This is a genomic window from Pinirhizobacter sp. (genome assembly GCF_036499745.1).
In the GTDB taxonomy this organism is placed as follows: Bacteria; Pseudomonadota; Gammaproteobacteria; order Xanthomonadales; family Rhodanobacteraceae; genus Pinirhizobacter.
The window spans coordinates 55093-271780 of the sequence record NZ_DASYDG010000010.1 but is presented as its reverse complement, the minus strand read 5'-3'; the positions used below and the strand labels follow the sequence as shown (position 1 = coordinate 271780).

The 216688-nt window shown below is 64.1% G+C and carries 209 protein-coding genes and 1 tRNA gene; 117 read left to right on the top strand and 93 right to left on the bottom strand.

The window, feature by feature from the left end:
• The 12 genes from VGM61_RS04215 to VGM61_RS04160 all read left to right on the top strand — a co-directional run.
• The coding region (locus VGM61_RS04215; RefSeq protein ID WP_331521476.1) for an ABC transporter permease at positions 1–508 on the top strand (508 nt) is incomplete at its 5' end.
• A 2-nt stretch (positions 509–510) separates the two neighbouring features.
• A complete protein-coding gene (locus VGM61_RS04210; RefSeq protein WP_331521475.1) occupies positions 511–1755 on the top strand; it encodes an ABC transporter permease in 1245 nt (414 codons plus the stop codon).
• 1 nt (position 1756) lies between these two features.
• Complete coding sequence (locus tag VGM61_RS04205; RefSeq protein ID WP_331521474.1) at positions 1757–3082, top strand: ABC transporter permease; 1326 nt, start codon at positions 1757–1759, stop codon at positions 3080–3082.
• The gene (locus VGM61_RS04200; protein WP_331521473.1) at positions 3082–4287 is read left to right on the top strand and encodes an ABC transporter permease; all 1206 of its coding nucleotides are present in this window, start codon (positions 3082–3084) and stop codon (positions 4285–4287) included. Before VGM61_RS04205 ends, VGM61_RS04200 begins: the two co-directional genes overlap by 1 nt.
• Positions 4288–4306: 19 nt before the next feature.
• Positions 4307–5614: an ABC transporter permease gene (locus VGM61_RS04195; RefSeq protein WP_331521472.1), complete on the top strand. Its 1308-nt coding sequence runs from the start codon at positions 4307–4309 to the stop codon at positions 5612–5614.
• 12 nt (positions 5615–5626) lie between these two features.
• The gene (locus tag VGM61_RS04190) at positions 5627–6853 is read left to right on the top strand and encodes an ABC transporter permease (protein WP_331521471.1); all 1227 of its coding nucleotides are present in this window, start codon (positions 5627–5629) and stop codon (positions 6851–6853) included.
• Positions 6854–6939: 86 nt separating this feature from the next.
• Positions 6940–8280 (top strand): sigma-54 dependent transcriptional regulator, encoded by a 1341-nt coding sequence (locus tag VGM61_RS04185; protein WP_331521470.1) that lies wholly within the window; start codon positions 6940–6942, stop codon positions 8278–8280.
• Positions 8281–8356: 76 nt separating this feature from the next.
• Complete coding sequence (locus VGM61_RS04180) at positions 8357–8689, top strand: hypothetical protein (RefSeq protein ID WP_331521469.1); 333 nt, start codon at positions 8357–8359, stop codon at positions 8687–8689.
• Positions 8690–8693: 4 nt separating this feature from the next.
• Positions 8694–10061 carry a sensor histidine kinase gene (locus VGM61_RS04175; RefSeq protein ID WP_331521468.1) on the top strand — a complete coding sequence of 456 codons (1368 nt, stop codon included), beginning with the start codon at positions 8694–8696 and terminating at the stop codon, positions 10059–10061.
• 49 nt (positions 10062–10110) lie between these two features.
• Positions 10111–11058, top strand: a complete 948-nt coding sequence (locus VGM61_RS04170) for an SPFH domain-containing protein (RefSeq protein ID WP_331521467.1) — start codon at positions 10111–10113, stop codon at positions 11056–11058.
• 5 nt (positions 11059–11063) lie between these two features.
• Positions 11064–11510 carry an NfeD family protein gene (locus tag VGM61_RS04165; protein WP_331521481.1) on the top strand — a complete coding sequence of 149 codons (447 nt, stop codon included), beginning with the start codon at positions 11064–11066 and terminating at the stop codon, positions 11508–11510.
• Entirely contained in the window at positions 11507–12781 is a 1275-nt protein-coding gene (locus VGM61_RS04160; RefSeq protein WP_331521466.1) for a threonine/serine ThrE exporter family protein, read from the top strand. Before VGM61_RS04165 ends, VGM61_RS04160 begins: the two co-directional genes overlap by 4 nt.
• Before the next feature lie 17 nt (positions 12782–12798).
• Here the strand turns inward: VGM61_RS04160 and VGM61_RS04155 are convergent, their stop codons facing one another.
• From VGM61_RS04155 to VGM61_RS04145, 3 genes are all read right to left on the bottom strand, one after another.
• Positions 12799–13122: an H-NS histone family protein gene (locus tag VGM61_RS04155; RefSeq protein WP_331521465.1), complete on the bottom strand. Its 324-nt coding sequence runs from the start codon at positions 13120–13122 to the stop codon at positions 12799–12801.
• A gap of 181 nt (positions 13123–13303) precedes the next feature.
• Complete coding sequence (locus VGM61_RS04150; RefSeq protein WP_331521464.1) at positions 13304–15001, bottom strand: proline--tRNA ligase; 1698 nt, start codon at positions 14999–15001, stop codon at positions 13304–13306.
• Between the two features lie 57 nt (positions 15002–15058).
• Positions 15059–15469, bottom strand: coding sequence for a DUF4124 domain-containing protein (locus VGM61_RS04145; protein ID WP_331521463.1), 411 nt, complete (start codon positions 15467–15469; stop codon positions 15059–15061).
• A gap of 147 nt (positions 15470–15616) precedes the next feature.
• On the opposite strand from VGM61_RS04145, the gene pssA reads away from it, so the two are divergent.
• From pssA to rimI, 3 genes are read left to right on the top strand one after another with little or no spacing between them, the layout of a single operon-like run.
• Complete coding sequence (gene pssA / locus VGM61_RS04140; protein WP_331521462.1) at positions 15617–16393, top strand: CDP-diacylglycerol--serine O-phosphatidyltransferase; 777 nt, start codon at positions 15617–15619, stop codon at positions 16391–16393.
• Positions 16390–16860: a hypothetical protein gene (locus tag VGM61_RS04135; RefSeq protein ID WP_331521461.1), complete on the top strand. Its 471-nt coding sequence runs from the start codon at positions 16390–16392 to the stop codon at positions 16858–16860. Before pssA ends, VGM61_RS04135 begins: the two co-directional genes overlap by 4 nt.
• Before the next feature lie 3 nt (positions 16861–16863).
• Complete coding sequence (gene rimI, locus VGM61_RS04130) at positions 16864–17349, top strand: ribosomal protein S18-alanine N-acetyltransferase (protein WP_331521460.1); 486 nt, start codon at positions 16864–16866, stop codon at positions 17347–17349.
• Between the two features lie 48 nt (positions 17350–17397).
• On the opposite strand, the gene VGM61_RS04125 is transcribed toward rimI, so the two are convergent.
• From VGM61_RS04125 to VGM61_RS04105, 5 genes are read right to left on the bottom strand one after another with little or no spacing between them, the layout of a single operon-like run.
• A complete protein-coding gene (locus VGM61_RS04125; protein ID WP_331521459.1) occupies positions 17398–20247 on the bottom strand; it encodes a valine--tRNA ligase in 2850 nt (949 codons plus the stop codon).
• A gap of 49 nt (positions 20248–20296) precedes the next feature.
• A complete protein-coding gene (gene hemE / locus VGM61_RS04120) occupies positions 20297–21367 on the bottom strand; it encodes a uroporphyrinogen decarboxylase (RefSeq protein ID WP_331521458.1) in 1071 nt (356 codons plus the stop codon).
• Positions 21357–21617: a WGR domain-containing protein gene (locus tag VGM61_RS04115; protein WP_331521457.1), complete on the bottom strand. Its 261-nt coding sequence runs from the start codon at positions 21615–21617 to the stop codon at positions 21357–21359. Before VGM61_RS04115 ends, hemE begins: the two co-directional genes overlap by 11 nt.
• A gap of 57 nt (positions 21618–21674) precedes the next feature.
• Entirely contained in the window at positions 21675–22745 is a 1071-nt protein-coding gene (gene aroB / locus VGM61_RS04110) for a 3-dehydroquinate synthase (RefSeq protein WP_331521456.1), read from the bottom strand.
• Entirely contained in the window at positions 22742–23284 is a 543-nt protein-coding gene (locus tag VGM61_RS04105; RefSeq protein WP_331521455.1) for a shikimate kinase, read from the bottom strand. The genes aroB and VGM61_RS04105 overlap by 4 nt, the downstream gene beginning before the upstream one ends.
• Here VGM61_RS04105 and VGM61_RS04100 point away from each other — a divergent pair.
• On the top strand, positions 23283–24104 hold the full coding sequence (locus VGM61_RS04100) for an NAD-dependent epimerase/dehydratase family protein (RefSeq protein ID WP_331521454.1): 822 nt from the start codon (positions 23283–23285) through the stop codon (positions 24102–24104). The genes VGM61_RS04105 and VGM61_RS04100 overlap by 2 nt on opposite strands.
• Positions 24105–24123: 19 nt before the next feature.
• On the top strand, positions 24124–24459 hold the full coding sequence (locus tag VGM61_RS04095; protein WP_331521453.1) for a YbjQ family protein: 336 nt from the start codon (positions 24124–24126) through the stop codon (positions 24457–24459).
• Here VGM61_RS04095 and VGM61_RS04090 read toward each other — a convergent pair.
• A complete protein-coding gene (locus tag VGM61_RS04090) occupies positions 24446–25225 on the bottom strand; it encodes a kinase (protein ID WP_331521452.1) in 780 nt (259 codons plus the stop codon). The two genes, VGM61_RS04095 and VGM61_RS04090, sit on opposite strands and share 14 nt — an antisense overlap.
• Positions 25226–25292: 67 nt before the next feature.
• Here VGM61_RS04090 and pdxH point away from each other — a divergent pair, with 67 nt between their 5' ends.
• From pdxH to VGM61_RS04075, 3 genes are read left to right on the top strand one after another with little or no spacing between them, the layout of a single operon-like run.
• On the top strand, positions 25293–25880 hold the full coding sequence (gene pdxH / locus VGM61_RS04085; RefSeq protein ID WP_331521451.1) for a pyridoxamine 5'-phosphate oxidase: 588 nt from the start codon (positions 25293–25295) through the stop codon (positions 25878–25880).
• The gene (locus VGM61_RS04080) at positions 25877–26317 is read left to right on the top strand and encodes a secondary thiamine-phosphate synthase enzyme YjbQ (RefSeq protein WP_331521450.1); all 441 of its coding nucleotides are present in this window, start codon (positions 25877–25879) and stop codon (positions 26315–26317) included. The genes pdxH and VGM61_RS04080 overlap by 4 nt, the downstream gene beginning before the upstream one ends.
• 2 nt (positions 26318–26319) lie before the next feature.
• Positions 26320–27126 carry an ABC transporter substrate-binding protein gene (locus VGM61_RS04075; protein ID WP_331521449.1) on the top strand — a complete coding sequence of 269 codons (807 nt, stop codon included), beginning with the start codon at positions 26320–26322 and terminating at the stop codon, positions 27124–27126.
• Positions 27127–27201: 75 nt separating this feature from the next.
• On the opposite strand, the gene VGM61_RS04070 is transcribed toward VGM61_RS04075, so the two are convergent.
• Genes VGM61_RS04070 through proC form a run of 3 tightly spaced genes read right to left on the bottom strand, consistent with a single transcriptional unit; the run spans position 27202 to position 29028 of the window.
• A complete protein-coding gene (locus VGM61_RS04070; RefSeq protein ID WP_331521448.1) occupies positions 27202–27618 on the bottom strand; it encodes a DUF4426 domain-containing protein in 417 nt (138 codons plus the stop codon).
• Between the two features lie 13 nt (positions 27619–27631).
• Positions 27632–28207, bottom strand: a complete 576-nt coding sequence (locus VGM61_RS04065) for a YggT family protein (protein ID WP_331521447.1) — start codon at positions 28205–28207, stop codon at positions 27632–27634.
• Entirely contained in the window at positions 28204–29028 is an 825-nt protein-coding gene (gene proC / locus VGM61_RS04060; RefSeq protein ID WP_331521446.1) for a pyrroline-5-carboxylate reductase, read from the bottom strand. Before proC ends, VGM61_RS04065 begins: the two co-directional genes overlap by 4 nt.
• A 213-nt stretch (positions 29029–29241) precedes the next feature.
• Here proC and VGM61_RS04055 point away from each other — a divergent pair, with 213 nt between their 5' ends.
• Both VGM61_RS04055 and VGM61_RS04050 read left to right on the top strand, forming a co-directional pair.
• Positions 29242–30279, top strand: coding sequence for a type IV pilus twitching motility protein PilT (locus VGM61_RS04055; RefSeq protein WP_250627338.1), 1038 nt, complete (start codon positions 29242–29244; stop codon positions 30277–30279).
• Positions 30280–30473: 194 nt separating this feature from the next.
• Positions 30474–31637 (top strand): PilT/PilU family type 4a pilus ATPase, encoded by a 1164-nt coding sequence (locus tag VGM61_RS04050; protein ID WP_331521445.1) that lies wholly within the window; start codon positions 30474–30476, stop codon positions 31635–31637.
• A gap of 69 nt (positions 31638–31706) precedes the next feature.
• On the opposite strand, the gene VGM61_RS04045 is transcribed toward VGM61_RS04050, so the two are convergent.
• From VGM61_RS04045 to gshB, 7 genes are all read right to left on the bottom strand, one after another.
• Positions 31707–32063, bottom strand: coding sequence for a BON domain-containing protein (locus tag VGM61_RS04045; protein ID WP_331521444.1), 357 nt, complete (start codon positions 32061–32063; stop codon positions 31707–31709).
• A gap of 852 nt (positions 32064–32915) precedes the next feature.
• Complete coding sequence (locus VGM61_RS04040; RefSeq protein ID WP_331521443.1) at positions 32916–34700, bottom strand: hypothetical protein; 1785 nt, start codon at positions 34698–34700, stop codon at positions 32916–32918.
• 120 nt (positions 34701–34820) lie between these two features.
• Positions 34821–35747, bottom strand: a complete 927-nt coding sequence (locus tag VGM61_RS04035) for an aspartate carbamoyltransferase catalytic subunit (RefSeq protein ID WP_331521442.1) — start codon at positions 35745–35747, stop codon at positions 34821–34823.
• Positions 35748–35784: 37 nt separating this feature from the next.
• Entirely contained in the window at positions 35785–36204 is a 420-nt protein-coding gene (gene ruvX / locus VGM61_RS04030) for a Holliday junction resolvase RuvX (protein WP_331521441.1), read from the bottom strand.
• Positions 36205–36208: 4 nt separating this feature from the next.
• Entirely contained in the window at positions 36209–36772 is a 564-nt protein-coding gene (locus VGM61_RS04025) for a YqgE/AlgH family protein (protein ID WP_331521440.1), read from the bottom strand.
• A 36-nt stretch (positions 36773–36808) separates the two neighbouring features.
• Positions 36809–37663 carry an energy transducer TonB gene (locus VGM61_RS04020; RefSeq protein WP_331521439.1) on the bottom strand — a complete coding sequence of 285 codons (855 nt, stop codon included), beginning with the start codon at positions 37661–37663 and terminating at the stop codon, positions 36809–36811.
• On the bottom strand, positions 37660–38601 hold the full coding sequence (gene gshB, locus VGM61_RS04015; protein WP_331521438.1) for a glutathione synthase: 942 nt from the start codon (positions 38599–38601) through the stop codon (positions 37660–37662). The genes VGM61_RS04020 and gshB overlap by 4 nt, the downstream gene beginning before the upstream one ends.
• Before the next feature lie 339 nt (positions 38602–38940).
• Between gshB and pilG the strand changes: the two genes are divergently transcribed.
• The 7 genes from pilG to VGM61_RS03980 all read left to right on the top strand — a co-directional run bounded on the left by pilG (position 38941) and on the right by VGM61_RS03980 (position 51214).
• Positions 38941–39297, top strand: coding sequence for a twitching motility response regulator PilG (gene pilG / locus VGM61_RS04010; protein ID WP_250625889.1), 357 nt, complete (start codon positions 38941–38943; stop codon positions 39295–39297).
• Positions 39298–39391: 94 nt separating this feature from the next.
• Complete coding sequence (locus VGM61_RS04005; protein WP_331521436.1) at positions 39392–39763, top strand: response regulator; 372 nt, start codon at positions 39392–39394, stop codon at positions 39761–39763.
• A 10-nt stretch (positions 39764–39773) separates the two neighbouring features.
• Positions 39774–40319 (top strand): chemotaxis protein CheW, encoded by a 546-nt coding sequence (locus VGM61_RS04000; RefSeq protein ID WP_331521435.1) that lies wholly within the window; start codon positions 39774–39776, stop codon positions 40317–40319.
• A gap of 184 nt (positions 40320–40503) precedes the next feature.
• Entirely contained in the window at positions 40504–42534 is a 2031-nt protein-coding gene (locus VGM61_RS03995; protein WP_331521434.1) for a methyl-accepting chemotaxis protein, read from the top strand.
• Positions 42535–42763: 229 nt separating this feature from the next.
• The gene (locus tag VGM61_RS03990; protein ID WP_331521433.1) at positions 42764–48835 is read left to right on the top strand and encodes an Hpt domain-containing protein; all 6072 of its coding nucleotides are present in this window, start codon (positions 42764–42766) and stop codon (positions 48833–48835) included.
• Positions 48828–50747 (top strand): chemotaxis protein CheB, encoded by a 1920-nt coding sequence (locus VGM61_RS03985; protein WP_331521432.1) that lies wholly within the window; start codon positions 48828–48830, stop codon positions 50745–50747. Before VGM61_RS03990 ends, VGM61_RS03985 begins: the two co-directional genes overlap by 8 nt.
• Positions 50744–51214: a chemotaxis protein CheW gene (locus VGM61_RS03980; protein WP_331521431.1), complete on the top strand. Its 471-nt coding sequence runs from the start codon at positions 50744–50746 to the stop codon at positions 51212–51214. The genes VGM61_RS03985 and VGM61_RS03980 overlap by 4 nt, the downstream gene beginning before the upstream one ends.
• Positions 51215–51219: 5 nt before the next feature.
• On the opposite strand, the gene VGM61_RS03975 is transcribed toward VGM61_RS03980, so the two are convergent.
• Complete coding sequence (locus tag VGM61_RS03975; protein ID WP_331521430.1) at positions 51220–51954, bottom strand: 16S rRNA (uracil(1498)-N(3))-methyltransferase; 735 nt, start codon at positions 51952–51954, stop codon at positions 51220–51222.
• 20 nt (positions 51955–51974) lie between these two features.
• Positions 51975–53342 (bottom strand): adenosylmethionine--8-amino-7-oxononanoate transaminase, encoded by a 1368-nt coding sequence (locus tag VGM61_RS03970; protein ID WP_331521429.1) that lies wholly within the window; start codon positions 53340–53342, stop codon positions 51975–51977.
• Between the two features lie 47 nt (positions 53343–53389).
• Between VGM61_RS03970 and VGM61_RS03965 the strand changes: the two genes are divergently transcribed.
• The 6 genes from VGM61_RS03965 to VGM61_RS03940 all read left to right on the top strand — a co-directional run bounded on the left by VGM61_RS03965 (position 53390) and on the right by VGM61_RS03940 (position 57954).
• Positions 53390–54154: a type II secretion system protein N gene (locus VGM61_RS03965; RefSeq protein WP_331521428.1), complete on the top strand. Its 765-nt coding sequence runs from the start codon at positions 53390–53392 to the stop codon at positions 54152–54154.
• Positions 54151–54948 (top strand): inositol monophosphatase family protein, encoded by a 798-nt coding sequence (locus tag VGM61_RS03960; protein ID WP_331521427.1) that lies wholly within the window; start codon positions 54151–54153, stop codon positions 54946–54948. Before VGM61_RS03965 ends, VGM61_RS03960 begins: the two co-directional genes overlap by 4 nt.
• Positions 54945–55502 (top strand): ADP compounds hydrolase NudE, encoded by a 558-nt coding sequence (nudE, locus tag VGM61_RS03955; protein ID WP_331521426.1) that lies wholly within the window; start codon positions 54945–54947, stop codon positions 55500–55502. The genes VGM61_RS03960 and nudE overlap by 4 nt, the downstream gene beginning before the upstream one ends.
• Positions 55499–56302, top strand: coding sequence for a 3'(2'),5'-bisphosphate nucleotidase CysQ (cysQ, locus tag VGM61_RS03950; RefSeq protein WP_331521425.1), 804 nt, complete (start codon positions 55499–55501; stop codon positions 56300–56302). The genes nudE and cysQ overlap by 4 nt, the downstream gene beginning before the upstream one ends.
• A gap of 11 nt (positions 56303–56313) precedes the next feature.
• Entirely contained in the window at positions 56314–57111 is a 798-nt protein-coding gene (mazG, locus tag VGM61_RS03945; protein ID WP_331521424.1) for a nucleoside triphosphate pyrophosphohydrolase, read from the top strand.
• A 66-nt stretch (positions 57112–57177) separates the two neighbouring features.
• A complete protein-coding gene (locus tag VGM61_RS03940; RefSeq protein ID WP_331521423.1) occupies positions 57178–57954 on the top strand; it encodes a DUF4097 family beta strand repeat-containing protein in 777 nt (258 codons plus the stop codon).
• Between the two features lie 2 nt (positions 57955–57956).
• Here the strand turns inward: VGM61_RS03940 and VGM61_RS03935 are convergent, their stop codons facing one another.
• Positions 57957–60440 (bottom strand): ABC transporter permease, encoded by a 2484-nt coding sequence (locus VGM61_RS03935; RefSeq protein WP_331521422.1) that lies wholly within the window; start codon positions 60438–60440, stop codon positions 57957–57959.
• Entirely contained in the window at positions 60437–61120 is a 684-nt protein-coding gene (locus VGM61_RS03930) for an ABC transporter ATP-binding protein (RefSeq protein ID WP_331521421.1), read from the bottom strand. The genes VGM61_RS03935 and VGM61_RS03930 overlap by 4 nt, the downstream gene beginning before the upstream one ends.
• On the opposite strand from VGM61_RS03930, the gene VGM61_RS03925 reads away from it, so the two are divergent.
• The 3 genes from VGM61_RS03925 (at position 61119) to VGM61_RS03915 (ending at position 63581) form a co-directional block, all read left to right on the top strand.
• A complete protein-coding gene (locus tag VGM61_RS03925) occupies positions 61119–61736 on the top strand; it encodes an arylesterase (RefSeq protein WP_331521420.1) in 618 nt (205 codons plus the stop codon). The two genes, VGM61_RS03930 and VGM61_RS03925, sit on opposite strands and share 2 nt — an antisense overlap.
• A gap of 116 nt (positions 61737–61852) precedes the next feature.
• Positions 61853–62587: a response regulator transcription factor gene (locus tag VGM61_RS03920; protein WP_250625179.1), complete on the top strand. Its 735-nt coding sequence runs from the start codon at positions 61853–61855 to the stop codon at positions 62585–62587.
• A 73-nt stretch (positions 62588–62660) separates the two neighbouring features.
• Positions 62661–63581 carry a HAMP domain-containing sensor histidine kinase gene (locus VGM61_RS03915; protein ID WP_331521418.1) on the top strand — a complete coding sequence of 307 codons (921 nt, stop codon included), beginning with the start codon at positions 62661–62663 and terminating at the stop codon, positions 63579–63581.
• Between the two features lie 9 nt (positions 63582–63590).
• On the opposite strand, the gene VGM61_RS03910 is transcribed toward VGM61_RS03915, so the two are convergent.
• From VGM61_RS03910 to VGM61_RS03900, 3 genes are read right to left on the bottom strand one after another with little or no spacing between them, the layout of a single operon-like run.
• The gene (locus VGM61_RS03910) at positions 63591–64166 is read right to left on the bottom strand and encodes a response regulator transcription factor (protein ID WP_331521417.1); all 576 of its coding nucleotides are present in this window, start codon (positions 64164–64166) and stop codon (positions 63591–63593) included.
• Positions 64163–65449 (bottom strand): ATP-binding protein, encoded by a 1287-nt coding sequence (locus VGM61_RS03905; RefSeq protein WP_331521416.1) that lies wholly within the window; start codon positions 65447–65449, stop codon positions 64163–64165. Before VGM61_RS03905 ends, VGM61_RS03910 begins: the two co-directional genes overlap by 4 nt.
• Positions 65450–65474: 25 nt before the next feature.
• On the bottom strand, positions 65475–67010 hold the full coding sequence (locus tag VGM61_RS03900) for an oligopeptide:H+ symporter (protein WP_331521415.1): 1536 nt from the start codon (positions 67008–67010) through the stop codon (positions 65475–65477).
• Positions 67011–67252: 242 nt separating this feature from the next.
• On the opposite strand from VGM61_RS03900, the gene VGM61_RS03895 reads away from it, so the two are divergent.
• Positions 67253–67624, top strand: a complete 372-nt coding sequence (locus VGM61_RS03895; protein WP_331521414.1) for a diacylglycerol kinase — start codon at positions 67253–67255, stop codon at positions 67622–67624.
• A gap of 337 nt (positions 67625–67961) precedes the next feature.
• Here VGM61_RS03895 and VGM61_RS19505 read toward each other — a convergent pair whose 3' ends face one another.
• The 3 genes from VGM61_RS19505 to VGM61_RS03885 all read right to left on the bottom strand — a co-directional run bounded on the left by VGM61_RS19505 (position 67962) and on the right by VGM61_RS03885 (position 73699).
• Positions 67962–68288 (bottom strand): type II toxin-antitoxin system PemK/MazF family toxin, encoded by a 327-nt coding sequence (locus VGM61_RS19505; RefSeq protein ID WP_414694795.1) that lies wholly within the window; start codon positions 68286–68288, stop codon positions 67962–67964.
• A 117-nt stretch (positions 68289–68405) separates the two neighbouring features.
• Positions 68406–71429 carry a TonB-dependent receptor gene (locus VGM61_RS03890; protein ID WP_331521413.1) on the bottom strand — a complete coding sequence of 1008 codons (3024 nt, stop codon included), beginning with the start codon at positions 71427–71429 and terminating at the stop codon, positions 68406–68408.
• 311 nt (positions 71430–71740) lie between these two features.
• Positions 71741–73699 carry a S9 family peptidase gene (locus VGM61_RS03885; protein WP_331521412.1) on the bottom strand — a complete coding sequence of 653 codons (1959 nt, stop codon included), beginning with the start codon at positions 73697–73699 and terminating at the stop codon, positions 71741–71743.
• A gap of 142 nt (positions 73700–73841) precedes the next feature.
• Here VGM61_RS03885 and lgt point away from each other — a divergent pair, with 142 nt between their 5' ends.
• From lgt to creD, 6 genes are all read left to right on the top strand, one after another.
• Positions 73842–74660 carry a prolipoprotein diacylglyceryl transferase gene (gene lgt, locus VGM61_RS03880; RefSeq protein WP_331521411.1) on the top strand — a complete coding sequence of 273 codons (819 nt, stop codon included), beginning with the start codon at positions 73842–73844 and terminating at the stop codon, positions 74658–74660.
• Between the two features lie 11 nt (positions 74661–74671).
• Positions 74672–75466 carry a thymidylate synthase gene (locus tag VGM61_RS03875; RefSeq protein ID WP_331521410.1) on the top strand — a complete coding sequence of 265 codons (795 nt, stop codon included), beginning with the start codon at positions 74672–74674 and terminating at the stop codon, positions 75464–75466.
• A 117-nt stretch (positions 75467–75583) separates the two neighbouring features.
• Entirely contained in the window at positions 75584–76069 is a 486-nt protein-coding gene (locus tag VGM61_RS03870) for a dihydrofolate reductase (protein ID WP_331521409.1), read from the top strand.
• The gene (locus VGM61_RS03865; protein WP_331521408.1) at positions 76066–76464 is read left to right on the top strand and encodes a (deoxy)nucleoside triphosphate pyrophosphohydrolase; all 399 of its coding nucleotides are present in this window, start codon (positions 76066–76068) and stop codon (positions 76462–76464) included. The genes VGM61_RS03870 and VGM61_RS03865 overlap by 4 nt, the downstream gene beginning before the upstream one ends.
• Before the next feature lie 17 nt (positions 76465–76481).
• On the top strand, positions 76482–78437 hold the full coding sequence (locus tag VGM61_RS03860; RefSeq protein ID WP_331521406.1) for an ATP-dependent DNA helicase: 1956 nt from the start codon (positions 76482–76484) through the stop codon (positions 78435–78437).
• Positions 78438–78507: 70 nt separating this feature from the next.
• The gene (creD, locus tag VGM61_RS03855; RefSeq protein ID WP_331521405.1) at positions 78508–79830 is read left to right on the top strand and encodes a cell envelope integrity protein CreD; all 1323 of its coding nucleotides are present in this window, start codon (positions 78508–78510) and stop codon (positions 79828–79830) included.
• An 88-nt stretch (positions 79831–79918) separates the two neighbouring features.
• On the opposite strand, the gene VGM61_RS03850 is transcribed toward creD, so the two are convergent.
• Both VGM61_RS03850 and VGM61_RS03845 read right to left on the bottom strand, forming a co-directional pair.
• On the bottom strand, positions 79919–81115 hold the full coding sequence (locus VGM61_RS03850; RefSeq protein WP_331521404.1) for an MFS transporter: 1197 nt from the start codon (positions 81113–81115) through the stop codon (positions 79919–79921).
• A complete protein-coding gene (locus tag VGM61_RS03845) occupies positions 81112–82203 on the bottom strand; it encodes a hypothetical protein (protein WP_331521403.1) in 1092 nt (363 codons plus the stop codon). Before VGM61_RS03845 ends, VGM61_RS03850 begins: the two co-directional genes overlap by 4 nt.
• A gap of 350 nt (positions 82204–82553) precedes the next feature.
• Between VGM61_RS03845 and tsaB the strand changes: the two genes are divergently transcribed.
• Both tsaB and VGM61_RS03835 read left to right on the top strand, forming a co-directional pair.
• A complete protein-coding gene (gene tsaB, locus VGM61_RS03840) occupies positions 82554–83240 on the top strand; it encodes a tRNA (adenosine(37)-N6)-threonylcarbamoyltransferase complex dimerization subunit type 1 TsaB (protein ID WP_331521402.1) in 687 nt (228 codons plus the stop codon).
• 89 nt (positions 83241–83329) lie between these two features.
• Complete coding sequence (locus VGM61_RS03835) at positions 83330–84214, top strand: tyrosine-type recombinase/integrase (protein ID WP_331521401.1); 885 nt, start codon at positions 83330–83332, stop codon at positions 84212–84214.
• A 10-nt stretch (positions 84215–84224) separates the two neighbouring features.
• On the opposite strand, the gene VGM61_RS03830 is transcribed toward VGM61_RS03835, so the two are convergent.
• The gene (locus VGM61_RS03830; RefSeq protein ID WP_331521399.1) at positions 84225–85220 is read right to left on the bottom strand and encodes a YeiH family protein; all 996 of its coding nucleotides are present in this window, start codon (positions 85218–85220) and stop codon (positions 84225–84227) included.
• A gap of 71 nt (positions 85221–85291) precedes the next feature.
• Between VGM61_RS03830 and VGM61_RS03825 the strand changes: the two genes are divergently transcribed.
• The gene (locus VGM61_RS03825; RefSeq protein ID WP_414694789.1) at positions 85292–86167 is read left to right on the top strand and encodes a LysR family transcriptional regulator; all 876 of its coding nucleotides are present in this window, start codon (positions 85292–85294) and stop codon (positions 86165–86167) included.
• Positions 86168–86223: 56 nt separating this feature from the next.
• On the opposite strand, the gene ptsP is transcribed toward VGM61_RS03825, so the two are convergent.
• The 12 genes from ptsP to VGM61_RS03765 form a co-directional block, all read right to left on the bottom strand.
• Positions 86224–87960, bottom strand: a complete 1737-nt coding sequence (gene ptsP, locus VGM61_RS03820; RefSeq protein WP_331521397.1) for a phosphoenolpyruvate--protein phosphotransferase — start codon at positions 87958–87960, stop codon at positions 86224–86226.
• A 2-nt stretch (positions 87961–87962) separates the two neighbouring features.
• A complete protein-coding gene (locus VGM61_RS03815) occupies positions 87963–88232 on the bottom strand; it encodes an HPr family phosphocarrier protein (protein WP_331521396.1) in 270 nt (89 codons plus the stop codon).
• Positions 88225–88626: a PTS fructose IIA subunit family protein gene (locus tag VGM61_RS03810; protein ID WP_331521395.1), complete on the bottom strand. Its 402-nt coding sequence runs from the start codon at positions 88624–88626 to the stop codon at positions 88225–88227. The genes VGM61_RS03815 and VGM61_RS03810 overlap by 8 nt, the downstream gene beginning before the upstream one ends.
• A complete protein-coding gene (gene rapZ, locus VGM61_RS03805) occupies positions 88623–89507 on the bottom strand; it encodes an RNase adapter RapZ (protein WP_331521394.1) in 885 nt (294 codons plus the stop codon). Before rapZ ends, VGM61_RS03810 begins: the two co-directional genes overlap by 4 nt.
• A 4-nt stretch (positions 89508–89511) precedes the next feature.
• The gene (gene hprK / locus VGM61_RS03800) at positions 89512–90462 is read right to left on the bottom strand and encodes an HPr(Ser) kinase/phosphatase (RefSeq protein ID WP_331521393.1); all 951 of its coding nucleotides are present in this window, start codon (positions 90460–90462) and stop codon (positions 89512–89514) included.
• Between the two features lie 59 nt (positions 90463–90521).
• A complete protein-coding gene (hpf, locus tag VGM61_RS03795; RefSeq protein WP_331521392.1) occupies positions 90522–90842 on the bottom strand; it encodes a ribosome hibernation-promoting factor, HPF/YfiA family in 321 nt (106 codons plus the stop codon).
• Positions 90843–90972: 130 nt separating this feature from the next.
• Positions 90973–92451, bottom strand: coding sequence for an RNA polymerase factor sigma-54 (locus VGM61_RS03790; RefSeq protein WP_331521391.1), 1479 nt, complete (start codon positions 92449–92451; stop codon positions 90973–90975).
• A 96-nt stretch (positions 92452–92547) separates the two neighbouring features.
• Positions 92548–93267: an LPS export ABC transporter ATP-binding protein gene (lptB, locus tag VGM61_RS03785; RefSeq protein ID WP_331521390.1), complete on the bottom strand. Its 720-nt coding sequence runs from the start codon at positions 93265–93267 to the stop codon at positions 92548–92550.
• A gap of 3 nt (positions 93268–93270) precedes the next feature.
• Positions 93271–93894, bottom strand: a complete 624-nt coding sequence (lptA, locus tag VGM61_RS03780; RefSeq protein ID WP_331521389.1) for a lipopolysaccharide transport periplasmic protein LptA — start codon at positions 93892–93894, stop codon at positions 93271–93273.
• Between the two features lie 28 nt (positions 93895–93922).
• Positions 93923–94525 carry an LPS export ABC transporter periplasmic protein LptC gene (lptC, locus tag VGM61_RS03775; RefSeq protein WP_331521388.1) on the bottom strand — a complete coding sequence of 201 codons (603 nt, stop codon included), beginning with the start codon at positions 94523–94525 and terminating at the stop codon, positions 93923–93925.
• Positions 94522–95070, bottom strand: a complete 549-nt coding sequence (locus VGM61_RS03770) for a KdsC family phosphatase (protein ID WP_331521387.1) — start codon at positions 95068–95070, stop codon at positions 94522–94524. Before VGM61_RS03770 ends, lptC begins: the two co-directional genes overlap by 4 nt.
• Before the next feature lie 29 nt (positions 95071–95099).
• Positions 95100–96110, bottom strand: a complete 1011-nt coding sequence (locus tag VGM61_RS03765; RefSeq protein ID WP_331521386.1) for a KpsF/GutQ family sugar-phosphate isomerase — start codon at positions 96108–96110, stop codon at positions 95100–95102.
• A 174-nt stretch (positions 96111–96284) separates the two neighbouring features.
• Here VGM61_RS03765 and VGM61_RS03760 point away from each other — a divergent pair, with 174 nt between their 5' ends.
• On the top strand, positions 96285–96527 hold the full coding sequence (locus tag VGM61_RS03760) for a BolA family protein (protein ID WP_331521385.1): 243 nt from the start codon (positions 96285–96287) through the stop codon (positions 96525–96527).
• A gap of 48 nt (positions 96528–96575) precedes the next feature.
• Entirely contained in the window at positions 96576–97835 is a 1260-nt protein-coding gene (murA, locus tag VGM61_RS03755) for a UDP-N-acetylglucosamine 1-carboxyvinyltransferase (protein WP_331521384.1), read from the top strand.
• Between the two features lie 19 nt (positions 97836–97854).
• Here the strand turns inward: murA and VGM61_RS03750 are convergent, their stop codons facing one another.
• Genes VGM61_RS03750 through purM form a run of 3 tightly spaced genes read right to left on the bottom strand, consistent with a single transcriptional unit; the run spans position 97855 to position 100295 of the window.
• A complete protein-coding gene (locus tag VGM61_RS03750) occupies positions 97855–98553 on the bottom strand; it encodes a DUF3108 domain-containing protein (protein WP_331521383.1) in 699 nt (232 codons plus the stop codon).
• A gap of 31 nt (positions 98554–98584) precedes the next feature.
• Positions 98585–99253, bottom strand: a complete 669-nt coding sequence (purN, locus tag VGM61_RS03745; RefSeq protein ID WP_331521382.1) for a phosphoribosylglycinamide formyltransferase — start codon at positions 99251–99253, stop codon at positions 98585–98587.
• Between the two features lie 4 nt (positions 99254–99257).
• Positions 99258–100295, bottom strand: coding sequence for a phosphoribosylformylglycinamidine cyclo-ligase (gene purM / locus VGM61_RS03740; protein ID WP_331521381.1), 1038 nt, complete (start codon positions 100293–100295; stop codon positions 99258–99260).
• A gap of 120 nt (positions 100296–100415) precedes the next feature.
• Here purM and VGM61_RS03735 point away from each other — a divergent pair, with 120 nt between their 5' ends.
• The 3 genes from VGM61_RS03735 (at position 100416) to hda (ending at position 103295) form a co-directional block, all read left to right on the top strand.
• On the top strand, positions 100416–101390 hold the full coding sequence (locus VGM61_RS03735) for a DUF2066 domain-containing protein (protein ID WP_331521380.1): 975 nt from the start codon (positions 100416–100418) through the stop codon (positions 101388–101390).
• A 70-nt stretch (positions 101391–101460) separates the two neighbouring features.
• A complete protein-coding gene (locus VGM61_RS03730; RefSeq protein ID WP_331521379.1) occupies positions 101461–102600 on the top strand; it encodes an AI-2E family transporter in 1140 nt (379 codons plus the stop codon).
• Positions 102597–103295, top strand: a complete 699-nt coding sequence (hda, locus tag VGM61_RS03725) for a DnaA regulatory inactivator Hda (protein WP_331521378.1) — start codon at positions 102597–102599, stop codon at positions 103293–103295. The genes VGM61_RS03730 and hda overlap by 4 nt, the downstream gene beginning before the upstream one ends.
• Before the next feature lie 4 nt (positions 103296–103299).
• On the opposite strand, the gene VGM61_RS03720 is transcribed toward hda, so the two are convergent.
• Complete coding sequence (locus tag VGM61_RS03720) at positions 103300–104103, bottom strand: inositol monophosphatase family protein (protein WP_331521377.1); 804 nt, start codon at positions 104101–104103, stop codon at positions 103300–103302.
• 120 nt (positions 104104–104223) lie between these two features.
• Between VGM61_RS03720 and VGM61_RS03715 the strand changes: the two genes are divergently transcribed.
• A complete protein-coding gene (locus tag VGM61_RS03715; RefSeq protein ID WP_331521376.1) occupies positions 104224–104991 on the top strand; it encodes an RNA methyltransferase in 768 nt (255 codons plus the stop codon).
• Here VGM61_RS03715 and VGM61_RS03710 read toward each other — a convergent pair.
• The gene (locus VGM61_RS03710) at positions 104988–106313 is read right to left on the bottom strand and encodes a hemolysin family protein (protein WP_331521480.1); all 1326 of its coding nucleotides are present in this window, start codon (positions 106311–106313) and stop codon (positions 104988–104990) included. The two genes, VGM61_RS03715 and VGM61_RS03710, sit on opposite strands and share 4 nt — an antisense overlap.
• Before the next feature lie 147 nt (positions 106314–106460).
• Between VGM61_RS03710 and VGM61_RS03705 the strand changes: the two genes are divergently transcribed.
• Both VGM61_RS03705 and VGM61_RS03700 read left to right on the top strand, forming a co-directional pair.
• Positions 106461–107090, top strand: coding sequence for a pit accessory protein (locus tag VGM61_RS03705; protein ID WP_331521375.1), 630 nt, complete (start codon positions 106461–106463; stop codon positions 107088–107090).
• Between the two features lie 49 nt (positions 107091–107139).
• The gene (locus VGM61_RS03700) at positions 107140–108264 is read left to right on the top strand and encodes an inorganic phosphate transporter (protein ID WP_331521374.1); all 1125 of its coding nucleotides are present in this window, start codon (positions 107140–107142) and stop codon (positions 108262–108264) included.
• 11 nt (positions 108265–108275) lie between these two features.
• Here the strand turns inward: VGM61_RS03700 and VGM61_RS03695 are convergent, their stop codons facing one another.
• Entirely contained in the window at positions 108276–108680 is a 405-nt protein-coding gene (locus tag VGM61_RS03695) for a hypothetical protein (RefSeq protein ID WP_331521479.1), read from the bottom strand.
• A 67-nt stretch (positions 108681–108747) separates the two neighbouring features.
• Here VGM61_RS03695 and VGM61_RS03690 point away from each other — a divergent pair, with 67 nt between their 5' ends.
• From VGM61_RS03690 to zwf, 5 genes are all read left to right on the top strand, one after another.
• On the top strand, positions 108748–109107 hold the full coding sequence (locus tag VGM61_RS03690; RefSeq protein ID WP_331521373.1) for an MGMT family protein: 360 nt from the start codon (positions 108748–108750) through the stop codon (positions 109105–109107).
• A gap of 46 nt (positions 109108–109153) precedes the next feature.
• Positions 109154–110956, top strand: coding sequence for a DNA helicase RecQ (gene recQ, locus VGM61_RS03685; protein WP_331521372.1), 1803 nt, complete (start codon positions 109154–109156; stop codon positions 110954–110956).
• A gap of 49 nt (positions 110957–111005) precedes the next feature.
• Positions 111006–112643: a YbaL family putative K(+) efflux transporter gene (gene ybaL, locus VGM61_RS03680; protein WP_331521370.1), complete on the top strand. Its 1638-nt coding sequence runs from the start codon at positions 111006–111008 to the stop codon at positions 112641–112643.
• A gap of 87 nt (positions 112644–112730) precedes the next feature.
• A complete protein-coding gene (locus VGM61_RS03675) occupies positions 112731–114566 on the top strand; it encodes a glycoside hydrolase family 15 protein (protein WP_331521369.1) in 1836 nt (611 codons plus the stop codon).
• A gap of 117 nt (positions 114567–114683) precedes the next feature.
• Entirely contained in the window at positions 114684–116417 is a 1734-nt protein-coding gene (gene zwf, locus VGM61_RS03670) for a glucose-6-phosphate dehydrogenase (RefSeq protein WP_331521478.1), read from the top strand.
• Between the two features lie 65 nt (positions 116418–116482).
• On the opposite strand, the gene VGM61_RS03665 is transcribed toward zwf, so the two are convergent.
• The 7 genes from VGM61_RS03665 to VGM61_RS03635 form a co-directional block, all read right to left on the bottom strand.
• Positions 116483–117181, bottom strand: a complete 699-nt coding sequence (locus tag VGM61_RS03665) for a TetR/AcrR family transcriptional regulator (RefSeq protein WP_331521368.1) — start codon at positions 117179–117181, stop codon at positions 116483–116485.
• Positions 117182–117709: 528 nt separating this feature from the next.
• Entirely contained in the window at positions 117710–119086 is a 1377-nt protein-coding gene (locus VGM61_RS03660; protein WP_331521367.1) for an acetate kinase, read from the bottom strand.
• A 40-nt stretch (positions 119087–119126) separates the two neighbouring features.
• Positions 119127–119831 carry a hypothetical protein gene (locus VGM61_RS03655; RefSeq protein WP_331521366.1) on the bottom strand — a complete coding sequence of 235 codons (705 nt, stop codon included), beginning with the start codon at positions 119829–119831 and terminating at the stop codon, positions 119127–119129.
• Between the two features lie 10 nt (positions 119832–119841).
• On the bottom strand, positions 119842–120519 hold the full coding sequence (locus VGM61_RS03650) for a C39 family peptidase (RefSeq protein ID WP_331521365.1): 678 nt from the start codon (positions 120517–120519) through the stop codon (positions 119842–119844).
• Positions 120516–120848, bottom strand: a complete 333-nt coding sequence (locus tag VGM61_RS03645) for a hypothetical protein (protein WP_331521364.1) — start codon at positions 120846–120848, stop codon at positions 120516–120518. Before VGM61_RS03645 ends, VGM61_RS03650 begins: the two co-directional genes overlap by 4 nt.
• 68 nt (positions 120849–120916) lie before the next feature.
• Positions 120917–121924 (bottom strand): hypothetical protein, encoded by a 1008-nt coding sequence (locus VGM61_RS03640; RefSeq protein WP_331521363.1) that lies wholly within the window; start codon positions 121922–121924, stop codon positions 120917–120919.
• A 343-nt stretch (positions 121925–122267) separates the two neighbouring features.
• On the bottom strand, positions 122268–122882 hold the full coding sequence (locus VGM61_RS03635; protein ID WP_331521362.1) for a hypothetical protein: 615 nt from the start codon (positions 122880–122882) through the stop codon (positions 122268–122270).
• A gap of 112 nt (positions 122883–122994) precedes the next feature.
• Here VGM61_RS03635 and VGM61_RS03630 point away from each other — a divergent pair, with 112 nt between their 5' ends.
• The 4 genes from VGM61_RS03630 to VGM61_RS03615 all read left to right on the top strand — a co-directional run bounded on the left by VGM61_RS03630 (position 122995) and on the right by VGM61_RS03615 (position 126816).
• Entirely contained in the window at positions 122995–123471 is a 477-nt protein-coding gene (locus tag VGM61_RS03630; protein ID WP_331521361.1) for a hypothetical protein, read from the top strand.
• 46 nt (positions 123472–123517) lie between these two features.
• Positions 123518–123895 carry a tautomerase family protein gene (locus tag VGM61_RS03625; RefSeq protein ID WP_331521360.1) on the top strand — a complete coding sequence of 126 codons (378 nt, stop codon included), beginning with the start codon at positions 123518–123520 and terminating at the stop codon, positions 123893–123895.
• Positions 123896–123992: 97 nt separating this feature from the next.
• Positions 123993–125624 carry a sigma-70 family RNA polymerase sigma factor gene (locus VGM61_RS03620; protein WP_331521359.1) on the top strand — a complete coding sequence of 544 codons (1632 nt, stop codon included), beginning with the start codon at positions 123993–123995 and terminating at the stop codon, positions 125622–125624.
• 1 nt (position 125625) lies between these two features.
• Positions 125626–126816 carry an acyltransferase gene (locus VGM61_RS03615; protein WP_331521358.1) on the top strand — a complete coding sequence of 397 codons (1191 nt, stop codon included), beginning with the start codon at positions 125626–125628 and terminating at the stop codon, positions 126814–126816.
• 21 nt (positions 126817–126837) lie between these two features.
• Here VGM61_RS03615 and VGM61_RS03610 read toward each other — a convergent pair whose 3' ends face one another.
• Positions 126838–127695: an alpha/beta hydrolase gene (locus tag VGM61_RS03610; protein WP_331521357.1), complete on the bottom strand. Its 858-nt coding sequence runs from the start codon at positions 127693–127695 to the stop codon at positions 126838–126840.
• A gap of 182 nt (positions 127696–127877) precedes the next feature.
• On the opposite strand from VGM61_RS03610, the gene VGM61_RS03605 reads away from it, so the two are divergent.
• Positions 127878–128912, top strand: a complete 1035-nt coding sequence (locus VGM61_RS03605) for a GlxA family transcriptional regulator (RefSeq protein WP_331521356.1) — start codon at positions 127878–127880, stop codon at positions 128910–128912.
• Positions 128913–128919: 7 nt separating this feature from the next.
• Here the strand turns inward: VGM61_RS03605 and VGM61_RS03600 are convergent, their stop codons facing one another.
• Positions 128920–130005, bottom strand: coding sequence for a PA0069 family radical SAM protein (locus VGM61_RS03600; RefSeq protein ID WP_331521355.1), 1086 nt, complete (start codon positions 130003–130005; stop codon positions 128920–128922).
• 156 nt (positions 130006–130161) lie between these two features.
• Here VGM61_RS03600 and VGM61_RS03595 point away from each other — a divergent pair, with 156 nt between their 5' ends.
• Positions 130162–130884: a FadR/GntR family transcriptional regulator gene (locus VGM61_RS03595; RefSeq protein ID WP_331521354.1), complete on the top strand. Its 723-nt coding sequence runs from the start codon at positions 130162–130164 to the stop codon at positions 130882–130884.
• Between the two features lie 34 nt (positions 130885–130918).
• Here VGM61_RS03595 and VGM61_RS03590 read toward each other — a convergent pair whose 3' ends face one another.
• Positions 130919–133156, bottom strand: coding sequence for an alpha-galactosidase (locus VGM61_RS03590; protein ID WP_331521353.1), 2238 nt, complete (start codon positions 133154–133156; stop codon positions 130919–130921).
• Between the two features lie 102 nt (positions 133157–133258).
• Here VGM61_RS03590 and VGM61_RS03585 point away from each other — a divergent pair, with 102 nt between their 5' ends.
• Entirely contained in the window at positions 133259–134680 is a 1422-nt protein-coding gene (locus VGM61_RS03585; RefSeq protein WP_331521352.1) for a sugar porter family MFS transporter, read from the top strand.
• 24 nt (positions 134681–134704) lie between these two features.
• On the opposite strand, the gene VGM61_RS03580 is transcribed toward VGM61_RS03585, so the two are convergent.
• Together VGM61_RS03580 and VGM61_RS03575 are read right to left on the bottom strand one after the other, a co-directional pair.
• Positions 134705–135484 carry an SDR family oxidoreductase gene (locus VGM61_RS03580; protein WP_331521351.1) on the bottom strand — a complete coding sequence of 260 codons (780 nt, stop codon included), beginning with the start codon at positions 135482–135484 and terminating at the stop codon, positions 134705–134707.
• The gene (locus tag VGM61_RS03575; protein WP_331521350.1) at positions 135481–136416 is read right to left on the bottom strand and encodes an aldose 1-epimerase; all 936 of its coding nucleotides are present in this window, start codon (positions 136414–136416) and stop codon (positions 135481–135483) included. The genes VGM61_RS03580 and VGM61_RS03575 overlap by 4 nt, the downstream gene beginning before the upstream one ends.
• A gap of 286 nt (positions 136417–136702) precedes the next feature.
• Here VGM61_RS03575 and VGM61_RS03570 point away from each other — a divergent pair, with 286 nt between their 5' ends.
• Positions 136703–136930 (top strand): hypothetical protein, encoded by a 228-nt coding sequence (locus tag VGM61_RS03570; RefSeq protein ID WP_331521349.1) that lies wholly within the window; start codon positions 136703–136705, stop codon positions 136928–136930.
• Between the two features lie 1086 nt (positions 136931–138016).
• Complete coding sequence (locus VGM61_RS03565) at positions 138017–138316, top strand: hypothetical protein (protein WP_331521348.1); 300 nt, start codon at positions 138017–138019, stop codon at positions 138314–138316.
• A gap of 426 nt (positions 138317–138742) precedes the next feature.
• Here VGM61_RS03565 and VGM61_RS03560 read toward each other — a convergent pair whose 3' ends face one another.
• The 6 genes from VGM61_RS03560 to VGM61_RS03535 all read right to left on the bottom strand — a co-directional run bounded on the left by VGM61_RS03560 (position 138743) and on the right by VGM61_RS03535 (position 146347).
• Positions 138743–139906: an alpha/beta hydrolase gene (locus VGM61_RS03560; RefSeq protein ID WP_331521347.1), complete on the bottom strand. Its 1164-nt coding sequence runs from the start codon at positions 139904–139906 to the stop codon at positions 138743–138745.
• A 375-nt stretch (positions 139907–140281) separates the two neighbouring features.
• Positions 140282–141664, bottom strand: a complete 1383-nt coding sequence (locus VGM61_RS03555) for an OprO/OprP family phosphate-selective porin (protein WP_331521346.1) — start codon at positions 141662–141664, stop codon at positions 140282–140284.
• Between the two features lie 189 nt (positions 141665–141853).
• Entirely contained in the window at positions 141854–143203 is a 1350-nt protein-coding gene (locus tag VGM61_RS03550) for an MmgE/PrpD family protein (protein WP_331521344.1), read from the bottom strand.
• A 17-nt stretch (positions 143204–143220) separates the two neighbouring features.
• Positions 143221–144237 carry a tripartite tricarboxylate transporter substrate binding protein gene (locus tag VGM61_RS03545; RefSeq protein ID WP_331521343.1) on the bottom strand — a complete coding sequence of 339 codons (1017 nt, stop codon included), beginning with the start codon at positions 144235–144237 and terminating at the stop codon, positions 143221–143223.
• Between the two features lie 13 nt (positions 144238–144250).
• Positions 144251–145795, bottom strand: a complete 1545-nt coding sequence (locus VGM61_RS03540) for a tripartite tricarboxylate transporter permease (RefSeq protein ID WP_331521342.1) — start codon at positions 145793–145795, stop codon at positions 144251–144253.
• Positions 145796–145822: 27 nt separating this feature from the next.
• Positions 145823–146347: a tripartite tricarboxylate transporter TctB family protein gene (locus tag VGM61_RS03535; protein WP_331521341.1), complete on the bottom strand. Its 525-nt coding sequence runs from the start codon at positions 146345–146347 to the stop codon at positions 145823–145825.
• 458 nt (positions 146348–146805) lie between these two features.
• On the opposite strand from VGM61_RS03535, the gene VGM61_RS03530 reads away from it, so the two are divergent.
• The 7 genes from VGM61_RS03530 to VGM61_RS03500 all read left to right on the top strand — a co-directional run bounded on the left by VGM61_RS03530 (position 146806) and on the right by VGM61_RS03500 (position 151441).
• On the top strand, positions 146806–147201 hold the full coding sequence (locus VGM61_RS03530; RefSeq protein ID WP_331521340.1) for a VOC family protein: 396 nt from the start codon (positions 146806–146808) through the stop codon (positions 147199–147201).
• Between the two features lie 42 nt (positions 147202–147243).
• Complete coding sequence (locus VGM61_RS03525; protein WP_331521339.1) at positions 147244–147855, top strand: chromate transporter; 612 nt, start codon at positions 147244–147246, stop codon at positions 147853–147855.
• Positions 147845–148348, top strand: coding sequence for a chromate transporter (locus VGM61_RS03520; protein ID WP_331521338.1), 504 nt, complete (start codon positions 147845–147847; stop codon positions 148346–148348). Before VGM61_RS03525 ends, VGM61_RS03520 begins: the two co-directional genes overlap by 11 nt.
• A gap of 57 nt (positions 148349–148405) precedes the next feature.
• Positions 148406–149206: an IclR family transcriptional regulator gene (locus VGM61_RS03515; protein ID WP_331521337.1), complete on the top strand. Its 801-nt coding sequence runs from the start codon at positions 148406–148408 to the stop codon at positions 149204–149206.
• A 5-nt stretch (positions 149207–149211) separates the two neighbouring features.
• Positions 149212–150597, top strand: a complete 1386-nt coding sequence (locus VGM61_RS03510; protein WP_331521336.1) for an Hsp70 family protein — start codon at positions 149212–149214, stop codon at positions 150595–150597.
• A gap of 94 nt (positions 150598–150691) precedes the next feature.
• Positions 150692–151156 (top strand): hypothetical protein, encoded by a 465-nt coding sequence (locus VGM61_RS03505; RefSeq protein ID WP_331521335.1) that lies wholly within the window; start codon positions 150692–150694, stop codon positions 151154–151156.
• Positions 151157–151159: 3 nt separating this feature from the next.
• The gene (locus VGM61_RS03500; RefSeq protein WP_331521334.1) at positions 151160–151441 is read left to right on the top strand and encodes a type II toxin-antitoxin system RelE/ParE family toxin; all 282 of its coding nucleotides are present in this window, start codon (positions 151160–151162) and stop codon (positions 151439–151441) included.
• An 18-nt stretch (positions 151442–151459) separates the two neighbouring features.
• Here the strand turns inward: VGM61_RS03500 and VGM61_RS03495 are convergent, their stop codons facing one another.
• Positions 151460–152056: a hypothetical protein gene (locus VGM61_RS03495; protein ID WP_331521333.1), complete on the bottom strand. Its 597-nt coding sequence runs from the start codon at positions 152054–152056 to the stop codon at positions 151460–151462.
• Positions 152057–152175: 119 nt separating this feature from the next.
• Between VGM61_RS03495 and VGM61_RS03490 the strand changes: the two genes are divergently transcribed.
• Positions 152176–152655: an aldehyde-activating protein gene (locus tag VGM61_RS03490; RefSeq protein ID WP_331521332.1), complete on the top strand. Its 480-nt coding sequence runs from the start codon at positions 152176–152178 to the stop codon at positions 152653–152655.
• A 113-nt stretch (positions 152656–152768) separates the two neighbouring features.
• On the opposite strand, the gene VGM61_RS03485 is transcribed toward VGM61_RS03490, so the two are convergent.
• The 5 genes from VGM61_RS03485 to ftsY all read right to left on the bottom strand — a co-directional run bounded on the left by VGM61_RS03485 (position 152769) and on the right by ftsY (position 156354).
• Positions 152769–152844: transfer RNA gene (locus VGM61_RS03485), tRNA-Phe, on the bottom strand.
• Between the two features lie 69 nt (positions 152845–152913).
• A complete protein-coding gene (locus VGM61_RS03480) occupies positions 152914–153186 on the bottom strand; it encodes an oxidative damage protection protein (protein ID WP_331521331.1) in 273 nt (90 codons plus the stop codon).
• Positions 153183–154229 carry an A/G-specific adenine glycosylase gene (mutY, locus tag VGM61_RS03475; protein WP_331521330.1) on the bottom strand — a complete coding sequence of 349 codons (1047 nt, stop codon included), beginning with the start codon at positions 154227–154229 and terminating at the stop codon, positions 153183–153185. The genes VGM61_RS03480 and mutY overlap by 4 nt, the downstream gene beginning before the upstream one ends.
• Positions 154226–155266 (bottom strand): membrane assembly protein AsmA, encoded by a 1041-nt coding sequence (locus VGM61_RS03470; protein WP_331521329.1) that lies wholly within the window; start codon positions 155264–155266, stop codon positions 154226–154228. The genes mutY and VGM61_RS03470 overlap by 4 nt, the downstream gene beginning before the upstream one ends.
• Entirely contained in the window at positions 155263–156354 is a 1092-nt protein-coding gene (gene ftsY / locus VGM61_RS03465; RefSeq protein WP_331521328.1) for a signal recognition particle-docking protein FtsY, read from the bottom strand. The genes VGM61_RS03470 and ftsY overlap by 4 nt, the downstream gene beginning before the upstream one ends.
• Positions 156355–156430: 76 nt before the next feature.
• On the opposite strand from ftsY, the gene rsmD reads away from it, so the two are divergent.
• From rsmD to VGM61_RS03430, 7 genes are all read left to right on the top strand, one after another.
• A complete protein-coding gene (gene rsmD / locus VGM61_RS03460; protein ID WP_331521327.1) occupies positions 156431–157009 on the top strand; it encodes a 16S rRNA (guanine(966)-N(2))-methyltransferase RsmD in 579 nt (192 codons plus the stop codon).
• Between the two features lie 24 nt (positions 157010–157033).
• Positions 157034–157546 carry a pantetheine-phosphate adenylyltransferase gene (coaD, locus tag VGM61_RS03455; RefSeq protein WP_331521326.1) on the top strand — a complete coding sequence of 171 codons (513 nt, stop codon included), beginning with the start codon at positions 157034–157036 and terminating at the stop codon, positions 157544–157546.
• Positions 157547–157572: 26 nt separating this feature from the next.
• Positions 157573–158079 (top strand): hypothetical protein, encoded by a 507-nt coding sequence (locus tag VGM61_RS03450; RefSeq protein ID WP_331521325.1) that lies wholly within the window; start codon positions 157573–157575, stop codon positions 158077–158079.
• Between the two features lie 38 nt (positions 158080–158117).
• Positions 158118–158372 (top strand): YfhL family 4Fe-4S dicluster ferredoxin, encoded by a 255-nt coding sequence (locus VGM61_RS03445; RefSeq protein WP_331521324.1) that lies wholly within the window; start codon positions 158118–158120, stop codon positions 158370–158372.
• A 55-nt stretch (positions 158373–158427) separates the two neighbouring features.
• A complete protein-coding gene (ggt, locus tag VGM61_RS03440; protein ID WP_331521323.1) occupies positions 158428–160119 on the top strand; it encodes a gamma-glutamyltransferase in 1692 nt (563 codons plus the stop codon).
• A 129-nt stretch (positions 160120–160248) separates the two neighbouring features.
• Positions 160249–161298: a TMEM43 family protein gene (locus VGM61_RS03435; RefSeq protein ID WP_331521322.1), complete on the top strand. Its 1050-nt coding sequence runs from the start codon at positions 160249–160251 to the stop codon at positions 161296–161298.
• Between the two features lie 15 nt (positions 161299–161313).
• Complete coding sequence (locus tag VGM61_RS03430) at positions 161314–161715, top strand: MAPEG family protein (RefSeq protein WP_331521321.1); 402 nt, start codon at positions 161314–161316, stop codon at positions 161713–161715.
• Between the two features lie 13 nt (positions 161716–161728).
• On the opposite strand, the gene VGM61_RS03425 is transcribed toward VGM61_RS03430, so the two are convergent.
• The 5 genes from VGM61_RS03425 to VGM61_RS03405 all read right to left on the bottom strand — a co-directional run bounded on the left by VGM61_RS03425 (position 161729) and on the right by VGM61_RS03405 (position 165506).
• Positions 161729–162967 carry an EAL and HDOD domain-containing protein gene (locus tag VGM61_RS03425; RefSeq protein ID WP_331521319.1) on the bottom strand — a complete coding sequence of 413 codons (1239 nt, stop codon included), beginning with the start codon at positions 162965–162967 and terminating at the stop codon, positions 161729–161731.
• A gap of 91 nt (positions 162968–163058) precedes the next feature.
• Positions 163059–163502, bottom strand: coding sequence for a flagellar protein FlgN (locus VGM61_RS03420; protein WP_331521318.1), 444 nt, complete (start codon positions 163500–163502; stop codon positions 163059–163061).
• Entirely contained in the window at positions 163499–163807 is a 309-nt protein-coding gene (flgM, locus tag VGM61_RS03415; RefSeq protein ID WP_331521317.1) for a flagellar biosynthesis anti-sigma factor FlgM, read from the bottom strand. The genes VGM61_RS03420 and flgM overlap by 4 nt, the downstream gene beginning before the upstream one ends.
• A gap of 122 nt (positions 163808–163929) precedes the next feature.
• On the bottom strand, positions 163930–164622 hold the full coding sequence (gene flgA / locus VGM61_RS03410; protein ID WP_331521316.1) for a flagellar basal body P-ring formation chaperone FlgA: 693 nt from the start codon (positions 164620–164622) through the stop codon (positions 163930–163932).
• The gene (locus VGM61_RS03405) at positions 164619–165506 is read right to left on the bottom strand and encodes a methyl-accepting chemotaxis protein (protein ID WP_414694794.1); all 888 of its coding nucleotides are present in this window, start codon (positions 165504–165506) and stop codon (positions 164619–164621) included. The genes flgA and VGM61_RS03405 overlap by 4 nt, the downstream gene beginning before the upstream one ends.
• 569 nt (positions 165507–166075) lie before the next feature.
• On the opposite strand from VGM61_RS03405, the gene VGM61_RS03400 reads away from it, so the two are divergent.
• The 13 genes from VGM61_RS03400 (at position 166076) to VGM61_RS03340 (ending at position 178472) form a co-directional block, all read left to right on the top strand.
• Positions 166076–167020, top strand: coding sequence for a chemotaxis protein (locus VGM61_RS03400; RefSeq protein ID WP_331521314.1), 945 nt, complete (start codon positions 166076–166078; stop codon positions 167018–167020).
• Positions 167021–167172: 152 nt separating this feature from the next.
• Positions 167173–167583 carry a flagellar basal body rod protein FlgB gene (flgB, locus tag VGM61_RS03395; RefSeq protein ID WP_331521313.1) on the top strand — a complete coding sequence of 137 codons (411 nt, stop codon included), beginning with the start codon at positions 167173–167175 and terminating at the stop codon, positions 167581–167583.
• Positions 167583–168020 carry a flagellar basal body rod protein FlgC gene (flgC, locus tag VGM61_RS03390; RefSeq protein WP_331521312.1) on the top strand — a complete coding sequence of 146 codons (438 nt, stop codon included), beginning with the start codon at positions 167583–167585 and terminating at the stop codon, positions 168018–168020. Before flgB ends, flgC begins: the two co-directional genes overlap by 1 nt.
• A gap of 8 nt (positions 168021–168028) precedes the next feature.
• Positions 168029–168706: a flagellar hook assembly protein FlgD gene (locus tag VGM61_RS03385; RefSeq protein ID WP_331521311.1), complete on the top strand. Its 678-nt coding sequence runs from the start codon at positions 168029–168031 to the stop codon at positions 168704–168706.
• Between the two features lie 33 nt (positions 168707–168739).
• Positions 168740–169960 carry a flagellar hook protein FlgE gene (gene flgE / locus VGM61_RS03380; RefSeq protein WP_331521310.1) on the top strand — a complete coding sequence of 407 codons (1221 nt, stop codon included), beginning with the start codon at positions 168740–168742 and terminating at the stop codon, positions 169958–169960.
• A 27-nt stretch (positions 169961–169987) separates the two neighbouring features.
• Positions 169988–170725 (top strand): flagellar basal-body rod protein FlgF, encoded by a 738-nt coding sequence (gene flgF / locus VGM61_RS03375; RefSeq protein ID WP_331521309.1) that lies wholly within the window; start codon positions 169988–169990, stop codon positions 170723–170725.
• Between the two features lie 31 nt (positions 170726–170756).
• Positions 170757–171542 carry a flagellar basal-body rod protein FlgG gene (gene flgG, locus VGM61_RS03370; RefSeq protein WP_331521308.1) on the top strand — a complete coding sequence of 262 codons (786 nt, stop codon included), beginning with the start codon at positions 170757–170759 and terminating at the stop codon, positions 171540–171542.
• Between the two features lie 9 nt (positions 171543–171551).
• A complete protein-coding gene (flgH, locus tag VGM61_RS03365) occupies positions 171552–172241 on the top strand; it encodes a flagellar basal body L-ring protein FlgH (protein ID WP_331521307.1) in 690 nt (229 codons plus the stop codon).
• On the top strand, positions 172242–173354 hold the full coding sequence (locus VGM61_RS03360; protein WP_331521306.1) for a flagellar basal body P-ring protein FlgI: 1113 nt from the start codon (positions 172242–172244) through the stop codon (positions 173352–173354).
• 4 nt (positions 173355–173358) lie between these two features.
• Entirely contained in the window at positions 173359–174300 is a 942-nt protein-coding gene (flgJ, locus tag VGM61_RS03355; RefSeq protein WP_331521305.1) for a flagellar assembly peptidoglycan hydrolase FlgJ, read from the top strand.
• A gap of 23 nt (positions 174301–174323) precedes the next feature.
• Positions 174324–176198 carry a flagellar hook-associated protein FlgK gene (gene flgK / locus VGM61_RS03350; RefSeq protein WP_331521304.1) on the top strand — a complete coding sequence of 625 codons (1875 nt, stop codon included), beginning with the start codon at positions 174324–174326 and terminating at the stop codon, positions 176196–176198.
• 5 nt (positions 176199–176203) lie between these two features.
• Positions 176204–177433: a flagellar hook-associated protein FlgL gene (gene flgL / locus VGM61_RS03345; protein ID WP_331521303.1), complete on the top strand. Its 1230-nt coding sequence runs from the start codon at positions 176204–176206 to the stop codon at positions 177431–177433.
• 109 nt (positions 177434–177542) lie between these two features.
• On the top strand, positions 177543–178472 hold the full coding sequence (locus VGM61_RS03340; protein WP_331521302.1) for a lysine exporter LysO family protein: 930 nt from the start codon (positions 177543–177545) through the stop codon (positions 178470–178472).
• 15 nt (positions 178473–178487) lie between these two features.
• Here VGM61_RS03340 and VGM61_RS03335 read toward each other — a convergent pair whose 3' ends face one another.
• Positions 178488–179720, bottom strand: coding sequence for an ABC transporter permease (locus tag VGM61_RS03335; RefSeq protein ID WP_331521301.1), 1233 nt, complete (start codon positions 179718–179720; stop codon positions 178488–178490).
• A 3-nt stretch (positions 179721–179723) separates the two neighbouring features.
• A complete protein-coding gene (locus VGM61_RS03330) occupies positions 179724–181037 on the bottom strand; it encodes an ABC transporter permease (RefSeq protein WP_331521300.1) in 1314 nt (437 codons plus the stop codon).
• Between the two features lie 362 nt (positions 181038–181399).
• Between VGM61_RS03330 and VGM61_RS03325 the strand changes: the two genes are divergently transcribed.
• Positions 181400–181747 (top strand): hypothetical protein, encoded by a 348-nt coding sequence (locus VGM61_RS03325; protein ID WP_331521299.1) that lies wholly within the window; start codon positions 181400–181402, stop codon positions 181745–181747.
• A 196-nt stretch (positions 181748–181943) separates the two neighbouring features.
• Complete coding sequence (locus VGM61_RS03320) at positions 181944–183350, top strand: FAD-dependent oxidoreductase (protein WP_331521298.1); 1407 nt, start codon at positions 181944–181946, stop codon at positions 183348–183350.
• A gap of 111 nt (positions 183351–183461) precedes the next feature.
• Here VGM61_RS03320 and VGM61_RS03315 read toward each other — a convergent pair whose 3' ends face one another.
• The 10 genes from VGM61_RS03315 to cysD form a co-directional block, all read right to left on the bottom strand.
• Positions 183462–184187 carry a hypothetical protein gene (locus VGM61_RS03315; protein ID WP_331521297.1) on the bottom strand — a complete coding sequence of 242 codons (726 nt, stop codon included), beginning with the start codon at positions 184185–184187 and terminating at the stop codon, positions 183462–183464.
• Between the two features lie 131 nt (positions 184188–184318).
• Positions 184319–185164, bottom strand: a complete 846-nt coding sequence (locus tag VGM61_RS03310) for a sulfotransferase (protein WP_331521296.1) — start codon at positions 185162–185164, stop codon at positions 184319–184321.
• 13 nt (positions 185165–185177) lie between these two features.
• Positions 185178–186218 carry a LacI family DNA-binding transcriptional regulator gene (locus VGM61_RS03305; protein WP_331521294.1) on the bottom strand — a complete coding sequence of 347 codons (1041 nt, stop codon included), beginning with the start codon at positions 186216–186218 and terminating at the stop codon, positions 185178–185180.
• A 16-nt stretch (positions 186219–186234) separates the two neighbouring features.
• On the bottom strand, positions 186235–188916 hold the full coding sequence (locus tag VGM61_RS03300) for a glycoside hydrolase family 2 protein (RefSeq protein ID WP_331521293.1): 2682 nt from the start codon (positions 188914–188916) through the stop codon (positions 186235–186237).
• Between the two features lie 4 nt (positions 188917–188920).
• Entirely contained in the window at positions 188921–190303 is a 1383-nt protein-coding gene (locus tag VGM61_RS03295; RefSeq protein ID WP_331521292.1) for an APC family permease, read from the bottom strand.
• Complete coding sequence (locus tag VGM61_RS03290; RefSeq protein WP_331521291.1) at positions 190300–193491, bottom strand: TonB-dependent receptor; 3192 nt, start codon at positions 193489–193491, stop codon at positions 190300–190302. The genes VGM61_RS03295 and VGM61_RS03290 overlap by 4 nt, the downstream gene beginning before the upstream one ends.
• 100 nt (positions 193492–193591) lie before the next feature.
• A complete protein-coding gene (locus VGM61_RS03285) occupies positions 193592–195925 on the bottom strand; it encodes a beta-N-acetylhexosaminidase (RefSeq protein WP_331521290.1) in 2334 nt (777 codons plus the stop codon).
• On the bottom strand, positions 195922–196980 hold the full coding sequence (locus VGM61_RS03280) for a glucokinase (protein WP_331521289.1): 1059 nt from the start codon (positions 196978–196980) through the stop codon (positions 195922–195924). The genes VGM61_RS03285 and VGM61_RS03280 overlap by 4 nt, the downstream gene beginning before the upstream one ends.
• Positions 196981–197093: 113 nt before the next feature.
• Positions 197094–198947, bottom strand: coding sequence for an adenylyl-sulfate kinase (cysC, locus tag VGM61_RS03275; RefSeq protein WP_331521288.1), 1854 nt, complete (start codon positions 198945–198947; stop codon positions 197094–197096).
• Positions 198947–199846, bottom strand: coding sequence for a sulfate adenylyltransferase subunit CysD (cysD, locus tag VGM61_RS03270; RefSeq protein ID WP_331521287.1), 900 nt, complete (start codon positions 199844–199846; stop codon positions 198947–198949). The genes cysC and cysD overlap by 1 nt, the downstream gene beginning before the upstream one ends.
• 246 nt (positions 199847–200092) lie before the next feature.
• Here cysD and VGM61_RS03265 point away from each other — a divergent pair, with 246 nt between their 5' ends.
• From VGM61_RS03265 to VGM61_RS03245, 5 genes are all read left to right on the top strand, one after another.
• On the top strand, positions 200093–200491 hold the full coding sequence (locus VGM61_RS03265; RefSeq protein ID WP_331521286.1) for a hypothetical protein: 399 nt from the start codon (positions 200093–200095) through the stop codon (positions 200489–200491).
• Between the two features lie 28 nt (positions 200492–200519).
• Positions 200520–200894 carry a hypothetical protein gene (locus VGM61_RS03260; RefSeq protein ID WP_331521285.1) on the top strand — a complete coding sequence of 125 codons (375 nt, stop codon included), beginning with the start codon at positions 200520–200522 and terminating at the stop codon, positions 200892–200894.
• Positions 200895–201014: 120 nt separating this feature from the next.
• Positions 201015–201320: an autorepressor SdpR family transcription factor gene (locus tag VGM61_RS03255; RefSeq protein ID WP_331521284.1), complete on the top strand. Its 306-nt coding sequence runs from the start codon at positions 201015–201017 to the stop codon at positions 201318–201320.
• Complete coding sequence (locus VGM61_RS03250) at positions 201317–201748, top strand: hypothetical protein (protein ID WP_331521283.1); 432 nt, start codon at positions 201317–201319, stop codon at positions 201746–201748. The genes VGM61_RS03255 and VGM61_RS03250 overlap by 4 nt, the downstream gene beginning before the upstream one ends.
• 121 nt (positions 201749–201869) lie before the next feature.
• The gene (locus VGM61_RS03245) at positions 201870–202472 is read left to right on the top strand and encodes a hypothetical protein (protein WP_331521282.1); all 603 of its coding nucleotides are present in this window, start codon (positions 201870–201872) and stop codon (positions 202470–202472) included.
• Between the two features lie 120 nt (positions 202473–202592).
• Here the strand turns inward: VGM61_RS03245 and VGM61_RS03240 are convergent, their stop codons facing one another.
• Both VGM61_RS03240 and VGM61_RS03235 read right to left on the bottom strand, forming a co-directional pair.
• Complete coding sequence (locus VGM61_RS03240) at positions 202593–203261, bottom strand: class I SAM-dependent methyltransferase (protein WP_331521280.1); 669 nt, start codon at positions 203259–203261, stop codon at positions 202593–202595.
• A 26-nt stretch (positions 203262–203287) separates the two neighbouring features.
• Positions 203288–206026, bottom strand: a complete 2739-nt coding sequence (locus VGM61_RS03235; RefSeq protein WP_331521279.1) for a glycosyltransferase — start codon at positions 206024–206026, stop codon at positions 203288–203290.
• Positions 206027–206351: 325 nt separating this feature from the next.
• On the opposite strand from VGM61_RS03235, the gene VGM61_RS03230 reads away from it, so the two are divergent.
• The 12 genes from VGM61_RS03230 to VGM61_RS03175 all read left to right on the top strand — a co-directional run bounded on the left by VGM61_RS03230 (position 206352) and on the right by VGM61_RS03175 (position 216639).
• On the top strand, positions 206352–207497 hold the full coding sequence (locus tag VGM61_RS03230) for a flagellin (protein WP_331521278.1): 1146 nt from the start codon (positions 206352–206354) through the stop codon (positions 207495–207497).
• A 134-nt stretch (positions 207498–207631) separates the two neighbouring features.
• Complete coding sequence (fliD, locus tag VGM61_RS03225) at positions 207632–209128, top strand: flagellar filament capping protein FliD (RefSeq protein WP_331521277.1); 1497 nt, start codon at positions 207632–207634, stop codon at positions 209126–209128.
• A gap of 11 nt (positions 209129–209139) precedes the next feature.
• A complete protein-coding gene (fliS, locus tag VGM61_RS03220; protein WP_331521276.1) occupies positions 209140–209562 on the top strand; it encodes a flagellar export chaperone FliS in 423 nt (140 codons plus the stop codon).
• The gene (locus VGM61_RS03215) at positions 209562–209864 is read left to right on the top strand and encodes a flagellar protein FliT (protein ID WP_331521275.1); all 303 of its coding nucleotides are present in this window, start codon (positions 209562–209564) and stop codon (positions 209862–209864) included. The genes fliS and VGM61_RS03215 overlap by 1 nt, the downstream gene beginning before the upstream one ends.
• A gap of 6 nt (positions 209865–209870) precedes the next feature.
• Positions 209871–210011 carry a hypothetical protein gene (locus VGM61_RS03210; protein WP_331521274.1) on the top strand — a complete coding sequence of 47 codons (141 nt, stop codon included), beginning with the start codon at positions 209871–209873 and terminating at the stop codon, positions 210009–210011.
• Positions 210008–210232, top strand: coding sequence for a hypothetical protein (locus tag VGM61_RS03205; protein ID WP_331521273.1), 225 nt, complete (start codon positions 210008–210010; stop codon positions 210230–210232). Before VGM61_RS03210 ends, VGM61_RS03205 begins: the two co-directional genes overlap by 4 nt.
• 60 nt (positions 210233–210292) lie before the next feature.
• The gene (locus VGM61_RS03200; RefSeq protein WP_331521272.1) at positions 210293–210847 is read left to right on the top strand and encodes a PilZ domain-containing protein; all 555 of its coding nucleotides are present in this window, start codon (positions 210293–210295) and stop codon (positions 210845–210847) included.
• Positions 210848–211210: 363 nt separating this feature from the next.
• Entirely contained in the window at positions 211211–212617 is a 1407-nt protein-coding gene (locus VGM61_RS03195; protein WP_331521271.1) for a sigma-54 dependent transcriptional regulator, read from the top strand.
• A gap of 333 nt (positions 212618–212950) precedes the next feature.
• Positions 212951–213280 (top strand): flagellar hook-basal body complex protein FliE, encoded by a 330-nt coding sequence (gene fliE, locus VGM61_RS03190; RefSeq protein WP_331521270.1) that lies wholly within the window; start codon positions 212951–212953, stop codon positions 213278–213280.
• 41 nt (positions 213281–213321) lie between these two features.
• Entirely contained in the window at positions 213322–215013 is a 1692-nt protein-coding gene (fliF, locus tag VGM61_RS03185) for a flagellar basal-body MS-ring/collar protein FliF (RefSeq protein ID WP_331521269.1), read from the top strand.
• On the top strand, positions 215006–216007 hold the full coding sequence (fliG, locus tag VGM61_RS03180; protein WP_331521268.1) for a flagellar motor switch protein FliG: 1002 nt from the start codon (positions 215006–215008) through the stop codon (positions 216005–216007). The genes fliF and fliG overlap by 8 nt, the downstream gene beginning before the upstream one ends.
• The gene (locus VGM61_RS03175; RefSeq protein WP_331521267.1) at positions 216007–216639 is read left to right on the top strand and encodes a FliH/SctL family protein; all 633 of its coding nucleotides are present in this window, start codon (positions 216007–216009) and stop codon (positions 216637–216639) included. Before fliG ends, VGM61_RS03175 begins: the two co-directional genes overlap by 1 nt.
• Positions 216640–216688 lie beyond the last annotated feature (49 nt).

Sequence of the window (216688 nt, the reverse complement as noted above, 5' to 3'; positions counted from 1 at the left end):
GCTCGACGGCTATACCGACAGCCAGCACCAGTCTGGCCGGTTTGCCTGGGCATCGAACAATCGCCTGCGAAACCTGCCCGCATGGCTGGATTTCAAGCAGGTCGCACCGCCCGATACCAAGGTGTCGTTGCTGGTGGCGCTCGGGCTGCTGGTGGTGTGCATGGTCAACACCATCGGTTTGATGCTGGCGAAGTTCCTGCGTCGTTCGGGCGAGATCGGTGTCCGCCGCGCGCTTGGCGCATCGCGGGTGCAGATCGGCGTGCAATTCACCGTCGAGGCGGCCGTGCTTGGATTTGCAGGCGGCCTGCTGGGCCTGGCCATGACCTGGATCGGCATGCTTGCCATGCGCGCGGTGTTGCCCGAAGACATCGCAGCCCTGGCGCGGATGGATGGAAGCCTGCTGTCACTGACCCTGTGCATGGCCGTGCTCGCCACGATCGTCGCGGGCCTTTATCCCACCTTGCGGGCGACCTGGGTCCGACCCGCGCTCCAGTTGAAGTCGAACTGACCATGGCCATCACGCCCATCATCGTCGCATTGCGCCGCCACAAGGCCGGCGCCCTGCTGATCGGCATGCAGATCGCCCTGACGCTTGCGATCGTCTGCAATGCGCTGTTCATCATTACCTCGCGGATCGAACGGGTCGGCAGGCCGACGGGAATCGATGAGGCGAACCTGTTCAAGGTGAGCGTGCAGCGCACTGGGTTGCCCAGCGACGGTGCCGGTGCCAGGGCCCGGCTCGATGCCGATGTACGCACCGACCTGGCGGCGATCCGCGCGCTTCCTGATGTTGCCGACGCCTATGTCACCAACACCTTGCCCCTTGCCAACAGCAACTGGACCGGCTGGCTGGGGCAGTCGCCCGAGGGCGACAAGGTCGGACCTTCCACGGCGTTCTTCCTGGGCGATGAGCACACGCTGGCAACCCTGGGACTGCATTTGGTCGAGGGGCGGAACTTCAGGCCCGAAGAAGTGCTTGCGCACAGCCTGCGCGACCGCGTTGCGCCGGCCCAGCTGATCATTTCCAAAGCTTTGGCGCAGAAGCTCTACCCGGATGGCGATGCCGTGGGCAAGACGGTGTACGTGGGGCCCGCGGCACCACCGACGCGCATCATCGGCGTGGTCGACCGCCTGCAGAGTTCCTCGGTGCAGGCGTGGGCGGAAAGCTTTGCCTGGCAGACATCGATCGTGCCGGCACGTTTTGCCTTCACCTATCGCACCTACGCGATCCGCGCACGCCCCGGAAGGCTGGATGCGGCCATGAAAGCCGTGCCCGACGCACTGTATGCGGTGGACCCCCAGCGGGTGATCCCGAAAGACGATGGTGTGTTGAGCTTCGCTGGCATTCGCTCGCGCGCTTACCGCGCTGACCGCGGCATGGCGATCCTGATGGGCGCGGTATGCGTGATCCTGCTGACCGTGACCGCCGCGGGTGTCGTGGGGCTGTCGAGCTTCTGGGTCGGCCAGCGCCGCCGTCAGATCGGTATCCGCCGCGCACTCGGTGCCACGCGCCGGAACATCCTTAATTATTTCCTTGCCGAAAATGCCCTGATCACCGCCGGTGGCGTGCTCGTCGGTGCATTGATGGCGTTCGCCATCAATGCCTGGCTGATGGTCCAGTTCGAATTGCCGAGGTTGTCGGCCAACTACGTGCTGGTGGGCATCGCGGCACTCGTTGTGCTGGGCCAGGCAGCGGCGTTTGCGCCGGCGTTGCGCGCTTCGCATATCCCCCCCGTCGAAGCGACCAGGAGCTGACGTGCTGGGCTATTACTTCTTCCTTGCCCTTCGCAGCCTGCGCCGCACGCGCATGCTCACCGCGCTGATGGTGCTGGCGATCGCCGTGGGTATCGGTGCCAGCATGACCACGTTCTCGGTGATGTTCCTGCTGTCGGGCGACCCCTTGCCCGGAAAGAGCGACAAGCTTTTCTACCCGCAGCTGGAACCTTCGACCGGCGCGACACTCAGGCACTGGCCCATGGATCTCATGGACTACGCCAGCGCCCACGACCTGTGGTCGGCCCATCGGGCGACCCGCGAGGCGATGGTTGCCGAAGCGTCCACGCATGTCATTCCCACCGCATCGGGCCAGTCACCGTTTGCCGCCACCACGCTTGCCACCACGTCGGATTTCTTCCCGATGTTCGACGTGCCGTTCAAGTATGGCGGCCCATGGACGGCGCAGGACGAAGCACGCGCCGCGCGCCAGGTGGTGCTTTCGGCCGCCTTGAACCAGCGCCTCTTCGGCGGCGCCAACAGCGTGGGCCAGGACGTGGTGATCAACGGTGCGCAGCTGCGCGTGGTCGGCGTACTCGACCAGTGGCGTCCACGCCCCCGTTTCTACATGGTGGTCGGCTCACGCAACAGCGGCGGCGATACGGGTGATTTCTACGGCCCTACCGAGGCCATCTTCCTGCCGATGCCCACGGGCATCGACATCGCGCAGGCCGACATGCAGCCGTTCACGTGCTGGTCGGACGGGAACATCGATTTCAAGCATATGACCACTCAGCCTTGCGCATGGGTGGGCCTGTGGGTGGAGCTGCCCACGGCTGCCGCGCGCGACGGCTTTCGCCGCTTCCTTGACGATTACGATGCGCAGCAGCGCAGCATCGGCCGCTTCCCCCATCCGAAGTTGACACGCATGTTGAGCCTGCACGAGTGGCTCGCCTTCCAGCAGGTCATTCCCGCCGATGTGAAGCTGCAGACCTGGCTGGCATTCGCCTTCCTGGTGATCTGCCTGTTCAACACGGTGGGGTTGCTGCTGGCGAAGTTCATTGGCCGCAGCAACGAGATTGGCGTACGCCGCGCGCTGGGTGCCTCGCGCAAGGCGATCTTCGGGCAGTGCCTGGTGGAAGCTGGCCTGATCGGCAGCATCGGCGGGTTGTTCGGACTCCTCTTTACCGTGCTTGGCGTGGTGGCCATGCGCCACCAGCCCGTGGCTTACGCGGATCTTGTATCGGTGAACGTCCCATTGTTCATGCTTGCCCTGGCGCTCGCGCTGGGCGCCAGCCTCGTTGCCGGGATATTCCCGGCGTTTCGCGCCAGCCGGGTTGCCCCGGCCCTGCAGTTGAAGGTGCAGTGATGCAGATCGCGCCCATCCTCGCGGCCCTGAAGAAACACCGCATGGCGACGTTCCTGATCGCCATGGAGATCGCGCTTGCCTGCGCGGTGTTGTGCAACGCGCTGTACCTGGTGACCGAGCGCGTGCGGCTGTCGCACGTGCAAAGCGGCGTGGACGAAGACCGACTGGTTGCCATTTCGCTCGATGGTGTTACCGATGACCAGGCCATCGACCTTGCGCCACGGCTGCGCCAGCGCCTGGCGGAGCTGCCAGGGGTGGAGTTGGTATCGGTATCCAGCGCCACGCCGTTCGGTCCGCAGACGACCGAGATGGGTTTTCGCATCGACCCGAACGACCCGGTATTCCACCTGCAGGGCCATTTCTACCTGGGCGACGCCAACTTCGCCAGGACACTCGGCCTGCACCTGGTCTCCGGACGGTGGTTCACGCCCGATGACTACGCCCACGTCGACGGTTTCCTGCCCAAGACATCGGTCGTCATGGTGGACGCGGACTATGCCGCCACCTTGTGGCCGGGGCAGGATCCGCTGGGCAAGGTGGTGATATCGGGTAACCAGACCATGCGCGTGGTGGGCGTGCTCGCCCGCCTGGTCCGGCCCAATCCCAGCCCGTTCGCCACCACCAATTCGTTCCTGATGCCGACCTTGCCGGGTACGGGCCTGGCCAGCGTCTACCTGTTGCGAACGGCTCCCGGCCAGGCGGCTGAGGTTTTCCGCCGTGCCACGGCCGTGATCTCGCACGATGAGCGCAGCGTGATCATCAACGCCCAGGCATCAGGTCCCCTGGCGTCGTTGCGCGATGCCTATTTTGCCAATGCCCGCTCGATGGCCATGATGATGGTCGGGGTGATCGCGGCGCTGTTGCTGGTATCGGCGCTTGGCATCGTTGGCCTTGCCAGCTTCTGGGTGCAGCAGCGGCGCCAGCAGATCGGCATCCGCCGCGCCATCGGCGCCACGCGCGGCGACATCCTGCGCTATTTCCAGCTGGAGAATTTCCTCATCGTCGGTGGCGGCATCGTGGTTGGCATGATGCTGGCCTACGTGTTGAGCGCCGTGCTGATGAAGCAGTACGAGTTGCCGTTGCTTCCTGCGTATTACCTGCCTTACGGCGCGCTGATCCTCTGGCTTCTGGGACAGCTGGCCGTGCTTGGCCCCGCGCGGCGTGCCGCCGCGGTGCCCCCCGTCGTCGCCACCCGCAACATCTGAACCATCGAGGGAGCCATCCATGTTCGGCTACTACTTCCAGCTTGGCCTGCGCAGTTTAAGACGCAATCCCATCCTCACCGCCTTGATGGTGATGGCGATCGGTTTCGGCGTGGCGGCGTCGATGACCACCTACTCGGTGTTCCGTGCCACGTCGCGAAATCCCATCCCGCAGAAATCCGCCCAGCTGTTCCACCCGGCGATCGACAACTGGGGGCCGGAGGACACCGAGAAAGGTGAGCCACCCGACTCCATGACCTACAAGGACGTGATCGCGCTGATGCGCGCGCACAAGGCGCCACGCCAGACGGCGCTGTATCCGATCGCCTCGGCGCTGATCCCGGACGACCCGTCCTCGCTGCCGCAGCGACAGGGCGCCTATGCGGTGTACACAGACTTCTTCCCGATGTTCGACGTGCCCTTCATCTATGGCAAGCCCTGGACCGCCGAAGACGACGAAGGCCATGCCGCCGTGGTGGTGATCACCAAGAAGCTCAACGACAAGGTGTTCGCCGGCGCCAACAGCGTGGGCAAGCAGATCAACCTCGACGGCCGGCTATACGTGGTGTCGGGCGTGATCGAAGACTGGGACGCCTCGCCACGCTTCTTCGACCTGGTGAACACCGGCGGTTTCGACAAGGGTGCGCAGCTGTACATGCCCTTTACCCGCGCCGTGGAGCTTCAGAAATCCAGCAACGGCAACAACAACTGCAATAGCGACCCGGGTGATGGCTGGGACAACTACCTGCGCTCGGAGTGCGTCTGGCTTGCGATGTGGGTGGAGTTGCCCGATGCCGCGGCCGCTGCGAACTACAAGCAGTTCCTTACCAACTACGCCGACGAACAACGCAAGGCCGGGCGTTTCCGCTGGCCGAACAACGTGCGCCTGCGCGATGTGATGGATTTCCTCGATGCCGAACACGTGGTGCCGGCCGAGACGCAGATCTCCCTGTTCGTCTCGCTCGGATTCCTGGTGATCTGCCTGGTCAACACCGTGGGGCTGCTGCTGGCGAAGTTCATGCGCCGCGCGCCGGAGATCGGCGTGCGCCGCGCGTTGGGGGCATCGCGCAAGGAAATCTACTTCCAGTTCATGCTCGAGGCGGCTGCGGTGGGCGTGGCTGGCGGTGTGCTGGGCCTGTTGCTCACGGGCCTTGGCGTGATGGGTGTGGGGCTGGTATTCGAACCGGCCATTGCACGCCTGGCTACCCTGGATATCTCGCTGGTGCTGATCACCCTGCTGGTCGCCATCGTCGCCACCTTGCTGGCGGCTTTCTATCCCACCTGGCGCGCGGCCCAAGTGCAGCCCGCCTGGCAGCTGAAATCCAACTAAAGGCCATCGAAGATGATGATCAAACCGATCGTATCCGCGCTGCGCCGTCACAAGGCCGGCACCGTCCTCATCGCCCTGCAGATCGCACTGACGCTTGCCATCGTCTGCAATGCGCTTTTCATCATCCATCAGCGCGTAAGCCACCTCTCGCGCGGCACCGGCATCGACGAGTCGAACCTGGTGATCGTGACCAACCGGCTGGTGGGCAACACGGAGAATTTCGTTCCGCTGGTGAAATCCGATCTCCAGGTGTTGCGCCAGATGCCGGGGGTTGAGTCCGCGTATGCCACCAATTCCTATCCGCTGCGCAACGGCGGTTGGTCGATGGGCGCACGGACCAACCCTGACCAGAAGAAATCCGCCGGGCAGACGGCGATCTATTTCGTCGACCAGCACGCGCTTGCCACCCTGGGCGTCAAGCTGATTGCCGGGCGCAATTTTAACGCCGGTGATGTGGTCGACCAGGACCCGAAGAAGTCCATCGCAGGTCCCGTGGTGATGGTAACCAAGGCGCTGGCCGACAAGCTCTTCCCGGATGGATCGGCGCTTGGCAAGAATATTTACCTGACCGAGGAAAAGAAGCCCAGCACCATCGTTGGCATCGTGGAGAAGACCCAGGTGCCGTGGGTGAGTTCCTTCGCCCAGACGTGGGATCAGTACGTGACGTTCCTGCCTGCGGTGCTCAATACCGACTACAACGCCTACCTGGTGCGCGCCAAACCCGGGCAGGAGGATGCCGTGCGCGCCCATGTGCTCGACGTACTGGTGAAGAACAATCGCTTGCGCACCTTGCCCGACGAGAACGGTGTGCAGACTTTCTACGATGTGCGCCGCAAGGCTTACGAGCGCGACCGCGGCATGGCGATCATGATGGGTATCGTCTGCGCCGTGCTTCTGGCGATCACCGCTGCCGGCATCGTGGGCCTGACCAGCTTCTGGGTGGGTCAGCGCCGCAAGCAGATCGGCGTGCGCCGTGCGCTGGGCGCGACCAGGCGTGACATCCTCACCTACTTCCTGACCGAGAATTTCCTCATCGGGGGGGCTGGCGTGGTGGTGGGCAGCGCCATGGCCATCGGCATGTCGATGTGGTTGCAGCAGCACTTCGAGACCGAACGGATGTCCGTGGTGTATGTACTGGTGGGCGTGGTGCTGCTGTTGCTGCTGGGGCAGGGCGCAGTACTGGCGCCGGCCATGCGGGCCTCGAAGGTGTCACCGGTGGAGGCCACCCGCAATGCCTGAACGGCGTCGGGCCTGCTAGAATTTTTACGGACCCTTTCAACCTTTCGGCGTGGAGATGCATCCATGCCTCCATGCGACGAGCAAAGATGCGTACTGTCCTGATCATCGACGACAACCCGGCCGTGGGCGATGCGCTGTCGCTGGCCCTGTCGTTACGCGAGATCCGTCCGCTGGTGGCCCTTACGCCGGAGGAAGGGCTGGCCGTCCTTGAACGTGAACGCGTGGACGTGCTGGTGCAGGACATGAATTTCACCGCCGATACCACCTCGGGCGAGGAAGGCGTGGCCCTGTTTCGCGCGGTACGCCAGCGCCACCCCGACCTTCCCGTGATCCTGCTCACGGCCTGGACGCACCTTGAAACCGCCGTGGAGCTGGTCAAGGCCGGCGCCGCGGATTACCTGGGCAAACCCTGGGATGACGCCAAGCTGCTGGCTACGGTTGAGAACCTGCTGGAACTGGCCGAGTCCACCAAGGAAGTCACACGGGCCCGCGTCGAACGCCGCAAGCGCCGCGAAGCGCTGCAGACCAAGTACGAACTCGATGGCCTGGTGTTCGCCTCCGAGGCCATGGGCCGTACGCTGGAGCTGGCCTGCCAGGTGGCGCGTTCGGATGTCCCGGTGCTCGTTACCGGGCCCAATGGCGCAGGCAAGGAGCGCATTGCGGCCATCGTGCATGCCAATTCGCCGGTGAGCCGCGGCGCATTCATCGCCGTCAACTGCGGCGCGCTACCGGGCGAATTGATCGAAGCTGAGCTCTTCGGTGCCGAAGCCGGGGCCTACACCGGCGCGAACCGGGCTCGCGAGGGCCGTTTCGAAATGGCTGACGGCGGCACATTGTTCCTGGACGAAATCGGCAATTTGCCGTTGCCCGGCCAGATGAAACTCCTGCGCGTGCTCGAAACCGGACAGTTCGAACGGTTGGGTTCGGGCCGTACGCACAAGGTGAAAGTGCGCGTGATCAGCGCCACCAATGCGGACCTGAAAGCCATGATCCGCGCCGGTACGTTCCGCGAAGACCTCTTCTATCGCCTGAACGTGATCGAGGTGAACCTGCCTCCGCTGTCCGAGCGCGTGGACGACATCCTTCCCCTGGCCGAGCATTTCCTCGAAGGCCGGGTCAGGCTATCGGAGGAAGCCCGCGATGCGTTGCTCGCCCACGACTGGCCGGGCAACGTGCGCGAGTTGAAGAACGCCATCGAGCGTGCGCGCCTGCTGGCCAGCGACGGCGTGGTCGCCGTGCGCGACCTGAACCTCCCGGCCGCCTCACCCTCGGCCATGCGCAACCTCGATGAGCCCTCGCGCGAAGCGGTGGAAACGGCACTGGCCGGCGCCGGTGGCGTGGTCAGCCGCGCTGCGCAGACGCTGGGACTTTCGCGCCAGGCGCTGTACCGCCGGATCGAGCGCTATGGCCTGGCTGTGGCCAGCTGAGCCCTTCCGGGCCTGTTGCATGCCACACAAGGTGAGGTACAACGTGGCTCATCTTCCCGATCGAGGATGCAGCGCCATGTACCGACCCATTGCCCTTGCCTTGTGCATCGCCACATTCACCGGGGCGAGCTTCGCCCAGTCTGCTTCGCACCAGGCGGCCGCCGATCAGTTCGGTCCGGCCCGCAGCAGCACGGCTGCCGCGGCGGCTGACGCCTACAACAGCTCCCGCGCACCCCGTGCCGGAGAAGCCGACAGCCACTTCAAATTCCGCGACAACCGGCCCGCGCCCCTGAAGGATCCTTACCCCGATCGCCGGCCTTTCGAGAAAGCCGGCCAGCCGCCCACCGCCCAGGACGGGCGCCCGCCGGTGCAGTGCGCACAGACCCCGATGGACCCTGCATGCCGATGAGCCGATGCGGCTACTGAGCCTCGAAGGGCGGCTGACCCTGCTGCTGGCCGCGGCCGCGCTGTCGGGCGCGTTGCTGTACGTCGGCGTTACCGTGTGGCCGCTGCCGCAGGCCGTCGACCTGGTCAACACATGGTTCAAGCTCAAGCTTGCCGCGCCCGGGGGCGTGGGCTCGCTCGGCGCCATGCTGGCCACGGTGGTCGTACTGCTGCCGCTGGCGAGCCTGGTGGCCCATCGGGTGACGCGGCCCTTGCAGCGGTTGCTACGCGCCCTGGAGGGTGCGGTGGCCAGCTATCGCGATGGCGATTTCAGTTTCTCCATTGCTTCGCACCGGCGCGATGAGCTCGGAGCACTGATCCGCTCGCACAATGCCCTGGGCAATACGCTGCGCGAGCAGCGGCAGAACCTGGCACAGCGCGAACTGCTGCTCGATACCGTGGTGCAGAACACGCCCGTGGCTCTGGTACTTACCGACGCTTCGGGCAAGGTAACCTATGCCAATATCGCCGCGCGCCACTTGTTCAATGAAGGTCGCAGCCTGCATGGGCTGGGATTCGATGACATCGTCTCTGGCACGTCCGAATCCCTGCGCAAGGCGATCGCCTCCGGTGAAGACGCCCTGCTTACCGTGGAGATGGAAGGCAGCGAGGAAACGTTCCATATCTCGCAGCGCAATTTCCGCCTGCAGGGCAGGCCGCACCGCCTGCAGTTGTTCCGCCGCATGACGCGCGAACTTTCGCGGCAGGAAGTAGCCACCTGGAAACGGGTGATCCGCGTTATCAGCCATGAGCTCAACAATTCCCTGGCGCCGATCTCGTCGCTGGCGCATTCGGGCGCGGAACTTGCCCGACGCGGCGACACCGATCGCCTGCCCGGCGTCTTCGGCACCATCGCCGAACGTACCCGGCACTTGCACGGTTTCATCGCCGGTTATGCCAGCTTCGCGAAGTTGCCCGCGCCGCAGCCGGTGCCGATCGACTGGCCGTCGTATATCGAATCGCTGGCATTGCATTGCCAGTTCCGGCTCGACGGCCACCTGCCGGATGAGCCCGGCCGCTTCGACGCGGCCCAGATCGAACAGGTGCTGATCAACCTGATCAAGAACGCCCACGAGGCCGGTGGTGCGCACGACGAAGTGGCGCTGTCGATAGCGGTGGTGGCGCGGATGGTGCGGCTGGAGGTGTCCGACCGCGGGCCAGGCATGAGCGAGACGGTACTGGCGCAGGCGCTGCTGCCGTTCTATTCCACCAAGCGCGCAGGCACGGGCCTGGGCCTTGCGCTGGCGCGCGAAATCGCCGAGGCGCATGGCGGCCGCGTGGCCCTGGCCAACCGCGAGGGCGGTGGTTTGCGGGTGAGCCTGTTCCTTCCGCTTTGATTCCTTGCCCGTGGGTATACTGCGGTTTCACCCGCATGGAGCTCAGGTTATGGGAAGCATGGTTGCACTGGTTATCGTCGTCCTGGTGGTGGTCACCATCACCCGCCTGGTACGCATCGTGCCGCAAGGCTGGGAATGGACGGTCGAAACATTCGGCAAGTACACCACCACGCTCAGCCCCGGGCTGCATTTCCTGATCCCGATCTACCATGCGGTGGGTCGCAAGATGAACATGATGGAGCAGGTGCTCGATGTCCCGTCGCAGGACGTCATCACCAAGGACAACGCAGTGGTGCGTGTCGACGGCGTGGTGTTCTACCAGGTGCTCGATGCCGCCAAGGCCGCTTATGAGGTTGCCAACCTCGAGGGCGCCGCGCTGGCGCTGATCATGACCAACATACGTACCGTGCTCGGTTCCATGGACCTGGACGAATCCCTTAGCCAGCGCGATGCAATCAACGCCAAACTGCTTAACGTGGTCGATGAGGCCACCCATCCCTGGGGCGTAAAGGTCAACCGCATCGAGATCAAGGACATTTCCCCGCCACGGGACCTCGTCGATGCCATGGCCCGGCAGATGAAGGCCGAGCGCGAGAAGCGCGCCAATATCCTCGACGCCGAGGGCTTCCGCCAGGCGGCGATCCTGAAGGCCGAAGGCGAGAAGCAGTCGGCGATTCTTTCCGCCGAGGGCAAGAAGGAAGCAGCCTTCCGTGAAGCTGAGGCCCGCGAGCGCCTGGCGGAGGCCGAGGCCAAGGCCACCTCGATGGTGTCGCAGGCGATCGCCAACGGTAACGTCAACGCGCTGAATTACTTCGTGGCCAACAACTACGTCGAGGCGCTGAAGGAAATGGCCAAGTCGCCCAACCAGAAGACCCTGCTGTTGCCGATGGAGACCACCGGCATCCTCGGTTCGCTGGCGGGCATCGCCGAGCTTGCACGTGACGCGGTTTCCCAGCAGGCGGCAGGGCGCGCGCAACCGCCGCGTCCGGTGGGTTGATGGCCATGCCCGGGTTGGCGATGCATTACCTGTGGTGGATCCTCGCACTGGTGCTGATCGCCGGTGAGATGCTGGCGCCGGGCTATTTCCTCTTGTGGATAGGCATCGCTTCGGGCGCCATGGGCGTGGTCCTGTTCGCCATGCCCGGCATGGGCGTGCTGGCCCAGGCCATCCTGTTCGGCGTGTTCACCTTTGCCTCGTGTTTCGCCTACTGGAAATGGCTGCGCCCTCGGCTTGAGCGTGGCGAGCCCTCAGCTTCCTTGCTCAATCGCCGCGGCGAACAGTTGGTGGGCCAGCGGCTGGTGCTGGTGGAACCGATCGTCAACGGCCGCGGCAAGGCCCGCGTGGGCGATGGTGCCTGGCTGGTATCGGGGCCAGACCTGCCCTCGGGCACGGAAGTAGAAGTGGTGTCGGTGAGCGGCAGCCTGCTGCAGGTACGACCCGCGGCATGAACGCCGCGGACAGGCCGGCGCAGCCCGCCATCGGCTTCGCCACGGCGGCGCTCAACACGCGCATTGCCTTCCTGGTGGAGCTGGCGCGGCGTCTGCATCAATACGGCACTACCGCGCCCCGGCTGGAAGGCGCGATGTCCAGCGCCGCCCAGCGCCTGGGGCTTACCGCCGAGGTCTGGTCCAGCCCCACCGCCATCATCGTCTCGTTCGCCGACCTCGCCCAGGGCGAGGAAGGCGTGGCCCAGGTCACCCAGGTGATGCGGCTGCCGCCTGGCGACGTCAACCTGGCCCGCCTGGTAGAGGCCGACCGTATCGCCGACGGCGTGATCGAGGGCAAGATCGATCTGCGCGAGGGCTTCCGCCTGCTGCGAGCGCTGGCCGCGCCGGACTCGGCCCGGGCGCATGCAGCTGTCATCGCCAGCTACGGCCTGGCTGCGGCGACGGTGGTGGGCCTGCTGTTACATTCATCGTGGGTGGACTTGCTTACCGCCGGATTCATCGGTGTGGTGATCGGTGCCATCACCGTGTTGTCAGTAAGTCGGCCTCGGCTGTCAGTGGCAAGCGAAGCCATCAGTGCCCTGGTCGCTACCCTCATTGCCACCCTGGTCAGCGCCTACATCGTGCCGCTGGCGCTGAAATCCGTCATCCTGGGCAGCCTGATCGTATTGCTGCCGGGCATGGCTCTCACCACCGCCGTCCGTGAGATATCCAGCCAGCACCTGGTTTCCGGCGTGGCACGCATGGGCGGCGCAGTGGCAACACTGCTCAAGCTCACCTTTGGCACGGTTGCGGCCACCCAGGTTTGCGCGGTGCTGGGCGTCGTGCCCCGCGACTACGCCCTGCCGGCGCTGCCTGGCTGGGCCGACTGGCCCACCTTGATCGTAGGCGCCTTCGCTTTTGCCATCCTGTTTCGCGCCGCGCGCCGCGACTGGCCAGTGGTCATGGGCGCGGTGGTGCTTGGGTATCTCACCACGCGTTGGGGCGGGGCGATTTCCGGCGCACCCTTCGGGGTATTCGTCGGCGGGATCCTGCTCGGGGCGCTTAGTAACCTCTACGCCCGGTTCGCGCACCAGCCCGGCGCGGTGGTGCGCGAACCGGGCATTATCCTGCTGGTTCCCGGCAGTGTGGGTTTTCGCAGTGTTTCGTATCTGCTTGACCGCGACGCGGTGCTGGGAATGGATACCGGATTATTGCTTATTACCCTTTTGGGTGCACTGGTGGCCGGCCTGCTATTCGGCGATTTGTTGATCTCCCCGCGTCGTTCCCTGTAGGGAATAAATCAGGCTGATTATCCGATCAGCAGGTCTTTTTCTTTCTTGCCCGCTTTCAGCGCATCGTTGAACCAGTGCGGGCGCTTGCCGCGGCCTGTCCATGTTTGTTCCGGATTGGCCGGGTTGCGGAACTTCGGCTTGACCTTGCCGATGATCCGGCGCGGCTTGGCACGGCCGCCGAAGACATCGTCGAACGAGTAGCCTTCGGCCTTGATCAGGGCGTGGATTTTGTCCCGCAGCTTGACCACGCGCTCCTTGCGGAGCTCTCCCTGGCGCGCCTGGGCGCGGGCGATCAGCTCGTTGAGCTGGTTGTGGTTCAGGTTTTTCAGGTCGACAGCCATGATTAACTCCGCAGGTAATGGGCTGGATTCTCGCCGATGCGTACGGGCAATGCAAAAATCCTTTTTGCAAACGCATGAAGCCGGTTATTTAAGACGATTAATGAGAAGATTTGATGAAAACCATGAAGGCAACAAAAAAGAGGCCGCCCGCAGGCGGCCTCGTCATTCGACCCGGCTTGTCTTAGCCCAGCAGGGCGATGAGATCCTCGCGGGGCAGGTTGCGGCTTTCGCTTTCGCTGCGGGCGCGGTATTCAAAGCTGCCGGCGGCCAGGCCGCGTTCGCTTACCACCACGCGGTGCGGGATTCCCAGGAGCTCGATGTCGGCGAACATCTGCCCCGGGCGCAGGCCGCGGTCGTCGAGTACGGCGTCGATGCCCTGCTGGCGGAGCGATTGGTAAAGCTCTTCAGCCGCCTGGGCCACCTGGGCGTCGTTCTTGGGATTGATAACGCACACGGCCACGCGCCACGGTGCCATGGGCTCGGGCCAACGGATGCCGGCCTCGTCATAACACTGCTCGATGGCCGCGGCGACGATGCGGCTGACGCCGATGCCGTAGCAGCCCATGGACATCACGCGGATCTTGCCGGTGTCGTCGAGCACCGTGGCATCCATCGCCTGGGCGTATTTCTCGCCAAGCTGGAACACGTGCCCCACCTCGATGCCGCGGGCCAGGTGCAACGTGCCATGGCCATCGGGCGAGGGATCGCCTTCGACCACCTTGCGCAGGTCCGCCACGCGGTTGATGCGTGCGTCGCGTTGCCAGTTGGCACCGGTGTAGTGGGTGCCATCGGCATTGCCGCCGCAGACGAAATCGGCCAGATGCGCGGCAGCGTGGTCGACGATCACCGGGACGTCGGTGGGCAGGCCCACCGGACCGATGAACCCCGGCCTGGCGCCGGTGACAGCGAGGATCTCGGCCTCGGTGGCCAGCTCCGAGGTGTCCGGAAGCTCCGGCAGGTGGGCCGCCTTGACCTCATTGACCTCGTGATCGCCACGCACGCACAACGCCACCAGGCCGCTGCGGCCCTTGACCAGGATGGTCTTCACGCACTGGGCTGGAGCAACCCCGAGGAAGGCGGCGACGTCGTCGATGGTCTTCTGGGTGGGGGTGTCCACGCGCGTGAGTGCGGCCGACGGCGCAGGACGCTCGCCGGAAGGCGGCATGGCCTCGGCTTTCTCGATGTTTGCGGCGTAGTCGGAGCCATCGGAGAAGGCGATGGCGTCTTCGCCAGCGTCGGCCAGCACCTGGAACTCATGGCTGGCATTGCCGCCGATCGCGCCGGTGTCGGCTTGCACGGCGCGGAACTTCAGCCCAAGGCGGGTGAAGATGCGCGTGTAGGCGTCGTACATCGCTTTGTAGGTGTCAGCCAGGGACTCTTGTGTGAGGTGGAAGGAGTACGCATCCTTCATCAGGAACTCGCGCGCGCGCATCACGCCGAAGCGCGGGCGGATCTCGTCGCGGAACTTGGTCTGTATCTGGAAGAAGTTGAGCGGCAGCTGTTTGTAGCTGCGTAGCTCGTTGCGCGCGAAGTCGGTGATGACTTCCTCATGCGTGGGTCCGTAGCAGTATTCCTGTTCTTTACGGTCGCGCATCTTCAGTAGCTGCGGGCCGAATTTCTCCCAGCGGCCGGATTCTTCCCAAAGTTCGCGCGGCTGTACCGAGGGCATCAGCATTTCGATGGCGCCGGCGCGGAGCATTTCCTCACGGACCACCGCCTCGACCTTGCGCAATACCAGCAGGCCCAGTGGCGACCAGGTGTAGAGGCCCGCAGCCAGGCGGCGGATCATGCCGGTGCGCAGCATCAGTCGGTGGCTGGCAATCTCGGCCTCGGCCGGGACTTCCTTGACGGTATTGAGATGGAACTGGCTAAGACGCATGGCGGGTCCGGTGGGGCGTGGAACCGTCAATTATAGGGCCCGCGGGCCTGAGCGGTCCTATTTGCTGCAGTACTGCTTGTACTGGTCCTGCGCCGTGGACAGCTCCTGCCGGCGGCGGGTGTCGTCCATGCTCACGCGCTGGCCGTTCTTGTCGTCCACGGACAGCGGGCCTGTGCCTGAGAGCAGGTCCATGTTATGGGTCAGGCTGTCGCAGACGGACTTGCGGTTGGCCGGCGTGTCAGCAACCGGCATGCCCGGTTTACCGGCCGACGCGGACGAGGCCGGGGCGACCGGCGAGGGGCCCAGCGGCGCCACGGTCCCTGATGTCTTGACGTTCTTGTAGTCCGTGCCGGTAGGCGGGGGGGTATCGGAATAATGCACCGTGCCGCTGGCGTCCTTCCATTTGTAGGCCTGGGCCGAGGCCGTGGCGGCAACGACGATCAGCATGAGGGGCAGCAGGCGGCGCATGGGAAATCCCGGCAAAGGTCGTGCGCACTAGTTAGCATCCCGGGCACCCTGGCACAAGCTCCCATGCCCCTGGCCGTGATCGCAGACAGGTAAATGCGCCTTCCTGCCCATGGTTTACACTGTTGGCGTCATCTTACGGACGAGCCCATGAGCGACGCGCCGCCGCCCCGCCGGCCACCCCATCGCGGCATCTACCTGCTGCCGAACCTCTTCACCACGGGTGCGATGTTCGCCGGCTTCTACGCGATCGTGGCCTCCATCGGTGGCCATTACCGGGACGCGGTGATTGCCGTGTTCGTCGCGGCGATCCTGGACGGCCTGGATGGGCGGGTGGCCCGCATGACCAACACCCAAAGCGAATTCGGCGTGCAATACGATTCGCTTTCCGACCTCGTCAGCTTCGGCCTGGCGCCGTCGCTGGTGCTCTACAACTGGTCGCTGAAGTACCTGGCCCTGCACGGCGAGGCCTGGGGCAAGGCGGGCTGGGCGGCGGCATTCCTGTACGCCGCGTGCGCGGCCTTGCGGCTGGCCCGGTTCAACACCCAGGTGGGCGTGGCCGACAAACGTTACTTCCAGGGACTGGCCAGCCCCGCTGCAGCGGGGCTGTGCATGTCATTTGTATGGGCCATGGAAGAGTTCGACATTCCAGGCAGCGACGTCGACATCCTCTCGCTGGTCGTGGCCGCGGTGGCGGGCCTGCTGATGGTCAGCCGCTTCCGTTATTTCAGCTTCAAGTCGTGGCCCGACCGGGTGCCTTATACCTGGCTGGTACTGATGCTGCTGGCGCTGGTAGCGTTGGCGGTGGCCACGGGAAGCGTGATGTTCTCCATCGCGCTGGTCTACGTGGCATCGGGCCCGGTGATTACCCTGTGGGGACGCGCCACCCATCGGCGCCGCCCTCGCCGTGTGTCGGAAAAGACATGAATGCAAGCCTTCGCCAGCACGAGGTCAACCGCCTGCTTGGGCTCTCGCCCATGCGCCTTCGCTCGCGAGGGCCGACGGTGGCCGACAGCACCATGGCGCCGGCTGCTACGTCCGCGGCCGACATGCCTGGCGCTGCGTGCGTGCTGATCCTCCCGGCTGGTTGCGGCGCGGCCGCGCTGGACATGCTTGGCCGGGCCGTGCAGGCCTACGGGCCGGTGCTGGCGCGCGCGGCGCGCATCGAGGTCCGTGACGGAAGGCTAGCCGACGTCCCGGCCGCGCGTGCCTACCTTGCCTTCGGCAGCGAACAGGCCCAGGCGCTCGGACGCGAGCTTCCCGCTGCGGTGCTCGCCGCCGCCGAAGTGGTGCTGGTGGATCCGCCGACGGCCCTGCAGGGCGATGGCGCAGCCAAGCGCCGGCTGTGGACCGCCATGCGCGCCGTACGCCGGGCCCTGCGGTCCAGGACGTGACCGATGGTTACCGCGGCCCTCCCTGCGGTGGAACTGCGCGCCATGCGGCGCGAGGACCTCGATCATGTGCTTGCCCTGGAACTGGCCAGCTATGAATTTCCCTGGACGCCGGGCATCTTCCGCGACTGCCTGCAAGCAGGGCACAACTGCTGGGTGTTGTTGCACGACGGGCAGGTCGCCGGTTACGGCATCCTGTCGGTAGCTGCCGGTGAGGCACACGTACTGAACCTGTGCACCGGGCCGATGTACCGCGGCATGGGCTATGGACGCCGCTTGTTGAAACGCCTGACCGATCTCGCCCGGTGGTACGGCGCCGAGCGCATCTACCTGGAAGTGCGCCCGTCCAACCCGCAGGCGCAGGCGCTTTACCTGTCGGTGGGCTTTGTCGAGATCGGCCGTCGGCCGAACTATTATCCCGCCCACACCGGGCGCGAGGAGGCCATCGTGATGGCCTATGAGATCAAGCCGCTGGGCAGCGCCCGGCCCTGAAGGTGACGGGATGGGCGCCGCCGCGTGACGGCGCCCATCCTGGGTGAGCTAGAGCTTGCCCGATTGTTCGCGCAGGCCCTGGAGCTGGGTGGTCCAGTCGCTGATGCGCGCCCGCTCCTGCGCCACCACCTCGGCCGGTGCATTGGCCACGAAACTGGTGTTGCCGAGCTTGCCCTCACACTTGCGGATTTCACCCTCGATACGGGCGATTTCGCGGGTCAAGCGCGTTTTTTCAGCGTCCACGTCGATCAGGCCGGCCAAGGGGATCAGCACCCGCAAGGAGCTGACCACGGCCACCGCGGCAGCCGGTTCATCGGCCTTCGACTCGATCCAGCGCGGCGCCTCAACACGCCCGAGGAACGCCAGCTGCGCGGCGAACTTGGCCGAGCGCTCGCGATCCTTCGCGTCACCGTCGGCGAACAGCAACGGGATAGCCTTACCCGGCGGGATGTTCATCTCGGCGCGGATACGGCGAAGGCCGGTGAGCACCCCCTTGATCCAATCAATATCCGACTCGGCGGTAACGTCGGTCAAGAACTCCGCTGCGCTTGGATACGCGCGGGTCATGATCGTCTCACCTTCCAAGCCAAGGCGAGGCGCAACCGCGTGCCAGATCTCTTCGGTTACAAATGGGATTAGCGGGTGCAATGCTCGTAGCAGGGCTTCCAACACGTGCACAAGCGTGAACCGCACTGACATCGTTGCTTCGATATTTGTGACGGTCTCGCCTTCGCCTGCCAAATCCATGGCAACTTTGGTATTCAAGTACGGTTTTGTCAGTTCGATGAACCAATCACAAAACTCGTTCCACGTGAATTCGTAGAGTTTTTGGGAAAGGAGGTCAAAGCGGTAGTCCGCTACATGTGCCTCGAAGTCCAGGAGTGCTGAATTGAATTTTGTGATGATCCATTTTTCGGCAGGTGTTACCGGCCAGCTGCTGGGCTTTGTCACCAGAGGCGATGGTGGTATCAAGTCGCCACGTTCGCTAGCTTCCAACTCACTTGGCGGGGTATCCAATGAGCCAAGTACGAAGCGCGCGGCATTCCACAGCTTGTTGATAAAGGCCTTGTAGCCACCACAGCGCTCCAGGTCGAACTTGATGTCGCGCCCGTGCGTGGCCAGCGATGCGAAGGTAAAGCGCAGCGCATCGGCGCCGAAAGCGGGGATGCCCTCGGGGAATTCCTTGCGCGTGGCCTTTTCGATCTTCTCGGCCATTTTCGGCTGCATCAGGCCGCGCGTGCGCTTGTCCACCAGCGCATCCAGGGCGATGCCGTCGACGAGGTCGATCGGGTCAAGCACGTTACCCTTGGACTTGGACATCTTCTGGCCGTCCTTGTCGCGGACCAGGCCTGTGATGTAGACGTCCCTGAAGGGCACTTCGCCGGTGAAGTGGTCGGTCATCATGATCATCCGGGCCACCCAGAAGAAGATGATGTCGAAGCCGGTCACGAGCACGCTGGATGGCAGGTAGCGCGAGTAACCTTCCGCATCCATCACTTTCGGATCGGGCCAGCCGAGCGTGGAATGGCTCCACAGTGCTGAGCTGAACCAGGTTTCCAGTACGTCGGCTTCGCGCGTGAGCTCGCCCAGGCCGCGTTCGGTGGCCTGCGCCTTCGCCTCGGCCTCGTCGCGGGCAACAACGATCTGGCCATTGGAGGCATACCAGGCGGGAATCCGGTGTCCCCAGGTGAGCTGGCGGCTGATGCACCAGTCCTGGATGTTGCCCAGCCAGTGGCGGTAGGTGTTTATCCAGTTTTCCGGGACGAAGCGGACCTTTCCCGATTCCACCAGCTCCATGCCTCGGGCGGCGAGGGTGTCCATCTTCACGAACCACTGCCACGTGAGGTAAGGCTCGATCACCTGGCCGGTGCGATCGCCCCGCGGCACCTGCAGCTTGTGCTTCTTTGTTTCGACCAGATACCCCTGGGCTTCGAGGTCCGCCAGCACGGCCTTGCGCGCGACATAGCGATCCATGCCGCGGTAGGCGGCAGGCGCGTTGTCGTTGATCGCGGCGTCGGGGGTGAAGATGTTGATCGTCGGCAGGCCATGGCGCTGGCCGATCGCGTAATCGTTGAAGTCGTGCGCGGGCGTGATCTTCACGCAGCCGGTGCCGAACTCCCGCTCGACGTAGTCGTCGGCGATGATCGGGATCTCGCGGCTGGACAGCGGCAGGCGTAGTGTTTTACCCACCATCGCGGCGTAGCGTTCGTCTTCCGGATGCACGGCCACGGCGACGTCGCCGAGCATGGTTTCCGGGCGCGTGGTGGCAACGACGAGCGAACCTGAGCCGTCGGCCAGGTCGTAGCGGATCGACCAGAGCGAACCGTCTTCTTCGGCGCTGACTACTTCAAGATCCGAGATGGCTGTCTTCAGCACCGGGTCCCAGTTCACCAGTCGCTGCCCACGATAGATGAGTTTTTCCTCGTACAGGCGCACGAAGGTTTCAGTGACGGCCGTCGAGAGCGAAGGGTCCATGGTGAAGCGCTCGCGCGACCAGTCACCGGAGACGCCCAGGCGGCGCATCTGCCGGCCGATGGTGCCGCCGGATTCGTTCTTCCACTGCCAGACGCGCTCGATGAAGGACTCGCGGTCGAAGTCCGAACGCTTCTTGCCTTCAGCCTCGATCTGGCGGGTGACCACCATCTCGGTGGCAATGCCGGCGTGGTCCATGCCCAGCTGCCACAGCGTGTCGAAGCCGCGCATCCGGTGGTAGCGGATGAGCGTGTCCATGATGGTGTGCTGGAAGGCATGGCCCATGTGCAGCGTGCCGGTGACGTTCGGCGGCGGCAGCATGATGCTATAGGGCGTGCCCTTGCCCGAGGGCTTGAAGTAACCGTTGGATTCCCAGTGATCGTACCAGCGGGTCTCGATCTGGCTGGGCTCGAAGCTCTTGTCCATGCGGGCGGCGGCAGTTTGCGGGAAAGCCGTTGATTATAACGGCTTTGGGTCAGTTACCGCGGATCGTCCTGCCATGGGCGTGGACGGTATCGACCAGGACCTTCACGTTTTCAGGGTTCACTTCCGGCGTGATGCCGTGGCCGAGGTTGAACACGTGCCCCGGATGGTTGCCGAAGGCGTCCAGCACGGCTTTCGCTTCGCGCTCGACGATGTCCGGGGTAGCCCACAGCACGGCAGGGTCCAGGTTGCCCTGAAGGGCAACGCGATCGCCCACACGGCGCCGGACCTGGCCGATATCGACCGTCCAGTCCACGCCCAGTGCGGCGCAGCCGGTATCGGCCAGCGCTTCGAAATGGCCGTTGGCGCCCTTGGAGAACACGATCACCGGCAGGTCGCGCGAAGCGGGATGTGCCTTCAACGCCTCGACCACGTGCGCCATGTAGCGAAGCGTGAATTCCCCGAAGGCCTTTGGGCCAAGCAGGCCCCCCCAGGTGTCAAATACCATCAGCGCCTGGGCGCCGGCCTCGGCCTGGGCGATCAAATAAGCACTGACTGATTTTTCTATCACGCCCAAAAGCTGGTGCATCAAGGCCGGATCGCTCCAGCCCATCGCCTTGACCCGTGCGAAGTCCTTCGAGCCGCGGCCCTCGATCATGTAGCAGGCAAGCGTCCAGGGGCTGCCTGAAAAGCCGATCAGCGGCACGCGGCCGTCCAGTTCCCGGCGGATCAGGCCTAGGGCGTCCATCACATAGCGCAATTCACCGTCCATGTCGGGAACGGCAAGGCGCGCGACATCGGCGGCGCTGCGTACGGGACGGTCGAACTGCGGCCCTTCGCCTTGCGCGAAGTTCAGCCCCAGCCCCATCGCGTCGGGAATGGTCAGGATGTCGGAAAACAGGATCGCCGCGTCCAGGTCGAAACGCGCCAGGGGCTGCAGGGTGACTTCACAGGCAAGATCCGGCGCCTGAGCCAGGGCCATGAAGCTGCCGGCGCGTTCGCGCGTGGCGCGGTATTCCGGCAGGTAGCGGCCGGCCTGGCGCATCACCCACACGGGCGTGGTATCGGTAGGTTCCCGGCGCAGGGCGCGCAGGAAACGATCGTTCTTCAATTCAACGGCCATACGGCGAATCCTGTCCCTGGCTGAACATCACTTTGAACCCGCGCTTCAACTGCGCATTGCGGGCTTTCTCGAACGCGGCCAGCGCATCGTCGCGTTCGAGGAAAACGTCGCGCTTGAGGCTGGCACGGCCGCCCTGCGTGCCCCATTCACGATAGAGCGTCCAGCCGCCGAGCAAATCCTGCTCGAGGCTCAGCTGGTAATAGCGCGGCGCCTCGGCGGCGTCGGGCCTGGTTTGCATGTAGATGCGCATGGGGTGCCTGGTGGCGCCGCGGAACTTCCTATTGTAGGCGGTCGGCGCGTGCGAGCGTTAGTTGCCAAGCACGGCCAGGACGTCTTGCTCGGCGACGCCAGGGGCGATCTCCGCCCGTCCGATGCCGCGCCAGAGAATCAACTTCAGCACGCCGGCCGTGTTCTTCTTGTCCAGCCGCATCAGGCGCAGCAGCTCGTCCGGGTCGCTGCCGCCCGGCATGGCAATGGGCAGGCCCAGGCGCTGGAGCAGGGCGGACAGGCGCGCGGTGTCTTCACTGCCGGCCATGCCCATGCGTTCGGAAAGCCTTGCCGCCAGCACCATACCCACGGCCACGGCCTCGCCGTGCAGGAACGTGGTGTAGTGGCCGGCGGTTTCCAGCGCGTGGCCGAAGGTATGGCCCAGGTTCAAGAGCGCGCGTTCGCCTTGCTCGGTCTCGTCGCGGGACACGACCCCGGCCTTGTAGGCACATTTGCGAGCGATGGCCTCGACCAGCAGCGTGGGCTCGCGGGCTTCCAGTGCGTCGGCGTGGTCTTCGAGCCAGGCGAAGAAGCCGGCATCGCCGATGGCGGCCCCCTTGACGATCTCGGCCAGGCCCGCGCGGTATTCGCGGTCGGGAAGGCTCGCCAGGGTGTCGATGTCGGCCACCACCGCGCGCGGCTGGTGGAAGGCGCCGACCAGGTTCTTGCCTTCGGGCAGGTTCACGCCGGTCTTGCCACCGACTGAGGAATCGACCATCGCCAGCAGGGTGGTGGGCATCTGGATGAAATCGATGCCGCGCATCCAGCAGGATGCGGCGAAGCCGGCCAGGTCGCCGACCACGCCGCCGCCCAGGGCGATGATGCAGGCGTCGCGCGTGGCGCCCAGGCGGGCGAGCGAGGCCAGGACCTCACCGACATTGGCGAAGGTTTTTTCGCTTTCCCCGTCCCCGATCAGATGTGTATCGACGAGGAAGCCCTCTAGCCCGGCGCGCACGCGCGCAAGGTATAGCGGGGCTACGGTGGTGTTGGAAACGATCAGCACGTGTCGGCCGCGGATCGCCGCACGCCAGCGGGGCGAATCGTCGATGAGGCCTGCTCCGATCCAGACGGGGTAGCTGCGCGCGCCGAGCGCGACGGTAAGTTCGTTCATGAGGCTCGCATGGGACGCCGCCAGTGGGCGTCGATGAGTTCGATGGTGGCCGTTGCCGCCGCAGCCAGGCCATGGCCCTGCGGTGGCACGATGAGGTCGGCGATTTCGCCGTAGAAGGGGGCCCGGGCCGAAGCCATGGCCACCAGGCGGCCATGGCGGTCTTCGGTTTCCAGCAACGGCCGGTTGTGGTCGTGCTCAAGCCGGCCCAGTTGCTGGTCCACGTCGACCTGCAACCAGATGACGAAGCCGCGTTCACGCAGGGTTTGCCGATTGTGCGGGTCTATCACGGCGCCGCCGCCGGTAGCCAGCACCACGCCGGGCTGGCGGCTACACTCGTCCAGGCAGGCGCTTTCGCGCTGGCGAAAACCGGCTTCGCCCTCCATCTCGAAGATCGTGGCCACTGGCACCCCGGTCTTCGCTTCAATGGCCTGGTCCAGGTCGACGAAGGGCAGGTCGTAATACGCGGCTACGCGTTTGCCCAGTGAGGTCTTACCTGCGCCCGTAGGACCGATGACGAAGAGGTTGGACGACGGATTCATGACATCGATGCTAACAAGTTACGGCCGGCGGGTACTCATTGCCGGTTGCGGCGATGTCGGTTTGCGCCTGGCGCGGCGACTTTTGGTACGGGGTATCGAAGTACATGCGCTGCGCCGAAGCGCCCAGGTGCCGGATGCTGGAGGGCTGCACTGGCACCAGGGCGATGTGGGCGAGCCACCACCGCTGCCATCCGTCGATGCCGTCGTGTTCACTGCCACGCCCGATACCCGCGACGAGGCCATTTATCGGCGTGTGTTCGTCCACGGCCTGGCGCGCATGCTCGATGCCAACCCCGATGCGCGGGTCGTGCTGGCGTCGTCCTCCGCGGTTTACGGTAACCACGACGGCGGGTGGGTGGACGAAGACACCCCACCTGCGCCACCGGGTTTCAACGGCCGCGTGCTGCTGGAGGCCGAGGCGCTGGTGCAAGGGCAGCGTGGGTCGGCCGTGCGCCTGGCCGGACTGTACGGTCCCGGCCGCCTGCAACTGGTCGAACGCCTGCGTGCAGGCCAGGCCCGGGTTCCGCGCTCGCATCCGTTCCATGTCAATCGTATCCACGTCGACGACGCAGCGTCCGCGTTGATGCATGCGCTGGACGATCCATCGCCGGCGCCGGTCTATGTCGGCGTGGACGACACGCCGCTGCCCATGCATGAACTGTACGATGCGATTGCCGTGGCATGTGGCGCGCCGCTCCCGCTGGAGGGGCCGCCGCCCGCGGGCATCGGCAGCAAACGGCTGCGCAATCACCGACTCCGCGCCACCGGATGGCAGCCTGCGTGGCCAGACGCGAGACTGGGTTACGCTGCCCTCATTTGAATCCATCCAGGAGAATCCCATGGCAGGTCCCGTGCAGCGGCAGATGGTTTCCACTTCCAATGAAATTCCCGGCCACCGGATCGTCCGTGGGCTTGGCGTGGTGCGCGGTATCACCGTGCGTTCGCGCAGCGTGATCGGCAACCTCGGCGCTGCGTTGCAGACGCTGGTCGGGGGCAATATCACGATCTACACCGAGCTGTGCGAGAAGGCCCGCGAGGAAGCCTTCGAGCTGATGCTCCAGCACGCCGGCGAGCATGGCGCCAACGGCGTGGTCGCCATGCGCTACGACGCCAATGACGTCGCCGAGGGCGTGACCGAAGTGCTGGCCTACGGCACGGCCGTTATCGTCGAGTGATCCGTACCGGCGTTCGCGCGGTGTCCAGGGCCACCAGGACATCAGCGCGCGCCGGCAGCGTGCGAAGGGCATGGCGGCTGATGCGCTCGTAGTGGGACAGGAAACGATCCAGCTCATTGTCGTTCATCGCGCGTGGCGCGCCCGCATGTTTGCGTTCACCCTGCCCGCGCCATGAACGCACCACATTCCAGCCAGGCGCCTGCAGCACGGCCAGGCGATCGATACGCGCCCAGGCCGCTGCATAAGCGCCCAGTTGTGCATTGACGAAGTTCCGCCATCGACCATCGGCGTCTTCGTCGCGCTCGAGCTCGTTGACCGGCACGGCAAGTTCGGTGTCGTCCTGCGGTGGCACGCCCAGGCACCAACCTTCGAACACCACCAGGCCCGGCGGTCCATCCACCTGTTGCCAATGCTCGCGTGGCATCCGGTCGTCACGTCCCTTGTCGAAACGCGGCACGGCCAGTGGCCAGTGCGTGGACGGATCGACCAGTGCGTCGAGCGTGGAAAGAAGAAGGTGGAGGTCGTGCGTGCCCGGTACGCCGCGGGTGGCCAGCAGCGGATGAACTTCGCGGCCCAGGGCCATGCGCGCGTCGTGGTCGAGGTAGAAGTCGTCCAGTGACAGCGACACGGCGCGCATGCCGCGAACACCTGCCAGGCGTGCCATCGCCACGGCTACGGTGCTTTTGCCGCTGCCCTGCAGGCCCGATATCCCCAGCAGGCGTGGCGCCCCGTCCAGCAGCATCACGGCCAGTGCATCCGGCCCCATGTTAGGATTCAATCCGCTCATGGCAGCCGAGCATAGTGCCTGCCATCGCCCGAATCGAACCCTTCGCATGCTCAGCACCGACATCCTCGCCACCTTCCGCGGTCTGCTCGAGGAGGCGCGCGCCAGCGGCGATCCCGAACCCACTGCCATGAACCTCGCCACCGCCGATGTCGATGGGCGCATTTCATCGCGCATCGTCTTGCTCAAGGGCGTGGACGAGCGCGGCCTGCGCTTCTTCACCAACACCGAAAGCGCCAAGGGTGAGCAGCTGAAGGCGCATCCGCAGGTGGCCCTTACCTTCCACTGGAAGCACATCGCTCATGGCGTGCAGGTGCGCTTCGAAGGGGGCGCCAGCCGGCTGCAGCCGGAAGAGGCCGATGCCTACTTCGCCACGCGTGCACGCGGCAGCCAGATCGGCGCGTGGGCCTCGGCGCAATCGCAAACGCTTCCGGACCGCGACACGTTTGAGCAGCGCGTGGCGAAATATGAGGCTGAATTCGAAGGCCGCGACGTGACTCGCCCCCCGCACTGGGGTGGCTACCTGATGCAGCCGAACATGGTTGAGTTCTGGTATGCGGCGGAATTCCGCCTGCACGAACGCATCCGCTGGGACCGTTTCGGTGAAACCTGGCGCAGCCGGTTACTCTATCCATGACTCGTGCGCAGCCCGTGCAGCATATCGCGCAGCATGGTTTTACCGTGCATACGCGGGGCCGCGGGTTGTTCGACGTTACCCAGCAAATACGCGATGCCGTCACCGCAAGCGGCGTGGGCACGGGGCTGGTGCAGGTATTCGTGCACCACACCAGCTGCTCGCTTCTGATCGGCGAAAACGCCGATCCCGTGGTGCAGGCGGATCTTGAACGCTTCTTCGCACGCCTGGTGCCCGATGGCGATCCGATCTTCCGCCACGACGATGAAGGCCCGGACGACATGCCCGCGCACGTACGCGCCATCCTTACCGGTTGCAGCCTGGCAGTTCCCGTGCATGCCGGCAAACCAATGCTCGGCACCTGGCAGGGCATCTATCTTTACGAGCATCGCACGCATGCGCACCAGCGCAAGGTAACCGTCACCGTGCTGGGGCATTGATCTTGTCCGACGCCTTCCCGCAGCGCATCGTCTGCCTGACCGAAGAACCCACCGAGGTGCTCTACGCCATTGGCGAGGAACACCGCATCGTGGGTATTTCCGGCTTCACCGTGCGGCCATCACGGGCGCGCAAGGAGAAGCCGAAAGTCTCGGCGTTCACCAGTGCGAAGATCGGGGCCATCCTGGACTTGAAACCTGATCTTGCGATCGGGTTCTCGGACATCCAGGCCGACATCGCCCGCGACCTCATCAAGGCCGGCGTGGAAGTGTGGATCAGCAACCACCGCAGCGTGGAAGGCATCGTCGCCTATATCCGCCGGCTGGGTGCGATGGTCGGTGCAAGCGATCGCGCCGAAGCGCTGGCGCAGCGTGCGCAGGCGCAACTGGCACGCGTGTCGGCGTTGGCGGCCGCGTTACCGCGCCGCCCGAAAGTATATTTCGAAGAGTGGGACGACCCACAGATCACCGGCATCCGCTGGGTGGCCGAATTGATCCGCATCGCCGGTGGCGATGATGTCTTCCCCGAACTGATGATGGAGCCACTGGCCAAACAGCGCATCCTGGCCGACCCGACGGAAGCGGCGCGTCGCGCGCCTGACATCATCCTTGGCTCATGGTGCGGCAAGCGATTCCGGCCTGGAATTGTCGCCGCGCGCGAGGGCTGGGCGGACGTCCCCGCCGTGCGCAACGGCGACCTCTATGAAATCAAGTCACCGATCATCCTGCAGCCGGGGCCGGCGGCGATCTTCGACGGCCTTGATGCCATCCACGCGATCATCACCGCGTGGGCCGCAAAAACGAACCTCTGAGCTCCATCGCCGTTATTTGCCAGAGGCGGCTCTATCGACGCTGAGGAGGGTACCAGCGCACTGGCACGATCGACCTTAGTCGACGATGAAATCCTGGTTGAATTCCGCGTGCTGGGTCGTACCGCCCCTGGGGGTGACGTCCAGCACGAAATGCAGCGAGCCGGAGTTGGGTACGGTGAAGGTGCCAAGGTAGGTGGTGCTGCCGCCTTCGCTGATCTTGCGGATGGTGATCGGCACGTTGTCGCCGGTGAGGGTGGTGACTTTTGCCTTCACCGTGGCTTCGACGCTATCGTCGTTGGCAATGCGACTGGCAGAGACGTTCAGAAGGCCCTGTTCCGGGGTGTGCGCCACGCCCTGCGCCTTGGCCGACGCCGCCGGCAGGCCGTCGGCGGAGAGCGCGTTGTAGCGCACAATGAACTCACCGGCGCGCATTTCATCAGCCAGGGCGGGGCCCGCCAGCGCAAGGAATGCAAGAAAGAGCACGGTTTTCATGGCAATACTCCCGTCAGGCAGCGCCGGCCAGGCGCATGCCGAAGTCGCTGATCATCAGCACCAGGGTCACGCGCAGCAACATCAACGCCAGGATCACCACGGCGGGCGAGAAATCCAGGCCGCCGAGCACGATCCGGCCACGCAATGGCCGCAGTACCGGTTCGACCAGGCTTCCCACCAGGCGGATCACCGGATGGTAGCGATCGGTGCTCATCATGCTCATCAGCGACCATGCGAACACCAGTACCACGTAAAGCATCACGAAATAGTCGACGAGTTCGGCCAGCGCCAGCACCACCAGACCCGGTACCGAGGGCATCACGCCGACGATGGCGAAGCCCAGCACTATCTTGGCAAGCTCGGCCAGGTACGCCAGCACCAGTGCCGCGCTGTTCCACCGTCGCCAGGTCGGCAGCACCCGCCGCAGCGGCTGCAGGATCGGATTCGTATAGCGGTACAACACCTGGCAGAGAGGGTTGTGGAAATCGGCGCGGCAAACCTCAGCAAGGAAGCGCAGGACGAACAATGTAACGATGGCGCCGAAAATGAAGCCGATGACCAGGCCCCCGGCGTTGGCAAGGTAATTCACGATTCTGCATCCATGGCAGCGGACAGCGCCTCGGCCCGCCGGGTGGCGGCGTCGACGGCGCGTTCGACGATAAGGTTGAAATGATCCATGGCGAAGCTTTCCAGCGCCGCCTGGGTGGTGCCGTTGGGGGAGGTCACCTGCTCGCGTAGCGTGGCAGCCGGCTCACCGCTTTCGGCCAGCATCCGTCCGGCACCCAGGGCGGTTTGCGCAGCCAGCGCGCGGGCAGTCTCCGGGGAAAGCCCCTGGGCTACGCCGGCGGCCTCCAGCGCCTCGGCCAGCAGGAAGAAATAGGCAGGCCCTGAGCCCGAGATCGCCGTGACCACGTCGAGGTCTTCTTCCTGCGGGACCCAGGTGGTGAGGCCGGCCGAATCCAGCAGGTGCTGCGCCAGCGCCCGTTGCGGGGCACCCACCCGGCCGTTGGCGAACAGGCCAGTGGCCCCGGCGCCAATCAGCGCCGGTGTATTGGGCATGCACCGGACCACCGCCTGGGGGCCACCCAGCCAGCGCTCGATCTGGGCAATCCGGATACCGGCGGCAATGGAAACCACGAGCGGCCGTGAGCGCGCCACCACGTGCTTCAATTCCTTGCAGACCGCGGGCATCACCTGGGGCTTGACCGCCAGTACCAGCAGTTCGGCACCCTCGGCGGCCAGCACGTTCTGCGGGTAGGTGGCCACGCCGAATTCGCGGGCGAGCTCCTGGCAGCTATAGGCACGTGGCTCGGCAACGCTGATGGAGCCTGCGTGGCCGCCGTTCTTCAGCACGCCGCCGATCAGGCTGCGTGCCATGTTGCCGCCGCCGATGAAGGCTATGCGCGTCATGGGTCTCCTTGGGGGAGGGCAAGGGCGCGTCAACGCGCCGACAGACGACAATATACCCGCAGCTTGCCCCTTCCCGGCGGCGGTGGTTACCCTAGGCGCGCAAGGGGGACCTGGTATTCAGGACCTGCGGCGACGATGGTGGTCATCCGTTGCCGTTTCGCCGTGCCATTGGCCGCACCGCCCGTACGTTACGAAAAGACCCAGGGGAATACGATGGACATCGCCGAACTGCTTGCCTTCTCGGTGAAGAACAAGGCATCCGACCTCCACCTCTCCGCCGGCCTGCCGCCGATGATCCGCGTGGACGGCGACGTGCGGCGCATCAACATCCCGGCGCTCGAGCACAAGCAGGTGCACTCGCTGATCTACGACATCATGTCGGACAAGCAGCGCCGCGACTACGAAGAATTCTTCGAGGTCGACTTCTCCTTCGAGATTCCCGGCCTGGCGCGTTTCCGCGTGAATGCCTTCAACCACAACCGCGGCGCGGGCGCGGTGTTCCGTACCATTCCCTCTGAAGTGCTCACGCTTGAAGACCTCGCCACGCCGCGCATCTTCCGCGAACTGATCGAGCAGCCGCAGGGGCTGATCCTGGTCACCGGCCCCACCGGTTCGGGCAAGTCCACCACGCTTGCCGCGATGGTCGACCACATCAACAAGAACGAATACGGCCACATCCTCACCATCGAGGACCCGATCGAATTCGTCCATACCTCGCACAAGTGCCTGGTGAACCAGCGCGAGGTGCACCGCGACACGCACGGCTTCACCGAGGCCCTGCGTTCGGCGCTTCGCGAAGACCCGGACTACATCCTGGTGGGTGAGCTGCGCGACCTGGAAACCATCCGCCTGGCGCTGACCGCCGCGGAAACCGGCCACCTGGTGTTCGGCACCCTGCATACCTCGTCGGCCGCCAAGACCATCGACCGCATCATCGACGTGTTCCCGGCCGGTGAAAAACCCATGGTGCGCTCGATGCTGTCGGAGTCGCTGCGCGCGGTGATTTCGCAGACCCTGCTGAAGAAGGTCGGCGGCGGCCGCGTGGCGGCGCATGAAATTATGGTGGCCATCCCAGCCATCCGTAACCTGATCCGCGAAGACAAGGTCGCCCAGATGTACTCGGCGATCCAGACCGGCCAGCAATACGGCATGCAGACCCTCGACCAGACCCTGCAGGACCTGGTCAAGCGTGGCCTGGTGACCCGCCAGCAGGCGGTGGGTTATGCGAAGAACAAGGAAGTGTTCAAGTAAGCAGCCGGACGGCCGGGGCAGCCATGTAAAGGTTGCCCCGGCAAGCATGGGGCCTGTACCGGGGCGGGGAATCGTTCCGGAGTGCCAACTCCATCAGCCTTCCGGCGTACCACTCCCGGCCGTGAGCGCGGCCGGACCGAAACAGGTATATCCTCGCCCGAGGGGCGCCGGGTGCCGGCGATAGGGTTTTGGTCATGAGCGATTTCGATTTCACTTCTTTCCTGAAGTTGATGGTGCATAAACAGGCGTCTGACCTGTTCATCACTGCAGGTGTTGCACCTTCAATGAAGATCCAGGGGCGCATTGTCCCCATCACGCAAAGCCCGCTCACCGCGCAGCAATCGCGCGACATGGTGCTGAACGTGATGACACCCTCGCAACGCGAGGAATTTGAAAAGACCCACGAGTGCCAGTTCGCCATCAGTGCCTCGGGTGTGGGCCGCTTCCGCGTGTCGTGCTTCTATCAGCGCAACTGCGTGGGCATGGTGCTGCGCCGGATCGAATCGAAGATCCCAACTTTCGAAGACCTCAACCTGCCGCCGATCCTCAAACAGCTGGCGATGACCAAGCGCGGCATCGTGATCTTCGTGGGCGGCACCGGCACCGGTAAATCGACCTCGCTGGCAGCGCTGGTTGGCTACCGCAACCACAACTCGACAGGCCACATCATCACCATCGAAGACCCGATCGAATACGTTCACAAACACGAGAACTGCATCATCACCCAGCGCGAAATCGGCATCGACACCGACAGCTGGGAGAACGCGCTGAAAAACACCCTGCGCCAGGCGCCCGACGTGATCATGATCGGCGAGGTGCGCACGCGCGAAACAATGGAACACGCGATCAACTTCTCGGAAACCGGCCATCTGTGCCTGTGCACGCTGCATGCGAACAACGCCAACCAGGCGATGGACCGCATCCTGCACTTCTTCCCGGAAGACCGCCGCACCCAGCTCTTCATGGACCTGTCGCTGAACCTCAAGGGCATCGTGGCCCAGCAGCTCATTCCCACGCCCGATGGCAAGGCACGCCGCGTAGCGGTGGAAATCCTGCTCGGCACGCCTTTAGTGCAGGACTACATCCGCCAGGGCGAGATCCACAAGATCAAGGAAGTGATGCGCGATTCGACCAACCTGGGGATGCAGACCTTCGACCAGGCCCTGGTCACCCTGTACCACGCGGGCGAGATCTCCTACGAGGACGCCTTGCGCCACGCCGACAGCTCCAACGAAGTGCGCCTGCGCATCAAGCTGGCCCAGGGCGGCGATGCGCATACCCTCAGCCAGGGGCTGGAAGGTGTTTCCGTGCAGGAAACGTCGGATAAGAACCAGTTCGGCGGCATGCTGCGCCGCTAGCCGGCCACCGTGTTCGAAAAAAATAGGGAGCCCTCGCGGGCTCCCTATTCATTTCAAGGCGTCGCGCAATTACTTCGACGCGCCCACCATCAGACCGTCAGCCGAAACGCTCTTCACGCCTTTCACCTTCTTGGCCACATGCTCGGCCTTGGTTTTGGCCGCGGCGGTATCGGTGGTGCCCGACAGCGTGACCACGCCGTCGTTGGTATCGACCGAGATGTCGGTCGACTTGATGCCCTTGGTCGAGGCCAGCTCGCTCTTCACCTTGGTGGTGATCCAGCCATCAGCCGCCTTGTCGGGCACCGTCTGGTTGGTCTTCTCCTTGGACATCGAATCCTGCGCGCTCACCGTGGCAAGCGGGAGTGCAGCCACGCCGGCAACCAGGGCCGCGGAAAGGATGGTCTTGCGAATCAGTGATGCATTCATGGCTAACTCCTGTTGATGGGAATAACGGCCGGCAGCCCGCAGGCGCCGCTTACCGTGGCGTCATGGAAACAGGCCATGGGTGAACGATCCGTGGGAACCTGCCGGTTTGTTCATCGCCCGGTCGGCAAGGAATCGTGAAGCGTTCAGGTTGTCGGGGAGAGCCGGCGGGACCCAGTGGCGGCGCTCATGGCTGCGGCGACCCTCGGGAATCGGAGGCCGCTTCGCGGCGTGTCTTATGGCTGCGCGCCCATCGGACGGGCTTCGACCGGGGGTTTTCAATTCGCCATCCTGGCTCAGTGAAAACGGCCGGCCGTCCATGGCCGGCCCCCTGACGGGCCTGATCCGGCCGAAGCCCTTCGCCTTCGCACGGAGCGCCGCCGCTGGGCCCCGCCGGCTCTGCCGAACTGAGGTTCGCGGTGGAAAGCACGGCTGACCTGCATGGCGCAGTTGCCGCGTTCGCTACCATCGGGCTGAAACCTCGAGCGTGCGGTCCGCTCCATGCGTTGTCACTCTGTTTGTCCTGCACCCCACCTCGGACGTGTCCAGAGCCGGGGGCCATCAGCCTCGTTGGCGACTTGTGGAACCGAGCGCTGCGGGCGGAACAGGCCCGCAGGGGACCGGCCTTGGCCGGTCGTTTTCGCGAAGGCCAAGGGCCGCCTCGAAAACCCCCGCCCGCAACGCGCGCGCGCCGGGGCGCAGCCATAAGAAAAAGCCGCGCAGCGGCCTCTTCCCCCAAGCGCCGGTGTAACCGGAGCGACGAGGCTGATGGCCCCCGGCTCCTGCGACCACGCCCGAGCCAAGAAAAAGGGCGCCACAAAGGCGCCCTTTTTCGCTACACGACGGACTGCACGATTACTTGGTTTCGGCCTTGCTGGTGATGACCAGACCGTTGCCGTCTACCAGGACGTCGCCGGACAGCTGCACGATGCGCTGGGCTTGCGCCCGCATGGTGTCGAACTGGGCCTTGGATCGGGCAGCGGCATCGGCGCGCGCTTTGTCGGCCGTGGCCGGGTCCGCGGTGGGGTCGATGCCGATGCCAGCGGCGCTCATGGCGTCGGCCTTGTCGGCCATGACGTCGATCCACGTGCGGTACATGTCGCCGTTCAGATGCACGCGCATCTGGCGGCCCTTGTCGCCGAGGGTGTCCTTGAGCATGTCGCCAAGCTTGGCGTCCTGGCCGGCGCCGATGCCGATGGCTACGGCTTTGTCGGTCATCGCGGCGAAGCCGGGGCCGCCGGCCATCGCCGTCATCTCGGCCGGCAGGGCGACGGGCTTGCCATCGGGCGTCAGCTTGACCTGGGCCAGGGACGGCATCACCGCGCTGCCCATGGCCACCAGGCCCGCGGGGTTGCTGGTGGCGATCAGCAGGCGGCCGGTGATGGAGGGGATCTGCCCGGCCTTGTCGGCCGGCGGCATGCTGAAGCTGTCGAGCGTGATGCGGACGCCGCGCAGGTCGCCGAACGGCGGGATGGCCGCTTGCTGCATGGCCGGGCCCACCTTGGCGAAAGTCTCGTTCAGGCCGGCCAGTGCCGGGCACTGGAACGGCTTGGCAGCGACGGCGTCGGCCTGGGCCGTCCAGAATTCGCGCATCTGCTTCACCGGCAGGGCCAGGGCAAAGTCGAACGGGGCGTCGGAGTCCTTGCCCAGTCCCGGCACCTCCACTTCAAGGCCCGAGAACACCTGGGTGATGTCCGGTGCAAGCGCGATGTCGAAGCGCGTCTCCTGGTGGGTGGCGTCGATCCGGGTGTAGCCGAAGGTGGCCGATGGGAAGCGGGCGGCGATGCGCGTGGCATCGGCTTCGCACGACGGCGGGAAGGGGTTGGCCTGGGCGGTGACCGGCTCGCCGGTCTTGGCAGCATCGGTCTGCATCTTCTGGCGCACCATGGCGGCGAAGAGGGGATCCTTGCCGCTTGCCATCAGAGGCAGCAGGTGGGCGATGTCCACGGCGCCGACGGCGAATTTCTCGTAGCCCTTGTCCTTGGCGATCTTCTCCAGGCGGCCATCGTCCTGCAGGTTCTTTTCCGGACGGTCCAGGCCCAGTGCCTGGCGCAGCTGCGGTTCGGCAGCGTCCGAGGGCAGCAGGGTGGCGACCATTTGCTTGCCGACGACGGCCAGCACCACCTCGGTGCCCGATTCCGCCGACACGGCCTTGCGATAAGACTGGTCACCCACCTTGGCTACGTCGAATTTCTGGCCGTAGGCGGCTTCCATGCGATCGATGAAGGCATTGAAGGCCTTGGGATCGGCGAGGTCCGCGCGCAGCACGGGCGCCAGGCCCAGGCCGTAGAACGCCATCTTGCCCTTCGGATCCATGCCCAGGCCGGCGACGACGTCCTGGGCCTTCTTACCCTCGACCTCCTTCACCAGTGCGCGCAGCAGGTTGGCGTTGTTGACGTGGCCGACCGTCTGCTGGCTGTCGGCCAGCGTCTTCAGCTGCGCGATCTGCCCGGGAAGCTGCAGGTTCCACTGGTTGTAGGCCGCGTTGCGCACGTCGTCTGACGGCGCTTCGATGTTGGCGAACACGTAGGGGGTATCGGCTGGCACGAAGGCCAGTGGCGCGTCCTTGTCCTTATGGCCGCAGGCAGCCAGCAGGGCGGTGGCCAGGCCAAGCGCAATGAGTCGCTTCGTCGGTCGCATCTTCACGTTCCTTTCCCCATATCGGTGTCGTTGGCTGCCCGGCACAGCCGGGAGCGAAGGCCCATTATGCCCGTAAGAAGTGGAGCCAAGGCGACAAAAACGGGCAAAGATGAGCTTTGTTCAGCGTCCAAGCACTTCAGCCAGTACCGCCATGCGTACGAACACGCCATTGCCCACCTGCTCCAGGATGCGCGACTGCGCGCCATCGGCCACATCCGGGGCAATCTCGATGCCGCGATTGATCGGGCCCGGGTGCATCACGAGACAGCCCTTGCCGGCCTTCGCCAGGCGCTTTTTGTCCAGGCCATAACGGGCGAAGTAGCTCGCCTCGTCGGGCAGTTCCGTGGCTGCCATGCGCTCTTTCTGCAGGCGAAGCATGATCACCGCGCCGGCACCCTCGATGGCGGCGTCGAAATCGTGGCCGATTTCAACCCCGGGCAGCTCGTCCGCATCGGGCATCAGCGCGGCCGGGCCGCACAGGCGGATGGTGCGGGTGCCCAGCGCCTGCAGCGCGTGGACATCCGAGCGCGCCACGCGCGAATGGCGCACATCGCCGCAGATGGTGACGGTGAGCTGGTCGAAGTCGGGCCGGTGCTGGCGGATGGTGAGCGCGTCGAGAAGGCCTTGCGTGGGGTGGGCGCGGTTGCCGTCGCCGGCGTTGATCACCGCCACGCCGCTCATGGCGTGCTTGACCAGCGATTCGGGGGTGCCCGATTCCTTGTGTCGCACGATGATCGCATCAAGGTGCATCGCCTCGAGCGTGTGCAGGGTGTCGAAGAGTTCCTCGCCCTTGGCGGTGGAGGAAAGCCCGATGTCGAAGTTGATCACGTCCGCGCCCAGTCGCCGTGCGGCGAGTTCGAACGAGGTGCGCGTGCGCGTGGAAGGTTCGAAGAACAGGTTCAGCACCGTGCGCCCGGCCAGCAGGTTGAGCTTGCGCGTGCCGTGGGCACAGGCTTCGCGCATCGTCTCGGCTCGATCCAGCAGGCGGGTGATCGCCTCGGTGGGCAGGCCCGCAAGCGTGGTGAGGTGGCGCAGGCGTTGGCTCATGGAACCCTCGTGGCAGGGAAGGACGGTTGGGTACGCATCATGCCTGGGCAAGCCAGGCTTCGAGGATCACCGCCGCGGCTTCGGCATCGATGGTGCCTGCGTCGCTGCGCTTTTTAAGCCCTGCCGCGCGTTGGGCGGCGAATCGCCGCGAGGCCTCCTGCGAGGTGTGGCCTTCGTCGGTGAATTCCACCGGCAGTTGCCAGCGTTCGGCCAGTGCCGCGCCGAAACGGCGCGCGGTGCGCGTCATGGGTTGGTCCCTGCCATCGCCATCGAGTGGCAGGCCCACGATGGCGCGTTCTGGCAGCCATTCACGACGCAGGGCGTCAAGGCGGGTCCAGTCGGGCTGCCCTTCGCGTACGGCGATGGCGGCGATGCCGCGGGCGGTGGCGGTGAGCGTATTGCCCACGGCCACGCCGATCAGTCGCGTACCGACATCGAAGCCGAACAGGCAGGCCATGCCTTCACGCGTGGCCGGCATAGCCGGCCAGTTGCGCGGGATTCACGCCCATGAGCCCCGCCGCGGCATTCCAGCGTTCCTCCAGCGGGGTGTCGAAAACGATACGCGCATCGGCCTCGGTGGTGAGCCAGGCGTTTTCCATCAGCTCCTGCTCAAGCTGACCAGGGCTCCAACCGGCATATCCCAGCGCCAACATCGCCTGCGCCGGACCTTCGCCCGCCGCGATTGCCACCAGGATGTCGCGCGAGGTGGTGACCGACCATGCCTCGTTGATGCGATAGCTCGATTCCCACTGGCCAGGTTCGCGATGCAGCACGAAACCGCGTTCCTGCTTGACTGGTCCGCCGATCAACACGGGGTGGTCGGCGATTTCGGCGTCCTGGCATTCGAGGTCCATCTGCGCCAGTACGTCGGCCAGGCGGTACTCGGACATCTGGTTGATCAACAGGCCCACCGCGCCGTCCTCGCCGTGCTGGCACAGGAAAGTAACGCCACGGGCGAACGGCGGGTCGAGGAGACCCGGCATGGCGATGAGGAACTGGCCGGCAAAGCTGGTGGGGGAGTTCATGGCTGGATTGTAGCGGGGCGCGAAGTACTCGGGGTGTTAGCGGTTGCGCAGGATATCCCCGGGGAGAAACTGCCACGTTCGCGTGATGTACAGCTCGTCCACGCGTGTCTTGTCTGGCGGCAGCGCGGGGAAGGGGCCGGCCAGGCGCACGATGCGCTGCGCGGCATCGTCGAGCAGCTTGTGCCCGGAGGACTCGATCACATCCACGCTCTTGATGCTGCCGTCCCGGTTGAGGCCGACAGTGAGCACGACATCGCCGTGCAGGCTTTCACGACGCGCCTGGTCAGGATAGTTCTGGTTGCCGACCCGCTCCACGCGCTTCACCCAGCCGTTCATGTAGGCGGCGTAGGCGTATTCCTTGGTATTGGCTGAAATGAATTTCTTCTTCGGCCGCTTGGCGTACTTTTCTGACTGGTCGCGCACCTCGGCGGCGAGCGCGGCCATTTCTTCGGCGCGCCGGGTTTCCTCGGCGGAGGCCTGGTCGTCCTGGCGGGTGCTGGCCTGGTTGCGGGTCACGGTGAAATCGCTGCTGCCTTCCGTGGTGACCAGCCGTGGATCGCTGGCCGGCGTCGGGTTGGCGGTGGTAGCGGCCACCCGCGTGGGCGCGGTGCCGTGGGCATCGGTGGGAAGCAGCCCCGAAGCGCGTTCGGAGGGCCGCGCGGCCTTTTCGCTTTCGCCGCCACCGGCATTGTTGGCCTGCGCCAGGAAATCAGCCTTGTCCGGCGCCTGGTCGTTGGCTACATCCACCAGGGTGACATCCAGCGACGGCAAGCCGGCCTTCGGACGCGAGGCGCTGAAGGTCACGCCCAGCAGGATGATGCCGTGCAGCACGATGGAAAACAGCAGGGTCGGCCCGAACAGGTCCGTTCCCTGGGAACCTCTTGTGGTCATGACCCCTCGATTGCGTCGAACATCAACCCGGCGATGTTAAGGCCGTACTGGGCATCAAGCTCACGGATGCAGGTGGGCGAGGTGATGTTGATCTCGGTGAGGTAGTCGCCGATCACGTCCAGGCCAACGAAGCGTAGGCCGCGGCGGCGCAGTTCCGGAGCTACCTGGGCGGTGATCCAGCGGTCGCGGTCGGACAGCGGCACGCCTTCCCCGCGGCCACCGGCGGCAAGGTTGCCGCGGAATTCGTCGCCCTGGGGGATGCGCGCCAGGGCGTAGGGTACCGGCTCGCCGTCGATCACCAGGATGCGTTTGTCGCCGGATGTGATCTCGGGGATGAATTTCTGCGCGATCGTGAAGTGCCGTTGGCCCTCCAGCAGGGTTTCCAGCATGGAGTTGAGATTGCTGTCGCCATGGCGCACCTTGAAGATGCCACGCCCGCCCATGCCATCGAGGGGTTTGAGCACCGCCTGGCCGTGCTCGGCGACGAACGCGCGAAGTTCCCTGGTATCACGGGACACCAGGGTAGGCACGATGCATTGCGGGAACTGCAGTGTGAACAGCTTCTCGTTGCAGTCGCGCAGCGAGCGGGGGTCGTTGACCACCCGGCAACCCCGTCCCTGGGCCAGTTCCAGCACCATGGTGTCATAGATGAACTGGGTATCGACCGGAGGGTCCTTGCGCGCCAGGACGATATCCATCGTGCCCAGATCGTGCCATTCAGGCTCGCCCAGGCTGAACCACGAGGTTTTGTCATCGCGCACGCTCAAGGGACGCAACCGGGCCATGGGCGCACCGTCACGGATGGCCAGGTCGCCCTGTTCCATGTACAGCAAGCCATGGCCACGGCGCTGGGCCTCCAGCAGCATGGCAAAGGTGGAGTCCTTGACGATCTTGATATGGCTGATGGGGTCCATCAGCACCGCGACGCGCAACGGCATGGGGAGGGGCACTCCGAAGGCTAAAGTTGGCCCCAAGGCAGCCGATAAGGGCCGACGACGGGGCAAACTCCAAGTGTAGGGGATGGCCGTTCAAAAGCGTGCCACAAAGGCATTTGGTCACTTTTGCTTGACGGCACGGTACCCAGGCGTTAAACAGCGACGCTTGGGTGCACCGCCGAAGAGCGGTCACTTGGCGTGCCATCGGGATACGGTCCGTCGATTGGCGCACGGTCGGGCGAGGGTTAATCGCGCTACCGTGTGCATGGCTTCATGGTGGGGTTTACGGGGGCGGTAGTGAACGAAAACGGACGCAGTAATGGCCTGGCCGGTTTGAAGGTCATGGTGATCGACGACTCCAAGACCATTCGCCGGACGGCGGAGACCCTGCTGAAAAAGGAGGGCTGCGATGTCCTCACGGCGGTCGATGGCTTCGAGGCGCTCGCCAAGATTTCCGACCAGAAGCCACACATCATCTTCGTCGACATCATGATGCCGCGCCTGGACGGCTACCAGACCTGCGCCCTGATCAAGAACAACCCGCAATTCCGGCCTACGCCTGTGATCATGCTCAGTTCGAAGGACGGCCTGTTCGACAAGGCGAGGGGGCGCATTGTCGGCGCCGAGCAATACCTCACCAAACCCTTTACCCGCGACGAATTGCTGGGCGCGATCCAGCGCTACGCCATCGCAAGCTAGCCACGCGCCGGTTACGTTGCTTTCGAAGTCATTGAAGTTTTTCGTGGGGACGTGGCCTTAAGGGCCGCGACCCGACACCAGGGGAACCAGCGCTTTGCCCAACATCCTGATCATCGACGATTCACCGACCGACGTGCGCGTGTTCACCACGTTGCTGGAGAAGGCCGGTTTTTCCGTTTCCAGCGTCGACAATGCCGAGGCCGGCATCGAACGCATCCGTGCCAACCGCCCCGACCTTGTCATCATGGACGTCATCATGCCCGGCATGAACGGCTTCCAGGCCACGCGTACGCTCAGCCGCGACCCGGCCACAGCCGAGGTTCCGGTGGTGATGATCACCACCAAATCGATGGAAACCGACCGCGTCTGGGGTCTTCGCCAGGGAGCACGGGCCTTCATCACCAAACCGGTGAACGAGAAGGAACTGCTCGCCACCATCGACAACCTGCTGCCCAAGCCGCACTGAAGGCACATCCATGACCGACGTCGCTGCCTTCAACCCGTTCGAGCTCCTGGCCTATTACGAGCGCCGTTGCCTGGCGCACACGGCGGCGACCCCGGAGCAGGTGGACGCGCCGAGCCTGTGGCGCGGCATCGGTTTCCGTGTCGGCACGCGTTCGTTCGTGGCCAGCATCGATGAGATCAACGAATTGCTTGCGCCGCCGGCGCTCACCCCCGTGCCCGGTACCCGGCCATGGCTGATGGGCGTGGCCAACGTGCGAGGCAACCTGGTGCCGGTCGTCGACTTCGGGCGTTTTCTCTTCAATGCCCGGACACCGTCGTCCGAGCGCACCCGCCTGCTGCTGGTGCGCCAGCAGAACGGCACGGTGGGCCTGCTGGTGGATGAAGTGTTCGGCCAGCGACTGGTGGATGAGGAACAACGCCGCCTGGCCGGCCCCGAGGAAGACCCGCGCCTGACGCGATTCGTCTCGGAGAATGTCACGGTGGGTGACCGCGAATACGGGATGCTGAGCATGACGCGACTGGTGCGCGCGCCGGACTTCCGCCAGACCGCGGTATAGCAGTGGAATTTGGATACAAGCGCGTGGCTGCCTGAACGGCATGTCGCGTGTGGCAAGACGGGCAGGCCGGCAGCGGCATGCCGGACAGGGGGCGAAGCGGGTGCCCGCTTCGCAGGTAAAGACAGCCCACGTAGGCTGCCTTGCCATGTGGATCGACGTATAACGGGCGTGTGACGAGGTGAGTATGAGTACGACCACAGGGGGTGCGAAGGATCGCAGCAACTTGATCCTGATCGCGGCGCTGGTGCTTTCCATCGGCATCGCGGCTGTCGATTTCTACATGCTCAACACCAAGAACGACGAAGACCGCCAGGCCGTCGGGCTCACTACCCAGATCCAGGTGATCTCGCAGCAGACGGCCAAGGATGCGCTTGAAGCCTCCGACGGTAACGCCGACGCGTTCCGGGAACTGCAAGCTGCCCGCAATACCATCGATTCGGCCGTGCAGCGCCTGAACAAAGGCGATGTGAAAACCCGCATGCCGGCCTATGCCGACAACAACGTCACGGCGGCCGGCAAGTCGGTTGCGGCGTTGACAAATGCATGGAACCAGCTGGATTCGGACATCGGCAAGATCCTGTCCAACAAGCAGCTGGTGCTCGATTCCACCCAGCGCGCGGGTACGTTTTCACGCCAGATGCCGCTGCTGAACGCACGCAACGACGAGGTGCTGACCATCCTGCAGCAGCGCAATGGCTCGGTGGAACAGACCTACACCACCGCCCGCCAGCTGCTGCTGGGTGACCGCATGATCCGCCGCGTGTCGGAAATCCTGCAGGGCGGCGACGCCGGCCAGCCGGCCGCCGATGGCCTGTCCCGCGACGCCCAGCTCTACGGCGCGGTGCTGAAGGGCCTGACCTCCGGTAGCGAAGACAACTCGGTCAAGCCGATCAGCGACGCCAACGCCAAGAAGATCCTCGAAGCCATGCAGGCCAGCTGGGGCGAGTTGAACGATCCCGTGGCGCAGCTGGTGGCCGCTTCGCCCAACCTGCAGGACGTCAAGCGCGCCGGCAACCAGGCCTCGCTCGATTCACAGACCGTGCTCCTGCGCGCCAACGACGTCGCCGGCCAGATCGGCAAGCTGCCGCTCACCCGCCTCTTCCCCAACATATGGTTTGGCCTGCTCGGCGCCGTGGGTGCCGCGGTATTCGCCCTGCTGCTGGTGATCACCCAGATCCGCGACCAGCGCGCGCGGTTTGAATCCACCAACGCCCTGAACCGCAAGAACGAAGCGGCCATTGGCCGTCTGCTGGACGAAATGGTGACGCTGGCCGAGGGCGATCTCACGGTGAAGGCCACGGTGACCGAGGACATCACCGGCGCCATCGCCGACTCGATCAACTCCGCCGTGGACGAACTTCGTCGACTGGTGGCCACGATCAACGAGACCGCCGTGCGTGTGTCCGCGGCCGCCCAGGAGACGCAGGCCACCGCCATGCACCTAGCCGACGCCGCCGAGCAGCAGGCTACGCAGATCAGCACCGCCACCACCGCCATCAACCAGATCGCCACGTCCATGGACACCGTGTCCCGCGACTCGGCCGAATCCGCGGACGTTGCCCAGCGGTCGGTGCAGATTGCCTCGCGTGGCGCCGAAGTGGTGCGCGAAACCATTCAGGGCATGGACTCCATCCGTGACCAGATCCAGGAGACCTCCAAGCGCATCAAACGCCTGGGCGAGTCGTCGCAGGAAATCGGCTCGATCGTGGAACTGATCAACGACATCGCCGAGCAGACCAACATCCTGGCCTTGAACGCCGCCATCCAGGCGGCTTCGGCAGGCGAAGCGGGCCGCGGTTTCGCGGTGGTGGCCGACGAAGTGCAGCGCCTGGCCGAACGCTCGGCCAGTGCAACGAAACGAATCGAAACGCTGGTGCAGACGATTCAGTCCGACACCAATGAGGCGGTCAGTTCCATGGAACAGACGACGGCCGAGGTGGTGGCGGGCGCCCGGTTGGCCGAGGACGCCGGTACCGCGCTGGGCGACATCGAGCGCGTCTCGAACGACCTTGCCGGCCTGATTCAGAACATCTCCACCGCCGCGCGCCAGCAGTCGGTCGCGGCTACCGATACCTCCGCGACGATGAACGTGATCCAGGAAATTACCTCGCAGACCTCGCTGGGCGCGAGCCAGACGGCCGAATCGATCGGCAACCTGGCGCAGCTGGCCAACGACCTGCGCCTGTCGGTGGCGAACTTCAAGCTTCCGGGCTAACCCGGTCAACCGCTCACGGGTTTCGAATTTTGGGATGTGGCGCACATGAATTGGATGGATGCTGGCATTGTCCTTGCTGGAGAGAAGCGATGAATACGTTCGCTTCCGCCAGCCGTGCCCGTGCGCTCCAGCGCTGCGTGTCTGTCGGCACCTGCCCACTTGCCCATGCCTTTGCCGTCAGCAACGCCAGCCACACCCGAGTTTCAAAAGCCTCACCCGGAAGCGCCCAATGAGACTCCAGGACCACAACGATTTCACCACGCTCAACTGGGTCAAGGCGGAGCTGGACGAGGCGCTTTCCAAGGCACGCCAGGCGCTGGAGGCCTACGTCAGCGAACCGGCCGACATCCATGTCATGCGCTCATGCGCAGCGGACCTGCACCAGGTGCATGGCACCCTTCGCATGGTCGAGCTCTATGGCGCGGCCATGGTGGTGGAGGAAATGGAGCAACTGGTGGCGGCCCTGATGGCCGGTACCGTTGCCCAGCGCGACGATGCCTATGCCGCGCTGATGCGCGGCATGGTGCAGATGCCCGACTACCTCGAGCGCCTGCAGAGCGGGCATCGGGATGTTCCCATTGTGCTGCTGCCGTTGCTCAACGACCTGCGCGCCAGCCGTGGCGTCGACGGCCTGCACGAATCGGCCCTGTTCACGCCCAATCTCGATGTCGCGTTGCCGATGGATGCCCCGGGCGCCACCGAGCCGCATGCCACTGAGTTCTACCGCGACGAAATCGCCGCATTGCGCCTGCGTTTCCAGCAACTGCTGCTGTCCTGGTTCCGTGGCCAGGGCGGCGATCGCCAGCTCCAGGGCATGCGCGCCACGCTCGATTCGCTGGCTGCCCGCTGCTACACCATCGCCGGGCGCCGCCTGTGGTGGATCACCGCCGGTGTGCTCGATGGCCTGGAGCGTGGCGTGCTTAAGGCGCACGCGAAGGAAGTGCGGCACCTGATCGGCCGCGTCGATCGGTGCATCCGCCAGTTGCTCGAACAAGGCGAGGAAGCCCTGCTCGGCGGCGATGGTGACGAGCTTTCGCGCAAACTGCTGTATTTCGTCGCCCAGGCGCGTCCGGGCAGCGAACGTCTCGATGAATTGCGCCGGGTCTATCGCCTGGACGGCCTGCTTCCCGATGACGCTGAGCTCGAGCATGCCCGTGGCTCGATGTCCGGCCACAACCGCGCGCTACTGGATACCGTAGCCTCGGCCATCAAGGACGACCTGCTTCGCGTCAAGGATGCGCTCGACCTCTTCTTGCGGCGCCACGAAGGCGACCCCTCGGAGCTGGCCCCGCAGGTGGAAGTACTCGAGCGCGTGGGCGACACCCTGGGCATGCTCGCCCTGGCCGTGCCTCGCCGCGTGGTCAATGAACAACGCCGCGTCATGGAAGAGATCGCCACGCGCATGCGCGCCCCCGACGAGGAAGCCCTGCTCGACGTCGCCGGCGCCCTGCTTTATGTCGAAGCCTCGCTCGACGACCATATCGAACGCCTGGGTGCCGAAGGCGCCGCCGAGGATCCGGGCGAGGGCCCGGCGCCGTTGCCACGCAGCGAGGCTCGCCACATCCTCGCTTCGCTGATGCGCGAGGCGACGGCCAATACCTTCAAGGTCAAGGAAGCCATCGTCGGCTTCGTCGAATCGAGCTGGGATCACGAACAGCTGGTCGAGGTGCCGCGCCTGATGGACGAGGTCTCCGGCGCGATGCAGATGCTCGGTGCCGTGCGCCCCTCGCAGTTGGCCGTGGGCATCGGTCGCTTCGTCGACCACGAGCTGGTCCAGGACCGCCGCATTCCGTCGGGTGTGCAGATGGATCGCCTGGCCGATGCACTGGCGGCGCTCGAGTACTACCTGGAGGCTGCTCGCGAACACCGCGGTGGCCTTGAGCACATCCTTGACGTCACCGAGCAGAGCCTTGCCGCGCTCGGTTACTGGCCGTTGCCCGAACCACGGGGCGCGGCCGAAGAAGCCATCCATGCGGGCGCGGACGATTTTGCCGTCGCATCGCACGGAGCCACTGCCGACGAACCGGTGGGCCTGCTGGCCGATGGCGGCAGCGTGCCGCCGATCTTCAACGAAAGCCCCGCGGCCGAAACCGCCGGCGCGCCCCTGCCGTCCTCTGGCCACGCCTTCGTATCCCACGTTGCCGCCTCGGACGACAACGATTGGGTGGAAGTGGAGGAAGAGATAGAGCAGGAGGTCGGTGGCGACGACATGGCCGATTTCGCCGGCTTCCAGGTGACGGTCGATGGCATCGACGATGAGATCCGCGAGATCTTCCTGGAGGAAATGCTCGAGGAGATCACCAACCTCCAGCAAGGCGTGGCCATCTGGATGACCGACCCGGAAAAGCGCGAGTCGCTGGTGCCGGTCCGCCGCTCCTTCCATACCCTGAAGGGGTCCGGCCGCCTGGTGGGCGCGCGCCTGCTGGGCGAGTTCGCGTGGAAGATCGAGAACATGCTCAACCGCGTGCTCGACGGCACGATCGCGCCGGACACTGATGTCCAGGCCTTGGTCGCCCATGCCCTGGCCGCGCTGCCGGAACTGCACATCGCCCTGTCCGGCGGTCCCACCCCGATGGCTCCGCTGGCGGCGATCATGACCGTCGCCGACCGTCTGGCTTCAGGCGCCTCAGGTCGCATCGAGGATGTCCTCACCGCACGCCAGACCGTGCGCACCAAGGTGCGCCGCCGCGTGCCTCGCGCGACCGTCGAGGCTATCCCCACGGCTGCCTTCGCACCTGCCGCAACCCCCGACGCGCCATCGGACGTCCCGGCGGCTGCGACTGGGATGGAAGCGGTCCATGCCGACGAAACGCACACGCCGCCGGCGATGTTCATCGGTCCGGCACTGCCGCCGATCGATCCCGTATTGCTGGATATCCTTCGCACGGAAGTGGGCCAGTACCAGCAGACCATCCGTGCGGCGCTGGCCCGTACCGACGACGGCCACCTGCCGGTGGACGATGCCCTCCTGCGCGCCGTGCATACCCTGCATGGCGCCATCGGCATGGTCGACATTGCGCCGTTGATCCATGTATTGGCACCGATGGAAGGCCTGCTCAAGCGCGTGCGCGCCGGCAGCGGGTCGTTGTCGCCGGAGGGCGTGCTCGCCCTGGGCGACGTTGCCGACCTCGTCGAACACATCATGGCCCAGTTCGACGACGACGAACCCTATGTGCCCGCCGTCGACCAGCTTGCCGATCGCATCAGCCGCATGCGCGATGAGCAGCCCGCCGTCCAGGTGGCGCATGTGCTGTTCGAGCCCGCACCGGACGAAGCCCTCGAAGCCCTCAGGCACGATGCGGATTTCGACGCCGCGGTGTCCGCTTCGCTGGCCGGGGAGATTCCCGATGCCGGTGCTGGCGTAGCCGCCGCCGACGTCAACGAAGACCTGACCGCCGATTTCCTCGCCGCAATGGATGGCGGGGAACCGTTGGATCCTGGCGTACCCGCGATCACCACGCCGACCGTCGACGACGCTGCGGCGTGGGACGCGCTGATGGCCGAGCTCGACGAAGAAGCCGCCCAGATGCCTGGGTCCGCCGCCGCGGAGTCGATGCAAAACCTGCCCCTGGATGCATCGGCGGAGCTTGCCGATGGCATGGCCCTGCCTTCGGCCGAATTTGAAGACACAACGTCGCTCAACGACGCCGAGCTCGAAGCTGAACTTGAAGCCCAGTTGCAGGCCGAGCTCGATGCCGAGGGCCCGATGTCGAGCGACGACGAGGTGCCGTCCACCGCAGTATCCGGTCCGGCGGGCGACGACGAACAACTCGTGGCCGAAGCGGAGCTGGAAGACGAGCTCACCGCCGAACCTGATGCGCACACCGCGTTGCCGCCGGCGACGGACCTGGACGTCCACGCGCCGGAGCCGGTGGCCATGCCGTTGGCCGCCGCCAGCGAACAGGTCGTGCCGGGCATGGTCGACCTGTCCACCATCGATCCGGACCTCCTTGAGGTGTTCGTCGAGGAAGGACGCGAGATCCTGGACCACGCCGACGGCGTGCTGGCCCAGTGGCGCGGTGCGCCGACCGAGCCCCAGCACGTGGCCGGCCTGCAGCGCGACCTGCATACGCTCAAGGGCAGCGCCCGCATGGCCGGCGTGCCGCCGGTGGGCGACCTTGCCCACGCCATGGAAGCGGTGCTCGATGCAGTGGCCGGTGGCCGCCGCGACGGTGACCTGGTTGCCATCCGTGCCATGGAGAGTGGTTTCGACCAGCTCCACGGCATGATCCAGCGACTGGCCCAGGGCCAGAGCGTTGGTCTGGACCCGCACGCTATCCACCCGTTCGTGGAACTGGCAGGTGGTGTCATCGGCCCGATCGAGGACGAACCCACGGTGTTCGCCGCACCCGAGCGCGAAGTCGTGGCGCCGGTATTCGCCGACGACGACACTGAAGTCGAGCCGATCGACCCGCGCGACCTGCCCGAACTGCTGCCGGAATTCGAGGAAGAACAGCGTGGGTCCCAGGAGCAGATCCGCGTTCGCGCCGAATTGCTCGACACCCTGGTCAACCATGCCGGCGAGATGTCGATCTACCGCTCGCGCCTGGAACAGCAGATCACCGGCTTCCGCTTCAACCTGATCGAGCACGAACAGACGGTGAGCCGACTGCGCAGCCAGCTGCGCATGCTGGAGATCGAAACCGAGGCGCAGATCATCGCCCGCTACCAGCAGGAACATCGCGAAACGGGCATCGCCTCGTTCGACCCGCTGGAACTGGACCGTTTCTCCGGTCTGCAGCAGTACTCGCGGGCCCTCGCCGAGTCGGTATCGGATCTGGTGTCGATCCAGGGCATCCTGGACGACCTCACGCGCCAATCGGAAACCTTGCTGCTGCAGCAGTCGCGGGTGAACTCCGAACTGCAGGACGGCCTGATGCAGACGCGCATGCTGCCGTTCGACGCCATGGTGCCGAACCTGCGCCGTACCTTGCGACAGGCAGCGACCGACCTGGACAAACGCGCCACCTTGCAGGTGGACGGCGCCCACGGCGAAATGGACCGCAACCTGCTCGATCGCATCAAGGCGCCGTTCGAGCACATGCTGCGCAACGCGGTGGCCCACGGCATCGAGTCGCCGGCCGAACGCGAGGCCGCCGGCAAGAATCCGGAAGGCACCGTACGCATCCAGGTGAGCCGTGAAGCCACCGAGGTGGTGATCCGCGTGTCCGACGACGGACGCGGCCTGGACCGCGAGGCCATTCGCGCCAAGGCGATCGAACGCGGCCTGCTGCGGCGTGATGCACGCGTCGGCGACGATCAGCTCCTGGCCTTCATCGCCACCCCGGGTTTCTCCACCGCGCAGGAAGTCACCCAGCTGGCCGGCCGCGGCGTGGGCATGGACGTGGTTGCCAACGAGATCAAGCAGCTCGGCGGCACGCTGTCGATCGATTCGACCCAAGGGCAGGGCACGACTTTCACCTTGCGCCTGCCGTTCACCCTGGCGGTGACCCAGGCCATCCTGGTACGCATCGGCGAGTCGCATTTCGCCATTCCGATGACCTCGGTGCAGGGCGTGGCGCGCATTTCGCCCGAAGACATGCTGGCACGCCTGTCCGAGGCCGATCCGAACTTCACCTATGGCAATGACGACTACGGCGTGCACGACCTGCCGCAGTTGCTCGGCCTGCCGCCGGTCACCGTGCTCGAGGAAGGCCAGCAGCCCTTGCTGTTGACCCGCAGCGGCGACCTCCGCGCTGCGATCCGCATCGACGAAGTACTCGGTTCACGCGAAATCGTGGTCAAGCCCGTCGGCCCGCAGGTCAGCTCGGTGCCCGGCATCCTGGGCGCCACGATCATGGGCGACGGCTCGGTGCTGATCATCCTTGACCTTGCCCCGCTGGTCCGCCACAACGTGGCCCGCCGCGCTCAGGCCGCCGATGACCGTACACCCTTCGTGCCGGCGCTGCCCGACGAAGTGCGCGTGCGTCCGCTGGTGATGGTGGTGGATGATTCGATCACCATGCGCAAGGTCACCGGCCGCGTGCTTGAGCGTAACGAGTTCGAGGTGATGACGGCCAAGGACGGTGTCGATGCCATCGAGAAACTGCACGAACGCGTGCCCGACCTCATGTTGCTCGACATCGAGATGCCGCGCATGGACGGCTATGAGCTCGCCACGCACATGAAGGCCGACGCCCGCCTGCGCGATGTCCCGATCATCATGATCACATCGCGTACGGGCGAAAAGCACCGGCAGCGCGCCTTCGACATCGGCGTGGAGCGCTACATCGGCAAGCCCTACCAGGAGAGCGACCTGGTGGTGCAGATCAACGACGTGCTCGGGGTAACGCATGGCTGATCGCGGTGTCGCCGTCGCCCTGTTGTTCGGCGATGAGGAACTTGGCTCCCAGTTGCGCGCGGCCCTGGTGGAACTGGGCGCGCGCATCGTGCACGAAGGCGCCGTGGCGTCGTTCGGTGCCCATGAGATCAAGTCCACCGGCGTCGACATCGTGGTGGTTAACCTCGACGACGATGCCGACGAAGAACTCGACCGCCTCTACGATGCCATCGACGGAGACCATCCCCGTCTGATATTCAACGATGCGGCGGCTTCCCGCGGGCTTCAGGGTTGGGACCGCGCTCGTTGGGCGCGCCATCTTGCGACAAAGCTCCTGGCCGGAGCCGACATCGATCCGCCGCGACCGGCCGACGCACGTGGCATCGACTTGCCTGAGCCCCAGGCACCGGCAACGCACGCTGATAACCATCATGCCAACGTGGCGCCACTGGCCGAGACCGAGGCCAGGTCCGAAGAACTGGAAGCCGAACTCGAGGCGCTGTTGTCCCAGGACGACGAAGCCGCGGCTTTCCAGGGCATGGAGCTGGATGGCGCCATCGACCAGGGCAACGCCGCCGCCAGCGAATACGAGGATCTCGAAGCGGTGTCTGCTTCGCCGCTGGTGTTCAACGAGGACCTCGCAGCCGACCTCGACACCGAACTTCCCGCCAGCGACGACTATGTCTTCGGCGACGCCGGCCCGATGGCGCCGCGGCCACCCGCGCACGACGATGCGCTTTCCCTTAGTGCGGAATTCGACGAACTGGCGAACCTCGCCACCGACACCGAGGCGGAGCCGGATTATCTCTTCGGCGCCAGTGACAACGGCGGCGACACCGCATCGCGCGCGCCGGCGATCCACGACGAACCGGCGCGACAGCCGTCGACACCTGCCCCCGCGGCGACTGTGTCGCACGAGGATTTCGCTGGCCTCTCGCTGATGGATGACGAAGAAGACTTCGGGCAAGCACCGGCAACCGCCCCGGCGGTTCCGCCTGCATCTCCCGATACCGGCCGGTTCAGCCTGGCTCCGATGGACGAGGCTGATACGGCCGGTGTCCAGCCGCCCCCGGTCCAGGACATCGTGTTACCCGAGATCGAATCACGGGTCACCCAGGTCTCCCAGTCCATCCCGCCGGACTGGAGCCTGGTCGATGACCAGGAGCCGGTAGCGGGCGATGCGGCGACCGCGCCGATGGCCAGTCCCGAACCCAATCCCTTCGGCATCGAGAAGATGTCCGCGGCGGAATTCCTTGCCCCGGAAAGTGATGCCGAAGACGACCAGTCGCTGGAGCCGGGCCTGGGCCTGGAACTGGTGTCGATGGAGGAAGCCGTGGCGCCCCGGGCCTCGGACAGTGAATATTTCGCCGAGACGTTCCTGGACAGTGCGGCGGCGAGCGTACGCCGCGTGCTGGCCCTGGTGGTATCGCAGGACAGCGAGGACGCGGCCAGGTTGTTCCTGGCGTCCATGCCCGCGCGCCTGCCCGCCCTGGTGGTGGTGCTGCAGCAGGGTGACGCGGCGGTTTTCGCTCGTAGCCTTGCCGCCACGACGACACTTCCCTCGCGCGTGGCCGAAGCCGACCGCTTCGCCGCGCAATCAAGCGTGCTCGTGATGCCGCCCGGTCATCGCATGGCCTTGCGCCGTGACGGGCAGGTAACCCTTACCGGCGATGACGCCGGTGGCGTGGATGCCACCCTTAGCCAGCTGGCCGCGACCTTCGGCGCCGACCTCACCGCGGTGGTCTTCGTCGGCAGTGGCCGCGATGGCGTGGCCGGTTGCCAGGCCGTGGCCGATCGTAGCGGACGGGTCTGGGCAGAAGAACCGGGCGACCGCGCGTCGGCCACCATCGCCGGCATCCATGCCGAGCGCATCGAAAGCTTCACTGGCAGCGTGGCCGCCATGGCTGCGCGCCTGATCGAGGAATTCCCATGAGCGACCTGCTGCCGCGCGAAATCCGTTGCGTGCTGATCCCCAGCGGCGGTGCCCGCCTGCTGCTGCCCAACGCCACGATTTCAGAAGTGATTACGCTGTCTACGCCGGAGCCGGTGGAACATGCACCTGCATGGCTGCTCGGCCGCATCGCGTGGCGCGGCTGGCGCGTGCCGCTGGTGTCGTTCGCCACCCTCACCGGGATTGATCCGTCGAGCGAAAGCGGCAACTCCCGCGTGGCGGTATTGAAGGCTCTCGGCGGCAACCCGAAGCTGCCATTCATTGCCGTGGTTACCCAGGGTTTCCCCCGCCTGACCACGCTTAACGCCGAATTGATCCTGCCTACGCACGATGGCTCGGAACTGCCGTTCGGCGTGCGCGCCAACGTGTTGGTGCGCGACGACACCGCGGTGATCCCGGACCTGGAAGCGATCGAGGCGGAACTCGTCGCCGTGCTGGAAGCCGCCTGAAGGCCTTACCAGTCGCCGTATAGCGATTGCAGAGCGGCCAATGCAGCCAGGCCCGCGGTTTCCGTGCGCAGGATGCGCGGCCCAAGCTGCAAACCCATGAAGCCCGCCGAGGCCAGCGCTTCGGTATCGCGCTGGCCCAGGCCGCCTTCGGGCCCCACCACCAGATAGGCCCCGGGGCTGCCCAGCGCGAGTTCGCCTACACGGCGTCCCACGCCTGGCATCAGTGCCACGCGTTGGCGTCCATCATCTTCCAGCGATACGAGCCACGTGGACAACGCCATGGTGGGCCACACCACTGGAACCAGGGCGCGGCCGCTCTGCTCGCATGCGCCCACCACCACCGCCTGCCAGTGCGCCCGGCGCTTCTTCGCGCGACCGGCATCGAGCTTTACTTCCGAACGTTCGCAGGTGACGGGCACGATCCCCGCCACGCCCAGTTCGGTCGCCTTCTGCATGATGAAATCCATCTTGTCGCCGCGGGCCACACCCTGTACCAGCACCAGCGGCAGCGGTGATTCATTGCCTGCCGGCGTCGTGGATTCGACGGCCACGCGCAGTTCCTTCTTGCCGGCCTCGACGAGGCGGCCTGCGTACTGGTTGCCATCGCCGTTGAACAGGGTGATCGCATCGCCGGCCTGCATGCGCAGGACGCGGCCGACGTGATCGACGGCCTGGCCGGTGATGATGGCCTCGCTGCCGGCGGCGAGGGTTTGTTCCACATGGACTCGAATGGTTCGCATCGGCCCATTGTAGGTTCGTTTCAGGCGACCGCGCGTTCGATCCCCGCGATGGCCACGTCCACCAGGTGGTCGATCTCCTGTGTGCTGACCACATAGGGCGGCATGAAATAGACCACGTTGCCCAGCGGGCGCAGGAGGACGCCATGATCCAGGCCATGCAGGTATACGCGAAGCCCCCGGCGTTCGCCGGCCTCGAAGGGCCGGCGTGTTGTCTTGTCGGCTACCAGTTCCACCGCGGCGATCATCCCGGTCTGCCGGACATCGGCCACGTGCGGATGGTCGGTGAGCGGTGCCAGCCGCGCGCGCAGGTGCGCGGCCAGCACACGATTGCGCTCGAGCACGGGTTCCTCGTGGAAAATGCGCAATGTTTCCACCGCCGCGGCGCAGGCCAGTGGATTGCCGGTGTAACTGTGCGAGTGCAGGAAGGCCTTGCCGCTGCGGTACTCATCATAGAACGCCGCGTATACCGTACCGGTGGTGAGCACCGCCGATAGAGGCAGGAAGCCGCCGGTGAGCCCCTTGGAAAGGCATAGGAAATCGGGTGTGATCGCCGCCTGTTCGCAGGCAAACAGGGTGCCGGTGCGGCCAAAGCCGACGGCGATCTCGTCGGCGATCAGGTGCACCTGGAACTCATCGCACAGCGCACGCAGCCCCGAGAGGTAACTGGCGTCGTGCATGCGCATGCCACCGGCACACTGCACCAGCGGTTCCACGATCACCGCGCAGCATTCGTGGGCGTATTGTTCCAACAGCGTACGCATCTGGCCCAGGCGGCGTGTCGCCACCTGCACGGGTGTTTCGCCGGGCTCACCTTCATAGGCATCGGGCGAGGGCGCGAGCTCCGGGTGCAGCAATAACGGCGCATAGGTGCGGCGGTAAAGCGCCACGTCGCTCACCGAGAGGGCACCGAGTGTTTCCCCGTGATAGCTGCCGGTGAGCGCGATGAAGCGGGTCTTCTCGCCGTGGCCGACGTTTTGCCAGTAGTGGAAGCTCATCTTCAGCGCCACTTCGACCGCCGCCGAGCCATTGTCCGCCAGGAACACGCGCTCGAGGCCCGGGGGAGCCACGCGAAGCAACGATTCGGCCAGTTCCACCGCAGGTTCATGGGTGAACCCGGCGAAGATCACGTGTTCGAGGGTATCGAGCTGTTTTTTCACCGCCGCGCCGATGCGCGGGTTGGCGTGGCCGAACAGGTTCGTCCACCAGCTGCTGATGCCGTCGAGGTAGCGTCGGCCGTCGGCATCGACCAGCCACGCCCCTTCGCCACGCACCACGGGTACCATGGGGATCGTTTCGTGATCGTGCATCTGCGTGCAGGGATGCCAGAGCACGGCAAGGTCGCGCGTGGCCAATGACGCGCTGGATGGGTTCAAGACGTGGCGGTTCATCCGCCCATGATCGCACCGGAGAGGATCCACGTGACAGGAGCGGGTGGTTGAAACGTCGTATCGGCGTGCTGCTGGTGTTGGCGGTGCTGGCCCTCGTGGCGATTTTCTGGCTGCTGCCGGCCCGCTGGGCGCTGCCCCTGTTGCAGCAGCGCATGCCTGGCGTGCGCCTGGACGCGGTGGGCGGCAGCCTTTGGCAGGGACATGCCGAAAGCGTCAGCGACGACAAGGGCCGTTTTCTCGGCCGCGTCGACTGGACTCTCTCTCGCCGCGCGGTGTTGGGCCAGTTGGCATTTGCCTTCGATTTCCATGGTCCTGCGGGGACGGCCGGCGGCGAGCTGGAAGGCAAGGGCGATGTGCAGGCCTGGCGCCATGTCCGGCTGGATCTGGACATCAGCCGCCTGAAGCTGCCGCCTGCCTGGCGCATGGAAGGCGCCACGGGGCGCCTGTCGGGCACCTTCGATTCGATCACCCTGCGCTCGAACTGGCCGCAGGATCTTACCGGCACGCTGCGTTGGCGCAACGCCGCGGTGATGTCGCGTGGCCAGGCGGTGAACCTTGGCGACCTGCGCGCCGACCTTGCGGGCATGGCCAGCGTCATCCACGGCGAATTGCGCGACGAGGGCGATGGCCCGGTAGCATTGCAGGGCACCGTGCTGGTGGCACCGATCGGCTGGCGGCTGGCTGCCAACCTTCGTCCACGTCAGGCCGATGCCGCGCTCGCCCGCGTGCTCGCTCGCTGGGCGAGCCCGACCGCCGACGGCAGCTATCCTGTCAACCTGCATGCGGGCGTCGTGCCCGCGGAGGCGCCATGAGCATCATCGACGACGCTACCCTGGATCACGCACTTGCCGGCGCCATGGAAGCCGCGGACGCTGCCGCTGCCATCATCTGCCACTACTGGCGCGAAGGCGTGGCGGTGGAACTGAAAGACGACGCCACCCCTGTCACCGTCGCCGACCGCGAGGCCGAGCAGGCCATCCGCCAGGTGCTCGCCCGCACCCTGCCGGAGGCCTCCATTCATGGCGAGGAATTCGGTCGCGGCGACGACCGCGTGTTGACCTGGCTGGTGGACCCGCTCGATGGCACCAAGAGCTTCGTCCGGCGCACGCCGTTCTTCTCTACCCAGATAGCCCTGATGGCCGGGCCCGAACTGGTGCTTGGCGTATCGAAGGCGCCGCTGTATTGCGAAACCATGTGGGCGCGGCGCGGCGGCGGTGCATGGCTCGATGGCGAGCGCGTGCACGTAGCTGGCACGTCCAGTCTCGCCCAGGCGTCGATATCAACGGGCAATGTACGCAGCCTCACCTCAAGTAGTGGATGGGACGCGCTGGGTGCGTTGGTCCGCGACACCAATCGCATCCGTGGCTACGGTGATTTCTGCCATTACCACCTGTTGGCGCGCGGCGGCCTCGACCTGGTGATTGAATCGGACGTCAACATCCTCGATATCGCAGCCCTCGCGGTGATCGTGCGTGAAGCGGGGGGCATCTTCACCGACCTTGACGGCGGCGAACTGGATATCCACACGCGCAGCGTACTTGCCGGCGTACCGGCCATCCATTCGCTCGCCGCCCCGCGATTGCGCGGCGCTACAATACCCCGATGAGCAAGCATCCGATCATCCACGCCACACGGGAAGTTACCGACAGCCGCTTCCTGCACGTGGAAGCTGTCGACCTTGAGTTCTCCAATGGCCAGCGTCGCACCTACGAACGCATGAAAAGCTCAGGCCTGGGCGCAGTGATCATCGTACCCATGCGTGATGACGACACCGTGCTCCTGGTACGCGAATACGGCGTGGGCGTGGAACGCTACGAGCTTGGCCTGCCCAAGGGCCGCCTCGACCGCGGCGAGTCGGTACTCGAGGGCGCCAACCGCGAGTTGAAGGAAGAAGTAGGTTATGGCGCGCGGGAGCTCAAGACGCTTGGCGTCCTTTCGCTGTCGCCTTCATACATGACCCACCAGACCCATGTGGTGCTGGCACGCGACCTGTTTCCCGAACGCCTGGAAGGCGACGAGCCGGAAGAACTCGAAGTAGTGCCGTGGCAGATGTCCGACCTTCACACCTTGCTCGGCCGCGAGGAAGTCAGCGAGGGCCGCTCCATCGCAGCATTGTTCATGGCCCGGGAGTTCCTTGCAGGCAGGTTCCAGCCGGCATGAACGAAACCCTGCACCTGCTCGAGTCGCTGGCCGCCCTGGCGCGCCGCGCCGGCGATGCAGTGATGGACGTCTATGCCAGCGACTTCGCCGTGCAATGCAAGGACGACGATTCCCCCGTGACCGCCGCCGACCTCGCTGCCCAGCGCGTGATCGTCGAGGGCCTGGCTACCTTTGCCGAAGTCCTTCCGGTGGTTTCCGAGGAAGCCACCGCGGCGCGCTGGCATGAGCGCCGCCAATGGCAGCGTTACTGGCTGGTGGATCCGCTCGACGGCACGCGTGAGTTCATCAAGCGCAATGGCGAATTCACCGTGAACATCGCCCTGGTGGACGGTCATGACACCGTGGCTTCGGTGGTGCTTGCACCAGCCAGCGGCGATGGTTATCTTGCGGCGCGGGGCGCAGGCGCCTTCCGCCAGCAAGCCGCGGGCGCCGCCCTTGCACCCATCCGTGCTCGCAGCAAGGCGCAACCGCCGCTGCTGGCCGGCAGCCGTTCGCACGGGCTTGGCCGCCTGGCTGGCATGCTCGAGCCGTTGGGGGCTTATGACACCTTTGCCCTTGGGTCTTCGCTGAAATTCTGCGTGGTCGCGCGTGGCGATGCCGATGCCTATCTTCGCCTTGGTCCGACCTGTGAATGGGACACCGCGGCCGGCCAATGCGTGCTGGAAGAAGCCGGCGGCAAGGTGACCGACCTCGCCGGCCGGCGCATCCGCTACAACACGCGCGATGAACTGGTGAATCCCGAATTCCTGGCGGTTGGCGATGCCAACTTCGACTGGCTCGGCCACCTGGCCGTCCAATAACAAGGCAACCGATGGCACACCCCGACATCACTCCCCTTGCCCAGATCATGGCGCGCCTGCGCGATCCGGAAAACGGTTGTCCATGGGATGTGAAACAGACCTTCGCCACGATTGCGCCCTATACCATCGAGGAAGCCTACGAGGTGGCCGATGCCATCGACCGGAGTGACCACGGCGCCCTTCGCGATGAGCTCGGCGACCTGCTGTTGCAAGTGGTATTCCATGCACGCATGGCCGAAGAAGCGAAGCACTTCGAACTTCAGGATGTGATCGAAGGTATCTGCGCGAAGATGATCCGCCGGCATCCGCATGTGTTCGGCGACAAGCGCTACGCCGACCTCGCCGAGCAATCGCGCGCATGGGATGAGATCAAGGCCGGCGAGCGCGCCGCCGATGGCCACGACGACACGAGCGCGCTGGCCGGCATCGGGCACGGGCTGCCCGAATGGCAACGTGCGTTGAAACTGCAAAAGCGTGCGGACAACACCGGCTTCCGCTGGCCCGACCACCAGGGCGTACTCGACAAGCTCACCGAGGAACTGGAGGAAGTGCGTGAGGCCTTCGACGAAGGCGCCGATCCCGCCCACCTGGCCGACGAGATCGGCGACGTGCTGTTCGTGGCGGTGAACCTTGCCCGGCATGCCCGGGTGGACGTATCCACGGCGCTGCGCGGGGCCAACGCCAAGTTCGAGAAGCGATTCAGGCACATGGAGGCGCTGGCGGCCTCTTCGGGCCGGGAGTTTTCCGCCTTGTCGCTGGGCGAGCAGGAGGCCCTCTGGCGGCAGGCGAAGGTGGATCTGTCCACCTAGTTCAAACCTTTTGCCCGCCGCCGGCATCGATACCTTCGACCTTATCGCCGGCATCGGAGCCAAGACATGCGCAAGATCATCCTGCTTTGCATCGCCCTGGCGGTGCTCCCCTTCGGCGCCCGCGCCGAGATGCCCTGCGCACATTCGGCGCAGCGCAACCTTGATGCCAACCTTGCCGGTGTCAGCCTGGTTCGCGTGGTGACCCGTAGCCATGACCTTAAGCTCGACGGCAGCGGAAGTGGCGCTGCGCTGGCTTTGCGCGGCACGGCCTGTGCGTCGAGCCAGGCGGGCCTGGATCCGCTTACCGTGCAGCAGCGTCGCGAGGGCAGCACCCTGGTGATCACCCTTGGCGCCGACCACGGCTCGGTCAATGGCGGCTGGGGTGGTTTCTACGCGTACCTGAAGGTGAACGTGACGATGCCCGGGAATATTCCGGTGCGTCTTGAATCGGGCTCCGGCGATGCCGAGGTCCGGCACGTGGCGGCACTGGAGGCCAGCACCGGTTCCGGGGACTTCAATATCAGCGACATCGCAGGCGCCGTGAGCGCGAGCTCAGGTTCAGGCGACCTGACAATCGATCGCGTCGGCAGCGTCCAGCTGCAGGGCATCGGCTCGGGCGATGCGAAGATGCACGACGTCCGCGGCACGGTAAAGGTGGGTAGCGTAGGCTCCGGCGATTTGGAATTCGGTGATATCGGCGCCAATGTCGAGGTCGATTCCATCGGCTCGGGCGACATCACCGCCCGCAGCATCAAGGGTAATTTCACCGTGCACTCGAAGGGCAGCGGTGATGTCGACTATGCCGGTGTCAGCGGCAAGGTCGACGTGCCCTCGCGCGACTGATCCTAAGTCCCGCGCAGCAAGGCCAGCGGGGACGTGCGCGTGACGCGCCGCGTTCCCGCAAGGCCGATCAGCATCACCACCACACCAGCTGCCGCGGAGGCCGCCGCCAACGGCATCAGTGGCGGGATGAAGCCATCGATATGGAAGACGGTGCGGCCAAGCCACCATCCCGCGCCACCGGCGCCCAGTGCCGCGGTGAGCCCCGCCACCAGGCCCAGCATGGCGAACTCGCAGGCCGCCGCCAGGCGAAGCTGCGAGCGATGCGCTCCCAGCGTTCGCAGCAAGGCAGCTTCATGCCGGCGTTCCTGCGCGCTCGCCGCCATGGCCGCCGCCAGCACCAGCGCGCCGGCGCCCAGGCTGAAACCCAGCACCCAGCGCACCGCCGACCCCACGCGATCGACGATCTCGCGCACGCGGTCGAGCAGGGAATCGACATCGATCAGGCTGAGGTTGGCGTAGTCGCGCGACAGCTTCGCCAGCGCATCGGCATGGCCGCGCGCCACGTGGAAGCTCGCCAGCCACGTATGCGGCAGGTCGGCGGCGTGGGCGGGATCGAGCAGCAGGAAGAAGTTGACGCGGAAGGAACTCCAGTCGACCTTGCGCACGCTGCCCACCTTCGCATCGATGGTCGCCTCGCCGATCGCAAAGCTCATGCGGTCACCGATCTTCAGCTGGTACATGTCCCGCCAGCTTTCATCGACCGATACTTCGGCCGTGGTGGCCTGCGCGCCGGGCCAGGACCCTGCCACCACCTGGTTGGACGGTGGCAGCGCATCGCTCCAGGAAAGCCGCAACTGGCGGTCGGCCGATTCTTTTGCGCGTTCGTCTTTCAACGGTAGCTGGTCGATGGGTACGCCGTTGATCGCGGTGAGCTTGCCCACGGCCAGCGGCAACATGTTGAGCTGGTCGCCTCCGATATCGGCCAGGGCTTTTGCAAAGGCGTCGCGCTGGTCTTCCTGCAGGTTCAGGGCAAACCAGTTGGGTGTATTTGCCGGCAACTCACGTCGCCAGCCTTCCAGCAGCGACGGCGCCACGACGGCCAGCAAAAGCAGCGCGGTCAGGCCAAGCGACAGCGCCGTAGCCTGCACGAGCGACAAGCCGCGGCGTCGCGCCAGGGCGCCCAGGCCCAGGCGCAGCGCCGGGTGAACGCCGGGCGCCACGCGTCGCGCCAGCCATAGCAGCAAGGCGGCCAGCAGCGCCGAGATGACGGCGACGCCGGCAAGGCTGGCAGCCAGGATGCCGGCCAGCCGCGCCGAGCCGCTCTGCGTCCACAACAGGGCCACCGCCACCGCCAGCGGTACCAGATACAGCCAATCGAAGCGGCGACGGCGCCGTGCCAGGCTTTCGCGGAACACCGCCACGGGCGGCACTTCAGCCAGTCGCACCAACGGCGGCAGCGCGAAACCGGCAAGTACGGCAAGGCCAAGGCCACCAGCCACGAAGGCGGGCCCCAGCGGCAACACGGTGGGGATGTTGCCCACCATGGAACCTGCAAAGTGCCAGGCCAGCGCGGCCAGGCCAAGCGCAATACCCGTACCTATCAGACTCGCCGGGATGGCAAGCAGCGCCAGTGTGGTGGACAGCAGCGCCACCACGCGGCGACGCGGCGTGCCCAGGGCACGCAGCAACGCCACTTCATTCACCTTGCGCCGCGCATAGCGCTGAGCGGCCAGTGCGATGGCCACGCCAGAAAGCAGGGCGGAAAGCAGCGCCGTCAGCCGCATGAAGGCGCTGGCGCGGTCGAAGGCCACGCGCATGCGTTCTTGCGTTTGCTCCGGCGTGATCATCTGCGCGCCGGTGGGAAGCGTCTGGCTCTCCGCCCAGCGGCGCCAGGCCGCCACATCGCGCGGGTCACCGGCGAGCAGCAGGCGGTGCTGGGCCCGGCTACCGGTACCCAGCAGACCTGCCGCCTGGGCGTCGGCCAGGCTCATCATCGCCCGTGGCGCCAGCGCAAACAGTTCGCCACCGTCGGGCTGGCGCACGAGTTCGGCGGCGATGGTGAGGTCGCGGCCGCCCAGTTGGATGCGCTGACCGGGTTTCACCCCCAACGCCACCAGGGCGCGATGATCGAGATAGAGCTGGCCCGCGGCAGGTGCACGGCCGGTGAGTGGCCGGCCGTTGGCGTCGCCCAGTTCCAGCGTGCCGCGAAGCGGATACCCCTGGTCGGCCGCCAATACGTCCAGCAGCTGGCTACGCTGGTCGACGAAGGCGACGGAGGGGAAGCTGGCGCTGTGCAACACCGCCAGGCCATCCTTGCGGGCCTCGTCGGCAAAGGCGGCCGGAAGCTCGTTCGGCGCCGAGATGCCGACGTCACCGCCGATCAGTTCCGCCGCGTTGGCCAGCAGGCCCCGTTCAATGCGCGTGGCAAGCGTGGCCACCACCCCTAGCGCCACCACCGCCAGTACCAGGGAGGCCGCCAGTGTGCGTAGTTCAGGCAGGTGCCACTCGCGGCGCAGGGTGCGCAGGGCGAGGGTGAGGATCTTCATGCCGCCACGCCCAGGCGGCCACCGATGAGTTCGGCGCTGCGGGCGCAGCGTGCGGCAAGGCGCGCATCATGGGTGACCAGCACCAGGGTGGTGGCGTGTTCGCGGTTCAGGGCGAACAGCAAATCGCCCACCTGCTGGCCGGTTTTCTGGTCGAGGTTGCCGGTGGGTTCGTCGGCGAAGAGCAGACGGGGCCCATGGACGAACGCCCGGGCCAGCGCCACGCGTTGCTGCTCGCCACCGGAGAGCTGCGCGGGGTAGTGGCGCCGCCGCTCGGCCAGGCCGACGTTGGCCAGCGCCGTACGGGCACGGCTGCGGGCATCGTCGTCGCCTTCCAGTTCCAGCGGCAGCATGACGTTTTCTTCGGCCGTGAGGGCCGGCAGCAGGTGAAACGACTGGAACACGAAGCCGACCAGGCGGCGACGCACCGCCGCGCGGCGTTCTTCGTCCAGCGAGCCAAGTTCGTGGCCGTCCAGGTGGATGCTGCCGCCGCTGGCGGTGTCAAGGCCCGCCAACAGCCCAAGCAGGGTGGTCTTGCCCGAACCCGAGGCGCCGACGATGGCGAAACTTTCACCGGCGGGAATGGAAAGATGTACCCGGTTCAGGATGTCCAGGCGCCCATCGGGGCCCTGGACGTACTTGCTAACATCGATCGCTTCCAATACCGGCCGGGAATCACTCATGCGTCGTTGCCTCGGGGTTATCTTGCTGGTGGTCGCTTTGGCGATGGGGCCGGCACACGCCGCAGCGCCGCGAACCATCCTGGTGCTGGGTGATTCACTTTCCGCCGCGCACAACATCCCGATCGAGAAGGGATGGGTGAGCCTGCTTCAGGCGCGTTATTCAGACATGGTGCCGGGCTGGTCCCTCGTCAATGCCAGTATCAGCGGCGAAACGTCGCTGAGCGGTCGCAACCGGCTACCCTCGCTGCTGGCCAAATACCAGCCGGCGGTGGTGGTGATTGAGCTCGGCGCCAACGATGGCCTGCGGGGCCTGCCACTGGAGCCGCTCAAGGCCAACCTCGCCGCCATGGCGCAGGCATCCCGGCAGGCTGGCGCCAAGGTGCTGCTGCTGGGCATCGAGCTTCCGGTGAACTACGGGCCGCAGTATCGGGATGGCCTGCGCGCGGCCTACAAGGGCCTGGCCGATACGCAGCACCTGGCCCTGGTGCCGTTCCTCCTGGACGGCGTCGCCACCCGCCCCGAACTGATGCAGGACGACGGCCTGCACCCCACCGCAGAAGGTGAACCGCGCGTGGCAGACAACGTTGACGCGGCTTTGAGACCTTTGCTGCGTTAATGCCCGGCCAAGGGGATTCCTAACCCGCGTTAAATCGCCCGAGCCGCCGTTCACGCCCGCATCACCGGCGCGGCCGCTACCTTTTCACAAATGTGAAGCGAACCCGGAGACCGTTGATGAGTGCACATGACGAACAGAGCGGCCTGATCCTGCTGGTGGAGGACAACCGCGGCATCGCCGAGATGGTCGGCGAATTCCTCGAGCGGCGTGGCTATTCGGTGGACTATGCCGCCGATGGGGTCAGCGGCCTGCACCTCGCCGTCTCCAACAGTTATGACGTGATCGTGCTCGACCTGATGCTCCCGGGCATGGACGGCCTGGATCTGTGCCGCAAGCTGCGCAAGGACGGCAAGAAGTCCACCCCGGTGTTGATGTTGACCGCCCGCGACACCCTGGAAGACAAACTCATCGGCCTGGAGGCTGGCGCCGACGACTACCTGGTCAAGCCGTTCGAAGTGCGCGAACTCGAAGCCCGCCTGCGCGCGCTGATCCGCCGCGATCGCCGCCAGGTGTCCTCCGAGGTGCTCAACGTGGGCGACATGACGCTCGACACCGCCACCTTGCGCCTGACCCGCGCCGGGCAGGAACTCACCGTTTCGCCGATCGGCCTTAAGCTGCTGGCGATCCTGATGCGCGAATCGCCGCGGGTGGTGAGCCGCCGCGACATCGAACGTGAAATCTGGGGCGATACGCTTCCGGACTCCGACACCCTGCGTTCGCATCTGTACAACCTGCGCCGTGTGATCGACAAACCATTCGACCGCGCGCTGCTGCATACGATTCATTCCGCGGGCTATCGCCTGGCCGATCTGGATGCCGAGGTCGCAACCGCGTCCCAGCAAACGGCCTGAGGTGTCGCGGCAGAACGACATGGCCGGCAGCCAGGTTGGATCGCACGGACGCGCCGGAGCCTTCCGGCGCCGGATGACGGTCGTCTTCGCCCTGCAGATGGTGGTGGTGATCATCGCCACCGTCATGGCCGTGAACAACGTTGCACCGGTGGTGGCGGTGATTGCCATCATCCTTGCCACCAGCGTGCTCGCATGGATGGCTGTCAGCCGTGCATGGATACCGATCGAGACGCTTGCCCGGGTGATGGACGCCTGGGACGATGAAAGTACCGATGTCGAAACGCTGCAGCCCTCACGGCTATCGCCCCGCACCGATGCCGGGGTGGCGTCGATCGCCAAGGGGCTGCACACCTTCGCCGTGCGCCTGCGCGGCTTCGGCGAACGCGAGCGAAATTTCACCCGTGATGCCAGCCATGAGCTGCGTAGCCCGTTGACAGTGATCAAGATGTCCGCCGACATGCTGGCAGAGGAAACCAATCTCTCCAGCTTCGGTATGCGTTCTCTCGACCGCATCCGCCGCTCCTCCCGTGAACTCGAGGCGCTGGTGGAGGCCTTCCTGGTGCTGTCGCGCGAGTCCGACAAGGGCCTTCCCGAGGAAGACTTCGTGGTCAACGGCGTGCTGCGCAAGGAAGTGGAATCGGCAGCCCAGCAGGTGATCGGTCGCGACGTGCAGATCGTGCTGGATGAACCTTCCAGCTTCGCCCTGCATGGTTCGCCGCGGGTGTTCGCGGTGATGATCAACCAGCTGTTGCGCCATGCGCTTCAGCAGACCGAGCAGGGCAAGGTGGTGGTCACGGTGATGCCCGGCGTGATCAGCGTGGCCAACCATGTGGCCGAGTCGTCGCGCGAAAACGCGGTCGATACCCATGGTTTCGACATGGCCATCGCGCGGCGGTTGTCGGACCGTTTCCAGTGGCCGATCGAGCTGCGTTCGCTGCCCGGCACCGAGCGCATCGCCAGCGTGCGGTTTCCCAATCCCCAACCGGTATCCTGAGCCCGACGATCAGCCCTCGTCGGGCCGTTCGCGCACCGGATGCTTGCCGAGCTTGCGCTGCAAGGTGCGCCGGTGCATGCCCAGCCGCCGCGCTGTCTCGGAGATGTTGCCATCGCATTCGGTGAGCACGCGCTGGATGTGCTCCCATTCCAGGCGACGGAGGGGCAGCGGGGCGTCGGGAGCATCGATCAGTTCGTCGTCGCCGGCGCCGCCGTCATCGTCCAGCAGGGCCCGCACCACGGCATCGGCATCGACGGGCTTGGCCAGGTAATCGTGGGCACCGCGCTTGATCGCCTCCACCGCGGTGGCGATCGAGGCATAGCCGGTGAGCAACAGCACGCGGATCTCAGGTACCAGCGCCTGTAGTTCCGGGATCAGCTTCAGCCCGTTCTCGTCGCCCAGTTTGAGATCCAGCACGCAGTAGCGCGGCTGGTGTCGGCGGGCCAGCGCACGGGCCTCGGTGGCGTTGTCGGCGGTGAGTACCTCGAAACCCCGGGAGGCCAGTGCCCGGGCAAGCACGCGCGAAAACGTCGGATCATCGTCGACGATCAGGAGCGGAGCGGGCGCACCCGGCAGCTGGTTCATGAGGCATCTCCAATCACGGCAAGGGGAAGGCGCAGGCGCATCTCGGCGCCGTGTTCGCTATTGGTGGCGATGAGTTCACCGGACAGTCGCTCAGCCGTTGCCTCGGCCAGCGCCAGGCCGATGCCAAGGCCGGTCTGTTTTTGCGAACCGCCGATCCGGGTGGCGAAGTCCTCGTCGCTGGCGAAGCCCGGTCCGTGGTCCATCACGACCCATTCAAGCATGGCGCCATCGCGATGCACTTCCAGGCCCACCACATTCTTGCTGTGCACGGCAGAGGCGTCGGCGGCGTTATTGAGCAGGTTCATCAGTGCATGGCGCAGGGCAGGGGGCGCGCGTAGCCGAAGCTGGCCCACGGAATTGCCCAGGCCAAGCTCAACCTCGGCTTCCGGCCGCAGCAACTGGAACCGTTCCAGGCAACCATGCACGAAGGCGTCCACGGTTTGCCGCTCCGGTTCCTGTGACAGCTGGGTCTGCCCGAAGGCCACCATCTCGCGAAGGATCATGCGGCAGCGTTCCACCTGGTCTTGCAGCAGCGCGAGGTCTTCGTTCAAGGGGGCGTCGGTGGCGCGCTCGCGGCGCAATTCCGGCAGCAAGGTGCGCATGGTCGAAAGAGGGGTATTGAGTTCATGCGCCGCGCCGGCGGCCTGGGTGGCGATGGCCAGGATGCCTTCATCGCGCAGGGCCCGTTCGCGCACGCGCTGCACTTCCATCTGTTGCGCACGCACCGCGCGGGCGAGCGTGTTGATGAAGAAACCCAGGAGCAGCGCCATGATGATGAAATTCACCCCCATGCCCGCCACATGCAGGTGGAAGTCGCTGAATCGGCCGCCCATGGTGCCAGGTAGCGGTAAGTAATAGCGCGCCAGCAGCAGATAGGCGAATCCGGCAAGCCCGGACACGGCCAGCACGCCACGGATGCTCAAGGCCGCTGCCGACAGCGCAATGGGCACCAGCAGCAGGGTAACGAAGGGGTTGCTGGCGCCGCCGGTGAAATACAGCAGGTACCCCAGCACGAGTGTGTCGGCGGCGATGTGCACCACGGTTTCCCATTCGCGCATCGGCCAGGGCTGGGTAAGCCGCCATGCTGCCATCACCGCGAAGACCGCCAGCATGCCCACCCCCAGCAGCAGGGGCAGCAGGGGAATATCCAGGCCCATCACCAGGGCGCAGACCAATACCGCCATGCTTTGCCCGGCAATGGCGCACAGGCGCAACCAGGCCAGCGTCCGCGCCAGGGCGAACGGGCCGGTGCGTTGCAGGGCTATAACGCGGGCAGGGCTCATGGACACATGATAAGCCGCCGGAGGGTTATTCCTCGCTATGGACTGCCGGCAAGGGCGTGTGTTGCTGGCTCAATGCATGGGTGGCGGAGAGCTTCTTCATCATCGGCAGCACCGCCAGGGCGATCACCGTGCAACCCAGGCCGACGAAGCCGAGCTTGTTGAACAATGCCGTGTAGATCGGCAGCGACTGGTGCGGATCGGTAATGTTCGACGGGATGGCGGCAAAGTTGGCCACCACGCTCCCCAGGTACTGCGACACGCCCACGGCCACATAGTAGGCGCCCATCATGAAGCCGCCCATGCGCGCGGGCACGTAGCGGGCGATCATGGCAAGGCCCAGGCCGCTCACCAGCAACTCGCCCAGGGAATAAAGCCCGTAGCCCCACACCATGAACCAGGACGAGATCTTCGCGTCCACCGCGGTATGGCTGCCCACGCCGTACATGAAGAAACCCGCCGCCACGGCAAGGAAGCCCAGGGCGAACTTCGACGCCACGGAGAAATCCTTGCCCTTCGCGCCGAAGTAGTTATAGACGAACACCAGCACGGGGCTCAAGATCACGATCCAGATCGCATTGAGCGACTGGAACTGCTCGGGAATCCAGGTCATCAGGTGGAAGCCGAACAGGTCGAACGACAGGTCGACATTGCGCTGGGCGAAGAGGTTCAGCGAGGTCGACATCTGCTGGTAGAAGATGAAGAAGAAAATCGTCTGGATGGTCAGCACCAGCGCCGCTGACAGGCCCGAGCGTTCGCTGCGTTCGCTCGAGCGGATCAGGTGGATGAAGATGCTCAGGATCACCACACCAGCGCCATACACGCACGCGCGAGCCACCGCTTCGCTTTGCAGGATGAAAGCCGAGACCGCTACGGTAAGCAGCGCCGCCGCCAGCACATACGACGCGTTGCGCAGGCTCACCGGCTTCTCGTCCTGCGGTGAGCCGATATGCGACAGCGTGCGATGCATCAGCATGTAATTACCCAGGCCCAGCAGCAGGCCGATCGAGCAGACGCCGAAGGCGGTATGCCAGCCCAGCGAATCACCATAGTGTTCGCCGACATAGTCGCGGATCCAGGGCGTAAGCAGCATCGACACCGTGGAGCCGACGTTCACCGCCATGTAGTAGATGGTGAAGGCGCTATCGATGCGCACCTCATCGCCTTCGTAGATCTTGCGCACCAGGTTGCCGGCGTTGGGCTTGAAGAAGCCGTTGCCTACCACGATCACGCCGAGTGACACGTACAGGAACATCGCGTTGTCAGTGGGAATCCACAGCAGCGCATAACCGAAGGCCAGGGTGACCGCACCGACCAGCATCGTGCGGCGCGTTCCCAGCAGTTTGTCGCCGATCACCCCACCGAGCGCAGGCGTTGCATAGATCAGCGCGGCCGCGGCGCCCCAGATCAGGTTGGAACTGCTGTCGCCGAAGCCCAGCTTCTTCACCATGTAGGTGACCATCAGCACCTGCATGCCGTAGAAGCCGAAGCGCTCCCACATCTCAATGAGGAAAACGGTGCTGAAGGATCGGGTCTGGGAGACCGGCGGCAGCGTGGTCGGCATGCGTATTTTCCGTGTTGGAGCGGGATATTCCCCGAAGCGTACCCGATATAACCCTCATGTGGGCGCTTTGCGAAAGGCGAGGGCGGATTCATGAAAGTGTGTCGCGATGCAACATAACTATTTGAAGTAAAAGCCGTTTCGGCTTGACGGCCTCTAGCGCTTTCTTGCGACAAATTGACGCAATCGGTAGTGGCGGCCCGATCTGGCATCATGTGGCGCTTTCCACTGCTCGACAGGATTCCATGGCGACCGACCAGCCTCGCGGCCCCCGCCAGATATGGGCGGCCTTCCTTTGGTCGATGAAGGGCTTCCGCGCCGCCTTCCGCCACGAGGCATCCTTCCGCCTGGAGGTCTACCTCGCCGTGGTGGCGGTACCGCTGGGCCTTTGGCTGGGCAACGGCCCGGTTGAGAAAATCCTGCTGATCCTGGCACCCGCCCTGGTGCTGTCGGCGGAGCTGCTCAACTCGGCGATCGAGGCGGTGGTGGACAAGGTCAGTCCGGAATTCCACGAGCTTGCAGGGCGCGCCAAAGACATGGGTTCGGCGGCGGTGTTTGTGTTGCTGATGCTGGTGGTGGTGAGTTGGGCACTCATCCTTATCCCTCGATTCTTGTAAGGGTTTTGCTAGATGGCGCCAATGTTGTTGACAGTAGTTGCCACGCGCTCAAAAATAGGGACGTTTTCCGGCTAATGCCGGACGGTGAGCCTGCCGCTAGGCCGCAAGGTAGTAACGGCAGCAGGATCGACCATTGGCGATTACAAGCCCGGCCGATTCTTTATCCTCGGCCCCACTTCGGTGGGGCCGTTGTTTTTTTTATGTGCCTGTCCGCAACGTGCGAATGCCGAGGGCAACGGCCGTGCACTCACGAATCATATCCAGATGCCGTTGTTCGAGCTGGCCAATCTCATATAGACGCTTGCCTGTCGCGCGCTCTTTTCCGGCTTTGAACCTGTCAAAGTCGAGATAGCCTGAACGTGTAGATCATGTCGCATTTTGCCCACACTTTTCGTTCGTTGGCTTGTAGTGACTTTGGCATGGCACTCATTGGAATTTCGCAATGATGCGCTTGTCGCGGCTCAGGGGCCGTAGTACTCAACGCGATGATCGAGACGAGCTCGTCCCTACCAGGAATGCGTGGACTAACAACGACCACGGGGCGGGTCTTGACCATTTCGGGCGGGACAAACTCGCCAGGAAACATACACAGAACAACCGCGCCATTTCGTGGCACGCGTAGAAGACCCACGTCACCTCCTTGGTCTAAAGCGACCGGACGCATTGAATGGCGAAACGTCGCCACGTGGACTCTAGCTTCGCTCCAGTCCAACCGTTTCGGACATAAGAAAAGCCGCCCCGTTTCCGGGGCGGCTCGTCGTGACGCTATGTCGCTCTTCGCTTACAGACTGAAGTCGTACTGCGCCATTAGGCGGAAGTAGCGCGGGGTCTGGTAGTAGGTGGGGATGTGGTACTTGGTGTCGTAGAACGTCTGGTCGTCGCGCTCGCCGATCTCGTTCACCGCGGTGGGCTTGGAGTTGTTGAGCACGTTGATCGCGTCAAGCTGCAGGGTCAGGCCCTTGGCGAAAGCCGGGGTCCACACCACGTTCGGGCTCAGGGTCCAGTTCCACGGCGTGCGGCCGGCCTTGCCGCGGGTAGCGACCTGGCCTTCGCAGTAGAAGAACTCCGACTGGTAGCTGGGGATGCCGTACGGCACGCCGTCGCCACCGCCGAAGCAGTTTTCAGGACGACCCGACTGCACCAGCAGGTTCATGCCCACCGACCATTCCGGCGTGAACTTCCACGCACCGTAGGCCTTGATCGAGTGGCGGCGGTCGTTGGGCAGGTAGCCGTTCGAACCGATCATGAGTTCCGGGTAGTCGAACGCCGACGTGGTGCCGGTGTCGTCCTGGCCGTTGTCCGACTTCACCAGACCCTCGGTGTTGCCGTAATTCTTCGACCAGGTGTACGAGGCATTGACGTACCACTTGTCGGTGGCCTTCTCCGCCGACAGGGTTACCGCCTGGTAGCTGCGCTTGGCCTTCGGCCCCAGCTGATTGCCGGGGATGGTGACCTGGCGCAGCACGCCGGAACCATCGAGGTCGGCATTGATGGTGAGCTTCGAACCCGGGTTGTAGATGTAGCAACCGGGCATCGACGACGGCGGCGTGAACTCATCGCCGTTGGCATCCATGTCCAGGCCGATGGACTTGCCATAGGCGTAGAACGGGCGCCAGTCGCAGGTGTCGTCGATGGCATTGTTGAGCTTGCGGTAGGTGGCCTTCACGCCCACCACCCAGTCGTTCCAGAAGTCCGTATCGCTGGCCACGCGGTGCTGCAGGCCCAGGATGTATTCATCCTGCGAGTAGGGCTTGAGGTCCTTGGTGGCCACCGACTTCGGATCCGGCGTGCTGCCGTTCTCGCCGTTGACGATCACCGGGCCACCGATGGCAGAACCCAGCACCGGAACGCCGGTGGTCGGGTTGACGCTTGAGTAGTTGAAGTCCTGGATCGTGTAGTACGACGACGTCGCTGCGCGCAGGGCCACGTTGGCCGCGATCGGCAACGAGTAGCGGCCCGCCGAACCGTAAAGCTTGGTGCTGGAATCGCCGAACACGTCGTAGGAGAAGCCCAGGCGCGGCTGCCAGATGTGGTCCTGCTTGACGAACGATTCGCCCGCGCCGTTGAAGTTGTTGAAGGCGTCGCTGCGGATGCCGATGTAGGCCAGAAGCTTGTCGTTGACCTGCCAGTTGTCCTGCAGGAACGCCGACTTCTGCACGATGGCCACCGAGCCGCCGGTGCGGTAGTTGTACTGGCTGACGTAGTCCTTACCTTCAGCGTCGGTGGCGTAGTACCACAGCACGCCACCGGCGTAGGCCTCGCCGGCATCGGAGGTCCAGCGCTCGCGGCTGAAGCCCCCGGAGATGTCGTGGTCGCCGAGCTTCCAGTCCAGGTCAATGCGCCAGGCAGTGCGCTGGTCGTGGCCGTTGTAGATGCCGATGGTGCTGGAGGTGTAGCACGAACTATACGGGGCGGCGCCGGCCACCACACTGTCACGGCCGTCGATCACGTACGGGCAGCCGTTGTTGGGCGAGTTGATGTCGCCGTTGTAGCGCGTTTTGGTGCCGTCCGGAGCTGTGTACTCGGAAGAGTTCAGGCTCTTCATCTTGCCCCACTGCGCCGACAGGGTGAGGTCGTCGGTGAGGTAGCTGGTGTACTTGAACACATCCAGGTTACCGCCGGTCTTGACGTACTGGCGACCGCGGTAATCGGTGGTGTAGGGCTGGCCGTTGTCAGCGTACACCGACGAGTAGTAATCGTTCGTGGTGTGCTTGGTGTTGTTCATCCGCGTGTATTCGAGGATGTTCGAATCGTTGATGTTCCAGTCCAGCTTGATCAAATACGTCGGGTCGTTGAACGTATTGCGCGTGGCACCCGCCGTGGAAGTGGCATTGGGGTACTGCGTGGTGTGCTGCTCTTCGGCAGAGAAAATGCCGAACAGGAACAGCTTGTCCTTGATCAGCGGGCCACCGATCCAGCCGGAATACACATTGTCGTTGGTGGAGTTGTTCTTGTAGCTGCGGTACAGGTTGCCGTTGCGCAGGTAGGTGGTGTCTTCGTTCTCGCGCGCCCAGTTGGGCGAGGAAACCACCGACACGCCGCCCTTCCATTCATTGGTGCCGCGCTTGGTGATCACCGAAGTCACGCCGCCGGTGGAGAAGCCGTACTGCGCGCCATAACCGCCGGTCTGTACATCCAGCTGGTCGATGGCCTGGTAGGGCACTTCGCTGAAGGAAAGATTGTTGTACAGGTTGGTGACGTTGAAGCCGTTGATGTAGTAGCTGTTCTCGGCCACCGAAGCGCCGCCGAACGAGGGCAGGTTGCCGAACGTGCTGTCGCCCTTGATGGTGCCGGGGGTGAGCGCCGCCACATCCACGATGTTGCGCGGCACCGGCAGTTTGTTGAGCTGCGATGCGCTAAACGTGGTGCGCTGCTCCACCGTGGCCACATCGATGGCGGACAGTGCGCTGGCCGACACCGTCACCGCGTCGAGCGACTGGGCGGTGGCGGCACCAGCGCCGGTGCCATCGGCGGCGGCGAAATTCACCTGCGACGACTGACCGGCAACCACGTTGATGTCGCGCGTGGCGACGGTCGCGCCGCCCTGCTGCACGTTCACGCGGTACTGGCCGATCGGCAGTGACGCGGCGCGGTAGCGTCCGTCGGAGCCCACGGCAACCTGGCGCACCTGGCCGGAGCCAAGGTTCTGAACCTGCACGGTCTGGTTGGCAGTGGCGGTGCCGTAGATGTCACCGACGGTGCTCTGGGCGAAGGCAGCGCCGGCAAACAGGCAGGCGGCCACGGCGGAGGCGAGCGCAGTCCGCTGGGACGCGCGCAGGCGCGTCCGGAGGGTGATGCTATTCATGTACTGGTAAACCTCTTTGCGCCCGCGCGCCGTTGGGGGATGCGCCGGGCGGTACGTTGGGAACAACACGCCACTTCGGGAGTGGCGCTTCGCTTCATGGGCTTTGAGGGTGGGGAAACCCCGGCCGCGTAGCCCACGCCCGCGCTCGGCCTAACGAGAAAATAACCCGTGCGTTTTCACGATTCAACCACAAGGGAATTTATTCTTGCGAATCGGGAACTTAAGTTCAGTAAACGTTTCCGTCGCCCAGACAGGAAGAAAAAAGGCGGCCTTGGAGGCCGCCTTTCAACAACTTGCGCAGGTCGGCGGCACTATTTTGCCGGGGCTCCCGCACCGATGTATTTCTCCAGGAAGGCCTGGATGCGGTTGTAGAGCGCGACATTGTTCTCAGGCTTGTAGAAGCCATGGCCTTCGCCCGATACGGCCAGCCACTCATAAGGTTTGTGGGCCGCATCCAGGGCCGCGCGCATTGCCTTGGCCTGGGCGAAGGGGGCGCGCTGGTCATCCTCTCCGTGGACGAGGAAAACCGGTACGTCGATCTGGGACGCAAGCTTGTCCGGCGAATTGGCCGCCAGTTCCGCCGCGTCCTTGCCCATGGTCTGTTCCAGGAACGTACGGCCGCGCACCGAGGTGTGGGTGTCGCCCTTGTCGAACATCATGGCCAGATCGTAGACACCGGCGTAGCCGATCGCGCACTTGAAGGTTCCGGGCGAGCGGATCGGCGCCATCAGGGCGGAGTAACCGCCGAAGCTTGCCCCGAACACGCATACGCGAGCGGGATCGGCGTAGTTCTGCGAAATGGCCCACTTCACGCCATCGACGAGGTCTTGCTGGATGCGCGTGCCCCACTTGAGGTAGCCATCGGTAATGAAGCGCTTGCCCCGTCCGCTCGATCCGCGGAAATTCACCTGGAGCACCAGGTAGCCACGACTGGCCAGGAATTGGGCGTCGTCGTCGAAGGTCCAGTCGTCACGGACATCGAAAGGGCCGCCATGCGGGATCAGTACCATTGGCAGGTTTGCCTCGCTGCGGCCCGGCGGCAACGTCAGGTAGCCTTCCAGCTCCATGCCGTCACTGGCCTTGAAACGGATGGGCCGGCGTTCGGCCATCTTCTTCGGATCGATCCATGGGGCGCCGTCGAACAGCCTGCGGACCTTGTATGTCGTCAGGTCGATCAGGAAGTAACTGCCCGGGTCGCGGTCGCTGGAGGTGGAAAACAGCAGCTGCTTGCCGTCGTCGCTGAAGTTGATGAACTGCAGGTTCAGATCGGGGAACTTGGCCGCAAGCGCCAGGTGCAGGCGCGCGTACGTGTTGGTCGGATCTGTATAGATCAAGTGTGGCCGGCCGGTGAGCGTCCACACGCCGAACGGACGCGCGGGTTTTGGGGTCCATTCCACATCCGATACAGAGGAGAAGTCGTCCTTGGCCAGGACTCGCTGGTTGCCTGTGGCATCCTGTTCGACCAGTTGCGATGGCCTGCCGTCTGCGCTGTGAAACGCCAGCAGATCCTTGCCATCGGCCGACATGGTGATGGGCGCAAACACCTCGCCCACCGTGTTGCCGTCGAGCTTTGTCCAGCCGCTGCCGTCCTTGCGGTAGATGACCGACTTGAAATCCTCCGACGTGCCGAAGGCATAGCGGGCATTGCCTTCATCGTCGAGGGTGAAGTTCATGTCGCCGATGCCGATCTCGGCGATCTGGTGGCGGCCGCCATTTCCGTGCGAATCGATGTCGTAGAGCTGGCTCAATTCGTCACGCTGGTACAGATAAGCGCGCATGAAGAACCGGCCGTTGAGTTTTTGCGGTGTGCCCTCGATGAAACCCCAGCCCATGTCGGTGCCACGTGTGCTGCTGTGGCTGGCGATGTCGTAACCGAAGAGGTAGTCCTGGTGCTTGCCATCGACATCGGTGGCGATGATCTCGCCGGTGAGCGAGGGCTTGTCGATCGAGCCCATCAGCTTGGCTTGCCCAAGCACCAGCCGCGTGTTGCTGACCCAGGTGATGTCCTTTGGCACGAGGTACTTGGGCATGCGCAGGACGCTGGCCGGCGTGGTCATGTCCTCGACGTGATAGATCACCAGCGCGTGCTGGTCGCCAGAGGGGTCATGCATGGCTACGGCGAGGTATTTGCCGTCGGGCGACAGTGCCGGGTCGGACAGCGAGGGCCGTCGGGTGAAATCCTCGACGGGGATCAGGTCAGCGGCGACGGCCGCGGCCGATACACACAGACACAGCGCGGCCACGGCGGCACGCACGATTCGGCTTTGCATCGATTGGTTCCCCTTTATGGGTGGCTGCCCCCTGGCGGCCGGTCCCTTTGGCGAGTATAGCGAGGCGGCGGAGGGACGCCAGTACTCCGCCAGGCACCGCATGGACGGTACAATCAGCGGTCTTCCCGTCCCGCGGACCGCCATGGCAGCTCCTTTCGTCGTCAACTTCAACCCGGTGGCCTTCCAGGTCGGGCCGCTGGCCATCCACTGGTACGGGCTGATGTACCTGGGCGGGTTCCTCGGCGGCTGGCTGGCCGGTGAATACCGCCGCCTGAAGGGCCGTTTCCCGGTGTCCCGCGATGCCTATAGCGACCTCATCTTCTACGCCATGATGGGTGTGGTGATCGGCGGCCGCGTCGGCTACATGCTGTTTTACACGCCGATCAACTGGATCTGGCACGACCCCCTGGCGCTGGTGCGCATCTGGGACGGCGGCATGAGTTTCCACGGCGGCTTGCTGGGCGTGGCAGCGGCGAACTGGTGGTGGTCCCGCCGGCATGGCCTGCATTTCTTCGACACGGTGGATTTCATCGCCCCGCTGGTACCGATCGGCCTGGGCCTGGGCCGGCTGGGCAATTTCATCAACGGCGAGCTGTGGGGCAAACCCACCGACGTGGCCTGGGCGATGGTGTTTCCCAACGCGCCCGATGCCTTGCCGCGCCATCCCTCGCAGCTTTATGAATTCGCGCTCGAAGGCGTGGTGATGTTCGCCGTGCTGTGGATCTACTCGATGAAGCCGCGGCCGCGCTATGCGGTGGCGGGGATGTTCGCCCTGCTTTACGGCTGCTTCCGTATCTTCGTGGAGTTCTTCCGGCTGCCCGACGCGCAGCTGGGTTACCTGGCCTTCGGCTGGCTGACCATGGGCCAGATCCTGTCGATCCCATTGCTGGTGTTCGGTGTGATCTGCCTGGCACTCTCCCGCCGCGCGCCGACCTTGCCCCTCGCCACACCGGCGGCGTAGGCTTGGATCACATGCACGCCTACCTCGACCTCCTGCGTCACGTCCTGGACCACGGTGCGGAAAAACCCGACCGCACCGGCACCGGCACGCGCAGTGTGTTCGGCTGGCAGATGCGCTTCGACCTGGCCCGCGGCTTCCCGCTGGTCACCACCAAGAAGTTGCACCTGAAGTCGATCGTCCACGAACTGATCTGGTTCCTGAAGGGCGATACCAACATCGGCTACCTGAAGGAACACGGCGTCCGCATCTGGGACGAATGGGCCGACACAAACGGCGACCTGGGACCCGTGTACGGACGGCAATGGCGGGCATGGCCCACCGCCGACGGCAAGGTGGTGGACCAGATCAGCTGGGTGATCGATGAGATCCGGCGCAATCCCGATTCACGCCGGCTGATCGTTTCGGCCTGGAACGTGGGCGAGCTGCCTAAGATGGCGCTCATGCCGTGCCACACCATGTTCCAGTTCTATGTGGCCAACGGCCGTCTCTCATGCCAGCTCTACCAGCGTTCGGGCGACATTTTCCTCGGCGTGCCGTTCAATATCGCCAGTTACGCGCTGCTTACGCACCTGATCGCCCACGAAACCGGGCTGGCTCCGGGTGAGTTCATCCATACCCTGGGCGATGCCCACCTCTATGCCAACCACGTCGATCAGGCCCGCGAACAACTCCGGCGCGAGCCGCGGCCGCTGCCGAAGCTGGTGCTCAATCCCGACGTTAAATCCGTCTTCGATTTTACTTACGATGACATCGGCATCGTTGGCTACGACCCTCACCCGGCCATCAAGGCGCCGGTGGCCGTGTGATCGAACGCTCGTTCGATTGGCGCGCTACGTGACAGGCACTACCATAAGCAAGATTTGATGGCCGACCGTCCCCCATGGGAAGGCCGGTGAGTCGTCAACCGGTTTACAAGGACACCCATGGCCGTATCGATCATCGCCGCGCTGGACGAGAATTTCGCCATCGGCAAGCATGGGCAGATGCCCTGGCACCTGCCGGTGGACCTCGCCCACTTCAAGCACCTCACCTTGGGCAAGTATGTGGTGATGGGGCACAAGACGGCCCTGGCGATCGGCAAGGCCCTGCCGGACCGCCACAACATGGTGCTGACGCGCCGCCACAACGCGCCGTTCCCGGGACAGGTAACCGTGCGTTCGATCGCCGAGGCCAGGGCCACGGCCGGCGGCACCGGCATCACGGTGATCGGTGGTGGTGAGATCTACCGCGAAGCCCTGCCGATGGCACAGCGCCTGTACCTGACCTGGGTCTATACCGCCATCGAGGGCTGCGACACCTTCTTCCCAGGGGTCGAGTTCAAGCAGTGGACGGAGATCTCGCGCGTGCACCACGCCGCCGATGCCACGCATGCCCATTCCTTCGACATGGTCGAATATATCCGCGCATGATCCACGTGGCCGCCGGCGCGCTCATCGACGCCGCCGGCCGGGTCCTGCTTGCCCAGCGGCCGCCGGGCAAGCACCTGGCGCTAATGTGGGAATTCCCCGGGGGCAAGCTCGAGTCGGGCGAGGATGCCCGGCAGGGACTGGCGCGTGAACTGGCCGAGGAACTGGGCATCGTCATCGGCGGTGCCACGGCGCTCATGCAATTGCCGTGGGATTACGACGGCAAATCGCTGCTGCTGGACGTGTTCACCGTGACTACCTGGGACGGTGAGCCCCGGTCGCTCGAAGGCCAGGCCTTGCGATGGGTACGGCCGGCCGATGCGGACCCGGCTGACCTCGCACCGGCCGACCGCCCCGTGCTGGCTGAGCTGGCGCGCACGATCGCGCACCGCCCCTGACGTTTACAATAGCGGCCATGACCGATCACGATGCCGCCGCGCTACTAGGTGCGGATGGCCCCTTTGCCCGGGAGATCCCGGGTTTCCTGCCCCGCGCCGCACAGCAGGCGATGGCGGCCGCCGTGCAGGACGCCATCGCCCACGCCGATACCCTGATCGCCGAGGCGGGTACGGGCACGGGCAAGACCTTTGCCTACCTGGTGCCGGCGCTGCTGTCCGGCCAGCGGGTGATCGTATCCACCGGCACCAAGGCGCTGCAGGACCAGTTGTTCTTCCGCGACCTTCCGCGTGTTCGCGGCGTGCTGGGCGCGCGCCTGAAAACAGCGTTGCTGAAGGGCCGCGCCAACTACCTTTGCCTGCACCGGCTGGACCAGACAATACGCGAAGGCATGCTTGCCAGTCGCGAGGAATCCACGCAGCTGGCCGCTATTCGCGCCTGGTCGGCGCGTACGCGCGCTGGTGACCGCATGGAGCTGGCGGAGGTACCCGAGGAATCGTCCCTCTGGCCACGCGTCACGTCGACACCGGAGAACTGCCTGGGCAGCGAGTGCTCCTTCTTCGACAGTTGCCATGTGGTGCGCGCACGACGCGAAGCGCAAGAGGCCGACGTAGTGGTGGTGAACCACCATCTGCTGTTTGCCGATCTGTCGTTGCGGCAGGAGGGCTTCGGCGAGATCCTTCCCGGTGCACAGGCATTCATCCTGGACGAAGCGCACCAGGTACCGGAACTTGCCGGCCAGTTCTTCTCGCAGAGCATCAGTGCCCGGCAGCTCACCGACCTTGCTGGCGACGTGCTTGCCGAATGCAATGGCGTGACCGGGGCCATGGGTTTGTTGCTCGAACCGGTCGAAGCATTGCAGGCTGTGGTCAGGCGCCTGCGCCTGGCGATGGATGCGTTGCCCACGCGTGGCGCCTTCGCCGCTCTGGATGGCGATGAAACCATCCGCGCGGCGCTCGAGGAATTGCGCGAGGTCATGGCGTCGCTCGAGGACTTACTTGGCGGACAGGCCGAGCGCTCGCGCGGCCTTGCCAATACCTTCGAGCGCACCCAGGCCATGCTGGTGAAGCTGGACCGCATCGTCGAAGGCGGAGGCGACGCCGACGTCCGCTGGTACGAACTCTATCCGCGAGGCTTTGCTTTCCACGCCACGCCGCTGGATCTCGCCCCGCCCTTGCGGGCCATGCGCGAGGCTACCCATGCCGCGTGGATATTCACCTCCGCCACGTTGTCGGTGGCCGGTGATTTCCAGCACTTCGCCCGACAGCTTGGTATCGATGATCCGCATGCGATAAGCCTGGAAAGCCCGTTCGATTACGCAACGCAGGCGCTTTGTTACTTGCCGGCCAACGTGCCTGATCCTGGAGCACGCGATCATACCGATCGCGTCATCGATGCCGTGCTGCCGGTACTGAAAGCCTCAAACGGCCGCGCGTTCCTGCTGTTCACTTCGCATCGCGCGCTGCGTCGCGCGGCGGAATTGCTCGCCGGCCGCGTGCCATGGCCGCTGTTCGTGCAAGGCACCGCACCGCGCCATCGCCTGCTGGAAGACTTCCGCCACAGCGGTCACGGCGTGCTGCTGGGCGCGGCGAGCTTCTGGGAAGGCGTGGACGTGGCGGGCGATGCGTTGAGCGTGGTGGTGATCGACAAGCTTCCCTTCGCCAATCCCGACGACCCCGTGCTGCAGGCGCGACTGGACGCCCTGGAACAAACCGGTATCAGCCCGTTCATGGGCTGGCAGGTGCCCACCGCCGCCATTGCCCTGAAGCAGGGCGCCGGTCGCCTGATCCGCGACGTGCACGACCGCGGCGTGTTGATGTTGTGCGACCCGCGCCTGGTGACCAAGGGCTACGGCCGCCTGTTCCTGGCCAGCCTGCCGCCCATGCCGCGAACGCGCGAACTGGCGGACGTGCAAGCTTTTTTCTCCATGCACGACGACGCGGCCGCGAATACGCCCGCCACCGCCCGAACTTAGCCATGCCGCGGCCGCACCAGGCCCGCGCGGGCTGGTGTGATGCAAGCCCGACAAGCGCGAGGGGTTCACCATGCCAGCCTGGATGCATTCGATAACCGCCAAGGTACTTGGCGTGGGTGCGCTTGCGCTCCTGATGTTGATCCCGCTCGCTTCGATCCAGTCGATGGTGGGCGAGCGGAAAGACCTCAACGCGCAAGCGGCGGCCAATGTCGCGAAGGGGTGGGGAGGCCGCCAGGTGCTCGGTGGGTTGATGCTGGCGATACCGGCTGAGCAGACCGTGCTGGACGACAACCGGCGACCGGTGACCACGCGCAGCACCGAGTTCGTGCTGGCTGACCGGATGGCGACCTCCGCGACGATGAACGTCGAGCGCCGGCGCTACGGCATGTATGAAGTGCCGGTATACGTCGCCGATGTCACCTTCGTCGGGCACGTGGATGCAGCTGACATCTCATCGTTCCGACAGGCGAGCGGTCGCACGTGGCTAGGTGCCAAGGCTGAGCTGCAACTTCCCGTGGCGGACTTGCAAGGGCTGCGAGATGTTGGGGATGTGCGCGTGAACGGCAAACCGTATCGCTTTGTGTCCTCCACTGCCCATGCAGGCGGCCTTCCGGTGGTGTCCGTTCCGCTTGACCTGGAAGCGCTGGCAGGGCAATCGATCGATTTCACCGTGCGGATCAAGCTTGCCGGAACGAGCTCGCTGCAGTTCCTGCCGACGGCGCGTACCGGTACCGTCGACATCAAGGCTCCATGGCCCGACCCGAGTTTTGTTGGTGCGGCCTTACCTGTGACCCGGCGCGTCGACGACCGTAGCTTCCAGGCCCAGTGGCGCGTACTGGATCTCAACCGCGACTACGGTCAGCATTGGAACGACAGCGACACCCATGTGGACGCTCGCATGAATGCCTCCGCATTCGGCGTGGAGTTGTTCCAACCGGGTAGCGTATACCAGCAGAACGATCGCGCCGGCAAATATGCGCTGCTGTTCATCGCGATGACCTTCGTGGTGTTCTTCCTGTACGAAGTGCTGCAGCGCCTTCGCGTACACCCCGTGCAGTATTTGCTGGTAGGCGCGGCTATGGTGGTGTTCTATATATTGCTGCTGGCGCTATCTGAGCAGTTCGGCTTTGCGCTGGCCTACCTGATGGCAGCCCTCACGGTCGTGGGCATCATTGCCGGCTACGCCTCGGCGGTGTTACGCGCTCGTCGTGCCGGCTGGACGTTGGGAGCCGTGCTGGCTCTGCTTTACGCGGTGCTCTACGGACTCATCGGGGCCGAACAATACGCGTTGTTGATCGGCGCCGTTGTCCTGTTGGCGGTGGTGGCGCTTCTGATGTATCTCACCCGTCACATCGACTGGTATACCCAAGCAAGCAGACAGCTGACCGAGTAAAGGAAAACGGCACATGGCCCGGTCAACGGAGATTTGACAGGGACCATTCCCACGCCGTGGCTCTGTAGTTGCCGGGTCATGACGTGATCTATCCTTCTGTCCCCTGGCAAACGCGAGGCCGATAGCATGCAAGGCCGCAGAGCAGAGCCGCAGCCCCCATCGCCAGGGCCGTGTTGCAATCGAACTCTTCAGCGAGCCATCCCCAAAGCAAGCCGCCCGCAGCCATGCCTCCGAATGCGCTCGTCATATAGGCGGCCAGGGCACGCCCCCGGCAGGACGCTGCGGAATGACTGTGGACAGCGACGTTCAACGTCGAAAAAAGGATCAGCCATGCAGCGCCGGCTGCTGCCACAGAGCCAAGTAGATGTCCTTGCGGCTGCCAGGCCACAAGCAGCAGGCAGGCAGCAAAAACGCCAGAGAAGATGTTCAGGAGGCGGTCCGGACCAAGCGCCTTGACCAGGCGTGGCCGAATCAGTGCGGCGACGAATCCGCCACCGCCAAAGGCTCCCAGCAACCACGCATACATGGTCGGACCCCGTTCCTCCGAGGACGCGACGACGGGCAAAAGTACAAGCAGGGCGCTGGTAGGCAGACCAATGCCGATCGCACGCAAACAGAGGCGACCGAGCCAGCGTCGGGCATTCGGGCTGATCGGCGCGACGATGGCTGCTGTCCTGGGCGCCGCCGCAGGTTGATAGGCGGGAGGCCATTGAAGGGTGATGAAAAGAACGAAGGCGGTGATTGCGTTATAGAAGAGGGCTGACCAGACCCCCCACGCGGAGATAAGCAGGCCCGCAATCAGCGGGCCTAAGGTACGGGCCAGATTGAATCCGACGCTGCTGAGCACAGTGGCAGATGAGAGGTGCCGCAGCGACACTATTTGTCCGATGCTGGCCTGCCAGGCTGGATTGCGTAGCGCGACGCCCGCACCCATGAGGCTTGTCAGCAGCAAGAGCGTATATGGGCTGGTTGAGTCCAGGCACATCAAGATGATCATGGCCACGCTGGTGACCAGGATCCAGCCTTGCGACAGGCGCTGGACTTGCAGGTAGTCGAAACGATCGATCAGCCATCCGCTGGCATAGGACAGCAGCAATACGGGTAAGGATGATGAGAAGTGTGCAAGGGCAACAACCTGCGGCCCGCACTTCTGTTCGACAAGCCACCATGCCACTGCCACGGCCTGTGCCCAATAGCCGGTGTGGGCAGCCACCGTTGCGAGCCAGAGCCTGCGGTATGTCGGCACGCTCAAGGAGGCGAGGGCATGGTCAGGTGGCGCACTCATAAAGGCGCCACTTTGTTCCCTCCGTCGTGGCATATGTCGTGGATGCGTTCGGCAAGTCGCAGGTCCAGTGCGGCCAGTCCTACACAAGTGACCAGGCAGCGTGATGTCGCGGTGTGTGCGGGCAACGGCATATGCGGATAGAAATTGGCGATGCCGTACTTAGCCTTTTCCTCATTCAACGAAAGGCCCTGACGGGAAAAGTACAAAGCCAGGCTTTGCGAGCCACGCGAGGCTACCGCCGCGACGTCGTCACACGTGGCCGTTCCCAGGGCGAGCGTTTCGCGAATCACCGCCGGCGCCGTTTCATCGCCGCCAAGGTGCAGCACGACAGCGTCGCCGGACACATCGTCGGCCTGAAACACTGGGGTTGCCGCATTGGTGGCGGTAATGATGAGGTGGCAGGTTGCAAGGTTTTCCCGATAGCCGGCGACGACGGGACAGGAGGCTTCGGAGAACGCGTCTACCAGTGTGGCGACACTTCGATCGGTAAGCGCCTTCACGTAGATGCGGTCAAGCCGATCACCGCAATGCGCCATGAGATCGGCAATTGCCCGGGCGGCAACTGCACCGGTGCCGAATACGAAAACGCGTAGTCCATCGACACCGGCGCGGTAGGTATCGGCGACAATGGATGCGTATGCCCCGGTACGCGCCGCCGAGATATCCGTGCCGTCCATGATGCATAGGGGGCGCATGCTCAATTTGTCGAACACCAGGAGCGTCGATTGTGAGCGGGGTCGCTGAGCGTAGCGGTTATAGGCGTTTGAGCCCACGATCTTCACCGCGCCATGTTTTTGGTTCACGGCAATCAGCGTGCTCAGTTTCCAATTGAGCCGTTCGTTGCTGATTGGCCACGGTGGCGCATTGTCCGTGATGAGCAATGGCAATTCGTTGGCATGAGGCGCCAGCACCGACTTGCAGCCGTATGTTTTGCCGTCGCGGGAAGACATCAGCGCTTCGCGTACCAGCAGGCCGATGTCCCGGGACGATAGCGAGACCGGGCTGTGTGCCGGGCGGATACGCCAAGGGTCGGCCTGAAAATAGCAGGGCGAAACGGTGACGGAATCACCAGGGTATTCATGAAGCATAGGGCTATCCATGCGCGCGGCGATAAGATATTCGGCTTGCAGGCCGGGTCACCTATGTTTCGCTATTAGCATGGGAGGGGAAATAGCGATAAAGCCAGCGTGGTTGTCGTCGATATCCACATAGACAGGTGGCTTTAAAGCGTAGGAGGGTCAGCTTGCGACCATCCACGCCGGGCCGCCTTCATTTTCAAGAGCGCAACTCTGCGGCACAATGGCGTGGTGATCGTTTCTTACGAATCCATGGTGCCGAGCGCGCCGATCCATGACCGCTGCGGCGAGCCGGCCGCACGTTGCTGTGCGGTAGCGGGACGTTTGCCCCAGGGCAGCACACGAATGAACCGGGAAACGCCTTGAAGATCCTCGCCATCGAAACCTCCACCGAAGCCTGTTCGGTCGCCCTGGTCCATGGCGAGGAAATCCTCGCGCGTAGCGAACTGGCACCACGCCGGCACGGCGAACTGGTGTTGCCGATGGCCGACAGCCTGCTGGCGGAGGCCGGTATGTCGAGGCATGCGCTTGAAGGTATCGCCGTCGGCCGGGGGCCGGGAGCGTTCACAGGTGTGCGCCTGGCCATTTCACTGACGCAGGGCATGGCGATGGCGCTGGACCTGCCGGTGGTGACCGTGTCGTCGCTGCAGGCGCTGGCCATGGAAGAAGATGCCGATCTCAATGACATACTCGCGGTGATCGATGCGCGCATGGGCGAGGTTTACGCGGCAGCATATCGCCGGCGTGCCGATGGCCTTCCCGAACCCTGCTCAGACGAATGGGTGGGTCCGCCCGCGTCGCTCGTTGTCCCCGCTGGTGGTCCCTGGAGTGTCGTCGGCACGGGCTGGGCCACGTATGCAGAACAGCTTCGCGGTCGTATCGGCGACGTGGCCGCGCATGATGGCGCACGCTATCCACAGGCGCGTAACGTCGCCCTGCTGGCTTTGCCGGTGTTTCGCGCGGGAGGCGGCGTTTCTGCCGAACATGCGCTGCCGGTCTATCTGCGTGACAAGGTCGCGCTCACGCTCGCCGAACAAGGCAAACGTTAGGGCGAAACGTATAAGACGTAAGTCGATTCTTTCCCTAGGCTAGTCGGTCGCCGTCAGCGGGTAGGCGGATCACCTGGGAGGGAATCAACGTGGACACCGATTTGCACGCGGCATCGCTGCTCGAACTGCTTGACTGGTACGCGATGCATCCGGAACGCAGCACGCGCATCCGGCCCACCGAACGCTGCACGTTACGCCGCTTGCGCGAGGCATTGGGCAGGCGGCGTCTGTCCTCATTGACCGACGACGACTTCGTAGGCTATGCGCAGGCGCGGCGCCGGGGACATCACGCCGATGACGCCGGTCAGCTTCGCGGACCGTGCGCGCCATCCACGCTCAATATCGAGATCTCGTTCTTCAGCCGGATCTTTGCCTTCGCCCGCCGCCATGGCTGGCCGGCGCCGGATGCAGCATGCATCGAGATCGCCCGGGCGCGCCTGCGGGGTGATGCCACCATTGCCCGCGCGCCGCGCCGCGAGCGCATGCCTACCGATGACGAACTGGCCCGGCTGCGCCGTGTACTGGCCCGCGATGCGCACCTGTTGTTGCCGCTAGAGGACGTCGTTGAGTTCATCGTGTGCTCGGCACGCACGCTGGGCGAGACCTTGCGCCTGCGCTGGGCGGACGTCGACCTGGGTCGGGGCGTGGTGTACCTGCGCAGCAGCGACCATGTCCTGGGGCCCTGGGCCCGCAGGGCGCGGCTCACCCTGGACGCCCAGGAATTACTGGGCCAGCAACCCCGTGGCGAAGCCGACACCCGGGTCTTTCCCTTTGCCGCCGCCTCGATGACCACGGCTTTCCGCCGGGCCTGCCTGCAGGCCGGTATCGACGATCTGCAGTTCCGCGACCTGCGGCGCCTGGCCATTGCCCGCCTGCTGCAGTCCGGGCGTCCCGTGCGCGAGGTCGCTGCGGTGGCGGCGTACTCCAAACTGCACGACCTGCGGCGATACATGGACACGCTGGTGCCTGCCTAGCGGTGACGCGCTAGAGCTGCTGAAGGGTCCACTGCACACCAAGGCTGGTGATCGCCACGGCAGCCCAGGTGGCCAAACCCAGCATGATCGGGCGCACGCCGCTGGCAGCCATGCGGCGAAGGTCTGCCGAGAGCCCGATGGCCGTCAGCGCCATCACGATCAATGTCTCGGCCAACTGGTGGATCCAGGGCAACGCCACGGCAGGCACCAGGCCGATGCTGCGGACCGCCGATGCCACCAGGAACCAAAGGATGAACCAGGGAAAGATCCGCCCCAGGCTGAAGTCGGTGCTACCGCTGCGTTTTTCGCGCAGGCCGACAATGATCGACAGCACCAGGCAGATCGGGATGATCAACGTGGCGCGCGTCAGCTTCACGATGGTGGCGAAATCGCCCGCGGCATGGCTGTAGGTGTAGCCCGCGGCGACGACCGACGAGGTGTCATTGATCGCCGTACCCGCCCATAGGCCGAAGCCCAGGTCGGAAAGATTCATCAGGTGGCCGAGCCATGGGAACAACAGTACGGCGACCAGGTTGAAGAGGAAGATGGTGGAGATCGCAAACGCCGTATCGTGCTCGCTGGCCTTGATGATGGGCACCACCGCGGCGATCGCCGAGCCGCCACAAATGGCGGTACCCACGCCGATCAGGAGCTTGAGGTCGTTTTCAACGCGCAAGGCACGGCCGATGAGCCATGCGGCAAGGCCCGCGGCTGCCATGGTGCACAGCGTGACCGCCAGCGATGAGAGACCGGTATGGGCTACCTGACCCAGGCTCAGGCCAAAGCCCAACGCAATAATCGATGCCTGCAGCACCTGCCTTGAGGCAAACCGGATGCCTGGGGCAAACGCAGCAGATGGCGGTCGTGTGTTGCGCACCAGAATACCGAGGACGATGCCGCAGACCGCGCCGCCGACCAGCGGCATCGCATGGCCGAGCACCAAAGCGATCGCCGCGATGGCGGCCACCAGTAACAAGCCGGGAAAGATGCTTTTCATGCCGGTCATGATCAGCCCTGCACATGGATAAGAAAAATATATGTTCCTTATTCATGATATAATTTGTACTTATGAGCGGGATGTCGCTTCGCCACATGCAGGTGCTGATCGCCGTGGCAGGCGAAGGCACCGTGTCCGCCGCTGCCGGCCAACTGCACCTGTCACAACCGGCGGTAAGCATGGCGCTGGCGGAGCTTGAGCGGTTACTGGGCGAAGCCGTGTTTGATCGTGTTGCCGGCCGCCTGCACCTGAACGAGCGAGGCCGGGAATTGCTGCCGCGCGCACGGGAAATCGCCGAGCGTTTCGCCGCTTTCGCAGGTTCCGCCGCCACCGGCGAAGCCCTGGCTGGCACGCTTACCCTGGGTACCAGCAACACGGTCGGCAATTACCTTGCCGGCGAACTCCTCGGCGGCTTCGTCGCGGCTCATCCGCGGGTGGCGATCCGCATCGCCGTCGGCAATACCGCGGACATCTCACGCGGCGTGCTGGAGCACCGCTTCGATGCCGGCTTCATCGAAGGGCCGATCGCCGATCCCGCCCTGCAGGTGCATCTCTGGCGCCGTGACGCGTTGGCCGTGTGCGTGCGCCCGGGCCATCCGCTGGCAGCCCGGCGACGCCTGCAACCGGCACACTTCGCCGGTGAGCGATGGGTGCTTCGCGAAAGGGGCTCAGCCACCCGCGCCCAGGCCGAGCGCGTGCTTTCGTCGTTGCCGCCGGCGGCTGGTGTGCTGGAGCTGGACCAGACCGAAGCGATCAAGCAGGTGGTGATCGCCGGCCTGGGTATCGCGTGCCTGCCCCGGGTGGCCATCGGCGATGCGGTAGCCGCCGGCAGGCTGGTGGCGCTGCACACGCCCTTCCTGGACCTGGAAAGGCAGTTGGGCATCGTGCTGCACCAGGGCCGTTATCGTGGCGCGGCCCTGACGGCTTTCCTCGCCGGACTTGGGGTCGGCGGCTAACGCGGGCGGCGCCGCCATGCACGGTACATTGCAACGTGCACGTTGCGCGCGCCCCACTAGTGCCGTTCCAGTGCCTCGCGCAGTTGTTCTTCCACGGCATCACGCGTGTAGCAACGCACCAGGCTAGGCGCCAGCGCGCGCAGCATGCCATGGTCGAGGTTGGCCAGCTTGTCGCGCACGCGCAGCAACTGACTCGGGTGCATGCTGAATTCGCACAGGCCCAACGCCACCAGCATCGGCGCATAGATCGGATCGCCAGCGATCTCGCCACACAGGCTCACCGGCTTGCCGGCCCGCCGGGCCGCTGAGATCACGTGGCCGAGTACGCGCAGCAGCGCAGGGTGAAGCGGATCGTAGAGATCGCCCAGTGCATCATTGTTGCGGTCGGCGGCCAGCACATATTGCGCCAGGTCGTTGGTACCGATGGCAAGGAAATCGGACTTCTCAAGGATGCTGCGTACGCCGATGGCCGCCGCCGGGACTTCGATCATCGCACCGATGTCGATGCGCTCGGGCAATTCGTGCCCCTGCCGGCGGAGGTCTTCACGCGCCTGCCGCACCAAGGCGCGCACGGCGGCCATCTCGCCGGCATGGGTGACCATGGGCACCAGGATGCGCACCGTACCGTAGACACCCGCGCGCAGGATGGCACGCAACTGCGCACTGAAGACATCGGGGTAGCGAAGGGACAGCCTTACCCCGCGCACGCCCAGGGCGGGGTTATCCTCGCCACGGATCACAAGACCGGCGGCATCGGCCTTGTCGGCGCCCAGGTCCAGCGTGCGGATGGTGACCGGTAGGCCGCCCATGCCAAGCAGTACGTCGCGGTAGGCGATGAACTGTTCTTCTTCGCCTGGCAGGCCGCGCTGGCGCAGGAAGAGGAATTCAGAACGGTACAGGCCGATGCCGTCGGCACCGCGGTTGCGTGCCTGGGCAATATCGGACGATTGTTCGGCGTTGGCAAACAGGCGCAGGTGCACGCCGTCGCGGGTTTTCGTCGGCGCATGCGCAAGGCGAGCCAGGCGCCGGCCCTCGTTGGCGGCTTCGCGCTGCCATGTGCGGTAGCGCTGGAGATCCTGCGCGGTGGGATGGACGATCACCTCGCCCTTCTCACCATCGACCAGCACCAGGTCGTCGTCGTTGATAGCCGAGAGCGCGTCGCGCACGCCCACCAGCATCGGCAGGTTGAAGCTGCGCGCCAGGATGGCGCTGTGCGAATACACGCTGCCGGCCGAACCCACCACGCCAAGCAGGCCGTGGCCGGTGTAGTTGGCCATGTCCGCCGGCGCCACGGTGTCGGAGACCAGGATCTCGCCCACGCGCGAGGCGAGCTTGCGCTCCTCGGCACTGGCCTGTTGCTGCAGCGCCGCCATGACGCGGCCGATCACCTGGTCGATGTCCTCGCCCCGGCTTTTGAGGTACGGGTCGTTCATGGCATCGAACACCGCGGCCAGGCGGTCGCGCTGCAGTTTCAGCGCGGCGCCGGCGCGGTAATGACCTACCCGGACCAGTTCATCAAGGCCACGAAGCAGTTCCTGGTCGTCGAGCAGCAGGCTGTGCGCGTCGATGAAATCGCCCACCTCGCGGGCCAGCGCGCCGTGCAGCTTGCCGCGCAACTCGTGCAGTTCCTGGCGCGCGGTGTCCAGCGCCATGTGCAGGTGCTCGATTTCAGCTTCCACCTCTTCGCTGCGCAGCGGCGTGGTATCGACGTGGAAGATGTTCGGTTGAACCAGGCGCGCGCGCCCGAGCGCCATGCCGGGGGCTGCGATGGCACCGGTCAGCTGCCGGCGCACGATCAACCGCCCTCGTCGAACTTGCGGTCGAAAAGCTCGACCACGGCGTTCAGGGCGACTTCTTCATCGGCGCCGTCGGCGCGCACCAGCAACGGGCTTCCCAGTCCCGCGGCCAGCATCATGACGCCCATGATGCTTTGCGCGTTGACCTCACGCCCACGGTGCACCAGCCAGACAGTTGACTTGAAGCCCTGCACCAGCTGGACCAGCTTGGCTGAAGCGCGTGCATGCAGGCCCAGGCGGTTGGATACCACGATTTCGCGCTCAAGCATGGTCGATGAAGATTCCCCCGCGGCCGCCGGCGGCAGCCACTTCGACAAGTTCGGACAAGGTTTTTTCCGGATAGTTGAGTACCCGCAGCAACATCGGCAGGTTCAGGCCCGACACGCAGCGGATGCGCACGCCCAGGTCAGCCAGGGACAGGCCGATATTGCACGGGGTGGCGCCGTAGAGATCGGCCAGCACCAGCACGCCGTGGCCGCTGTCCAGTTCACGCGCATGTTGGGCGGTGAGCGAACGCATGATGTCCGGATCGGCATGGGCGGGTACCTCTACCGCCGCCACGTGCAGGGGCAGCCGCGGCATGACGTGGCGTGCGGCCGAAATCAATGCCTGGCCCACCGCCTCGTGGGTCATCAACAGCACGCCAACGCCGGTGTCGCTCATTCGAGTTCCCGGTGGAAGGTGAGGGCGCTGCCGCGGCGGTTGCGGAAGTGTTCGGCCAGTTTCTCCACCAGGTACACCGAGCGGTGGCGGCCACCGGTACAGCCGATGCAGATGGTGACGTAGCTGCGGTCGTCCTTCTCGAACTGCGGAAGCCAGTTTTCCAGCCAATGCACCGTGTCGTTGAAGTACTGCTCGACCAGCGGTTGTTGCTCAAGGTATTCGCGCACGGGAGCATCCTTGCCTGATAGTGGCCGCAGGCGGGCCTCCCAATGGGGGTTGGGCAGGCAGCGTGCGTCGAAGACGAAATCGGCATCCAGCGGCAAGCCGCGGCGGAAGGCAAAGGATTCGAACATCAAGGTCATGCCATCGCTGGCCGCCGCGTACCCGGTGGCGATCAGGCGGCGCAACTGGTGCACGTTCAGTTCGCTCGAATCGAGCACGCGTTCGGCGATCGCGGAGAGCGGTCGCAGCAGCTTGCGTTCGCGCGCAATTGCATCGGCCAGCGACAGGCCTTCCGACGACAGCGGGTGGCGCCGGCGTGTTTCGGAGTAGCGCTTGATCAATACGTCGTCGCGGCTGTCCAGGAAGATCAGGTGTACTTCCACGCCCGTGGCCGCGATATCGGACAGCACGCTGGGCATGCGCGAAAGATCCGCCTCGCGGTTGCGCACGTCCACACCCACCGCGATATGGGTTTGCGGGCCGTGCTCGCCCTGGCTCACCGCGGCCACCAGCTGGGGGATCAGCGCGGCAGGGAGGTTGTCCACGCAGTAGAACTCGAGGTCTTCCAGCGCGCGCAGGGCGACCGTCTTGCCGCCACCGGACATGCCGGTAAGCACGACCAGGCGAATGGATTTGGGATCGATGATGTTGGGCGTCATGTGTTCACCACGGCGGCAGGCGGCGCATCTGGTGCGCCTGCCGGTCCATGAAGGTCTGTGCCGGATCGATGCCTTTGCTTTTGAGCGCCTGGCTGCGTACGGCGGCCTCGACCAGCACGGAGAGGTTGCGGCCCGGCGCTACCGGGATGGTGATCATCGGCACGTCGACATCCAGGATACTGCGGCGGCCGACGTCGCCGGTGATACGCGTCATGGCGTCGGTGTCCTCGCCCTCGCGCAGCGGCTTCAACTGGATCACCAGGCGCAGGTATTTCGACGGCTTCACCGCGGTGTGCCCAAACATCTCGCGTACGTTCAGCACGCCCAGGCCACGTACCTCCAGCAGATCCTGCAGCAGTTCCGGACAGGCGCCGTCGATGACGTCAGGGGCGATCAGGGTGAACTCGGTGGCGTCGTCCGCCACCAGGCGATGGCCGCGGCTGATGAGTTCAAGTGCAAGCTCGCTCTTGCCGGAGCCTGATTCGCCCGTGATCAGCACGCCGATGGAAAACACTTCCAGGAATACGCCGTGCAAGGTGACACGCGGGGCCAGGGTACGGGCGAGGTGGTATTGCAGGTAGGTCAGCAGTTCATGCCCGCGCTTGGAGCTGAGCCAGAGCGGGGTATCGGTTTCCTCGGCCATCTCGCGCAGATCCGCCGGGACGGGTTGTTCCTTGGTGACGATGAGCGCTGCCGGGCGGTAAGCGGCGATCTTCTGGATGGCTTCCCAGCGTTGGCGCGAATCGCGCCCATCGAGGTAGTTGAGTTCCTCGGTGCCGATGATCTGCACCTTGTTGGGGTAGATCACATTGAGGTAGCCCACCAGCGACGGGCGACGGGTGACCGATTGCCCATGTTCGAGCACGCGCCCTTCACCGCGCAGGCCGGCGATCCAGCGCAAGCCCATGCGCTCGTGGGTGCTATCGAACAGTTGTCGGGCGGTCAGCCGGTCCAAGCGTGGGGTGTCCCCGGGTAAGCAGGCCTCATTGTGCCATGCACCCGGGGTGCCCGGGGTCAGACGTGGTTCATTTCCCGCGCTTCGCGCTGGTGGTGGTCGCTTTGCTTTTCCTTGTGCTTGCGCAACTGTGCGACGAGCTTTTCGGCCATGGTGTCGATCGAGGCGTACATGTCCTGCTCTACGGCTTCGGCGTGCAGGCGGTTGCCGGACACCAGGAGGGTGCCTTCGGCCTTCTTTTCCGCGTCGTCGACGCAGAGGACCACATTGAGGCCCGTAATGTTTTCGTAAAGGCGTTCCAGGCGGTCGAGCTTGGATTCGACATGGGTACGCAGGGCATCGGTGATGTCGATATGGTGGCCGCTAAGCTGAAGTTGCATGGTGTCTCGCCTCCTGTTGCTGCGGGTCCGGCCGGATTCTGGCGGCCGGTGAACGGCGGTGCCGCTATCTTCAAACACTTCTCTTATAAGGATTGGGACGGCTGGACTGGGCTCAAGTTCCCTTGGGTGATTAACCGGCGCGCACGCGGTCCGATGAACTGGGAATCCGCATGCCTTCGCGGTATTTGGCCACCGTACGGCGTGCGACCTGAATGCCGCGTCGATGCAGGTCTTCGGCCAGCGCCTGGTCGGAAAGCGGCTTGCGAGGGTCTTCGCCTGCGATGAGCTTGCGCAACATGGCCTGGATCGCGGTGGCCGAGGCGCTGCCGCCGTCTTCCGTGGCGACACCGGATGAAAAAAAATGCTTAAGTTCGAAGGTGCCGCGCGGCGTGTGCAGGTACTTGCGGGTGGTGACGCGCGAGATGGTGGATTCGTGCATGCCCACTTCCTCGGCCACTTCGCGCAGCACCAGGGGGTGCATGGCCTCCGGGCCGTAATCGAGGAAGGCGCTTTGCCGCCGAACGATGACCTCGGCGACCTTCTGCAGCGTTTCGGCGCGAGACTGCAGGCTCTTGAGCAGCCAGCGCGCTTCCTGCAGCTGGCCCTTCATCCAGCTGGCGTCCTCGCCGCGGGCGCGGGCGATCAGGTTGCAGTAGTGCTGGTTCAGTCCCAGGCGCGGTTGGCAGTCGGGATTGAGCGACACCAGCCAGCGGCCGTTCTCGCGCCTTGCATAGGCGTCAGGCGCGACGTACTCGACCGGCGTGGCGTCCAGCGCGGCACCGGGCCGCGGGTCGAGCGAGCGGATCAGTCCCAGTGCCCCGGCGACGTCCGCTTCGTCGCAGCGAAGTTTGCGCGCGAGCTTGCCCGAATCGTTGCGGGCGACCAGTTCCAGCTCAAATTCCACGATGCGCAGGGCGACGTCGCGGAAGGCGGTATCCGGGGCGAACTGGCGCAGTTGCATCGACAGACAGTCGCGCAGGTCCAGGCTCGCAACGCCCGTAGGGTCGAAATGTTGCAGGCGTTTGCGCACGGCTTCGATTTCGGCCGCATCGGCATGGAAGTCGGTGGGCAGGGCGGCGGCGACCGCATCGATGCCCTCGTGCAGGTAGCCGTCTTCGTCCAGTGCGTGGATGATCGCCGTAGCGATGGCGTGGTCGCGCGGGGTGAATTGCGAGAGGTTCAGCTGCCAGGACAGGTGTTCGGTAAGGCTTGGTGCCGAGGCATTCTGCGGTTCGAAGCCGTCGTCCTCGTCGCCCTGGTTGTTACGGCTGCCGCCGGAGGAATAGTCTCCCGCCTCGCCATGGCGGGGCTCCGATTCCCAGTCGCCATGGGTATCGTCCACGTCAGGCGGCGACTCCACCGTTTCCTTCTCGGCGCTCGCCTTCGGGGCGACATCGATGAAGCGGTCGGATTCGAACTCCTCGTCAGCTTCGCCCGCTTCAGCCGGCTCGGCATCTTCCTCGAATTCAAGCAGCGGATTTCCCTCGGCGATCTGCCGAAGTTCAGCCTCGAGCTCCAGCTGCGACAGCTGGAGCAGGCGGATGGCCTGTTGCAACTGGGGCGTCAGCGTGAGCTGTTGGTTGAGGCGAAACTGGAGTCCGGGTTTCATGCCTGCCATGGTCGCCTAGTTCCCTGCCATCCTAGCGCGTCGGCATAGGGCCGGCCAGCAGGCCCTTTGGCCAGATGACCGGATTCGGCACGGGCGCTACAGGCGGAATTCACGGCCCAGGTACACCTCGCGGACCTTCTCGTCGGCGAGGATGTGTGCCGGGGTGCCACGGGATAACACCTCGCCGTCGTTCATGATGTAGGCGCGGTCACAAATGCCCAGGGTTTCACGCACATTGTGATCGGTGATCAGCACGCCGATGCCGCGGTCCTTCAGGTGCCTGACGATGCGCTGGATCTCGCCGACGGAAATCGGGTCGACGCCGGCGAAGGGCTCGTCCAGCAGCATGTAGCGAGGTTTGGCGGCCAGCGCGCGGGCGATCTCCACGCGGCGACGTTCGCCACCGGACAGGCTGATGCCCTTCTGGTCGGCGATGTGGCCGATCTTGAGTTCGTCGAGCAGGCCTTCGAGCTCCTGCATCTGCTGCTTCTGGTTGAGGTTTTCACGCAGCTCCAGCACGGCCAGGATGTTGTCCGTGACCGAAAGGCGGCGGAACACCGAGGCTTCCTGGGGTAGGTAGCCGATGCCCAGCTTCGCCCGCGAATGCATCGGCAGGGCAGTGATGTCCTGTTTGTCGAGTTTGATCGTGCCGGCGTCGGCCTCGATCAGCCCGACCACCATGTAGAAACACGTGGTTTTGCCTGCGCCGTTGGGGCCGAGCAGACCCACCACTTCGCCTTCGCGGATGGAAAACGCGAAATCACGCACGACCTGGCGCGCGCGGAAACTCTTTTGCAGGCCCTGGGCTGAAAGCATCGGTCAGGGCTTGGCGGCAGTGGCGGCGGCCGCTGGTACGGTAGCGGGCTTGGCAGTCGGAGCGACAGCGAGCTTGCCTGCCGCCGGCGCCTTCGGGGCGGCCTTCGGCGTTGGCGTGCAGTTGGGCACTGACTGCGGGCGCGGCGGCGCAGGCTGGCCGGGCGCGGCGGCCTTCGGCTTGGGCAGGAACTGCATGGTCACCAGGTTGGTGTCGCCGCTTTGGCCGGTCATGTTGCTGGTGTCGGTGTGGTAAACGAGTTTGTCGCCGTTGGATTCGCCGCGGCCCTGCTGCTTCACCCAGGCGTTGGTGGTGAGGGTGACCACGTTCTGTTCCACCACGTAATCGATGTTCAGGGCATGGCCGTCGACGTTGTTGCAGTTGTCGTCGATCTCATGGAAGGTGGCGGGCTTGCCGTCGACGACGGCACGCAGCACCTGGTTGTCGGCGTCCAGGTAGATGTGCGCGATGTCGCCGGTGACCTTCAAGGTGCCCTGGGTCATCACCACTTTGCCCTTGTAGACCACCAGGCCGTTGGTACCCTGGGTGGCATCGACCGACACGCCCTGGGCGTTGATCGGTTCATTGCGGTCGCTTTGCCTGGCGCTGGCGCCGAAGGCCGTGAGCATGCTTGACAGTCCGAGTGCCAGGAGCAGCCTAGGGCGTGCGCTTTTTTGGCATGAACGAGCTGTGGACGTCATCGAGGAGCTCCAGGTGCTTGGAATCGAGGTTGGCCCGCATGCCAACGCCCTTCATTGTAGATGTTCCCTGCACGATCGTGGCGGGGGCGTCGGTGGCCAGGCGATTCTCCTTGGGCCAGGAAGTGACCTCGGAGGTATCCATCTGGGTGGCCGCCGTGGTGCCGAAAGCGTTCCGGTGCATGTGAACCTCGCCCTGGAGCTTGAGGATATCGCCGCCGGAGTCCACCCAGCCGTACTGGGAATGGCCTGTCCAGTCGGGCGTGCCCGCTTCCTTGGGAGGCATGCGGAAGTCCGGGGAAATCAGGTACAGGGCGTCATCGCCCTCGCGGCGGTCGAGTCGGGGCGCATGCAGGCGGAAGCTGAAGGCGCCTTGCTCGTTCCAGGAATCGAGGATGAAGTTGTGCAGCACATAGCCTGAGCGGGGTGGGCCGACGAAGTCGGACACCTTGGCCCGGGGCTGGATGTACCACGACACCAGGGTCGCGGTAAGCGCCGCCACGGTCAGTGCAACGACGGCAACCGGGACTTTCCGGTCGCGCAGGTACAGGCGCAGGTTCAAAGCCAGTGTTCCAGTTCACTGTCGGCCTTGCCCTGGGCAGCCAGGATCAGGTCGCAGGCTTCGCGGGCGGCGCCGTGGCCGCCGGCGCGGCGCGTGACATAGTGCGCGTGCTCGGCCACCGTCGGGTGTGCATCGGCCACCGCCACGGCCAGGCCCACCATGCGCATCGGGGCAAGGTCGGGCAGGTCGTCGCCGATGAAGGCCGCCTCTTCGGGCGTGAGCCCAAGGGCGTCGAGGATTTCCAGCACGCAGGCCCGTTTGTCCTGCTGGCCCTGGTAGAGGTGTTCGATGCCCAGTTCCTCCGCACGCAGGGTAACCGGGTGGCTGATCCGCGCGGTGACGATCGCCACCTGCACCCCGTTTTCGTGCAGGCGCTTCAGGCCCAGGCCATCGTGCACGTGGAAAACCTTGGTCTCAAGACCATCCTCGCCCACGAACAGGCCGCCGTCGGTGAGGGTGCCGTCCACGTCGAAGACGGCCAGCCGGATACGGGCGGCACGGGCGCGGATGGCGGCGTCCAGGTCACTGAAGTGGCGGTAGGGCATGGTGGGGCCGGGCGGAGGCGGGAGGCGAATCAGACCACGCGGGCCCGGAGCAGATCATGAATGTTGAGCGCGCCGACGACCTTGTGGGATTCATCGATCACCAGCAAGGCGTGGATCTGGTGTTTCTCCATCAGCTGGGCCGCCTCTATCGCGAGTCGGTCGGCGCCGATGGTCTTCGGGCCGCGCGTCATCAGCTCGGCCACCGTGGCATTGCGCAGGTCCACCGCGTGGTCGTCCAGGGCGCGGCGCAGGTCGCCGTCGGTGAACACGCCCAGCAGGTGGCCGGCATCGTCGACCACGGCTGTCATGCCAAGCTGCTTGTGGGTCATTTCCATCAGCGCCTGGGTGACCGAGGCGCCCGGCGGCACGCGGGGGATGGCGTCTTCCTTGTGCATGATGTCGGCGATATGCAGCAGCAGCCGGCGGCCAAGGCTCCCGGCCGGGTGTGAACGGGCGAAATCATCGGAGGTGAACCCACGGGCCTCGAGCAGGGCCACGGCCAGCGCATCGCCCACCACCAGTGCCGCCGTGGTGCTGGCGGTGGGTGCCAGCCCCAGCGGGCAGGCCTCCACCGGAATGCTCACGTCGAGGTTGAGGTCCGCTTCCCGGCCCAGCGACGACCGCACGTTACCGGTCATGGCGATCAGCGGGATGCCCTGGCGTTTCAACACCGGCAGGATAAAGAGCAGTTCGTCGGTCTCGCCGGAGTACGAGATGGCGATGACGATATCCTGCGGCTGGATCATGCCCAGGTCGCCGTGGCTGGCTTCGCCCGGGTGGACGAAGAACGCCGGCGTCCCGGTGGATGCCAGGGTAGCTGCGATCTTCCGGGCAATATGCCCGGACTTGCCCATGCCTGAGCACACCACGCGGCCTTCGCACTTCAGGATCAGCTGGCAGGCGGCGACGAAGTCGGCATCGATCCGCGGCTCGAGCAGCCTGATGGCCTCGGCCTCGATGCCGATCACGCGCCGGGCACTGGTAACCAGGGCGGCGGGGTCCACGGCAGCGGGGGCGGGCGGGGCGATGCGTGCGTTCATGCGGGCCTATGCTTGGGATGCTGTCGTTTCTGCGCCACAGATTTTCCATTACCATGGCCGCTTGTCATTCTATCCTCTTTGTCATCGCCGGGTTGCGGACCCCTTGGGACGCCCCGCATCCGGGCCCATCCGGGCCTGGAAACGCGATAGACCACCCCATTGCTCAAGGAATTTATGGACGCGGCCACCATCGGGGCTCTGATCGAACAAGGCTTGCCCGGCGCCCGGGCGAACGTGCGGGGCGACGACGGCGTCCACTTCGAGGCCGAGGTGGTGGCCAGCCAGTTCGCAGGCAAGCTGCCACTGGCGCGTCATCGGCTGGTGTACGCCACACTTGGCGACCTCATGGGCGGGGCCATCCATGCCCTTGCGCTGAAAACCCTTACCCCGGATGAAAGCGCCGCGCGCGGTCCGTAACCCGAGCCCGCGCCACCCTTCGTTCACGTTTCCCCCTTCGAGTCCACCATGGCCAAGATCCTCATCACCGGCGGCGAGCCGCTCAACGGCGAAGTCGCCATTTCCGGCGCCAAGAACGCCGTCCTGCCGATCCTTGCTTCCTGCCTGCTGGCCGACGAGCCGGTAAGCATCGGCAACGTGCCGCACCTGCACGACGTCACCACGTTCATTGAACTGCTTGGCCAGATGGGCACCCGCCTGGTGCTGGACGACCGCATGAAGATGCACGTCGATCCGCGTTCGACCAACAGCACCTGCGCGCCCTACGACCTGGTCAAGACGATGCGCGCGTCGATCCTGGTGCTCGGTCCCCTGGTGGCCCGTTTCGGCCATGCCGAAGTGTCGTTGCCCGGCGGCTGCGCGATCGGTTCACGCCCGGTGGACCAGCACATCCGCGGCCTGCAGGCGCTGGGCGCCGAGGTCGTGGTGGAAGGGGGCTTCATCCGTGCCACCGCCAAGCGCCTGAAGGGCGCGCGGGTGGTGATGGACATGGTTACCGTTACCGGTACCGAGAACATCATGATGGCCGCGACGCTGGCCGATGGCACCACGATCATCGATAACGCGGCGATGGAACCGGAGGTCGTCGACCTGGCCAACTGCCTGATCGCCATGGGCGCGGATATCGAAGGTGCGGGCACGCCCACCATGACCATCCACGGCGTGGAGCGTCTGCACGGTTGCCATTACGAAGTGCTGCCCGACCGCATCGAAACCGGCACCTTCCTGGTCGGCGCCGCGATCACCGGCGGCAAGGTGCGTTGCCGCAACGCCCGCGCCGATACGCTGGATTCGGTCCTTTCCAAGCTGGAGGAAGCCGGCGCGCATATCAGCACCGGCGACGACTGGATCGAGCTGGACATGCGTGGCCGCAAGCCGAAGGCGGTGAACATCACCACCGCGCCGTACCCGGCGTTCCCGACCGACATGCAGGCCCAGTTCACCGCGCTCAACTGCGTGGCCGAGGGTGTGGGCGTGATCACCGAAACGGTGTTCGAGAACCGCTTCATGCATGCGCAGGAGCTGCAGCGCCTGGGCGCCGATATTCGCCTGGAAGGCAATACGGCCATCATCAAGGGCGTGGGCAAGATGAGCGGCGCGCCGATCATGGCCACCGACCTTCGCGCCAGCGCCTGCCTGGTGCTGGCGGGCCTGGTGGCCGAGGGCGATACCACGGTCGACCGCGTGTACCACATCGATCGCGGCTACGAGAACATCGAGGAAAAACTCGGCGTGCTCGGCGCGAAGATCCGCCGCCTGCCGAACTGAAATTCCGCCGTGCGCAGGTTTACTGCGCGCGGTAGGACACCAGCATCAGGGTGAGATCCTGGTCGCCCTGGGTCATCTTCACCGGCACGGCGTATTTCGACGGTGCATACCAGGCAGTAAGGCCGCGGTCGGCGTCGGTGCGGGTCATCTTCACGGTGTCGAAGCTGCCGGCGGGTACCTGCACTTTTTCCTTGCCCGTCACCTTGTACTGCTGGTTCTCGACGCTCGACTTCACCGCCACCGGCAGGGTGACCTGCTGCTTGCCCGCCTGCAGGGCAAGCCCCAGGGCGAGGCTTGCCAGGTTCCTTTCCACCATGCCCGGCACGGCGGCGAAGGTGTAGTTCTTCTTGCCGTCATCGACCGTGGCCTGCTTGCTGGCCCAGTCCACTTTCAGGTGGCGTTCCTTGGTTTTGATCGACGCGTCCAGGCGATAGTCGTAGCTCACCGATTCAGGTGTGCCGCCGGTCCAGCGGAACGTGGATACTTCGCTGGTATTGGCAGCCACCATCGCAGCGAGGCCGGCTGTGCCCTTCGATGCCGTGCTGAAGGCGAACTGGCCGTTCCCGGCGGGTTTCAGCACGACGGTTGCTTCGCCCAGCGGTGATCCGCCCTGGAGCACCTGGTACTGCGCGGTAAAGGCGTGCGGAGTGGCGGCGCTGGCGGCCTGGACAGCGAATCCGGCGACTAGGGCGGCGGCGATCAGGGTCGTTTTGGTCATGGGGCGAAAGTCTACCTGCGGCGCCTGAACCTTAGGTGGCGTCGAGCAGGCTTCCGGTGTCGTCCAACGTCAAGGGCGTGTGGATGATGCGTCCATCGAAGGTGGGTTCCCCCTCGTTCCAGTGGATACGGCCGGATGCGATGGCGCTTACCACGGCGGGCAGCAGGCGGTGCTCGTGTACCAAAAGGCGCGCTGCCAGGGTGGCTTCGGTGTCGTCCGGGCCAATGCTGATGCGAGCCTGTGCCAGAACCGGACCGCCGTCGAGTTCGGCGGTGACAAAATGCACGCTCGCACCATGCTCGGCGTCGCCTGCGGCCAGCGCCTGGGCATGGGTGTGAAGTCCGCGGTAGAGCGGCAGCAGGGAAGGGTGAACGTTCACCGCGCGTCCGGCCCAGGGCACCAGCACCGATGGATGGATGATGCGCATGTAACCGGCCAGCACCAGGAGGTCCGCACCACTGGCAGCGAGGGCATCGAACAGTGCACGGTCGAACGATGAACGATCGGCGTATTCGGCGGGCCGCAGCGCCAATGTGGGCACGCCGGCCTCAGCGGCCAGGCTAAGCGCGGCGCAGTTGGGTTTGTCGCTGGCTACCAGGACGAACCTGCCGTCGATGCGTCCATCGACGCAGGCGCCGAGCAGGGCCGCAAGGTTGCTGCCGCGCCCGGACGCCAGCGCGGCAATGCGCAGCGCGGGCATGGTGTCAGGCGATCCGGACGCGCTCGTCGCCGCTGGCACGGACGACCTCGCCGATCGGCCAGCTGGCGAGGCCGTGGGTGGCAAGGATCCGGGTGGCGTCGGCCACGGCCTCACGCGGCAACAACACGGTGAAACCGATGCCGCAGTTGAACGTGCGCCACATTTCCGTCTGCGCCACGTTGCCTTCGCGCTTGAGCCAGTCGAACACCGGAGGCAAGGTCCATGTGCTCGATTCCAGCGCCACGCCCAGGCCATCGGGCACGACGCGGATGATGTTTTCGGTGAGGCCGCCGCCGGTGATATGTGCCATGCCGTGCACCGGTGTATCGCGGTGCAGCTGGAGCATGGCCTTGACGTAAATAGTGGTCGGCGCCATCAGCGCGTCGCCCAGCGTGGTGTCACCGACCTTGTCGCCCAGTGGGCTGCCGGCGCGGGCAAGGATGCGACGGATCAGCGAGTAACCGTTCGAATGCGGGCCCGACGACGCTACGCCCAGCACGACGTCGCCAGCAACGATGGCGCTGCCGTCGACCATGCGCGATTTCTCCACCGCGCCCACGGTGAAACCGGCCAGATCGTATTCCCCGGGCGGGTACATGTCGGGCATCTCGGCGGTCTCGCCGCCGATCAGCGCGCAACCGGCCAGTTCGCAACCCCGGGCGATGCCGCCGACCACGGCCACGGTGGTTTCGACGTCCAGCTTGCCGGTGGCGAAGTAGTCAAGGAAGAACAGCGGCTCAGCGCCCTGCACCAGCACGTCGTTGACGCACATGCCCACCAGGTCGATGCCGATGGTGTCGTGGCGGTTCAGTTCCTGGGCCAGTTTGAGCTTCGTGCCCACGCCGTCGGTGCCGGAAACCAGCACGGGTTCTGCATATTTCCCCGACAGGTCGAACAGTCCGCCGAAGCCGCCCAGCCCGCCCATCACCTCGGGGCGGAAGGTTTTCTTCACCAGCGGTTTGATTCGCTCCACGACGGCGTTGCCCGCGTCGATGTCCACGCCGGCGGCACGATAGGTGAGCGATTCGTTCTCGGAGGACATGGGGCGGGTCTTGGCGGCTTGGAAACGGTCGATTGTACCCGCAAAGCAGGCCCCTCATTAGACGAATGGAGCCCCATTGGGCACACTTGCCTTCCTCGAAGGCTCATCATGAGACCCGCCATGCGCACCCGTTGGATCGTTCTGTTGCTGGCCTTGCTGGTGGTCCCGGCGTTTGCCCAGAATTCCCCCTATGCCGTCACCGTTCCGGTGAACGACACCGCGGCGGCCAGCCGCGACGATGCCATTGCCGCGGCACTCACCCAGGTACTCACCCGCGCCAATGGCGGCCAAGATCCCCGCTCCAAGCCCGGCTACGCCGATGCCATGAAGCAGCCAGGTGCCCTGGTCCAGCAATACCAGTACAAGAAGGGCCAGCCGGGTTCGGCGCCGCTGATGCTGGAAGTGAGTTTTGATCCGGCGGCGATCCGCCGTGCTTCGGGCGCGGCCGACCCCACGGCCGGCGGCACGGCGAACACGTTGCTTGTGATCGTGCGCAATGGGCAGGGTCAGCTGATGGACCCCGATGCCCTTGCCCCGTTGGCGCAGGCGGCCCAGGCGCGCGGCTACCAGACGGTATTTCCCCCAGCCGAAGGCCTGCCCGCGGCTTCGTCGGTGAGTTCGGCCGACTCCGCCACGGTCGCTGCGCTTACCGCGAAGTACCACACCGGGCTGATCCTGCAAGGCCGCATAGACCATGGCAACGCCGACTGGACCGTGCTTACCGGCGGCAAGGCGCAGGCCTGGCAGGACAGTGGCGAGGCCGACGATGCCCTCCTGGCCAACGGCGCGAATACGGCCGGCGACCGCATCGACCGCCAGCTGGGCGCCAACTCCTCCGTCGGCAATGCGGCCAGTGTCTGGGTGTCGGGGCTGAAGTCGGCCACCGATTTCGCCGCCCTGATGGGCGCCCTGCATGAGGACCCCTCGATTCGCTCCGCGGTGCCGGCCCAGGCCGACGGCGACGGTGTACTGCTGCAGGTAAAGGGCAATGGGTCGTTACGTGCCCTGGCTTCCGGCGTGGGCGCTTCAGGACACCTGCTGGTGGCTCAGGGCGGCCACGATGGCGCCACCATCAACCTGCGCTGGATCCCTTAAGGGGCGTGCGCACCACCCTCACGGGCTTTCCCCGACGATGCAACCACCTACCCAAGGTCATCCCCCGCCGATGCTGACCCCCGACGCTTCACGCCGCTGGCAGATGCTGGCGCTCGTCGCCGTGATCTGCTTCCTGGTCTGGTTGCTGGCACCGGTACTGATGCCCTTCGCCATCGCGGCGATGCTGGCGTACCTGGGCGATCCGCTGGCCGACCGCCTGCAGCGCCTGGGCATGGGCCGCACGATGGCGGTGAGCATCGTCTTCAGCGTGATCGTGCTGATCACCATTGGTGCATTGCTGCTGCTGGTGCCACTGATCCAGCGCCAGGTGGCGAACCTGTACGACAACGTGCCCACTTACGTGCAGTGGGGCCGCAACATCGCGTTGCCGTGGATCCAGGCCAAGTTGCATCTTGATCCAAGCACTTTCGACTCCGACCGCATCATCGCTGCGGTGAAGGAGCATATCGGCTCGGTAAGTTCGATCGTGGCGAGCACAGTGGCCCGCATCTCGCGCTCGGGCATGAGTATCGTGCTGTGGCTGACCAACCTGGTGCTGATCCCGGTGGTGGCTTTCTACCTTCTGCGCGACTGGGACACCATGGTGGCGCACATCGCACGCCTGTTGCCGCGTTCGGTGGAACCCACCGCCGTGCGCCTGGCGCGGGAATCGGACCAGGTGCTCGGTGCCTTCGTGCGCGGCCAGCTGCTGGTGATGCTGGCCCTCGGGGTGTTCTACGGTATTGCGTTGAGCATCGTCGGACTTTCCGTCGGACCATTGATCGGCATGGTGGCAGGCCTGCTGAGCTTCGTACCGTACCTGGGCTTCATGATCGGTTTCGGCGCCAGCCTGATTGCCGTGCTGGTGCAATACGGCGACTGGACCCATGTGCTCATTGTCTGCGGTGTCTTCGTGGTGGGCCAGTTGCTCGAAGGCTATGTCCTGGTGCCGCGCCTGGTGGGAGGGAAGATCGGTTTGCATCCGGTGGCCGTGATCTTCGCCGTGCTGGCTGGCGGTCACCTGTTCGGTTTCCTCGGCGTGCTGCTGGCGTTGCCGGCGGCCTCGGTCGTGGTGGTAGTGATGCGTTACCTGCTTGAGCGGTACCGTCGGAGTGAGCTCTACACCGAGCACGCCACGGTCGGGCAATTGCGCGATGCCGAAGAAGGCACATTGCCGCCGCCCGAGCCGCCGGACAATCCTTCGCCATGATCGCGCAGCTGCCTTTGGCGCTGCGCTGGCCGCGGCGGCAACGGTTCGACCAGTTCTTTCCTGGTGCGACGAACGCGGCGGCGCTTGCGATCGTCGAAGGCGCTGCCGCGAACGCACATGGAGGCTGTGTGTATGTGGCGGGCCCTGCCGGCAGCGGCAAGACGCACCTCCTGATCGCCGCCTGCCAGGCTGCGACGGATGCGGGGGTGTCGGCGCAATACCTGAGCCTGCGCCACGTGCGCGGCAGCCGATCCGACGCCATTGCCGGCGTCGGTGGCAGCCACTTGCTGGCCCTGGACGATATCGACCTTGTCGCAGGCGACGCGGAAGCGGAGCTCGCGCTTTTCGCCACCTACAACCGCTATCTCGATGCCGGTGGTGTGTTGCTGCTGGCTGCCCAGGCGTTACCGGCGGCGATGCCGGTGCAACTGCCTGACCTGCGTTCCCGGCTGGGCGCCTGTACGCAGGCCCGCCTTACACCATTGGACGATGGCGAACGGCGCCATGTGCTCCAGGCCCAGGCGCGCCATCGGGGCATCGTGTTCGACGCCGCCGTGCTGGACTGGATGTTCGCACGCTACCCGCGGGACCTTGGGGCGTTGCTTGATCTTCTTGACCGAGTTGACCGTGCCTCGCTTGCGGCGCAGCGGAGGGTGACGATCCCGTTTCTCAGGTCGCTGTTGCGCGAAGGGTAACGCCCTAGGCGCGCAACATCGTGGGCGTGGCGTGCGCGCCGATCACCGGCGTCATGGCCTGGACGATCTTGTGGTTGCCGGCGATCAGGTTGCCGGATTCGGGCATGCCGTCACGGCCGGAGAAATCGTTATAGATACCGCCGGCCTCGCGCACCAGCAGGCAGCCGGCCGCCATGTCCCAGGGCTTCAGGCCCAATTCGAAATAGCCGTCCAGACGGCCAGCGGCAACATAGGCCAGGTCCAGCGCGGCGGAGCCTGAACGACGGATGTCCTCGGCGTCTTTGAGCAGGGCCTGGGTCATGCCCAGCTGGGCTTCCAGATGGGTACGCTGGCGGTAGGGGAAGCCGGTGCCGATCATGGCGCCGGCGATTTCCTCGCGCTTGGACACCCGGATGCGACGGTCGTTGAGGTAGGCGCCGTCGCCCTTGCTGGCGGTATAGAGTTCGTCGCGCAGGGGATCGAAGATCACGCCGTAGACGGGCTCGCCGCGTTCAACCAGGGCGATGGATACGCAGAAATGGGGGATGCCGCGCAGGTAGTTGTGCGTGCCGTCGAGCGGGTCGATGATCCAGGTCAGCGGCCCCTTGCCCTGCAGGCCCGATTCCTCACCCAGGAAAGCATGGGTGGGATAGGCGCGCTTCAACTCCTTGATGACCTCCGCCTCGGCCAGGCGGTCGACTTCGGAGGCGAAGTCCATGCGATCTTTCTCGACGACGTTCAGGCCCTCGATGCGGTTCATGTAGCGCAGGAGGATGTTTCCTGCGGAGCGCGCGGCGCGCGCCGCGACATTGACGGCGGGTCTTGGCATGGCTGGTCGACTTCGAAAGAGCGGGGCGGCGCCAGGGCCGCATGACCGGGCATTCTAACAGCCTCGGTTCGGCACGCGCCATGTAAACTCGGCCGTTGCCCGCCACACCATGCCCTGCCGATGGATATTTCCGCCCTGACCCCCCTGTTCCGCTATGTCCTGGTGCGCACCTCGCATCCGGGGAACATCGGGTCGGCCGCACGGGCCATCCGCACCATGGGCTTCATGCGGCTGGAGCTGATCGCGCCGCACCGTTTCCCCGACGACGAAGCCACGGCGATGGCCGCAGGCGCCGACGACGTGCTGGCCGGGGCAGGCATCCACGCCGATCTCGTGGCAGGCCTCGCCGGTGCCACGCTGGTGCTGGGTCTATCCGCGCGCCGCCGCGGCGTGACCTTGCCCGAACTCGATCCCAGGCAGGCAGCCGCCCAGGCCGTGGCCGCCGCTTGCCGCGGCGAACAGGTGGCATGGGTGTTCGGCAACGAGCGCACGGGTCTGGAAAACGACGAGCTGGCCCATTGCCACGCCATGGTGCGCATTCCCAGCGTGGACGATTTCAGCTCGCTCAACCTGTCGCAGGCAGTGCAGGTGGCGGCCTATGAAACCCGCATGGCGCAGCTGGCGGGAGCCGGCGGCGGCCAGGCTGCGCCGTCGAACGACGAACCACCGGCCGACGCCGGGCAGCTGGAGCGTTTCTTCGAGCACCTGGCCCAGACCCTGGACGACATCGAATTCCATAAGGGCCGCCAGCCCGAAACCATCCTCCTGCGCCTGCGCAAGCTGTTCCTGCGGGCGCGCCCGGACCTTCGCGAATTGCGCGTGATGCACGGCATCTTCGCCGATGCGCAACGGATGGCGAGCCTGGCGAAGAAGAACAGCAGCGGCTAGCCGGTGCCGTCGTCCTCGCCGTCGTCTTTGGCTGCGGGTATCACCAGCACCTTGTCGATGCGGGCACCGTCCAGGTCGAGTACTTCGAAATCGTGGCCTTCCCAGCTGAAGCGTTCGCCCACTGCGGGGATGTGGCCGAACTGCGCCACCATCATGCCGCCGACCGTGCGGTAATCATGCTCGGCCTCGTGGGGCAGGGCATGGGCCTGCAGCAGCTCGCGCAGGTCGTCGGCCGGCAATGCGCCATCTACCAGATAGCTGCCATCGGCGCGTCGCACGATCGGACCTGCGACGTCGTCGTTGTTCTCGCTCGGTGCGGTGGCGCCGACCACGGCGGCCAGCAGGTTGTTGATGGTGACCATGCCCTCGATGTCACCGTATTCATCCACGACCAGCGCCATCGAGGTGCCTGCTTCGCGGAAGGCATCCATCAGGTCGAGCGCGCGCGCCGTGGCAGGCACGAACAGCGGCTTGACCATATCGGTGAAGAGATCCTGCTGACCGAAGGACACGTGATGCAGCAGGCGCTTGACCTCCACCACGCCCACCACGTCACTCTCGTCACCGCGATACACCGGGTAGCGGGAATACGGCGTTTGCCGCATCACCTGGATGTTTTCCTCGCGCGGTGCTGCGATGTCGAGCCAGGCGATGCGCTTGCGCGGGGTCATCACGCCGTCCACGGTGCGATCACCCAGGCGAAGCACGCGGCTGACCATGTTGCGTTCGTCGGCGTCGAGCACGCCCTGCTCGGCGCTCTCGGCCACCAGCAGGCGGATCTCCTCTTCACTGGCGGCACTGCGCGAAATGCGATGCAGGCCGAATAGGCGCAGGATCAGGGTGCTTGCGTGGTTCACCAGCCAGACGAACGGCAGGCAGATCCGCGAGAGCACCAGCATCGGGATGGCGATGGCGCAGGCGACTTTTTCCGGCGCGGCGAGCGCTGCGCGCTTGGGAACGAGTTCGCCGATCACGATCTGCATGAAGGCGCTGAGTACGAAGCCCATGGCCCAACCGATCACTCGTGCGTAGGGGGCCAGCCACGACGGGTCGCCTTTGTGCAGCAGCTCGGCGAAGTGCGCGCCCAGGGCGTCGCCGGCCGCGGCACCCGTGGCCAGGATCACAATGGTGATGCCCACCTGTACCGTGGACAGGAACCGTTCGGGTGATTCGGCCAGCTTCAGCGCCGTGCGCGCACGGCGACTGTCGCGCGCCATCTGTTTCAGGCGGCTCTTGCGCGAGGCAACGATCGCCATCTCGGAGAGGGCGAAGAAGCCGTTGACCACGGCCAGGACGAAGACGACGAATATTTCGCTGAGCATTGCTCGACTTTGCACGAGGCAAGGCCACCCAGTGTAGCGGCCAAGCGGTTCGGTGGATCACAAACAGCCGCGCATTGTCAGCTCGCGGCCTCCTGTAACATAACTGTCTTGTGAGACCCGTACACCCATACCTTCAGGCGCAAGTACATGTTTTCATTGCAAACTATGTTCGGCAAGGGCGATAAGTTCTATGGCCTGCTGGAAGAAAGCGCCGAGGCTGCCCGGGAAAGTGCCCGCGCCCTGCACGAACTGGTCATCCAGACCGATCGCGCCCCGGTAATGGCCGCCTTCAGCACCGCCCGCGCCCGCGAGAAAGCCCTGCACCGCCAGATTGGCGAGGAACTGGTCAACACCTTCGTTACCGCGCTCGACCGCGAGGATATCGAAGCACTCAATTCGGCCCTGTACAAGATTCCCAAATCGATCGAGAAATTTGCCGAGCGCTACGTGATTGTCGCCGACCGGCTTCAAGGCATTGATTTCGATCAGCGGGCAGCCCTTTTGGAGAAGTCGGCCTCCGTGGTGGTGGACATGATCGGCGAGTTGCGCAAGGGGCTGAAAATCGACCGGGTGAAGAAGTTGCGCGATAGCCTCAATGCGCTTGAATCCGAGGCCGACCGCCTGCTGCTGGAGCCCTACCGCACGCTCTACGCCGAAGGCTCCGACCCGCTGCGCGTGATGCTGGCGAAGGATCTCTTCGAACTGTTCGAAAAGGCCGTGGACAAGTGCCGTGACGTGGGCAATGTCGTCTATTCCATCGTCTTGAAGAATTCCTGAAGGACGTCACCGTGCCCATGAACGTCCCCAATGCCGCGCAGGTGCGCGCATGAGCCTTGGCATGCTGTTGGCGGTGGTGCTGATCGCCCTGGCCTTTACCTACATCAACGGTTTCCACGACACAGCCAATTCGATCGCCACCGTGGTGGCAACCAAGGTACTTACACCGGGGCAGGCGGTGGTGCTGGCTGCGGTGACCAATCTGGCCGGCGCCCTGTGGGGTACGGCCGTTGCCGCCACCATTGCCGCCGGCCTGATCAACACCGGTGTGCTCGACGTCGGGCCGCAGCTGCTGATCTGCGGATTGCTTGGTGCCACGCTGTGGAATCTCCTGACCTGGTGGCTGGGCCTGCCCTCAAGCTCCAGCCACGCACTGGTGGGCGGGCTTTGTGGCGCTGCGCTGGCAGCGTCGGCCAATAGCGTTCATTCGATTATCTGGCTGCAGCCGGGGCTGCACTGGTGGCTGGGCAAGGGGGTCATCCCCAAAGTGATCGTGCCGATGGTGCTCTCGCCAATCGCCGGACTGGTGATCGGCTTCGTGCTGATGGGTAGCCTCTATGCGCTGCTGGGCTGGTTTGCCTCGCGCAAGGGATTCGCCCGGCGTTTCGGCCGCACGCCCTTCGTCAATGGCTTCTTCGGCAAGGCGCAGATCGTCTCGGCCTCGGCGATGGGCCTGGCCCACGGCATGAACGATGCGCAGAAAAGCATGGGCATCATCGCCCTGGCCCTGGCGTCGGCTACCGCCGCTGGCCAGTTCAACCACCTGCCCGTATGGCTTTCGTGGCTGAGCATTCCGCACGATCCCAATGGCGGGTTTCCGGTGCCGGTGTGGGTGAAGGTGGTTTGCGCACTTACCATGGCGGCAGGTACCGCCGGTGGCGGCTGGCGGATCATCAAGACGCTCGGCCACAAGATGGTCAAGCTCCATCCGATCAATGGCTTTGCCGCGGAATTCAGTTCCGCCGCGGTGATCCTGGCCGCATCGGTCGCCGGCATCCCGGTGTCCACCACGCATAACGTGTCGGCGTCGATCATGGGCGTGGGTGCGGCCAAGCGGCTCAACGCCATCCGCTGGTCGGTGGTCGAGCGCATGGTTTGGGCGTGGATCCTTACGCTCCCCGTTACCGCGCTGGTGGCCTATGGCCTTGTCCTGCTGACCCAGGGTTTCTGGTAGGGCCAGCCCTGCTAGAACTCGTCCTCGTCCGAGGCGATGGCCTGCTCCAGGATGTCGCCCAGGGTGGACAGTTCCCCGACCAGGCGGTCGAGCTCGGCGACGTTGAGCAAGGCGTAGGGCCGGTTTTCACACAGGTGCAGGTAGGGCGAGCCGTCGAGGTCGGCCGAGGCCAGGTACCCGGTGCGCTGTTCCCAGTTAAAACGCAGGCAGCGCCGGGCATCGGTGCCGGCCAGTGGGCCGACCGGGGTGGAAATGCGCAGGTAGCGCAGGCCCGTGTCGTCTTCGAGTTCCGCGAGATAAATGCCCTGGTGGCGGCCCCCGGCGACGATCACATCGAAGCTGATGAGGTATGGGTCGTTGTGCTTGAGTTCGTGGCTGGAAGCCAGGTGCGAACGTACCGCCTCGAAGTGGCGCATGGGATGTGCGTCCGGCTGGAAGGTGCCTCCGATGGTAACCTGCCGTTCCTTGGAATGGGGTCGGGACATGGCCGGGAAACGTGATGAATCCACCGACATCGACGTACGCAACCAGGCTATCTGGGATGCCGTCTATGCCATTCCCGCCGGGCGCGTGGCCAGCTACGGCGCCATCGCCCAGCGTGCAGGCTTTCCCGGCCGCGCGCGCTTGATCGGCAAGGTATTGGGACAGGCTCCCGATCGCTCCACCCTGCCGTGGCACCGCGTGCTGCGCGCCGACGGTCGTATTGGCATCCCCGCGGGCACCCGGGGTTATCTCGAGCAGTGCCGACGGTTGCGCAAGGAAGGCGTGAAGGTGGTCGATGGCCGTGTGCCGATGGTGAATTTCGGGCTGGACGCGGATATCGACCGCGCGATCTGGGGTTGAACGCCGACATCGGGTTGCCGTGCCCCGCCTGCTAAAATCGCCGGGCATGCAGCCTTCCGCCCACGACATCCTTTCTTCCGTCTTCGGTTATCCCGGCTTTCGCGGCCAGCAGGAAGCCATCGTCGGCCATGTCGCCGAAGGCGGCGACGCCCTGGTGCTGATGCCCACCGGTGGCGGCAAATCCCTGTGCTTCCAGGTGCCCGCACTGATGCGCGCGGGCACGGCCATCGTGGTTTCGCCGTTGATCGCCCTGATGCAGGACCAGGTAGACGCCCTCCTCGAGGCCGGGGTAGCTGCCGCGGTGCTCAACTCCAGCCTGTCGGCCGAGGAACAACGCGATGTCGAAGGGCAATTCCTCGCAGGTTCGCTGAACCTGTTGTACGTGGCGCCCGAACGCTTGCTCACGGGGCGCTTCCTTGCATTGCTCGAGCGCAGCGAAGTGGCGCTGTTCGCCATCGACGAAGCGCACTGCGTATCACAATGGGGTCACGACTTCCGACCTGAATACCGGCAGCTGGCGGTACTGCACGAACGCTTTCCCCACGTACCCCGTATCGCGCTGACGGCCACGGCCGACCACCGCACGCGCGAGGAAATCATCGAGCGCCTGTCACTTCAGGACGCGCGGGTTTTCCTTTCCAGTTTCGACCGTCCCAATATCCGCTACCACGTCGCACCGCGTGGCAACCCGCGCCGGCAAGTGCAGGATTTCCTCGACGCGCATCGTGGCGAGGCAGGCATCGTGTACTGCCTTAGCCGGCGGAAAGTGGAAGATACCGCGGCGTGGCTTTCCGACGCCGGCATCGAAGCGTTGCCCTACCATGCGGGTCTGGACGCTGCCACGCGCACGCGCAACCAGCAACGGTTCCTGCGCGAAGATGGCGTGGTGATGGTGGCCACCGTGGCCTTTGGCATGGGTATCGACAAGCCCGACGTTCGTTTCGTTGCCCATCTTGATCTGCCCCGTAGCGTCGAGGGCTACTACCAGGAGACCGGCCGCGCCGGCCGTGACGGCCTGCCCGCCGACGCCTGGATGATCTACGGCCTGGCCGATGTGGTGACCATGAGCCAGATGATCGCCCAGTCCGATGCGGGCGACGATCGCAAGCGCGTAGAGCGGCAGAAGCTCGAATCACTACTGTCCTACGCCGAGGCCACGCGCTGCCGCCGCGCGCTGTTGCTCGAAGCCTTCGGCGAGGCAGCGCCGCCTACCTGCGGCAACTGCGACAATTGCCTTTCGCCGCCGAAAACGTGGGACGCCACGGTGGCTGCGCAAAAAGCACTGTCGGCCGTCTACCGCAGTGGCCAGCGGTTCGGTGCCGGGCACGTCATCGACATCCTCCGTGGCCAGGACAACGAGCGCATGACCTCGCTTGGCCACGACCGGCTTACCACCTTCGGTATCGGCCAGGACTTCGATGCCACGCAATGGCGTTCGGTGTTCCGTCAGCTCCTGGCAGCGGGCCTGCTCGAGGCCGAGGGTGAGTTCGGTACGCTCAGGCTCACCGACAACAGCCGCGCCGTGCTAAGGGGTGAACAGTCGGTTCAGTTGCGCGAGGACATCCGTCCCGCCCGCGGTCGCCGGACGCGAGACAAACCCGCGGCAGGCGCAGCCACCCTGGGTATCGAGGCCACCGAACAGGAATTGTGGGACGAACTACGAAAACTTCGAGGCGAACTTGCCCGGCAGCACGGTGTGCCGGCTTACGTGATCTTCCACGATGCCACCTTGCTGGCGATGTTGCGTGCGTTGCCCGCCAATGAAGACGACATGGCCCAGATCAGCGGTGTGGGCGAGGCCAAGCTCAAGCGCTATGGGCGCGACTTCCTGGCGGTGCTCAACCGCTAAACGCGGCCATAATGGGGTCTGACAACCGAAGGCCCGCCACGGAGGTTCCATGCACGATGCCCAGCCACTGATCCTCACCCTGGTGGGTGGCCTGGTTCTGGCTTTCATCTTCGGCATGGCGGCGCATCGGCTGAAGCTCCCAGCCCTGGCCGGTTATCTGCTGGCCGGTGTGGTGGCCGGGCCGTTCACCCCGGGCTATGTGGCCAATGCACACCTGGCACAGGAACTGGCCGAACTCGGCGTGATCCTGCTGATGTTCGGCGTAGGGCTGCATTTTTCCCTCAAAGACCTCCTCGAAGTGAAGGCCGTGGCCATTCCCGGCGCCCTCGTGCAGATGGCGGCCACCACGGCGATGGGCATGGCCTTGGGCTGGGCCCTGGACTGGCCGCTGGCGCAGGGTTTCGTCTTCGGCCTGGCCTTGTCGGTGGCAAGCACAGTGGTGCTGTTACGGGCGCTGGAAGAGCGCCATCTGTTTGAAACGTCTCGTGGCCGCATCGCGGTGGGCTGGCTGATCGTCGAAGACCTCGCCATGGTGCTGGCACTGGTGCTGCTGCCGGCACTGGCAAGCGTCGGTTCGCCCGAGCAGGTCCAGGGCGGCCGCAGCCTGTGGATGACCATCGCAATGACCCTGGGCAAGGTGGGCCTGTTCGTGGCCCTGATGCTGATTGTGGGCAAACGTTTTATCCCCTGGCTGCTGAAATTCGTGGCGCACCGTGGTTCGCGCGAATTGTTCCGGCTGGCGGTGTTGGCGATCGCGCTGGGCATCGCCTTCGGTGCGGCGCAACTGTTCGGTGTCTCCTTCGAGCTGGGAGCATTCCTGGCCGGCATGATGATGGGCGAATCCAAGCTCGCCCAGCAGGCAGCCGAAGATACCCTGCCTTTGCGCGACGCCTTTGCCGTGTTGTTCTTTGTATCCATCGGCATGCTGTTCAACTGGCACGTGCTGTTGGAGCACCCCCTCACCGTACTTGCGGCCTTCCTGATCATCACGCTCGGCAAGGGCCTGGTGGCCTATGTGATCGTGCGCGCGTTCGGACGGCCAAAGCGTACCGCCATCACCATCGGTATCAGCCTGGCGCAGATCGGGGAGTTCTCGTTCATCCTTGCCAGCCTTGGCGTGAGCCTTGGGTTCCTTACCGGGACCGCGCGCGATGTCCTGCTGGCCGCGGCGATCGTTTCGATCCTGGTCAATCCGCTGATGTTCAAGTGGCTGGATCGCATGCGCGAGGAACCAGCCAGTGAAGCGGCCACCGATATCCCGTTCGTCGCCACCGGGCAAAGCGGCCACGTGGTGGTGGTGGGTTATGGGCGCGTGGGCCGTGCCACGGTGCAGGACCTTCGCGTCGCTGGTCGCCAGGTACTGGTGGTGGATCTCGTCGAAGAACGTGTGGCGGAGTTGCGCGGGCAGGGGGTGGAAGCGGTGCTCGGCCAGGCCTCGGCCGATGACGTCCTTGACGTGCTGAACCTGCCCGGTGCCGTTGCGCTGATCGTCACCATACCCGACCCGTTCGAGTCGGGCGAGGTCGTACGCGTGGCGCGTGGGAAGCATCCAGGCCTGTTCATCGTGGCGCGTGCCCACGACATGGAGCCCGCCGCGCACCTGGCGGCGGAGGGAGCAAGCGAAGTGGTAATGGCCGAAACAGAGACGGGTCGGGCGATGGTGGCCCTGCTGCCTGCCATGAGCTAGCTGAAACCGGAAGGAAAGACCAAAGACACGCGGCGCTTACATCAACATCGCTAGACTGGGCGGCGTTCTCCCCGCAAGGAACGCCCCTTGGCCGCTCGGATCGAAGACTACGCCATGATCGGTAATTGCCGGTCGGCTGCCCTGGTTTGTCGCAATGGTTCAATCGACTGGCTCTGCGTGCCCCGCTTCGACCAAGGCGCATGTTTCGCGGCCATCCTCGGCACCAGCGAGCACGGCCGATGGCTGCTGGCGCCGCTGGATCCCGCCGCGAGCAGCTCGCGTTGCTATCGCAACGGCGGGCTGGTGCTGCAGACCACCTGGGAAACGGCCGACGGCGCGGTCCGGGTGATCGACTTCATGCCCGTCGACGGCGACCGCGTCGGCGTGATGCGCGTCGTCGAGGGTATCCGGGGTTCGGTGGACATGCAGGAGGAGCTGGTGATCCGCTTCGACTACGGCCGCAGCATCCCCTGGGTCACGGTCCTGGACGACGGCAGCCTGCGTGCGATCGCCGGTCCCGACCTGCTGGTGCGGCGCAGTCCCGTGGCCGTGCAGGGGCGTGACATGCGCAGTGTCGCTACCTTCACCGTAACCGCCGGCGACGTGATTCCGTTCTCACTCGAATATGGTCGCTCGCACCTGCCCGCGCCCGAGGCGCGTGATGTGCAAGAAGCGCTCGAAGCCACCGAGGCATTCTGGGTGAACTGGTCTCGTGCCCATCCGGAACTGGGGGAATGGGCACCGCTGGTGCAGCGCTCGCTGGTCACCCTGAAGGGGCTTTCGTATATTCCCACGGGAGCCATCATCGCCGCGCCCACCACCTCGCTACCCGAAGCGATCGGTGGCGAGCGCAATTGGGACTACCGATTCTGCTGGGCCCGCGACGCCACCTTCGTGCTGACGGCGCTGATGAACGCCGGTTACCGGGAGGAGGCCGTCGCCTGGCGCGACTGGATCCGCCGCGCCATCGCCGGGGCGCCGGACCAGGTCCAGATCATGTACGGCGTGGCCGGCGAGCGCCGCATGCACGAGCACGAACTGCCGTGGCTTCCCGGCTACGAGAATTCCGCGCCCGTGCGTATCGGCAACGCCGCCAGCGAGCAGTTCCAGATGGACATCTACGGCGAGATGGTCGGCGTGTTCGACCACGCCATCCGCTCTGGCATCTTCACCGCCCCGACGGACTTCGACCACGAATATGCCGCCGACACCCTGCAGGTGCTTTTCATCGACCACCTGGCCAAGGTGCTCAACGACCCGGACGAGGGCATCTGGGAGATCCGTGGCCGTCCTCGTTGCTTCGTGCATTCCCGGGCGATGGCCTGGCTGGCCCTGCGGCGATCGGCCGACAGCGAGAACGAACAATTGCTGCCGGAAAAACGCGCGTCATGGTCGAGGCTTGCCGATGAACTGCGCCAGGAGATCCTTGAACATGGCGTGCATCCGGAAGGGCAGTATTTCGTGCAGTCCTACGGTTCGGACGAACTTGATGCCTCGCTGCTTCTGGTGACACTCTGCGGCATCGTGCCGGCGGACGATGCGAGGGTGGCCAATACCGTGGCGGCGATCGAGCGCGAGCTGCTGGTGGACGGCCTGGTCAAGCGTTACCACACCACCACGGGTGTCGATGGCCTGGCGCCGGGCGAGGGCCTGTTCCTTGCCTGCAGCTTCTGGCTGGTGGAGAACTATGTGATGCTCGGCCGCATGGACGACGCCAACCGCCTGTTTGCACGCCTGGCCGGCCTCGCCAACGACGTCGGGTTGCTGGCCGAGGAATACGATCCGGTGGCCAAACGGCAGCTGGGCAATTTCCCGCAAGCCTTCTCGCACGTGGCACTCGTCAACGCCGCCTTTAGCATCGCCCGGTATACCAGCGTCACCGCGAAGTCGCGTGAGGGCCTGGAAGCCGCCGTCATCAGTTAGCCAAGCTCACATCACGGAGATCCCCCGATGGCCAAACGCACATCGACACTGCCCAAAAATGCAACCACCTCGCGAGCCGGTGATGCCGGCCGCCCGCCACAGGCCAATCCCTGTGCCATGGTGATTTTCGGGGCCAGTGGCGACCTTACCTCGCGGCTGGTCGTGCCGGCGCTGTACAACATGCGGCGCAGCGGCCTTTTGCCCGACAACTTCGCGCTGGTGGGAGTGAACCACGGCAGCGACTCCGACGCCTTGTGGAAGCGGAACCTCAGGCGTTCGATGGACAGCTTCGTGGCCAATTCCTCAAGCGAGGAGCAGCTGGCCAGCGTGGACGAAGAAGCCTGGACCTGGCTCACCCAGCGCATGTCGCTGGTGCTGGGCGAGTTTGATGACGCCAGTACCTACAGCCGCCTGGGCAAGTCGCTGGAGGTGATCTCCGATCGCTTCGGCACCCAGGGCAACGTGCTGTTCTACCTTGCCACGCCAGAGCGGTTCTTCGGTCCCGTGGTCGACATGCTGCACGGTGCGAAGCTTACCCAGGAGAGCGTCAACGGGGCAGGCTGGCGCCGCGTGGTGATCGAAAAACCCTTCGGGCACGACCTGCCGTCGGCACAGGCGCTGAACACGCGGATCCAGAAATCCCTGCGCGAGGAACAGATCTATCGCATCGATCATTTCCTTGGCAAGGAAACGGTGCAGAACATCCTGGCCTTCCGTTTCGCCAATGGTCTTTTCGAACCGATCTGGCATCGCGACCGCATCGACCATGTGCAGATCACCGTGGCCGAAACCGTGGGCGTGGAAGCGCGTGGTTCGTTCTACGAACAAACCGGCTGCCTGCGCGACATGGTGCCCAACCACCTGTTCCAGCTGGTGGCGATGGTGGCCATGGAGCCGCCCTCATCGTTCGCCGCCGAGGCCGTGCGCACCCGCAAGGCCGAGGCCATAGCGGCGATCCGGCCGATAGGCGTGGAGGACGCCGTCCGCGGTCAGTACGGCCCGGGCGCGGTCAATGGCGACCTGGCACGCCCCTACCGGGAAGAGCCCGACGTGGCGCCGGATTCGCCGACGGAAACCTATGTGGCGATGAAACTTTCCGTCGACACCTGGCGCTGGGCCGGCGTGCCGTTCTACCTGCGTACGGGCAAGCACCTGGCACGCCGCACCACCGAGATCGCCATCCGTTTCAAATCCGCCCCATTCGCGCCGTTCCGCGGCACCAACATGGACGCATTCGGGCCGGACTGGCTGGTGTTGCAGATCCAGCCCAACGAGGGCATCTCGCTGCAATTCGACGTCAAACGGCCGGGACCGAAGATGGAACTGGCTCCGGTGCGCATGGATTTCAATTATGCCGACTGGTTTCCCAGCCAGGCCAATGTGGGTTATGAAACGCTGCTGTACGACGTGATGACGGGCGACGCGACACTGTTCCAGCGCGCGGACATGGTGGAAGCCTCATGGCGCGTAGTTCAACCACTTCTGGAGACGTGGGCCAAACGCACGCCGTCGGAATTCCCCAACTACGCATCGGGTAGCGCCGGCCCGGCGGCGGCCGACACCTTGCTGGCCTTGAGTGGTGGCCACACCTGGCGCCCGATAGCGGCGCAGAAGACCCGTCCGCCCCGGCCAGGTGTACTCAAACCCAAGCCGAAGGTGGATAAATCCGCCCAGCGGCGCGCCGCGGCGAAGAAAAAAGTGTCGGGTCCTTCATCGGCGCCGCTGTCCGCCCTGAAGCAAGCCACCGTACGTCCGGCAAAGCCGAAGAAATCGGCGCAGAAGAAAGCCGTCCGAAAGCCCGCCAGGACCACTGCCGTGAAGAAAGCGGCCACATCGCGCGGCCGCCGGTAGTTGCACTTGCAACGATGTTCCGGCCACCTGGGCTCACGCCTCGGCGGCCGGGACCGTACGCAGGTTCAACCTGCGCGTAGCCCGCCGACCAGCATGTCGCCGACGTAAGTGCGATAACGCCGCGCGGCCGTGGCCTGGTCGAGCTTCCCCTGTGTGGCCATGTTCAGCACGGTACCTCCGGTGGCTGCGAATTCGGCCAGGCCCAGCATCGAGGCGAACAGGAAGGGGAGGTTCGTGGTTTTCAGTTCACCAGCGCGAACGCCCTCGTTGACCACACTGCGAAGGTCGCCGATGGCTTCGAGCACCATCTTGCGCAGCAGCTTGTCGCCTGCGTGCGAGGGACTATCGGAGAGTTCCTCGACGAACAGGCGCTGGAAGAAGGGGTACTCACCGATCAGATCGAAGATCGCGTTGACCCGCGCCCGTACCCGCGCTTCGGCCGTCACGCCGCGGCTGGCAGCGGCCTTGGCCAGGCTGCGGCTGAATGCCGCAGTGATGCGCTCGGTGGCAGCCTCGAGCAAGGATGACCGATCGTTGAAGTAATAGCGGATGAGCGACGGATCGACATTGGCGCGGCGCGCCACTTCAGCACGGGTGATCAGGTTGGGGGGCAGCTCGCGCAGGAGCTGACAGGTGGTTTCGATCAGGCCCTCGCGGCCGATGGATTCGGCATCCGCGGCGGGACGGCCAATGCTGCGGCGGCGTGGGGCCTTGGCCTGGATAGTGGCCTGGCGTCGGGTTGAAGCCTTGAAATTGCTTGCCATGGAACATCTCCTTGTTCATGTGTTTCCTGCGACGGGAATCTCGTCGCACGTTTACGAATTCCGTTCCTTCGACCTCCGTTGCTTTCGGTTCGCCTGTCAGGATTATGCCGCGAGTCCGACCATCAGGATTCCCAAGTCGTGCAGGGATATTCCCTTCGTTGTGTAGTCCTGCGCCGCTAACAGTGTCCTCCTAGTCTGTCATCCCTGCTTACCAAAATCGCGGGCAAAAAAAACCCCGCGAGCCAGGGGAGGGGCTGGCGGGGCTTTGTTAGCCGGCGACCTTAGGGGAAAGGTGGGCCGACCCCTGGCAGGTCCCCGTGGGGTTGCCTGCCGCTTACCGCCATCACGACGGTCTGAGAACTTTGATCCTCGAGAAGGGAAATGGTTCCCCATCAAGATTTTTCAAGTCCGTTTCGTTTGCCCTCCATTCATCGGGGGGCCAACGGTGTAGATGATACGGCACGGATCGTGAATTCACTGCAACGTTGCGTGTTAACTAGTCGTTTGGACGGCTCAATAAAAAGCCGGTCAATAGGCAAAAGGTACCCTGACGGTCAGGTTGGCATCCGGGGTATCCCGGGTCACGCCCACGCCCAGGGTGACGTTGAGGGTGCGTTTGTCGTTGAAACGATAGGACCCGCCGATCAGGAGTGAACCGAGCACCGTTCGTACCGAACCCGGCAGACGCCGTCCGTTCTGCGTGGTGGCCGCCACCAGCGCCTGGTCGTAACCCAGGCTCATCGACATTTTCTCGTTCAGGGCAAGGCCCATGCCCAGGCTTACGTCGAAGATATTGCCGGCATGGATATCACCCAGCTCCTGTTTGCCGGCGGCAAGCACCGTACGGCTGACGTCGTGGCGGGTGAAATTGTAGAGATAGCTGATATTGCCGAACAGCACGATCGGGTCGGAGGGGAATAGCCAGGTCACGCCCGGCTGCACCGACCAGAAGCCCGATCCGCGCGGCAGTTCCAGCGGCAGGCCGGTGCCGGTGGCGTTCTCCACGCAGCGGGTGACGCAGTCGGTGACCACCTCGAAGGGGTCCTTGCCCGTGCGGGATTTCACCCGCAGCCAGCCCACGTAGTAGGCCTTGTCCGCCCCGCCGTCGTTGAGTTGGTAGCGGGCGGTGGCCTCGATATCACCGATGCCTTTGCCGTTGGCGCCGAAGGCATTGTCCTGCGCGGTGCCGGTGAAGATCTCACGGCTGATGGTGTCGGTATGCGAGTCGACATAAGGCACCCTCAATTCCACCTCCAGGCGGTTGGTAAGGCCATACCGCACCGCAAGACCCGCCGTTTGCGTGGTGGTCTTGACCTGGCGCACGTCGATCAGGCCGATCAGGATCGCTGGGATGATGGTGTAGCCCACCAGGGCCACGCGGTCGGACGATGAATAGCCGAACTGATAGGAAGGCTCCAGGATGAACCGGCCCTTGGGCGTGAGCACGCCAGGCTGGTCGAAGATCGGCGCCACTTCCGGCGGCCGTTCCTGGGTTTCCGGCGCGCGTCCCACCTGGCGCGTGTTCTGCACCACCGGCGCCCCGGCCGACGCCGCGGCCTGCTCGTCGGCCGCCGACACCTGGCGGTTGCGCGGAGCGGTAACGGTGACGGTGGTCGTAGGCAGGCCAACCGCCGCCCGCAGGGCCTGCAGGTCGGCCTCCTGCTTGGCCAGTTGCCTGCGCATGTCATCCAGCTGCGCGGCCTGCGCTGCGATGCGCTGGCGCGTGGATTCGATCTCTTCGCCTTGGGCCACGACTTTCTGGCGCACGACTTCGCTCACCGGCGCCGCCGGCGAGCTGGGGGCGGCGTTACCGGGCGGCGCTTGCTGCGCGACCACCCCGCCGCCGGCCACGGCAAGCCCCAGGCTTGCCGCGAACACGGTTTTCCTTGTGCTGGAAAGCGCCATCTCCCCCTCCCGGTGGTGGTCTTTTCATCGTTCGCTGCTTTCAGCGCGACCGGATCAGCGCGTCCTGCAGCCCTGCCTGGAAATTGATGCCGTGGAATGTGCTCAACGAATTGACGGTGGTGGTCAGCGTGGTCGAGCCCTGGATGGTCTGGTTGTCGAGCGAGTTCTGGATCACGGTGGCGCTGTTGCCGATGGCCTGGGTGGCTGCGGCGACGGCAGGCGCGGCTATCGCAGCGTTTGCCACGCTGTCAGGCGTGGTCGCTTTCGCCGCGCCTGAGCTCTTGGCCGGGGCTGTCGTGGACGACAACGTGCTCTCCAGCGCTTCGGCACCGGTCGGGGACGTGCTGGCGGTGGAAGGACCCTGTCCCTGCGTGATCGTGGTGCTGCTGCCGGGCGACGCCACGATGGGCGCCGACACCGCGTTACCCGGACCGTTCTGCACAAGTTGGGCGCGGGTTGCCGCTTCCAGCGCCTGGGCCTGGTCCTTGGTCATCTTCGCGATGTCCGGGATCTGCACGTTGGCGATGGTGGTGGTGACGCCGTTGATCGTTACCGTGCGATCGAAACCGAACGAGGCCATCAGGCCGTTGCCGATGTCGAAGCCCCCGCGTGCCTGGGCCAGCCTTGCATCGCTTACCGGGGTCCAGCGGTCGATGCCGCCCCAGCGGTCGGCGGCGCGGGCTTGAATGGGAACCGCGGCGATCACGAGCGGGACGGCGAGGGCGAGGCAAAGGCGTGTGTTCATGATGGGATACTCAGATGTCACCCGGCCCACGCTTGGGCAGGGTGATGGTGTCCAGGCCACGGCGATCGATGCCGCTGGCCAGCGGCGCCATGGGCGCGGCGCGCCAGTCGACGGGGTTGTTGAAGACGGCGAGGTCCCGGCGGTTGTGGATGACGAACAGCAACCGGCTCTTCCACATGTCTTCGAAGCGCGTGCGCGACATTGAATGCGTGCCCGTGGCCGGGTCGCCTACCAGCACGCGTCCGTCGGATACGCCCTTGATCACCACGAAATGGTGATAGCCACGATTGTCGATCAGCGCGATGGCCGGAAGGCCTTCGGTAACAAGCTTGTCCAGCGGTACCTCGAAGCCGTCGGCCTCGAAGCCGAGTTGCCGCAGGAACAGTTTGATGTCCAGCAGCGAGAACCCTTCGCGGTTGATCTTCGCGCGGTCGCCATTGTTGTACATCTGGGCGAAGGCGGTTTTTTCGTCCACCGGGTAGCCGTACTGATAGGTGAGCAACGTGGCCACCGCGGCAGAGCCGCAGGAGAAGTCGTACTGCTGGCGAATGGTCTGGCGGAAACGGGCTTCCTTCAGGCTGACTACTGACAATCGGTAGGTAATGCCTTGGGCACCGGGCACGTCCATGGCCTGGGCGGATCCCGCCAGGGCCAATGCGACGAGACACCAGGCCGCGTGTTTCTTCATGGTTGCAGCTGCACGTTGACGATGGTGGCGTTCTGGATCAGCACGTTGTTGCCGCTGTTCTGGATCACCATCGGCAAGCCGCTGGAGCTTTCAAAGGAGTTGCCGGAAATGGAGTTGCTGCCGGTGACGGCGCGATCGACGCTGTTGTCGCCCACGGTACCGGACAGTTGCTGGCGACTGATGATGTCAGTGCCGCCGCTGGCGGCGGCAAGCTTGCTGTCGTCCACGCTCTTGCCCAGGTCGACGTTGGCCGTCGGCGGTGGACTGCCCGCGTGGCACAGCCCGCACATCGCAAGCGCGGCGATGGCAAGGGTGGATTTGACGTGCATGGTGTTCTCCTTCGCAGACGGGAAAACCACGGGGCGCTTCAAGGGCGCCCCGTGGCAAGCTTCATTGCTTACTGCCCGCCAACGTTGAGGTTGGCCTGCACGTTCACGCTCTGCTGTTGCAGCGACGCAAGGCCGCTGTTCTGGGCAACGACCGTGACACCAGCCGCCGCGGCTGCCACATTGGACATGGTGCTGGAGGCATTGAAGGTACCTGCCGACACCGAGTTCATGCCGCCAGCGCCGCCACTGCCGCCCGCACCGCCGGAACCGGCGCCACCGGTGTTCGAGCCGCCGGCACCGCCGGATCCGCCCGCACCGCCACTGGCCAGCGAGTCGCCCGCTGTACCGCCCGTGCTCGTCGCCGAGCCGCTGGTGCCCATGCCGTCGCCGGACGTGCCGCCCGTTGCCGACCAGCTACCCGTGCCGCCCGTGGGCGAGCCGGAGTTATCGCCAGCGCCACGTTCGCGCGTTCTGATGTGTGTGGCGTTCGAGCCATTGCTTTCGCTGCCGCCCGCCAGGCTTGCACCACCGGCATCGCCACTGGACGCACCCGAACCACCGGCCGAACTGCCATTGGCACGTGCCCGGCCACCGTTGCCGCCATCACCACCGCGAGCACCCGCTGCTATGCCACCCAGGCCTGCGCCACCATCACCACCGCTTCCGCCATTGGCGTTGCCCCAGTTGCTGGCGACGTTGCCGATGTCATGGATGCGGATGTCGGTGACTTCGCCACTCAAGCTGCTGGTGGCGATCGCGTTGGACGTGTTGAATGCGTCGGACGCATTCGAGGTGGCGGTGCCACCGTTATTGGCCGCTGCCGCGCCAAGGCCACTGGCCGCCGCGCGGCCGTCGTTGTTGCGGTTATCGCCCATCGACGAATTTGAGTCGTCGCGGAAATGCGTGCTGGAATTGTTGTCGTGATTGGTCGAGCTGTCGTTGCCGGCGTTCTGGATCGACGTCGAATGACGCTGGGCACTGGCGCCGGCACCGCCGGTGAGAGTGTCGTCGGCCATGGCCGGCAGGGTGAGACCGATGCCGACGACGATAGCCGTGGCGAGGAGAGTCTTGCGCATGATGAAACCTCCGGAGAATGTAGCGGATGCGAACCCCCTGTTCTCGACGGTCACCGATGCAAGGCAACCGCTGACGGAAGCAACAGGAGCAACAACCGTGCCCGGGCCCGGAGGAGGCCCGAATGGTTCTTATAAGTGCTTATTTTTCAATAAACTATGGATGCTCCCGACGTAGGGCGCGACGCATCCCCACCACGCCGTCATCATCGAACCGACTCACCTCTGTTACAGGTCGGGGGAATGCGGCTCACGCGTCCACGAGAATTTCACGTGCGCTGATTCGACTCGCACGCCAGCTGCGGCCCTTTGTGTGAAAGCACCTGCGAAGGGTGTATCAGATGTGTTACAGCACCAGGCCGTCGCGACCGAGCACGCGTTGCGCGCACCAGTCCACCAGCACCAGGCCCCATGCCTGCGGTAGCCGGGCAAGTGCAATGGACAACGCGGCATCGTCGGCCGATTCGCCAGGGAGCAATCCCAGCACCGGAACGTGATGCGCGGTGACGTAGCCATAAAGCGTGACATGTTGGTGCAGCGGGAAACTGAAACCTCCCTTCAGGCGTCCGGCCACGCCACGCTGGGCGAACAGGGTGGGCGCGACACCAGCAGATAGTTTCAGGGTCTTTTCCAGCAAGCGCAGTGGCTCGGGGCCTGCCAGCACTACGCCCCGCTGCAACCGCCGCGGGTGCGGTGTGATCCATCCACCGTCCACCTCGTTCATGCCCGCCGCAACACGCACGGCGGCAAGGTGCCGGCGGATCTCGGGGAGCCGGGTGGAGGGAAGCAGTTCGAACTGGGCCCACTCGTGCTCGTGCATCAGCACGTCGTTGTCCGAGGGCGGATGCGAAACGGGTTCGATGGGAAGCTCGTCCGCTGCGATGGTCGGCACTCGGCAAGCCGCGTTGGCGGCCTCGCCGATGCCACGCCGGGCGACGAAGGATGCCAGGAATCGTTTCATCGCCAAACGGTTACCCCCTGCCGGCACGTGCACGGCTGGGCAAATGCTAGCCCAATCGCCCAGTCTTCGTCTCGGCCGCCGGTCACACCTGATGGTGGTAATCTTGCAGGTCATGAAAACGATGCCGCTGGCTGCTGCGATGGCGTTGGCCCTGGCTGCCCTGCCGGCCCTGGCCGTGCATGGAAGGGACGCTCCGGGGCCATCGCCAGACGCGGCCACCGTGTCCCGGCTCATCGATGACACCACGAAGGATTCAAAGGCCCAGGCCCATGCTGTCGAAGTCCTGGTTGGCATGGGCAGGGCCGCGGTGCCGGCCCTCGTGCCGCACCTGGGTGACGGCCGGCCTCTGGCCGAGCGATCGATCATCCTGCCCAACCGGCCGGGCCATGTCCACGACCGTCAATTCGAGCCCTGGACGGTGCACGACGCGGTGATCGTATTGCTGCGCGAAGTCGCTCCCCAGGGACCTGCCATCGGCAGTCGTAACCTGCACACGGTGGATCCGGGCCAGCGTGCCCAGGTGAAGCGCACGTGGGTGAACTGGTGCATCGGGCAGTTCCCGACGCAGTCCGACGCCTGCCGCTCATGACCGTGGCGCCTTAACTGATTATTCCCACCTGTAACTGGAGTCCCGCATGCCCATCGCCCGCATCGAACTTGCCCGCGGCAAGTCCCCCGAACACGTCAAGGCCATTGGCCAGGCCGTCTACGACGCCATGCTCGCCATCGGCGTACCGCAGAACGACCGCTTCCAGGTGATCACCGAACATGATCCAGCCCACCTGGTATTCGACCGTACGTACCTGGGCATCGACCGGACGGATGATTTCATCCTGGTGCAGATCACCATGAACGAAGGACGCACGGTGGAGCTTAAGAAAAAGCTCTACCAGGGCATCGCCGACGGCATCCACACCTCGACCGGCGTGCGCAAGCAGGATGTGCTGATCAACCTGGTGGAAGTGAAGAAGGAAAACTGGTCCTTCGGCAACGGCGAGGCTCAATACGCCTAACAAGGGGCAAGGGGGGGCAAAGGCAGGAAAATCGTGGGCATGGGAATGAGGTGGCGGCCTGTCACCTTTTCCGCCCGGCAGCCACTTATGTCTTGCCATGACCATGATCGCGCCATCGAACCCAATCGCCACCGACGACGCCGACCTGGTTGCCCAGAGCATCGCCGGTAGCCACGCGGCCTTTGCCCGCATCGTCTCCCGGTACCAGTCGCTGGTGTGCTCCATCGGCTATAGCGCCACCGGGAATATCAGCCAGAGCGAAGACCTCGCCCAGGAAACTTTCCTGGCGGCGTGGCGGAGCCTGCGCGAACTGCGTGAACCCGAACGCCTTCGCGGATGGCTGTGCGGCATCGCGCGCAACGTGGCGCACGGCAGCCTGCGGCAGGCAGGCCGCGAACCTGCGCATGCGGCGTCGGCACTGGATGAAGCAGCCCAGGCCATCGACGCGGGCCCCTTGCCGGTGGACAGCGCGATCAGCGACGAAGAGCAGACCTTGTTATGGCGCGCCATCGGGGAGATCCCGCCGATTTATCGCGAGCCCCTGGTGCTGTATTACCGGGAGCATCAATCCGTCGAAGCGGTGGCTGAGGCGCTCGACATCAGCCTGGATACTGCCAGGCAGCGGTTGTCCCGCGGTCGCAAACTGCTGCATGGACACATCACGGGTTTTGTCGAAGGAGCGCTTGCCCGCAGCGTACCCAAGGCGGATTTCACCCGCGCGGTAATCGCAGCCCTACCGATCGGTCCCGCAGCCGCGGCGGCCGGGATGTCCACGACGGCGGCAAAGGCTGGCGCCATAGCCAAGTCCATGGGCATGGCATCGGCGTTGCAGTTGCTGGTCGGTCCCGTCGTCGGCACCGTGGGCGCTTACTTTGGCGTGCGTGCGAGCCTGGATGCGGCAGTGACGCCTCGTGAGCGCTCAAGGGTGTGGGGCCAGTTGCGCGTGATTGTCGCGGGCTTGCTGGTTTTCATCCCGTTGCTGCTGGCCTTTACGTTTGCCGGTGGTTTCTGGTTGCAGCACCCGATGTTGTTCGCACTATCTGGCATAGGTCTTCCGCTGCTGTTTGCCGTCTGGCTTTGCTTCGTCGTGTTGCGCTTTGGCCGGGAACTGCGCGTGCTTCGCGCTGCCGAACAACGGGCGCATCCGCAGAGCTTCCTGCCCGAGGCCGGCAAGGCCGCCGCCTTCGGTGAATACCGCAGCGCCTGGACATTGCTCGGGCTGCCGCTGGTGCATATCCAGTTTGGTACGCCGCCGGTCGATGGCGGTTGGGCTCGCGGCTGGATCGCAGCCGGTGACCGCGCCTTCGGCGTGCTGTTCGCTTTCGGTGCGGTGTCGGTAGGCGGCATCAGCGTGGGTGCCGTATCGGTGGGATTGGTATCGGTGGGCTCGGTGGCCGTGGGAGCGGTTGCCGCCGGCACGCTCGGCGTCGGGGTGCTCGGATTCGGCGCGATGGCCATCGGCAAGTTCGCCATGGGCGCTTACGCCGTGGGCTGGACCGCCGCCGCCGGCGCGATCGCCGTGGCCCACGACTATGCCTGGGGCGACCATGCTGTCGCCTGGCACGCCAATGATCTGCAGGCAGGCGCTTTCATGCTTCGACATCATGCACAGGCGGCTTTCAATGGACTGCTTGCATTGACGGCAGCGCTTGTCGTGCTGCCCTCACTGGCCTACGCCGCCCTGCTGCGGCGTCGCCGGCGCACTTCAAAACCACCCACGGGGAACTGACATGTCCGTTACTGGCAATACCGCGCCGCGTTTCACGGCGCCAGGGTACCTGCGCGCCTTCATTACGCTTCTGGTGGTGGCCCATCATGCGGTACTGGCCTATCACCCCTATGCGCCGGCGCCCACGGCGATGGATGCATCAAGCTGGTTGTGGACGGCCTTTCCCGTGGTCGACGCGCATCGCTTCGCTGGCGTGGATCTCTTTGTAGGCTTCAACGATGCCTTCTTCATGGCGTTGATGTTCCTGTTGTCGGGATTGTTTACCTGGCCTTCGTTGAGGCGGAAAGGGGCGGTACCGTATGTGCGAAGCCGCTTGCTGCGGCTGGGTGTGCCATTCCTCTGGGCCGCCGCGCTGGTGGCGCCGTTGGCGTACTACCCGGCCTACCTGCAAGGCGGCGGGGCGGGTGTGGCGGGGTTTATCCATGCATGGCTTGGGCTGGGAGCATGGCCGGCGGGACCTGCGTGGTTCCTTTGGGTGCTGCTGGCTTTCGATGCGATCGCGGCGCTGGTGTATCGCCTTGCTCCCAACAGTCCTGACGCCATCGGCCGGTGGTTGTCATCGCGTGCACCCCTGGCCTTCTTCGGTGTGTTCCTGGTGCCGGCATCGATCGCGTACCTTGCCCTGGCCCTGATGGTCGATCCGTTCCAATGGGCGCATGCCGGGCCGTTCTTCGTGCAGAGCTCGCGTGTGCTTCTGTATGCCTGCTATTTCGGCGTGGGAATCGTCCTGGGTGCCACTGGCGTAGCACATGGAATGCTCGCCGAAGGCGGCCGCCTGGCGCGGCGGTGGATCGGTTGGGCGGCAGTGACCCCCCTGGCATACATGGCGCTGGTAGTGACTTTTGTGACTGTGGTTTCAAACCCACATCCTTCGCGTGGGCTGGTGGTCTTTACCGACGTGGCTTTCGTGGTTTCAGGTTTGGTCTCATCGTTCGCGGCACTGGCCATCTTCCTGCGCTTTGCCACGCGGCCGGTTCCGGTATTGGATGCGCTCAGCCGCGACGCGTTCGGCATCTATCTGCTGCACTATCCGTTCGTCACATGGTTGCAGTTTGCCTTGCTCGGGCTGGCATGGCCGGGCGCGGTGAAGGCCGTGCTGGTATTTGTCGGGGCGGTACTGCTTAGCTGGGGCGCCGTGGCTGGGTACCGACGCGTGCAGGCAGCACGCGTCGGCCAGGTGTCGTACGGCTAGACGCCCATGAAAATTGCCTTGTCAGCTCCTGAAGAATGCAAGCAGGTCGGCGTTTATGAGCTCCGCGTGTGTCGTGGGCATGCCGTGGGGCAGCCCTGGATATGACTTGAGCTTCCCGTGTTTCAAGAGTTTTACCGATCTTGCTCCCGTCGTGGGGAAGGGACAGATCTGGTCGTCCTCTCCGTGCATGACCAATACAGGGACATCGATGATCTTAAGGTCGTCATGGAAGTCCGTTTCCGAAAGAACCCTCACGCACTCATACTGGGCCTTGATACTGCCCATCATGCCCTGGCGCCACCAGTTCTCCCTGATGCCTTCCGAGACCACGGCGCCTGGACGATTGAACCCGTAAAACGGCATGGTGATGTCTTTGTAAAACTGTGAGCGGTGGTTGGCGGTGCCGTCGCGAATACCGTCGACGACCGATTTCGGCACGCCGTCGGGATTTTTCTCGGTCTGCATAAATAATGGCGGGATGGCACTGATCAGGACCGCCTTCGCCACGCGGCCCTTGCCATGCCGGGCAACGTAGCGCGTCACCTCGCCGCCGCCCGTCGAATGACCGATGTGGATGGCGTCTTTCAGGTCAAGGGCGGCGACAATTTCCGCAACGTCGGCGGCATAGGTGTCCATATCGTGGCCGATGTCGGTCTGGGTCGAGCGCCCGTGTCCACGGCGGTCGTGGGCGATGACTCGATAGCCCTTATCCAGGAAGAACATCATCTGCGCATCCCAGTCGTCCGCGCTCAGCGGCCAACCGTGGTGGAAGAACAGCGGTTGTCCCGTTCCCCAGTCCTTGAAGAAGATCTCAGTGCCATCCCGGGTGGTCAGATAGGAGCTGCCCTTGCCTGTGGTCTTTGCTCGCTGCTCGGTCATGTCGTTCCCTTAGGTTGAGTTGGTGAGGCCGGAACGGCCCGCCAGGCACGGCGGAGAGCGGCGTGGCCGCGGCCTTGTTCCGCCGTCAGTGCGGCCGGCGCTGAGGTAGACTCAAGCTGACCGGTCTGACGAGACTAGCGACAGCGCTAGCTCCGTCACAACGCACGAATCGGACAAAAACCATGGCGAAATCGGCGTCAGATTCGTTGCCCCACATCGAGGTGGGCCTGGTTTGCGACACCGGTACCTCGTTCGCAGGAATCCACGGTCTCACCGATCTCTTTACCTATGCCAGCGAGCTCGCGGCGAAGCGGCAGAGCAGCCGGGCACGGGCACCGGTCCGCATTACCCATTGGCGATTGAACGATGGCGATACCGACGTGCTGTGTACCAGCGACAGTTCGCCCGGTTCGCCGCACAAACCCGCGGTACTGATCATTCCGGGTAACGCCCGCGCCACCCAGCAGGCATTGGGTGCCAGCCCGCTCATCCCATGGCTGCGCCGGCATCACGCCGATGGTGTGGTTATTGCTGCAGTTTGCGGTGGTGTCTTCTTACTGGCCGAGACCGGTCTTCTTGCCGGAAGGCAAGCGACGACACACTGGGCGTTCGCCGATGACTTTAGCGTCCGCTTTCCCGATGTCCTCATGGAAAGCGATCATATGGTGATCGACTACGGCGATATTGTTACTGCCGGTGGGGTGCTGGCGTGGGCGGATCTGGGTCTCCGGCTTACCGAAAGATTTCTTGGCCCGACGATCATGCTTGAGACAGCACGCTACATGCTTGTTGATCCGCCAGGTCGTGAGCAGAGGTACTACAGCGAATTTGATCCCAGAACGAAGCATGGCGATACGGCCATCCTTAAGGCGCAGCAATGGCTTTGGGCCAGGCGCGAATGTCCTGTTAGCGTCTCGGATATTGCCAGATACGCTTGCCTGGAACCAAGGACGTTCCTGCGTCGTTTCGTCAGGGCCACGGGTATGAAGCCCAGTGAATACCAGCAGCGGCTCAGGATCACGCGGGCCCGGGAGATGCTGGAATTCTCGCAAAGGCGGATTGATGAAATTGCATCAACCATCGGCTACGACGATCCCGGGCGTTTTCGGCGTGTGTTCCGCAAGTTCATCGGCCTGACGCCTTCCGATTACCGCAGGCGCTTCTCAAGGTTCGGGCGAAACGAATCCTTTCCTTTTGAGGGGATCGCCAGTTCGTGAGGCATGACTAGAACAGGTCACCCTGCGGCGATGCCACTCGCGGTGGCATGAACTGGGAGGTATCCAGTTCCTGCGTCCACGCCCTGGCCAGGCCGTGCTTACGCGCCGCTACCTCAAAACGCTTTCGCAGCAGCTGGGCGAATACGCCTTGCCCACGCATGCGGGTGCGGAAATTCGAGTCGTAATCCTTGCCGTCGTTCATCTGCTGGATCAGGCTCATGACGTGGGCGGCGCGGTCGGGGACATGCACGGTCAGCCATTCGCGGAACAGGACCTTCAACTCGTGTGGCAGGCGAACCACCGTGTAATTGGCGCTGGTGGCCCCGGCGTCAGCGGCTTGTTCCAGGATGGCTTCCATGTCGCGTTCGTTGAGGGCAGGGATGATGGGTGCTACCAGTACGCCGGTGGGAATGCCGGCTTGCCTGAGCGTGCGGATGGCTTCGATCCGGCGGTGCGGTGCGCTGGCGCGTGGTTCCAGACGCGCTGCCAGCCTGTTGTCCAGGGAGTTTACCGACACGAATACATGCACCAGGTTCTGTCGTGCCATCGGCGCCAGGATGTCGATATCGCGTTCCACCAGGGCGTTCTTGGTGACGATCGTGCACGGGTGATGGCATTCGGCCAGTAGCTCAAGCGCCGCGCGTGTGAGCCGCCAACGCTTTTCAATGGGCTGGTATACATCGGTGTTGCTGCCGATGTTGATCGGCGAACAAACATAGGATCGCTTCGATAATTCCGTCCGCAGGGAATCGGCAAGGTTGGTTTTGGCGTATAGCTTCGTTTCGAAGTCCAGGCCAGGCGACAGGTTGAGGTAGGCGTGAGAGGGGCGTGCATAACAATAGATGCAGCCGTGCTCGCAGCCGCGGTAGGGATTGATTGCCTGGTCGAATCCAACATCGGGGGAATCGTTGTGGCTGATGACGCTACGGGCGCGCTCTTCGCGTACTTCGGTGGCAGGGCGCGGGACCTCTTCGATGTCGCGCATCCAGCCGTCGTCCTCGGCCTGGTGGCGCGTATGTTCGAAGCGTCCTTCCGGATTGGAGGCGGCGCCGCGTCCTTTATGGACATGTGTGGTCGGCAAGGGCTCGGGCATGCCTTTTATCCTAGACGGCGCATGTCTCAGTACATGCGACACGAAGCCTTGCCTCCGCCGGCCGGGGCATTGGCTGTGCGGACAAGGCACGGGGTGGATGACGCCTCGGACCCAACCTGCTATAAGTGATTTGTAGTATAAATAGGAAAATAGCGAATGGTGAGACCCATAGTCGTGCGCAGCCTGCACAACCAGGTGATCCAGGAGCTTGGGAAAATGATCGTCAGCGGCGAACTCGAGCCGGGCAAAAGCCTCCCCCGGGAGGAATTGCTGGCCGAAAGCATGAGCGTCAGCCGCACCGCGCTGCGCGAGGCGATGAAGGTGCTCTCGGCCAAGGGCCTGATCGAGTCACGCCAGAAAACGGGCACCCGCGTGCGCCAGGCGATCCACTGGAACCAGCTCGATGCCGATGTGCTGGCCTGGCGTTGTGCCTCGATGCCCACGGATACCTTCATCGAGGAATTGGTGGAGATGCGCGAGATCATCGAGCCGGCAGCGGCGGCGGCGGCTGCACGCCGGCACACGCCCGAACAGCTGACCGCGATCAAGGACGCCTACGACGCCATGGCCGCCGCCGAAGACCTCGATGCCTGGGCAGTCGCGGACCTGGCCTTCCACGACAGGATGTTGCGGGCCACCAACAACGGATTGCTGACGTCGCTGTTTTCGGTGATCGAGACCGCGTTGGGCACGTATTTCGTGATGTCGGCGCGCAACTCGGCCAATTTCAAGCTGGCCTTGCCGCAACATTTCAAGGTGTATGAGGCGATCCGCCGGCGCCAGCCGGAAGTCGCGCGCCAGGGGATGCTGAAGCTGGTGGACGATTCGCGAAGCAATGTCCACCACCAGCCTGGCAAGGCCAACAAGCCCCAACGGTGAAAAGACAGCCGCCTCCGGGGCGGCCGTCTTGTGTCTATGGTCGGACGCGGTCGAATACCACGGCGGCGGCATCCAGGTCGCCACGCAAGCCCAGGTCGATGCCGTGATGCATCCAGTACGCACCACTGGCGACAGCCGGTGTATCCGCGGCGGCCTTGCCGTGGATCAACCGGTAGCGATAGCGCGCCGCGCTGTCCAGGCCTTGCAGGTGGATCGTGGGATAGGCCTGTGCTTCCTGGCCCTGCCGGAGAAAGGCAAACAGCACGGCCTGGTTGCCGTCCGCCGCCACCGACTCGGTCGCCGAGTACGGAGCGCGCTCCTGCGGTGACAACAGGCGATACAACCGTCCCAGTTGAACCGTGGCACGGATGCCCTTGTAGGCCTCGATATAACTACGCGCGGTAGCGTCCTCGGCGGGCGTCCATTCCATGATGTTGGCGCCAATGCCTAAGCCACCCTGCATGGACGAGAGGAAGCGGAAGTCCAGCGAGCTGCTGCGTTTGTTGACCCAGTTCGGTGAACCGGTCACCCACGACATCATCACGGCGGGAGCGTAGGCGTATGAAAAGCCATCCTGGATCGAGAGACGGTCCGACGGGTCGGTATTGTCCGAGGGCCACACTTCGTCGGTCAGGCCCATGATGCCGAGGTCCACGCGGGCGCCGCCGCCCGAGCACGACTCTATTTCCACGCCTGGATGACGCGCGCGCAAGCGGCGCATGATGTCGTAGAGATGCTGCACATAGGTCACATAAACCTTTTGCTGATCTTCCGGTGCCAGCTGTGGCCAGCCCGGTTCCGACCAGTTGCGGTTGTAGTCCCATTTCAGGAACTGGATGTCGTTTTCCTTGAGCAGCTTGTCCAGTGCATTGAACACGTAGTCGCGCACGTCATCGCGCGCCAGGTTCAGCACCAGCTGGTGGCGACCCTCGCTACGCTGTCGTCCGGTGAAGTTGAGCACCCAATCGGGATGCTGGCGATACAGGTCGCTATCGGGGTTGACCATCTCCGGCTCGACCCAAAGCCCGAAACTCATGCCCAGCCCATGCACCTTGTCGATCAAGGGCTTCAGGCCGTTCGGGAATTTTTCGCGGTTGACCACCCAGTCACCGAGCCCGGCATGGTCACTGTTGCGTGCGCCGAACCAGCCGTCGTCGACGACGAACCGCTCCACACCAAGCTTCGCTGCTTTTTCAGCCAGGCGTTGCTGGTCCTGATCGTTGACCTTGAATTCGGTGGCTTCCCACGAGTTGTAGAGCACCGGCCGCAGCTTCGGCTTGGGCGCGGCCGGAAGGATGCGCGTCAGTTCGAAGCGGTGCATCAGGCGCGAGGCTTCGCCAATGCCGTCGTCGGTGTAGCCGGCATAAAACACCGGCGTATCCAGGCTTTGCCCGGGTTCCAGGCGATAGGAAAAATCGAACGGGTTGAAGCCGCCGGTGACACGCACCTGGCTCAAGATGTCCTGGTCGATGTGGATGCTCCACGAGCCGCTCCACGCCAGCGCGCCAAACCACACGTGGCCGTGCGATTCGTTCCAGTCGCCGCCGCGTTCGATGGCGAACCAGGGATTGTTCTCGTCGCCGGTGGAACCGCGCCGGCTTTCAAGGTCGGTGGCGCCCGGGGTCAAAGCTCGCGTTCGCACATGCCATTCGCTTGCCCAGGTCCCCGTGAGATAGCGCAGCGAATAATCCGTGGCAGGCGGCAAGTTCCAGCTCGCCGCCGCAACGCGGTCGAGGGTAACGGTCTGTTTCGCGTGGTTCTCGATCCGGGCCGAACGGCCGATGATGCCGGTGGCGGGATCCACGGTGTAGTTGAGCACCACGGTGACGTCGGCATGGAGGTCGCGCAGGGTGACCTGCAGGTTGCCGTTGTTAATCTTATAGCTGTCGTAGCGCAGCAGGAGATCGCGGTTGCCATCGGCAAAGTGCACTTTCAGATCGGGCATCACGGTGATCGGGCCGCCCCAGCCGGCGTACTCCTGCGGCGTGTTGCTGCCGATGGCATCGAACGACGACCGCGACGCCGGCGGCGTGGCCGGGCCGAGCGGATCGTCCGGCGCGAGCCGTGATCCCCAATAGAGCGTCTGCAGCACGCCATCGTGGTCGACGCCGAAGGCATAGGTGACCTTGCCGGCGTCGATGCGGAATATCCGCTGCGCGGCATCGTAATGTATCGGCGTGTCCGGCCGTGACGGCGCTGCTGAGACACTGCTACCCAGCCACGCGCCCAGCGCAAGAACGGCGGCGGCCATGGTCGTCTTTGCTCGATTCACTTAAGTCACCCTGATCGCTTGATTGCTGCTTACGATCATATAATACTATTTATTGGTAAATCACACGCCGCGATGCAACACCACCCGCAGGAGATCGAATCGATGCAGGAACACGTCGAAGGTGCTGAACCCGTGGTGGCCAGCCCACTTTACCTGTGGTTGATCTGCCTGGTCGCGGCGCTCGGCGGACTGCTCTTTGGTTACGACTGGGTGGTGATCGGCGGCGCGAAGCTGTTTTACGAAGCCTATTTCTCCGTGCACGACCCGGCCATGTCCGGCTGGCTGATGAGTTCGGCCCTGGTGGGATGCATCGGCGGCGCCGTGGTCGCCGGCTTCCTGGCCGACCGCTTCGGCCGCCGTCCGGCGCTGGTACTGGCCGCCGTGCTGTTCGTCGTTTGCGCGGTCGGCACGGCGTTGGCGAACGACGTGACCGTGTTCGCCATCTTCCGCATCGTCGGCGGCATCGGCATCGGCCTCGCGTCAGGACTTTCGCCGCTCTACATCGCCGAGGTAAGCCCCGCGCGCAACCGTGGCCTGTTCGTCTCGATCAACCAGCTCACCATCGTCATCGGCGTGCTTCTGGCGCAGCTGGTCAATATGTGGATCGCGCGGCCGGTGCCGCCCGGGCTCGACGCGCAGGCGCTGCTGCAAAGCTGGAACGTGCAGGACGGTTGGCGCTGGATGTTCGCCAGCGAAGGCGTGCCCGCGGTGCTATTCCTCGTGCTCGCTCTTATTATTCCCGAATCCCCGCGTTGGTTGAGCAAGGTTGGCCGCGACGCCGATGCCGGACGTGTGCTTGAGCGCATTGGCGGCATTGCTTACGCACAGGACATCCTTGCGGCCATTCGTGGCAACCGCACCGCAGAGGATCGAGAAAACGCGCCGATGAGCGCCCTGCTGGCAAAGAAGGTACGGCCGGTGGTGATCATCGGCATCGTGCTGGCGGTATTCCAGCAGTGGTGCGGTATCAACGTGATCTTCAATTACGCCCAGGACATCTTTGCCTCCGCGGGCTTCGACATCAACGACACCTTGAAGTCGATCGTGGCCACCGGCTCGGTCAACCTGGTCTTCACGCTGCTCGCGCTGCGCCTGGTGGACAGCTGGGGCCGGCGCAAGCTCATGCTGCTCGGCGCCGGCGCGCTGACACTTATCTACCTGCTGATCGGCTGCGCGTATGCGATGCACATCCTTGGCATGCCGGTGCTGATCCTGGTGCTTGCGGCCATCGCGGTGTACGCAACCACGCTGGCGCCGGTGACCTGGGTGCTTCTTTCGGAGATATTCCCGGAACACATCCGCGCCCAGGCCGTGGCGCTGGGTGTGTTCGCGCTGTGGATCGCGTGCTTCGTGCTTACCTACACCTTCCCCTGGCTCAACACGCATCTTGGGCCGGCAGGGAGTTTCTGGTTCTACGGCGCGATCTGTGCGGTGGGCTTCGTCTTTATATGGCGGCGTGTGCCCGAGACCTCGGGTGTGTCGCTGGAAGAACTCGAAGTGCGGCTCGCCGCGCCGCGCAAGTAAACGCGACACGCCCGGTAGCCGCGGTCAGTCGTGATAGATCTGGCTACGGCCGCCATCGATCAGCAGATCCGTTGCATTGATGAAGCGCGCCTCGTCGCTGGCCAGGAACAGTGCCGCGTAGGCGACCTCGGAAGGCTCGCCGATGCGCTTGCCTGGCAGAAGATCCGCCTGGCGTTGGCGCTCGGCCGCGGGATCGGGGCAGGAGGCCAGCCAGCGCTCGGCGGCCGGCGTCATGATCAGGCCCGGCGAAATGGAGTTCACGCGGATACCGCGGCTGGCGTATTCGATGCCCAGCGAACGGGTGAGCCCGATCAGGCCGTGCTTGGCCACGGGGTAGGGGAAACTGCCGGGGATGATTTTGTGCCCGTGCACCGAGGCGATGTTGACGACATGCCCGTAGCCGGCGGCGAGCATCGATGGCAACGCCGCGCTGATGCAGTGCCAGACACCGCGCAGGTTCACGTCCAGGCATCGATCCCAGTCGGCGGCCTGCAGGGTTAGTGGGTCGCGGAACACGTTCACACCCGCGCAGTTGATCAGGATATCGATACGGCCCAGCGCGTCGATAGCTTGCGCGAAGCAGTCCTGGATACGCGCCGCATCGGTTACGTCCGCGTGCAACGGCACGCAGCGACGGCCGGCGTCGGCTTCGAGCTTGAGGGCAAACTGGTCGACTGCGTCAGCGTCCATGTCGAGCAGCGCAAGGTCCGCGCCTTCGCGCGCGAAGAGTTCCGCGATGGCGCCGCCAATACCGCTGCCCGCGCCGGTGATCAACGCTTTCTTGCCTTCGAGCCTTAAGGTCATGCTGGGCTGTCCTGATTGGGGCTGGTACCTGGTGCAAGCGTATCGTCGGTTACGCGAAAGACGAAGCGGCGCGCCAGGCTCGCCCCCGGCGCCAGCATGGTCATGCCGTTGGCGACGGGGCCCCCCGGAAGGTGCACGGCATTGATCGCATGATCCACCGGTTCGAAGCAGAAGAAGTTGTCGCTTGCCGGCGTGTACATCACGAAGGCGTCGACGTCGGTTTCCACGTGCAGGCGCAGGCCGAGATCGGTCCAGGCAATGGTGGCGTCGCCTGTCCACGAGCAGAAGCCGTGGTTCACGCCGTCACCTGGCACCGGCTGGCTTTCGCGGAAATCCCATGCCGGCAGGACATCGACGAGACACTCAGGCAAGGGTGACTGGCCATTGTTGACCCAGACTTTCGATGCCGGTGCGTGCAGCGCGACCTTGCCATGACGTGGGAAGAAAGGGTGCAGGCCGAGCCCGAAGGGCATGGTTGCCGCACTGGTGTTGGTTACTTCCAGGCCGATGTGCAGGGCGTCGTCGCGCAAGGTGTAACGCAGGTTTGCCCGGTACGACCAGCCGTCCGGCATGGTGTCATTCAATGACAGCAGCACGTCGTGCTCGCCCAGCCGTTGCGGCTGCCAGGCACGCTGCCAGCCGCTGCCGTGGATCGGGAAGGGTTCGTCGTGCCGGTTGGCCGACAGGGCGATGCGCCGGCCGTTGACGACGAAGCCGCCTTCAGCGATGCGGTTGCTCCATGGCACCAGCGGATAGCAGGCGAGTTGGTTCGGATCCAGCCCGCCGCCGGGTACCGTGACGGTGAGATCGCCCGTGCGCATCAGGGCCACGGGCTCCTCGCGGCCATGCCATGTGAAGCGGGAAAGTCCACCGCCTACGTCGGGCAGGATTTCGATGCCGAGGCGGGGGTTGTTCAGGCGTAACACGTCCATCGTTCCAGGATTTCCTGTCTGCAGTCCTTCTGGCTCGCGCCGTGAGGCGGACGGTCCTTGGGCCATGCCGTCATGTGAATTGTAGTATTAAATACACCAAAACTCACTGAGTTCAACCCGCTGAAACGCAGGTACACAAGCGTCCACTTTTTCAGGCCGGCCCCTGATTCTGGCCGAAAATGCCTAGGAACAAATCCTATGGACGACCCGGGCGTGAACAGTCGACTGTCGCGCAGTCGCATTTTCTTGCGACCGGGAATAGCCGACATGTCCAGGGGAAAAACCTATGCGCAGGGAAGTGCTCGTTGCCAGCGTGGCAATGGTTGTGGCTGTGTGTTTGGTTGGCAGGGCTTTCGCCGACGTTACCCCGGAAGACGAATACAAGAAAAAGATTCGCGTCTCCGAGGAAATCTCGCCGCTCGGCGAACACCCGTTCGGCGAACGCATCACAAGTTCATCGATCCAGATGGACGGTGTCCGATTTGCGCCGTATATGGTGGTCGGTTCCCAGTAGGCGCGGTCATCGATGTGGCAACGCAGCACTTTGTTGAGGATAAAGCGTGGGGTGATGTAGATCTTGGTGATGCTGCCGTAGCAGGTCTCGTTTCGGCAGCAATACCCGGGCTGGGTAATGTCGCCAAGGCTGGTATCAGGGAGGAAAAGCTGTCGTCCCAGCTGCAAAAGCAATCGCGAAGATTGCTGCCAAGTCCGCTAACACTGCCAATAGGGCGGCAAAGAATGCGGCAACTATCGCTAGAAACGTTGACAAGATTGAAGGGGCTGCTGCAGATCTTGGGAAAGCTGCGGTCGTGGCTGGTACCCACCAGCTGGTGAAAGCGGAAGTGCAATCGATAACACCTGAGGTCACAACCACGGAAGTGCGTGACGCAGTTAAATCGCCACCACCGCCCCCATCGCCTCGAGATAATGGCCTTCAATAGCATCAAGGCAAAGATGATATGAGGAAGTTGATTGCGTTTCTAATCTATCTGGCTGGGGTTGTTTTGTTTAGCTGGAATTACTACAAGATCAAGGGGGCGCTGGACGTCTTTTCATTCTTAGGTGTTGCCGTGTTTTATCTTGTTGGTGTATCTAGATTTGCGACTTTCGTGTCACACAAAATTGATTCGGAAAATCTTCCAACTGACTAGCCTGTCACCCATGATCGCGCATAAGCACAAGGCCCGCATTGCGGGCCCTGTTGTTTGGAACAAAAAGGGGCGGGTAATTAATCTGATCCCTTAATGCACAAGGACCGAGCTGCGTGCCCTGTTGGTCGTAGACGCAAAGAACGCCCGTTCCTGTATGTTCATCGGGCTAGGATCTCCTGTCTATTATCCTGATGGCTTCACACCTATGAGGCAACGCCTTCGTGTCATGCCGTTGGTTAAATTGTAGTATTAATATACTAAAAACTGGTCAGGGTTCCGACTAGCCGAACTGCAGCGTCCGAGCGCGCGGTTCTTGATTGGTGTCTCTGATTCTGGCGGGAAATGCCTAGGAACAAATCCTATGGACGGCAAGGGCGCGGATGGCAGAATGTCGCGCAGTCGCATTTTATTGCGGCAAGAAATAACCGACACATCCTGGGAAAAAACCTATGCGCAGGGAAGGGCTCATTGCCAGCTTGGCGGTGGTTATGGCGGTGTGCGCGGTAGGCAAGGCGTTCGCCGACGTTACCCCGGAAGACGAGTACAAGAAGATTCGCGTCTCCGAGGAAATATCGCCTCTGGGCGAGCATCCATTTGGGGAGACCGTCAGCCTCTACGACGGCGGACTCTCGTTTCGTCAGGTCGACGTGCAAAGCGCCGGTAGCGGTCCTGAGATAGAGGTCGCCCAGGTACAGGCGGTTTGGCAGGAAAATCAAAAAGAAATCATCGATACCATGGGTGAGAAATGAGTAGGAAAAGACTTTTCTTTCTCGTCCTTTCTGTGGTGGCAATGACTTTGACGTTTGTTATGTTCAAGCTCAGATATGGCTGGTACATTGGCGACAATCAAGCAATTTTTCTTAATTCAGGTTTTGCGACCGGTGGAGCTCTAATTATTTTTCTATGGTTCGTCTTTCCATCGAGAGTGGCGACTGCCGCTCTTGGAGCGGCTATTTTTTTGTTTCCCCCGTTGCTAAGGCCCGATTTTTTTGTACCTCTAGACGTGGCTTTTGGCCTGTATGCCTCGATCCCTTTAAGCCTATTAGTAATCGCGGCGCATTTGCGCTTGCGCGATGGAAGGTAGAGACGCGAAGTCGTCGCGCAGCCATCGGCCTCGACTCCTTCGCTCGAAAAACGTGTGCGGGTTGCCCGGAGAACGGTATGACGGGGTCATGTCAGTTGTTGGGGACATCGGCCGCCAGTGGACGAACGTACTTCACCAGCGACATCAGCGTCTTGCCGGGCTCTTCTACCGCCACCTCGTGGGCCGAGTTCTCGAACCATACCAGTCGCTTTGACGGAGCCTGCACCTTCTCGAACCAGGCCGCTGCCAGACTGGATGAGACATTGTGATCGTGCCTTCCGAGGAACAGCACCAGCGGGCAGTCCAGTTTCTGGACGCGACTAAGATCGAGCGTCAGTACTTTGTCGAGGAGTTTGTTGAGCGAGTACTCGCTGGCTTCGCCAATCTTCGCCACGTCGGCATCGGTGTACTCCGGCGATAGAGCCATGGCCGCGCCTTCCGCCTGTCCGCCTGTCCTTCCGTAGACCATGCCGCCGAATTGATTCAGCCATTTTCTCTGGACCATCAGACTGGCGAGGGTGATTGGCTTCGGACCCGAGCCATAGGGCGCGATCGAATTGAGTTCCGCGATGGCTTGGGTGTTGGATGTTTTCTTTGCCTCGTCCATGGCAAATTGCCAGCCGTCGCGTTCGCTCTGCGGCATGTTGGTCATCTGGCCGACGCCGATGTATGCGTAAAGCCAGTCCGGATGGCGCTTGGCGACCTCAAGGCCCAGGTAAGAGCCCCACGAGTGACCCAGCAGGAAGATCTTGTCCCGGCCGAATTCCTTGCGCAGCCAGCTCACCATCTCCTCGGTATCAGCGATCATCCGCTCCGGCGTCATGGTGGGGGCGACGGCGGCAGGGTCGTTGGCTACGTAGGTGCTACCAGCGCCGCGCTGATCCCATTGCACGACGGTGAAGTATTCCTCCCAGCCGCGCTGGAAGTACCAACTGGTGGGCATCGATACCCAGCCGGGGCCGCCGTGAACCATCAAAAGAATGGGATTGCGCTTGTCGGTGCCGCGAATGCTCACCCACTGGTCGATGCCGCCGATGCGGACCTTTTCGTGCCGTTCGATGCCTTGGGGCGTAACGATATGGCGGAGGTCCGCAATGATCTGTACGGCCTCGGCGCGGTTCTTTGGCGACGGCGCATCATCGGCGCGTGCGGTAGTCGTGCCGATGCAAAAGCAGATCGACGCCATGGTCAGAAGCAATGCGAAGCGCATGGATACCCTCCCGTCTGCGGGCCAGTGGCCGGCATGCGCATGCATACTAAGCAGGGCGGAACACGTTCGACAATGAACTTACGGCATAGGGTGCGAACGGCCACGTATGCAACTTTGTTCCCGCCACGAGAATGGTGGCGGACAGCCAGAATCAGAAACCGTCCAATGAGCGGCCGGGCTTGCGCCCGCCTGGCTGCCCGCCAGAAGGCGGATGGCCTCGACCACCGCAGGAGTTACCTGCGGTGGTCGATCATTGGATCGGGTTCTGATACCCGATATCGCCGGCTCACCGGCGACGCGTAGATCTTCGCTTAAGCGACGAGGCAATGCTATGCGAACTGTCTCAAAGTTGCCGAGCAATTTTCAATCGAAGAAAGCTCATCTATCAAAGATGGCGCATCCATGCGCCCGGGGAGCTTTCTAGAACCCAATCCACATCCGTCCAACCACGATGGTTGGCTTGTTGTTGTCGTTGATGTTGCCGGGACGGTCGAGCTTCGTCACCTTGGTGTAGTCGATCGAGAAGCGCAGGTATTTGTTGACGTACCAGTTCAGGGCGGCCGTGGCATTGGTTTCCTTGCCGCCGATGATGTCGTGCGAAATGAGATTCTGCGTGTCGTAGCGCAGGCCTACCTGCCAGGCGCCGTATTCGCCTTTCGGCTTGATCGTGCCGTAGGAACCGTTCTCGTATGCCTTTGCGCGCGAGTCGTCGGTAAGGAAGTAGCTGGCCTGGGCGTACCACCCGTTGAAGCTGAGGTCGGGCCCGACACTGCGCTTGATTTTCATCGTGTCGTACTGCGCTTGCATCGCCAGCGGGCCATACACGCCGGCGACTTCGCCGCCGAGCTTTTGTTCCTTGGTCACGTCCAGGATGTCGTCGGTGTCAATGAGCGACGATGCGAAGTGGGCGCTAGGCTTGGTCGCGAAATCCACCTCTTCGGTGTGGCCAGGATGGCGGTATTCTGCGTTGATGCCGACGTGGAACAAGCGATCGTCAGTGTGGATGGGTACAAGAGTGGCGCGTGCTGCACCGCCTACGCCGGCGTCATCGTTCTTGTCGGTGTCACGCGGATAACCGCTGCCGAACAGACCGACACCAATCGTGTACTCGCTATGCTCACCGAAGCTCGAGTGGCGCATGTAGCCCAGTCCGAAGCGCTTGGGTGGGTCAATGCTGTCGTTGAGCATCGAACGTTCATTGAATTCCAGTGCCTTGTTGGTGGTCTGGTATTCAAGCGAGAAGAATTCCTTGAAGTAACCGACGGTAAGCTCGGTGTCCTTGAACCCGGTGTAGGTAAGGTAGGCATTCTTGATTTCGTCGGGGGAGGCTGAGAAGTCGTAGCTCACCATGTACGACCAGTCTTTATAGATGGTGCCGGACAGGTCGAAGCGCGTGCGGCGCATTTCCTGCGCGTTGCCGATCTTGGTCTTGTCACTGTCACCGAAACCGTAGTCGGCCTGGATGCGGCCGCCGATCTTCATGGTGAAATTCTCGTCCTTCGACTTGAACGGGTTGATGCCGCTCTTTTGCGCAGGTGCGGCCGTGGTGTCGCTGGCCGATGCCTGGGGCGCGGCCTGCACCGTGGCTACGGCCGCGGCCTGGCGCTGTTGCTCCTGGGCCACGAGGGCGTCGTACTGCACCTTGGTGATGACACCGTTCTTGAACAGCGTATCGAGCAGCATCAGGTTGCCGCTGTTGGCCGCCGGCGCGGATTGCGAGAACGCAGGTGTCGCCAGGCCCAGGGCAATGGCAAGCCCCAGGACCACGCGCGGCAGCTGTACTTTGATTGACGACTGATACATGACTCTCCTCCCCATCGAGTGTTGTATTTCAAGGGAAGAGGCCATGAACTGCCATTCCCCACGTTTTTAAGGCAAAAGCGTCCCCACCCTGCCTATCCCCTGGCCGGTTGGTGCCCATGCAGGCGGTACTTGAATTGAAGTAAAACGCCGGCAGGCCTGCCTCGACTTACCGGCGATGCCAAGTCCTCTCTAGTCGCGTTGGGCCACGGTGAGCTGCTGAACGAAAGCGTTGACGTCCGCTTCCTTGTCCAGGTTCCACATGGCGTGCAGCACCGGTGCCAGGACAGCGGGATCAAGCACCCCGATGGCGGCGTCGGAGAATTTCTTCGACAGTTCATCGTCGGTCAGCGGTACGGCAGGCGTGCCGCGATTGCGCGCCACGTCGAAACGCAGCGTTTTGCCCGTGCGCGTCTGGATGGTGAGTTCGCAGCCGCGCCGGTCCATGTCCTTGTCGCCAACCAGGGTGACAAGGTCGCGCAGGCGCTTTATCACCGGGTCGTCGATCACCGCCTGGTCGAAATCGGCCAGCGTGAGTTTGCCGTGCACCAGCGGCACGGCAATGCCGTGCGGCGTGCTGAAGCGCGCCGCCTGGCCGTCGGCCGGCTGCATCACCGCGGTGACCGCCGCGGTGAACGGGTGCACGCGCACCACGATGCCCTCGATCTCGGATGCACGGAGGCCCGATTCAGCGGCATACGTGGCCGCCTCGATCGGCGCGTGGGTGAGGGATGCCGTGGGGTAGAGCTTGTTCCCGTTTTCGAGAATTTCCCAGGTGTGGCCGAGGCCTTCCACCAGCAGCCCGGGCGCCGGGTCCTTGCTTACCGCCGCCAGGAGACCACGTTGTCCTTCGATGGCCGTATCGATCGAGGTGAAGCCGGCCTCGGCCAGCAGGCCCGATAGCACGCCATCCATCGCTGCCTTGCCCGGGTGGATGGCCTTGGTATCGCTGCCGTACACCTCGCGGATGCCGGCACCCTGCGTAGCGGCGGTACCCAGCGCGTTGGTCGCGGCGTCGGGCGACAGTTTCAGTGCGTTGGCCACGGCGGCGGCCGCGGCGACATGGCCGCAGACACCGGTGACGTGCCACGCACTCTGGTAATGCGATGAACCTGCCGCGCGGGCGACCCGCGCGCCGGTCTCGAAGCCCGCCACGTAGGCGGTGAGCACATCCTTGCCGCTGAGCTTGCGCAACTGGCCGATGGCCAGGATTGCACCCCACAGGCAGGAGCTCATGTGGATGGTGGTCTCCACCGGGTTGTAGCAATCGTCGAAATCGAGCAGGTGCGAGGCATAGGCGTTGGCGAGCGCTGCGAACACCGCGTTGGTGGTGATGTTGGTGCCGATCACATTGGCCGGACCATCGGGGCCTGCGGCAGCCACAACCTTGCGTACTTTCTTGGCGGCGGGTTCATCCACGGCGCCAATGGTGGCCGCCGTCCAGTCCACCAGCGCACGCCGCGCGTAATGCGCGACTTCCGCGGGCAGGTCAGAATATTCAAGCGACGAGGAAAAAAGACCGAGCTCGCGCGTCTTGCTCATCGGGGCACGACCTTGCGTCATTTGTTGTTGCTCTTGAGGAGGTTGACCATCGGTGCCATGGATGCAGTGAAGTCGTCGATGCGCTTGTCCAGATCCGGCCCGGTCACGTACTCGGAAACCAGGCCTTCATCGTCCATGTACTTCTTCCAGTCGGCGGTCTGCGTAAGCTTTGAGAACAGGTTCCGGTAGTAGGTAACGGCGGCCGGCGGCATATTCGCCGGGCCGGCGATCGCGCGCCATTGCAAGGCCTCGGGCAGGCCGGTTTCGGGGATGCCTTGCTCAGCGAAGGTGGGCACGTCGGGGAACTTGGTTGCGCGGTGCTTGCCCATCACGCCAATGATGCGAAGCTGGCCTGCGGCCACTTCTTCGGAGAAATCGTTCTGAGCGCCAAGCATCATCTGCGCATCCCCGCGCAGCAGCGCCGTGATGCGCGGGCCGCCATCGGCGAATGAGAGATACTTCCACTTGGTACCGGTGTTCTGCTGGATCTTCAGCGCCGCCAGGTTATCCACCGAGGAATACGCTCCGCCCACCTGTACCAGCTGGCCCGGCTTTGCCTTGGCCGCGGCGATGAAGTCGGCCATCGTTTTGTATGGCGAGTTGGCCGGTACGGCCACCATCTGCGGCTCCACCGAAACCTGGGCGATAAGCGTGAGGTCCTTCACCGTGGCTTCGGCGTTGGGCGTATTGAGCCCGCTGATGATCCACTTGGAGGTGAAGGCGGCGATGAAATCAGGCTGCGGGGACTTCTGCTTCAGGAAGCTCATCGCCGCCAGGCCGCCACCTTGCGAGCGGTTGAGCACCGGCCAGTTGCCGTCGATCAACTTGTTGGCCAGGGCGATCTTCACTACTTCGCGGGCGAAGACATCGCTTCCGCCACCCGGACCTGTGTCGACGACGAACTGCACGTCGCCGGGCTTGCCGTTGGTGTCGGTGCCGGCGTTTTCGCTGCAGGCGGTGATGGCAGCGGCGGAAAAGAGCACGAGTAGGGCTAGCGCGGCAGCGCTGCGCTGCCGCTTGAAGAGCATGTTCATGGTGGTTGGCCCTTTATTTCACGGTGTCGGCGACGAAGTTGACATTGATTACGGAAGCGGCAGCACGTTGTCGCTGGCGTCGTCGGCCCCAGATGGACAGCACCACCACGATCACCGTGGTGATGAGGATCGAGGCGGAGATCGGCCGTTCGAGGAAGATCATCGGGTTGTTGTTCGACAGCATCAGCGATTGGCGCACGGTGAGCTCGGCTTCGGGCCCGAGTACGAACGCCATCAGCATCGGCGTGGCCGGGACCTCGAGTTTTCGTAATAAGTAGCCCGTGATGCTGAAAACCATCAGCAGGCATACGTCGAAGATCGAGCCGCGCACGCTGTACGCACCGACTACGGCCAGCACAAGGATGATCGGATAGAGCAACCAGTACGGTATGCGCAGGATCTGCACCCACAGCGGGATCAGCGGCAAGTTCAGCACCAGCAGGGCGATGGTGCCCAGGTACAGGCTGGCGATCACCGGCCAGGCGATTTCCGGATGGTTGGTGAAAAGCAGCGGCCCAGGCTGCACGCCGTACAGCAACAGCGCGGCAAGCATCACCGAGGTACTGGCGCTACCGGGAAGTCCCAGGCTCAGCAGTGGGATCATCGCACCGCCGGCTTCGGAGTTGTTCGCGGCCTCGGGGCCAGCGACGCCTTCGATCAACCCGGTGCCGAAGCGCTCGGGGTGCTTGGAGGTGTTCTTCACCAGCGCATAGCTTACGAATGACGCCATGGTTGAGCCGCCACCCGGCAGCGCGCCGATGAAGAAGCCGACGACCGAGCCGATGGCGATTGCCAGGCGCGACTGCTTGAAGTCGGCCATGTTCGGCAGGTAGTCGCGCAGGCGCTTGGGTGCATCGAGCTTCTCGACTTTGCCGCGCACCTTCTCCAGGTTCACCAGCACCTCGCCCACGGCGAACAGGCCCAGGGTGACAATCAGGAATTCGATACCGTCGTACAGGTTCACGCTGCCGAAGGTGAAGCGCTCGGTGCCGGTGAAGATATCCACGCCCACGGTGGAAACCAAAAGGCCAAGGAACATCGAGATCAGTCCCTTCACCGGTGACTTGCCGGCAAGCGTCACCACCAGCAACAGGCCGAAGAACATCAGTACGGCGAATTCGGGCGGCCCGAAATTCACGGCCAGTCGCGCCGCCAGGGGAGCGGCGAAGGTAAGGGCGATGATGCCCACCGTGCTTGCGATGAATCCGGATATGGCCGACATGCCCATGGCGGGTCCGGCACGTCCCTGCTTGGCCAGCTCATGGCCGTCGTAACAGAGCACGACCGAAGATGTCTCGGTGGGTATGTTCAGGAGGATCGCGGTGGTGGCACCGGCGAACTTTGCGCCGTGATAGATGCCCGCCATCATGATCAGGCCCGTGGTGGGCGGTAATCGCAACGTAAGCGGCAACAGGATCGCCAGGGTGGCCGCGGGATTTCCAAGGCCAGGCAGGATGCCGATCAGGGTGCCTAATATGGCGCCGCCGATCATCCAGGCCAGGTTGGTCACGGTCATGGCCGTGGCGAAGCCATCGATCAGGTTGGTAAGGACGGACATTAATTCAGGTTCCGGGGAAATGGCATGTCAGATGCCGAGCACGCCGAGATGGAACATGCCGGCGGGCAGCTCCATGCCCAGCAGCTGAACGAACAGCAGCCACGTTGCGATCGGTATCACCAGGGTGCCGAAATAGGCGCCGAGGTTCCGGCGCTTCTCCACATAGAAGAGGAGGAATGCAAGCAGCAGCGTGGTGGTAAGGACGAAGCCCAATACGCTAAACAGCGGCACGGCTGCGATATAGGCGGCCAGCACGATAAGCGGCCGGCGTGACAGGAACGGCTTGCCCGGTTCGCGCGGCGCCGCCTTGCCGTGGGCGACTTTTTCCAGATGGCTGACGGGCCCCACGGGCCGGACTTCAGGTATAGCCGGACGCATGCCCTGGCGTATCTGCAGCAGGCCCAGGATCACCAGGCCCAGGGAGACCAGGCGGGGAAAAAAGCCGGGCCCCGGGGTGTTCTCGGAAAAGAAGGGCATGAACAGCGCCATGGTGAGCGCTCCTGCCCCGAGGGCCGTGATGACCACCCCAAAGGCAACATCTGAACGACGCATCTTTGAATCTCCGCTAGGCAGAAAAGATTTCTCGCTGGCGGACAGACCATAGGAGAATAGTTTGTGGTCGTCAAGGGCGCATGCACGAATGAAATCGCGCTTGTTTTAAAGTGATTTGAACGAATAAGGCGTGGAATGAGGCAAAATTGCAGGAGTGACTACAAGATCTTTTTGCCGGAAATGTGGATTGTGCGATGGAAAGGTAAGAAGCAGTCAATTTCCATGATGCAATGCAATAAGTAATTCAAGTAAAGTGCTACTTAAGCCGTATTTAGTTGAGTACATTAAAATGTCGCGTCGCAATATAATGGGTAGGTTAGTGGGGTGATTGTGCGGTGTGTGTTTCCGCCATGCGGAAATAGCGTGCTTGACTTGATCGCCATCTGCGCTCACCATCCATTGCCGTCCACCTAGCGGACAGTATTTCTTACAGATCGAAACTTACAGGAGAACTCCGGATGCGTATCCGCCATATGGGCGTCGTCACCAAAGACCTCGAGAAGGCAGCGACCTTCTACGAGAAGGTTCTGGGCTTCAAGCGCCTGGGCCCCATCCGCACGCCAGGCCATTACCCGGGCAAGGCCATCGACATGAGCGACGGCGAAGTCAATTATTCCCTGCTTTGCCCGGACGAGCGCGTAGAGTTCTCGCCGTGGGCGCAAGGTACCCTGGGGCCGAACCACATCGGCGTGGAAATCGCCGACACTGCCGCTTGCGTTGAGGCCCTTAAGGCATACGGCATCGAGATCTACGGCGAGGACAAGCAGCAGGTCCCGCCGCGCTTCTTCAAGTTCCTGGATCCAGACGGCGTTGAAATCGACGTCGCCACGCCGGACCGCAGCTGGAAGTACTGATCCACCCGATACCGTAGCCGGGCAAGAAGGAGTGGGGCACTGATGCAAGGCAGTACCAAGGCGCATCATGCCCCGCTCGCGCCGTGGACCGAAGTGTTCATGGCCTTCGCCCGCATCGGCCTTACATCCTTCGGTGGCGGCAGCGCCACGGTATCGGCCATGCGGCAGCTGTGCCTTCGCAAGGGTTGGCTAACCGAAGCGCAGTTCATCGACCAGTTGGTGCTGTCCCGGCTGACGCCAGGCATCAGCATCCTTTCCCAGGTGATGTTGATCGGCCGCACTGTCTGCGGCACGCCGGGCATGGTGGCGGGCCTGGCTGGCCTGATGCTGCCTTCGCTTGCCATCACCATTGCGCTGGCCTGGGGTTACGAGCGCATCAGCGCCTTTCCCGGTGCGCAGGTGCCCTTGCACGCCGTGGCCGGCATGGCCGCGGGTTTCGCCGTGTCGCTGGCCATCCAGTTGTTCCGCGACATCATGCGCCCCGTGCCGTTCCTCAGGGCATTGCTGCTGTTCGCGCTTTTCGTCGCGCTTGGCCTGTGGCTTGGCGACCCATTGCTGGTGATGGGCATCGCTATCGCGCTGGCACTGATATTCCCTGGACTGTTCGACATGCTGCCTCCACCGCCGGAGGCCGGATCCGCCGATGAGCCTTGAGCACCTGTTCATCACCGTGCTGATCGCCAACATGATCGGCTTCGGGGGCTTGAGTTCGCTGCCGGTGATGCGCGGGGAACTCAACGCTGCCGGGCTGCAAGCGGATTCGCTGCTGCTGCATTCGCTGTCGGTCGCCAATATCACCCCGGGTCCAAACGGGCTGTACCTGGTGGTGGTGGGTTATTTCGTGCTGGGCTTGAAAGGAGCACTGGTGGCCGTCGTGGCACTGATGCTGCCGCCGGTGCTGGTGCTGCCGCTGGAACGGGCGCGCAGCCGGTTGGTACATCTGAAGCGCTTCCGCGCCGTGATGTTCTCGCTATCGCTTTGCGTCATGGCGCTGCTGGCCATCTCCAGCGGTTCGCTGGTGTTGCACGCGGCTACCGATATCCTGGGCATTGCCATGGTTTGTGCCGGCACGGTGCTGTTGCTGTATCGGTTGCCGCCGATCGCGGGTTTCGTACTGGCCCTGCTGGTGGGCTGGCTGGCTTCTTAAGTTCCAGTCGTTCTTAAGGCTGGACAAGTTTTCCTCAGACCGGCAAAATTGTCCGCTATGAAGAAAGACTCCCTGGTCGACAAAGTAGGGCCCGCCGCCGAGGCTGGTGCCCCAAGCTACCCGATATCTTCCGTCGGTAATGCACTTCGCCTGCTGTTGCTGTTCCGCGAGCAGCAATCGGTGCGCCTGACCGAAGCCTGCGCGTACCTGGGCGTGGCCCATTCCACCGCGCATCGATTGCTTGCCATGCTGATCCAGCATGGCTTCGTGCGCCAGGAATCCTCGCGCGCCTATCGCCCCGGGCCGATGCTGGTGGAGATCGGGCTGGCCGTGGTGCAGAAAATGGACGTGCGCATGCAGGCACGTCCGTTCCTGGAGGAACTGGCCGCCGAGTTCGGCGAAACGGTGCATCTGGTGATACTTGAAGGCGACCAGGTGCGCTATGTCGATGCCATAGAGAGCGACCGCGCGCTGCGTGTCACTGCCCGTACTGGTCAGGTATTGCCCGCGCATTGCACCTCGGCGGGCAAGGCACTCTTGGGCGAACTGACCCCCGCCCAGGTGACGGCGATCTATTCGGACAAGAAACTCACGATAAAAACGACGCATTCGGTGCGTTCGTTCCGTGCGTTGGAAACAGCGCTGCTGGACGTGCGCCTGAACGGCTTTGCCACCAACCACGAAGAAAGCGAGGAGGGCGTGGGCTCGGTGGCCATTGCGCTGGTGAACAGCGCAGACCGTTCCGTGGCCTCGATCGCCGTGGCGGTGCCGGAGAGCCGGCTCACGCCCAAGCTGCAGGCGGCGATGGTGAAATCACTCAAGGGCGTGCGCAAGCGTTTCAGCGCGCTGTCGGACTAAGCATCATGCATATCGGCATCGACTTCGGCACCAGTTACTCTGCCGCCGCGACCTACCGCAATGGCACACTTGAGATCATCCGCTTCGGCGATTCGGCGCAATTCCGCACGGCGGTATTTTTCCCCGAGGTCGTGCCCGATCCCAACGATTTCATGCTCACCCCCGCGCTCGAAGCGGAGGTTGAGGCGCAGGCGCGCGACTTGCGCACCCAGCAGCGGCAGTTCGGCGGCGCCGAACGCAGCGATGACGCCCTGCGTCGCGATGCCGTGCGCCTTGTGCGCAGGCAATGGCTGGAAGAGCGCGCACGCAACTCGCCCACGGCTACCCTGGAAAGTTTCCAGCACGCGCTATTCGGCGACGAGGCCGTGGATGCTTATCTTGAATATGGCGATGGCAACCTGATCGAGTCGCCCAAATCGATGCTGGGCTTCCGCATGGATCCCCAGGTGCGCAGGGTGATCGTGCACATCGCCACGCACATCCTGGAGCACATCCGCCTCACGGCCAGCCGCCAGCTGGGCGAGGCCGTGCGCAGCGCGGTGATCGGCCGGCCGGTGCAGTTCCGTTCGTCGATGGGCGAGCGCGGCTCCGAGCAGGCCGTGGAACTGCTCCGGGAGGCCGCCGCCGTGGCGGGCTTCGATGAGGTTTCCTTCCTGGAGGAACCCGCCGCCGCGGCCATGCACTACCACAAGAGCCTGACCACCCGGCAGCGCGCCCTGATCGTGGATATCGGCGGCGGCACCACCGACGTCGCCTTCGCCGAACTGGGCGGTGGCCAGCACCCAGAGATCACCCGCAGCTGGGGCCTGCCCAAGGGCGGCACCGATCTGGACGTGAACCTCTCCGTCCACGCCTTCATGCCGCTCCTGGGCAACAACATCGCCAAGGTGCCCGTGCACCATTTCGTCGAGGCGGCCAGCGTGCACAACCTCCCCAAGCAACGGGAATTCCGCAAGCAGGATTACCGCCTGGTGGACGAACCCTGGCAGTCGCGCCTGCGCAACCTGCAGAAGCCAGGCGCCACCACGCGGCTGAACCAGGAAGCGGAACGCACCAAAATCCTGCTGTCGGCCGACACAGCGCACCATTCCGACCTCAGCTTCCTGGAAGCCGGCCTCGGCGCGGACACCACCCAGCCCGAACTGATCGAAGCGATCTCGCCTTTCATCAATCGCTTGAAGCGCACCCTCGATGACGTCCGCGGTGACCTCTCGAACACCGATACCGCCGCAAGCGTGTTCCTTACCGGTGGCACCTCGCGTTCGCCCGCGGTGCAGGCCGCGGTGCGTGAGAGCTTTCCGGAAATCGAACTGGTGAAGGGTGATCCGTCACTCGGCGTGGTGTCCGGGTTGGCCGTCGCTGCGGCGGAGCTTGATGGGATGCCGCCGTAAGGGGGGGCTTACCCATTCTCGGCGAAACCTGCTTGCAGGATAATAGTTATATGTGTACGTTAATAACAATTGGCTGGCAACGGACGATTGAGACATGCACACTCTTACCCTTGAACAGCTTCGAACGGCGAGTCGTGCAGGCGGCGTGGAAAGAGTGACCCTTACCGCCCAAGGTGCATCCTTCTTCGTGCGAGTGGGAACACGGTTTGGAGGCGAGGCTTTGCTTGCGAAAGCTCGAAGCACGGAGCCGCGGCGCTTTGGCAATCCATTGCAGGCACTTGCACTACTCAGGGACCTTGGTTTGTTTGTCGGTGGGTTCGACGTTGGCGAGTGGGATCCGTCTGACACGGAAACGGCGAGAACACGCCCCGACCGCGCAGAGGCACTCAAACGTACTCATGCAGCAGCGGAACATGACCGCTGGTTTCGTCAGCAGGTCGCTGATGCTTTGTTAGACGTTGAAGATCCCTCTATCGAGGCGATTCCGCACGAAGAAGTGCGGAAAAACATGGAACGCCAGCGTGAGAGGATAAAAGCGCTCATCGCACACAAGGAATGATGCATGGAGGTGGTATGGATGCCACGCGCCGAACAAGCAAGAAGCAATGCCATCGAATACATCCTGGGCGATAATCCGATCGCAGCTTGGGACCAGATGGACGTGATCGACCGTCAGTTGCATATTTTGATACAGCATCCTCGCGCAGGGCGTAGAGGACGAGTGCCTGGCACACGCGAACTCGTCATCACCGGCACGCCTTACATCGTGGTTTACGTTGTGGAGTCGCGTCTGAGGCAAGTCAGCATAGTTGCGTTCCTGCACGGCTCACAGGCTTGGCCATAAACGCCGCTGCAACCGGCGTCAGCCAAATACTTCATATCGCCGGACAATCCATGCCAACTGGTATGCGAATGCAAGAACTGCGAATGCCTGGTGGTATCGCTGGTTGCTCGTGCGCGTGGCAATAAGCGCCAGTAGCACATACGCTCCGTTCCGGACGTAATACTCCGTTCCAAGGGATGCCACGAATGCACTTCCCTTGAGCAGCGAATCAAATACGTCTACCACATAGATCGCCGCCACCAGGCCGAAGAACCAGCCGCGCCGCGCGTAGTAGTGCGCCTGATCGTCCGCTGTTCGCCCATCGCTAAGGCTGGCCGGGAACACGACAGTGCAGGCAAGGAACACCAGCAGCGCATAAAAGACGATGAAGGCAAACATGCCGAACGTCCACGCCGGCAACGCCGACAGGCGCACCTGCCACCACCAGAAATGGATGATGTACACCAGCATGAAGGCCGCCCACATCATGTGTGGCCAGTACAGCTTGCGCCAGCGATTGAACTCGATGATGCGGGCGAACTGGGTAAGCATGTGGGCGAGTGCCAGGCCCACGATCATCCCCAGCAGCGTGCGTACGTTGGGGTAGATGTCCAGCGCGCTGATCGATGTGTGCATGAGTGCGCTCCGCTGAGGCCTGTGCGGCTGGCTGGAAGTATCCATCAGTGGCTGCCGGTGATAAAGCGCGGTGGGCAGTCTAAACTGCACACACTCAGGACGCTCAGGCGGTTATGACGATGGCTTCGATCCAGGTTCTGCGCGGAAGCTGTCATTGCGGCCAGCTTGGCCTTGAGTTTTCAACGGCCCTGGAGCTCTCTGGGATCAGTCCTCGCGCCTGCGATTGTTCGTTCTGCCAGAAGCACGGGGCTGCATACGTGTCCGATCCAGCTGGACGGCTATCGGTAACGGAGCATGAGCCGGGCGCGCTTCGCGTCTACCGGCAGGGATCGAAGCAGGCGCAGTTTCTGATGTGCGCGCATTGTGGCGTATTGGTTGCTGTCATCATGGAGCATGAGGGCCGCCTGCATGGTGCCGTCAATGCATTGTGCCTTGATGAAAACCATGCCTTTGCGGCCCCCACCACTGTGTCGCCCAAGGCGCTGGCTCCCGATGAAAAGGTATCCCGGTGGCAACAGGCGTGGGTCGCCGATGTGTTGGTCGTGAAAGCGGTTGCAATCGACAGTGTCGGCGAGGTCGGGTTGACCCGCTGCAGATAGTTGTCCTCAGACATGAGAACCATGATGCCCGGTAGCGCGAAGGGATCGATGTAGTAGCTGGCTGAAAACTGCGTAGCCAAAAGCCGGTTAGAGGATCACGGCATCGAACGGAATGGTGGCCGGGGACGGAATCGAACCGCCGACACGGGGATTTTCAATCCCCTGCTCTACCAACTGAGCTACCCGGCCATGGGTGCGCAACGAAACGTTGCTGGTGAGCCGCGTATTAGATCCGGTGAGCGGCCCGGCGTCAAGCCTTCAGGCTTCCGGCGGCACGTATCCGGAAGGCTGGGCGACATCGCCACCGAAGAAATACTTCTCCATTTCCGCTGCCAGGAAGCTGCGGGTTTTCGGGTCCAGCGGGGACAGGCGCATTTCGTTGATCAGCATCGTCTGGTGAGCCAGCCACTGGCCCCAGGCTTCCTTGCTGACCTGGCTGTAGATGCGCTGGCCCAGTTCACCCGGCCACGGGGCGAAATCCAGGCCGTCGGCATCCTTGTCGAGCTTGATGCAATGCACGGTGCGCGTCATGCGGATATCTCCCAAAGCGGTGACAGCAGGGTGCGGACGGGCGCCGGCAGGCCGAGGGCTGCGGCATCACAGGGCGCACACCAGCGAAGGCGGTCATTGTCGGCGATGCCGGGGGTGGCTGTCGCGCGGTCAAACAGCACAGGGTGAACATTGAGGCGGTAGTGGCTGAAGACGTGGGTGAACGGGGTAAGCGCCTGCGCTTGGGCCACACGGGCAAGCGTGGTGGCAGTAACCGCCGCATGTTCCATGTCGGTGGCTTCGGGCAGGCTCCACAGCCCCGACCACACACCAGTGGCGCCGCGTTTTTCCAGCAGGATGCGGCCGTGCGCGTCGCGCAGCACGATCATGGTGGTGGCGCGCGTGGGTATGGCCTTGGCAGGTTTCGACGCAGGGATCACGGCGGTCAGGTGATCGCGATGCGCGACGCAATCGCTTTGTAGCGGGCATGCCGCGCATAGGGGGCGCGAGCGCACGCATAACGTGGCGCCTAGGTCCATGATCGCCTGTGTGTAATCGGCCAGGCGCGCGTGTGGCGTGTGTGATTCGGCCAACAGCCACAGCTTCTTTTCCGTGGCGGTGTCGCCGGCAAATTCCGCAATGCCGTGCAAGCGCGTAAGCACCCGCTTGACGTTGCCGTCCAGGATGGGAAAGCGCAGGCCGTGCGCCTGGGCCAGGATCGCACCGGCGGTGGAACGGCCAATACCGGGCAGGGCGGCAAGTTCGGTGAAGCTGGTTGGCAGGTCGCCGCCGTGGCGTTCAACGCACAGCTTGGCCGCGGCGTGCAGGAAACGGGCGCGACGGTAATAACCCAGGCCTGCCCACAGAGCCAGCACGGTATCTTCGTCGGCGGCCGCGAGGCTGGGCAGGGTGGGCAGGCGATCAAGGAATCGCTGGAAATAGCCGATCACCGTGGTGACCTGCGTCTGCTGCAACATCACCTCGGACAACCACACGCGGTATGCCGTGCGCGGGTGCTGCCAGGGAAGATTCTTGCGTCCGTGGACGTCGTACCAGGCCAATAGCCGCGCGGCGACGTCGCTCATTTTTCCGCCACTGTCGAGGCGGGCGCCGGCAGTGTGACATCCGCGCCGCTGCGCACGTGCAGGCCGCGGATCTTGACCGGGCCCGCGTCGATGGCTGCCGCATCGACCTGGCCCTCGAATGAGGGCAGGGACAGCGGGCCGTTACCCGCAAGCGATGACCACCATTGGGCCAGCTTCAGCGGTGCGATACGCACGTGGGCGTGATCGGCACCGCCGTCGAGCTTTATCGCCAGGGTGAGCGGGTCGTTCATGTTTGCCGGGGTCATTACCACGCTCGCCTGGTAGTCATCGCCGCCTCGGTTGATGTCGCCAGCCACTGAGCCGGACACATTGGCGGCGCCGCGCCAATGCGCGCTGCCCTTGAGGTTCGCGCGGAGGTCCGAGCCAGCGGTGGCGGCGACCGTGATGTCGCTCAACTCCAGCACCTCGTCCGAAAGATGTGGCATGGCGTCAAGGTCGAGCGAGAGGGGCCGGCCCGAGGCATCCTTGCAGCGCAGCGCAAGCTTGAACGGGCGGTCGCTGCGCAGTTCGCCGGTATCGAGGTTTACGTCGCCCAGCCATACGGCATTTCCCCGGATCACCGTGCCGTCCTGGATCGACAGGCCGGTGTCGATCGTCGGCAGGAACGGATGTGCGCCGCTATGGCCAGGCGGCAGGGCGTCGATAGCCGCGGAGAGGGCGTCAAGGTCGACGCGTGGATTGTCGAACTCGATGCGCGAGATCGCCGTCTCACTACGCAGCAGCGCCCGCCAGGGCAGGATGATGCGGCCACGCGTGGCCAGCAGGATGCTTCCGCCGCCATCGCCACGTACGTTGATACCCTGCAGTTCGATGGCGGGGCGCGGCCACAGCGAGGGCGATGCGGGCTGGCTGAGCGTGAGTTCCACGCCAAGCGCGCGCGCGCGCTCTGACAGTAGCGAGGTGAAACGCTCCGGCTGCAGCAACACATAGACGGTAATCACGGCACCGGCCACCAGCAGCGCGAGCACGAGGCCCGCCCAGGCCAGGCTCCGCCGCCAGCGCCAGGTCGCCGTCACGATGCGCCGAGCGCGGCCGGCAGCAGGCCGTCGACGAAGGCCTCGGCATCGAACACGCGAAGATCCGTGGCTTTCTCGCCCAGCCCGACATAGCGGATGGGCAGGCCGAATTCCCGGGCCAGGGCAAATACCACGCCGCCCTTGGCGGTCCCGTCCAGCTTGGTCACCACCAGGCCCGTCACGCCGACGATGGCCAGGAACTGGCGCAACTGGTTCATGGCGTTCTGGCCTGTGGTGCCATCGATCACCATCAGTACTTCGTGCGGGGCTTCGCTGTCGATCTTCTTCAGCACGCGGGCGATCTTGCCCAGCTCGTCCATCAGCCCGCCCTGCGTATGCAGGCGGCCGGCGGTGTCGGCAATCAACACATCGGTGTCGCGCGAACGCGCGGCCGTCAGTGCGTCGAAGATCACGCTGGCGGCGTCGGCATCCTGGCCCTGTGAAATCACCGGCACGTCGTTGCGCTCGCCCCAGGTCTTCAACTGTTGCACGGCGGCGGCGCGAAATGTGTCGCCGGCTGCCAGCACCACGTCGCGGTGCTCATTGCGGTAGCGGCGTGCCAGCTTGCCGATGGTGGTGGTCTTGCCCACGCCATTGATGCCGACGGTAAGGATCACGAACGGCTTGTGCGTGGAAACATCCAGCGGTTGTTCCACCGGGCGGAGCATGTCCACCAGTGAGGTGCGCAATGCCGCCAGCAGCGCGGCGGCATCGGCGAACTCGCGCTTGTGCATGCGCTGGCGAAGGTCTTCCACCAGTTCGGTCGACGCCGACACGCCGACGTCAGATGTGATCAGCGTGGTTTCCAGTTCGTCCAGGAGGTCGTCGTCGAGTTTCGGGTGGCGGACGAACAGCGATCCCAGGCCCTTGGCGAAGCCGCTGCCGGAGAGCCGTTCACGCCAGGAGCGGCGTGCCGCCGGTGCTGACTCTTCTTCGGCCGGGGCCTGGGGATCCGCCGGGCCAGGTGCCGGGAACTCCGACAGGGCTTCGGCCAGGGTTTCGGAGGTGGTATCCACCGACCCGGCGTCAGCGGCCGGGGTGACGGCATCGTCACCCGCGGTGGTTTTTTTCTTCCAGAAGTTAAGCATGGACCAGGGGATTGAAAGACAATGCGCTGATGCTAGCACCGTCCTTCCCACCGCCCGCTGAGCGAGCCCCCCGCTGATGGCCGCCCAACGGCCTGGCCGGGTGCGCATCATCGGTGGCTCAGTGCGCAATTCCCGCCTTGAGGTACCCGCCGTGGAAGGCCTGCGGCCCACGTCGGAGCGCGTCCGTGAAACCCTGTTCAACTGGCTCACCCCGGTGATCGAGGGCGCCGATTGCCTTGATCTGTTCGCAGGCACGGGAGCCCTGGGGATCGAGGCACTGTCGCGCGGCGCGGCCAGTGCGGTGCTCGTGGATGCCGACCGCCGCGCCGTGCAGGCGATCGAAGCCAATGTGGCTCGGCTGCAGGGGATCGAAGCCACCACCGTCAGTGCATCATGGGAGACGTTCCTGGCCCGGCCGCCCCGGCCCTTCGACCTGGTGTTCCTGGACCCGCCTTTCGCGCTGGGCCTTTGGCAACGGGTGGCCGATCGACTGGAAGCGGGCGGCTGGTTGCGGGCAAATGCGTGGATATACGTCGAGTCGGCCCGCGGCAGTTCGTTCACCCCGCCACCGGGCTGGCTCCTGCACCGGGAAGGCGCTGCGGGGGAAGTGGTATTTGCCCTCTATCGCCGCCATCGGGTTGATCGGCTAAGCTAATCCGATGTTCGCGTCGACCCTGCCATGACCAACCCGCGCCTTGCCGTCTATCCCGGCACGTTCGACCCCATCACGAACGGCCACGCCGACCTCGTGGCCCGCGCCGCGCCGTTGTTCGACCGCGTGGTGGTGGCCGTGGCCGAAAGCCCTAACAAGGGGCCGGGCTTCAGCCTGTCCGAGCGGATTTCCCTGGCCCGGTTGGCCCTGGCAGACCAGAAAAACGTCGAAGTGCGCGGGTTCAACAGCCTGCTGGCCCATTTCGTCGCCGAGATCGGCGCCGGGGTGATCCTGCGCGGCCTGCGAGCGGTGTCCGACTTCGAATACGAGTTCCAGCTGGCCAGCATGAACCGCCACCTGATCCCGCACGCCGAAACGCTGTTCCTGACGCCGGCGGAGCAATACAGCTTCATTTCCTCCTCGCTGGTGCGCGAGATCGGCCGCCTTGGCGGCGACATCTCCGGCTTCGTGCATCCGGCAGTACAACAGGCGATGCGCCAGCGCTGGCGCGGCGCGTCACCTGCTTCCAGCCAAGCCTGAAATATCCAAAACCTGGGGTGACCACCATGCGTAAACTCATTTTTGCCGCTTCCCTCGCCATGACGGTCATGGCCCTTAGTGCCTGCGGCAGTTCCGGTGACGAGGACAAATCCGCCGCGCCGACCACCGCCGTGGCCCCGGTAGCCAAGCCGACCAACCCGGCCGACACCGCTGCCTGGGGCAAGTACCTTGGCACCATCGTCAAGGCGAACATGCAGGGCATGACGGCCGACCGCCCGTACCCCTACCTGGTGCCGGCTGGTGACGACGATGCGTCCGTGGCCGGTCGCGAACGCCAGCTTGAGAACGTTCAGGGCACCACTGCCCGCGGCGTGCTGCCGGGCAACATGCTGGCCTTTGGTGGCCCTGATTCGACCAAGACCGCAGACCTCATCGTCGCGGCCTTCAAGGACACCCAGGCGGGCTCCTTCAAGAAGGTGATCGTGCTGTTCATCGGCGATGCCGCCGACAAGGACCGCGTGGGCGCGGTGATTACGCCGACGGGCGCCGAGTACCGCTTCGTCCAGATGTAAAATCCTGCGGGCGTGGGGGCCGGAGTACAATGGCCCCCATGTCACTGAAGATCCTCGATACCTGCGTCAACTGCGACGTCTGTGAGCCCGTCTGTCCGAACAAGGCGATTTCGCTGGGCGAGGAGTACTACGTCATCGACCCGGCCCTGTGTACCGAGTGCATCGGGCACTACGACGTACCCCAGTGCATCGAGGTCTGCCCCGTCGAGTGCATCGAGCTCGACCCTGCCCATGTCGAGGGCCAGGACGTACTTAAGCTCAAATACGAACACCTGATGGCGCGCGCGGGTTGACGTGCTGCGCCGCATCAGGTCGTATTGACCTCTTTGGCCCGTTGGAGATTCGCGCATGACGCTTGCACCCGGCTGGCGCGTCGCCGCCGCATCGTTCCTCTTCGTGGCGGCAGCTGCCCAGGCAGCTCCGGCGGAAACGGCCAAACGTCCTGGCCATGCAGCCATCGCCAGTGCCAACTTCATGGCTACGAACGCCGGTTTCGAAGTGCTGGGCAAGGGCGGTAACGCGTTCGATGCGGCTGTGGCCGTGGCGTCCACGCTTGCCGTGGTTGAGCCGCAGAGCTCAGGCATGGGCGGCGGGTTCATGGCGCTGCTGCATCGCGCCAGCGATGCGAAGGACACTTTCATCGATGCCCGCGAGGTGGCCCCGGGCGCGGTCGACTCCAAGGCTTATGTCGACGCGCAGGGCAAGCCCAACCGCGATACCGCCGAGAATGGTCCGCTCGCCGCCGGTATCCCTGGTGAACCAGCGGGGCTGGTGTACATGGCAGAGCATTACGGCAAGCTGCCGTTGAAGGTGTCGCTGGCGCCTGCGATCCGCATTGCCCGCGACGGCTTCCAGCCGGATGGGCGTTTCCTTGGCGCCGTCGACGAACGCAAGGATGTGCTGGCGCGGTATCCGGCCTCCGCGGCGCTGCTGTTGCCGGGCGGCGAGGTGCCGCAGAAGGGCTGGACGTTCAAACAGCCCGATCTTGCCAATACCCTGGAACGCCTGGCCGACAAGGGTGTGGAGGGCTTCTATGCCGGCGAGACGGCGAAGGAGCTGGTGGCCTCGACGAAGCTGGCCGGCGGAACCTGGACGCTTCAGGATCTTGCGTCCTACAAGGTGAAGGAGCGCAAGCCCGTAAGCGTCGACTACCGCGGCTTCAAGGTCGTCACCGCACCGCCACCGTCGTCCGGTGGCGTGGCGATCATTGAGATCCTCAACATCCTGGCCGGGTACGATCTTGCCAGCATGGATGTCGTCCATCGCACGCACTTCATCCTGGAAGCCATGCGTCGCGCGTTTCGCGACCACAACGACTACCTGGGCGACCCGGATTTCGTGAAGATGCCGCTGGACATGCTGCTGTCGCCCTACTATGCCGACGGCCTGCGCGCCACGATCCTTCCCGACAAGGCCACGCCGTCGTCGATGCTGCCGGCGGCACTGGCCGCCGACCCCGGCATGCACACCACGCATTTCTCCATCATCGATGCCGACGGCAACATGGTGGCCAGCACGCTCACGGTGAACCTGGAATTCGGCTCTGCTTTTGTTGCCGGCAAGACGGGCGTGGTGCTGAACAACGAGATGGACGACTTTGCCCTGGTGCCGAACGAGCCCAACGCGTTCGGCCTTCGTGGCAGCATCGCCAATGCACCGAAGGGCGGCAAGCGCATGCTTTCGTCGATGTCGCCGAGCTTTGTCTTCGGTGCCGACCGCACCGCGGTGATCGGCTCGCCCGGTGGCTCCACCATCATTACCCAGGTGCTCGAGGGCATCCTTGCCTTCGTCGACGGCAAGGATGCTGGCGACATCGTCAAGCAGAAGCGTTTCCACCACCAGTACCTGCCTGATTCCGTTTCGGTAGAGGAAGGCACGTTCGATGCCGCCACCACCAAGGCGCTCAACGACATGGGCCACAACCTGAAGGTCCGCTCGTCATGGGGCTTCATGAATGTGGTGACCTGGGATCGCAAGGCGAACAAGCTTGACGCGGCAAGCGATCCACGCCGGCCGTCCGGGCTGGGCAAGGTGCAGTAAGGGCGGGCATGGGTTAAAGAAATATGCGTGACCGCCGATCACCTTGCCGATTACCACTCATAGCTACGTGATGAATGACATCGGCCAAGGCACCACCATGAAACCTGCCCACTGGGCGGGGACGGGCGCATGACAACGTTCGCGCGTTGGCTCCAGCGCCTCACCCTCGTGCGCGTGGTCGGTTCGTTCCTGGTGCTGGCAGGGCTTGGTATCTCGGCCACGGCCGAGCGCTCGCTGATCGACTACCGCCAGGCGCTGGCCCAGCACACGGCCAGCAGCGTGCTTGACCTTGGTGCCGGCGGACGTCCGCAGGCTGGCCAGTACGGTTCCACCACCCGCGTGGCGGGCCTGCCCAAGGTGGTGGAAGCTCCCCGTGACGAGGCCTTCGGCCAGCGCGCGGAATCACCTGTGCTGGTGCGTCACGTGGAGATGTTCCAGTGGCGGGAGATCCGCGTGGGCTCGATGGTTACCTACGAGCTCGACTGGGTCGATCATCCGGTGAATGCCTCGACCTTCGACCAGCCGCGCGGACACGCCAACCCTGGCGCCTTCCCGGTGGAAGGAAAACAGTTCGACGCAGGCCAGGTACTACTGGGCAATTTCGTGTTGTCGCCAGCCATCCTGCACGCCTTGCCGGGTACGAACGCGCTTACCCCGGACATGAAATCCCTGCCGGCGAATTTCGCCGCCACCTTCCAGTTGTACGACGGCGCGCTGGTCACCAGCGCCCACCCGGGCAATCCGCGCCTGGGTGACCTGCGGGTGTCGTGGAGCACCGTGCCGCTGCAGGAAATCACCGTGCTGGCGCGCATCGACGGAGACACCCTGGTGCCGTCCACGCGCCCGGATGTGCCAAGCCCCGGCTTCGATGTACAAGTGGGCGACCGCTCCCTGGTGGACGTGATCCCCGGCACACCCGAGGAACCGGGCATGATCGGCGCCTGGCGCATGCTCGCCATCGTGCTTGTGACACTGGGTGTTCTCCTGCTCGCGCAGCGTCAGCGCATGCACCATGACGTACTGTTCGCCGTGGGTGCGGCTGCCATCACCATCGGCGCCATCACCTGCGTGCTGTGGCTGGCGGTGAGCATCGGGCAATCGGCCGCCTGGTTGCTGCTGTGCGCCGCGGGCGTTGCCCTGGCCAGCTGGCGGGTACACTGTCGGTCCGAAGGGGACTGACAGGAAACCAAACCGATGCGGATTACCGGCTTGTACGCAGCCTTGCTCGCCTTATGGGTAATGGGCCTTATCGCGCGCGTGAGCTTGTTGCGCAACCGGCACAAGATCGGCCTGGGTGATGGTGGCCTTCCCGCCATGGTCCGGGCGGTCCGCGCCCACGCCAACGCGATTGAAACCATCCCACTGGCGTTGGTTTTACTACTGGTGCTGGAACTGGACCAGACCCAGCCGTGGCTGCTGCATGCCTTCGGCATCATGCTGCTGGTGGGGCGCGTGCTGCACGGGCTGGGGCTGTCCGGCGCCAGCGGCTATTCGTTCGGCCGCTCGGTGGGCATGGCGTTGACCGTTCTGTCGATCGTGGGCATGGCCGTGCTGCTGCTGTGGCAGTTCGTGCTGCTGCGCGTCCTGGTGGGCTGACCGACCGGCGGCTTCAGCCGGCCGCGGCGTCGGCGAAGGCGTAAACGTGGTCGGCCCATTGGGCGGCTTCGAAGTAGATCGTGGCCAGCTTCTGGATGTCGTCCTCGCCCGCGACGTCACCGGATTCCCACTGGCGGACCTGGTCGAGGATCGGTGCGAAGGGTCCGGTGTTTTCCAGCAGCACCTGGTTGATCTCGGTGGCCAGTGGCAGATGCTCGAGCACATAGGACATCGGCGCATTCATCAACGTGTCGAGCAGCGAGAACAGGCCGGCGGTGAAGGCCATTTCCTTCAGTGCCGGTTTACCTGAGGTCAGCCGTTCGCACATCTGCGCGCGCACCAGCGCCAGGCGCAGGAGCTCGGGCGGACGCTCGTCCATGCCGCCAAGCGCCATGGTGCTGATCCAGTTGCGCATGCGGTTGACGCCGAAGAACACCGCCGCCTGTTCCACCGATTTCAACTGGCGGGGCAGGGCGAAATAGGCCGAGTTCACGCAGCCAAGCAACTTGTAGCTGAGGATGGCGTCGTCGCGGATGATCTTGCCCAGTTCGATCGGGCCGTTGTTCGGTTCATTCATGGCGCCGATCAGGCGCAACAGGCCCAGCTTGCTCGGCGACATGCGCGGCACGTCCACGCGCTCGGGCTTGAGCAGGTATTTGCCCTGGAAGCCGTCGACCGGTGCATCGACGAAACGGGTGTAATCCTCCTGCGTATCCACGCCGGTGGCGATGACCTTTACGCTGAAGCTTTTAATGTATTCGATGCGTGCGTTAGTAGCCTCGACGTCGCGATGGTCCACGGCGACCATGGCGTACTGCACGATGAACAGCAGCACCTCGATGGCGGCGCGCTGTTCTTCTCCCAGGTCGTCGGGGAAGTCCTCGAGCATCAACAGGCAACCACTTGCCTTGAGCCAGCGGAGCGTCGTGAGGGCCTCTTCGTCGCCGGCAAGGGCCGGACCCACGCACACGCCAAGCCGCGCGTTCTGGCGGAGCGTTTCGGCATGGGAAATCAGAAGTTCGCGCGATACATGCAGGAAGGCGCGGTTGTCGCGCACCAGCTGCTTCAGGCTGCCATCGGCGATGGCGGCGAGCGTCTGCCCGGTCAGGGCCTCGCTGCCGTCGGTATTGCTGCCGCGCGGGAAGGCCAGTTCGTAGGCGAACAGGGCCTGCTGGCGGTCAAGGATGGGTTGCCTCACGACGGGCAGCACCTGTGCCTGGCTCATCGACGGGGAATTGGCAAAAGCAGACATGGGGACGGCCGGTCGATGATGGGTTTCGTGTCGTCCACGGCACCCGCCCCTTTTTCAAGCCGCGCACCGTGGTCCTGTTCAACGTGTTGCGTTATGCCTGGGCAAGCATCCCCGGGCGTGAGGCACCGCGGGCGTAACCGCCCGGGCCATATAGTTCACTGGTTTCCGGACGGCCGGTGAGCAGCGACAGCGCCTTGCGCACATGGCGCAGCCGCTGGTTCACGATGCCGCCGTTGATCTGGTTCATGTCCTTGCAGCGCGCCAGGCCTTCGACGATGGAGGGCCAGCCCGGGTGCAGGGCGGTATCGATGTTGCCGGCACGGCCTAATTGCTTGCGCTCAACATCAAGCGACTCCAGGCGGCGCAGCAGGCTCTGCTTGAAACTGGTGGCTTCGTCCAGGGCATCGGCGGAGCCGGCGTCGAGCGCGCGGCGTTCGTCGGTCAGTGCCTGCTGGAGGGTGGTCACGGCCTGATGCATCTGGCCGATCACCGCCTCGACGGCGACGGCGATTTCTGCATGCAGGCCGGCGTTCACGACTGGCCGCCCAGCTGGCCTTCCAGCTTCAGCAGGTTCGTGGCAATGACGCCGGAGTTAACCTGGTAGGTACCGCTGGCGAGCTGCTGGCGGATGGCGTCGACCTTGTGCGTGTCGATGACATCGCCCGTTTTGCTGGCTTCGCCCAATGCCTGGGCGGAACTGGTGAGGCTGATACTGTCGTCACTGGTCTTCACGGGGGAAGCAACCTGGTCGGCGGACGCAGCCTGGCCTGCCGCGGCGCTGGGCGCCTTGGGCTGGGCTTGCTGTTGCGGCGTGATGCCGGTCTTGATCGTGGTATTCATTCTTGGTTCCTTGGCGGCCCTTCGCGTCCCTTAACGGCCTGGAGCGCCAGAACTTTAGCCCCTGGCGGAATTCGGCCGTCACGATTGTGAATCGGTTCAGCCCATGGTTTTCGTGCAGCCGGTCACTGGATGACCTCAACGCTGCCCTGGCTCCGGACGATGGCGTTGAGCACCTTGCCCGAATTGGCATTGCGCACCATCACCCGGGCGCCGTTGTCGCCGCTGCCCAGGGCCACGCCCTCGGCGCGCACGCTGATGCCGTCGATGGAGGCCAGGATCGTCACCGAATCGCCATTGTGCACGGCCTGCCGTCCGGCAAGCATGCCCGGTGCCAGCACCGTGCCGGCGCGCAAGGGGCGGGCAAGGGCGCGGCCTTCGATCTGGCCGAGATTGGCGATATAGCCGTACCCCATGCTGGCCACATCGCGTTCTTCGGCATGTACATCATCCGCGGCCAGGCCATCGCCCCGGGTGAGCGGCCGGGTAGTCACCAGCACGGACATGAACTGTTTGACCCGCAGCGGAATGCGCATGGTCCAGCCGCCGCTGTCGGGGCAGGTCACGGCCACGGTGACCCGTGGACCCATCGCCCGCCCGCCGGGAATGCCCGCCGTCGGGGTGCCTTCGCATGGGCGCAATGCAAGGCGTGCGTCCATCGGCTCGGCCGTCACTTCCATGCGCGCGCCAGGCACGGGTGGATGGTCCTTCATGTACTGCACGGCGATGGCCGCCAGGCGCGCGTTCGACGGCGCTTCACCGGCCACGGCGGGCAGGGTGAAGGCCACGGCAAACGCGAAGGCGGCGGCGCGGATCATGCGATCTGGCTTGTCAGCACGTTGGAAAGGTTCTGCACGATGGCGTCGAGCTGGCGATGCAGTTCAGGCGCGGCCTGGCCGGCTTCGGCGTGCTTGCCCTCGCCCAGAAGGCCAACGAACACCTGGCTTTGCGTGGTGAAGCGATCGCCGGCTTCCGCCAGCGCAAGCCCGGCGGCTGCATCACGTTGGCTGCGCAGGCGCCCGATCATGCGTTGCATATGGGTGGTGTCGAGCCAGCGGCGGTCCATGCCGGAAGGGTCGCGCGTAGCCAGGTCCACCGCATGGTGCATGCCCTGGCTGGCTTCGCGGATCATCTGGCTGAGGCTTGCGGCATCAAGCTCGCCGTCGCCGTCGATGCGCGTCATCACCAGCCGGTGGGCCAATACCGCGGCGCGCGAAAGGCCATCGCCCTGGCGACGGATCTCACCGGCCAGCCGGCCGAGCGAGGCCTGGGTGGCCTGCACGGCGGCAACACGGGCATGCAAGCCGCCCAGGCCCTCGCGGGCGCCATCAATATGGGCGCGCGTGTCGTTGACGGCGTCAGCTACCTTGGCCAGCGCGCCCTGCATGCCTTCCATGCCTGCGTTGCTCTGGTCCAGGCGGCGCAGGCTCTGCTGAACGGATTCTTCCAGCTGGCCTGAGAACTCACCCACGGCATGGGTCACCAGTTCGATCTCGCCGGTGGCCTGGGCGGTTTTCTCGGCTAATTGCTTGACCTCATCGGCCACCACGGCGAAGCCGCGGCCGGCCTCGCCCGCGCGGGCGGCCTCGATGGCGGCGTTGAGCGCCACAAGGTTGGTCTGGTGGGCAATGTCCTGCACGGCGGCGGTGAGCGCTCGGATCTGCTCGACGTAGCCTGCGAATTTGGCGTGGTTGCGGGTCATGCCCGACAGCGCGCTGCGCAACAGGCGCAGCTGGCCGTCGAGTTCGGCGACATTGCTCGAACCCTGGTCGCGCGCCTGGGCGATGCCGGTAATGCCGGCATGGCTGGCATCGAGCGCGGTGGAAATCCTGGCGCCGGTATCCGTCAATCGACCGACGCTGTCACGCGCGTCGTCGACGCAGCGGGTCAGCTCCACCAGCTGGGTACCCACCGCCTGGGCACCGGACAATACCAGGCCCTGCTGCTCGAGCGCCTGGGTGGCGGCCGAGGGCGCGGTGCGCGGTTTTGGTGTCGCCAGCAGCGGCGCAAGTGCCCGTGCCGCCCGCGGAAATTGCTTGGAAAGCGACTTGGCGCGGCTCGCATCGCCGGCGGCAAGCGCCTGGGCGATCTGCTCGACCTGCTGACTCCAGATAAGGCTCATAGATAACGACGGCTCCGAGGGTGTCCCCTTACATCGACAAAGGGGCGCGAGACTTGAGGAAGCAAGGCATGTGCCAAGCAAGCCCAGCCTTCAGTTCTCCCCGGCCCCGGCCGATAAGCCGCCATCCCAAGCATGGATTGAACCCAAGCATGTCCGGCCCGCTGCTCGAAACCGTTGAACGCTTCACCCGCCTGGCAGGGCACAACCGCGTGGCCATGCTGATGTTCCGCCTTGGCGACGGGCAGGATTTCGGCATCAATGTGTTCAAGGTGCGTGAGGTGATCCGCCGCCAGCGCCTGGAGCGCATGCCCAGCATGCACGAGCTGATCGCCGGCAGTTTCGACTACCGCGGCCAGACCATTCCAGTGATCGACCTGGCCCGGGCCATGGGTTATCCGCCGCTGGCCGATCACCCCGAGGCGCACTTCATCGTGACCGAGTTCAGCCGCAGCGTGCAGGCTTTCCTGGTGTCCGATGTGCAGCGCATCGTCCATTGCGACGGCGCGGCCATGGCCGCGCCGCCTCCATCGCTGGGCTACGGCCCCCGGGTCAACGCGGTAACCCGGCTGGATGGCAACCTGCTGGCCATCGTCGATGTCGAGCAGGTGCTCGCCAGCATCGAGCCTGCCAAGGTGGAATTGTCCTCGCGCATCGGCAGTGTTCCGGGTGATGCCCGGCGGCGCCCGCGCAGGGTGCTGGTGGCGGATGATTCGATGGTGGCCCGTACGCAGATCGTGGAACTGTTCCGCCAGATGAACCTGGAATGCGTGGTTGCCAACGATGGCCAGGAAGCCTATGAAAGGCTGGTGGCGCTGGCCGAAGGCGACAGCGACGACAACGTGGCCATGGTGATCTCGGACATCGAGATGCCGCGCATGGACGGCTACGCGCTGACCCGCGCCATCCGCGAGGACGATCGCCTGAAAGACATGAAGGTGCTGCTGCACAGCTCGCTCAGCGGCGTATTCAACGAGTCGATGGTGAACCAGGTAGGCGCCGACCGATTCATCGCCAAGTTCCAGCCCGACATACTTGCCGCGGCCGTGGTGGAACTCCTGCCTGCTGAAGAACCCGTTCGCTGGGCGTCGTTGTAGCCGAAGGCTTCCATAGGCCCCGAGCGTCTGAATTCCGGCGCCCCTGTCGCGCCGGAAAAATGCCACTGATCAAATAATGCTATATAGATCAGTAAGTTAATAACTGGCACAGCTCTTGCTCAACGAACTCCGTCATCCCACGGGGCTCTCGCATGAGCAACTTCACCGACAACATGTTCGGCATCCACACCCAGGCCCTCGGCCTGTGGCAGAAGCGTGCCGAGGTGATTTCCTCGAACCTGGCCAACGCGGACACGCCCGACTACAAGGCGCGTGACGTCGATTTCCGCAAGGCACTGATAGCCGCCACGGGTTCAAGCGAAGGCGGCAACCTTCAGATGACAGCCACGTCTGAAAAGGACCTCGGGGGCGTAGGGGCCCTGCCTGGTCACGAGCCGCTCGCCTACCGCGTGTCCACCCAGCCCACGATGGACGGCAATACCGTCGATACCCAGGTCGAACAGGCCCAGTTCGCCGGCAACGCCGTGCACTACCAGGCTTCCTTGAGTTTCATCACCGCGCAGATCCGCATGATGCGCACCGCCATCAACGGAGGCAGCTGATGAGCCTTTTCAATATTTTCGATGTGGCCGGCACCGGCATGGCCGCGCAGTCGATGCGCCTGAATACCACGGCCAGCAACCTGGCCAACGCCGACACCGTCGCCGGCAGCCCGGAAGCGGCCTACCGCGCGAAGTCGCCGCTGTTTTCGGCCGCCATGGCTGGGCAGATGGGCGGCATCGGCGCCGGTGGTGACGCCGACAGCGCGATGGGCGGGGTGAAGATCCTGGGCGTGAGTGAAAGCCAGGCGGCCGTTGATTCGCGCTACGAGCCAGGCAATCCGCTTGCCGACGCCGAGGGCCGCGTCTATGCCAGCAACGTCAATCCGATCGATGAACTGGTCAACATGATTTCCGCCTCGCGTTCGTACCAGAACAACGTCGAGGTCATGAACACAGCCAAGCAGCTGATGTTGAAAACCCTCGACCTCGGCAAGTAGGAATTCCCATGAGCACCGTTGATACCAACAACACCACCAACAATTCGAACTCGTCGTCGTCGTCGTCTTCTTCGTCGTCGTCCTCAACCGGCGCGATGTCGCAGAGCGACTTCCTGAAGCTGATGGTGGCCCAGTTGCAGGCGCAAGACCCGACCAACCCGGTCGACAACCAGCAATTCGCCTCGCAGATGGCGCAGTTCTCCACGCTGTCGGCGACGCAAGACCTGAATACCACGGTGACCTCGCTGGCCAGCCAGCTAACCAGTGCCTCGCAGACCAACCAGGTGCTGAGCTCCGCGAACCTCGTCGGCCGCGATGTGATGGTGCCGGCCACCACCACCGCCTACGACGGCAGCACTGCCACCAAGGGTGCAGTGAATGTAGCCACGGCAGGCGCCGTGGTGATCAAAATTACCGATGCGTCCGGCAACGCCGTACGCACGATCAATCTCGGAACCCAGAGCGAGGGCCTCTCGCAGTTCACCTGGGATGGCAAGGACGACAGTGGCCAAGCCGTCGCAGCGGGAACCTACACGCTTGCGGCCACCGATGCAGGTACCGCAGCCAATACCTTCCTCTCCGGCACTGTGACCGGCGTGGGGTATGGCGGTTCTTCCGTCGGCACCTACCTGCAAGTGGCTGGCGTGGGTGGCGTACCGCTTGCCCAGGTCGCGCAAATTCTCTGACGCATTTCGAATTCAAATCCGAGGAACTGACCCATGGCACTTAATACCACCCTGACCGGCATCAACGCCGCGCAGTCCGACCTGAACGTGATCTCCAACAACCTGGCCAACGCCAACACCACCGGCTTCAAGGGCTCGCGCGCCGAGTTTGCCGACGTGTTCGCCGTGACCGGCGACAACATCAATGCCACGGCTGTTGGCTCTGGCACGCGCATGACCGACGTGGCCCAGCAATTCCAGCAGGGCGACATCGAGAACACGACCAACAGCCTGGACTTCGCCATCTCCGGCAACGGCTTCTTCACCGTCAATACCGGCGACGGCCTGGCCTATACCCGTGCGGGCAACTTCCACAAGGATTCATCGGGCAACGTGCTTACGCAGGAAGGCTACAACCTTCAGGTGTATCCGCCCAATGCCACCGGCGGTTTCGATACCAGCACGCTGAAGAACCTCAACCTGACCACGGCGCAGAGCTCGGCCAGCGCCACCTCCAAGGCCGCGATCAGCGCGAACCTGCCATCCAGCGCGACACTGCCCACCGGCACGCCGTTCAGCACGTCCGATTCGACCAGCTACAACAACACCACCACCTTCAACATTTACGACTCGCAGGGTGGCTCGCACGCGGCCACCGTGTACTACGTCAAGACAGGTACCAATACCTGGGACGCCCACATGTTCATGGACGGCCAGGATGCCGGCACCCAGCCGATGACTTTCGATTCGACCGGCAAGCTGACCACGCCCGCCAACGGCGCGCTGGCTTTCAACCCGGTGGACTTCGGCAACGGTTCCAACCCCGTCACCATGACCCTGGACATGAGCAACACCACCCAGTTCGGCACGGATTTTTCCGCAGGCTCAGTGGACAAGGACGGCAACGAGGCAGGCACGCTTTCTTCCATCGACGTGGATTCGAAGGGTGTGGTTACCGCGTATTACTCCAACAACCAGACCGCGCAGCTGGGCCAGGTGGCGATGGCGAACTTCGCCAACCTGCAGGGCCTGCGCCAGGTCGGCAACACCACCTGGCTTGCCAGCGGTGATTCGGGCACGGCTGTGATGGGCAGCTCCGGCACCGGCCAGTTCGGCACCGTGCAGTCCGGCGCGCTGGAGAGTTCTTCAACCGCCGATACCACCAGCCAGCTGGTGGACATGATCAAGGCCCAGCGCAACTACCAGGCCAATGCCCAGGCATTGACGGTGGACAACACGCTGGCCAGCACGCTGTTCAACGCGATCTCGCGCTAAGCAATAAAGCGATAAGGGTCTTCAGCCATGGATCATTCCATCTACGTCGCGATGACCGGGGCCTCGCAGATCATGCGGGCCCAGGACGCGGTCAGCCACAACCTTGCCAATGCCAGCACCACCGGCTTCAAGAGCGAGCTGACATCGTTCACGTCCGTGCCGGTGCTGGGCGATGGCCAGAAGACACGTATCAACGCCGTGGCCTATGGCCTCGGCAACGACATGACCCAGGGCTCGTTGCAGTCCACCGGCCGCGCGCTCGACATCGCAGTGCGTGGCCCGGGTTTCATCGCCGTGCAGGCACCGGACGGCTCTGAAGGCTACACCCGGGCCGGTGACCTGCAGCTCACCGCCGATGGCACGCTGACCGACTCGAAGGGCAATCCGGTGGTGGGCGGTGGCGGTCCGATTACGTTGGCCAATTCGACAAAGCTGCAAATTGGCGAGGACGGCACGATTTCTGCAGTACCCCAGGGACAGGGTCCGGAAACCGTCTCCACCCTGGATCGCATCAAGCTCGTATCGGGTGATACGGCGATGGTCCAGGGCACAGACGGCCTGATGCATACGGCAGATGGAACAACGGCCCCGGCCGATGACACCGTCCGCCTGGCGACAGGGACGCTGGAGGGCAGCAACGTCAATGCATCGGCGGAGCTGGTGAAGATGATTTCCCTGTCCAGGCAATACGAAATGGCAGTGAAGTCGATCAAGACGGCGGAAGACAACGCCGATTCGTCCCTCAAGTTGCTGTCGGCAAATTGACGCTTAAGCGGTAAGTACACAGGAGTCCGCCATGTTTTCCTCACTCTGGATTGCCAAGACCGGCCTCGATGCGCAGCAGACGCGCATGGATGTCATCTCGAACAACCTGGCCAACGCGAACACCACGGGCTTCAAGAGCTCGCGGGCATCGTTCCAGGACCTGATGTACCAGAACAAGGGACAGCCTGGCGGCCAGACCACCGAGCAGACCCAGTCGCCGACCGGCATGATGATCGGTACCGGCGTACGTGTAGTGGGCACCCAGAAAATCTTCACCCAGGGTGGCAGCACGCAGACCGGCAATTCCTACGACGTGGCCATCCAGGGCAACGGCTTCCTGCAGGTCTCCATGCCCGACGGTTCGCTTGCCTATACCCGCGACGGTTCGCTGCACCCGGACAGCAACGGCCAGTTGGTGACCGACGACGGTTATCCGATCGAGCCGGCGATCACGCTGCCGCCGAACACCACATCGCTCACCATCGGCACGGACGGTACTGTTTCGGCCGTGTCCGGTGCCACGAACGCCACGACCACCATCGGCACGCTTCAGCTGGCCGACTTCACCAACCCCGCCGGGCTTCAGTCGAAAGGCCAGAACCTTTACCTGGAAACCGCCTCCAGCGGCACGCCGCAGACCGGCCAGCCGGGCCTGAATGGCATGGGCACGCTGCTGCAGGGTTCGCTTGAATCCTCCAACGTGAACGTGGTGGAAGAGATGGTGAACATGATCGAAACCCAGCGCACCTACGAAATGAATTCGAAGTCGATCAGCGCTGTTGACAGCATGCTCCAGTACATCAACGAGAAAACCTGATAAATCGCCATGAAAGCCTCCTCCTTCATCCTCCGTTTGAGCCTGCTGGCGTTCGCCGCCGCGCTCAGCGGTTGCGGCATGCAGAACACCCGCGCCCACGACGATGCCGAATGGGCTGCCACCGCGCCGATCGAACCGGTGGCGACACCCGCCAGCAACGGCTCGATCTACCAGGCCGACCAGAACATGGAGTTGTTCAACGACGCCAAGGCGCATCGTGTGGGCGACATCCTTACCGTGAACCTGGTTGAATCCACCCAGGCCAGCAAGAAATCGGCAACCGCCACCAGTAAGTCGGACAAGACCTCCATCGATGCACCGACGGTGCTGGGGCACACGCTCAAAGTAGGCGGCGTTGCCGCAAACATCGGCACCGACGGCGACCGCAGTTTCGACGGCTCCGGTTCCAGCTCGCAAAGCAACCAGCTTTCCGGCCAGCTGACCGTTACCGTGGCCCAGCGCCTGGGGAACGGCAACTTGCTGGTGCGCGGCCAGAAGTGGCTGACCATCAACCAGGGCCAGGAATTGGTGCGCATCTCAGGCATCGTTCGTGCGCAGGACATCGCCCAGGACAACTCCGTGCTGTCGACCCGCGTGGCCGACGCGCGCATCACTTACGCGGGCAAGGGTGCCCTGGCCGACGCCAACACCCAGGGCTGGCTCTCGCGCTTCTTCAGCTCGAAGTGGATGCCCTTTTAGATGAACACCTTCACGCGCAAGCTCATCTCAACACTCGCGTTGGCCGGCATCATCGTGGCGCCGGTGCACGCCGACAAGATCCGCGACCTCACCTCGGTGGCGGGTGTGCGCAGCAACCAGCTGATCGGCTATGGCCTGGTAGTGGGCCTGGATGGTTCGGGCGACCAGACCACGCAGGCGCCGTTCACCACGCAGAGCCTTGAGAACATGCTGCAACAGTTCGGCATCTCGGTGCCGGCCAACGCGCGTCCGCAGCTGAAGAACGCTGCCGCCGTGATGGTCACCGCGGACCTGCCACCGTTCGCCAAGCCCGGCCAGATGATTGACGTTACCGTGGCATCCATCGGCAACGCCAAGAGCATCCGTGGTGGTCAGCTGCTGATGACGCCGATGCGCGGTGCCGACGGCAACGTTTACGGCATGGCCCAGGGCAGCGTGGTGGTCGGCGGCGCCAGCGCCAGCGGCAAGAGCGGGTCTTCCGTGCAGATCAATATTTCCTCGTCGGGCCGAATTCCCAACGGGGCCAGCGTCGAGCGCGCGGTGTCTTCAAGCTTCGGCCAGGGCGGCCCGATGGTGCTGAACCTCAATACTCCGGATTTCACCACGGCTGCCCGTGTGGCCCAGGCCATCAACGGCACTTACGGTGCCGGCACGGCCCAGCCGATGGACGGTGGTTCGATCGCCGTGCGCGGCCCGGCCGAGCCTTCGCAGCGCGTGGCGTGGCTTGGCGCGATCCAGGGCCTGGAAGTAACGCCCGGCGATGCGCCGGCCCGCGTGGTGGTGAATTCCCGCACCGGCACGGTGGTGATCGGTTCGGACGTGCGTGTAAGCGCCGCCGCCGTGGCCCACGGTTCGATCCAGGTAACGATCAGCGAGAACCCGCAGGTAAGCCAGCCCGGTCCATTCTCCAACGGCACCACCCAGGTGGTGCAGAACTCCTCGGTGAGCATTTCCGAAGACGGCGCGCACATGTTCAAGTTCGGCCCGGGCGTGAGCCTGGACCAGATCATCCGCGCGGTGAACCAGGTGGGCGCAGGCCCGAGTGACTTGATCTCCATCCTGCAGGCGCTCAAGCAGTCGGGCGCCCTACATGCTGAGCTGGTGGTGATCTGACGCCATGGCCGCCGGCAACGTCACCGCGAACAACGTTGGAACCTGGACAGACCTGTCCGGGTTCAACGCGTTGCGCGCGAGCGCGCAGTCCGATGCCAAAGCTGCGCTGCCGGTCGTTGCCAAGCAGTTCGAAGCCATCTTCACCCAGATGATGTTGAAGTCGATGCGCGCGGCCACGCCGTCCGACGGCCTGATGGACAGCCAGGGCCAGGACCAGTGGACGGATCTTTACGACCACCAGTTGTCGGTGAGTCTGTCCAAGGGCAAGGGTCTGGGTATCGCCGATATGCTGGTGAAGCAACTCGGTGGTACGTCCGCCGAGCAGCAGCTCGCCGCCCAGGGCGCAGGCAGCACTTCTACCGGCAGCGACTGGCAGGACAAGGTCGCGGCACTTGCCGGTTCCGTCGGCGCCGTCGGTTCGGCCGTGAAGAAGTGGGTGCCGCAGGATATCCAGCAATTCGTCAAGGATCTCGCCCCGCACGCCATTGAAGCTGCCAAGAAACTCGGCGTTTCCGTACGCGTGGTGCTGGCCCAGGCGGCGCTTGAAACGCAGTACGGCAAGCACATGCCCAAGTCGAGCAACGGCGACTCCAGCTTCAACCTGTTCGGCATCAAGGCAGGCTCCAGCTGGGACGGCGGCAAGGTGAACGTACCCACCGTGGAATACGAAGGTGGCGTGGCGGTGCGTACGCGCGCAGCATTCCGTGCCTACGATTCACCGTCGGGCTCGTTCTCCGACTATGCCGACATGGTCGCCAACAGCCCGCGTTATGCAGCCGCCGTAGGCAAGGGCGACGACGCCTACGGTTACGCCAAGGCGCTGGTCGCCGGCGGGTATGCCACTGACCCATCGTATGCCAGCAAGGTTGCGGCGATCGCCAACAGCGACGGCATGCGCCAGGCACTGGAAGCACTCAAGCAGTCCGTTTCGGCGGCCATCCCGTGAACGGCGCTTCATAAGGAACAACCATGGCCAACATGCTTACCACCGGCATCTCGGGGCTGAACGCCGCGCAGATCGCGCTGACCACCGTCGGCAACAACATTGCCAATGCGGGTACCGACGGCTACAGCCGGCAAACGGTCTCCCAGGTCGAGCGCATCTCGCAGCAGAACGGCAAGTTCACCATCGGCAACGGCGTGGACGTGGCCTCGGTGCAGCGCTCCTACAGCGCGTACCTGACCACGGCAATGTGGTCGTCCACCGCGAGTCTTTCGCGCGCAAGCACCTTCAACGACCTCACCACCACGCTTAACAGCGTGCTGAGCGGTAGCGGCGACATTCAAGGCTCACTCGATTCGCTCTACGCCGCCTTCAGCACCGTGGCCAACGCGCCGTCCACCAGTTCCGGGCGGCAATCGCTGCTCGGTAATGCGGCCAGCACCGCCACCATGTTCAACACGCTCGGCCAGCAGATGGCGGCCCAGCAGACGTCGGTAAACAAGCAGATCAGCAGCACCGTCGACAGCATCAACAGCGCGACGTCGGCGATCGCGGCACTGAACAAACAGATCAAGCAGGCGGGCAGCGGCGCCGCGCCCAACGACTTGCTCGACCAGCGTGACGCGCTGATGAACCAGCTTTCAGGCCTGGTGGGCGTGAGCGCGGTGACAGAGTCCGACGGCACCATGAGCATCTACTCAAGTGCGGGACAGACGCTTGTTACCGGCAACACCTCGTTCAATCTCAAGGCCGTGCCGGACCCTTACGACGCCTCGCGCACCAACATCGCGGACAGCGCCGGCAACGACATCACCACCAAGCTCAGCGGCGGCTCGCTGGGCGCCATGCTCGACTATCGCAGCACGGTGCTCGACCCGGCGCAGAACGCGCTGGGCCAGGCGGCCGTGGCGTTGGCGTCCAGCGTTAACGCCCAGCAGGCCAAGGGCCTGGACCTCAACGGCAACCTGGGCGCGCCGATCTTCAGTATCGGTTCGCCGGCGGTGTCGGGGTCGACGAGGAACACCGGAAGCGCCACCGTCGGCGCCACCATCAGCGACGTGTCGGCCACCACCAGCTCCGACTACATCATGACCTACAACGGCGCCAGCTGGGGCCTGAAGACCACCGGCGGGCAGAACGTTGCGCTTACATCCAATCCTGACGGCTCGTACTCCGCCGACGGCATGACCTTCAGTGTTTCCGGCACAGCCGCCGCGGGTGACAGCTTCAAGATCCAGCCGACGCGCAACGCCGCCGGCTCGCTCAGCGTGGCGATGACCGACCCCTCGCAGATCGCCGCTGCCTCAGCGCTCACCACCTCCGCCGCCACGGCCAATACCGGCGCGGCGACGGTCGGATCGGTAAGCGTTTCCGACCCCACCAACGCCGGTGTGCTTGCCGGGGCCACGATCAGCTTCACCTCGCCCACGGCCTATACGATCACCGATGCCGGTGGGGCCACCATTGGTGGCGGCGCGTATACGTCCGGCCAGCCGATTACCGCCAACGGCTGGAGTGTCACCCTCTCCGGTACGCCGGCCGCCGGCGACAGCTTCGGCGTGGCGAAGAATGCCAATGGCCTGAACGACAACGGCAACGCGCTGAAGATGGCGGCGTTGTCCGACAGTGGCGTGCTGTCCGGCGGCAAGGTGAGCGTGGTGGATGCCTACGCCAACCTGACCACGCAGATCGGTAGCGCCGGTGCCCAGGCCGCCACCAACCTCACTACCCAGACCGCCCTGAATAACCAGGCGGTGTCTGCGCAGCAGAGCGTGTCGGGAGTGAACATCGATGAGGAAGGGGCCAACCTCGTGAAGTACCAGCAGTCTTACCAGGCGTCCGCGCAGATTATCGCCGCAGCGCAGACGATTTTCACCAGCCTCATGAACGCACTCGGGTAACGGCCATGTCCATACGCATTTCAACCGAATGGTCGTACCAACAATCGCTGACCACGATGATGGCCCAGCAGGCCGCGGTGAACGCCTCGCAGAACGAGGTCACTACGCAAAAGCGCATCAGCGTGGCGTCCGACGATCCTGCAGGTGCCGGCAAGGCCATCTCCCTGAGCCACATGATGGCCGGGCAGCAGCAGTATTCCGACAGCATCGACAGCGCCAATACGCGCATGTCGACCGAAACCACCACGCTCGACTCCGTTACCAATCTGCTTGACTCCGCGCGCACCCTGGCACTGCAGTCGATCAACGGCAGTCTGGCCGACGCGGACCGCAAGAGCATCGCCACTAATCTCACACAGATCCGCGATCAGCTGCTGCAGTTGGGCAACACCGCCGACAGCAACGGCGACGCCCTGTTCGGCGGCACCAGCGGCACGTCTACGCCGTTTATCCAGAACACCGATGGATCGGTAAGTTACACCGGCACCGATAGCCAGCTATACGCGTCGATTGGCTCGGGCCTGCAGATCGCCACCGGTGATACCGGCAGCAGCATCTTCATGAACAATGCCAACGGCAACGGCACGTTCAACGCCTCGGCCGCCTCGGGTAACACCGGCAGCCTCGTGGTGGGCGCAAGCTCGGTCACTGATGCCACCGCTTATGCCAACGGCATGGCCAGCAACGGCAGCTATACGATCAGCTTCGATGGCGCGGGCAACTGGACCGCGAAGGACGCTGGCGGAAACCCGGTGGTGGATGCCGGCGGCAACCCCGTGGGCGGCACCTACAAGGACGGCGACAACATCAGCTTCAACGGCATGACCATCGCCATGACCGGTACGCCGGCGGCTGGGGATACCGTGGCCGTGGGCAAGAGCCAGGACCAGGACATCTTCGGCACGCTCAATAACATGATCAACGCGTTGAACAGCGGCGCCAGTGGCGCCTCGTTGAACAATGTGATGAATGGGCAGATCCAGGCGCTTGATTCCACGCAGTTGGCTGTTACCAACACGCAGGTGTTGGTGGGCGCACGGATGAATACGCTCGATCAGCAGAGTTCGGCGTATTCTGACCTGAAGGTTGCTTACACCAATGCGCTGACGGCGGTGACGGATATCGATCCTGCCACGGCGATCAGCCAGCTGTCGCTGCAGTCGGCGGCACTTAGTGCATCGCAGCAGGTTTTTGTGAAGGCGCAGCAGCTGACGTTGTTCAATTACATCAAATAGATTCTAACCGCCGCGATTTTCAGTCAGTTACGGGTTTCCGCATCAAAGGGTACTGCGTAAGTTAGGCACTCGCGCCAACGTAGGCGAGTACCTGGTGAGGTAGGTCTTGGTGATCGGAACGCTATTACCCATTGTCATCGCTCTTGGCGGTGGAGTGATCATTGGCCAGGTGTGCGGCCGCGGCGTCAGGGCGCTGGCGTCGAAGATGATTGTTCCTTGCGTGTTAATGCTCATGTTCCTCGTCGGCCTCGAAGCCGGTCTGGTGCTTGCCAACATGCCACTGCTTGGCTGGTTGGTGCGAACGGCGTTCGCGCTTGCCCTGTTCTCGACCCTTGCCTCGGTCGCGCTTTGCGCCCTGGCCTTTCGCACGACGTTCGGCATTGGGTCCGTCTCGAACGACGGTAGCCGCCTTTTCCGGGCGATGCGCCTGGTCTTCGATTGCATCGCACCGCTTGCGGTCGTGGCCGCTGGTGTTCTGGCGTCGCGCATGGCCTTTTTTGCCATTGATGGGGAGGCTATTGCCGCGGCTACTTACTGGTTCCTGCTTTTCCTGATACTTCTTGTCGGTGTTGACTTGTCGATGGTGAAGTTGGGGCGTGAAAGTTTGACCTGGAAGATCATGCTGGTTCCAGCATTGGTGCTCGCCGGTTCCGCGCTCGGGGGTGTGGCGGCTTCTTTCGTCATGGAAGAGCCATTGCGAATCACCCTCGCGCTTTCTTCTGGATTTGGCTGGTTCTCGATGTCGGGGCCGCTGGTGTCAACCTTCCTGGGCTCGTCGTATGGAACCATGGCGCTCCTGACGGATCTCTTTCGCGAGTTGATGGCGCTGGTTCTGCTTTACGCCATGGGTCGCCGGATGCCTGTGGCTGCGGTGGCAAGCGGCGGAGCGGCGGCCATGGATTCGGTTCTGCCAATCATCAGGGTTACGTGTCCGCCGGCAATCGTGCCTGTGGCGGTTGTGACGGGCCTCGTACTGACGATCGCCGGACCCATGCTGATTTCTTTTTTGCTGCTGCCGTTCGCGATCGGCGGCCAATGATGTTCGGTGCCGGGCTCATGGCCCGGCGCGCAGCGCCTCGATCGGGGCCAGCCGCGCAGCTTTGATCGCCGGCCAAAGCGCGGCCAGCTGACCGACCACGACAACCAGCAGGCAGCAACCAAGCACCTGCGGTCCCGGCAGCCGATCCACGCCATAGCGGGTCCATAGCCACGCATTCAGACCGAACGAGGCTATGGCGCCGGCAACCACGCCGGTGCAGCACAGCAAAGCGTTTTCGGTAAGGAAATAACCGACGATGGCCGCACGTGTTGCCCCCAGCGCACGACGAAGGCCGACCTGGCCACGCCGGCGCACTACCCAGAAGCTGGTCAGTCCGATGATGCCCAAGGCGGTAATCACTACCAGCACAGCGGTGACGATGGCCATGGCAATGGCCAGGCCGCGGTCCTTCGCATAGGCCGTGGCGCGGATCTCGGCGAACGGCCGCAGGCGGCCGAAGATGCGATTGGCATTGGCATGCACCAGACTGGCCTTCGCGGCCGCCATGGTTGCGTCCAGCGCATCCGGGTGGGCGCGGATCAGGTACGCGCCACCGACTCCCGCCGCGCGTACAGGCAGCAGGATTGAGGCTTCCGCCGTGGCCGGGTCCACGCTTTCAGCGGCGGCCGGTGTCTGCAGGCGCACGATCACGCCGATCACGGCAATGGGCTTGGTCGGATCCGAAGCCAGGTAAAGCGTCTTGCCCACGGCTGCCTGGTCGCCATAGAGTCGATGGGCCAGGAAAGATGTAATGATCGCCACCGGCGGCAGCGGCCCGCGGTTGTAGGCGCCGTCGAAGACATCATTGGCGGTGAAGTTCCTTCCTGCGATGAGGCGCAGGCCCAAGGTTGGGATTCCGTGGCCGTCCATCGCGTAGATCTTGCCGTAGCCCTGGCTAGCCTTGGCCGCGGCCTCACCCGGCGCCAGTCCGATGCCTTCTGCCCAGCCGCCGCCGTGCAGCGGATAGGAATTCGTCGCCACGGCGTCTACCACGCCAGGCGTGCCGCGCAAGGCGGCCAGGTCCCGGGCTACGCTGGGCAGCGTGCCGTCGTCATTGGTGTAGCGATAGCCCAGGGCGAACAGGCCATCTTCCTGCATGCCGGTGGGCCGCAACACCAGGCTGGCGCGGTCGACGACCACCGAGAGCACATTGCTCAAAATGGCCAGGGTCAAGGCCACCTGGACCACTACCAGCGCGGCCCCCATCCGGTTGCGCTTGAGCGCGGAGACAATCGGCCTGATCGCCACGGCTCAACCCCCCTTCATCTGCAGGGCCGGTGCTGTTCGCATCGACCTCCATGCCGGATAGGCGCCGGTGCTGACCGTCGCTACCACGGCCACCAGCAACGTCACCACCAGCATCGTCGCGTCCATCTGCGCGATCCGCCCCATGCCATCGGGAAACAATTCGCGCAGGCAACGCAAGGCCAGGTCGGTGAGCACCAGGCCCAGTACGCCGCCGGTGACGCCGAGCACACCCGACTCCACCAGGGCCTGGCCAAAGATCGCACGCGCGCTCGCGCCCAGCGCACGACGCACGCTGTACTCGCCGGCCTTGACCATGGCCTTGGCCAACATCAGCCCCAGGGCGCTGCACAGGCAGATCAGGAAGAACCCGAAGGCCACCAGCAAGGCCAGGCGTGCGTCATCGGGTACCACCTTACGCGCGGCCAGCCAGTCCGGGACATCGCGCAAACGAATATTTGGCGCCCAATTGAAACGACCGGCATGCTGCTGGTCGCGGGCGTAGTTCACAAGGTCCAGGCGGTAGGCCTGGGCATCGGCCGCCGTCGGCAGCTCGGCCCAGTACTGCAGCCAGACGCATTCGGAGCGCAAGAGGTCGGTGAAGCTCTCGCCCCGTGGGCCGGCATCGCAATACTCGTACGCCGAGGTGGACATCTCCCGGTCGAGCGTCCAGCGCAACGGCAGGAAGACATCCTCGCCTTCATCGAAGCTGCTGACGGTCAGGTCGTAGTAGTGCGGCTTGGGGTCCCACGCACCCATCACGCCGATCACGCGATAGGCATGGCCATCGAGTTGAAGCGACTGACCGACGCTATTGACGCCACCGAACACTTCCTCGTTGAGCTTCTGGCTGATCACCACCTGGGCCGCACGGCCGTCGTCGCTGTTATCGGACCAGGCAGCGCCGAACTGCATCGGTACCTCGAACATGGCGAAGAAATCCGACGTGGTCGCGCGGCCGAACACCGTATGCGGCTTGATCGAGGGATTGGCCGGCTGCAACACCATGCTCACCTCGTGCATGGCCACCTGGCGGTGGGCAGCATGGCGGGCCAGCAGGGCGGAGGCATCGCGCCAGGTCACCTGCTGTGGGGGTTCATCGTCGCCCGGCTTACGGCTGCTCGGGCCGCCGTTGTCCAACTGCACGGCGAACAGCTGGGAGGACTTCCCGGGAATGGGATCGCGCGACATCACGTAGAGCACGGTGTAGGCAGTCATCGTCAAGGCAACGCCCAGTCCGATGGCGCCGACGATCAGCAATGTCAGGCCAGGCTGCCGGCGCATCCCCACAGCGGCCAGGCGGCCGTAGTATCCGATCATGTCTTTCACCCGGAAGACTCCCCGGATGAAGCATAACTGCATTCATCATCCCCAGGGCGACACGACGCAGAACGGATTGCCTGAGTCCTGTAAGGTAAGCCGCAAACAAGGGGGGATGCTCTGTGTACTTTGTTTTTAAGTTGGCGAGGACGAATGTCGTTTCAAAATCGGGCCGGTTTTTGACCGTGCTGGCGATGACTTCGATAACAGCCGGTTGCACGCGACCGATGTCACCAGGTCCTACCGGGGAACAACACCGATCATCTACCGGCGAAGCAAACGTCCGCGCCAATGTGCCCGAAGGCTTGCCCCGATATGAGCTCGTCTCCAGCCAGACAGCTTCAGGATCCGATCCCATCAGCGTGAATGCGCCCGCTTACCCTGCAGCTGTTCTCTCCAGCTGCCCACCCCCGATCACCATCCAGGCCCTGGTTGTCGTCGATGGTGATGGGAACGTAACCTCCGTTCGCATCGATGATCAGGATTCGCCCGACCCGACGCGAAAGATTTTCATCGACGCTGTCCGAAGCACGGCAGCCACCTGGAAGTTCAATTCGTTGGTGGTCGACCAATGGAAGACTGATGCTCATGGTAAGCGTCAGTTTGTAAGCGAAGAAGAGCGACCTTTTAGCCTGGGTTATGAGTTCCATTTCCAGTGCCGCGCCGGCAAGGCGGACGTGGGCCTGTCCAGATCAGGTTCACGCACCTAGCGCCATCGGACAGTTCCAGAACGCCTTAAAGGGTCTTCGCCTCACTTTGACCAGTTGTCGAGGAAAATATTGCGGATGCGTATTCCTGCCTTGTGCACACACGCCGCCTATCTCGCCGTGATGGCAATAATTCGGATTTAGTCAACACAAACGCACTTTACTCAGCTGATGACGTTCACTCGCATGGGAGAATGGTATGGCTCAGGTAGAACATGTCGACACGCTGATCCTGGGTAGCGGGCAGGGCGGCAAGCTTCTGGCTTGGCACCTGGCTCGATCGGGTCAGCGTGTCGCGGTCGTCGAACGTCAGTGGGTGGGCGGTTCTTGCCCGGCCGTGGCCTGCCTGCCGAGTAAAAACGAAATCTGGAGCGCTCGTGTCGCGCATCTGGTGCAGCACGCCGCCGGGTTCGGCGCAATCACCGGGCCAGTCGTCATCGATATGGTCAAGGTCCGCGAACGAAAACGTGCCATGGTTGAACGCGAAACCGCGTTTCATATTGCAGCATACGTTTCCAGCGGTGCCGAGCTGATCATGGGAAGCGGTCGATTTGTCGGGCCAAAGACAATCGAGGTCGAGCTTAACGATGGCGGGACGCGCACGCTTGGTGGCGACCAGGTGGTCGTCAACACGGGATCGCACGCGGACGTTCCGGATGTCCCGGGTCTGCAAGACGCCGAGCCGCTTACCCACATTGGCGCACTCGAACTCGACTACGCGCCGACACACCTTATCGTGCTTGGTGGTGGCTACACCGGTATCGAACTGGCGCAGGCCTTCCGTCGCTTCGGAAGCCGCGTGACGATCGTCGACAGTGGCCCGCAACTGTTGAGTCGCGAAGATGCAGATGTTGCCCAGGCGATGTTGGGCGTTCTGCGTGGCGAAGGAATCGACGTCATCCTGGGTGCAAAGATATCGAGCGTGGAAGGCTATTCTGGTACAAGCGTGCGCGCACTCATCCGCACCGCTTCGGACGAGCAGACAGTCGAAGGCAGCGACATCCTGGTAGCGGTGGGGCGCATTCCAAATACGGCGGGCATCGGCCTGGAAGGAGCCGGCGTCGAACTGGATGAGCGGGGCTACATTCGGGTGAATGATCGCCTTCAGGCAACAGCGCCGGGTATCTGGGCCATCGGCGAAGTGGCAGGAAGTCCGCAGTTCACGCACGTATCGGTGGACGATTTCAGGATTGTTCGGGATAACATGGCTGGCGGCAATCGCAGCAAGACCGGTCGATTGATCCCGTACACGGTTTTCACGGATCCACCGCTGGCGCATGTCGGGCTGAGCGAACGTGAGGCGCAGCTTCAAGGCATCGCTGTCCGCGTTGCGCGTTTGCCCATGAGCAACGTGCTGAGAACTGAGGCCACTGACGAGACCCAAGGCTTCATGAAGGTGCTCGTCGGTGCGAAGGATGACCGCATCCTCGGCTTCACGATGATCGGATCCGAGGCCGGCGATGTGATGGCTGCCATGCAGATGGCGATCCTGGCCGAGATTCCCTATCAGACGCTCCGCGATGCCGTGATTACGCACCTGACTTTCGCTGAGGGATTCGGGCCACTTCTTTCGAATTTGCCCACTCGCCAGACCGCCTCCTCATGATTGGCGAGCCAGGTAGAAAAATCTGGCGATGTTCGGTCTGGTGACAAGCCCCAACATTCGCTCCACGTTTGCCCGACGCAAGTGTTTGATAGGAAAATCCGGATCGATGCCCTATGCGCCCTGGACCCACCTCAGCAAGGCCTGGGTTGGCGGCGAGAACGCGACCGGACCGGTAATAAGCATGCTGACGATGATCGCACCCACGCCCCAGACATACGCTTTGTGCACCCGGCCTCGCTTGATCACATCGTACGCCGGGCCGGCGAGGCCGAACAAGGCAATCACCCCGAACATCACCATGGGGGCGGCGCGACCGAAGGAATCCATCGGCAGCAGCCGGCCAACGCCAGGCCCGAGGATCGATACGGTGGCGCACATCATCAGCCGGCGATGCCAGTCTGCTGAGCGGCGCAGCGTTACGCCTGCCGTCACCAGGGCGCCGAACACGAGGATGCCGATGGTGTTCATGGCAAGGAAGATGGCCGGCGGAAAAAATGACGGCACCAACTTGTCGTGTATGGCCAGGTACGTCGCGGCCAAGCCCATGACCACCATGGCTGTTGCCAGCACCGCGCCCGCCATGCCAAGACGTCGATGAAGTCGAATCGATCCGCGATAAACCAGCGCCGGCTGCACCACCAACAGCACGACCCAAAGAGAGAAGACCGCGCCGTGGACGAAGAGAAGCACGGGCAAGGTGGGTGATGCGTTTACATCGTCCGGAACCGTACGGGAGAAGCCCGCGATGATCACGGCAGCCATCACCAGCGACAAAGTCAGATAAAAAGCCGGACGTGTCCTTCCGGCGGCGCGAGCGCTCAGGTCAATGATGGACATGACTCTCCCCGATATGGACGCCCCGCGAGAATCGTAACTGACGTAATTCCTTGCGGACAGGCTTTGGGCGACAAAACCGGTGATCCAGACGTCCTATGTCGAAAGTGTTGTGTTGGCCGGGGAGGCCACCTTTAAACGATGGGAACCTGGTTGACGTTGTTCTTCGGGTCCGTCCAGAAGGCTTCGTTCGCGAAGCGTCCGAAAACCTCGCGCGGCAGGATGGGCTGCCGTTCGATCCGCTCTACCTTTGCCCGTACCGAATGCAGGCCGGGCATGCCGACGCGGGCATCGAACTCGTTCGCGTTGTATTGGACATGGTCGAAGTCGTGCTCGAACCAGGGCTCGCCGAGGAACTCATAGACCGCGCGCACGGCCCTGGACGGATCGGCCACCAGGCTTTCGTAGGTCAACAACAGCAGGTGGTCTTTCGCGTACTCGCCGTAAAAGGCGTCCTTGGTTGCCTGATAGGCGAAGCCCACCATGCCCCGGGGATCGGTCAACGCCTCGACGCGCGAGTACACCGTGGTATTGGTATCGAAGCGGAAGATCTTGCTGACACTCACCGGCTGGTTGCGAACCAGTTTCTCCATGCTGTCGAGCACCCAAGCCAACTGGCGGACGCAGGCAACGACCTTCACCCCGGGAAATAGTGTGTCGAGCAACTGCATACGGCTACACCACAATCTGCTGGTGTCGAACACCACGCTGGCATCAGCGTTGACTGAGTAGAAGCTTTCGACCAGGCCGCGCAACATGGCCACGCGTTGCTCGTCGGAGACATCGAACGAGAAATCGTTCTTGCTGCTTGCTTCAGCAATCACCAGGCCCATGATGTCTGCAAGCGGGCTGGTCATGCCTGCGCGAAAGTGCGGATTCTGGTTGAGGATAGCGGCCAGCAACGTGGTGCCGGAGCGTGGCAGCCCGGAAATGAAGTGGAACTTCCGTTGCGGGTTGTTGGCGTCAGGCGTGGCAGGCATCTGGGCTTCTCTCCTATCGAGCGTGGGCAGCAGGGCGGCGCCCGATTTTGGGCGCGGGTGCCGTCGATGCGCGCACGCGCATTTCATATCCTACTTCAACCATACGGGCTTCCCCCTTGTCCAGTACGCGAAGAAGCAGCTCCTCGGTGGCACGCTTGCCCATGTCGCGTACAGGCTGGTGGACGGTGGTCAGCGGTGGCCACACTTGGGTCGCGATGGTGGTGTCGTCGAAACCGCAAATGGACATATCGCCGGGAACCGATACTCCGGCTTCCGCGGCGGCCCAGATTGCTCCGACGGCCATGTCGTCATCGCCTGCAAAAATGGCAGTAGGGCGATTCTTCAGCGCAAGCAACTGTCGGGCCGCGGCTACACCCGACTCGAAGGAGAACCGGCCCTGCACCATGTATTGGGGAATTTCTGCGAGCCCCGCGCGCTTCAAACCGTCCCGATAACCGGCCAGGCGCCAGATGCCGCCCCCGTGCTTGCGGTCGCCGATGATGTGGGCGATGCGGCGGTGGCCCAGCGATACAAGATGGTCCACCATCGCCGCGGCGGCTTCGCGCTCTCGCAGGATAACCCCGATACAGCCCTTCGATTGGCGTGGGGCGATCGAGGCAAACGGCAGGTCGATCTTGCGCAGGTGCTCAAGCAGCTTCGGATGGTCGGTGATGGGGGGTGTAAGGATCAGCCCATCGGGCCGGTGCCGCGAAAGGATGCCCATGACCCGGTCAACGAAATCCGGCGCCGTTGAAACCAGCGGCTGCACCATCATGCTGTAGTGCCTTGCCTCGCATGCTTCGAGCACGCCGGCCTGGACTTCCATGATGTAGCTCGGCGACAGGTTGTCGTAGAGCAGGCCGATCATGAACGACCGGTTCGTCGCCAGGCTGCGCGCCGAGGTGAGCGGCCGGTAGTTGAGTTCCGCAACGGCCGCCATCACTCGTTCGCGTACGGCGTCGCGCACGTTAGGCTCGTTGTTCAGGACCCGCGATACCGTCTTCTTCGAGGTGTCCGATGCCCGGGCGACATCATTGATCGTCACGTGTGCCATGGAAGCCTTTGCTTCTTCAAGGAACGCTCTGTTCCGGTACGTTCCACCCACTGACCTCGACCACCGGTGCGGTGCCTTCCTGCCAGGGGTATCGCGCGGTCAGGACCATCGATTCACCAGGCCAAAGCGTGACGTCATTGTCATTCCACAGTATCGGCAGCGCAAGATCGCCTTTCTGGCCGCGTCTGATCGACACGTGCTGCAGCAGCGCCAACGTACCTGACGACGCCGGGACCGAAAGCGTAACCGTGGTGACGGCATCGCTCCCGTCGCGCCGGGTCGTGGCTTGGACCTGGCTCGTCGCGGGCGGCAGCGAGTGCAGGGCTGTGAAGTCCGCGTACTGCGTCAAGGGCGTCAGGTACCAGTTCGACTTTGCCCAATCGAGAACGTCTTGCCTGGTGGATAGCCAGTAGACGTTGCGGCTTACAGGCTTATCGTCAGAAGCGGAGAGCTCAAGCTCAATGAAGTACACCGAAGAGAGGCCGGAGACGGCCGGGAGTTTCACCAGTTCCCGTGTGTGGTTCCCCTCCAGGTCGATGTCCTGCACACGTTTGTCGTAACGCACGCTACCGTCCAGGTTCCGTACGCGGATGTGCGCCTTAAGGCCATGGACATCGTCAAGCGCGTGGTTCACCAATACGATGCCGTGCGAATCGTACGAGTACTGGATGTGCACCAGCTCGTTGGCTTTCTTGGCGCCGAAATAGGCGCCGGCGGGGTTCATGAAGTAGTCGTATAGATGCCAGTGCAGCGATGGCCACGCATTGTTGAGCATCCAGTAGATCACGCCGGTCGCGGGCTTGGCCGCGTCCATGTGCGCGTTGAACGCTTCGAACTGCGCCCGGGTGTTGTCGTAGTTGTCCAGCTGGGCCTTGGCGACGTAATCGGCAAGGCTGGTGGGCGCGCCATAACGGGCAGCCAGCGCCTTGTCGAACGGCGTCAATACAGCGAATGTCGACCAGTCCGCGGACGCGTGGAATTGCCTCGTCTCCGGATATTTCCACAGTGCTTCCTGCTCCTGCGGCGACAGCATGCGCTGCACGTCTTCCAGCCGGGGAATGTCGGCGCCGGCGCTGACCTCCGAGTCGAAACCAAACGCGCCGCCCAGCTTGTCGGCATACCAATAGGCCGGTGGTATCCAGTCGTACGGTCCGGCCATTTTCAGGCCGGAGGGACCGGCTTGGGCGGTACCCTTGGGGACAGCCGCTGAGATGATGGGCAATGACCAGTCGGCGGCGCGCAGCGCGTCGACGTAAATCTTCGCGATGTCCGGCGGCGGCGGGTTGTCGCTGCCGATCAGGAAGCCGATCACCGATGGATGGTTTCGAAGCAAACGCGCTTCACTGGCCATGGACTCTTCGGCCACCTTCAGGTCGTCGGCATCCCAGGGCCCGCCGCCAGTCTTGGCCGCCGACTCCCACTTATCGCAGCATTCCCATCCGGGCAGGATCATGATGCCGTCGCGGTCGGCCAGGTCGTAGAAGCGCTGGTTCTCAAGCTTGCCTTCGCTGCGGATGGTGTTGAGGCCGAGGTTGCGGACATAGCTGAATTCGGCCTCCATGCGGATGGGATCGTCACGCAGGAACATGTCCGGCGCCCAGCCGCCGCCGCGGATCAGCAAGGGCTTTCCGTTGATGGAGAATTGGCGATAGCTATCCTTGGTGAGGCTGGAACTCACACTACGGATGCCGAATGACGCGGTGGCCCGATCGGATGTCGCGCCGTCGACCGCCGCGGTCATCTCCAGCTTGTAGAGCGGATGTTCGCCCATGCCGATGGGCCACCAGATCTTCGGGTGATCCAATGAAAGACCCGGGGTGGTTTTGGGCGAGAACGAAACGACCTGCGTTTGCCCCGGCTCGAGGTGGACGGATTGTTGCAGGGAAACGCCGGCTGCCATGCCGGTGATCGTCGTGTCATGCGCCACCGTGTCGAGGTTCTTCGCCGTTACCTTCACATCCAGCGTGGCGCGGGTGAGATCGGGCAGGGGCAAGGTTGAACGAACCTGCGGAAAGCTCAACTGGACCGGGCCGGCCTGGACGACGTCCACGCCGCGCCATGGCCCCATATTGTTGTCCGGGGGCGTGGGGTTCCAGTCCACCCAGCCGATGGAGAGGCTGGTCCTTGGGTCGGCAGGATGCATCTGCATCGCCAGGATGTTGCCGCCCGGGTGCACCCAGGCAGTCACGTCGAAATCTCGCACCGGGTACGCTCCGGCGACCGACGCATGGTCGGCCACCAGGTGCCCGTTCACCCACAGGTCGGCGCTAGCGATGATGCCGTTGGTGCGCAGTATCGTGTGCCTTGCGCCCGGGCTCTTCGGCAGGGTGAATTCGGAGCGGTACCACCAGGGCGTCACGAAAAGGTTGCCGCTGGAATCGGGCACCTGCACGGCCCGCAGATTGTCGCTGTAGAACACGTTCTTGTAGGTACCGTTTTCCAGCAACCCGGCCATGACGGTCGCCCGGCCGCTCACCGCGTACCACTCTTTGGTGGTGTAAGACGTGGAGGAAATTTCAGCGCCACCCTGCTGGGCCTTCGCGCTGTCCTGAATCTGCCAGTGATCGATGGCGGTGCTGGAACCGGCATCTCCGGACACCTTGGTGGGGGTATAGGCCGGCTGGGCATAAACGGCCGGCACGGCCCATGCCGCCACCGTGACCATCATCCAAAGCACACGCCTGGCTGGAGTTTGCATGGCGTCATGGGTTCCCAAGATAAGTTTCGCGCACTTCAACGGGTGCGAACGGCCAGGACTGGTTGAGCCTTGCCCAGATCGCAAATACCACCAGCCCGGCGACAATCCACAGGCCGGACAGGATCATCGACATCGTGGTGGCAGAGACATATACGTAGATCCAGCCAAGAACCGCGATCACGCATGGCACCGGATAAAGCCATTGTTTATAGGGACGCTCAAGATCCGGCTGGCGTTTGCGCAAGGTCACAAGCGCGGCAACCTGCGCGATCGACTGCACGATGATCATCGCGGCCAGCAGCATATTGATGACTTCGCTCAGGTTGAAGAACGTGCCAATGGCCGTCACCACGCCCATCGTGAGCAAGGCAATGTGCGGGAATCCATGCCTGGCATGCAGACGCCCGAACACGGACAGGAATACTTTGTCCTGCGCTGCCTGAAAAGGTACGCGTGAGCCACCCAGAAGCCCGGTGAATACCGATGCGAATGCCGTAACGATGATCAGGACGGTCATGACGGCGGCGGCCAGGTGCCCCCAACTGCGTTCCACCACCATCGAGGCCACGGACTTGGACTGGGCAATATCCTGCCACGGCGCCACGCCAAGCACGCTGATATTGAGCAGCAGGTACACGAACATCATCGCGATCACCGAAATGATGATCGATCGAGGCATCGTCTGCCCTGGATCACGCAACTCATCGCCGATGTAGGCCGTGGTGTTGTAGCCGAGATAATCGTAAATGCCGATGATCAGTCCCGCACCGAGTCCGACGAAGAAATGGCTGCCGAACACGTCGGGCGGGTAGGTGAAGGCGAAGGCCGGATTGAAGTTCGAAAAGCCTGCCGCCGCCACGCCGATGATGGAGACCAGCATGATCACCCACAAGGCGATGGTGATCGAACGGACCGATTCGATGCGGCGGTACAGCAGCCAGGTGACGATGGCCGTCGCCACCAGGCTGATGACATGCACCGGCCACCAGCCCAGGTTGGGGAAAAAGAACCCCAGGTACTCCACCATGCCGATGATGCCCGTGGACATCAGCAAGGGAATGGCCAGCAACATCGTCCAGATGAACAAGAAGGGCATCAGCTTGCCGGTGCGGTACTGGAACGCTTCGCGCAGATACACATAGGTTCCCCCCGAACCCGGCATGGCCGCGCCCAGTTCCGCCCAGACCAAACCGTCGGCCATGGCCAGGATCGCGCCAGCGATCCAGCCGATGACCGCCTGCGGCCCGCCCATTGCCGCGACCATGATCGGGATGGTGATGAACGGCCCGATACCGCACATCTGGGTCATGTTGATCGCGGTGCCGGAGAACACCCCGATGGAACGATGGAAGGCGTTGTCGCGACTGGCCGGCGGTGCTCCGCTCACCACTGGCCTCGCACGCCGACCATGAAGCTTCGCTCGGAGAACGTGGAATGCCCAGGCTGGTCAGGCCATACCAGGTAGTACCGCTGGTATTCGTTGGTGAGGTTGGTGCCGTCCAGGAAAATCTCCGCGTACTTGCTGAGCTTGTAAGAGATGGATGCATCCACGTATTTCTGCGGCGCTTCGTACATTTCCAGGCCGGTGATACCGCCCACGCTGTCCATCACCGCGCGACGCGACCGGTAGTTGTACGCCACGCGCGCCTGGAAGCGGTCGTCCTGGTACCACAGGATGAAGTTCCCTGACTTGGTCGAATTGTCCTGGAAGGGAATTTCCTTGCCGGCCAGATCCCTTTCACCGGATTTGCTAGGCGCATATGTGGCGTTGACCTCCATGCCCGTCTTGGACAGGATGCCGGGCAGGAAGGTGAACCCCTGGCGGTAGTCGAACTCCGCGCCTTTGATGCTGTTACCGGTTCCCTGCACCGGTTCGGTGATCACGATGCAATGATTACGTACCACGCCGTCTTCATCGGGAAGGGTGCAGTTGGTCACGCTGCCGTTCTTGATGAAGCTGTCCACGTTGATGCGGAACAGCGCCAGGCTCAGCATGCTGGTGGGATTGATGTAGTACTCGAGCGAGGCACCGAAGTTCCTGGAGCGCCAGGGGTTGAGGTCCGGGTTGCCCGACGAGGTGCCGTCGGCGACGCGGAAGATCGGGCCGGTGGGTGTCTCGCTCAGGCTGTAGTTCAACTGTAGTCCGCCACCCCAGGTGCTCAGGTCCAGTGGCATCATGTTCTTTGAGTACGCCAGCCGAAGTTTCAGGCTGTCGGTCATGTCCAGCGAGAAGTTGGCCGATGGGAGCACGTCCTGGTAACTGCGGTGGGTTTTGTCGATGCCGACATCCTCAGGCTCGTTGCCATACGCGCCCGGGTCGCCGCTCAGATGTTGGGACACATCCAGGTCAGTGCGGATCACGCGCACGCCCACATTGCCGTTGTAGTGCATGCTTCCAAGGTCGCCATCGAAGTCGCCCTGCAGGTAACCGGACAACTCTTTCAACCGTACGCCCCAGGTCGTCCCGGGTTCGGCCACCTGCACGGTACCGGGATAGAGCGACTTCCAATATGAAATGGGGTCGACCAGGGCATCGGGGTTAACGGCCCAGAAGTTGATGCCCGAGCCAAGCAGATTATTGTATTGCTTGAAGTTTTTGGACAACGGCCCGGCGGTATTGGGCATTTGCAGTGCGGACAGCGGCCCGGCACGGAAATAGCCCTGGTCGTTGCCCGCGGTACACGAACCACTGTTGAGGACCACGTCGGCCCCGACGTAGCGCACCAGGCAGCCACCCGGGTCGCTCGCACCCATGCCGGCATAGACGGGTGTTTCCAGGGTCCAGCCGTTGTTGTCGGCACTGCGGATGCTGTTGCGTACGCCAAATTCAAGTTTGAAGCCGTCGTTGAAATCGAACTTGCCGTCGAAACGCAATGCGTTCAGCGCCACCTGGCGGTCGTAGTCGCCAGAGGATTCAAGCGTCTTCATCGTCCAGCCGTTGGGATTGGCGAAATCCGAGGCCAGTGCCGATGGCAGGCCGATCTTGATATAGCGGCCCCGGAAATCCGCGGTTACCGGAATCGTGTTCTGCGCAATGCCGTTGGCGTTGAACACGCGGTTGCCGCCCAACTCTGCCGGGTAGACCATGGTCCCCGGTGGCACGGCGTCGTCGGGCACGCCGTCCTTCAGCACGTTGGGCCATAGGGCGCCGTCCGAATCGGAAATGTTGAGGTCGGTTTCCTGGTTGGACTGCCAAGCCGTGTCACGAATGCCGCGCAAGGTGGCGGTAAAGGGACCGCCGTCATCGTAATCCAGCTGCAGATTGAAATTCTTGGCCACGGAACTTTTCTGGATGATCGACGAATACGATTCCACATCACCCGGCCACTTCTGGTAAACCTGCGTCGTGTAAATGTTGCTGCCTTCCCAGCCGGGCTCCGGTGTGCCGTACGAGCCCAGGGCAGGGTGGCCCGTGTCGCGCGACTGTAGCGGCACGTAGGTGGCACCCTGCCAGTTGGTGGAATTGAACTGGATGCCGACATTGCGATCGTACTGGCGCTGTTGCGAATAGAAGTAATCGCTGGTCAGGCTGAACCCGTTGCCGATGTCCATCTGGAACGATGCATTGCCGGACTTGCGCTTGCGCTGGGTGGTGATCTGGTTGAGGCCGATGTCCTGGCTGCCCATGAACACGCCGCTGGACTTCCCGTCGTGATTGACATCGACGCTCCCATCGGCATTCTGCATGATCTGCGGCGGGATGGGCGCGTCGTTCCACGGAGTGAGGAAGCCGTTGTAACCGCCGGCGCTGGCGGCATTCTCGCCGTTGAGCACCACGCCATACTGGTCCAGGCCCTCGGTGGAACTGGTGCGCCGGGTGTTGGAGAAATCCGCGGCGATCAACAGGCCCCAGCGGCCATGGTCATTGAACGAGATCAGCCCGTTGGCCTCGGGCCCCAGGTGCTGGCTGGTCTTGCCACGCTCCCCGTCGGCCGAATAACTGTAGGTGAATCCGCTTGGTAAATCCCAGGGGCGGTAGGTATGCAGGTCGATGGCGCCGCTGATGCCGCCGTCGGTCTCGTTGGCAGTGGACGACTTGACCACGTCCACGCCATGGAAGAGCGTCGACGGCAGCATGGCGAAGTCTGGCTGCTGTGAGTCGATCTGGTCGGCCGTGATGAACACTTCACCGTTCAACATGGTGCCGACCTGGGGCAGGCCGCGCACGTCCACAGAGGTGCCCACGCCGGCCTCGCGGTTGATCTGCACGCCGGTGACGCGTTGCAGGGAGTCGGTGATCGTCGTGTCGGGAAGGGCGCCGATATTCTCCGCCGTGATGCTGTCCTGGATGTTCGGGGCATCGCGCTTGAGGTCGATGGCGCGCATCTGCGATGCACGGACGCCGGTGACGACCACGGTCGACAAGGTGACGGCATCCTTGTCCTTCTTTGCACCATTTTTACCGGTGGCCGGCGGCGACGCCGCGGGCGTGGCCTGCGCCGTGTCGGCCTGCGGCGCGAGGTTGTAGGGCTGGGTATCGGCCCAGGTGGATGCCGTGGCCGATGCCGACATGACCGCAAGAAGCGACGCGGTGATGGCACATGACAGCGGATGCTTGCGAAGTACGGTGGACATGAGCATTACCCTCGTTGGTGTTGCCTGCCTGACCATGGCCTCACGAGAAGGCCTTTCCCCTCAATGCCACGGCGCGGGGACGAAAAGCCCCGCTTGCCGCTTACTTCGAAAAAACCATTCGCGCCAAAGCCCACTGGCCATCGCGTGGATCGCCGGTGGCGAGAACACACAGGTCGCGGACGCCGGCCCCCGCCGGCACGGTAACTTTTGCGCCAAGACGAACTTGCCCCTTTGCCTGCACTGCGCCCGTCAGCGGGAGGCTGGCCAGCCGCGGTCCCGTGCATGAATCGGCATGAATCTCGAACTCGCCCGCGGCGCTGGCTTTGGGGTGCACCACGGCATTCTTGGCCTCGTCCCCGTCGCGCCATGCGATGCGCTCGACCGTCAACACAACATGATTGATGCCATCGAGTGGTGCCTTCGCCCACAGCCAGCACATATGGCCCAGTTCCAGGGAATAGGTTCGCCTCGCGCCTTTCACCTTGCCTCCGTCCAGGCGGAAGGGCGCCTGGTGGGAGCAGGTGGCAAGTGCGCTGTCGTCGCGACTTGTGAGGGTGGTTTCACCCAGCATCGTCGTGCGCGGGGCAGCGATTTCAGAACCGTCCGCTGCGAACGTCGCCGCGCGCAAGGTCGTCTCGCCCTTCAACTCGATCGGCCCGGAATACGGCGTCGACTGGTTCGCGGGATTGGAGCCATCCGTCGTGTAACGAATCGTCCCGAATGCCACCTGGTTGGACAACGCCACCCGGAACGCGCCAGGGGCCGCCTTCGTTACCTGGAAGAGCGGTGCAAATGCAGTGTCGGCATAACCAATACCCAGTGCGCGGTAACGGGCCAGTTCCGCCGGCATGCGTTGCAGGAAGCCGTTCCAGTCGTGTGCATTCGCGGACGACCAGCCAAGCTCCGACAGGGCCGCGATGCGCGGGAACACCGCATGCTGGTCGTGCGCAAAAGTCAACATCTGTTCGGTCCACAGGCCACCCTGCACGCCGATGATGTGCTCAGCTTCCGTCGCGCTCGCCCCTTTCGGGATGACAACCGTGTCGTACGCTTCGCGAAGCGTCGCCGGTGGTGGCGGTCCGGCCCATTCGTCGGGCAGGGCGGACTGATAATGATCGAAGTACAGCGATTCCTGGGGTGTCATGATCACCTCGTGGCCCTGCTGGAGGGCAGCCAGCGCCACGCGTTCGTTGTCGTCGCCGTGCCAGGACATCACCACTTGCGATGCCGGAAGCGTCGCGCCGGCGACCAGCTCATCATCCCAGCCCACCGGCGTGCGCCCGTGTTTGATGAGATGCCCGGCGACCTGGGTCATGAACCAGCCCTGCAGCTGGTCCATGTTTGCCAGGCCCAGCTTTTTCATCTGCGCCTGCACTTCCGACGACGCGTTCCACTGTTGCTTGTCGGCCTCGTCGCCGCCGATGGATATGTACCGCGAGGGGAACAGCCGCATCACTTCATCGAGCACGTCGTCCACGAACTGCAGGGTTTTCCCGTCGGGCTTGAGCAACCACGGGCTGACGCCCCAGTCGGTCCACACAGACGGACGCTTGCCCGTGACACCAAGCCACGGATAAGCAGCAATGGCTGCCTGCGAATGGCCAGGAAGATCGATTTCCGGCACCACCTCGACGTAGCGTTCGGCGGCATAACGGACGATCTCGCGCGCGTCGGCTTCGGTGTAAAAGCCGCAGTAGGGCTTATCGGCCGAGCCGCTCAACTCGGCGTCCAGGCCTGCCGCCTTGCGGCATGCGCCGATCTTCGTGAGATCGGGATATTTCGGGATCTGGAGCCGCCAGCCCTGGTCTTCGGTCAGGTGCCACAGCAACACGTTCAGCTTGTTGAGCGACATCCAGTCGATCAGCTGCTTGACCTGCGCCACGCTCTGGAAGTGCCGGCCGGAGTCGAGCAGGATGGCGCGCCAGGCGAAGCGGGGGTAATCGTCGATGACGCCATGGGCTACCTGGACGGGCGTGCCACGCGTCCAGCCTGGTGGCGTGAGCAATTGCCACAGGGTGACGCTGCCGTAAAACGCACCGCGCGGCGTGCGTGCGGAAACCTGGATGCCGGCGTTGTCCACCGTGATGTGATAGCCCGAATCGTTCGAGACATTCGCGGCCGGATCCACGTCGAAAGTGATTGAAGGACGCGCGTTCCCCGCGCCCGCTACACGCAAGTGCAACGCCTGCGTATCGGCCACCCGTTGCACGAATCGATCGGCGATGGCTTGCACTTGCTGGCGATCGACACCCTTGGTCCGGACCACCGTACCATCGCCGATCTCGACCACGCCCGAACCAGAAGGGTTGGCTTTTACCGGTTGTGGCAGCAATGACCAGGCGGAGGGGGCAGGCGCTGCAACGACGGCGCCCGCTGTTGCCAGCCACCCGACAGCCAGGACGCGAAGCATTCCCGATGGCGTGAACGGGCTCATGCGGCCGCTCCATCTGCCACGGCATGCTGCAACGGCCCTGCGCCGGCCATGCCATGGCGGAGATACCACCGGGCCGCCCCAAGCACGCCGTGGCGGCCATGCTCGGTCACCCACACTGGCATGTGCGACAGCAGAGCACGCGCGCTGCGTCCGTGCAGGAACCGCTCCTCGAAGGTACTGCGCTTGAGCCATTCGAATATGGAAGAAAGAAAGCCACCAGCCAGGTACACGCCGCCCGTGGGCATGAAAGCGATCGCCAGATTGCCGGCAAGCGTTCCAAGACACGCGCAGAACACATCGAGCGCTTCCACCGCCCGCGGGTCGCTGCACGCCACGGCTGCCGCAGTGACGGCTTCCGGCGTCGCAAGGGCCGGGGTTTCGCCATCGAGCGTGCACAGTGTGGCGTAGATGGTGAGCAGGCCAGGGCCCGACACGACGTATTCAAAGGGAACATAGCCGCCATTGGGCGCCATGCACTCCAGGATCTCACGCTCGCGAAGTGAATTCGGGGCGAAATCCATTTGACCCGCCTCCGTCGGCAGCACGAAGCCGCCGGCAGGGCCGGGAACATGTACCGCCGCGCCAAGGCCGGTGCCTGGCCCGATCACCAGGGTCGGCCCGTTCGAAGGCGTGTCCGGTCCGCATAGATGACGGCCACCATCGGCGAGCGAGCCATCGAGCGCATAGGCGAGCGCTTCAAAGTCGTTCAGAACAGCAACCTGGTCGAAGCCCAGCGCCTGGCGCAACTGTGTCAGGTGGATAGGCCAGGGAAGGTTATCGTTCACCACCTCGTTGCCCATCACCTGGCCGGCACACGCGAGCACGCAGTGCTTCACCGGGACATGCACCTCGACGTTGATGAAGGCACGCAGTAGATCCGACAGCATCGGGAATTGCGCGCACGCGAAGACACGATAGGCCAGCGTTTCGACACCTTCGGCGCCGCCGCGCGAGGCACGCATCAGTGCCACGCGCCCGTGCGTGCCGCCAATATCGGCTGCCAGGAACGGCGTTGCCGGTATGCCTGCTAGTGGATCGGAATGGTTGGTTGCCACGTCCAGCGCGCTCCCCCGCATTGGAACTGTAGCCAGCGTGTAACGGAATTGACACCGGTGTCAAGCGGTGGCGCAACATGCCGGAAAAATCCCCGGGAGCGCCGGGGGTGGTGCTACGGAACGATCCGCTTGACGAGCCAGCCGGCCAGTTGCTCGGCCTGGCGTTGGGGCGGGGAGCCCGCGGTAAGCAGGTGGATTTCCGCGTTCGCGGGCGGCTCGTAGGGTGAGTCGATACCGGTGAAGTTGGCCAGCAACCCCGCCCGCGCCTTGCGATACAAGCCCTTGGGGTCACGTTGTTCGCACTCGGCCAGCGGCGCATCCACGTACACTTCCACGAACTCCCCCGACTCGAAGCGCCCACGGGCGAACTCGCGTTCGGCAGTGAAGGGGGAAATGGCACACACCAGCACCACGAGGCCTGCATCCACCATCAGGTGCGCCACTTCAGCCAGGCGACGGATATTCTCCACGCGTGCTTCGGCGGTAAAGCCAAGATCGTTGTTCAGGCCATGGCGTACGTTGTCGCCATCGAGCAGGTAGGTGTGATGCCCCAGCGTAGTGAGGCGCTGTTCCACCAGGTTGGCGATGGTCGACTTGCCCGAACCGGAAAGCCCGGTAAACCACACGCACAGCGGCTTCTGTGCCTTGGCATGGCTGCGGACTGCCTTGTCGATATCAAGGTGCTGCCAGTGGATATTGGCCGAGCGGCGCAAGGCGAAATCCAGCCGGCCCCAGGCCACGGTGGCGTGGCTGTGCAGGTCGACCAGCACGAAGCCGCCCATCGCCGCGTTCGTGGTGTAAGGCTCGAAGGCGATGTCCTGGTCCAGGTCCAGGTTGCATGCGCCGACCTCGTTGAGCTCCAGCCGCCGGGCCGCCAAAGGCGCCTGGGTATGGACGTCCACCTTGTGCTTGATCGCGGTGATCCGCGCCCGCACGCGCCCGGTGCCCTGGAGAAGATTGTAGGCGCGTCCCGGCAGCATGGGCTCATCGCCCATCCACAGGAGTTGGCAGGCAAACTGCGAGGCCACCGGACATGGTGCGTCGGCGCTGGCCAGCACCTGGCCCCGCCCGGCCTGGACTTCTGGATCCAGCGTCAGCATCACGGCCTGGCCCCTGTGGGCCGTATCAGCCGGTTCGCCGGCTACGTGCAGCGTGGCCACTCGCGCGACGGTCTGGCCCGGTTGCACCAGCACAGTGTCACCCACCTGGACGCAACCGGCCTCCACGGTACCGGCATAACCTCGGTAGTCCTGGTGGGGGCGCACCACGAGTTGTATCGGCAGGCGAAAGTCGCCGTCGGCAGGCTGGGGAATCGGGGCCTCTTCCATTGCCTGGAGCAGGGTAGGGCCGGTGTGCCAGGGCATGCGGGACGAGGGTGTTTGGACGTGATCACCATCGGTCGCCACCACCGGGATCGCCACCACGCGGGCGATCCCGAGTTCGTCGGCCAAGGCCTGGTACGCACGGCGGATATCTTCGAACACGGTGGGATCAAACCCCACCAGGTCCATCTTGTTGACCGCCAGGATCACCTGCCCGATCCCAAGGAGCGCGCAGATGTAGCTGTGCCGACGGGTCTGGGCTATCAGGCCCTTGCGCGCATCCACAAGGACCACGGCGAGCGACGCGGTGGACGCGCCCGTGGCCATGTTGCGCGTGTATTGTTCGTGGCCGGGGCAGTCGGCGACGATGAAAGTCCGGCGTGCGGTGTGGAAGTAACGGTAAGCCACGTCAATGGTGATGCCTTGCTCGCGCTCGGCCGCCAGGCCGTCGGTCAGCAGCGCAAAATCCAGCTGGCCAGGCGCGTTCGGATGCTGCCGCGCGCTGTCACGCGCGAGCGTGGCCAATTGGTCTTCAGGGAGCACGCCCGCATCGTGGAGCAGCCGCCCGAGCAAGGTGCTTTTGCCATCGTCCACGCTGCCACAGATCACCAGGCGCAGCAGTTCGTCCCTATCCGTTGCCGCCATCAGAAGTAACCTTCCTGCTTCTTGCGCTCCATCGATGCCCCCGGGTCGCGGTCGATCATCCGGCCCTGGCGCTCGGACGTGCGCGCGTGGACCAGCTCGTCGATCAGGGCATCGATCGTCGTGGCGTCTGATTCAATGGCACCGGTGAGTGGGTAGCAGCCCAGCGTACGGAAGCGCACCCGGCGCCGCTGCACCCCTTCACCTGGCCGAGGGACCAGCCGCTCGTCATCGATGACCAGCCATGCCCCGTCGCGCTGGATCACTTCACGTTCGGCCGCAAAATAAAGCGGCACCACCTCGATGCCTTCGCGCCTGATGTAGCGCCAGATGTCCAGCTCCGTCCAGTTGGACAGCGGGAACACCCGTACGGTCTCGCCCGTGGCAAGGCTGGTGTTGTAGAGGTGCCCCAGCTCCGGGCGTTGTGCCTTCGGATCCCATCGATGCTGCGCGTTGCGAAATGAAAATACCCGCTCCTTGGCGCGGGAAGGTTCCTCATCGCGCCGCGCGCCGCCGATGGCGGCGTCAAACCCGTGTTGATCCAGCGCCTGCCGGAGGGCCACCGTTTTCATAAGCTCGGTATGGATCGTCGGGCCGTGGACAAGGGGCGAGATGCCCTGGGCCAGGGCGTCCTGGTTGATGTGCACCAGCAGGGTGATGTCCGGGGCAGCCGCCACACGCTCGCGCAGGGCGTACATCTGGCGGAATTTCCAGGTGGTGTCCACATGCAATAGCGGTATCGGTGGAGGCGCGGGAGCAAAGGCCTTGCGCAGCAGGTGCAGCAGCACCGAGGAATCCTTGCCGATCGAATAGAGCATGACCGGCTTGCCGAAGCCCGCGGCGACCTCTCGGATAACGTGGATCGCTTCGGCTTCAAGGGTGTCCAGGTGTGACACGGTCATGGCGCCATGCTTGGGGTCGGTCCCATGGTAGCAATGCATAAGGCCGCAGTCTGCGGGGACATAACCAGATGGACTATTGCTTCGATTTTCCCCTCGGCTAATATCAAAGGGAGCGGGCCAAGAAGGCGCGCTTAAAGGGGATCCACGAATCAACCATAACAACGCGCCCTTGCGACGGCGCGTCTGCGCGCGTGATCCGTGGCATGCCAGAAGTAGTCTCGTAACTCAACAGGGGAGTGGTTCGTGATGAAAATGATGGCAATAAAGTTTGCGATGGCAGGTTGCGTGCTTGTCCTTGCCGGTTGTTCGGCCACACCGACCAGGCCGACGCAAAAACTGCCGGGCGTCGTCTACAACAAACCTGAAGCGACGGTCCAGAAAGCAGCGGTCGACGCTCTCGTGGCGAACGGCTTTGTGATCGACAAGTCCGAGGGGGAGTACATCGAGGGAGCGCGGCCGCACAAATTTGGGGCGGTTGTCGGGTCTGGCGGCGAGTCTGCCGGCGTATGGCTGTCGTCGGTGGCGAGCGACAAGACGGCGGTAAAGGTCAGCACGGCCAAGTCGATGCTGGGTATCGTCGGTCAGAAAAACTGGGACAAGGAAATCATCGCCGCGATGGACAGTAGCCTGGGCGGGCACCAGTAACTTCACAGACAAGGACGCGGGGAAGATCATGAAGAACACGCTGGGTTTGACCTTCCTCGCGTTTGGCTTATGCGGTTGCATGGCCACGACGGGAAACTATCGTTCGATTGGCAATGACCTTCCGATGCCGCGACCACCTGATTGTGCTGTCCTGGTATTCAGGGACCATGCTCCGGACAGGCCTTATGCCGCTATATCGCGACTGAACGTTCATATCGAAAAGACGGCCCTGATGCCGTCCGACTATGCCTCGGCCAGTGGCGAACTTAAGAAGCAGGCATGCCTTTCAGGTGCCGACGCCATCATGGATATCGAGGAAAAGAAGTCGATGTACCTTGAAACGCGGATGTACAACCTGTCCGCGACGGGCATCCGGTTTGTTGATCAGGCGGGCGCCCGTTAAGAGCCCGATCCGAAGCTAATGCGCCGTCGACGTCCGTCGTGCGCTCAAGCAGGAACGTAGGTCAACCTGAGCGACGAATTTTACTTGACTTAAACTTAGATGTTTAGCTAAATATAGACAATGAACAGCGTCTTCAAAGCCCTGGCCGATCCCACCCGTCGCAAGGTGCTCGAGTTGCTTCGTCAGCGACCGATGTCCGCAGGGGAGCTTTCGGAGCAATTCCCAGTGTCGCGGCCGACCATGTCGGCGCATTTTGCGGTGTTGCGCGAGGCCGACCTGATCGAGTCCAACAAGATCGGCACCAGCATCATTTATCAGTTGAAGCTGTCGGTGCTCGAAGACGCGCTTCTGAGTTTCACCGAGCTGTTCGGCATAGGCGCGGGCAAAACCCAGCCCAAACAGACCCGTGAAGGAGTCGACGAATGAGCGACAACCCCAATCTCCTGCGTACGAGAAAACAAATCGTTTTCTCCCTTAAGCTCGCGGCGGTCATGCTGGGAGGTAGCCTGCTGCTCGTCCTGGCCCGCAAGCAAGGATGGGTGGACGCAGAACACGTCCTGCGCGCGAACAATGTCATCTTGGGCCTCGCCCTCGCTGCCTTCAGCAACGCCACGCCAAAGATGCTCAACGGTCCACCCCGCTCTCTTCACCACGCGACATTGGCACAGGCGGCGGGGCGTGTCAGCGGTTGGACCATGACGGTGGCATTCCTCATATGGGCTGCGTTATGGGCATTCGCGCCGCGGGAGTACGCGACCATCCTCTCGGTGGCTGCCGTCGTTGCCAGCGTCGTGGTCTCGATTGGCTACGCAGTATGGAAGTCCGCTGCCTGCCGCGCGTCGAAGAGCGATTGAGCCCAGCGTCGGGATCCGACACGTGGTGCGATCGCGAATTGGCCCTAAGCAATTCGAGAAGATTGGACATTTTCCGTAACCAGACAGGGCCATAAGCTCGCGGTTCACATTGGAGCGAGCAATGAATCGACGTATTCTCAGGCGAACATGGGCCATTCCCTTTCTGCTTACCGCCATCGGCGCGACGGCGACGGGCGCGCCACCGGCGCCGTCCGACCCCGCATCAGCCGCCCCAATGGCTGCCCAACGCGATGGCTCGCATGACTTTGACTGGGAAATCGGTACGTGGGCTACCAGCGTAAAAGTGCTGCGCAACCCCTTGTCACCGAAGGCGACCTGGGTCGAATTCAACGGTACGTCGGTGATTCATGCCCTGGCCGGCGGCCGGGCCAATCTGGTTGACCTGGACGTTAACGGACCGGCAGGCCGGGTTCGGGGCGTGTCGCTGCGGCTCTACAACGTCGAAGGGCGACAGTGGAGCCTCAACTTCGCCAACATGGGCGACGGCCTGCTGACCCCTCCCTCTGTTGGCGAGTTTAAAAACGGCCGTGGAGAGTTCTATGGAACAGACACGCTACGTGGCCGGGCGATCCTGGTTCGCTTCGTGATCCTTGACGTCACGCCGGATTCGGCGCGCTTCGAGCAATCCTATTCTGCAGACGGCGGCAAGACATGGGAGGTGAACTGGATCGCGACTGACCGGCGACTACCGGCGAAGCCATAAACGGATCGGGCGAATGGGCACGCCAGACACCGCACCCTCGCCGGGGCCTGCCATCGCTGGCGATAGCAAGCCCGGTCTACTTTCGCCAGCCCAACGTATTGATCAGCCTCCGTGGCTCGCTCAGGCCGCCTTACCCCGCAACACATACTGCAACGCCAATGCATCCTGAGCCGCCATCTCCGGATCCGCCTGCGCCGCCGCTGCCATCGCCTTGATGATCGGCAAAAACACATGCCGCTGGGGATCGTCGAAGATGCGCGCCATGCCATCTTCAACCGCAAACCCGGCGCCCTGGAACATCTCGATCATCGTCATGCGCGTAAACCAGCGGATATGCGTGCGATCGAACAGACCTGAATCTTCATAGCGGAAGTTGCCGAACGACAACTTCGCCTGCACGCTCCAATGCTGCGCATTCGGGATGCACGCGACCACGGTGCCACCGGGTGGCAACACCGCGCGAATATTGGCCAGCAGCTTCCACGGATCGTGCAGGTGCTCGAGCACATCACCAAACACCCAACAATCGCCGCCCAGTGTGGTGCCCAGCGTTTGGGCGTCGGCCTGCTCAACGTTGATGTCCAGCACTTCATCGCAGTGGCGGCGGGCGAGTTCCGCGTAGGTGGGATCGATCTCCGTACCGATGTAGTGCACATCGGGATTGATCGCCTTGTACGCGCGGGCTAGGGCGCCTGAGCTGCAGCCCACTTCCACCACGCGGCGTGCGTTGGTGGGCATGAACTTCAGCAGGTCGGGGTTGTGCTGCTCGTGGACGGGCGTCTGCTGCATGGTGGCGTCTCGCTTGTAGATGGGGGTCAGTCGGGAAGCCAGGCTTTTGCCCAGTCCGCCAGGTGCTGTCCGGTAAGCATGTAATCGCGGTGGATGGCCGCCTGCAGTTCGTCGCCCGCGCGCGCGGTGGCGTCCAAGTCCGACAGGTGCATGCGGATGGCCTGCACCCAGTCGCGGTAGCGATTCTTTACGCGGGTCACGGGCAGGTCGTCGCGGTAGCAGATGATGTCGCTGCAGACCACCGGAAAGCCGCAGGCGCCGTATTCCATCAGGCGCAGGTTGCTCTTGCAGGCATTGAAGATGTTGTCCTCGAGCGGGGCGAGGGCCAGGTCAAGGTTGAGCGAGGCCATCTTTTCCGGATACAGCTCGATCTGTACGCCGTACTGGAAGTCATGCACGTAGGGGCGGAGTTTCTCCGGACACATGCCAAGGAACACCCATTCCACTTCATCGGCGAGGTCCCGTATCACGTCAGCGATCAGCTCAAGGTCGCCACGATGGCTGGAGCCGCCACCCCAGCCGACGCGCGGCTTCTTGCTTACACGACGTTCGCTGGGGGTGAGGCTGCCCCACCAGTCCACCGGCAGGCGGTTCTTTATCACGCGAATATCGCTATGCAGATGGGACATCTGCTCGGCCAGTGGCTCGGTGGACACCACGAAGCGGTCGACCATGCCCAGCGCCTTGCGCAGGTTCTTCGGCAGGTCGGGGGTCTTCATGGTTTTGTAGTGGGCGCTCTTTACCGGGATATGGGTGAGGTAATCGTCCAGCTCGAACACGCGGAAGGCGCTTGAAAGTTCCTTCATTTCCTTTACGCGGTCGCGCTGGCTGGGGCCCATCTGGCGTTGCAATACCACGGTGTCGGCTTCGGCGCGGGCCAGTTCAACCGGCAACAGGTAGCGTTCGCTGACCAGGCCTTCCATGTAGCCTTCGCGCTGCATCGATGCGAACGGCTGGCGAACACGGTAGTGGCCGCAACCGAAGGCATCGCCGGGGATAACCACGGCGCGCGGTAGCACCGGCTTGGCAAACGGCTGCCAGGCAACGTGGCGCTGTTCGTTCAGACTGAAGTTGGCGTTGAGGATACTCAGGTTCCGGTTATAGGCCGGATCGCGCACCATCCACGTCTGCCAGCGCCGGTTGAGGTTGGCGTGTTCGTTTTCCGACAGCTGGCGCAGGGCCTGGGCGAAGGCGTTCTGCCCGGCGATGGCGCGGGTGTCACGCATCACGCGTGCGTGCGGCGTCCATACCGTAAGGAAACCAGCTTCGCGTGCCTTCAGGCACAGGTCCACGGCGTGATAGTGATTGGGGAACGTACCGTCGCTGAAGCCGTCCACTACTACGAACACGTCACGGCGCACCAGCAGGCATTCAGCGCCGACGGCGCTGTAGTTCTGGTCCAGCTGCAGGCGCTGCATATAGCCGGGGGCAGTGGCACCCTCTCCGCGGAAGGCCGGGTGGGCGGTGCCGCCGAGCCCCAGGATCACGCCGGCGCTGTCCACGCTTGAATCCGGTGCATGCATGCGCGCGCCCACCACGCCCACTTCCGGCCGCCGGGCGTGCTGCATCATCACCTCGAGCCATTCGGCGTGGAGCACGCCGACGTTCACATCCAGGAACAGGAAGTATTCACCGCGCAGCGAACCATAGGCGGCATTGGCTGCGGTGGCGCGTGGCGCGTGCTCGTCCAGGCGATGAACGCGCAGCGCGGGGTTGCCCATCGCCGTTACGCCATCGAGATAATTCCTTACTGCAGGATTGGTCGTGCCGTTGTCCACCAGCACCACCTCGAAAGCGGGATAGCGGGTGTTGCCAAGCAGGCTTTCCATCAGCACGGTGAGCTTGCCGAATTCATTGCCGGCGGTCACCACCACTGATACTAGAGGTGGCACGCCATCATGCAGGTATTCCACGCGATGACTGCCCATGAAGGGGCCATCGTGGAGCTGGTGGGCCACGCCCAGACGATCAAGGTGTGCGCCAAGCACGGCGGCGCTGTGCGGCGCCACATCGCTGCGCGAGAGCCAATGCGCGAAGGGGAGGGCGGCGTGATAGGTGACGTCGTCGATGTGGCCAACGGCGGGCAGGCCATCGGCTTCGATCACGCGCAGGACGAAATCGTGCAGGTACAGGCCGCCATGCTCCTCGTCGAACCCGCCCAGTTCCAGCAGTCGCGTGCGGCGCAACGCGAGTGATCGCCCCAGGTACGGCACGCTGCGCAGCAGGTCAAGGTTGACGTCCGGACGGAAAATCGGGTCCTGGAAGCCTTCCGGCCCGATGGTGTCTTCGTCGCTGTAGATCACCTGCAGTTCGGGTGACGTGCGCACGTGGTCGGCCAACAGATACAAAGCTAACGTGTCGAGCGTGTCGCCGGCGTGCACCAGCTGCACCCAATCCGCTTCGCTGGCGGCGATGGCATTGCTGATCTCATGCACGTCGCCGGGTGGGCACACCTGCACGTCGCGCGCACCATAAAGTTGTTCGGCCAGCGAAGCCAGGGTAAGGCCGCGGGCCAACGGATCGCTGTCGTCGTCCAGCACCAGCACCAAAACGCTCGGTGGCGACTGCCAGGCCTGCATGCTCCTGATCGCCGCCTCGCGGTGGCCATCGCTGAGCTGGCGGCGCGCGATCCAGGATATATAAGGAGGCGCTTCCACGACGTCGGCCGCAGCCTCGTCGCGATCGCCCTCCGTCAATGGTTCGACGTCGGTGTTTTCGGCATCCACCCGGGCGGATTCTTCGAAAACTGCTTGTTCTTGCGTCATGTAGCCACTCCAGGGGGAGCCATATCCAGGGGTCCGGACGCCAGAAAACCGGCGCGCCAAGGACTAACGCGTGGAGAGTGCAAGTTCGCTGCCAACCCTTGTTTTAAAGGGTTTTCTGCTGTTCTTGCGCCGGTTTCGGGCTTGGCACGCGGATTGCTGAAGTACCCCCGGGACCGTGTGCAGGGCACTTGCTCTCAAGTATTTAGCGAGGGAGCCGAAACATATCCCCGAGGCGGTCGGCATTTCCGACAGTGGAATCCCCGCCGGGATGTACTGAGCCTTACGTTTTGAATCCGGCTAACTATTCCGCTTTAGGAGATATTCAATGGCACTCGTTATCAATACCAACAGTTCTTCGCTGCAGGCGCAGAACAACCTGACCAAGTCGACCAGCGCCCTGGCGCAGGCGACCGAGCGTCTTTCCTCGGGCCTGAAGATCAACAGCGCCAAGGATAACGCCGCTGGTTACGCGATCTCCACCCGCTTCTCCACGCAGATCGGCGGCCTGTCCCAGGCTTCGTCGAACGCTTCGGACGCCATCTCGCTGGCCCAGACCACCGGTTCCGCGCTGGACGAAGTGACCGCCAACCTCCAGGCCATCCGTGACCTGGCCGTGCAGTCCGCCAACGGCACCTACACCGATACCGACCGCGCCGCGATCGATACGGAAGTGCAGCAGCGCCTGTCGGAAATCACCCGCATCGCGAACCAGACGGACTTCAACGGCACCAAGGTGCTGGACGGTTCCACCAGCTCGCTTTCGTTCCAGGTCGGTGCCAACGTCGGCCAGACCATCTCCGTGGCCCTGGGCCAGGGCGTTCGCGCCGACCAGGTGGGCGCCATCGCCACCTCGTCCACCGACGACCTGTCCACCCTGTTCGCCAGCGGCGCCTCGGTGACCCTGGGTTCGGGTGACTTCTCGATCGCCACGGGCGCCGGTGCCACCTCCGGCACGGTTGACGTGACGGGTACCTTCGCCAACATCCAGGACCTGTCCGACGCCATCAACGCTTCCAACTCCGGCGTGTCCGCCGCAGTCAGCAGCGACGGCAAGAAGATCAACCTGTACTCGGCCACCGCGCTCGACGTCACCGTCGGCACCGGTTCGGGCGCTTCGGGTATCGCCACCGGCGGTGCGATCTCCGGCGCAGTCAGCGGTTCGTTGTCTGGCGGCGATGTGAAGACCGTGGATGACGCCAATGCGCTGATCTCCCGCGTCGATACGTCCCTGACCGCGGTCAGCAACCTGGCCTCGAACCTGGGCGCCATCCAGAACCGTTTCCAGTCGACGATCAGCACGCTGTCGGCCGAATCGGCCAACCTGACCAGTTCACAGTCGACCATCCAGGACGCGGATTTTGCGGCCGAGACGGCCAACCTGTCGAAGGCCCAGGTGCTGCAGCAGGCCGGTATCTCGGTGCTGTCGCAGGCCAACTCGCAGCCGCAGCAGGTTCTGAAGCTTCTCCAGTAACTGTTTGAAGCATTGCATGGCGCGGCGGTGAAAGCCGCCGCGCCATTGCAAGATGCCGGCAAAGCCCATGCACCGGGCGTGGGTTTTGCCGGCATCTCGTGCAACGAAACACACGAAGCCCTGAAGGACACATCATGACCACCACGTCGACCGTTGGAAGTTCCGACCTGAGCTCTCTGCTTGCCCAGCTGGGCACGAGCTCGTCGGGCAGCAGCGGCGCGTCGGGTGCATCGGGCAGCTCGGGCAGCAGCACCGGGACGAACCTCGCAGGTTTGATCAGCGCCGCCGGCATCGGTTCGGGCCTGGATGTGGATTCGATCGTTACCGCGCTGGTCAACGCCCGCAAGGCGGGCGAGCAGAACCAGATCGACAACAAGACAACGACGGCCAATGCCCAGTTGGTGGGCATCAATGCCCTGAAGCTGGCGCTGTCAAACCTCAACGGCGCAATCACCAAGCTTTCCCAGGCCACCACCTACAGCACGTATGCGGCCACGTTGTCGAATACGTCGATCGGCACTACCTCGACGCTCACCTCCGCCCAGCCGGGCAGCTACAACGTGGTGGTGTCGCAACTGGCCACCGCGCAGAAGCGCACCAGCGATACCTACGGCGCCAAGGATGCAATAGGCGAGGGCACGCTGACCATCGGCGTGGGTGGCAAGAATATCAATGTGGCGGTGTCGGCGACGGCAAGCCTGGCCGACATCGCTGCCGCCATCAATGGCGCCACCGGCAACCCGGGTGTGCAGGCCACGGTGGTGAACGGCGCCAATGGTTCGCAGCTGCTGCTGAGCTCCACCAAGACCGGCGTGGCCAATGCCTTTACGGTGAGTGCCAACGCCACCAGCAGCGATGGGTTGCTCGCCTTCGCCAACCAGCTGGCGACGCCGGCTACCGACGGCACGGGTGTCGCGCAGGATGCCAAGCTCACGGTGGACGGCATTCCCGCCACCAGCGCCAGTAACAATGTAAGCGGCGTGCTTGACGGCGTAACGCTGAACCTCACCGCCACCGGTACCAGTCAGCTCACCGTGGCCCAGGACACCAGTGGCGTCGCGCAAGACGTATCGGATTTCGTCGACGCCTACAACGACTACCAGACTACCGTCGATACCCTGGAAAGCTACGATCCCAATAGCAAGACGTCCGGCGTGCTGCTGGGCGACAGCATGCTCAATTCGGTGAAGCGGCAGGTGGCGAGCCTGATCAATGGCGCCGTGCCGGGTAACTCCATCGGCACGCTTGCGAACCTGGGCATCAAGCGCGATTCCACCGGGCAGATGAGCTTCGACAGCGCCAAGCTCAATGCCACCCTGGCCAGCAACCCTGCCGGGGTACGTGATCTTTTCTCCGGCACCAATGGCCTGGCCACCAAGCTTGCCAACGTCACCAATACGCTGATCGCGCCCTCGGGCATCATCGCCACCCGCGCCACGGCGCTGACGGCCAGCCTGACCCGCCTGGACACGCAGCAGACCGCGCTTGACTCGCGCATGTCCACGTATGAATCCATGCTCCGTACCCAGTACACGCAGCTCGATACCCTGATGTCGACGTTGAACACCACCAGCTCGTACCTGACCAAGGCACTGGCCGGGCTGGAAGCGACGTACACCAAGAACAACTAAGGAATAAGGTCATGTCCTACGGTTACCCGCGTAGCGCCAGCGCCATGTACCAGCAGAATGCGGTACACGGGCGCGTGGAAGATGCCGATCCGCACCAGCTGACCATGCTGCTGCTGGACACCGCCATCGAGCGCATCAACCAGGCACGCAACCACCTGGGCCGCGGCGACCTGGGCGGCAAGGCGATCAGCGTATCGAAGGCCATGGCGATCGTGGTGGAACTGCGCTCAAGCCTGGACCACGCCAAGGGCGGCAAGCTTAGCGGCCGCCTGGAAGCGCTGTACGAATATATCGGCCGTCGCCTGCTGGCGGCACAGGCCCATAACGACGATGCCGCCCTGGCCGAATCGGCCCGCCTGCTCGGTCCCATCCGTGACAGCTGGCGCGAGATCCGCAGCCAGTACCTGGCCGAACTCAAGTCGGGCGCCGCGTGATGAGCGCCACCCACCACGATGCCCTGCGCCTGGCCGTGACCACCAGTGAAAGCATGCTCACCGCGGCTTCGGCCGGTGACTGGGATGCCGTGGCAACGCTTGAACCCGTGCGCGCCGAGGCTTTGGCCCAGGGACATCCGGCCGATGCCACCAGCGTGGAACTGCTTCGCCGCATGCTCGAGTGCAACCGTGCGATCGAAGGCCACGCCGCCATGGCCCGGGCCGAGGTGGCGCGCAAGCTCGGCCAGAGCGGGCAGGGCTATCGTGGCGCCAGCGCCTACCTGGCTGCCGCCCGAAGCTGACGTGCCATGCAAGCCCCCGCGCCGCAAGCCTTGCCCGAACCGGTCGACGATGCCCGGGAGTTGATCGATGCGGTCCTGGTCCGGCTGGACCGGGCCGACCGCGTGCTCGGCGAACTCTGCTCGCAATTGCTGGTACCAACGCCATGAGTCTTGACGTGGTTCAGCGGGCCCTGGCCATCACCGGTGCCATGCATGAAGCGGCGACGCGTCACGACTGGCAGGCTGTTGCCGTCCTCGAGGCTGAGCGCGCCGTCTTGCTGCAGGGCCCGCTGCCCGCCGACGAGGGTATGCTGAAGTCCATCAAGGCCATGCTTGCCATCGATGCGATGACAAAGACCCGCGCGCGGGAAGCGCGCGACAACATCTAATATGTGCGCCACGTCACAAAACGGGTATCGTCACCTCAACAAATGGGGAGCGGGCAGCATATGAGTCAGGACATCTTTAGGGAGTTCAGCGATCGCGTGGCCTACGAGGCCCTGCTGCATGCGTCCTGCACCCTGGCCGAGGCCCCCGAGGCCCGTGAACTTGCCTTGCTCAATGAGCGCAATGCCAGCCTGCTGACCACGGTGGGTTCCCTTACCGAGCGCCGTGCGGACACCCTCGAGGACGACGGCGCGGTGCTGCAGGAACTTTCCCGCATCGATGCCAAACTCAACGCGGTGATCGAGCTGGTCAACCGCCTGGCCCTGCCGTCGGCCGCCCTGCCACCACGGGTGGACGTGCGCTTCAACGCCTGGGCGGCGGAACTTCCGCGCAGGATCCTTCCCGATCCGGGCAAGCGGGTGATGCTGCGCATCCACTTCGATGCCTGCCGTGCCCTGCCGTTGGAGTTGCCCGGCCAGGTGATCCATGCGCCGGGCGCCAAAGTCGGCCTGGTGGCTTTCCAGGGACTCTCCGAAGGAGTCCGCGACGCCATGGAGCGTCTGGTGTTCCGCCAGCACCGCCGCCAGGTGGCCGAAGCCAAGCAAATGGTGCGCTAGGCGCCGTCCGGCGCCTTGTCAAGCCGTCCCGAGCCCGCGTCAACCGGCCCCATCGAGGGCCGTTGAACCGCCTTGCATCAAACGTTTTCACGTGCTTTGGACACACTGCGTCACATTTGCGACGCGTGTCGTCATTGCTGGCGGTAGCGTCACTTTCTGACCCACGCCGTGCAAGTGGCTGCCCCGTTCCGGCAACGCCGTCGGAAATCCACGAGGTTCGTGGCGCTTTTCTGCCGCCAGCACGACGTTGTGCGACGGATTTCCGGCGATGGCACGCTTCTTGATCTATCCATCCATGTAGAGGGTCAAGAGCCCGTCCGGCGCCGCCGACGGGTCATCACATTCGCACCAAGGGGTAGGGTCGTGAAGTCTTCCATCATTCTGGTCGTCGAGCCTGACAACAGCCGCGCCGAGTCACTGGCCGCCGCACTTACCTTCATGGGTTACGAGCCGCGCCGTGTCGGCCACGACGATGTCGAGGGGGTGGCCGCGATGGCCGTCTTCGTCGGCTCCATCGGCGGCAACGATGCACTGTCGGTGGCCATGGGCCCGCTGGGTGCCAAGGCATCGAAGCTGCCGTTGCTGGTAGCCGCCGACGCCCCGATGGCCGCGGAACTGGTTGCCGTCAACGAACATCGCGGCGCGGAACTGGTCGACTTCCCGTTGCGCTATGCCCGCCTTGCCGCCGCCCTTCGCACGTTCGAAGCGCTGGCCGACGAAGCCAACGCCAATCGCCGTTTCGTCGGTGCGTCTGCCCCGATGCAGCGCGTCAACAGCCTGATCCGCCAGGTAGCCCCGTTCGATTCCTCGGTACTGGTGCTGGGTGAGTCCGGGACGGGCAAGGAACTGGTGGCCCGCACCATCCACGATTGCTCGCCGCGCGCCGACAAGCCTTTCATCGCCATCAACTGCGGCGCCATTCCGGCCGAACTGCTCGAAAGCGAACTGTTCGGCCACGAGAAGGGGGCCTTCACTGGCGCCATCAACACCCGCAAGGGCCGCTTTGAACTGGCCGAAGGCGGCACGCTGTTCCTGGACGAGATCGGCGACATGAGCCTGCCGATGCAGGTGAAGCTGCTTCGTGTGCTGCAGGAACGTACCTTCGAGCGTGTCGGTGGCAACAAGCCCCAGCGCTGCGATGTGCGCATCATTGCCGCCACCCACCGCAATCTTGAGCAATCGATCCAGGACGGTGTCTTCCGCGAAGACCTCTTCTATCGCCTGAATGTCTTCCCGGTGGAGATGCCGCCGCTGCGCGAGCGCCTGGACGATCTTTCCTCGCTGATCGGTGAATTCAACCACCGACTTGCCCAGCGTGGCCTGGGTAATGTCCGGTTTTCAGGCCAGGCCCTGGCAGCACTGCGCGGTTATGCCTGGCCCGGTAACGTTCGCGAGCTGTCGAACCTTGTCGAGCGCATGGCCATCCTGCTGCCGCACGGCGAGATCCGCGCAGCGGACCTGCCGGAAAAATATCGCGGTGCATCGGTGGTGGAAGACATCTGCGGCGCGGCGCTGCTGGCCTATATGGAAGAGCAGCCGGTGATTGCCGACACCTATGCCAGCGGCAACGATGCAGCCACTTTGCCGGCCGGCGGCCTGGATCTGAAAGACCACCTGGCTGGCATCGAGATCGGCCTGATCCGCCAGGCACTGGATTCGGCCAATGGTGTGGTGGCACATGCGGCCAAGCTGCTGCGCGTGCAGCGCACTACGCTTGTGGAGAAGTTGCGGAAGTACGGCCTGAACGACGCCGTGCAGATCACCGCTTGACCTGGTGGCCGGAGGTCTTCTTCCGGCCCTGGACAAGAATAAAGAAGGCAACAAGGTGGGCAGTGCGCCAGTTGGCGTGCACCCTTAGGGAGCGGCAGGTCAGCCACGCAGTCGGTAACCGCGTCGGCAGATCCTTCGGCAATCGCTACTTCTGGTGGTGCCTGGCGGCCCGCCCAGGACAGGTTTGTGCCGGAGAAAAGCCCCATCGGTAGTGCGTTGACCACGTACTGCCCACCTTCTTGTCTTCTTGCTGGGTCACTCACCGTCCATCGCTGCTTTGGCACGCCACGTGCATCGCACCGTCCAAACGCCAACGCGCGCCGGAAAACCGCCATGACCACGATCGACGTAAACAGCCTGCTTTCCCAGATGCGCCGGATGACGGCGGTAACGGAATTGCCGTCGGCGAAGATCAACACCATTGGCGGCTCCGCGGCCCCGTCGGACTTCGGCGCGCTGCTTAAGCAGTCGCTGGGTAGCGTGGCGGACCTGCAAAAGACCGCTGGTGTACAGGCTGCCGCTTTCGAGCGAGGCGACAAGGGCGTGGACCTGGCCCAGGTGATGCTGTCGGTGCAGAAGGCGGATCTATCGCTGAGCACGGTTACCCAGGTACGCAACAAGATGGTTGATGCCTACAAGGACATCATGAACATGTCGTTCTAAGCGACTGTTCATGACCCTTCTACTAACGGACTTGTTCACCCATGGCTGATAACCCCGTCGCCACCACCGATTCCCGGCTGGCATCGTTCAAGAACCTGGCCGCCACTCCGGTGGCACGCCAGCTGACCTTGATGGCCGGCATTGCCGCCGCGGTCGCCATCGGCGTAGCGGTGGTGATGTGGTCTCGCACGCCCGACTACGGGATGCTTTACGCCGGCCTCGAGCAGAAGGACGCCGCCGCCGTTACCCAGGCCTTGCAGGCGGCCAACGAGCCCTACAAGCTTGGCACCGATGGGGCGTCGGTATTCGTGCCGGCCGCCGACGTGGCAGCCATGCGCCTGAAACTTGCCTCGCAGGGCCTGCCGCAGGGCGCGTCCCAGGGTGGCGCCACGGCGCAGTCGGATTCTCCCTTCGGCATGAGCGACATGGCCGAGCGGAGCCGTTACCAGCAACTGCTTGAAAACGACCTTGGCCAGACCATCGGCGGCCTGCAGTCGGTCAAGGGCGCGCGCGTGCACCTGGCGCTGCCGAAGCCTTCGGCCTTTATCCGCGACAACCATCCAGCCAGCGCGTCGGTGGTGGTGGCCCTGTATCCGGGCCGTTCACTCGATGCCGGCCAGGTGTCCGCGGTGGTGCACCTGGTGTCCTCGTCGGTGCCGGGTCTGGATGCGCGTAACGTTTCGGTGATCGACCAGGCAGGACAGCTTCTTACCAACGCCGATCCGGACAGCCCGGCGGCCATCGGCGACACGCGCATGCGCCTGTCCAACCAGATCGAAAGCACCTACGCCTCCCGCGTGGAGGAATTGCTCACGCCGCTGGTGGGCGCCGGCAAGGTGCGCGCGCAGGTGTTTGCCAACCTCGACTTCTCGAACACCGAGAAGGCGAGCGAAGTGTTCAACCACGACAATCCGGCGCTGCGCAGCGAGCAGACCAGCAGCGATACGCGCCATGACGGTACCGCTGCCGGTGGCGTGCCGGGTGCGCTGTCCAACCAGCCGCCCAACACCGTCGCCCAGGCCACCGCGGCCAAACCCGATGCAGGCAAGAAGCCCGGTGCCCCCCAGGCGACCGCCACCGCACAGGCCACCGAACCCAGCCAGAGCAGCAACAGTGCCACGCGCAACTACGAACTCGACCGCACCGTGAGCCACGTGGTGGACCCGGCAGGGAAGGTGTCCCGGCTGACCGTCGCGGTGGTGGTGGACAACAAATCAGTGGTGGGCAAGGACGGCAAGCCTGGAAGCGTTGCCTTCACCCCGGAAGAAATCGAGCGCATGACCACGCTCACAAAGAATGCCGTGGGCTTCGATGCCGCGCGTGGCGATAGCGTCAGCGTGATCAACGAAGCCTTCCACGCCACCCCGGTGGACGACGTGGGCATCGATATTCCCTTCTGGCAGAAGCCGGGCATGCTCGACCTGATCAAGCAGGCGCTGGGCGTGCTGGCGGCACTGGCCGTGGCCTTCTTCGTCATCCGCCCGATGATGCGCACGGCGATGCGGCCAAGCGTCGGCGGCTTGCAGCCGGCACTGGCAGGTCCCGTGCCCACCGTGTCGGTGATGGTGGACGACGACGAGCGCGACTCGCCACAGCTGGAAACGCAAAGGGGCAAGGGCGCCCCGGCACTCCTCGCCTACGAACAGAAGATCGGCCTGGCCAAGCGCATGGCCAACGACAATCCCAAACAGGTTGCGCAGGTAGTCAAGAGCTGGGTGGCTGAAGATGGCTGATGCATTGAGTGGTTCCCAACGTGCGGCGATCCTGCTGCTGACGCTTGGCGAAGACGACGCGGCCACGGTGCTCAAGCACCTGAATGCCCGCGACGTTCAATCGGTCGGCACCGCCATGGCGGCGCTGAAAAACGTGTCCAAGGAACAGGTCGACGGCGTGATCACACGCCTCACCGAAGACCTTGGCCAGCACACGGCGCTGGGCGTGGGTACGGAGGAATACATCCGCAAGGTGCTGGTGAACGCTCTGGGCGAAACCAAGGCCGGCAGCCTGATCGACCGTATCCTGCTGGGCCGCAGTTCCAAGGGACTGGAGTCGCTCAAGTGGATGGAAAGCCGCGCCATTGCCGAGATGATCGGCCAGGAACACCCGCAGATCATCGCCCTGGTGCTGGCTCACCTGGAGCCCGACCAGGCCGCCGAGGTGCTGGCCTACCTGCAGCCGCGCGTGCGCTCGGATGTGGTCATGCGCATCGCTACTCTCGACGGCGTGCAGCCGCATGCGCTGGACGAGCTCGATGAAATCATGGAGCGCCAGTTCTCCGGCACAAGCAACAAGATGAAGTCGGCCACGGTGGGCGGCCTGAAGGCGGCCGCGGCCATCCTGAACTCGATGGAAGCCTCGCGCGAAGCCGAACTGATGGCCTCCATCCGCGGGCTCGATTCAAACCTCGGCGAGAAGATCGAAGAGCTGATGTTCGTCTTCGACGACCTTGCCGACCTCGACGACCGAAGCATGCAGGCGCTGTTGCGCGAGGTAGCCTCTGGCACGCTGATCACCGCGTTGAAGGGCGCGGAGCCGGCGATGCGCGAGAAGATCTTCAGCAACATGTCCAAGCGCGCCGCCGATATGCTGCGCGACGACCTGGAAGTGAAGGGTCCGGTACGCGTCAGCGAAGTGGACGCCGCGCAGAAGGAAGTGCTGGCCAGTGCACGCCGCCTGGCCGATGCAGGCCAGATCACCCTGACCGGTGGTGGTGAGGAGTTCGTCTGATGAGCGTCCTTGGCCGCGACGAGGCCTCTGCCTACGAGCGCTGGGAACTGCCGGCCGTCGGCGAGCCGGCCGTGCGCCGTGTCAAGGAGGAGCCCTCACCGTTGCCGACGATCGCCGACCTTGAGGCCATCGAACGCCAGGCGCGTGAGGAAGGCTTTAACGCGGGGCTCGTTGAAGGGCGTGCCACCGCGCGCCGTGAACTGCTGTCGCAGACCGGCCGTCTGGAAGCGCTTTACACTGCCGCCGCCCGTCCGCTGGCGGAGTTGGATGATGCGGTTGCCCGCGAACTGGCGTGGCTTGCCACGGTGGTGGCCGAGCGCGTGCTGGGCGTGGAGATTTCCCTTAGGCCCGAAAAGATCATTGAGGTGGTGCGTCAGGCCGTGCACGTGTTGCCGGCTGCCGAGCGCCATGTCCGCGTTGTGCTGCATCCCGACGACGCAGCCCTGGTGCGCGATCATCGCAACAGCGCCGAAGATTCATGGCTGATCGTCGAGGATCGCACGCTCGATCGCGGCGACTGCCGGCTGGAATCGGAACATTCGCGCATCGACGCGCGCCTGCGCTCGCGCCTGGCCACCGTGGTCGATGCGGTACTCGGCGACGATCGCGTGGACGAGGAACCCGAGGCGTGAGCGACGTCATCGCCCTTCCGCCGGATCGCAACCAGCGCTGGAGCGACGC

What these genes read in the sequence shown, in the direction of transcription:
- VGM61_RS04210 (WP_331521475.1), top strand. Translation starts at nt 511, where the DNA reads ATGGCCATCACGCCCATCATCGTCGCATTGCGCCGCCACAAGGCCGGC.
- VGM61_RS04200 (WP_331521473.1), top strand. Translation starts at nt 3,082, where the DNA reads ATGCAGATCGCGCCCATCCTCGCGGCCCTGAAGAAACACCGCATGGCG.
- VGM61_RS04195 (WP_331521472.1), top strand. Translation starts at nt 4,307, where the DNA reads ATGTTCGGCTACTACTTCCAGCTTGGCCTGCGCAGTTTAAGACGCAAT.
- VGM61_RS04190 (WP_331521471.1), top strand. Translation starts at nt 5,627, where the DNA reads ATGATGATCAAACCGATCGTATCCGCGCTGCGCCGTCACAAGGCCGGC.
- VGM61_RS04185 (WP_331521470.1), top strand. Translation starts at nt 6,940, where the DNA reads ATGCGTACTGTCCTGATCATCGACGACAACCCGGCCGTGGGCGATGCG.
- VGM61_RS04180 (WP_331521469.1), top strand. Translation starts at nt 8,357, where the DNA reads ATGTACCGACCCATTGCCCTTGCCTTGTGCATCGCCACATTCACCGGG.
- VGM61_RS04175 (WP_331521468.1), top strand. Translation starts at nt 8,694, where the DNA reads ATGCGGCTACTGAGCCTCGAAGGGCGGCTGACCCTGCTGCTGGCCGCG.
- VGM61_RS04170 (WP_331521467.1), top strand. Translation starts at nt 10,111, where the DNA reads ATGGGAAGCATGGTTGCACTGGTTATCGTCGTCCTGGTGGTGGTCACC.
- VGM61_RS04165 (WP_331521481.1), top strand. Translation starts at nt 11,064, where the DNA reads ATGCCCGGGTTGGCGATGCATTACCTGTGGTGGATCCTCGCACTGGTG.
- VGM61_RS04160 (WP_331521466.1), top strand. Translation starts at nt 11,507, where the DNA reads ATGAACGCCGCGGACAGGCCGGCGCAGCCCGCCATCGGCTTCGCCACG.
- VGM61_RS04155 (WP_331521465.1), bottom strand. Translation starts at nt 13,122, where the DNA reads ATGGCTGTCGACCTGAAAAACCTGAACCACAACCAGCTCAACGAGCTG.
- VGM61_RS04150 (WP_331521464.1), bottom strand. Translation starts at nt 15,001, where the DNA reads ATGCGTCTTAGCCAGTTCCATCTCAATACCGTCAAGGAAGTCCCGGCC.
- VGM61_RS04145 (WP_331521463.1), bottom strand. Translation starts at nt 15,469, where the DNA reads ATGCGCCGCCTGCTGCCCCTCATGCTGATCGTCGTTGCCGCCACGGCC.
- pssA (WP_331521462.1), top strand. Translation starts at nt 15,617, where the DNA reads ATGAGCGACGCGCCGCCGCCCCGCCGGCCACCCCATCGCGGCATCTAC.
- VGM61_RS04135 (WP_331521461.1), top strand. Translation starts at nt 16,390, where the DNA reads ATGAATGCAAGCCTTCGCCAGCACGAGGTCAACCGCCTGCTTGGGCTC.
- rimI (WP_331521460.1), top strand. Translation starts at nt 16,864, where the DNA reads ATGGTTACCGCGGCCCTCCCTGCGGTGGAACTGCGCGCCATGCGGCGC.
- VGM61_RS04125 (WP_331521459.1), bottom strand. Translation starts at nt 20,247, where the DNA reads ATGGACAAGAGCTTCGAGCCCAGCCAGATCGAGACCCGCTGGTACGAT.
- hemE (WP_331521458.1), bottom strand. Translation starts at nt 21,367, where the DNA reads ATGGCCGTTGAATTGAAGAACGATCGTTTCCTGCGCGCCCTGCGCCGG.
- VGM61_RS04115 (WP_331521457.1), bottom strand. Translation starts at nt 21,617, where the DNA reads ATGCGCATCTACATGCAAACCAGGCCCGACGCCGCCGAGGCGCCGCGC.
- aroB (WP_331521456.1), bottom strand. Translation starts at nt 22,745, where the DNA reads ATGAACGAACTTACCGTCGCGCTCGGCGCGCGCAGCTACCCCGTCTGG.
- VGM61_RS04100 (WP_331521454.1), top strand. Translation starts at nt 23,283, where the DNA reads ATGACATCGATGCTAACAAGTTACGGCCGGCGGGTACTCATTGCCGGT.
- VGM61_RS04105 (WP_331521455.1), bottom strand. Translation starts at nt 23,284, where the DNA reads ATGAATCCGTCGTCCAACCTCTTCGTCATCGGTCCTACGGGCGCAGGT.
- VGM61_RS04095 (WP_331521453.1), top strand. Translation starts at nt 24,124, where the DNA reads ATGGCAGGTCCCGTGCAGCGGCAGATGGTTTCCACTTCCAATGAAATT.
- VGM61_RS04090 (WP_331521452.1), bottom strand. Translation starts at nt 25,225, where the DNA reads ATGGGGCCGGATGCACTGGCCGTGATGCTGCTGGACGGGGCGCCACGC.
- pdxH (WP_331521451.1), top strand. Translation starts at nt 25,293, where the DNA reads ATGCTCAGCACCGACATCCTCGCCACCTTCCGCGGTCTGCTCGAGGAG.
- VGM61_RS04080 (WP_331521450.1), top strand. Translation starts at nt 25,877, where the DNA reads ATGACTCGTGCGCAGCCCGTGCAGCATATCGCGCAGCATGGTTTTACC.
- VGM61_RS04070 (WP_331521448.1), bottom strand. Translation starts at nt 27,618, where the DNA reads ATGAAAACCGTGCTCTTTCTTGCATTCCTTGCGCTGGCGGGCCCCGCC.
- proC (WP_331521446.1), bottom strand. Translation starts at nt 29,028, where the DNA reads ATGACGCGCATAGCCTTCATCGGCGGCGGCAACATGGCACGCAGCCTG.
- VGM61_RS04055 (WP_250627338.1), top strand. Translation starts at nt 29,242, where the DNA reads ATGGACATCGCCGAACTGCTTGCCTTCTCGGTGAAGAACAAGGCATCC.
- VGM61_RS04050 (WP_331521445.1), top strand. Translation starts at nt 30,474, where the DNA reads ATGAGCGATTTCGATTTCACTTCTTTCCTGAAGTTGATGGTGCATAAA.
- VGM61_RS04045 (WP_331521444.1), bottom strand. Translation starts at nt 32,063, where the DNA reads ATGAATGCATCACTGATTCGCAAGACCATCCTTTCCGCGGCCCTGGTT.
- VGM61_RS04040 (WP_331521443.1), bottom strand. Translation starts at nt 34,700, where the DNA reads ATGCGACCGACGAAGCGACTCATTGCGCTTGGCCTGGCCACCGCCCTG.
- VGM61_RS04035 (WP_331521442.1), bottom strand. Translation starts at nt 35,747, where the DNA reads ATGAGCCAACGCCTGCGCCACCTCACCACGCTTGCGGGCCTGCCCACC.
- ruvX (WP_331521441.1), bottom strand. Translation starts at nt 36,204, where the DNA reads ATGGCCTGCCTGTTCGGCTTCGATGTCGGTACGCGACTGATCGGCGTG.
- VGM61_RS04025 (WP_331521440.1), bottom strand. Translation starts at nt 36,772, where the DNA reads ATGAACTCCCCCACCAGCTTTGCCGGCCAGTTCCTCATCGCCATGCCG.
- VGM61_RS04020 (WP_331521439.1), bottom strand. Translation starts at nt 37,663, where the DNA reads ATGACCACAAGAGGTTCCCAGGGAACGGACCTGTTCGGGCCGACCCTG.
- gshB (WP_331521438.1), bottom strand. Translation starts at nt 38,601, where the DNA reads ATGCCGTTGCGCGTCGCGGTGCTGATGGACCCCATCAGCCATATCAAG.
- pilG (WP_250625889.1), top strand. Translation starts at nt 38,941, where the DNA reads ATGGTGATCGACGACTCCAAGACCATTCGCCGGACGGCGGAGACCCTG.
- VGM61_RS04000 (WP_331521435.1), top strand. Translation starts at nt 39,774, where the DNA reads ATGACCGACGTCGCTGCCTTCAACCCGTTCGAGCTCCTGGCCTATTAC.
- VGM61_RS03995 (WP_331521434.1), top strand. Translation starts at nt 40,504, where the DNA reads ATGAGTACGACCACAGGGGGTGCGAAGGATCGCAGCAACTTGATCCTG.
- VGM61_RS03990 (WP_331521433.1), top strand. Translation starts at nt 42,764, where the DNA reads ATGAGACTCCAGGACCACAACGATTTCACCACGCTCAACTGGGTCAAG.
- VGM61_RS03985 (WP_331521432.1), top strand. Translation starts at nt 48,828, where the DNA reads ATGGCTGATCGCGGTGTCGCCGTCGCCCTGTTGTTCGGCGATGAGGAA.
- VGM61_RS03980 (WP_331521431.1), top strand. Translation starts at nt 50,744, where the DNA reads ATGAGCGACCTGCTGCCGCGCGAAATCCGTTGCGTGCTGATCCCCAGC.
- VGM61_RS03975 (WP_331521430.1), bottom strand. Translation starts at nt 51,954, where the DNA reads ATGCGAACCATTCGAGTCCATGTGGAACAAACCCTCGCCGCCGGCAGC.
- VGM61_RS03970 (WP_331521429.1), bottom strand. Translation starts at nt 53,342, where the DNA reads ATGAACCGCCACGTCTTGAACCCATCCAGCGCGTCATTGGCCACGCGC.
- VGM61_RS03960 (WP_331521427.1), top strand. Translation starts at nt 54,151, where the DNA reads ATGAGCATCATCGACGACGCTACCCTGGATCACGCACTTGCCGGCGCC.
- nudE (WP_331521426.1), top strand. Translation starts at nt 54,945, where the DNA reads ATGAGCAAGCATCCGATCATCCACGCCACACGGGAAGTTACCGACAGC.
- cysQ (WP_331521425.1), top strand. Translation starts at nt 55,499, where the DNA reads ATGAACGAAACCCTGCACCTGCTCGAGTCGCTGGCCGCCCTGGCGCGC.
- mazG (WP_331521424.1), top strand. Translation starts at nt 56,314, where the DNA reads ATGGCACACCCCGACATCACTCCCCTTGCCCAGATCATGGCGCGCCTG.
- VGM61_RS03940 (WP_331521423.1), top strand. Translation starts at nt 57,178, where the DNA reads ATGCGCAAGATCATCCTGCTTTGCATCGCCCTGGCGGTGCTCCCCTTC.
- VGM61_RS03935 (WP_331521422.1), bottom strand. Translation starts at nt 60,440, where the DNA reads ATGAAGATCCTCACCCTCGCCCTGCGCACCCTGCGCCGCGAGTGGCAC.
- VGM61_RS03925 (WP_331521420.1), top strand. Translation starts at nt 61,119, where the DNA reads ATGCGTCGTTGCCTCGGGGTTATCTTGCTGGTGGTCGCTTTGGCGATG.
- VGM61_RS03930 (WP_331521421.1), bottom strand. Translation starts at nt 61,120, where the DNA reads ATGAGTGATTCCCGGCCGGTATTGGAAGCGATCGATGTTAGCAAGTAC.
- VGM61_RS03920 (WP_250625179.1), top strand. Translation starts at nt 61,853, where the DNA reads ATGAGTGCACATGACGAACAGAGCGGCCTGATCCTGCTGGTGGAGGAC.
- VGM61_RS03915 (WP_331521418.1), top strand. Translation starts at nt 62,661, where the DNA reads ATGACGGTCGTCTTCGCCCTGCAGATGGTGGTGGTGATCATCGCCACC.
- VGM61_RS03910 (WP_331521417.1), bottom strand. Translation starts at nt 64,166, where the DNA reads ATGAACCAGCTGCCGGGTGCGCCCGCTCCGCTCCTGATCGTCGACGAT.
- VGM61_RS03905 (WP_331521416.1), bottom strand. Translation starts at nt 65,449, where the DNA reads ATGAGCCCTGCCCGCGTTATAGCCCTGCAACGCACCGGCCCGTTCGCC.
- VGM61_RS03900 (WP_331521415.1), bottom strand. Translation starts at nt 67,010, where the DNA reads ATGCCGACCACGCTGCCGCCGGTCTCCCAGACCCGATCCTTCAGCACC.
- VGM61_RS03895 (WP_331521414.1), top strand. Translation starts at nt 67,253, where the DNA reads ATGGCGACCGACCAGCCTCGCGGCCCCCGCCAGATATGGGCGGCCTTC.
- VGM61_RS19505 (WP_414694795.1), bottom strand. Translation starts at nt 68,288, where the DNA reads ATGCGTCCGGTCGCTTTAGACCAAGGAGGTGACGTGGGTCTTCTACGC.
- VGM61_RS03890 (WP_331521413.1), bottom strand. Translation starts at nt 71,429, where the DNA reads ATGAATAGCATCACCCTCCGGACGCGCCTGCGCGCGTCCCAGCGGACT.
- VGM61_RS03885 (WP_331521412.1), bottom strand. Translation starts at nt 73,699, where the DNA reads ATGCAAAGCCGAATCGTGCGTGCCGCCGTGGCCGCGCTGTGTCTGTGT.
- lgt (WP_331521411.1), top strand. Translation starts at nt 73,842, where the DNA reads ATGGCAGCTCCTTTCGTCGTCAACTTCAACCCGGTGGCCTTCCAGGTC.
- VGM61_RS03875 (WP_331521410.1), top strand. Translation starts at nt 74,672, where the DNA reads ATGCACGCCTACCTCGACCTCCTGCGTCACGTCCTGGACCACGGTGCG.
- VGM61_RS03870 (WP_331521409.1), top strand. Translation starts at nt 75,584, where the DNA reads ATGGCCGTATCGATCATCGCCGCGCTGGACGAGAATTTCGCCATCGGC.
- VGM61_RS03865 (WP_331521408.1), top strand. Translation starts at nt 76,066, where the DNA reads ATGATCCACGTGGCCGCCGGCGCGCTCATCGACGCCGCCGGCCGGGTC.
- VGM61_RS03860 (WP_331521406.1), top strand. Translation starts at nt 76,482, where the DNA reads ATGACCGATCACGATGCCGCCGCGCTACTAGGTGCGGATGGCCCCTTT.
- creD (WP_331521405.1), top strand. Translation starts at nt 78,508, where the DNA reads ATGCCAGCCTGGATGCATTCGATAACCGCCAAGGTACTTGGCGTGGGT.
- VGM61_RS03850 (WP_331521404.1), bottom strand. Translation starts at nt 81,115, where the DNA reads ATGAGTGCGCCACCTGACCATGCCCTCGCCTCCTTGAGCGTGCCGACA.
- VGM61_RS03845 (WP_331521403.1), bottom strand. Translation starts at nt 82,203, where the DNA reads ATGCTTCATGAATACCCTGGTGATTCCGTCACCGTTTCGCCCTGCTAT.
- VGM61_RS03830 (WP_331521399.1), bottom strand. Translation starts at nt 85,220, where the DNA reads ATGACCGGCATGAAAAGCATCTTTCCCGGCTTGTTACTGGTGGCCGCC.
- VGM61_RS03825 (WP_414694789.1), top strand. Translation starts at nt 85,292, where the DNA reads ATGTCGCTTCGCCACATGCAGGTGCTGATCGCCGTGGCAGGCGAAGGC.
- VGM61_RS03815 (WP_331521396.1), bottom strand. Translation starts at nt 88,232, where the DNA reads ATGCTTGAGCGCGAAATCGTGGTATCCAACCGCCTGGGCCTGCATGCA.
- VGM61_RS03810 (WP_331521395.1), bottom strand. Translation starts at nt 88,626, where the DNA reads ATGAGCGACACCGGCGTTGGCGTGCTGTTGATGACCCACGAGGCGGTG.
- rapZ (WP_331521394.1), bottom strand. Translation starts at nt 89,507, where the DNA reads ATGACGCCCAACATCATCGATCCCAAATCCATTCGCCTGGTCGTGCTT.
- hpf (WP_331521392.1), bottom strand. Translation starts at nt 90,842, where the DNA reads ATGCAACTTCAGCTTAGCGGCCACCATATCGACATCACCGATGCCCTG.
- VGM61_RS03790 (WP_331521391.1), bottom strand. Translation starts at nt 92,451, where the DNA reads ATGAAACCCGGACTCCAGTTTCGCCTCAACCAACAGCTCACGCTGACG.
- lptB (WP_331521390.1), bottom strand. Translation starts at nt 93,267, where the DNA reads ATGCTTTCAGCCCAGGGCCTGCAAAAGAGTTTCCGCGCGCGCCAGGTC.
- lptA (WP_331521389.1), bottom strand. Translation starts at nt 93,894, where the DNA reads ATGCTCACGGCCTTCGGCGCCAGCGCCAGGCAAAGCGACCGCAATGAA.
- VGM61_RS03770 (WP_331521387.1), bottom strand. Translation starts at nt 95,070, where the DNA reads ATGCCCTACCGCCACTTCAGTGACCTGGACGCCGCCATCCGCGCCCGT.
- VGM61_RS03765 (WP_331521386.1), bottom strand. Translation starts at nt 96,110, where the DNA reads ATGAACGCACGCATCGCCCCGCCCGCCCCCGCTGCCGTGGACCCCGCC.
- VGM61_RS03760 (WP_331521385.1), top strand. Translation starts at nt 96,285, where the DNA reads ATGGACGCGGCCACCATCGGGGCTCTGATCGAACAAGGCTTGCCCGGC.
- murA (WP_331521384.1), top strand. Translation starts at nt 96,576, where the DNA reads ATGGCCAAGATCCTCATCACCGGCGGCGAGCCGCTCAACGGCGAAGTC.
- VGM61_RS03750 (WP_331521383.1), bottom strand. Translation starts at nt 98,553, where the DNA reads ATGACCAAAACGACCCTGATCGCCGCCGCCCTAGTCGCCGGATTCGCT.
- purN (WP_331521382.1), bottom strand. Translation starts at nt 99,253, where the DNA reads ATGCCCGCGCTGCGCATTGCCGCGCTGGCGTCCGGGCGCGGCAGCAAC.
- purM (WP_331521381.1), bottom strand. Translation starts at nt 100,295, where the DNA reads ATGTCCTCCGAGAACGAATCGCTCACCTATCGTGCCGCCGGCGTGGAC.
- VGM61_RS03735 (WP_331521380.1), top strand. Translation starts at nt 100,416, where the DNA reads ATGCGCACCCGTTGGATCGTTCTGTTGCTGGCCTTGCTGGTGGTCCCG.
- VGM61_RS03730 (WP_331521379.1), top strand. Translation starts at nt 101,461, where the DNA reads ATGCTGACCCCCGACGCTTCACGCCGCTGGCAGATGCTGGCGCTCGTC.
- hda (WP_331521378.1), top strand. Translation starts at nt 102,597, where the DNA reads ATGATCGCGCAGCTGCCTTTGGCGCTGCGCTGGCCGCGGCGGCAACGG.
- VGM61_RS03720 (WP_331521377.1), bottom strand. Translation starts at nt 104,103, where the DNA reads ATGCCAAGACCCGCCGTCAATGTCGCGGCGCGCGCCGCGCGCTCCGCA.
- VGM61_RS03715 (WP_331521376.1), top strand. Translation starts at nt 104,224, where the DNA reads ATGGATATTTCCGCCCTGACCCCCCTGTTCCGCTATGTCCTGGTGCGC.
- VGM61_RS03710 (WP_331521480.1), bottom strand. Translation starts at nt 106,313, where the DNA reads ATGCTCAGCGAAATATTCGTCGTCTTCGTCCTGGCCGTGGTCAACGGC.
- VGM61_RS03705 (WP_331521375.1), top strand. Translation starts at nt 106,461, where the DNA reads ATGTTTTCATTGCAAACTATGTTCGGCAAGGGCGATAAGTTCTATGGC.
- VGM61_RS03700 (WP_331521374.1), top strand. Translation starts at nt 107,140, where the DNA reads ATGAGCCTTGGCATGCTGTTGGCGGTGGTGCTGATCGCCCTGGCCTTT.
- VGM61_RS03695 (WP_331521479.1), bottom strand. Translation starts at nt 108,680, where the DNA reads ATGCGCCACTTCGAGGCGGTACGTTCGCACCTGGCTTCCAGCCACGAA.
- VGM61_RS03690 (WP_331521373.1), top strand. Translation starts at nt 108,748, where the DNA reads ATGGCCGGGAAACGTGATGAATCCACCGACATCGACGTACGCAACCAG.
- recQ (WP_331521372.1), top strand. Translation starts at nt 109,154, where the DNA reads ATGCAGCCTTCCGCCCACGACATCCTTTCTTCCGTCTTCGGTTATCCC.
- ybaL (WP_331521370.1), top strand. Translation starts at nt 111,006, where the DNA reads ATGCACGATGCCCAGCCACTGATCCTCACCCTGGTGGGTGGCCTGGTT.
- zwf (WP_331521478.1), top strand. Translation starts at nt 114,684, where the DNA reads ATGGTGATTTTCGGGGCCAGTGGCGACCTTACCTCGCGGCTGGTCGTG.
- VGM61_RS03665 (WP_331521368.1), bottom strand. Translation starts at nt 117,181, where the DNA reads ATGGCAAGCAATTTCAAGGCTTCAACCCGACGCCAGGCCACTATCCAG.
- VGM61_RS03660 (WP_331521367.1), bottom strand. Translation starts at nt 119,086, where the DNA reads ATGGCGCTTTCCAGCACAAGGAAAACCGTGTTCGCGGCAAGCCTGGGG.
- VGM61_RS03655 (WP_331521366.1), bottom strand. Translation starts at nt 119,831, where the DNA reads ATGAACACACGCCTTTGCCTCGCCCTCGCCGTCCCGCTCGTGATCGCC.
- VGM61_RS03650 (WP_331521365.1), bottom strand. Translation starts at nt 120,519, where the DNA reads ATGAAGAAACACGCGGCCTGGTGTCTCGTCGCATTGGCCCTGGCGGGA.
- VGM61_RS03645 (WP_331521364.1), bottom strand. Translation starts at nt 120,848, where the DNA reads ATGCACGTCAAATCCACCCTTGCCATCGCCGCGCTTGCGATGTGCGGG.
- VGM61_RS03640 (WP_331521363.1), bottom strand. Translation starts at nt 121,924, where the DNA reads ATGCGCAAGACTCTCCTCGCCACGGCTATCGTCGTCGGCATCGGTCTC.
- VGM61_RS03635 (WP_331521362.1), bottom strand. Translation starts at nt 122,882, where the DNA reads ATGAAACGATTCCTGGCATCCTTCGTCGCCCGGCGTGGCATCGGCGAG.
- VGM61_RS03630 (WP_331521361.1), top strand. Translation starts at nt 122,995, where the DNA reads ATGAAAACGATGCCGCTGGCTGCTGCGATGGCGTTGGCCCTGGCTGCC.
- VGM61_RS03625 (WP_331521360.1), top strand. Translation starts at nt 123,518, where the DNA reads ATGCCCATCGCCCGCATCGAACTTGCCCGCGGCAAGTCCCCCGAACAC.
- VGM61_RS03620 (WP_331521359.1), top strand. Translation starts at nt 123,993, where the DNA reads ATGACCATGATCGCGCCATCGAACCCAATCGCCACCGACGACGCCGAC.
- VGM61_RS03615 (WP_331521358.1), top strand. Translation starts at nt 125,626, where the DNA reads ATGTCCGTTACTGGCAATACCGCGCCGCGTTTCACGGCGCCAGGGTAC.
- VGM61_RS03610 (WP_331521357.1), bottom strand. Translation starts at nt 127,695, where the DNA reads ATGACCGAGCAGCGAGCAAAGACCACAGGCAAGGGCAGCTCCTATCTG.
- VGM61_RS03605 (WP_331521356.1), top strand. Translation starts at nt 127,878, where the DNA reads ATGGCGAAATCGGCGTCAGATTCGTTGCCCCACATCGAGGTGGGCCTG.
- VGM61_RS03600 (WP_331521355.1), bottom strand. Translation starts at nt 130,005, where the DNA reads ATGCCCGAGCCCTTGCCGACCACACATGTCCATAAAGGACGCGGCGCC.
- VGM61_RS03595 (WP_331521354.1), top strand. Translation starts at nt 130,162, where the DNA reads ATGGTGAGACCCATAGTCGTGCGCAGCCTGCACAACCAGGTGATCCAG.
- VGM61_RS03585 (WP_331521352.1), top strand. Translation starts at nt 133,259, where the DNA reads ATGCAGGAACACGTCGAAGGTGCTGAACCCGTGGTGGCCAGCCCACTT.
- VGM61_RS03580 (WP_331521351.1), bottom strand. Translation starts at nt 135,484, where the DNA reads ATGACCTTAAGGCTCGAAGGCAAGAAAGCGTTGATCACCGGCGCGGGC.
- VGM61_RS03575 (WP_331521350.1), bottom strand. Translation starts at nt 136,416, where the DNA reads ATGGACGTGTTACGCCTGAACAACCCCCGCCTCGGCATCGAAATCCTG.
- VGM61_RS03570 (WP_331521349.1), top strand. Translation starts at nt 136,703, where the DNA reads ATGCGCAGGGAAGTGCTCGTTGCCAGCGTGGCAATGGTTGTGGCTGTG.
- VGM61_RS03565 (WP_331521348.1), top strand. Translation starts at nt 138,017, where the DNA reads ATGCGCAGGGAAGGGCTCATTGCCAGCTTGGCGGTGGTTATGGCGGTG.
- VGM61_RS03560 (WP_331521347.1), bottom strand. Translation starts at nt 139,906, where the DNA reads ATGCATGCGCATGCCGGCCACTGGCCCGCAGACGGGAGGGTATCCATG.
- VGM61_RS03555 (WP_331521346.1), bottom strand. Translation starts at nt 141,664, where the DNA reads ATGTATCAGTCGTCAATCAAAGTACAGCTGCCGCGCGTGGTCCTGGGG.
- VGM61_RS03550 (WP_331521344.1), bottom strand. Translation starts at nt 143,203, where the DNA reads ATGAGCAAGACGCGCGAGCTCGGTCTTTTTTCCTCGTCGCTTGAATAT.
- VGM61_RS03545 (WP_331521343.1), bottom strand. Translation starts at nt 144,237, where the DNA reads ATGAACATGCTCTTCAAGCGGCAGCGCAGCGCTGCCGCGCTAGCCCTA.
- VGM61_RS03540 (WP_331521342.1), bottom strand. Translation starts at nt 145,795, where the DNA reads ATGTCCGTCCTTACCAACCTGATCGATGGCTTCGCCACGGCCATGACC.
- VGM61_RS03535 (WP_331521341.1), bottom strand. Translation starts at nt 146,347, where the DNA reads ATGCGTCGTTCAGATGTTGCCTTTGGGGTGGTCATCACGGCCCTCGGG.
- VGM61_RS03530 (WP_331521340.1), top strand. Translation starts at nt 146,806, where the DNA reads ATGCGTATCCGCCATATGGGCGTCGTCACCAAAGACCTCGAGAAGGCA.
- VGM61_RS03525 (WP_331521339.1), top strand. Translation starts at nt 147,244, where the DNA reads ATGCAAGGCAGTACCAAGGCGCATCATGCCCCGCTCGCGCCGTGGACC.
- VGM61_RS03520 (WP_331521338.1), top strand. Translation starts at nt 147,845, where the DNA reads ATGAGCCTTGAGCACCTGTTCATCACCGTGCTGATCGCCAACATGATC.
- VGM61_RS03515 (WP_331521337.1), top strand. Translation starts at nt 148,406, where the DNA reads ATGAAGAAAGACTCCCTGGTCGACAAAGTAGGGCCCGCCGCCGAGGCT.
- VGM61_RS03510 (WP_331521336.1), top strand. Translation starts at nt 149,212, where the DNA reads ATGCATATCGGCATCGACTTCGGCACCAGTTACTCTGCCGCCGCGACC.
- VGM61_RS03505 (WP_331521335.1), top strand. Translation starts at nt 150,692, where the DNA reads ATGCACACTCTTACCCTTGAACAGCTTCGAACGGCGAGTCGTGCAGGC.
- VGM61_RS03500 (WP_331521334.1), top strand. Translation starts at nt 151,160, where the DNA reads ATGGAGGTGGTATGGATGCCACGCGCCGAACAAGCAAGAAGCAATGCC.
- VGM61_RS03495 (WP_331521333.1), bottom strand. Translation starts at nt 152,056, where the DNA reads ATGCACACATCGATCAGCGCGCTGGACATCTACCCCAACGTACGCACG.
- VGM61_RS03490 (WP_331521332.1), top strand. Translation starts at nt 152,176, where the DNA reads ATGGCTTCGATCCAGGTTCTGCGCGGAAGCTGTCATTGCGGCCAGCTT.
- VGM61_RS03480 (WP_331521331.1), bottom strand. Translation starts at nt 153,186, where the DNA reads ATGACGCGCACCGTGCATTGCATCAAGCTCGACAAGGATGCCGACGGC.
- mutY (WP_331521330.1), bottom strand. Translation starts at nt 154,229, where the DNA reads ATGAGCGACGTCGCCGCGCGGCTATTGGCCTGGTACGACGTCCACGGA.
- ftsY (WP_331521328.1), bottom strand. Translation starts at nt 156,354, where the DNA reads ATGCTTAACTTCTGGAAGAAAAAAACCACCGCGGGTGACGATGCCGTC.
- rsmD (WP_331521327.1), top strand. Translation starts at nt 156,431, where the DNA reads ATGGCCGCCCAACGGCCTGGCCGGGTGCGCATCATCGGTGGCTCAGTG.
- coaD (WP_331521326.1), top strand. Translation starts at nt 157,034, where the DNA reads ATGACCAACCCGCGCCTTGCCGTCTATCCCGGCACGTTCGACCCCATC.
- VGM61_RS03450 (WP_331521325.1), top strand. Translation starts at nt 157,573, where the DNA reads ATGCGTAAACTCATTTTTGCCGCTTCCCTCGCCATGACGGTCATGGCC.
- VGM61_RS03445 (WP_331521324.1), top strand. Translation starts at nt 158,118, where the DNA reads ATGTCACTGAAGATCCTCGATACCTGCGTCAACTGCGACGTCTGTGAG.
- ggt (WP_331521323.1), top strand. Translation starts at nt 158,428, where the DNA reads ATGACGCTTGCACCCGGCTGGCGCGTCGCCGCCGCATCGTTCCTCTTC.
- VGM61_RS03435 (WP_331521322.1), top strand. Translation starts at nt 160,249, where the DNA reads ATGACAACGTTCGCGCGTTGGCTCCAGCGCCTCACCCTCGTGCGCGTG.
- VGM61_RS03430 (WP_331521321.1), top strand. Translation starts at nt 161,314, where the DNA reads ATGCGGATTACCGGCTTGTACGCAGCCTTGCTCGCCTTATGGGTAATG.
- VGM61_RS03425 (WP_331521319.1), bottom strand. Translation starts at nt 162,967, where the DNA reads ATGTCTGCTTTTGCCAATTCCCCGTCGATGAGCCAGGCACAGGTGCTG.
- flgM (WP_331521317.1), bottom strand. Translation starts at nt 163,807, where the DNA reads ATGAATACCACGATCAAGACCGGCATCACGCCGCAACAGCAAGCCCAG.
- flgA (WP_331521316.1), bottom strand. Translation starts at nt 164,622, where the DNA reads ATGATCCGCGCCGCCGCCTTCGCGTTTGCCGTGGCCTTCACCCTGCCC.
- VGM61_RS03405 (WP_414694794.1), bottom strand. Translation starts at nt 165,506, where the DNA reads ATGACCCGCAACCACGCCAAATTCGCAGGCTACGTCGAGCAGATCCGA.
- VGM61_RS03400 (WP_331521314.1), top strand. Translation starts at nt 166,076, where the DNA reads ATGTCCGGCCCGCTGCTCGAAACCGTTGAACGCTTCACCCGCCTGGCA.
- flgB (WP_331521313.1), top strand. Translation starts at nt 167,173, where the DNA reads ATGAGCAACTTCACCGACAACATGTTCGGCATCCACACCCAGGCCCTC.
- flgC (WP_331521312.1), top strand. Translation starts at nt 167,583, where the DNA reads ATGAGCCTTTTCAATATTTTCGATGTGGCCGGCACCGGCATGGCCGCG.
- VGM61_RS03385 (WP_331521311.1), top strand. Translation starts at nt 168,029, where the DNA reads ATGAGCACCGTTGATACCAACAACACCACCAACAATTCGAACTCGTCG.
- flgE (WP_331521310.1), top strand. Translation starts at nt 168,740, where the DNA reads ATGGCACTTAATACCACCCTGACCGGCATCAACGCCGCGCAGTCCGAC.
- flgF (WP_331521309.1), top strand. Translation starts at nt 169,988, where the DNA reads ATGGATCATTCCATCTACGTCGCGATGACCGGGGCCTCGCAGATCATG.
- flgG (WP_331521308.1), top strand. Translation starts at nt 170,757, where the DNA reads ATGTTTTCCTCACTCTGGATTGCCAAGACCGGCCTCGATGCGCAGCAG.
- flgH (WP_331521307.1), top strand. Translation starts at nt 171,552, where the DNA reads ATGAAAGCCTCCTCCTTCATCCTCCGTTTGAGCCTGCTGGCGTTCGCC.
- VGM61_RS03360 (WP_331521306.1), top strand. Translation starts at nt 172,242, where the DNA reads ATGAACACCTTCACGCGCAAGCTCATCTCAACACTCGCGTTGGCCGGC.
- flgJ (WP_331521305.1), top strand. Translation starts at nt 173,359, where the DNA reads ATGGCCGCCGGCAACGTCACCGCGAACAACGTTGGAACCTGGACAGAC.
- flgK (WP_331521304.1), top strand. Translation starts at nt 174,324, where the DNA reads ATGGCCAACATGCTTACCACCGGCATCTCGGGGCTGAACGCCGCGCAG.
- flgL (WP_331521303.1), top strand. Translation starts at nt 176,204, where the DNA reads ATGTCCATACGCATTTCAACCGAATGGTCGTACCAACAATCGCTGACC.
- VGM61_RS03330 (WP_331521300.1), bottom strand. Translation starts at nt 181,037, where the DNA reads ATGATCGGATACTACGGCCGCCTGGCCGCTGTGGGGATGCGCCGGCAG.
- VGM61_RS03320 (WP_331521298.1), top strand. Translation starts at nt 181,944, where the DNA reads ATGGCTCAGGTAGAACATGTCGACACGCTGATCCTGGGTAGCGGGCAG.
- VGM61_RS03315 (WP_331521297.1), bottom strand. Translation starts at nt 184,187, where the DNA reads ATGTCCATCATTGACCTGAGCGCTCGCGCCGCCGGAAGGACACGTCCG.
- VGM61_RS03310 (WP_331521296.1), bottom strand. Translation starts at nt 185,164, where the DNA reads ATGCCTGCCACGCCTGACGCCAACAACCCGCAACGGAAGTTCCACTTC.
- VGM61_RS03305 (WP_331521294.1), bottom strand. Translation starts at nt 186,218, where the DNA reads ATGGCACACGTGACGATCAATGATGTCGCCCGGGCATCGGACACCTCG.
- VGM61_RS03300 (WP_331521293.1), bottom strand. Translation starts at nt 188,916, where the DNA reads ATGCAAACTCCAGCCAGGCGTGTGCTTTGGATGATGGTCACGGTGGCG.
- VGM61_RS03290 (WP_331521291.1), bottom strand. Translation starts at nt 193,491, where the DNA reads ATGTCCACCGTACTTCGCAAGCATCCGCTGTCATGTGCCATCACCGCG.
- VGM61_RS03285 (WP_331521290.1), bottom strand. Translation starts at nt 195,925, where the DNA reads ATGAGCCCGTTCACGCCATCGGGAATGCTTCGCGTCCTGGCTGTCGGG.
- cysC (WP_331521288.1), bottom strand. Translation starts at nt 198,947, where the DNA reads ATGGCGGCAACGGATAGGGACGAACTGCTGCGCCTGGTGATCTGTGGC.
- cysD (WP_331521287.1), bottom strand. Translation starts at nt 199,846, where the DNA reads ATGACCGTGTCACACCTGGACACCCTTGAAGCCGAAGCGATCCACGTT.
- VGM61_RS03265 (WP_331521286.1), top strand. Translation starts at nt 200,093, where the DNA reads ATGAAAATGATGGCAATAAAGTTTGCGATGGCAGGTTGCGTGCTTGTC.
- VGM61_RS03260 (WP_331521285.1), top strand. Translation starts at nt 200,520, where the DNA reads ATGAAGAACACGCTGGGTTTGACCTTCCTCGCGTTTGGCTTATGCGGT.
- VGM61_RS03255 (WP_331521284.1), top strand. Translation starts at nt 201,015, where the DNA reads ATGAACAGCGTCTTCAAAGCCCTGGCCGATCCCACCCGTCGCAAGGTG.
- VGM61_RS03250 (WP_331521283.1), top strand. Translation starts at nt 201,317, where the DNA reads ATGAGCGACAACCCCAATCTCCTGCGTACGAGAAAACAAATCGTTTTC.
- VGM61_RS03245 (WP_331521282.1), top strand. Translation starts at nt 201,870, where the DNA reads ATGAATCGACGTATTCTCAGGCGAACATGGGCCATTCCCTTTCTGCTT.
- VGM61_RS03240 (WP_331521280.1), bottom strand. Translation starts at nt 203,261, where the DNA reads ATGCAGCAGACGCCCGTCCACGAGCAGCACAACCCCGACCTGCTGAAG.
- VGM61_RS03235 (WP_331521279.1), bottom strand. Translation starts at nt 206,026, where the DNA reads ATGACGCAAGAACAAGCAGTTTTCGAAGAATCCGCCCGGGTGGATGCC.
- VGM61_RS03230 (WP_331521278.1), top strand. Translation starts at nt 206,352, where the DNA reads ATGGCACTCGTTATCAATACCAACAGTTCTTCGCTGCAGGCGCAGAAC.
- fliD (WP_331521277.1), top strand. Translation starts at nt 207,632, where the DNA reads ATGACCACCACGTCGACCGTTGGAAGTTCCGACCTGAGCTCTCTGCTT.
- fliS (WP_331521276.1), top strand. Translation starts at nt 209,140, where the DNA reads ATGTCCTACGGTTACCCGCGTAGCGCCAGCGCCATGTACCAGCAGAAT.
- VGM61_RS03215 (WP_331521275.1), top strand. Translation starts at nt 209,562, where the DNA reads ATGAGCGCCACCCACCACGATGCCCTGCGCCTGGCCGTGACCACCAGT.
- VGM61_RS03210 (WP_331521274.1), top strand. Translation starts at nt 209,871, where the DNA reads ATGCAAGCCCCCGCGCCGCAAGCCTTGCCCGAACCGGTCGACGATGCC.
- VGM61_RS03205 (WP_331521273.1), top strand. Translation starts at nt 210,008, where the DNA reads ATGAGTCTTGACGTGGTTCAGCGGGCCCTGGCCATCACCGGTGCCATG.
- VGM61_RS03200 (WP_331521272.1), top strand. Translation starts at nt 210,293, where the DNA reads ATGAGTCAGGACATCTTTAGGGAGTTCAGCGATCGCGTGGCCTACGAG.
- fliE (WP_331521270.1), top strand. Translation starts at nt 212,951, where the DNA reads ATGACCACGATCGACGTAAACAGCCTGCTTTCCCAGATGCGCCGGATG.
- fliF (WP_331521269.1), top strand. Translation starts at nt 213,322, where the DNA reads ATGGCTGATAACCCCGTCGCCACCACCGATTCCCGGCTGGCATCGTTC.
- fliG (WP_331521268.1), top strand. Translation starts at nt 215,006, where the DNA reads ATGGCTGATGCATTGAGTGGTTCCCAACGTGCGGCGATCCTGCTGCTG.
- VGM61_RS03175 (WP_331521267.1), top strand. Translation starts at nt 216,007, where the DNA reads ATGAGCGTCCTTGGCCGCGACGAGGCCTCTGCCTACGAGCGCTGGGAA.